At 67.8% G+C, this 230,686-nt stretch carries 193 protein-coding genes and 1 pseudogene (1 of these 194 cut by a window edge); 53 read left to right on the plus strand and 141 right to left on the minus strand.

The window, feature by feature from the left end; genetic code table 11:
- On the plus strand, positions 1 to 12 hold the final stretch of the coding sequence (locus RCP37_RS11280; RefSeq protein WP_308483222.1) for a methyltransferase domain-containing protein. 762 nt of this gene lie to the left of the window's left edge; only the last 12 of its 774 coding nucleotides appear in the window; the start codon falls outside the window, past its left edge; its stop codon occupies positions 10 to 12.
- Between the two features lie 21 nt (positions 13 to 33).
- Here RCP37_RS11280 and RCP37_RS11285 read toward each other — a convergent pair whose 3' ends face one another.
- Together RCP37_RS11285 and lspA are read right to left on the minus strand one after the other, a co-directional pair.
- The gene (locus RCP37_RS11285) at positions 34 to 954 is read right to left on the minus strand and encodes an RluA family pseudouridine synthase (protein WP_308483223.1); all 921 of its coding nucleotides are present in this window, start codon (positions 952 to 954) and stop codon (positions 34 to 36) included.
- A gap of 7 nt (positions 955 to 961) precedes the next feature.
- Complete coding sequence (gene lspA, locus RCP37_RS11290) at positions 962 to 1,573, minus strand: signal peptidase II (protein ID WP_373693003.1); 612 nt, start codon at positions 1,571 to 1,573, stop codon at positions 962 to 964.
- Positions 1,574 to 1,614: 41 nt separating this feature from the next.
- Here lspA and RCP37_RS11295 point away from each other — a divergent pair, with 41 nt between their 5' ends.
- From RCP37_RS11295 to RCP37_RS11305, 3 genes are read left to right on the plus strand one after another with little or no spacing between them, the layout of a single operon-like run.
- Positions 1,615 to 2,553 carry an asparaginase gene (locus tag RCP37_RS11295; RefSeq protein WP_308483224.1) on the plus strand — a complete coding sequence of 313 codons (939 nt, stop codon included), beginning with the start codon at positions 1,615 to 1,617 and terminating at the stop codon, positions 2,551 to 2,553.
- Between the two features lie 3 nt (positions 2,554 to 2,556).
- Positions 2,557 to 3,018: a hypothetical protein gene (locus tag RCP37_RS11300; protein WP_308483225.1), complete on the plus strand. Its 462-nt coding sequence runs from the start codon at positions 2,557 to 2,559 to the stop codon at positions 3,016 to 3,018.
- Between the two features lie 33 nt (positions 3,019 to 3,051).
- Positions 3,052 to 3,522 carry an OsmC family protein gene (locus RCP37_RS11305; protein ID WP_308483226.1) on the plus strand — a complete coding sequence of 157 codons (471 nt, stop codon included), beginning with the start codon at positions 3,052 to 3,054 and terminating at the stop codon, positions 3,520 to 3,522.
- A gap of 4 nt (positions 3,523 to 3,526) precedes the next feature.
- Here RCP37_RS11305 and RCP37_RS11310 read toward each other — a convergent pair whose 3' ends face one another.
- The 5 genes from RCP37_RS11310 to ileS form a co-directional block, all read right to left on the minus strand.
- Positions 3,527 to 4,882 (minus strand): DNA polymerase IV, encoded by a 1,356-nt coding sequence (locus RCP37_RS11310; protein ID WP_308483227.1) that lies wholly within the window; start codon positions 4,880 to 4,882, stop codon positions 3,527 to 3,529.
- Positions 4,883 to 4,989: 107 nt separating this feature from the next.
- Positions 4,990 to 5,334 (minus strand): DUF732 domain-containing protein, encoded by a 345-nt coding sequence (locus RCP37_RS11315; protein ID WP_308483228.1) that lies wholly within the window; start codon positions 5,332 to 5,334, stop codon positions 4,990 to 4,992.
- Between the two features lie 46 nt (positions 5,335 to 5,380).
- Positions 5,381 to 6,706, minus strand: a complete 1,326-nt coding sequence (locus tag RCP37_RS11320; protein WP_308483229.1) for a PPE family protein — start codon at positions 6,704 to 6,706, stop codon at positions 5,381 to 5,383.
- 18 nt (positions 6,707 to 6,724) lie between these two features.
- Positions 6,725 to 7,957: a PPE family protein gene (locus tag RCP37_RS11325; protein WP_308483230.1), complete on the minus strand. Its 1,233-nt coding sequence runs from the start codon at positions 7,955 to 7,957 to the stop codon at positions 6,725 to 6,727.
- A gap of 388 nt (positions 7,958 to 8,345) precedes the next feature.
- Positions 8,346 to 11,501 (minus strand): isoleucine--tRNA ligase, encoded by a 3,156-nt coding sequence (ileS, locus tag RCP37_RS11330; RefSeq protein ID WP_308483231.1) that lies wholly within the window; start codon positions 11,499 to 11,501, stop codon positions 8,346 to 8,348.
- A gap of 294 nt (positions 11,502 to 11,795) precedes the next feature.
- Here ileS and RCP37_RS11335 point away from each other — a divergent pair, with 294 nt between their 5' ends.
- Positions 11,796 to 12,554, plus strand: a complete 759-nt coding sequence (locus tag RCP37_RS11335) for a lipase family protein (protein ID WP_308483232.1) — start codon at positions 11,796 to 11,798, stop codon at positions 12,552 to 12,554.
- A 19-nt stretch (positions 12,555 to 12,573) separates the two neighbouring features.
- Here RCP37_RS11335 and RCP37_RS11340 read toward each other — a convergent pair whose 3' ends face one another.
- The 3 genes and pseudogenes from RCP37_RS11340 to RCP37_RS11350 all read right to left on the minus strand — a co-directional run bounded on the left by RCP37_RS11340 (position 12,574) and on the right by RCP37_RS11350 (position 17,757).
- Positions 12,574 to 13,047 (minus strand): hemerythrin domain-containing protein, encoded by a 474-nt coding sequence (locus tag RCP37_RS11340; protein WP_308483233.1) that lies wholly within the window; start codon positions 13,045 to 13,047, stop codon positions 12,574 to 12,576.
- A gap of 311 nt (positions 13,048 to 13,358) precedes the next feature.
- Positions 13,359 to 16,193 (minus strand): annotated as a pseudogene (locus RCP37_RS11345) (MMPL/RND family transporter); the annotation flags it as partial.
- A 76-nt stretch (positions 16,194 to 16,269) separates the two neighbouring features.
- Complete coding sequence (locus RCP37_RS11350; RefSeq protein WP_308483235.1) at positions 16,270 to 17,757, minus strand: flavin-containing monooxygenase; 1,488 nt, start codon at positions 17,755 to 17,757, stop codon at positions 16,270 to 16,272.
- Between the two features lie 216 nt (positions 17,758 to 17,973).
- On the opposite strand from RCP37_RS11350, the gene RCP37_RS11355 reads away from it, so the two are divergent.
- The 4 genes from RCP37_RS11355 (at position 17,974) to RCP37_RS11370 (ending at position 22,249) form a co-directional block, all read left to right on the plus strand.
- Positions 17,974 to 19,077 (plus strand): AurF N-oxygenase family protein, encoded by a 1,104-nt coding sequence (locus RCP37_RS11355; RefSeq protein ID WP_308483236.1) that lies wholly within the window; start codon positions 17,974 to 17,976, stop codon positions 19,075 to 19,077.
- 19 nt (positions 19,078 to 19,096) lie between these two features.
- A complete protein-coding gene (locus RCP37_RS11360; protein ID WP_308483237.1) occupies positions 19,097 to 19,930 on the plus strand; it encodes a phthiotriol/phenolphthiotriol dimycocerosates methyltransferase in 834 nt (277 codons plus the stop codon).
- A gap of 133 nt (positions 19,931 to 20,063) precedes the next feature.
- Positions 20,064 to 21,422, plus strand: a complete 1,359-nt coding sequence (locus RCP37_RS11365) for a cytochrome P450 (RefSeq protein WP_308483238.1) — start codon at positions 20,064 to 20,066, stop codon at positions 21,420 to 21,422.
- Positions 21,419 to 22,249: an SDR family NAD(P)-dependent oxidoreductase gene (locus RCP37_RS11370; protein WP_308483239.1), complete on the plus strand. Its 831-nt coding sequence runs from the start codon at positions 21,419 to 21,421 to the stop codon at positions 22,247 to 22,249. The genes RCP37_RS11365 and RCP37_RS11370 overlap by 4 nt, the downstream gene beginning before the upstream one ends.
- Before the next feature lie 10 nt (positions 22,250 to 22,259).
- Here RCP37_RS11370 and RCP37_RS11375 read toward each other — a convergent pair whose 3' ends face one another.
- The 6 genes from RCP37_RS11375 to RCP37_RS11400 all read right to left on the minus strand — a co-directional run bounded on the left by RCP37_RS11375 (position 22,260) and on the right by RCP37_RS11400 (position 28,661).
- Positions 22,260 to 23,045: an alpha/beta hydrolase gene (locus tag RCP37_RS11375; protein ID WP_308483240.1), complete on the minus strand. Its 786-nt coding sequence runs from the start codon at positions 23,043 to 23,045 to the stop codon at positions 22,260 to 22,262.
- A 213-nt stretch (positions 23,046 to 23,258) separates the two neighbouring features.
- The gene (locus RCP37_RS11380; protein WP_308483241.1) at positions 23,259 to 24,620 is read right to left on the minus strand and encodes a hypothetical protein; all 1,362 of its coding nucleotides are present in this window, start codon (positions 24,618 to 24,620) and stop codon (positions 23,259 to 23,261) included.
- Positions 24,621 to 24,828: 208 nt separating this feature from the next.
- A complete protein-coding gene (locus RCP37_RS11385; RefSeq protein ID WP_308483242.1) occupies positions 24,829 to 26,394 on the minus strand; it encodes a hypothetical protein in 1,566 nt (521 codons plus the stop codon).
- A gap of 339 nt (positions 26,395 to 26,733) precedes the next feature.
- Complete coding sequence (locus tag RCP37_RS11390) at positions 26,734 to 27,453, minus strand: nitroreductase family protein (RefSeq protein WP_308483243.1); 720 nt, start codon at positions 27,451 to 27,453, stop codon at positions 26,734 to 26,736.
- On the minus strand, positions 27,446 to 27,949 hold the full coding sequence (locus RCP37_RS11395) for a DUF2505 domain-containing protein (protein WP_308483244.1): 504 nt from the start codon (positions 27,947 to 27,949) through the stop codon (positions 27,446 to 27,448). Before RCP37_RS11395 ends, RCP37_RS11390 begins: the two co-directional genes overlap by 8 nt.
- 13 nt (positions 27,950 to 27,962) lie before the next feature.
- On the minus strand, positions 27,963 to 28,661 hold the full coding sequence (locus tag RCP37_RS11400; protein WP_308483245.1) for a flavodoxin family protein: 699 nt from the start codon (positions 28,659 to 28,661) through the stop codon (positions 27,963 to 27,965).
- 217 nt (positions 28,662 to 28,878) lie between these two features.
- Between RCP37_RS11400 and RCP37_RS11405 the strand changes: the two genes are divergently transcribed.
- A complete protein-coding gene (locus tag RCP37_RS11405) occupies positions 28,879 to 29,709 on the plus strand; it encodes a class I SAM-dependent methyltransferase (protein WP_308483246.1) in 831 nt (276 codons plus the stop codon).
- On the opposite strand, the gene RCP37_RS11410 is transcribed toward RCP37_RS11405, so the two are convergent.
- The 12 genes from RCP37_RS11410 to mutA all read right to left on the minus strand — a co-directional run bounded on the left by RCP37_RS11410 (position 29,702) and on the right by mutA (position 66,268).
- A complete protein-coding gene (locus RCP37_RS11410; RefSeq protein WP_308483247.1) occupies positions 29,702 to 30,958 on the minus strand; it encodes a phthiocerol/phthiodiolone dimycocerosyl transferase family protein in 1,257 nt (418 codons plus the stop codon). The two genes, RCP37_RS11405 and RCP37_RS11410, sit on opposite strands and share 8 nt — an antisense overlap.
- Before the next feature lie 19 nt (positions 30,959 to 30,977).
- Positions 30,978 to 35,375 carry a type I polyketide synthase gene (locus RCP37_RS11415; RefSeq protein WP_308483248.1) on the minus strand — a complete coding sequence of 1,466 codons (4,398 nt, stop codon included), beginning with the start codon at positions 35,373 to 35,375 and terminating at the stop codon, positions 30,978 to 30,980.
- A complete protein-coding gene (locus tag RCP37_RS11420; protein ID WP_308483249.1) occupies positions 35,372 to 40,810 on the minus strand; it encodes a type I polyketide synthase in 5,439 nt (1,812 codons plus the stop codon). Before RCP37_RS11420 ends, RCP37_RS11415 begins: the two co-directional genes overlap by 4 nt.
- Entirely contained in the window at positions 40,810 to 46,284 is a 5,475-nt protein-coding gene (locus RCP37_RS11425; protein ID WP_308483250.1) for a type I polyketide synthase, read from the minus strand. Before RCP37_RS11425 ends, RCP37_RS11420 begins: the two co-directional genes overlap by 1 nt.
- Entirely contained in the window at positions 46,281 to 51,071 is a 4,791-nt protein-coding gene (locus RCP37_RS11430) for a type I polyketide synthase (RefSeq protein ID WP_308483251.1), read from the minus strand. Before RCP37_RS11430 ends, RCP37_RS11425 begins: the two co-directional genes overlap by 4 nt.
- A gap of 19 nt (positions 51,072 to 51,090) precedes the next feature.
- Positions 51,091 to 56,421 carry a type I polyketide synthase gene (locus RCP37_RS11435; protein WP_308483252.1) on the minus strand — a complete coding sequence of 1,777 codons (5,331 nt, stop codon included), beginning with the start codon at positions 56,419 to 56,421 and terminating at the stop codon, positions 51,091 to 51,093.
- Between the two features lie 40 nt (positions 56,422 to 56,461).
- A complete protein-coding gene (locus tag RCP37_RS11440; protein ID WP_308483253.1) occupies positions 56,462 to 58,219 on the minus strand; it encodes an AMP-binding protein in 1,758 nt (585 codons plus the stop codon).
- Between the two features lie 564 nt (positions 58,220 to 58,783).
- Positions 58,784 to 59,500 (minus strand): thioesterase II family protein, encoded by a 717-nt coding sequence (locus tag RCP37_RS11445; RefSeq protein ID WP_308483254.1) that lies wholly within the window; start codon positions 59,498 to 59,500, stop codon positions 58,784 to 58,786.
- A 250-nt stretch (positions 59,501 to 59,750) separates the two neighbouring features.
- Positions 59,751 to 61,016: an esterase/beta-lactamase LipL gene (gene lipL / locus RCP37_RS11450; protein WP_308483255.1), complete on the minus strand. Its 1,266-nt coding sequence runs from the start codon at positions 61,014 to 61,016 to the stop codon at positions 59,751 to 59,753.
- Between the two features lie 60 nt (positions 61,017 to 61,076).
- Entirely contained in the window at positions 61,077 to 62,066 is a 990-nt protein-coding gene (gene meaB, locus RCP37_RS11455) for a methylmalonyl Co-A mutase-associated GTPase MeaB (RefSeq protein WP_308483256.1), read from the minus strand.
- The gene (gene scpA / locus RCP37_RS11460) at positions 62,067 to 64,355 is read right to left on the minus strand and encodes a methylmalonyl-CoA mutase (protein WP_308483257.1); all 2,289 of its coding nucleotides are present in this window, start codon (positions 64,353 to 64,355) and stop codon (positions 62,067 to 62,069) included.
- A gap of 5 nt (positions 64,356 to 64,360) precedes the next feature.
- The gene (mutA, locus tag RCP37_RS11465; protein ID WP_308483258.1) at positions 64,361 to 66,268 is read right to left on the minus strand and encodes a methylmalonyl-CoA mutase small subunit; all 1,908 of its coding nucleotides are present in this window, start codon (positions 66,266 to 66,268) and stop codon (positions 64,361 to 64,363) included.
- A gap of 168 nt (positions 66,269 to 66,436) precedes the next feature.
- Here mutA and RCP37_RS11470 point away from each other — a divergent pair, with 168 nt between their 5' ends.
- The 6 genes from RCP37_RS11470 (at position 66,437) to RCP37_RS11495 (ending at position 71,420) form a co-directional block, all read left to right on the plus strand.
- The gene (locus tag RCP37_RS11470) at positions 66,437 to 67,198 is read left to right on the plus strand and encodes a TVP38/TMEM64 family protein (RefSeq protein ID WP_308487045.1); all 762 of its coding nucleotides are present in this window, start codon (positions 66,437 to 66,439) and stop codon (positions 67,196 to 67,198) included.
- Between the two features lie 82 nt (positions 67,199 to 67,280).
- Positions 67,281 to 67,580, plus strand: a complete 300-nt coding sequence (locus tag RCP37_RS11475) for a FeoA family protein (protein WP_308483259.1) — start codon at positions 67,281 to 67,283, stop codon at positions 67,578 to 67,580.
- A 35-nt stretch (positions 67,581 to 67,615) separates the two neighbouring features.
- The gene (feoB, locus tag RCP37_RS11480) at positions 67,616 to 69,490 is read left to right on the plus strand and encodes a ferrous iron transporter B (protein WP_308483260.1); all 1,875 of its coding nucleotides are present in this window, start codon (positions 67,616 to 67,618) and stop codon (positions 69,488 to 69,490) included.
- The gene (locus RCP37_RS11485; protein ID WP_308483261.1) at positions 69,487 to 70,089 is read left to right on the plus strand and encodes a NifU family protein; all 603 of its coding nucleotides are present in this window, start codon (positions 69,487 to 69,489) and stop codon (positions 70,087 to 70,089) included. Before feoB ends, RCP37_RS11485 begins: the two co-directional genes overlap by 4 nt.
- A gap of 10 nt (positions 70,090 to 70,099) precedes the next feature.
- The gene (locus tag RCP37_RS11490; protein WP_224971026.1) at positions 70,100 to 70,570 is read left to right on the plus strand and encodes a nitroreductase family deazaflavin-dependent oxidoreductase; all 471 of its coding nucleotides are present in this window, start codon (positions 70,100 to 70,102) and stop codon (positions 70,568 to 70,570) included.
- Positions 70,571 to 70,736: 166 nt separating this feature from the next.
- Entirely contained in the window at positions 70,737 to 71,420 is a 684-nt protein-coding gene (locus RCP37_RS11495) for an MIP/aquaporin family protein (RefSeq protein ID WP_224971028.1), read from the plus strand.
- 12 nt (positions 71,421 to 71,432) lie between these two features.
- Here RCP37_RS11495 and RCP37_RS11500 read toward each other — a convergent pair whose 3' ends face one another.
- Genes RCP37_RS11500 through RCP37_RS11510 form a run of 3 tightly spaced genes read right to left on the minus strand, consistent with a single transcriptional unit; the run spans position 71,433 to position 73,407 of the window.
- Positions 71,433 to 71,816: a DoxX family protein gene (locus RCP37_RS11500; protein ID WP_308483262.1), complete on the minus strand. Its 384-nt coding sequence runs from the start codon at positions 71,814 to 71,816 to the stop codon at positions 71,433 to 71,435.
- On the minus strand, positions 71,813 to 72,958 hold the full coding sequence (locus tag RCP37_RS11505) for an SPFH domain-containing protein (RefSeq protein WP_308483263.1): 1,146 nt from the start codon (positions 72,956 to 72,958) through the stop codon (positions 71,813 to 71,815). Before RCP37_RS11505 ends, RCP37_RS11500 begins: the two co-directional genes overlap by 4 nt.
- 14 nt (positions 72,959 to 72,972) lie before the next feature.
- Positions 72,973 to 73,407 carry an NfeD family protein gene (locus tag RCP37_RS11510; RefSeq protein ID WP_308483264.1) on the minus strand — a complete coding sequence of 145 codons (435 nt, stop codon included), beginning with the start codon at positions 73,405 to 73,407 and terminating at the stop codon, positions 72,973 to 72,975.
- Positions 73,408 to 73,486: 79 nt separating this feature from the next.
- On the opposite strand from RCP37_RS11510, the gene RCP37_RS11515 reads away from it, so the two are divergent.
- The gene (locus tag RCP37_RS11515) at positions 73,487 to 74,326 is read left to right on the plus strand and encodes an Rv1486c family protein (RefSeq protein ID WP_308483265.1); all 840 of its coding nucleotides are present in this window, start codon (positions 73,487 to 73,489) and stop codon (positions 74,324 to 74,326) included.
- Here the strand turns inward: RCP37_RS11515 and RCP37_RS11520 are convergent.
- From RCP37_RS11520 to RCP37_RS11560, 9 genes are all read right to left on the minus strand, one after another.
- A complete protein-coding gene (locus RCP37_RS11520; protein WP_308483266.1) occupies positions 74,323 to 75,360 on the minus strand; it encodes a ferrochelatase in 1,038 nt (345 codons plus the stop codon). The genes RCP37_RS11515 and RCP37_RS11520 overlap by 4 nt on opposite strands.
- Positions 75,360 to 76,169 carry an NADH-dependent enoyl-ACP reductase InhA gene (gene inhA / locus RCP37_RS11525; protein ID WP_024443408.1) on the minus strand — a complete coding sequence of 270 codons (810 nt, stop codon included), beginning with the start codon at positions 76,167 to 76,169 and terminating at the stop codon, positions 75,360 to 75,362. Before inhA ends, RCP37_RS11520 begins: the two co-directional genes overlap by 1 nt.
- 32 nt (positions 76,170 to 76,201) lie before the next feature.
- Positions 76,202 to 76,945: a 3-oxoacyl-ACP reductase FabG1 gene (gene fabG1 / locus RCP37_RS11530; RefSeq protein WP_373693004.1), complete on the minus strand. Its 744-nt coding sequence runs from the start codon at positions 76,943 to 76,945 to the stop codon at positions 76,202 to 76,204.
- Between the two features lie 97 nt (positions 76,946 to 77,042).
- Positions 77,043 to 78,050 (minus strand): VWA domain-containing protein, encoded by a 1,008-nt coding sequence (locus RCP37_RS11535; RefSeq protein WP_308483267.1) that lies wholly within the window; start codon positions 78,048 to 78,050, stop codon positions 77,043 to 77,045.
- Positions 78,051 to 78,078: 28 nt separating this feature from the next.
- The gene (locus RCP37_RS11540) at positions 78,079 to 78,990 is read right to left on the minus strand and encodes a DUF58 domain-containing protein (protein ID WP_308487046.1); all 912 of its coding nucleotides are present in this window, start codon (positions 78,988 to 78,990) and stop codon (positions 78,079 to 78,081) included.
- A 62-nt stretch (positions 78,991 to 79,052) separates the two neighbouring features.
- Positions 79,053 to 80,171, minus strand: a complete 1,119-nt coding sequence (gene moxR1, locus RCP37_RS11545) for a chaperone MoxR1 (protein WP_308483268.1) — start codon at positions 80,169 to 80,171, stop codon at positions 79,053 to 79,055.
- Between the two features lie 132 nt (positions 80,172 to 80,303).
- Positions 80,304 to 81,005 carry an NlpC/P60 family peptidoglycan endopeptidase RipB gene (ripB, locus tag RCP37_RS11550; protein WP_308483269.1) on the minus strand — a complete coding sequence of 234 codons (702 nt, stop codon included), beginning with the start codon at positions 81,003 to 81,005 and terminating at the stop codon, positions 80,304 to 80,306.
- Positions 81,006 to 81,015: 10 nt separating this feature from the next.
- Entirely contained in the window at positions 81,016 to 82,452 is a 1,437-nt protein-coding gene (gene ripA, locus RCP37_RS11555) for an NlpC/P60 family peptidoglycan endopeptidase RipA (protein WP_308483270.1), read from the minus strand.
- Positions 82,453 to 82,706: 254 nt separating this feature from the next.
- The gene (locus RCP37_RS11560) at positions 82,707 to 83,222 is read right to left on the minus strand and encodes an Rv1476 family membrane protein (RefSeq protein WP_373693178.1); all 516 of its coding nucleotides are present in this window, start codon (positions 83,220 to 83,222) and stop codon (positions 82,707 to 82,709) included.
- Between the two features lie 177 nt (positions 83,223 to 83,399).
- On the opposite strand from RCP37_RS11560, the gene acnA reads away from it, so the two are divergent.
- On the plus strand, positions 83,400 to 86,234 hold the full coding sequence (gene acnA, locus RCP37_RS11565) for an aconitate hydratase AcnA (RefSeq protein WP_308483272.1): 2,835 nt from the start codon (positions 83,400 to 83,402) through the stop codon (positions 86,232 to 86,234).
- A gap of 14 nt (positions 86,235 to 86,248) precedes the next feature.
- Positions 86,249 to 86,812 (plus strand): TetR/AcrR family transcriptional regulator, encoded by a 564-nt coding sequence (locus RCP37_RS11570; RefSeq protein WP_065041140.1) that lies wholly within the window; start codon positions 86,249 to 86,251, stop codon positions 86,810 to 86,812.
- Between the two features lie 101 nt (positions 86,813 to 86,913).
- On the opposite strand, the gene RCP37_RS11575 is transcribed toward RCP37_RS11570, so the two are convergent.
- The 4 genes from RCP37_RS11575 to trxA form a co-directional block, all read right to left on the minus strand.
- On the minus strand, positions 86,914 to 87,114 hold the full coding sequence (locus RCP37_RS11575) for a helix-turn-helix domain-containing protein (protein ID WP_308483273.1): 201 nt from the start codon (positions 87,112 to 87,114) through the stop codon (positions 86,914 to 86,916).
- A 111-nt stretch (positions 87,115 to 87,225) separates the two neighbouring features.
- Positions 87,226 to 88,863, minus strand: a complete 1,638-nt coding sequence (locus RCP37_RS11580; RefSeq protein ID WP_308483274.1) for an ABC-F family ATP-binding cassette domain-containing protein — start codon at positions 88,861 to 88,863, stop codon at positions 87,226 to 87,228.
- 88 nt (positions 88,864 to 88,951) lie between these two features.
- Positions 88,952 to 89,785, minus strand: coding sequence for an enoyl-CoA hydratase (locus tag RCP37_RS11585; protein WP_308483275.1), 834 nt, complete (start codon positions 89,783 to 89,785; stop codon positions 88,952 to 88,954).
- Between the two features lie 26 nt (positions 89,786 to 89,811).
- A complete protein-coding gene (trxA, locus tag RCP37_RS11590; RefSeq protein ID WP_308483276.1) occupies positions 89,812 to 90,186 on the minus strand; it encodes a thioredoxin in 375 nt (124 codons plus the stop codon).
- Positions 90,187 to 90,363: 177 nt separating this feature from the next.
- On the opposite strand from trxA, the gene RCP37_RS11595 reads away from it, so the two are divergent.
- A complete protein-coding gene (locus RCP37_RS11595) occupies positions 90,364 to 91,017 on the plus strand; it encodes a DUF5666 domain-containing protein (RefSeq protein ID WP_308483277.1) in 654 nt (217 codons plus the stop codon).
- A 24-nt stretch (positions 91,018 to 91,041) separates the two neighbouring features.
- On the opposite strand, the gene RCP37_RS11600 is transcribed toward RCP37_RS11595, so the two are convergent.
- The 9 genes from RCP37_RS11600 to RCP37_RS11640 all read right to left on the minus strand — a co-directional run bounded on the left by RCP37_RS11600 (position 91,042) and on the right by RCP37_RS11640 (position 100,145).
- Complete coding sequence (locus tag RCP37_RS11600; protein ID WP_308483278.1) at positions 91,042 to 92,775, minus strand: amidohydrolase; 1,734 nt, start codon at positions 92,773 to 92,775, stop codon at positions 91,042 to 91,044.
- A gap of 100 nt (positions 92,776 to 92,875) precedes the next feature.
- Entirely contained in the window at positions 92,876 to 93,700 is an 825-nt protein-coding gene (locus RCP37_RS11605) for an MBL fold metallo-hydrolase (RefSeq protein ID WP_308483279.1), read from the minus strand.
- A gap of 2 nt (positions 93,701 to 93,702) precedes the next feature.
- Positions 93,703 to 94,044, minus strand: coding sequence for a metal-sulfur cluster assembly factor (locus tag RCP37_RS11610; RefSeq protein WP_024443391.1), 342 nt, complete (start codon positions 94,042 to 94,044; stop codon positions 93,703 to 93,705).
- On the minus strand, positions 94,041 to 94,556 hold the full coding sequence (gene sufU / locus RCP37_RS11615; protein WP_308487047.1) for a Fe-S cluster assembly sulfur transfer protein SufU: 516 nt from the start codon (positions 94,554 to 94,556) through the stop codon (positions 94,041 to 94,043). Before sufU ends, RCP37_RS11610 begins: the two co-directional genes overlap by 4 nt.
- The gene (locus RCP37_RS11620) at positions 94,543 to 95,805 is read right to left on the minus strand and encodes a cysteine desulfurase (protein WP_308483280.1); all 1,263 of its coding nucleotides are present in this window, start codon (positions 95,803 to 95,805) and stop codon (positions 94,543 to 94,545) included. Before RCP37_RS11620 ends, sufU begins: the two co-directional genes overlap by 14 nt.
- A gap of 3 nt (positions 95,806 to 95,808) precedes the next feature.
- Positions 95,809 to 96,597 (minus strand): Fe-S cluster assembly ATPase SufC, encoded by a 789-nt coding sequence (sufC, locus tag RCP37_RS11625; RefSeq protein WP_308483281.1) that lies wholly within the window; start codon positions 96,595 to 96,597, stop codon positions 95,809 to 95,811.
- Positions 96,598 to 96,631: 34 nt separating this feature from the next.
- Positions 96,632 to 97,825 carry a Fe-S cluster assembly protein SufD gene (gene sufD / locus RCP37_RS11630; RefSeq protein WP_373693005.1) on the minus strand — a complete coding sequence of 398 codons (1,194 nt, stop codon included), beginning with the start codon at positions 97,823 to 97,825 and terminating at the stop codon, positions 96,632 to 96,634.
- On the minus strand, positions 97,826 to 99,271 hold the full coding sequence (sufB, locus tag RCP37_RS11635) for a Fe-S cluster assembly protein SufB (RefSeq protein ID WP_308483282.1): 1,446 nt from the start codon (positions 99,269 to 99,271) through the stop codon (positions 97,826 to 97,828). It abuts the gene before it with no gap.
- 67 nt (positions 99,272 to 99,338) lie between these two features.
- On the minus strand, positions 99,339 to 100,145 hold the full coding sequence (locus RCP37_RS11640) for a helix-turn-helix transcriptional regulator (RefSeq protein ID WP_373693179.1): 807 nt from the start codon (positions 100,143 to 100,145) through the stop codon (positions 99,339 to 99,341).
- Positions 100,146 to 100,305: 160 nt separating this feature from the next.
- Between RCP37_RS11640 and mptB the strand changes: the two genes are divergently transcribed.
- Genes mptB through RCP37_RS11660 form a run of 4 tightly spaced genes read left to right on the plus strand, consistent with a single transcriptional unit; the run spans position 100,306 to position 104,713 of the window.
- Complete coding sequence (mptB, locus tag RCP37_RS11645; RefSeq protein WP_308483283.1) at positions 100,306 to 102,000, plus strand: polyprenol phosphomannose-dependent alpha 1,6 mannosyltransferase MptB; 1,695 nt, start codon at positions 100,306 to 100,308, stop codon at positions 101,998 to 102,000.
- Positions 101,997 to 102,935, plus strand: coding sequence for an ABC transporter ATP-binding protein (locus RCP37_RS11650; protein WP_308483284.1), 939 nt, complete (start codon positions 101,997 to 101,999; stop codon positions 102,933 to 102,935). The genes mptB and RCP37_RS11650 overlap by 4 nt, the downstream gene beginning before the upstream one ends.
- Positions 102,932 to 103,720, plus strand: coding sequence for an ABC transporter permease (locus tag RCP37_RS11655; protein WP_308483285.1), 789 nt, complete (start codon positions 102,932 to 102,934; stop codon positions 103,718 to 103,720). The genes RCP37_RS11650 and RCP37_RS11655 overlap by 4 nt, the downstream gene beginning before the upstream one ends.
- Positions 103,721 to 103,777: 57 nt before the next feature.
- Entirely contained in the window at positions 103,778 to 104,713 is a 936-nt protein-coding gene (locus RCP37_RS11660) for a COX15/CtaA family protein (RefSeq protein ID WP_308487050.1), read from the plus strand.
- Here the strand turns inward: RCP37_RS11660 and RCP37_RS11665 are convergent.
- Entirely contained in the window at positions 104,669 to 105,370 is a 702-nt protein-coding gene (locus tag RCP37_RS11665) for a DcsG N-terminal domain-containing protein (protein WP_308487051.1), read from the minus strand. The genes RCP37_RS11660 and RCP37_RS11665 overlap by 45 nt on opposite strands.
- A 31-nt stretch (positions 105,371 to 105,401) precedes the next feature.
- Here RCP37_RS11665 and RCP37_RS11670 point away from each other — a divergent pair, with 31 nt between their 5' ends.
- Positions 105,402 to 106,385 (plus strand): quinone oxidoreductase family protein, encoded by a 984-nt coding sequence (locus RCP37_RS11670; protein ID WP_308483286.1) that lies wholly within the window; start codon positions 105,402 to 105,404, stop codon positions 106,383 to 106,385.
- Between the two features lie 16 nt (positions 106,386 to 106,401).
- Here the strand turns inward: RCP37_RS11670 and RCP37_RS11675 are convergent, their stop codons facing one another.
- Together RCP37_RS11675 and RCP37_RS11680 are read right to left on the minus strand one after the other, a co-directional pair.
- Positions 106,402 to 107,991, minus strand: a complete 1,590-nt coding sequence (locus RCP37_RS11675; RefSeq protein ID WP_308483287.1) for a PPE family protein — start codon at positions 107,989 to 107,991, stop codon at positions 106,402 to 106,404.
- Positions 107,992 to 108,053: 62 nt separating this feature from the next.
- Complete coding sequence (locus tag RCP37_RS11680) at positions 108,054 to 109,601, minus strand: PPE family protein (RefSeq protein WP_308487052.1); 1,548 nt, start codon at positions 109,599 to 109,601, stop codon at positions 108,054 to 108,056.
- A gap of 169 nt (positions 109,602 to 109,770) precedes the next feature.
- On the opposite strand from RCP37_RS11680, the gene RCP37_RS11685 reads away from it, so the two are divergent.
- Positions 109,771 to 110,250, plus strand: coding sequence for an NUDIX hydrolase (locus RCP37_RS11685; RefSeq protein ID WP_308483288.1), 480 nt, complete (start codon positions 109,771 to 109,773; stop codon positions 110,248 to 110,250).
- Here RCP37_RS11685 and RCP37_RS11690 read toward each other — a convergent pair.
- Positions 110,247 to 111,170: a heme o synthase gene (locus RCP37_RS11690; RefSeq protein WP_308483289.1), complete on the minus strand. Its 924-nt coding sequence runs from the start codon at positions 111,168 to 111,170 to the stop codon at positions 110,247 to 110,249. The genes RCP37_RS11685 and RCP37_RS11690 overlap by 4 nt on opposite strands.
- Before the next feature lie 229 nt (positions 111,171 to 111,399).
- On the opposite strand from RCP37_RS11690, the gene tkt reads away from it, so the two are divergent.
- From tkt to RCP37_RS11720, 6 genes are read left to right on the plus strand one after another with little or no spacing between them, the layout of a single operon-like run.
- Positions 111,400 to 113,499, plus strand: coding sequence for a transketolase (gene tkt, locus RCP37_RS11695; protein WP_308483290.1), 2,100 nt, complete (start codon positions 111,400 to 111,402; stop codon positions 113,497 to 113,499).
- 33 nt (positions 113,500 to 113,532) lie between these two features.
- Complete coding sequence (gene tal / locus RCP37_RS11700) at positions 113,533 to 114,645, plus strand: transaldolase (RefSeq protein WP_308483291.1); 1,113 nt, start codon at positions 113,533 to 113,535, stop codon at positions 114,643 to 114,645.
- A 4-nt stretch (positions 114,646 to 114,649) separates the two neighbouring features.
- Complete coding sequence (gene zwf / locus RCP37_RS11705; protein ID WP_308483292.1) at positions 114,650 to 116,206, plus strand: glucose-6-phosphate dehydrogenase; 1,557 nt, start codon at positions 114,650 to 114,652, stop codon at positions 116,204 to 116,206.
- Complete coding sequence (gene opcA, locus RCP37_RS11710) at positions 116,203 to 117,114, plus strand: glucose-6-phosphate dehydrogenase assembly protein OpcA (RefSeq protein ID WP_308483293.1); 912 nt, start codon at positions 116,203 to 116,205, stop codon at positions 117,112 to 117,114. The genes zwf and opcA overlap by 4 nt, the downstream gene beginning before the upstream one ends.
- Positions 117,111 to 117,848, plus strand: coding sequence for a 6-phosphogluconolactonase (pgl, locus tag RCP37_RS11715; RefSeq protein WP_308483294.1), 738 nt, complete (start codon positions 117,111 to 117,113; stop codon positions 117,846 to 117,848). The genes opcA and pgl overlap by 4 nt, the downstream gene beginning before the upstream one ends.
- A 13-nt stretch (positions 117,849 to 117,861) precedes the next feature.
- Positions 117,862 to 118,260 carry an ATPase gene (locus RCP37_RS11720; protein ID WP_308483295.1) on the plus strand — a complete coding sequence of 133 codons (399 nt, stop codon included), beginning with the start codon at positions 117,862 to 117,864 and terminating at the stop codon, positions 118,258 to 118,260.
- 109 nt (positions 118,261 to 118,369) lie between these two features.
- Here the strand turns inward: RCP37_RS11720 and secG are convergent, their stop codons facing one another.
- The 14 genes from secG to RCP37_RS11790 form a co-directional block, all read right to left on the minus strand.
- Positions 118,370 to 118,603 carry a preprotein translocase subunit SecG gene (gene secG / locus RCP37_RS11725; RefSeq protein WP_308483296.1) on the minus strand — a complete coding sequence of 78 codons (234 nt, stop codon included), beginning with the start codon at positions 118,601 to 118,603 and terminating at the stop codon, positions 118,370 to 118,372.
- Between the two features lie 43 nt (positions 118,604 to 118,646).
- Complete coding sequence (gene tpiA, locus RCP37_RS11730) at positions 118,647 to 119,432, minus strand: triose-phosphate isomerase (RefSeq protein WP_308483297.1); 786 nt, start codon at positions 119,430 to 119,432, stop codon at positions 118,647 to 118,649.
- Complete coding sequence (locus tag RCP37_RS11735; RefSeq protein WP_308483298.1) at positions 119,429 to 120,664, minus strand: phosphoglycerate kinase; 1,236 nt, start codon at positions 120,662 to 120,664, stop codon at positions 119,429 to 119,431. Before RCP37_RS11735 ends, tpiA begins: the two co-directional genes overlap by 4 nt.
- Before the next feature lie 7 nt (positions 120,665 to 120,671).
- Positions 120,672 to 121,694 (minus strand): type I glyceraldehyde-3-phosphate dehydrogenase, encoded by a 1,023-nt coding sequence (gap, locus tag RCP37_RS11740; protein WP_308483299.1) that lies wholly within the window; start codon positions 121,692 to 121,694, stop codon positions 120,672 to 120,674.
- Positions 121,695 to 121,798: 104 nt separating this feature from the next.
- Entirely contained in the window at positions 121,799 to 123,550 is a 1,752-nt protein-coding gene (locus tag RCP37_RS11745; RefSeq protein ID WP_308483300.1) for a DUF3556 domain-containing protein, read from the minus strand.
- 62 nt (positions 123,551 to 123,612) lie between these two features.
- Positions 123,613 to 124,986, minus strand: coding sequence for an HNH endonuclease signature motif containing protein (locus RCP37_RS11750; protein WP_308483301.1), 1,374 nt, complete (start codon positions 124,984 to 124,986; stop codon positions 123,613 to 123,615).
- Positions 124,987 to 125,083: 97 nt separating this feature from the next.
- Positions 125,084 to 126,061, minus strand: a complete 978-nt coding sequence (whiA, locus tag RCP37_RS11755) for a DNA-binding protein WhiA (protein WP_308487053.1) — start codon at positions 126,059 to 126,061, stop codon at positions 125,084 to 125,086.
- On the minus strand, positions 126,058 to 127,137 hold the full coding sequence (locus RCP37_RS11760; RefSeq protein ID WP_308483302.1) for a gluconeogenesis factor YvcK family protein: 1,080 nt from the start codon (positions 127,135 to 127,137) through the stop codon (positions 126,058 to 126,060). Before RCP37_RS11760 ends, whiA begins: the two co-directional genes overlap by 4 nt.
- The gene (gene rapZ, locus RCP37_RS11765; protein WP_308483303.1) at positions 127,134 to 128,069 is read right to left on the minus strand and encodes an RNase adapter RapZ; all 936 of its coding nucleotides are present in this window, start codon (positions 128,067 to 128,069) and stop codon (positions 127,134 to 127,136) included. The genes RCP37_RS11760 and rapZ overlap by 4 nt, the downstream gene beginning before the upstream one ends.
- Complete coding sequence (uvrC, locus tag RCP37_RS11770; RefSeq protein ID WP_308483304.1) at positions 128,066 to 130,024, minus strand: excinuclease ABC subunit UvrC; 1,959 nt, start codon at positions 130,022 to 130,024, stop codon at positions 128,066 to 128,068. The genes rapZ and uvrC overlap by 4 nt, the downstream gene beginning before the upstream one ends.
- Positions 130,025 to 130,034: 10 nt before the next feature.
- Positions 130,035 to 130,454, minus strand: a complete 420-nt coding sequence (locus RCP37_RS11775; protein ID WP_308483305.1) for a PH domain-containing protein — start codon at positions 130,452 to 130,454, stop codon at positions 130,035 to 130,037.
- A gap of 50 nt (positions 130,455 to 130,504) precedes the next feature.
- Positions 130,505 to 130,987, minus strand: a complete 483-nt coding sequence (gene ribH / locus RCP37_RS11780) for a 6,7-dimethyl-8-ribityllumazine synthase (RefSeq protein ID WP_308483306.1) — start codon at positions 130,985 to 130,987, stop codon at positions 130,505 to 130,507.
- On the minus strand, positions 130,988 to 132,265 hold the full coding sequence (locus tag RCP37_RS11785) for a bifunctional 3,4-dihydroxy-2-butanone-4-phosphate synthase/GTP cyclohydrolase II (protein ID WP_308483307.1): 1,278 nt from the start codon (positions 132,263 to 132,265) through the stop codon (positions 130,988 to 130,990).
- A 96-nt stretch (positions 132,266 to 132,361) separates the two neighbouring features.
- Positions 132,362 to 132,970, minus strand: a complete 609-nt coding sequence (locus tag RCP37_RS11790; RefSeq protein ID WP_308483308.1) for a riboflavin synthase — start codon at positions 132,968 to 132,970, stop codon at positions 132,362 to 132,364.
- Between the two features lie 107 nt (positions 132,971 to 133,077).
- On the opposite strand from RCP37_RS11790, the gene RCP37_RS11795 reads away from it, so the two are divergent.
- Both RCP37_RS11795 and RCP37_RS11800 read left to right on the plus strand, forming a co-directional pair.
- Entirely contained in the window at positions 133,078 to 133,776 is a 699-nt protein-coding gene (locus tag RCP37_RS11795) for an LppX_LprAFG lipoprotein (protein WP_308483309.1), read from the plus strand.
- The gene (locus RCP37_RS11800) at positions 133,776 to 135,314 is read left to right on the plus strand and encodes an MFS transporter (RefSeq protein WP_308483310.1); all 1,539 of its coding nucleotides are present in this window, start codon (positions 133,776 to 133,778) and stop codon (positions 135,312 to 135,314) included. Before RCP37_RS11795 ends, RCP37_RS11800 begins: the two co-directional genes overlap by 1 nt.
- A gap of 13 nt (positions 135,315 to 135,327) precedes the next feature.
- On the opposite strand, the gene ribD is transcribed toward RCP37_RS11800, so the two are convergent.
- The 4 genes from ribD to fmt are packed head-to-tail and all read right to left on the minus strand — an operon-like array spanning position 135,328 to position 139,426.
- Positions 135,328 to 136,359 carry a bifunctional diaminohydroxyphosphoribosylaminopyrimidine deaminase/5-amino-6-(5-phosphoribosylamino)uracil reductase RibD gene (gene ribD, locus RCP37_RS11805; RefSeq protein ID WP_308483311.1) on the minus strand — a complete coding sequence of 344 codons (1,032 nt, stop codon included), beginning with the start codon at positions 136,357 to 136,359 and terminating at the stop codon, positions 135,328 to 135,330.
- Between the two features lie 49 nt (positions 136,360 to 136,408).
- Positions 136,409 to 137,086, minus strand: coding sequence for a ribulose-phosphate 3-epimerase (gene rpe / locus RCP37_RS11810; RefSeq protein WP_308483312.1), 678 nt, complete (start codon positions 137,084 to 137,086; stop codon positions 136,409 to 136,411).
- Between the two features lie 4 nt (positions 137,087 to 137,090).
- Positions 137,091 to 138,497, minus strand: coding sequence for an RsmB/NOP family class I SAM-dependent RNA methyltransferase (locus tag RCP37_RS11815; RefSeq protein ID WP_308483313.1), 1,407 nt, complete (start codon positions 138,495 to 138,497; stop codon positions 137,091 to 137,093).
- Positions 138,494 to 139,426 carry a methionyl-tRNA formyltransferase gene (gene fmt, locus RCP37_RS11820; RefSeq protein WP_308483314.1) on the minus strand — a complete coding sequence of 311 codons (933 nt, stop codon included), beginning with the start codon at positions 139,424 to 139,426 and terminating at the stop codon, positions 138,494 to 138,496. The genes RCP37_RS11815 and fmt overlap by 4 nt, the downstream gene beginning before the upstream one ends.
- 264 nt (positions 139,427 to 139,690) lie before the next feature.
- Here fmt and RCP37_RS11825 point away from each other — a divergent pair, with 264 nt between their 5' ends.
- Positions 139,691 to 140,521, plus strand: coding sequence for a class I SAM-dependent methyltransferase (locus RCP37_RS11825; RefSeq protein ID WP_308483315.1), 831 nt, complete (start codon positions 139,691 to 139,693; stop codon positions 140,519 to 140,521).
- A gap of 6 nt (positions 140,522 to 140,527) precedes the next feature.
- The gene (locus tag RCP37_RS11830; protein ID WP_308483316.1) at positions 140,528 to 141,988 is read left to right on the plus strand and encodes a nitrate/nitrite transporter; all 1,461 of its coding nucleotides are present in this window, start codon (positions 140,528 to 140,530) and stop codon (positions 141,986 to 141,988) included.
- 30 nt (positions 141,989 to 142,018) lie between these two features.
- On the opposite strand, the gene RCP37_RS11835 is transcribed toward RCP37_RS11830, so the two are convergent.
- Positions 142,019 to 143,203: an FAD-binding domain gene (locus RCP37_RS11835; RefSeq protein WP_308483317.1), complete on the minus strand. Its 1,185-nt coding sequence runs from the start codon at positions 143,201 to 143,203 to the stop codon at positions 142,019 to 142,021.
- Between the two features lie 154 nt (positions 143,204 to 143,357).
- On the opposite strand from RCP37_RS11835, the gene RCP37_RS11840 reads away from it, so the two are divergent.
- Positions 143,358 to 143,843 (plus strand): MarR family transcriptional regulator, encoded by a 486-nt coding sequence (locus RCP37_RS11840; protein ID WP_308483318.1) that lies wholly within the window; start codon positions 143,358 to 143,360, stop codon positions 143,841 to 143,843.
- Here the strand turns inward: RCP37_RS11840 and RCP37_RS11845 are convergent.
- Together RCP37_RS11845 and RCP37_RS11850 are read right to left on the minus strand one after the other, a co-directional pair.
- Positions 143,840 to 145,348, minus strand: coding sequence for a bifunctional aminoglycoside phosphotransferase/ATP-binding protein (locus RCP37_RS11845; protein WP_308483319.1), 1,509 nt, complete (start codon positions 145,346 to 145,348; stop codon positions 143,840 to 143,842). The two genes, RCP37_RS11840 and RCP37_RS11845, sit on opposite strands and share 4 nt — an antisense overlap.
- 69 nt (positions 145,349 to 145,417) lie before the next feature.
- A complete protein-coding gene (locus RCP37_RS11850) occupies positions 145,418 to 146,302 on the minus strand; it encodes a universal stress protein (protein WP_308483320.1) in 885 nt (294 codons plus the stop codon).
- A gap of 529 nt (positions 146,303 to 146,831) precedes the next feature.
- On the opposite strand from RCP37_RS11850, the gene RCP37_RS11855 reads away from it, so the two are divergent.
- Positions 146,832 to 147,731: a DUF732 domain-containing protein gene (locus RCP37_RS11855; protein WP_308483321.1), complete on the plus strand. Its 900-nt coding sequence runs from the start codon at positions 146,832 to 146,834 to the stop codon at positions 147,729 to 147,731.
- 19 nt (positions 147,732 to 147,750) lie between these two features.
- Here RCP37_RS11855 and RCP37_RS11860 read toward each other — a convergent pair whose 3' ends face one another.
- On the minus strand, positions 147,751 to 149,694 hold the full coding sequence (locus RCP37_RS11860) for a primosomal protein N' (RefSeq protein WP_308487054.1): 1,944 nt from the start codon (positions 149,692 to 149,694) through the stop codon (positions 147,751 to 147,753).
- 239 nt (positions 149,695 to 149,933) lie between these two features.
- On the opposite strand from RCP37_RS11860, the gene RCP37_RS11865 reads away from it, so the two are divergent.
- Positions 149,934 to 151,292: an alpha/beta hydrolase gene (locus RCP37_RS11865; protein ID WP_308483322.1), complete on the plus strand. Its 1,359-nt coding sequence runs from the start codon at positions 149,934 to 149,936 to the stop codon at positions 151,290 to 151,292.
- A gap of 14 nt (positions 151,293 to 151,306) precedes the next feature.
- Here the strand turns inward: RCP37_RS11865 and RCP37_RS11870 are convergent, their stop codons facing one another.
- The gene (locus RCP37_RS11870) at positions 151,307 to 152,029 is read right to left on the minus strand and encodes a lysoplasmalogenase (protein ID WP_308487055.1); all 723 of its coding nucleotides are present in this window, start codon (positions 152,027 to 152,029) and stop codon (positions 151,307 to 151,309) included.
- Here RCP37_RS11870 and RCP37_RS11875 point away from each other — a divergent pair.
- The 3 genes from RCP37_RS11875 (at position 152,028) to RCP37_RS11885 (ending at position 154,929) form a co-directional block, all read left to right on the plus strand.
- The gene (locus RCP37_RS11875) at positions 152,028 to 152,954 is read left to right on the plus strand and encodes an alpha/beta hydrolase (RefSeq protein WP_308483323.1); all 927 of its coding nucleotides are present in this window, start codon (positions 152,028 to 152,030) and stop codon (positions 152,952 to 152,954) included. The genes RCP37_RS11870 and RCP37_RS11875 overlap by 2 nt on opposite strands.
- 4 nt (positions 152,955 to 152,958) lie before the next feature.
- Complete coding sequence (locus tag RCP37_RS11880; protein ID WP_308483324.1) at positions 152,959 to 153,354, plus strand: VOC family protein; 396 nt, start codon at positions 152,959 to 152,961, stop codon at positions 153,352 to 153,354.
- Positions 153,355 to 153,423: 69 nt separating this feature from the next.
- Complete coding sequence (locus RCP37_RS11885) at positions 153,424 to 154,929, plus strand: flavin-containing monooxygenase (RefSeq protein WP_308483325.1); 1,506 nt, start codon at positions 153,424 to 153,426, stop codon at positions 154,927 to 154,929.
- A 69-nt stretch (positions 154,930 to 154,998) separates the two neighbouring features.
- On the opposite strand, the gene metK is transcribed toward RCP37_RS11885, so the two are convergent.
- The 7 genes from metK to mihF all read right to left on the minus strand — a co-directional run bounded on the left by metK (position 154,999) and on the right by mihF (position 161,066).
- On the minus strand, positions 154,999 to 156,210 hold the full coding sequence (metK, locus tag RCP37_RS11890) for a methionine adenosyltransferase (RefSeq protein WP_308483326.1): 1,212 nt from the start codon (positions 156,208 to 156,210) through the stop codon (positions 154,999 to 155,001).
- 201 nt (positions 156,211 to 156,411) lie between these two features.
- Positions 156,412 to 156,996, minus strand: a complete 585-nt coding sequence (locus RCP37_RS11895; RefSeq protein WP_308487056.1) for a TetR/AcrR family transcriptional regulator — start codon at positions 156,994 to 156,996, stop codon at positions 156,412 to 156,414.
- 26 nt (positions 156,997 to 157,022) lie between these two features.
- Complete coding sequence (hpnE, locus tag RCP37_RS11900; protein ID WP_308483327.1) at positions 157,023 to 158,381, minus strand: hydroxysqualene dehydroxylase HpnE; 1,359 nt, start codon at positions 158,379 to 158,381, stop codon at positions 157,023 to 157,025.
- 92 nt (positions 158,382 to 158,473) lie between these two features.
- Positions 158,474 to 159,721, minus strand: coding sequence for a bifunctional phosphopantothenoylcysteine decarboxylase/phosphopantothenate--cysteine ligase CoaBC (gene coaBC / locus RCP37_RS11905; RefSeq protein WP_308483328.1), 1,248 nt, complete (start codon positions 159,719 to 159,721; stop codon positions 158,474 to 158,476).
- A gap of 29 nt (positions 159,722 to 159,750) precedes the next feature.
- Positions 159,751 to 160,071, minus strand: coding sequence for a DNA-directed RNA polymerase subunit omega (gene rpoZ, locus RCP37_RS11910; RefSeq protein WP_308483329.1), 321 nt, complete (start codon positions 160,069 to 160,071; stop codon positions 159,751 to 159,753).
- A 67-nt stretch (positions 160,072 to 160,138) separates the two neighbouring features.
- A complete protein-coding gene (gene gmk, locus RCP37_RS11915) occupies positions 160,139 to 160,741 on the minus strand; it encodes a guanylate kinase (protein ID WP_308483330.1) in 603 nt (200 codons plus the stop codon).
- Between the two features lie 7 nt (positions 160,742 to 160,748).
- Positions 160,749 to 161,066 carry an integration host factor, actinobacterial type gene (gene mihF / locus RCP37_RS11920; protein ID WP_003932123.1) on the minus strand — a complete coding sequence of 106 codons (318 nt, stop codon included), beginning with the start codon at positions 161,064 to 161,066 and terminating at the stop codon, positions 160,749 to 160,751.
- 762 nt (positions 161,067 to 161,828) lie between these two features.
- Here mihF and RCP37_RS11925 point away from each other — a divergent pair.
- Positions 161,829 to 162,263 carry a hypothetical protein gene (locus RCP37_RS11925; RefSeq protein ID WP_308483331.1) on the plus strand — a complete coding sequence of 145 codons (435 nt, stop codon included), beginning with the start codon at positions 161,829 to 161,831 and terminating at the stop codon, positions 162,261 to 162,263.
- A gap of 170 nt (positions 162,264 to 162,433) precedes the next feature.
- Here RCP37_RS11925 and pyrF read toward each other — a convergent pair whose 3' ends face one another.
- Genes pyrF through pyrR form a run of 7 tightly spaced genes read right to left on the minus strand, consistent with a single transcriptional unit; the run spans position 162,434 to position 171,091 of the window.
- Positions 162,434 to 163,267 (minus strand): orotidine-5'-phosphate decarboxylase, encoded by an 834-nt coding sequence (gene pyrF / locus RCP37_RS11930; RefSeq protein ID WP_308487057.1) that lies wholly within the window; start codon positions 163,265 to 163,267, stop codon positions 162,434 to 162,436.
- A 2-nt stretch (positions 163,268 to 163,269) separates the two neighbouring features.
- Positions 163,270 to 166,611 carry a carbamoyl-phosphate synthase large subunit gene (gene carB / locus RCP37_RS11935; RefSeq protein ID WP_308483332.1) on the minus strand — a complete coding sequence of 1,114 codons (3,342 nt, stop codon included), beginning with the start codon at positions 166,609 to 166,611 and terminating at the stop codon, positions 163,270 to 163,272.
- Positions 166,611 to 167,732: a glutamine-hydrolyzing carbamoyl-phosphate synthase small subunit gene (gene carA, locus RCP37_RS11940; RefSeq protein WP_125079353.1), complete on the minus strand. Its 1,122-nt coding sequence runs from the start codon at positions 167,730 to 167,732 to the stop codon at positions 166,611 to 166,613. The genes carB and carA overlap by 1 nt, the downstream gene beginning before the upstream one ends.
- A complete protein-coding gene (locus RCP37_RS11945; protein ID WP_308483333.1) occupies positions 167,729 to 168,256 on the minus strand; it encodes a PH-like domain-containing protein in 528 nt (175 codons plus the stop codon). The genes carA and RCP37_RS11945 overlap by 4 nt, the downstream gene beginning before the upstream one ends.
- Positions 168,253 to 169,545 (minus strand): dihydroorotase, encoded by a 1,293-nt coding sequence (locus RCP37_RS11950; RefSeq protein WP_308483334.1) that lies wholly within the window; start codon positions 169,543 to 169,545, stop codon positions 168,253 to 168,255. Before RCP37_RS11950 ends, RCP37_RS11945 begins: the two co-directional genes overlap by 4 nt.
- Positions 169,542 to 170,522, minus strand: a complete 981-nt coding sequence (locus RCP37_RS11955; protein ID WP_308483335.1) for an aspartate carbamoyltransferase catalytic subunit — start codon at positions 170,520 to 170,522, stop codon at positions 169,542 to 169,544. Before RCP37_RS11955 ends, RCP37_RS11950 begins: the two co-directional genes overlap by 4 nt.
- Positions 170,519 to 171,091: a bifunctional pyr operon transcriptional regulator/uracil phosphoribosyltransferase PyrR gene (gene pyrR, locus RCP37_RS11960; RefSeq protein ID WP_308483336.1), complete on the minus strand. Its 573-nt coding sequence runs from the start codon at positions 171,089 to 171,091 to the stop codon at positions 170,519 to 170,521. Before pyrR ends, RCP37_RS11955 begins: the two co-directional genes overlap by 4 nt.
- 111 nt (positions 171,092 to 171,202) lie before the next feature.
- Between pyrR and RCP37_RS11965 the strand changes: the two genes are divergently transcribed.
- Together RCP37_RS11965 and RCP37_RS11970 are read left to right on the plus strand one after the other, a co-directional pair.
- Positions 171,203 to 172,405 (plus strand): serine hydrolase domain-containing protein, encoded by a 1,203-nt coding sequence (locus RCP37_RS11965; RefSeq protein ID WP_308483337.1) that lies wholly within the window; start codon positions 171,203 to 171,205, stop codon positions 172,403 to 172,405.
- A 753-nt stretch (positions 172,406 to 173,158) separates the two neighbouring features.
- Positions 173,159 to 173,947 carry an SPW repeat protein gene (locus RCP37_RS11970; protein ID WP_308483338.1) on the plus strand — a complete coding sequence of 263 codons (789 nt, stop codon included), beginning with the start codon at positions 173,159 to 173,161 and terminating at the stop codon, positions 173,945 to 173,947.
- Between the two features lie 82 nt (positions 173,948 to 174,029).
- Here RCP37_RS11970 and RCP37_RS11975 read toward each other — a convergent pair whose 3' ends face one another.
- From RCP37_RS11975 to RCP37_RS12035, 13 genes are all read right to left on the minus strand, one after another.
- Positions 174,030 to 174,653, minus strand: coding sequence for an FMN-dependent NADH-azoreductase (locus tag RCP37_RS11975; protein ID WP_308483339.1), 624 nt, complete (start codon positions 174,651 to 174,653; stop codon positions 174,030 to 174,032).
- 17 nt (positions 174,654 to 174,670) lie between these two features.
- Entirely contained in the window at positions 174,671 to 175,822 is a 1,152-nt protein-coding gene (locus tag RCP37_RS11980) for an acyl-CoA dehydrogenase family protein (protein WP_308487058.1), read from the minus strand.
- 42 nt (positions 175,823 to 175,864) lie between these two features.
- The gene (locus tag RCP37_RS11985; RefSeq protein ID WP_308483340.1) at positions 175,865 to 176,443 is read right to left on the minus strand and encodes a TetR/AcrR family transcriptional regulator; all 579 of its coding nucleotides are present in this window, start codon (positions 176,441 to 176,443) and stop codon (positions 175,865 to 175,867) included.
- A gap of 6 nt (positions 176,444 to 176,449) precedes the next feature.
- On the minus strand, positions 176,450 to 179,161 hold the full coding sequence (locus tag RCP37_RS11990) for a fumarate reductase/succinate dehydrogenase flavoprotein subunit (protein ID WP_308483341.1): 2,712 nt from the start codon (positions 179,159 to 179,161) through the stop codon (positions 176,450 to 176,452).
- Complete coding sequence (locus tag RCP37_RS11995; RefSeq protein WP_308483342.1) at positions 179,158 to 179,889, minus strand: ABC transporter ATP-binding protein; 732 nt, start codon at positions 179,887 to 179,889, stop codon at positions 179,158 to 179,160. The genes RCP37_RS11990 and RCP37_RS11995 overlap by 4 nt, the downstream gene beginning before the upstream one ends.
- Complete coding sequence (locus tag RCP37_RS12000; protein WP_308483343.1) at positions 179,886 to 180,734, minus strand: ABC transporter permease; 849 nt, start codon at positions 180,732 to 180,734, stop codon at positions 179,886 to 179,888. The genes RCP37_RS11995 and RCP37_RS12000 overlap by 4 nt, the downstream gene beginning before the upstream one ends.
- Positions 180,731 to 182,092, minus strand: coding sequence for an ABC transporter substrate-binding protein (locus RCP37_RS12005; RefSeq protein WP_308483344.1), 1,362 nt, complete (start codon positions 182,090 to 182,092; stop codon positions 180,731 to 180,733). The genes RCP37_RS12000 and RCP37_RS12005 overlap by 4 nt, the downstream gene beginning before the upstream one ends.
- Before the next feature lie 24 nt (positions 182,093 to 182,116).
- The gene (locus RCP37_RS12010) at positions 182,117 to 182,344 is read right to left on the minus strand and encodes a 4Fe-4S dicluster domain-containing protein (RefSeq protein WP_046188009.1); all 228 of its coding nucleotides are present in this window, start codon (positions 182,342 to 182,344) and stop codon (positions 182,117 to 182,119) included.
- On the minus strand, positions 182,341 to 183,081 hold the full coding sequence (locus RCP37_RS12015) for a GntR family transcriptional regulator (RefSeq protein WP_308483345.1): 741 nt from the start codon (positions 183,079 to 183,081) through the stop codon (positions 182,341 to 182,343). The genes RCP37_RS12010 and RCP37_RS12015 overlap by 4 nt, the downstream gene beginning before the upstream one ends.
- A gap of 172 nt (positions 183,082 to 183,253) precedes the next feature.
- Entirely contained in the window at positions 183,254 to 185,992 is a 2,739-nt protein-coding gene (locus RCP37_RS12020) for an aminotransferase class I/II-fold pyridoxal phosphate-dependent enzyme (RefSeq protein ID WP_308483346.1), read from the minus strand.
- A gap of 39 nt (positions 185,993 to 186,031) precedes the next feature.
- Positions 186,032 to 186,571: a transcription antitermination factor NusB gene (gene nusB, locus RCP37_RS12025; protein WP_308483347.1), complete on the minus strand. Its 540-nt coding sequence runs from the start codon at positions 186,569 to 186,571 to the stop codon at positions 186,032 to 186,034.
- A gap of 2 nt (positions 186,572 to 186,573) precedes the next feature.
- Positions 186,574 to 187,137, minus strand: a complete 564-nt coding sequence (gene efp, locus RCP37_RS12030; protein WP_067972896.1) for an elongation factor P — start codon at positions 187,135 to 187,137, stop codon at positions 186,574 to 186,576.
- Between the two features lie 15 nt (positions 187,138 to 187,152).
- Positions 187,153 to 188,274, minus strand: a complete 1,122-nt coding sequence (locus RCP37_RS12035; RefSeq protein ID WP_308483348.1) for an aminopeptidase P family protein — start codon at positions 188,272 to 188,274, stop codon at positions 187,153 to 187,155.
- Between the two features lie 33 nt (positions 188,275 to 188,307).
- Here RCP37_RS12035 and RCP37_RS12040 point away from each other — a divergent pair, with 33 nt between their 5' ends.
- Positions 188,308 to 189,048 carry a B-4DMT family transporter gene (locus RCP37_RS12040; RefSeq protein WP_308483349.1) on the plus strand — a complete coding sequence of 247 codons (741 nt, stop codon included), beginning with the start codon at positions 188,308 to 188,310 and terminating at the stop codon, positions 189,046 to 189,048.
- On the opposite strand, the gene aroQ is transcribed toward RCP37_RS12040, so the two are convergent.
- From aroQ to RCP37_RS12110, 14 genes are all read right to left on the minus strand, one after another.
- The gene (gene aroQ / locus RCP37_RS12045; RefSeq protein WP_308483350.1) at positions 188,979 to 189,458 is read right to left on the minus strand and encodes a type II 3-dehydroquinate dehydratase; all 480 of its coding nucleotides are present in this window, start codon (positions 189,456 to 189,458) and stop codon (positions 188,979 to 188,981) included. The genes RCP37_RS12040 and aroQ overlap by 70 nt on opposite strands.
- A complete protein-coding gene (aroB, locus tag RCP37_RS12050; protein WP_308487059.1) occupies positions 189,455 to 190,552 on the minus strand; it encodes a 3-dehydroquinate synthase in 1,098 nt (365 codons plus the stop codon). The genes aroQ and aroB overlap by 4 nt, the downstream gene beginning before the upstream one ends.
- 5 nt (positions 190,553 to 190,557) lie before the next feature.
- Positions 190,558 to 191,178, minus strand: coding sequence for a shikimate kinase (locus tag RCP37_RS12055; protein ID WP_308483351.1), 621 nt, complete (start codon positions 191,176 to 191,178; stop codon positions 190,558 to 190,560).
- 3 nt (positions 191,179 to 191,181) lie between these two features.
- The gene (aroC, locus tag RCP37_RS12060; RefSeq protein WP_308483352.1) at positions 191,182 to 192,408 is read right to left on the minus strand and encodes a chorismate synthase; all 1,227 of its coding nucleotides are present in this window, start codon (positions 192,406 to 192,408) and stop codon (positions 191,182 to 191,184) included.
- Positions 192,409 to 192,523: 115 nt separating this feature from the next.
- Complete coding sequence (locus RCP37_RS12065) at positions 192,524 to 192,907, minus strand: hypothetical protein (RefSeq protein WP_308483353.1); 384 nt, start codon at positions 192,905 to 192,907, stop codon at positions 192,524 to 192,526.
- 185 nt (positions 192,908 to 193,092) lie between these two features.
- Positions 193,093 to 193,527, minus strand: coding sequence for a prepilin peptidase (locus tag RCP37_RS12070; RefSeq protein ID WP_308483354.1), 435 nt, complete (start codon positions 193,525 to 193,527; stop codon positions 193,093 to 193,095).
- A 10-nt stretch (positions 193,528 to 193,537) separates the two neighbouring features.
- Positions 193,538 to 194,365, minus strand: coding sequence for a shikimate dehydrogenase (locus RCP37_RS12075; RefSeq protein WP_308483355.1), 828 nt, complete (start codon positions 194,363 to 194,365; stop codon positions 193,538 to 193,540).
- Entirely contained in the window at positions 194,343 to 195,617 is a 1,275-nt protein-coding gene (locus RCP37_RS12080) for an endolytic transglycosylase MltG (protein ID WP_373693006.1), read from the minus strand. Before RCP37_RS12080 ends, RCP37_RS12075 begins: the two co-directional genes overlap by 23 nt.
- Complete coding sequence (gene ruvX, locus RCP37_RS12085) at positions 195,610 to 196,134, minus strand: Holliday junction resolvase RuvX (protein ID WP_308483357.1); 525 nt, start codon at positions 196,132 to 196,134, stop codon at positions 195,610 to 195,612. Before ruvX ends, RCP37_RS12080 begins: the two co-directional genes overlap by 8 nt.
- Positions 196,131 to 198,824, minus strand: a complete 2,694-nt coding sequence (gene alaS / locus RCP37_RS12090) for an alanine--tRNA ligase (RefSeq protein ID WP_308483358.1) — start codon at positions 198,822 to 198,824, stop codon at positions 196,131 to 196,133. The genes ruvX and alaS overlap by 4 nt, the downstream gene beginning before the upstream one ends.
- A gap of 84 nt (positions 198,825 to 198,908) precedes the next feature.
- Positions 198,909 to 199,319, minus strand: coding sequence for a secondary thiamine-phosphate synthase enzyme YjbQ (locus RCP37_RS12095; protein ID WP_308483359.1), 411 nt, complete (start codon positions 199,317 to 199,319; stop codon positions 198,909 to 198,911).
- 25 nt (positions 199,320 to 199,344) lie between these two features.
- A complete protein-coding gene (locus RCP37_RS12100; RefSeq protein WP_308483360.1) occupies positions 199,345 to 200,250 on the minus strand; it encodes an HpcH/HpaI aldolase/citrate lyase family protein in 906 nt (301 codons plus the stop codon).
- 16 nt (positions 200,251 to 200,266) lie between these two features.
- Complete coding sequence (locus tag RCP37_RS12105; protein ID WP_308487060.1) at positions 200,267 to 201,451, minus strand: CaiB/BaiF CoA transferase family protein; 1,185 nt, start codon at positions 201,449 to 201,451, stop codon at positions 200,267 to 200,269.
- Between the two features lie 8 nt (positions 201,452 to 201,459).
- The gene (locus RCP37_RS12110; RefSeq protein WP_308483361.1) at positions 201,460 to 202,815 is read right to left on the minus strand and encodes an LLM class flavin-dependent oxidoreductase; all 1,356 of its coding nucleotides are present in this window, start codon (positions 202,813 to 202,815) and stop codon (positions 201,460 to 201,462) included.
- A 69-nt stretch (positions 202,816 to 202,884) separates the two neighbouring features.
- On the opposite strand from RCP37_RS12110, the gene RCP37_RS12115 reads away from it, so the two are divergent.
- Positions 202,885 to 203,544: a GntR family transcriptional regulator gene (locus RCP37_RS12115; protein WP_065041379.1), complete on the plus strand. Its 660-nt coding sequence runs from the start codon at positions 202,885 to 202,887 to the stop codon at positions 203,542 to 203,544.
- A 20-nt stretch (positions 203,545 to 203,564) separates the two neighbouring features.
- Here the strand turns inward: RCP37_RS12115 and RCP37_RS12120 are convergent, their stop codons facing one another.
- The 3 genes from RCP37_RS12120 to RCP37_RS12130 form a co-directional block, all read right to left on the minus strand.
- Positions 203,565 to 204,905, minus strand: coding sequence for a replication-associated recombination protein A (locus tag RCP37_RS12120; RefSeq protein ID WP_308483362.1), 1,341 nt, complete (start codon positions 204,903 to 204,905; stop codon positions 203,565 to 203,567).
- 26 nt (positions 204,906 to 204,931) lie between these two features.
- Entirely contained in the window at positions 204,932 to 206,041 is a 1,110-nt protein-coding gene (locus RCP37_RS12125) for an NDMA-dependent alcohol dehydrogenase (RefSeq protein WP_308483363.1), read from the minus strand.
- 95 nt (positions 206,042 to 206,136) lie between these two features.
- Positions 206,137 to 206,988, minus strand: a complete 852-nt coding sequence (locus RCP37_RS12130) for a DUF3097 domain-containing protein (protein ID WP_308483364.1) — start codon at positions 206,986 to 206,988, stop codon at positions 206,137 to 206,139.
- Positions 206,989 to 207,405: 417 nt separating this feature from the next.
- Here RCP37_RS12130 and RCP37_RS22190 point away from each other — a divergent pair, with 417 nt between their 5' ends.
- Positions 207,406 to 207,834: a transglycosylase family protein gene (locus RCP37_RS22190; protein ID WP_373693007.1), complete on the plus strand. Its 429-nt coding sequence runs from the start codon at positions 207,406 to 207,408 to the stop codon at positions 207,832 to 207,834.
- 6 nt (positions 207,835 to 207,840) lie between these two features.
- Here RCP37_RS22190 and RCP37_RS12140 read toward each other — a convergent pair whose 3' ends face one another.
- Complete coding sequence (locus RCP37_RS12140; protein ID WP_308483365.1) at positions 207,841 to 208,254, minus strand: PaaI family thioesterase; 414 nt, start codon at positions 208,252 to 208,254, stop codon at positions 207,841 to 207,843.
- Positions 208,255 to 208,298: 44 nt separating this feature from the next.
- The gene (gene aspS / locus RCP37_RS12145; protein WP_308483366.1) at positions 208,299 to 210,068 is read right to left on the minus strand and encodes an aspartate--tRNA ligase; all 1,770 of its coding nucleotides are present in this window, start codon (positions 210,066 to 210,068) and stop codon (positions 208,299 to 208,301) included.
- Between the two features lie 109 nt (positions 210,069 to 210,177).
- Here aspS and RCP37_RS12150 point away from each other — a divergent pair, with 109 nt between their 5' ends.
- Positions 210,178 to 211,275: an ESX-1 system-associated protein gene (locus RCP37_RS12150; RefSeq protein WP_308483367.1), complete on the plus strand. Its 1,098-nt coding sequence runs from the start codon at positions 210,178 to 210,180 to the stop codon at positions 211,273 to 211,275.
- A 151-nt stretch (positions 211,276 to 211,426) separates the two neighbouring features.
- Here the strand turns inward: RCP37_RS12150 and RCP37_RS12155 are convergent, their stop codons facing one another.
- The 4 genes from RCP37_RS12155 to RCP37_RS12170 all read right to left on the minus strand — a co-directional run bounded on the left by RCP37_RS12155 (position 211,427) and on the right by RCP37_RS12170 (position 213,633).
- Positions 211,427 to 211,711 carry a WXG100 family type VII secretion target gene (locus RCP37_RS12155; RefSeq protein WP_047317298.1) on the minus strand — a complete coding sequence of 95 codons (285 nt, stop codon included), beginning with the start codon at positions 211,709 to 211,711 and terminating at the stop codon, positions 211,427 to 211,429.
- Between the two features lie 20 nt (positions 211,712 to 211,731).
- A complete protein-coding gene (locus RCP37_RS12160) occupies positions 211,732 to 212,031 on the minus strand; it encodes a WXG100 family type VII secretion target (RefSeq protein ID WP_083022909.1) in 300 nt (99 codons plus the stop codon).
- Positions 212,032 to 212,116: 85 nt separating this feature from the next.
- Positions 212,117 to 213,319, minus strand: coding sequence for a PPE family protein (locus tag RCP37_RS12165; protein WP_308483368.1), 1,203 nt, complete (start codon positions 213,317 to 213,319; stop codon positions 212,117 to 212,119).
- 14 nt (positions 213,320 to 213,333) lie between these two features.
- On the minus strand, positions 213,334 to 213,633 hold the full coding sequence (locus tag RCP37_RS12170) for a PE family protein (RefSeq protein ID WP_308483369.1): 300 nt from the start codon (positions 213,631 to 213,633) through the stop codon (positions 213,334 to 213,336).
- 495 nt (positions 213,634 to 214,128) lie between these two features.
- Here RCP37_RS12170 and ypfJ point away from each other — a divergent pair, with 495 nt between their 5' ends.
- The gene (ypfJ, locus tag RCP37_RS12175) at positions 214,129 to 215,004 is read left to right on the plus strand and encodes a KPN_02809 family neutral zinc metallopeptidase (RefSeq protein ID WP_308483370.1); all 876 of its coding nucleotides are present in this window, start codon (positions 214,129 to 214,131) and stop codon (positions 215,002 to 215,004) included.
- Between the two features lie 7 nt (positions 215,005 to 215,011).
- Here ypfJ and RCP37_RS12180 read toward each other — a convergent pair whose 3' ends face one another.
- Together RCP37_RS12180 and RCP37_RS12185 are read right to left on the minus strand one after the other, a co-directional pair.
- Positions 215,012 to 215,884 (minus strand): dihydrodipicolinate synthase family protein, encoded by an 873-nt coding sequence (locus RCP37_RS12180; protein WP_308483371.1) that lies wholly within the window; start codon positions 215,882 to 215,884, stop codon positions 215,012 to 215,014.
- Between the two features lie 30 nt (positions 215,885 to 215,914).
- The gene (locus RCP37_RS12185; RefSeq protein WP_308483372.1) at positions 215,915 to 216,700 is read right to left on the minus strand and encodes an aldolase; all 786 of its coding nucleotides are present in this window, start codon (positions 216,698 to 216,700) and stop codon (positions 215,915 to 215,917) included.
- 83 nt (positions 216,701 to 216,783) lie between these two features.
- Here RCP37_RS12185 and RCP37_RS12190 point away from each other — a divergent pair, with 83 nt between their 5' ends.
- Together RCP37_RS12190 and RCP37_RS12195 are read left to right on the plus strand one after the other, a co-directional pair.
- Positions 216,784 to 217,317, plus strand: a complete 534-nt coding sequence (locus tag RCP37_RS12190) for a helix-turn-helix domain-containing protein (protein WP_308483373.1) — start codon at positions 216,784 to 216,786, stop codon at positions 217,315 to 217,317.
- Entirely contained in the window at positions 217,314 to 217,655 is a 342-nt protein-coding gene (locus tag RCP37_RS12195; RefSeq protein ID WP_308483374.1) for a gamma-glutamylcyclotransferase family protein, read from the plus strand. The genes RCP37_RS12190 and RCP37_RS12195 overlap by 4 nt, the downstream gene beginning before the upstream one ends.
- Positions 217,656 to 217,665: 10 nt before the next feature.
- On the opposite strand, the gene RCP37_RS12200 is transcribed toward RCP37_RS12195, so the two are convergent.
- The 3 genes from RCP37_RS12200 to RCP37_RS12210 form a co-directional block, all read right to left on the minus strand.
- Positions 217,666 to 218,220, minus strand: a complete 555-nt coding sequence (locus RCP37_RS12200) for an Rv2576c family protein (RefSeq protein WP_308483375.1) — start codon at positions 218,218 to 218,220, stop codon at positions 217,666 to 217,668.
- Between the two features lie 74 nt (positions 218,221 to 218,294).
- On the minus strand, positions 218,295 to 219,560 hold the full coding sequence (gene hisS, locus RCP37_RS12205; protein WP_308483376.1) for a histidine--tRNA ligase: 1,266 nt from the start codon (positions 219,558 to 219,560) through the stop codon (positions 218,295 to 218,297).
- Complete coding sequence (locus RCP37_RS12210; protein WP_308483377.1) at positions 219,557 to 220,243, minus strand: MBL fold metallo-hydrolase; 687 nt, start codon at positions 220,241 to 220,243, stop codon at positions 219,557 to 219,559. The genes hisS and RCP37_RS12210 overlap by 4 nt, the downstream gene beginning before the upstream one ends.
- A 109-nt stretch (positions 220,244 to 220,352) precedes the next feature.
- Between RCP37_RS12210 and RCP37_RS12215 the strand changes: the two genes are divergently transcribed.
- On the plus strand, positions 220,353 to 221,249 hold the full coding sequence (locus RCP37_RS12215; protein WP_308483378.1) for a peptidylprolyl isomerase: 897 nt from the start codon (positions 220,353 to 220,355) through the stop codon (positions 221,247 to 221,249).
- 46 nt (positions 221,250 to 221,295) lie between these two features.
- Here RCP37_RS12215 and RCP37_RS12220 read toward each other — a convergent pair whose 3' ends face one another.
- The 6 genes from RCP37_RS12220 to secD form a co-directional block, all read right to left on the minus strand.
- Positions 221,296 to 222,555 carry an IS30 family transposase gene (locus RCP37_RS12220; protein ID WP_308483379.1) on the minus strand — a complete coding sequence of 420 codons (1,260 nt, stop codon included), beginning with the start codon at positions 222,553 to 222,555 and terminating at the stop codon, positions 221,296 to 221,298.
- Between the two features lie 94 nt (positions 222,556 to 222,649).
- Positions 222,650 to 224,974 carry a RelA/SpoT family protein gene (locus RCP37_RS12225; protein WP_373693180.1) on the minus strand — a complete coding sequence of 775 codons (2,325 nt, stop codon included), beginning with the start codon at positions 224,972 to 224,974 and terminating at the stop codon, positions 222,650 to 222,652.
- Positions 224,975 to 225,085: 111 nt separating this feature from the next.
- Complete coding sequence (locus RCP37_RS12230; RefSeq protein ID WP_308483380.1) at positions 225,086 to 225,628, minus strand: adenine phosphoribosyltransferase; 543 nt, start codon at positions 225,626 to 225,628, stop codon at positions 225,086 to 225,088.
- Positions 225,625 to 227,283 (minus strand): ABC transporter substrate-binding protein, encoded by a 1,659-nt coding sequence (locus RCP37_RS12235; protein ID WP_308483381.1) that lies wholly within the window; start codon positions 227,281 to 227,283, stop codon positions 225,625 to 225,627. The genes RCP37_RS12230 and RCP37_RS12235 overlap by 4 nt, the downstream gene beginning before the upstream one ends.
- A gap of 6 nt (positions 227,284 to 227,289) precedes the next feature.
- Positions 227,290 to 228,600 (minus strand): protein translocase subunit SecF, encoded by a 1,311-nt coding sequence (gene secF, locus RCP37_RS12240; protein ID WP_373693008.1) that lies wholly within the window; start codon positions 228,598 to 228,600, stop codon positions 227,290 to 227,292.
- 4 nt (positions 228,601 to 228,604) lie between these two features.
- Entirely contained in the window at positions 228,605 to 230,674 is a 2,070-nt protein-coding gene (secD, locus tag RCP37_RS12245; protein ID WP_308483382.1) for a protein translocase subunit SecD, read from the minus strand.
- Positions 230,675 to 230,686: the final 12 nt, after the last annotated feature.

Raw genomic sequence — 230,686 nt, forward strand, 5'->3', positions numbered from 1 at the left:
CGCAAGCCCTGACACTGCGCTTCGGGCGTGCGCTCAGCGGTGCAGGACGTCCAAAGCGTGTTGCAGGTCGGCGGGGTATTCGCTGGTGATCTCGATGCGTCGCCCGTCGCCGGGGTGGGCGAAGGCCAGTGAGCGGGCGTGCAGCCACTGGCGTTCCAGCCCGAGCTTGCGTGCCAGCGTCGGATCGGCGCCGTAGGTGAGGTCGCCGCAGCAGGGATGCCGCAGGGCCGAGAAATGCACCCGGATCTGGTGGGTGCGGCCGGTCTCCAAGTGCACGTCGAGCAGGCTCGCGGCGACGAACGCCTCCACCGTGTCGTAGTGGGTGATGCTGTGCCGTCCATCGGCGGTCACGGCGAATTTCCAGTCCGGTCCGTGATGGCGCCCGATCGGTGCGTCGATGGTGCCACTCGACGGATCCGGGTGGCCCTGCACCAGGGCGTGGTAGCGCTTCTCCACGGTGCGCGCCTTGAACGCGCGTTTGAGTGCGGTGTAGGCGCGTTCGGAGATCGCCACCACCATCACCCCGGAGGTCCCCACATCCAGCCGGTGCACAATGCCTTGGCGCTCCGGAACCCCGGAGGTGGTGATGCGGTAGCCGGCCGCGGCCAGGCCACCGAGCACGGTGGGCCCGGTCCAGCCCACCGACGCGTGCGCGGCGACCCCGGGGGGTTTGTCGACGGCGACGATGTCGGCGTCGGAGTACAGAATCGTCATGCCCTCGACCTCGGCCGGGGTGTTCTCCAGCGGCGGCGGCGCCTCGGGCAGCCGTACCTGCAGCCACGCACCGGCCACGAGCCGGTCGGACTTGCCGGCGGCTACGCCGTCCAGTTCCACATCGCCGTTTTCGGCCAGGGTCGCCACAACATTGCGCGACAGGCCCAACAGGCGGGCCAGCCCGGCGTCCACACGCAGGCCGGCCAGCCCCTCGGGGACCGGCATGGATCGTTCGGTCACAGCCGCATCAGGCCTGCTCGTCGCTGCCGTCGCTGTCACCGTCGGCATTGCTGTCGACGACGCGGCGGCGACCCACCGCATCGAAGTCGAAGCCGAACACCGAGAGTGCCACCAGCAGGATCGCACCGCCCACCACGGCCGGGTCGGCGACGTTGAACACCGGCCACCAGCCGATCGACAGGAAGTCGACCACGTGGCCCTGCAGGTGCCCGGGCGCCCGGAAGAACCGGTCCACCAGGTTGCCCAGCGCGCCGCCGAGGATCATCCCCAACCCGATCGCCCACCAGGGCGACACCAGGCGGCGCGACATCCAGATGATGCCGAGCACCACCGAGCTGGCGATCAGCGTCAACACCCAGGTGTAGCTCGTGGCCATCGAGAACGCGGCGCCGGAGTTGCGGACCAGGGTCCAGGTCACGGTGTCGCCGATGATCGGTACCGGCTGGCCAGGGGTCAGCATCTTCACCGCGAGCACCTTGGTGACGACGTCGGCCAGCAGCACCACCGTGGCCACTGACAGCAGTAGCCCCAGCCGGCGGGGCGGGGCGGCGGGCTCCGTCTCAGGTGCCACGACCGGGTCCACCTCCGTCTCGGTCGAGTCGGTTGTCTCGTCAGTCACGCTCCCATCATCCCTTAACCCAGGTGCGGCATGATCGCGGCATGCTGTCCAAGCGCCTCACCGTCATCACCACCGGCGGCACCATCTCCTGCAGCACCCAGGGCGACGGGGCGCTGCGGCCCGCCCGCAGCGGCTCGGACCTATTCGCAGACACCGGCGCCGCGGACGTGACCGTGGTGGACCTGATGGCGCGGGACAGCTCGGAGCTGGGCCCGGCCGACTGGGCCGCGCTGCTCGCCGCGGTCAATGCCGCGGTGGACGGCGGCGCCGACGGCGTGGTGGTCACCCACGGGACCGACACCTGCGAAGAGGGTGCGCTCTGGCTAGAACTCGGCTACCGCGGGGACGCGCCCGTCGTGCTGACCGGGGCACAGCGCGGTGCGGACGCCCCCGACGCCGACGGGCCGGGCAACCTGCGCGACGCCCTGGCCGTGGCCGCGGATCCAGCGGCCCGGGGGCTGGGGGTGCTGATGTGCTTCGCCGGCCGAATACTGGCCCCGCTGGGGCTGCAGAAGGCCACCATCACCGGGCTGACCGGCTTCACCGGTCCACTGCTGGGCCGCGTCACCGACGGACAAGTCACGCTGTCCGGCGACAAGACTCGGCCCTACCTCGGTGCACCGGCCACTGTGCCGCGCGTGGATGTCGTGGCGCTGTACGCCGGTGCCGACGCAATCGCCCTGGATGCCTGCGTCGCCGCCGGTGCGCGCGGGGTGGTGTTGGCCGCGTTGGGGTCGGGCAATGCCACGACGGCGGTGATCGACGGGGTGCGCCGGCACTGTGCGGCCGGCGTCGTAGTCGCGGTGTCCAGCCGGGTTCCGGAGGGGCGCATCGGTGCGGATTACGGCCCCGGCCGGGCTCTGGTGGAGGCCGGCGCGGTGGTGGTGCCGCGACTGCGGCCGCCGCAGGCCCGGATCCTGCTGATGGCGGCGCTTGCGGCCGGGCAGCCCGTCGGCGACGTCATCGACCGGTGGGGCTGACCGATGGCCAGGATTCTCGCCCTCCTCGGTGCCGCCGTTCTCACCCTCGGGTCCGCCGCAGCGGCACACGCCGAGCCACCGCCCGGGACGGACGCCGTCGACGACTACCCCGTCGCCACCGGGCGGTACTCGTCGCCGACCGACTTCTACTGGGTGTTCTTCAGAACGCCGGACGGCCGCTCTTGCGGCATCGGCCCCAACGGCGGGCCGATCGGCTGCGATGCGGTGCCGATGGACGCTCCCGACGGCGCCAACCAGACCGTGCTCGAAGCCGGTGGGGTGCCGGCGGCCTACCGCCACTCGGACATCGCGGCATTCACCCGCGACGTGGATGTGCTGCCGGAGGGCCATCGACTGGAGAACTGGGGCTCCAGCTGTGCAGTCGGGCACCAGGGCACGGTGACCTGCAAAGGCTATGGCCAGCACGGATTTACCGTCTCCAGCGTCTACGGTGTGCTGTGGTGACGAGCCCGCACCACCCTAACCCGTGGAGGCCGCGTGTCCGCCCAACACACCTACACCGTGGATGTCAGCTGGACCGGCAATCACGGCAGCGGGACCAGCGGCTATAGCAGCTACGGGCGGGAGCACGAGGTGGCCGCCGAGGGTTGTCCCCCCATTCTCGGCACCGCCGACCCGGCGTTCCGCGGGGATCCGACCCGGTGGAATCCCGAACAGTTGCTGTTGGCCGCGCTGTCCCAATGCCACATGCTGTCCTACCTGTATCTGTGTTCGACCAACGACGTAGTGGTCGTCTCCTACCAGGACAGGCCGGTAGGCACGATGGTCGAGAACACAGAGGGCGGACACTTCACCACTGTCGTCCTGCAGCCGCGAATCGAAGTCGCCGACGCCGCGATGGTGGAGCGTGCCCTGGCATTGCATTCCGACGCCCACCGGATCTGCTTTATCGCCAGCTCCGTCAACTTCCCGGTGCTGCACGATCCGGTGGTGCAGGCACTACCCTGACGAGCTAGCCGAGTTCCTCCGGGCTGACGACGTAGTCCGGCCAGTCCAGGCTGGCGACCGGGTCGGCGCGGCTGATCGCTGGCTCATCGTCGGGAAACGTGCGGACCGGGCCGGGGCCTGAGCCGCGCGTCTCGAAACGGATCGTCATCACCCCGTGGCCGGCCCCCTGGACCCAACCATGACCGAGGTCAGGGTGGTTGACGTCATCCCCGACTCGCCACGAGATCGCCGTCATCGATGAAAGTGGTTCTTGCACAGTTACTTCCGGTGTGATGGCCGCTACGGCGGGAAATTCGAGATCCGGGAACAGCGACTCCTGGCGGACATCGGTCAGCCCGGAGAACCCCACACCGAGCAGCCGGATCGGGCCGACCTCCTGCGGATCGAGCAGCAGCCGGCCGGCGGCCGCCGTGAGCGCGGCGACGTCGGTGGTCGCGTAGGGCAGCGTGGCCGAGCGGGTCAGCACACTCATATCGGCCTTCTTGAGTTTCACCGTCACTGTGCGAGCGCCACGCCCGTCGCGCAGCAGCCTGCGGTAGGCGTGCTCACCGATCGGACCGATCTCAGCCCGCAGCTGCTCCAAGGTGGTCAGGTCGACGGCGAAGGTCGATTCGGCGCTGATCTGTTTGGCCTCAGCACGTTCGGCGACCCGCCGGTCATCGATCCCCCGAGCCAACCGGTGCAGTGCGGGACCGATGGTGGCGCCCAGAATGTCGGCGACTTCGCTGTCGGTCAGTGCGGCGAGCTGTCCGATGGTGTCGATGCCCAGTCGGTGCAGCTTCTCCCCGGCGACCGGACCGATCCCCCACAATCGGCGTACCGGAAGCCCGTCCAGCAGCAGCCGTTCCTCGGTGCGGCTGACGACCCGCACCCCGTTCGGCTTTGCCAGATCGGAGGCGATCTTGGCGATCTGCTTGCCCGAGCCCGCCCCGACCGACGCCACCAAGCCGGTCTCGTCGAGCACCCGCCGGCGAAGGTGTTCGCAGAACCGCAGCACCTCCGCGTCACTTGCGCCCGCCAGCTCGGCCGGTTCCCCGAACGCCTCGTCGAAGGAGAGCTGCTCGACGACCGGAATCACCGCACGCACGGTCTCGAAAACCCGTCGGCTGGCCATGCCGTACACGGCGCCACGCGGCGGCAGCACCACCGCCGGGGCCCCCACCAACCGGCGTGCCTGATGCATCGGCATCGCTGAGCGGGCACCGAAAACCCGCGCCTCGTAACTGGCCCCGGCCACCACGCCGCGGCCCCCGAGCCCGCCGACCAGTACCGGCCGGCCCCGCAACGTCGGGCGGGTCAATTGCTCGACGGACGCGAAAAACGCGTCCATATCCAGGTGCAGGACCCATCGGGCGTCCACGGGCTTAAGCCTATTGGGCGCTCCATCTTGCGGCCGAATCCGACTAGGGTCGAGTGGGTGCCGCGGGCGGTCAACAGCGCTGGCTGGCCGTCAAACCTGAGCCAGCGCTACTTCGACCCGCCGCCGCCCTTATTGAGCTGGTGCGGGCAATAGGTTTTCGCCGAGATCGCCGCGAACCGCGCTGCGTCGGCGACGGTCAGGTCGGGGTTGGCCTCAGTGACATCGTTGAGCAGCTCCAGACTTGTTTCACCGTTGGCCGCCAATCCGCAGAGCGCTTCGGCGGCGGCGACGGCCTGGGCCGGGTTGTCGAAGACGATCCCGACCTGCCGCAGCGACGTGATGAACTCCGTACTGTCGACCGAACTCACCTCTACCGCATCAGGATCGGCGTGTCCGGGTGCGGCGAGAGCGAGCGCGGCGGCGGCGACAATCGGGACGAACAACAGCTTCATGGGGGTCCTCCTGGGGCGGCCGAGATCGTGAGGCATCGGAGTCGCGTCAGCCGAGCGCGGACTGCGATCCGGCAAGCGCAATGTCCTCGTCGTCGAGGACGTGCACCGCGTGGATGCCTGGTTTCAGGGACAGCTTCGCGACAAGTTCGTCGAGGCCGGCCTGATCGACGTTCCAATGCTGCACCACGTCCGGCGTCTGCTGCAATTGCGCAATGACCTGATCGAGTGGAACAGGCGCCTCGCGGTCCTTGATGTTGGTCGACACCACGCGGGCGACCGGGGCCACCGTTCGGGTGGCCGGCGCGCCCAAGGCGCCACCGGCCGCACTGCCCAGGGCCGCCGGGGCGAGCATGCCCGGGACCGCTCCCGCCGCGGGAGCCGCACCCAGGGCGGTCGTCGGTAGCGAGGTGGAGGCAAGCTGGATCGCCGAGGTGGCGCTGGCCCAGTTCGGCGGTACCGAGAGCGCTCCCACGCGCATCGCGCTGCCCGCAGCGGCCCCCGCGGTGCGCAGCCCTGCGCTCGGGATCAGTCCGGAGCTGTGCAGTCCGCCGAGCGCCGACTTCGGAATCGCCGGGAGTACCGCCTTGTACCCGGACCGGAACTGGGTGATGCCCAGATTGGTACTGGCGTGAACGGCGTTGACCCATCCGGTCTGGCCACTGACGCCGTTGGCCAGGGAGAGGTGGCTCTCCCACAAGTTGTGGGTGTAGGTGGTGCCGGTGAGACCGTCGATCATGTTCTGCCAGCCGGTGTTATAGCCCGACGTCCACGAGTTGATCTCCTTGGTGATCAGCTGGATCAGGTCGGGTTCGGCGGTGGCGTCTGCGCTGCCCGCATCACCGTTGGTGGTCTGCGGTGCGGCGGTGAACGAGGTCAGATTCGTCGCCTCCGCCGAGGCACCGGCGTAGCCGAGCATGGCGGCCACATCCTGCGCCCACATCCGTCCGTATTCGGCTTCGACGGCGGCGATCGCGGTGCTGTTCTGCCCGAGGATATTGCTGGCCACCAGCGAAGCCAGCTGACTGCGGTTGGCCGCGATCGCCGGTGGCGGCACGATTCCCGCGAAGGCTGATTCATAGGCGGCGGCTGCCGCCGTCGCCTGGGCGGCGGTCTGCTCAGCCTGCGCTGCCGTGGTCGACAACCACGTCACATACGGCGCGGCTGCAGCGGCCATGGCGGCAGCCGCCGGCCCCTGCCAGCCGCCGCTGAGGCTTGCCAGCGCCGCCTGGTAGGAGGATGCGGCGGCGGCCAGCTCGGCGCCCAGCCCCGACCAGGCCGCCGCGGCGGCGAACAACGGGTCAGCACCCGGTCCCGAATACAACTGGGCGGAGATGACCTCTGGGGGCTGTGCTGCGAAGCTCTGAAAAACCATGAACGCGACCTGCTTTCGTTACTTCGCGATCGGCGGGATGACGATGACGGTGGCGGTGGTGGCGATGTCCGGTGCCGTCGGGTTGTTGGTGACGTGGGTGATGGCGCTGATCGCGCGGGTAGCGGTGGCGCCCGCGGCCTGACGTATCGGGGTGCCGATCGCGCGTCCGGCCAGGCTCGACAGCGCCATCTGGCCGGCCAGCATGCCCTCGCCGTTGACCGCGAGCGCCGGGGCGGCCTCGAGCACGCTGGCCTGCAGCGCCACGGTGGCGGTCTTGACCGCCGGAACGGCGGTGGCCCACGTGGAAGGCACCGACAGCGAGCCGATCAGCCCGGCCCGGCCCACCGCTCCCGACACCGCCGCCGGGACCGCGTGCGAGCCGCTCAGCAGCGGGCTGGCCAGCAGCGGCGACAGCGCGCCGACGATCGGTTTGGGGCTAAGCGTGCTGGTCAGGTTCCCGAGCCCGTTAGCCACCGACGGGATACTGATCGCCATCTGGTAGATGCTGCGCGCCGAGCTGGCGAGGTTGATGCCGTAGGGCCCGTTCGCCGTGCTGATCACGCCGGTGACGGTTTTGATGATCGCCTGGTAGTCGTCCACGATCTGGGTGGGCGTCAGCGGATTAGTGATCAGGCTCTGCAGGGCGTTCGGAATCTTGTTAAGCAGCTCGGACAAACTCGACTCCGCGCTGGAGGCGGCCGCCGACTGGCTGACCTGACCACTGCCGTTCGTCGTCTCCGGCGGGGTGTTGAACGGCTCCAGCTGGCTGGCGGTTGCCGACGACCCGGCGTAGGCGTACATCGCGGCCGCATCCTGCGCCCACATTTCGCCGTACTGCGCTTCGGTCGCCGCAATCGCCGGGGCGTTCTGTCCCAGGAAGTTGGTGGCCACCAGCGTTCCCAGCAGGGTTCGGTTGGCGGCGATCACCGGCGGCGGCACGGTGGCGGCGTAGGCGGCCTCATAGGCGCCGGCCGCCGCCGTGGCCTTCAGCGCGGTCTCCTCGGCTCCCACGGCGGTGGCCTTCAGCCAGGCCGCGTACGGGGCCGCCGCAGCCGACATCGTTGCCGCCGAGGGACCCTGCCACGCCGAGTCCGCCAGGTCGGCGATCACCGAGGCATACGACGTGGCTGTGTACTGCAGCTCGGTCGCCATCGCCGACCAGTTCGCCGCGGCGGCCAGCAACGGTGCCGAGCCGGGGCCGGCATACATTCGCGCGGAGTTGACCTCTGGCGGGAGTGCCCCGAAATCCATGAATGCCCTGCCCCTCTAGCCAAGTAATGAACGGACCCACCCGAGTTGCGTTACGCAACGGCTTGCCAGGTTCCTGGCAATTCGGGTGGGTCAGAGCCAACCGCAGACAACTGTTCGTATGGCCTGAAGGTTAATCGGGGACGAACAGGCCCTGAAGTCGCCGACGTGGCAGTTCAGCGCTGTTTCGCCGACGTTTCACCGGCCTCACCGGTACCGTCTGCGCACGCCGGCGGGAGGGTTTTTTACCACCGCAAACTGCATAAATGCTCGGATCGAGCTGTCAACAGCTAACGGCGCAGGCCCCGTCCACGGGCCGCCGTCGACCATAAGAATCTGGGCGCGAGAAACTCGGTCCTGGCCGAGATCGGAAATTTCTGCGGCTGGCCCCTCAGGCCTTGGCGATGGACACCCGCACGCCGTCCCCGATTTGCGCGGGGTCGGCGGGCTCGCCGAATTCGAAACTGGTCGCCAAGATCTCTCCTGCGATCAACTCGGCGTGATTCTGCGCCCATTCCAGCCGCTGCTCGGGCACCGCGATCACCACGCTGATCCGATCGGAGACCTCAAGTCCGCTGGATTTGCGCAGCTCTTGCAGTTCCCGGATCCGATCTTTGGCCCAGCCCTCGGCTTCCAGCTCGGGCGTCACGGCGCTGTCGAGTACCACCAGGCCGGCGCCGTCGGGCAGCGCCACGGTGTATTCCGGGTCGGCGGCCACGAGCTTGGAGGTGTACTCGCTCTCCAGCAGCACCACCGGACCCGCGCTCAGGGTCCCGTCGGGGTTGACGACGCCCTCGCCGGCCTTCACCGCTTTGATAGCGGCCTGGACATCCTTACCCACGCGGGGACCGGCCACCTTCGCGTTGACCGCGAGATCGAAGCGCCCATAGCGTGCGATGTCATCGGTCAGCTCGACGGCCTTGACGTTGAGCTCGTCGGCGATCAGGTCAGAGAACGGTGCCAGCCGCTGCGGGTCGTCGACGGCGACGGTGAGTTTGGGCAGTGGCAACCGGACCCGCAGCTGGTGCGCCTTGCGTACCGACGACGCCGCCGAACAGACCTCGCGGACCTGGTCCATCGCCGCCACCAGCGCGGCATCGGCGGGCAGATCGGCAGCCTCGGGCCAGTCGGTCAGGTGTACCGAGCGTTCCCCGGTGACACCGCGCCAGATCACCTCGGTGGTCAGCGGCAGCAGCGGCGCCGCCAGCCGCGCGGTGATCTCCAGCACGGTGTGCAGCGTGTCGATCGCGTCGGCGTCCTCGTCCCAGAACCGCTGCCGGGACCGCCGCACATACCAGTTGGTCAGCGCCTCGGTGAACTGTCGCAGTTGCTCGCAGGCGCCGGAGATATCGCAGACATCCAGGGCCTGTGTCAGGTCGTCGCGCAGCGACGCCAGCTTGGCCAGGATGTAGCGGTCCAGGACGTGCTGCGAATCGGTGCGCCAGACACCGGGTTTCGGCGCGTACAGCGTCAGGAAGGTGTAGGCGTTGGTCAGCGGCAGCATCACCTGGCGTACACCTTCGCGGATGCCCGCCTCGGTGACGATCAGGTTGCCGCCGCGCAGGATGGGCGAGGCCATCAGGAACCAGCGCATCGCGTCGGAGCCGTCGCGGTCGAACACCTCGCTGACGTCCGGGTAGTTGCGCAACGACTTGCTCATCTTCTGCCCGTCGCTACCCAGCACGATGCCGTGCGCCACACAGGTTTTGAAGGCCGGACGGTCGAACAGCGCGGTCGCCAGCACATGCATCATGTAGAACCAGCCGCGGGTCTGCCCGATGTATTCGACGATGAAGTCGCCCGGATAATGGGCAGCCTGCCCCCCGCCGCCGTCGAACCATTCGGCGTTCTCGAAGGGGTAATGCACCTGGGCATAGGGCATCGAACCCGAGTCGAACCAGACGTCGAGTACGTCGGAGATACGCCGCATCGTCGAACGGCCGGTCGGGTCGTCGGGGTTGGGCCGGGTCAGCTCGTCGATGTAGGGGCGATGCAGATTGTCCGGCCGCACCCCGAAGTCGCGTTCCAGCTCATCGAGGCTGCCGTAGACGTCGATCCGCGGATAGGCCGGATCGTCGGACTTCCACACTGGAATCGGGGTGCCCCAGTAGCGGTTTCGGGAGATCGACCAGTCGCGTGCACCGCGCAGCCAGTTGCCGAAGATCCCGTCCTTGATGTGCTCGGGATACCAGGTGATCTGCTCGTTGAGCTCAACCATCCGATCCCGGAACTCGGTGACCCGGACGAACCACGACGACACCGCCTTGTAGATCAGCGGGTTGCGGCAGCGCCAGCAGTGCGGGTAGGGGTGCTCGTAGGTCTCGTGGCGCACCAGCACCGCGCCGTTGGCCGCGGCCGGCCCGGTGCCGTTCTTCAAATCGGCGATGATCGCCTTGTTCGCGTCGAAGACGTGCTGGCCGACATAGTCCGGCACGGTGACGTCGAAGCGGCCCTTGGCGTCTACCGGAGTGACCGGGATGATTCCGGCCGGGTCGGTGGTGTTCTTGTCGTCCTCGCCGTAGGCGGGCGCCAGGTGCACGATGCCGGTGCCGTCCTCGGTGGACACGAAATCGGCGGCCAGCACTCGGAAGGCATTCGCCGAATCCATGAAATACGGGAACGGCGGCGCGTAGCGCATATCGAGCAGCTCCGAGCCTTGGTAGCTGCCCAGCACCTGCGCCTGTTCGCCCTCGCCCAGGCCCAGCTCACGCGCGTAGGCACCCAGCCGCGCCTCGGCCATCAGGTAGCGCCGCTCCCCCGCCGCGACCTGCACGTAGGTCACATCCGGGTTGACCGCCACCGCCTGGTTGGACGGCAGTGTCCACGGGGTGGTGGTCCACACCAACAGGTGAGCGCCCTCGAGCTCGTCGGCCCGTCCCCCGCCGACGATCCGGAACCCGACGGTCAGCGCCGGGTCTTGGCGGCTCTTGTAGACGTCGTCGTCCATCCGCAGCTCGTGGTTGGACAGCGGGGTCTCGTCGCGCCAGCAGTACGGCAGCACCCGGTAGCCCTCGTAGGCCAGGCCCTTGTCCCAGAGTTGCTTGAACGCCCACAGCACCGACTCCATGAACGGCAGGTCCAGGGTCTTGTAGTCGTTGTCGAAGTCCACCCAGCGGGCCTGGCGGGTGACGTAGGCCTGCCACTCGGACGTGTAGCGCAGCACCGAATCCCGGCAGGCCTGGTTGAACGCGGCGATGCCCATGGCGTCGATCTGTGACTTGTCGGTGATGCCGAGCTGGCGCTCCACCTCGAGCTCGGCGGGCAGCCCGTGGGTGTCCCAGCCGAATCGGCGCTCCACCTTGTAGCCGCGCATGGTGCGGTAACGCGGCACGATGTCCTTGACGTAGCCGGTCAGCAGGTGACCGTAGTGCGGCAGGCCGTTGGCGAACGGTGGCCCGTCGTAGAAGACGTATTCTTGCGCGCCGTCACGGCGGGCGATGCTGGCCCGGAACGTGTCATCAGCGGCCCAGTAGTCCAGGACGGCGGCTTCAGCCGCCGGGAAGTCGGGGGCGCCGGCGGCCGGCTTCGGATAGCTGCGTTCGCTCACGGTGTGTCGTCTCCCAAGGGCCCGGCCCGGGGACGACGCCGCGCGGTTGCGCGAGCGCCGCGGTACCACCCCGCTTGCCGCACTCCCGCCTGCGGGGCACGACCGCTCGATGTAAGGCTGTGACGGGCCGTCCCGTTCGGTTCTACTGAGCCGGCCCGGGGGCGGTGCGGCTGTTCTTCCGAAGGCTCCCCGGTGATGGCCGGTTCAATGCCGTTGACTCAAAGTTTAAACGTTGCCAACTTGTGGACAACTTTGAGGCTCGTTGACAACTTTGCGGCTTCTAGACTGTTGGACGTGGCATTCAGCCCGTCGTACGCCCGCGACGTGGTGCTGCCGCTGGCGTCGGCGGCCTACACCGTGATGTCCGGCGCTGCGCCCACGCTGCCGCCCGGGTTCAGCCAAACCGCCCTGATCAAAGCCGATCAGGCACACTTGGCCGCGCTGCCCGAGCAGCATCCTGCGACGGCGATGGCCAAGGACACCAACGTCTTTGGGTTGATGGGCCGCGACACCACCAGCGGCACCGCGTTCATCGCATTTCGTGGCAGCTCCGATGTGGCGGACTGGATCGCCGATTTCGACTTCATCCCCGCGCCGTATGCGCCGGTGGCGGGATTCGGCCAGGTACATGCCGGGTTCCAGGACATCTACGGCTGCGTCCGGGCCTCGATCGCCGCCAACCTGCCCGCGGCGACCACCGGGTGCAGCCAGATCCTCATCACCGGGCACAGCCTCGGTGCCGCCTTGGCTGTGCTGGCCGCACCGGATGTCGCGCAAGGAATGCCGCCGAACGCCCTCGAGCCGAGGCTGACCACTTTTGGTGGCCCACGCGTCGGCGTGCCCGACTTCAAGGCCGCGTTCGATGCAGCCATCGAATGCTGTTATCGCGTAGTGAATTTCCTCGACATCGTCCCCCTGGTGCCGCCCGCGCCGTATGTGCACGTGGGCGCCGAGATCGCCGTGGACAGCGGCGGTGCGATCGACATCGGCTGGCGGCACAGCCTGGCTGCGTATCACGCGGGCCTCTCGGCACTCATCGCCGCCGGAGCCTGACGGCTGGGGATCATGAGGGTCAGGCCGCTCCCCGCGCGCAGGTCCACCCTTCTGGCATCCGGCCGGCAGCAAGGAATTCGGCCACTTCTGCGGCCACCTCCGGTGCCAACCCAGTGTCGGCGGCCGGGTAGATCACCGGCTCCTCCACCTTGTTGTGGTCGGCCAGCTGGTCCAGCAGTCGGCAACAGCCGACCCGCAGGGTCGCGTGGTCGGCGCCGGCACGGGCCAGATCGTCGAGAGCGTTCATGGTGCGCCAGATCTCGCCGTGGCCTCGGATCATCCCGAAGACCGCCATCATGTGAGCGCCCCGGCTGATGGGCGGGAACAGCAGCTGCTCCTCCAGGTAGATGTGGCGTCGCAGCACAGCCAGCGTGGCGCTGAGGCCGTCGGCGTCGACGCTGCCGTCGTTCAGGCCCTCCAGGAAGGCTCTGATTCCGGCGTCGATCTGCAGATGCTCACGCTCCAAAGCGGCAGAAAGGGCTGCATCGGACATGTTTGGCGCTCCCCTCCGAGCGGTTCGACGACCCCGGCGGGCACCGTTGAACGCCGCGTCAGACCCCGCCAATGTTTTCTACAATCATGGCTCGTTTAAATCTAGCCCACCCGGCGGCACGCTGACCAGAGCTGGTTCGGCCCAGCTCAGTGGTCGTTCTCTTCCTCCGGCGGCTGGATCGCGGCCAGCACCTCGGTGGGCCGATCGTCGCCCGCCGACCGGCTGGACAGCTCCGGGAACGCCGTGGCGACCATGTCCTCGAAGGTTCGGTCGTGCGCGTCGGACGCGCCTGCTGTGGCAGCCGAGGCAGCCGGCACAGCCACCGGAAGCGCCCGCGCCGGGTGCTCCCGCACGTTCAGTGGCCACCAGAACCACCGCCCCAGCAGTGCCGCCATCGACGGCATCATGAACGAGCGCACCACCAGGGTGTCGAACAGCAAGCCGAGCCCGATCGTGGTGCCCACCTGGCCCACCACCCGCAGATCGCTGACGAGCATGGACGCCATGGTGAAGGCGAACACCAGACCGGCGGCCGTGACGACCTTGCCGGTGCCACCCATGGTGCGGATGATGCCGGTCTTCAGGCCGGCGCCCATCTCTTCTTTGAACCGGGCGACCAGCAGCAGGTTGTAGTCACACCCCACCGCCAACAGAATGATCACCGACATCACCATCACCAACCAGTGCAGGTTGATGCCGAAGATGTACTGCCACAGCAGTACCGACAGTCCGAACGACGCCCCCAGCGACGCCAGCACCGTCCCGACGATCACCACTGAGGCGATGAAGCTGCGAGTGATCAGCAGCATGATGATGAAGATGATTGCCAGCGAGGTGATTCCGGCGATCAGAAGGTCGAAGTCAGCGCTGCCCTGCAAGTCGTTGAACAACGCAGCGGTGCCCGCCACGTAGACCTTGGCGGTCGACAGCGGGGTGCCCTTGAGCGACTCGGCGGCGGCTTTCTTGATCAGGCTGACCCGCGCCATGCCCTCCGGAGTCGCCGGATAGCCGTCGTGGGTGATGAAGAACCGCGCCGCGTGCCCGTCCGGCGACAGGAACAGCTGGATCACACGTTTGAAGTCCGGGTTGTCGAAGGCTTCCCGGGGCAGGTAGAACGAGTCGTCGCTCTTCGCCGCGTCGAAGTCCTGGCCCATCGCTGCCGACCCGCCGCCGACCTCTTCGACCTGCGCCATGATGCCCGACATGGTGCTGTGCAACGTCAGCATCATGGTCTGCAGGCTGCGGAGCGCGGCGATCTGCGCGGGCATCATTGCCAGCAGCTGGGGCGTCACCACGTCGATGTTGCTCATGTCGGGCGCCAGCTCGTTGATCTTGTCGGTGAGCAAGGTGGTGCCGTCCATCGACGCGTACGCCGCTCGCAGCGACATACAGGTAGTACTCGTGGAGCAATCCGCTCGCGACTCAACCGATTCGCGGAGTCCCTTGGAGTTCTCGTTCAAGTCGGCGAGGTTGCCGCGCACCTGCTGAGCCAGGTCCATCGCCTCTTGCGAGACACCGGTCGCATGATGGGTATTGGCGCCCAACTCCTGCATCAGCGCGTACATCCGCTGCAGCGAGGCGATGGTTCCCCCCAGATCGTCAGCTTCCCGGCGCATGTCGTCCACTCGGCTCTTGACGAAGTCGAGATTCTGCATCTGCCCGGCGTTTTGCATGCTGATCAGGTACGGGATCGAGGTGTGCCCCAGCGGTGTGCCCTCGGGCCGGGTCACGCCCTGAACCATGGCGACACCCTCGACGGCGAAGATGCTCTTGGCCAACTTGTTGAGCACTAAAAAGTCCGCCGAGTTGCGCATGTCGTGATCGGATTCGATCAGCAGCACCTCCGGCAGCAGGCGCGACTCCGGGAAGTGCCGCGCCGCAGCGGCCCAGCCGAGGTTGGCCGGAGTGTCTTGCGGGATGAACGACGGGTCCTTGTAGCTCACCTTGTAACCCGGCAGCGCGAGCAGGCCGACGAGCGCGATCGCGCAGGCCGCGATGAAGATCGGTCCGGGCCATCGCACGATCGCGGTGCCCACCCTGCGCCAACCGCGATCCGACATCTTGCGACGAGGTTCGAGCAGGCCGTAGCGGGTGGCAATCGCCATGACCGCCGGGACCAGGGTCAGCGCGATCGCCACCGCGACGAGCATGCCGACCGCACACGGGATGCCCATGGTCTGAAAGACCGGCAGGCGGGTGAAACTCAGGCAGAGCGTGGCGCCGGCGATGGTCAGCCCCGAGGCCAGCACCACATGAGCGACGCCGCGGTATGAGCTGAAGTACGCCGTCTCCGGATCCTGGCCGGCGTGCCGCGCCTCGTGATAGCGGCCGATGAAAAAGATGCCGTAGTCCGTACCGGCGGCGATCGCCAATGTCACCAGGATGTTGATCGCAAACGTGGACAGCCCGATGAGATTGTTGTGCGCCAGGAATGCGACGATGCCGCGCGCGGCGGCCAACTCGACCCCGACCACCGCCAGCAGCAACGCGACCGTGCTGACCGAGCGATACAACAGCAACAGCATGAGCGAGATCACCGAGACGGTGGCCACCAGGATCTTGAGCACCGCGCGGTCGCCGCTGGCATTCATGTCGGCGACCATCGGGGCATTGCCGGTCACATAGGCATGGACCCCGGGCGGCGGCGGGGTTTGGCCCACGATGTCGCGGATTGCTTCGACGGACTCATTGGACAGCGCCTCGCCCATGTTTCCGGCCAGGTTCACCTGGACCAGCGCTGCCTTGCCGTCGGGGCTCTGGGCGCCGCCGGCGGTGAGCGGGTCGCCCCAGAAGTCCTGGATGTGCTCAACGTGTTTGGTGTCGGCGTTGAGCCGTGCGATCAGGTCGTTGTAGTAGCGGTGGGCGGCGTCGCCGAGGGGCTCATCGCCTTCGATGACGATCACTGCCGCGCTGTCGGTATTGGACTCCGCGAAGTCGTGCCCCAGCCGTGCCATCGCCTGAATCGAGGGTGAATCTTTGGCGCTCAGCGACACCGGGTGTTCCCGGGCGACCTGTTCCAACGGCGGCACGGCGACGCTCACGAGCACGGTAACGGCGACCCAGCCCAGCAGGATCGGCACCGCGAATCGGCGAACGAATGCCGCCGCCGACGACCACCCACGGCCCGGGAGGTGTGTATTTGTCACGTTCGGAGGCCCCCCACCAGACAATTTCACCTAAACGACCACTGTAACCCCCTGTTCAGGGGCGCGGCCGCGGAAACTATCCGATCTGATAGTCCGACAGCGGGAAGTGATCCTGCTCTTTCACAGCACTGCGCACCGAGGTCGGCCGAAACAGCGGGGCCTCCCCCGTGTTCTGGTTGAACCAGTACGAATTCGACGTCGCGCAGTTGCCCAGGTGGAACACCGAACTGTCCAGCAGATCCATCATCCGCTGGTAGAACCGGGCGTTGGCGTCTTCGGTGACTTCAAAGGTCTGCGCCCCGCGCCGCTGCACCTCGCCGAACAACCGCTTCATGTGTCGGGTCTGGTATTCCACGGTGTTGAACCAGGACAACCCGACCCAGGAGAACGGGCTGGCCATGTTGATGAAGTTCGGGAACGCCGGGGCGGTCATGCCCTGGTAGGCCTGGAAACGGGTCTCGCGCCACCATTTGCCCAGGTTGCGACCGCCGCGACCGATCACCTCGATCGCTGGCAGGTTGCCCTCCCACACGTCGTAACCGGTCGCCAGCACCAGGGTGTCGACCTGCCGCTTGCTGCCGTCCCGGGCGACGATCCCGTCGGGTTCGATCCGCTCGATCCCTGCGGTCTCCAGGTGCACATTCGCCTTGGCGAAGGTCGGGTAGTAATCGTTGGAGATCGACGGACGCTTGCAGCCGAAGTCGAAATCGGGCCGCATCTTCTCGGCGAGTGCACGATCGCGCACCGCGCGGCGCCGATGCAGCGCGGACTGGGCCGCCATCGCCTTGTTGAGGAACTTGAAGCGCCGGTAGCGCCACATCGTCAGCACCATCATGAAGTCCGTGGTGTTGTCGGTGAGCCACCGCACGATCCGCTGGGTGAAGGGCACGCGGGCGAACATCCGCTGCACCACGGGCGGGAACACCACATCCGACTTGGGCGTCACCAGGATCGGGGTGCGCTGATACACCGTCAGATCGGCGACCTCTTTGGCCAGCTCGGGGATCACCTGGATCCCGGTGGACCCGGTTCCGATGACGGCCGCGCGACGGCCGGCCATCGAGTAGTCGTGGTCCCACTCCGCGGTGTGCACGATATGGCCGGCGAACGACTCGATGCCGGGGATCTCCGGGATCTTCGGCTGGCACAGGAAGCCGGTGGCAACGATGAGGAACTGCGACGTCAGCGTCTCACCGCCGGCCAGCGAGGTCCGCCACAGCTTGGCGTCCTCATCCCACTGGGCGCCTTCGACCGTCGTGTTGAAGCGCATGAAGCGCGTGACGTCGTATTTGTCGGCCACATGCTCGGCGTAGGCCTGGACCTCGTTGCCAGGGGCAAACAGCCGCGACCAATACGGGTTGGGCTCGAACCAATAGGAATAGGTGGTCGAGGGCTGGTCGACGGACAGGCCCGGGTAGTGGTTGACCCGCCAGGTCCCGCCAAGGCCGTCCAAGCGGTCGACGATCACGATGTTCTCGTAGCCCAGCCGGCTGAGTTGAATCGCCGCGCCGATCCCGCCGAAGCCCGCGCCCACGATGACAGCGTCGTACTGGTGGGTCCCCATAAGCAGAACACGCTACCGCAACTCTGAAATATATGGCCGTACCGCCTGGTCAGCCATGGTAAGGGGAGGGTCTCCGCGGCAGGCGGCAGCAGTCTGTCGGAAGGCGTGGCGCCAAGAGTCGTTCGTTCGCATCCAGCGATCCGCGCCGGAGGAAAACGTTCGGTATCTTATATGGATAGTTCCATCGGTTTAGAACGTAATTCGGGGGCGTGGGGGATGTTCGGTATCACGGTCGGGTTGCTGGAAAGTGCACTGCTGGGCGCGGCGCTGGCAGCGTGCCTCACACTGCTGATCCTTGTTCATGCCAACGCCCGGACACGGCGGAGCACCCATGTCACCGGCGACTCCGCCTATACCTCGAGGCTGGCCACCCTGTCCGAGAGTTCTGTGCGGCATCGCTTCGACCCGCTGGTCGACATCGACTGGGACGCCCCCGACAACGCCATCGCGCCCAACGATTCCCGGTGGGTGCTCACAGGAGGACCGCTCGCCCGAAACCCCTGGTACGGCCGCCAGAGCCTCGACACCCAGATCGCTATGGGCATGTGGCAGCAGGCCAACATCGCCAAGGTCACCCTGCAGTTCGAAAGCATATTGATCCGCGGTCTGGTCCAGTACGCCGCGCGGGTCCCCATCGGCTCCCCCGAACACCGCTACTGCCTGCACGAGACCATCGAAGAGTGCAATCACGTCCTGATGTTCCAGGAGCTGGTGAACCGCATCGGCTTCGATGTTCCCGGCATGAGTGGCTGGATGCGCCGGCTCTCGCCGCTGATGCCGCTGTACGCCGGCCCATTCCCCAACGTGTTCTTCTTCGGGGTGTTGGCCGGCGAGATCCCGGTCGACGTCATCCAGACCACCGCATTGCGCGAGGTCGGAGGGCATCCGTTGGTGCGGCAGATCATGGCGGTCCACGTCGCCGAGGAAGCGCGCCACATCGCATTCGCCGACGCCTACCTTCGCAAACGCGTCCCGAATGTGTCGGGAATCAACCGTCTGTGGATGTCGCTGTACGTCCCGGTCGTGATGCGCTTGTTGGCGCAGCCCGTGGCCGTGCTGCCGCGTCAATTCTTCCAGCAGTTCGACGTTCCCCGTCGGGTGCGTAAGCAGCTCAAGACACCTTCACCGGAGTCCAGGCAAGCACTGCGCGACATGTTCTCTGACATCCGAATGCTCTGTGACGACCTCGGGTTGATGAACCCGGCCGGACGGCTGATGTGGCGCCTCTGCAACATCACCGGGGAGCCGTCACGCTACCGCGGAGAGCCTCGGCGCACGCAGTTGCCGGTGCGGTCACCGCAAGCTGAAGCGACCGGCTGAGCTATGCCATACTTTCGGTATGGTACGCACCCCATCTGAGACCTTGGAAAAGGTCGGCTCCGAACTGGTCTATCGCATCTCGGCGCTCCCGCTGTACAAGAAGGTCTTCAAATACTGGTACCCCTACATGACCCGGAGAATGGGAGATGACGACGTCGTCTTCCTGAACTGGGGCTACGAACAGGACCCGCCGCTGGGATTGAAGCTGGACGAGTCAGACGAGCAGAACCGCTACTCGATCCAGCTCTACCACCAGACCGCCACCCAGATCGACTTGGCCGGTAAGAAGGTGCTCGAGGTCAGCTGCGGCCACGGTGGCGGCGCGTCGTTCCTGGCCCGGACCCTCAAGCCGGCCTCCTACACCGGCCTCGACTTCAACCCCGACGGGGTGGCGTTCTGCCAGCGGCGCCACAAGGTGCCGGGCCTGGAGTTCGTCCAGGGCGATGCGATGAACCTGCCGTTCCCCGAAGACTCCTTCGATGCGGTGATCAACGTCGAAGCGTCACACATCTACCCCGACTTCGCCCAGTTCGTGCGCGAGGTCGGTCGGGTGCTGCGCCCGGGCGGCCACTTCCTGCACACCGACTTCCGCAACAAGGAAGACATCACGTCCTGGCAGCAGACTCTGCCCACCCCGCCGCTGCGGCTGGTCAATGAGCGCGACATCAGCAAAGAGGTGGTTCGCGGCCTCTACTTGAACTCGCCGCGGTCCAACGAATTGATCAACGAGCGGCTGCCCTTCTTCCTGCGCCGTTTTGGACGGGAATTCGCTGTGGTCGAGGGCTCGTTGTTCTACCGTGACCTGGAGCGCGGTGAGATGACCTACCGGATTTTCGACCTCGTCAAGGACTGAGCGTCAGAAGAAGCGCCGGATCGGGGGACTTAGGTCCTCTGATCCGGCGCTTCTTTTAAGTTAGGGGTCACTCAAGGGTTAAAGTGACGGCTGCGTAAGCCCCCACCAGACTCGACAACGAGAGACCCCCCAGATGGACCATAACGACGTGCTGCGTCGGCTTCGCTTTCGCGCCAGCCTGCTCAAGATCGGCGCCGAAGGGATGCTTGGTGTGGCCCGGGACCGAGCCACCGCCTACCGCTACACCCTGACCGGCCGTGAGACCGCGCCGCTGACCGAATTCGACCCGTTCGCAACGGAAACCATGCACGATCCCTATCCGGGTTATCGCACGCTGTTCACCGGACCCAAGGTCTGGTACAGCCGCAAGCGCGGCATCTGGATAGTTCCGGGTTACGACGAGGTGTGGCAGGCCTTGCGCGACGACGATGCGTTGTCGTCGGCGGAAAGCCAGGCCCGTTTCCGGGTACATTTACAGACGATGAATGCAACTGACCCTCCGGTGCACACTCGGCTGCGCCGATCGGTGTCCCGGGCCTTCACCCCGCGCGCAATGCAATCGTGGGAAACCAACATCAACCGCGCCGCCGACGAACTCGTCGACGCGATGGTGGAGCGTGGGCGGGCCGAAATCGTGAACGACTTGGCCAAGCCGCTGCCGAACCAGCTGATCGCGATGATGCTGGCCATCCCGCAGGAAGAGCGTCACCGATTTCTCGAGTGGGCGGACACCATCAATGAGGCAGCGTTCGCGCCGCTGAACCTGCACGGGATGAAGCTGAACATGCGCTCGAGTAAGGCGGTGATCGCGACCTACCACAGTCTCGACCCGATGATCAAAGCGCGCCGCGCCACGCCCGGCGATGACCTGATCTCGATGTTGGCGGCCCCCAGTGGTGAAGACACCCTCTCCGACGACGAGGTGTTCTGGACCGCATCGATGCTTGTCGGTGCCGGCAGCGAAACCACGACGAACCTGATCTCAGGCCTGTTCTTGACCCTGGCGCAGCGCCCGGATGTCTACGAGAGGCTGCGCAAGCATCCCGAACTGATCCCCGCCGCCATTGAGGAGCAGCTGCGGTTGGTCTCTCCGGTGCAGGGCTTTTACCGGACCGCGACCCGCGACTATCGGGTCGGTGAGCACACCATTCCGGCCGGTGCGCGGGTGTTGCTACTGTTTGCTGCCGCCAACCGCGATCCGCGACACTACTCCGACCCCGACACCTTCGATCTCGACCGCAATCCGACCGATCACGTCGCGTTCGGCGGCGGCGCGCACTACTGCCTCGGTACGCACCTGACCCGTCGGGAAGTCAACTGCGTACTCACCCGGCTGATCCCGCGGGTTAAAGAGATCCGGCTTGATGGAGACTACCGATACATGATCAACGCGACAATGCGCGGATTGAGCTACCTGCCAGTCACTTTGGTACCCGACACGATGACCTGCGACCAGCCGGTAGCGCACGCCGTCGCAGCGGAAACGGGATGACGGCCCGCCGGACGGCACTGGTTACCGGAGCGACGAGCGGCATCGGCGAAGCAATTGCCGATCGTCTGCACGCAAGTGGATACCACGTGTTTGCGGTTGGCCGTAATCCAGAAGCGCTGCAGCGACTGGCGTCGCGTGGGTTGACCGCCCGCGCGCTCGACGTCACCGACGAGGCTGCCGTGGACCAGCTCATCGCAGAGATCAACACCGATCACGGTGGCGTAGACCTGCTGGTGAACTGTGCAGGCTTTCCGTTGACTGTTCCGCTCGAACAGCTACCACTAGCTGACCTGCGCAATCTCTTTGAGACGAATCTGGTTGCGGCCCTTCATTTGTCCCAGGCCGTATTGCCGGGGATGCGCAGCCGTCGGGCCGGCACCATCGTGAATATCGGCAGCACCGGAGGACGTTTCGTCAGCCCGGGCGCCGGCGGCTACCACGTCATCAAATATGGAATGGAGGCGCTTTCGCTGGCGCTTCGGACGGAAGTGGCCCCGTTCGGCGTGCGGGTCGTTTTGATGGACCCGACCGGGGTATGGACACCGTTCGTCATGTCGCACTTGGAGGAGACTCCGACGTATTCGGCCGATGATCCCTACGCCGACTTCAAGCGCAACTACGCCGAAAACACCAAGCGGCTGAGCTCGACACCTGGCGTGATGGTCAAACCCGAGACCGTTGCGCGCGCTGTCGTGCGGGCAGCCGAGTCCAAGAATCCGAAGCCCCGCTACATCGTGGGTGCTTCAGGCAAGGTCACCCTGCTGGCGCGAGCGCTGATGACCGACCGGATGTGGGAGCGCATCCTGAGACGCGGTTTACGCCACTGACGCGTCGCCGCTATAGGCCGTGGCCGCCGAGCCAGGTGTCGATGCGCTCGGCCACCGCTTGCCAGCCCGGTTCGAGCATCATGTTGTGCCCCATGCCGGAAAAGAACTCAGCCTCGGTCCCGTAGGCACGCGCCGTCGCCCGCACTTCCCTACTGGTGTGCGCGCCGTCCTGCTCGGCTCCCAACACCAACAGCGGCGTCGTCACCCGCTTGGGCCGGGGCAGATTGAGCAGCAGGCAATCGATGCTCACCCGAGCGCTGTCCTCCTGCAGTCGGGCGGCATACCGCAGCACGCTGTCCTCGGGAGTCGACTCGGAAAAGAACTTCTCTCGTGCTAACACGGGGGTGTTGATGTAGGGCAGGGATTTTCCGGTCAGCGCCATGGCGAGCGCATGCCGCGGGCGGTGGCGCAGCCAGCGCAGATTTGAGCCGAAGTTCCCGTGCGGGGGAATCGACGACATCAGGACTCCGGCCGGCGACGGCCGGCTCTCGAGATACTTCTGCACGATCAACCCGCCCATCGAGTGCCCGATCACCACCGGTGGGACAGGCAGTGTGTCGGCGACCGACTGGACGTCCTTCACATAATCGGCAACGCTGCACTTACGCAGCGGCTTGTCGGTCGGGCTGCCGCCGTGACCCCGGAAGCTGAGCGCTATAGCGCGATAGCCCCGGTCCGCGAAGTATCCGAGAAAATGCTCGTCCCAGCACCAGGCCGCATGCCAGGCGCCGTGGACGAAAAGCAGCGGAACGCCATGGGCCGCGCTGATATCGCCTTTGTCGATTACCTCCAGCACGGCACTACCCTGCCCATTCGGCGCCCGGCGCCTGGAGGTCCGCAACGCTAAGCGGGACTTCAACCGGGCCTCCCCTTCCGGGCGTTACGGGCGCGCACATCGCGCGTGCCCAGCCACGGTATCAGGAGGCCATGCGAGCGCGCGGCGCCGTCCGAGCAGCGTCCAGCTCATTCCAGCAGGCGGTGACCCGAACTCCCCGACGAGTAGGTTTGCCTACGCCGCCGGAGTCACGTCGAAGATGGCGTCCCACAGTCCCTGGATGTCGAAGGGACCGATGAGCCCGATGTTGTCGGCGATGTTGAACAGGTAGTCCCCGAGGAAGTCGTGGACCTGATCAACGGTGGGCAGCCAGTCGCTGGTATCGATGAACGGGTTCGGCGGCAGCGGGTTGCCGATGTCGAGCACAACTCCGCCGAGCCGCCACGCCTCGATTGCGTAGTTGATGATCTCCGGGGTAGACACATTGGCGGTGCCGTTATCGTAGTCGGACAGCCACGTGCCGATCGCCTCGTTTCCGGGCCACAATTCGTCGATCAGCTTCACAGCCCACCAGAAGCTGGGCGTGTTCCAGTCCTCGGGCTCGAAGATGTTGCCCCCCGGGTTCAGGAGAAGGCAGGGCCCGGGGCAGAGCGGACTACCTGGCACGAAGGGGTTGAAGTCGATCAATGATCCTGCGACGACGGTCTGTATCGCCCTAGCGAATTCCACCGGGTCGGGCAGCTCGAACTTGGAGGCGTCGAAGGGCTCCATCAAGCTGTTGAAGAAGTTGGTGAACGGCGTTTCGAAGTCCATTTTGTAGTAGCTGCCCGTCCACGGCTGCAGCGGGGCGTTCGGGTCGATGTTGGGGTAGTCCTCTGGATTCAGGCCAAGCTGCTCCAGGGTGCGCGACCCCTCCCACAGGTATCCGTCATGAGCCACCCCACTGTTCAGCGCGCCCGGCGAGTTGGGGTCGAAGTAGTAGCCATTGCCTTCCGTCATCTCCGAGTCCGAGACCTGGAACCAGTTCTGGATGAGCGGGAAGTACTGCAGGCCGGTCGCGATCAACAGCGGCCAGATGAGCTGGTCAATGGCGGTGAAGCCCGTGATCGGACTGGTCGGCACGGCCGGCAGGCAGTCCAGGCTCGCGCAGCTCTGATTCGCCGGGATCTGCACCGCGGCCCACATGGCAAGCTGCTGCCCCAGACCCGGGTAGGAGTAGTCCCCCTCGTGGCCGGCTCCGGAGAGCACCGGGAACGGGAAGAGCAGCTGCGCCACCGACTCGAAGTGGCCCGGGTCGCCGGGGTCCTCACCCCAGATGTTCGTCGGGCTGCTCACGAACCACTGCCCGGTGAAGAGCAAGGACTGCCCCAGCACGTCCAAGGCGTGGATCTCGTTCGCCGGGATGTTGATCAGTGCCTGCAACAGGTTCAGGGGAACGTTCAACAACGACTCCCCGGCGCTCAAGCGCGCATCCAGCGAAACGGTGGCGATTTCGGGGGCTGCGCGAAGGGCAGGTGCCGGGGGAACCACGGCGACGAGCCCAGCAGTGGTGATCGCCAGCCCGGCGGAGCAATACGAACGCAAGGCCGCAACCATCCCGGTGTCCTCCCAAAAACCTAACGCAAGATGCGTAAACGATGTCGCACTAATGGTTCACGCAATCTACCAAAGTGTTGCCTGAGCGCAAATCGAGAGTCACATTAGTTGAGCTGCATAGATCCACATCTTATGCCAGAATCCGGGGTCGGCGCGGCCGCCCCACCGAGGTCATCAGCAACCCGGCCGCGCCCTCCCGGAGCCGGCTTTAGAACGCGAACCAGCCAGCCATCTCGCTCCAGAGCGTGTCGAGGTCGGTGACGAGACCTCCACTCGGGTCGAGGAAGCGGAGGAAGTCGTCCCAAAGCAGGTACGAGTTCACGCCGCCATAATCGCCAATCTGCTGCTCGTCGAGCGGCAGGTTCGGGTCGTACGTCGGCGGTGTGTACTTGCCGGTGTCGGGATCGATCGGCCATGGGCCCAGTAGACCGGGATCGGTCAACCACCCCGAGTTCACCGCCAGGTTCGGCAGGTAGGGGTTGATCCCGGCCAGGGCGTCGATGATCTGGTTCTGGGTATCGGCGTCGAACGTGAACATACCCGTCTGCAGAGCCGAGATACCAGCCATGATCTGTTCGTCCGTCGCGGCGTTCGCGGTCCCGGCCTCCATCTGATCAATCCACTGTTGGATCAGCGGACTGGGCTCCCCGATGCTCTGGATCGATTTGACCAGGTCCAGGCTCGTCTGTCCCCAAGGCGGGGAGAACGGCGGAACATTGCACATCGCCGGGCAGATCGGGCTGCCCGCGATGTACGGGTTGAAGTCGACGACCATGCCGGCCGCCAAGGCTTTCATTGCCTGGACGATGTCCGAGCCGTCGGCGAAATGAAAGCCGGTGGTCGGATCATCACCGTTGACGCTCCAGTCAACCGGTTGCATCAGACTGTTGAACCACTGCTGCACCGGCCCCAGCGGGTCGAGCTTGAACGTCAAGCCGGCCCACGGCATCAAGTTGATTTGGTTGCCGTACTCGTCGTAGACGATGTTGCCGTCGGCGTCGGTCAGGGGATGCGTTCCCGGGAATCCGAAGCCATCTGGCACCGCGCCGCCCTCGCCGACTCCAGACTGGGGGTCGGCGATGCCACCGGAGGTGGGATTGTCGGGGTCGCTCCACGGGCTGTCCGGGAACGTATAGCCGTTGAACAGATCCTGCAGCGGCACTTGCAGCCAGTACTTGAACAAGTCCAGCTGGTTGTCGTCGTTCGGGAAGTTGGAGAACTTCTCGAAGAAGTTGATCATCCGGTCCAGGCCGGTGATGCCGGTGATCGGCGCGACCGGAGACAGTGGATAGCACTGGATCGAGTCGCACGACTCGCTGACTGGCAGCATGGCGGCAGCAAACATCGCGAACTGCTGCCCGAGCCCAGCGGTGCCGTTTGCCAGCGCTTCCGGGTCGATCTCGGGCTGGTATAGGCCGGAGAGCTGTGGGGCGAACGGCAGCATGAAGTCCACGATCGCCATGAAGTGCCCCGGGTCACCCGGGTCCTCACCCCAGATATTGGTGGCGCTCGGAGTGAACCAATTGCCGGTGAAGAATAGTGAGCTCGCCATCACGTTGGCGGCCTGTACCTCGTTGTAAGGGCTGTTGACCAAGCCCTGGAAGAGGTTGAACGGAACGTTGAGCAACGACCCCTCGGCCGCCAGTTGCACCGCCCGCTCGGCAGCGGTCAGATTTGGCAGCCACGGGGCGACCGGCGAGACCGGGGTGACCGCCGCTACGGCTGTCGCGGCCGCAACGGCGGCGCCGGCTGTGGTGTAACGACGCTGCGGCACCGTAAAGCGCTTACCAGCAGGAACCGGTCGACGCGGTGGCGCCGCGCGGTGCGCGCCGGCGGCCGCAGATCGACGCTGGGGGAAAGCCTCAGGCCCCCCGGCAATCGCGAATCGACGCTGTGGCACTGCTCGGTGTGCACCAGCCGTGGTGTTCCGACGCTGGCGCGCCCCCCCATTAATATGAATCACACATCCCCCTTGTGTCCCCCACGAACCGTGCCAGCATATAGCTGTGAGGCCCGGGTGTCTAAGGATGGGGCGAATAACTTACACCGGCCGCAGAATATTTTCCGCTAAGTTCCACGTAATCTTCGACAAAGGTTGAGCTAAAGCGTCGATTCAGCTCTCCAGCCACGCGAGATCGCCGTAGCCGTCGAGATGAGCCACTTCCCCGACCGGCTTGCGGGTGGTCGGGCCGTAGCGCCCACGAGGCCAACCGAGCGGCACGATGCAACACGGCGTGACCGCATGCGGCAGGCGCAGGACGCGCCGCACGGCGCGCTGATTCCACAGCGGGAGGGTGATCAGCGACGCACCCAAACCCATGGCACGGGCTGCGAGCAGCAGATTCTGAACACTGGGGTAGATCGACCCCCAGTAGGCGGACTCGGCGATGTGCGGCATGCGCACCACCGGCAAGCGGCCTTCCCGGGCACCCAGTCGCAGGCAGGCCACCACGAGCACTGGGAGCTCGGCGAAATGGTCGATCTGCCACTCCATCGCCCGGGCAATACCGGCGATGGATTCGTCGGTTTTGATTTTTCTCCGTAAGACCACACCGCGCTGGATTTTCCACGCCTGCCGATAACGCTTCGCCAATTCCTCTTTGACGCGGCGGTCCTTCACAACGATGAATTCCCAATTCTGCCCGTCATTTCCGGTCGGGGCCCGCAGCGCCAATTCGATGCACTTGAGTACCACCGCGTCATCGACCGGATCGGAGTACACGCGCCGTATCGCGCGCTGCGTCATCATGGCCTCAGCCAGCGGCATCTCCAGCCGGGCCAACGCCTCGGCCGTTGTCGGCACATGACTGTATGTGAACTCGGATTCAGGCATTTTCACCCAGCCAGGTCGTTGTGAACCGTTGTATTTCCGGAATGCCTTGCGAGAATTCACGGGCAAGAAAGCTCTCGATGGGGCCGCCCACTAACGGCACCTTGAACCGGATCGTGCCATTTAGCGCCAGCTTCGAGCCGGTGCCGGCACGTTCGAGGACCGCGGTGCCGCTCCCCGATCCCGGGGCGCCGGTCACCGCGACCGTGATCTCACCGTTGACCCGTCCGTCTCCCGCCGGCGTCCACACCTCGGTGGTGACGATGTTGAGGTCGCCGCGATATACCTTGGCCAACATGCCGGGCAATGCGCCGTGCCGCAGGTCCTCGGTCACCACCACCCGAATGCGGCCATCCGCATCGACATCCAGGGAGTCGAGGCTCTTGCTCCCGCCAAAGGCCTCCAGCCGGGCCTGCCAATAGGACCGGTCCCCGAAGGCACGGTGAACCTCTTCGACGGAGGCAGGTGAGGAGAACGTCACCTCAAAGGAACGCGGCATTACTGCTGACCTCTCATTTGCCGAACAACCGGCTCACCAGGCCGGCGGCGAACTTGCGGACCCGGTCGAGCTGCTCGGGCTGAACGTTGGTCGGCGGCAGGCGTAGACCCAGGTAGCGCTCTCGGTAGCGGCCGCTGCCCAGGTAGCTGGTCAACGCCAGCATCGAACGCAGCGGGTCGCCGGGGTAGCTGAGGTGAATCTCGTCCTGGTAGCGACCACCGCACCCCTCGGCGAGCCGACAAACCTCGGCATAGTTCTCCTGCCAGAACTCGCGGCACACGGTGAACACCACAAACGGCTTGCCGTCCAGAAGCTTTCGGGCCTCGTCGGTTTGCAGAAACGACCTGATCGGCATGGCGGGCGCCTTCCACCAGGTCGGCGAGCCGATGCAGATCAAGTCGTACTCACCGTCGCGCACCGCGTCAGGAGTGCGGATCTCCCCCGTCTCGCCCCGCTGCTGCGCCTTGAGCACGCTGAGCATGTCCGGCCAGACCCGGCGCAGCGGGAACTGCGCGAAACGCTGGGAGTAGCGCGGGTCGGTGAATTCGATACCGGCTTTGACGACCTCGCAGCCCTGCTGCGCGAACACCTCCCCGGCAGCCTCGAGCACCTTGAGTGACTGCCCGGAGAAGCTGTAGTACAACAACAGGATCCGCGGCGCTCGTCCGTTGCGCTCACTGGCCTCAACCACCATCTGTGCCTCCTGGTTCATGCGGCGGTCCCAGCTTCGGCTCTCCTGCGTCGAGCCTCGCTGAACCGCCGGGTTCATGCGACGGTCCCAGCTTCGGCTCTCCTGCGTCGAGCCTCGCTGAACCGCCGGGTTCATGCGACGGTCCCAGCTTCGGCTCTCCTGCGTCGAGCCTCGCTGAACCGCCGGGTTCGACCGTGCGGTGCATCGACTGCCCGTCAAGGGTATTAGGCTCGCCGACGTGGCAGACAAGATCCCCGTCGACCTGCACGGCGCCGCGGCAACCATGCTGACGACGCTCTACCTCAAGGCACTCGACGCTGATTTCGACCAGCCAGTGCTGGGCGATCAGTACGCCAGGGAAGCGGTCGCGCGTATCGACTTCGACTGGGACGCACTCAAGGCTCCCGGCCGTTGGGCGCCCTTGGTGACGGTGCGCACCGCCCAGTACGACATCTGGGCGCGCCAGTTTCTGGCCGCCCACCCGGAAGCCACCGTCATTCACCTCGGCTGCGGTATGGACGCCCGGGTCTTCCGGATCGATCCCGGACCCGAGGTGGCCTGGTACGACGTCGACCAGCCGCCGGTGATCGCGTTGCGCAAGCAGGTCTACCCCGACCGCCCGGGTTACCACCTGGTGGCGACGTTGGCGACCGACCCGTCGTGGCTGGACGAGATTCCGACCGATCGCCCGGTTCTGCTGCTGGCCGAGGGCATCAGCATGTACCTGACCGAGGCCGACGGTGTGGCATTGCTGCAGAGCTTCGTCGACCGGTTCCCGTCCGGGGAACTGCAGATCGACTTCTACAACTGGCTCGGCGTCAAGACGCAAAAGGCCCAGCGGCTGCAGCGTCAGTCCGGCTCCACGCTGCACTGGGCGGTCAACAGCCCCCGCGACATCCTGGACAAGGTCACCGGCATTCGGCTGTTGGCGGCCGCCAATCTCTTCGACGCGGAGACCTTCAGCCGGGTCCCGCCTGGGTTCCGCCGATCCAGCACCCTGGCCCGCGCACTGCCGCCACTGCGCGGAATGCTGCAGTACCACCGCTACGCCTTCGGCCCGGTCAGCTGACGCCGGCGGCGTGCCGCTCGGCGATATCGCACAGCAGCGCGCGAATCGCCTCCACCGAGCGCTCGGGCGCCGGCCCGTGGGAGTGGTATTCGATGTTGAGCTGCCCGGAGAAGATCTGGGTGAAGTAGATGTCGATGCCTGCGCTCACGGCGAAGTACAGCTCGCCGTGTGTGGTGGTCACCTCGACGCCCGGTGGCGTCCGCACCGGTGGAACCAGTCCGTTGTTGCTCAGCACGACCACGTCGGGCAGCCCCGGCGGGTTTCCGACGTACTGCGGGCTGAAGTGCAACCGGGACTGTTGGATGACGCCTTCGTCGAGGTCTTTCTGGAAGTTCGCGGCGATGTCGCGAGCCATCTCAACCAGGTCGGTCTTGGCGTCGACCTCGGCGAGGTAGGTGGCCAGCCCGATCGGGTTGGTGCATCCGGTGGCCGAAACCGGCGGTGACAGAAAGTATCTCAAGTCGACGGTGTAGACGTAGGGCACCGGGATACTCAGCTTGCCGCGCAGCTGCCATTCGGCGATCAGCACCGCAGCCGAGAGCACCGCATGCAGGCTCAACTCGTGGGCCCGGCCGAACGCGACCACGTTGTCGGTCTGGCTTTCGGTCAACCGGCACGACGCCATCGGCACAAGCACCGGTGATGACGGCGTCTCCTGCCCAACGGCCCGACGGGTCGGCGGCAGGTCGTAGGCGAACAGTGCCGGCATGAATCGCTCGATCCCGGAACGCTGCTGCTTCTCGATCCCCCGGTCGGCCAGCACCGCCTCGATCGACAGCGGAGCGGGCTCGACGTTGAGCGCCCCGATCCGGCCGGTGGTGACCAGATCGGTGTAGAAGGACAGCATCTCCTCGATCAGCGCATACATGTGGTGCCCGTCGGCCACGGCATGGTGCACGTACAAGGTCGGCTGGGCCTGCCCGTCGCGAATGATCACCCGCATCGCCACCAGCGACTCCGTCTGGTCGAAGTGCGGGGTGGGTGGCGTCGCGTCGGGACCGTCGAGTTCGATGACCTCGATGCCGTCAGGCATCAGGTCGTCGGTGACGAACTGGTGGCGCCCATCGGGCAGTCGCTCCAGCCGCCCGGTGAGGATCGGATGGGCCTCCAGCAGCGCCTCGTAGGCCTCCGAGAGCAGATCGAGGTCGACCGGACCGGTGACGTGCGCGGCGAGGCCCACGAAATTGTGGGTCTCGGCCAGCATCTCCTCACTGATCGCCAGCTTCCGAATGACCGACGTCGCAAACACTTTCGGTTCTCTCCTAAACCTACGACAGCTCGACCAGGGTCATTTCGTCTTCGCCTTCAGCGGCGACGTCCTCTTCGGCGAGGGCCGCGCGAACCAGGTCCATGACCGCCGCGGAGAACCCGTCGGCGATCGCGCGCACCACAGACTGCTCGATCCGGCGACTGTCATGCCACCAATCCAGGTACAGCACACCGCCGGTGCGATAGGCCCGTAACTCCAGCGCGTGCCCCAGCCCCGGGATCGCCTCGCGCACCGGCATCGCGGTGTCGGGGTCGAACTGCACGGGAGAATCGCCGAGCGACGGCGGCTCGGGAATCGCGCCGATGTAGGAGAAGTGCACATCGGCAGGGGCAACCGAGCCGAACAGTCGCGCGGTCGGTGCGTACAGGTAGCGGAGCAGGCCGTAGCCGATCCCGTAATGCGGTACACCGTCCAATGTTTCGTGGACCGAGTCCAGCAACTGCCGAGCGCTTTCCTGACTGTCTGCGGAACAGCGCAGCGCAACCGGGTACAGCGTGGTGAACCAGCCCACGGTACGGCGCAGATCGACCTCGGGTTTGAGCACCGAACGGCCCGCACCCCCCATATCGACCGCAAGAGTGCCCTCGCCGACCGCCGATGCCACCGCCCGGCTCAGCCCGGCCAGCAGGATGTCGTTGATCGGCAGCCGCAGCCGCCGACGCGCATCGTCGATCTCGCTGGTGTCGGCGGCGGGCAGCATCGTGGTGAGCTTGGACAGATCCGCCGCGGCGGGGGGTTCGGCGACAACTGCGGCCAGTCGCAGGGTCGCCGACTTCGTTGTCTTCAGCCAGAATTCGCGGCTTTCCAGCACCGCCGGGTGGGTTGCAAGCCCGGCGCAGCGCTGCGACCACTCGGTCCATCCGACCCCGACCGGCTGCAGTTCGATGTCGTTGCCGCCCAGCTTCTGACCGAACCCGGTGAAGATGTCGGTGACCAGGATGTCGCGGGAGGCCTCGTCGCCGACGCTGGCGTGCAGGCTCAGGGCCAGGTAGCACAGGTCCCCCGCCGCGCCGCGGATGTAGAGCGCCGTCAGCGGTGGGCTGGCCAGATCCTGGTCGCGGATGTGCTCGGCCAGCAGCGTACGCACCGCGTCATGCTCGGCGGTCAGGCCCTCGGGCAGCGAGTGGGTACTGATCTCCCCGAACTCGCCCGGCTCGACGATCCGCTGCTCCCAAGTACCGGCCCGCTCGGTGATGCGCAACCGCAGTGCGTCGTGGTGGTTGACCACCGCGGTCAACACGGCTGCGACGTCGTCGACCGAGACGTCGGGCCGCAACCGCAGGATCAACGGAATGCGCCAGCGACCGTGTTCGCGGACACCGTTTTCCAGGAAGTAGGTGATGTTCGGCGGTACCGGCGGGTGCTCGACCTCGCCGAGCGACTGGCGGCCCAGTCCGCCGGCCGAGTAGCGGGCAGTCAGTGCTTTGGCCAGCGCCGCGACCGTCGGGTTGTCGTAGAGGTCCTGCGGGGTGAGATCCAGTCCCTCGTGCGAGGCGGCCATGGCCACGCTGATCGCCACCAATGAGTCGCCGCCGACATCGAAGAAGTTGGCGGTGCGGTCCACTGAGCCGACACCCAGGCATACCGCCCAGATGCGTTGCAGCGTCGCCTCGATAGAGGTGCCGCTGGAGCCGCTGGTGCCGTTACCGCCACTCTGCCCGTCCGCGGCACCGCCTGCGGCGCCGGAGCCGGACACCCAGGTGGCGCCGGCATTGTGTTCGAGCCAATGCCGTTGACGCTCAAACGGATAGCCGGGGACAGTGACGCGCTTGGGCTGGTAGTCCCCGCGCAACGGCGACCAGTCCACCTCGACACCGGCAGCCCACAGTTGGCCCAGTGCCAGCAGGAAGGTGTCGCGGTCGTCGCGGTTCTGGGCGTGGTGGCGCATCAACCGGACGGCGCGATGTCCACTTGCGAACTTGGGGTTGCGGGCCGCCGACGCGGTCAGCGTGGCGCCCGGGCCGACCTCGACCAGGACGCGGTGCGGGTCGTTCAGCACGGTGTCGATCTCGTCGGCGAACCGTACGGTGGCTCGCACGCTGCGCGCCCACGTCGCCGGGTTGGTCGCCTCGCTGGGCGCCAGCCAGGTGCCGGTCAGATTCGACAGCAGTGGGATCTGCGGTTCGTTCAGCGTCTGCCGAGAAAGGAACGCGGTGAACTCCGAGATCATCGAGTCCATCAGGCGGGAGTGGAACGCGTGCGAGGTCCGGACCCGGCGCGCATTGATCCCGGCCTGCTTGAGCGCCTCGGAGAACTCACGGATGTCGGCTTCGGTTCCGGCGACGACGCAGCCGTCCGGGTCGTTGACCGCGGCCAGGTCCACATCACCGGTCAGGTAAGCACCGACCGCGTCGGCGCTGATCGGGACGGCCACCATGACGCCGCGCGGTGCAGCGTGCATCAGCCGGGCTCGCATCGCCACCACCTTTATTGCGGTGTCGAGGTCGAAGACACCGGCGACGGTGGCCGCGGCGTATTCGCCGATGCTGTGACCGACCAGTGCGGCCGGACGTACGCCGTAGCTCTCGACCAGCTTCGCTAGCGCGTACTCCACAGTGAACAGCGCCGGCTGAGTACGGTCGGTGCGCTCGAGGTCACGCGAGGTTCCCTCGAAGATCATCGCGCGCAGGTCGTAGCCCAGCTCCGCTTCGAAGCCGGCGACGCAGCGATCGAAGTACTCGGCGAATACCGGCTCGTTGTCATAGAGTCCGCGGGCCATCCCGATGTGCTGGGCTCCCTGACCCGGGAACAGGAACACCACCCGGTCGCTGTCTTCGGCTCCAGGCTCCACGCCCTCGCCGATGAAGATGTTCTCGCTCTCCTCGGCACCCAGTACCGACGCTGCATCGGCGCGATCGGCGACGACCGCGGCCAGCCGCAGGTTGTGCGGGTGCCGGTTGGCCAGCGTGTACGCCACGTCCGGCAGGCTGGGCGCCTCGGCGTCGTCACCGCCGGACAGCTCAGCAAGCAGATCGCTGCGACCCTGCGCCAGCGCCTCGGCGGTGCGCGCCGACAGCAGCAGCACCTCGGGGCCGGGCTTAGGCGCGGCGCCGGCGGTCTCCTCTTGCGGCCACTCCTCGACGATGACGTGGGCGTTGGTGCCGCCGACGCCGAACGAGCTGACCCCGGCGCGCCGGATGCCGTCGGATTCCCAGGGCCCGTACTCGCCGCGGATCCGGAACGGCCCGTCCTCGAGGTGCAGTTCGGGGTTAGGGCTGGTGTAGTGCAGCGTGCCGGGAATCGCCCGGTGCTTGAGGCACAGAATGGTCTTGATCAGGCTGGCGATACCGGCTGCCGACTCCAAGTGCCCGATGTTGGACTTGACCGAGCCCACATAGCAGGGGCCGGACCGCTGTTCCTCCGAAACCGCGAAAGCCTGTCGCAGGCCCTCGATTTCGATCGGGTCACCCAGCGGCGTGGCGGTGCCGTGCGACTCGATATAGCTGATCGTGGACGCGTCGACCTCGGCGACCGCGTGCGCCTCGGCGATCACGTCGGCCTGGCCGGCAGCGGTGGGCGCGGCGTAGGTCATCTTGGTGCCGCCGTCGTTGTTCAGCGCCGAACCCCGGATCACCGCGTGGATCTGGTCGCCGTCTTCGACGGCCGCATCCAGCGACTTGAGCACCACCACACCGACACCGCTGGCGAAGATCGTGCCGTCGGCCCGCACGTCGAACGGCCGGCAGTGCCCGCTCGCCGAGACCATCGAACCCGGCTCGTGCCAGTACCCGACGTGGTGCGGGACCCGCAGCGACGCCCCACCGGCCAGCGCCATGTCGCATTCCCCGTTGAGGATGCTCTGGCAGGCCAGGTGCAGTGCGACCAACGCCGATGAGCAGGCTGTCTGCACTGACAGCGCCGGGCCGTGCAGGTTGAGCTGGTGGGCCACCCGGGTGGCCAGATAGTCCTTGTCGTTCTGCAACGACAGGTTGACCATCTCGAAGCTGACGCCCTGCCCGATGATCAGGTTCGGGTCATAGTGCGACATCAGGTTGTGCAGCAGATAACCACTGGTGGTGCTGGTCCCGTAGACGCCGACCGATCCTTCGATCTCGCCGGGCCGGTAGCCGGCGTCTTCCAAAGCGTGCCAGGCGGTCTGCAGGAACAGCCGGTGCTGCGGGTCCATGGTGCGAGCGGCCAGCGGGGTGAAGCCGAAGAAACTTGCATCGAACTCGTCGATGCCCTCCAGCAACGCAGCCCGCCGCACATAGTTGTGGTTCGCCAGCGCCTTGTCGCTCACGCCGCTGGCACGCAGCTCGTCCTCGGACAGCGTGACGATGGATTCGGTGCCGTTGCGCAGGTTGTTCCAGAATCCGGTCAGCGTGCGGGCGCCCGGAAAGCGCCCCGCCATGCCCACGACCGCAATCGCGTTGGGCGGCACTTCGTTGTTGGTCACGAACGATCTCCTACTTTTCGCCGTGCCGCGGCCCGCTGGCGTGCCGCGGCACGCTGCTGGGCCCGGCCTCGAACACCGCCGGCGTCGCTTGCGCCATCCGCCCCCTCCGCCTCGGCGAGGCCGAGTTGGCGGGCCAGGTCGGCGGCCAGGTCGGTCAGGGAAGCACCCTGCAACAGCAGGGCCACCGGGGGCTCCGCGCCGAAGTCGCCACGAACGGTGTTACGGATGCGCACCGCCATCAGCGAATCCATGCCCAGCTCGGTCAACGGCCGAGCCGGGTCGATGACGCTGCCCTTCGGGTAACCCATGATGGCCATGATCCGCGAACCCAACCGTGCGACAACGGCTTTGGTGGCCTCATCGGCGCTGAGCTGCTTCAGTCCTTCTGGACCGGGCCAGTCGTCGTCCTCGTCGTCGAGGTCGAGCTCTTCGGCCAATGTCGCGAAGTACCCCAGTTGCTGCAGTTCCGGGAAGGCCGCGGCCACCCGGTCCAGGCGCAGTCGCGCCACGCCGATCCGGGAAAGGTCGCCGCCGAGAATCGCCTCGAGGGCCTCCATGCCTTCGTCGGGGTTGATCGGGTCCAGCGCACTGAACTTGAGCTCCTGTGCGACACCGACGCCGGACCATTGGCCCCAGTTGATGGTGATCGCCGGCAGCCCGGCCGCCCGCCGCCACGCGACCAGGCCGTCCAGCCAGGCACTGGCCGCGGCGTAGGACGCCTGACCCGGTGCCCCCAGCAGCGACGAGGTCGAGGAGAACCCGACCCACCAGTCCAGCTCTTTGCCCACGGTCGCGACATGCAGTCGCAGCGCCGCCGCGGCCTTGGGCGCCCACACCCGACCCAGCGTCTCTTTGTCGATGCCGACCACGATCTGGTCATCGATGACCGCGGCACCGTGGATGACACCGCGCAGTGTCAGCCCGGTCTGTTCCGCGGCGGCGACCAGGCTCTCGGCCACACCGGGTGCGGCGAGGTCGCCCGAGACGACCGCGATCTGGGCCCGTGCCTCGAACTCGGCCAGCACCGCACGCTGCTCCTCCGACGGCTGCGACCGGCTGTTGAGCACGATCCGCGCGGCACCGTGGTCGATCAGCCACCGGGCGACGACCAGCCCGATACCGCCCAGGCCGCCGGTCAGCACGTAGGCGCCGTCGGATCGCACGGTCGGGGTGCCGGTGGGTGTCAAGGTCGCGCGCTTGAGCCGTTCGGCGTAGCGGTTCTCCCCGCGCCAAGCCACCACGTCGTCGGTGCTCGCCAGCCCCAGCTCGGTGATCAGGGCTGACGCCGGGTCCGCCGAAGCGTCCAGGTCCACCACGCCGGTGCGCAGGTCCGGGTGCTCGTAGGCCAGCACCCGCACCAGTCCCTTGAGGGCGCTGATCGACGGGTCGCCCGCCTCCCCAGCACCCACGGTCAGGCCGTTGCGGCCCACCAGCCACAGCCGCGGCGCGGCGCCGTGCCAGCCACCGACAATGGTGCGCACCGTGGAGGCAACCGACCAGGCCAGGTCGCGACCGCGTGCCGGCGCGTCACCGGTCTCGGTCCCGTCAAAGGCACTGCTGGCGGCCAACACGATCACCCCGACCGGCGGCCGCTCCGGGTCGTCGGCGGTCTGCGCGAACGCCTCCCGCACCGCGGGCTCATTGGTCAGGTCCGCGGTGATCACCCGGCGACTGTCCGAGCCGAAGCGAGCGGCGAAATCGACTGCCAGCGCTTCGGTTTCGGAGCCGTCGGTCAGCACCAGCCAGCTGCCGTCGGCGGCCGCCGGCGGTTGGGCGGGAGCGGCCGCGTCGACCCACTCGGTGTCGAAGATCTTCTGGGTCAACGGCAGCGGCACGGTACGGCGCTGCACCCGCTGCAGATAGATCCCGGACAGCTCGGCGGTGACCGTCCCGGTGTCGTCGGTCAGGGTGACCCGGCCCAGGATTCCGCCGTCGTCGTGGCTGACCACCTCGGCGTGCCCGCGGGCCCGGCGGCCGACGTCGCCGAAGATCCGGATGTTCTCCACCGCCACCGGAAGATAGGTCGCCTCTTCCATCCCGGCCGAGCCCATCAACGACTCGTCGGGCAGCGCCGCGGCCAGGCACTGCAGGGCGGCGTCGAGCATCACCGGATGGATGCGGTAACCGCGGTGCGCGGTCGCCTCATCGGGCAGCACGATCTCGGCTTCCGAGACGCCGCCGGGCTTGCGCACGATCCTGGTCAGTGCGGCGAACGCCGGCCCGTGCTGCAGACCGGTGCGGCGCAGTGCGGTGTACAGGTCCGCCGGTGACAGCGCGGTGCCGCCGCCGGTGGGAGCCGGGCGCTGCGCGGCCGCCGCGGGCTGTGCCGCCGCGGCGCGGGCCACCGCATGCCGAGACCAACTGCCGCCGGCCGGGCGGGAGTGGATCTCAATGCGCAGTTCGTCGGATCCGTCGGCGTCGTGCAGCAGCCGAGTGGTGACCTCGGTCCGCTCGTCGACGCGCAGCATCTGCTCGACCTCGACCCGGTCTACCGCCACAGCCGAGGGCGGCAGCCCCAGAGCCTCGCCGGCCGCGGCCAACGCCATCTCGGCGAAACCGGTGGCGGGCATCACGACCTGGCCGTGCACCTTGTGGTGGGCCATCCACGCGACGAGGTCGGTGCCCACGTCGGCCTGCCAGACGTGGCCGTGACCCGACGGCAGCTCGACGTGGATGCCCAGCAGCGGGTGCGCGTCGGCGCTGTGCCGGTTCGCGGCGACCGGGGCAGCCCAATACCGGACGTGCTGCCACGGCCGCGGCGGCAGGTCAGCGCGGCCGATCCCGCCGTCGGGTTGCGGCGAATCGGACGACGGCGGCGCGACGGTCGCCAGATTGGTGTGGAAGCTCAGCGCTTCGGCCTGATCGCGCAGCAGTGTGCCGGTCACGACGCTGTCGCCGGCGGGCCGCGCCGTTTCGAGGTTGCCGTTGATGGCGTGGCTGAGCAGCGGATGCGGGCTGACCTCGATGAAGGTCGCGTGTCCGGCGGCGGCCGCGGTCACGGATTGGGCGAACCGCACCGGGTTGCGCAGGTTGTGCACCCAGTAGTCCGCATCGAAAGCGGGTGTGTCGCTTCCAGTTTGACCGACCGTACTGATCAGCGGGATCTTCGGCGCCGCCGGCTTCAGGTCAGCCAGCGCGGTCCGCAGATCACCCAGGATCGGGTCGACGGTGGGGTGGTGCGAGGCCACGTCCACCTCGACGCGCCGGGCCAGCTTGCCCTGTGCGTCGACGATCGCGACCACGGCGTCGACCTGGTCGGGCGGGCCGGCGATCACGGTCTGCTGCGGCGCGGCGTACACCGCCACGGTGATGTCCGGGTGCTCGGCGACCAGCTTCTCGGCGGCGCTGGCATCCAGTTCCAGCAGTGCCATCGCGCCCTGGCCGCTCAGTCGGGCCATCAGCTTGGACCGGGTGGCGATCACCTTCAGGCCATCGGCGGGGCTCAGCGCGCCGGCCACCACGGCAGCGGCCACCTCCCCCATCGAATGCCCGATCACCGCGTCCGGCTCGACTCCGTGGGATCGCCACAGCGCTGTCAAGGCCAGCTGCATACCCACCAGCACCGGCTGGATGCGGTCGATGCCGACGACCGGCTCGCCGGATTCGAGGACCTGACGCAGCGAGAACCCGACCTGCGCAACGAAATCGGGCTCCAGCTCGTCGACGGCGGCGGCGAACGCCGGCTCGTCGACCAGCAGTTGGCGACCCATGCCGGCCCACTGGGACCCCTGGCCCGAGTACAGGAACACGGTTCCTTTGCCGCGCAACGCGGCGTGTGTGCCGACCACACCGGGGGCCGGGTAACCGCCGGCGACCGCCCGCAGCCCGGCCAGTGCCTGCTCGGTGTCGCGTGCGCAGACGGTGGCGAACTTGGCGTAGCGGCTGCGGTGGTGATTGAGCGTGTGGGCGATGTCGCTCAGCGGTACGGCGGCGCCCGGCCCGGCGATCCAGTCGGCCAGGGTGGCAGCCCAATCCGCCACTCGCTTCTCGGTCTTGCCCGAGATCACCAGAGTGGCGACCGGTTCGGCCGAAGTCGGCGCGGGGACCGGGTCGGGTCCCTGTTCGAGCACCACGTGCGCGTTGGTTCCGCCCAGCCCGAACGATGACACCGCGGCACGCCGCGGCCCCTCGGCCGCCGGCCACGGCGTCATCTCGGTGGGGACGAACAGCCGCGTCGGGGACGGGTCGATCGCCGGGTTCCATTTGGAGAAATGCAGATTCGGTGGGATCTGTCCGCGTTGCACAGACAACGCAGCCTTGATGAAGCCGGCAATCCCGGCGGCAGCCTCGAGGTGGCCGATATTGGTCTTGACCGCACCCAGCGCACACTTGTCAGCGCCGCGCCCGTAGACGTCGGCGAGCGCCTCGAATTCGATCGGGTCACCCAAAGCCGTTCCCGTGCCGTGAGTTTCGATCAGGTTCACCGAGTTCGCAGCGACGTCAGCACTGCGCAGTGCCCGGCTGATCGCGTCGACCTGGGCAATGGTGTTCGGCGCGGTTAGCCCGTTGGACTTGCCGTCCTGATTGATCGCCGAACCGCGCACCACCGCCAGCACCCGGTCGCCGTCGCGAATCGCGTCGGTGAGGCGCTTGAGTACGACGATCCCGGCGCCCTCGCCGCGCACGAATCCGTCCGCCCCGGCGTCGAAGGTGTGGCACCGGCCGCGCGGTGACAGCATGCCCCACTTGGCCATGGCGATCTGGGTTTCCGGCCGCAGGATGAGGCTGACGCCGCCGGCCAGGGCCAGGTCGCTTTCGCGCATGCGCAGGCTCTGGCAGGCCATGTGAATGGTGACCAGCGATGACGAGCAGGCCGAGTCCATCGCAACAGCGGGACCACGCAGACCCAACAGGTAGGCGATCCGGCCGACGGCGACGGCGTGGGCGTTACCGGTGGCCGAGTAGCCGTCGATCGCGTCGGGGTTCGCTGCCGAAATCCCTTGGTATTCGGTGTAATACACACCCATCATCACCGCAGAGCGGATGCCCGTCAGGGTTTCCGGCGACAGTCCGGCGTGTTCGAGGGCCTCCCAGGCGACCTCGAGCATCAGCCGCTGTTGCGGGTCCATGGCTTCGGCTTCGCGCGGCGAGATCCCGAAGAAGTCGGCGTCGAATCCGGCGACATCGGAGATGAAGCCGCCCCACTTCGACGACATCCGGCCTGGGGCGAGCGGGTCCGGGTCGTAGTACTCGTCGGCATCCCAACGATCCGAGGGGATCTCGGTGATGGCGTCGCGCCCGGTCTCCAACAGCTCCCAGTAGGCGTCCGGGCCCGAGGCGCCACCCGGGAAGCGGCAGCCGATTCCGACGACCGCGATCGGTTCGGCGGCGGCGATCCGCGACGCCTTGTCGAACTGCTCGGTCAGCGCCCCCCGTTTGTCGGCGCCCATGGCCGACATCCTGTTGAAGATCGACGTCGTGGAGGTTCCCGTCATCAATAAATACCGCTCTCGCTACCGGTCGAAGCCGACTCGACCTGATCGAACAACTCATCCAGCACGCCGCCGGATGAGCCGAACCCCAAATCATCGTCGTCTTGCCCCGCGGTGCTGTCCGGCTCGGCATAACGCGAGGCCAGCAGTCCCACCAGGTGCGTCGTCAACGCTGAGATGCTGGGGTGATTCCACAGCATTGATGCCGACAAATCCACCCCCACCAACTGTTGTGTCTCTTTCAGAACCGTCATCGCGATCATGGAATCGAGCCCCATCTCTGGGAAGGGCTGATCCACATCGACCGCTGACGTAGATGTCCGAAGTTCGCGGGCCAGGATAGCTTGCAGTCGGACCACCAACTCCTCACGTCGCTGATCGGCGGGGATGGTCGCCCAGTCCGGCACGCCCGCCGACGACGCGCCGGTGCTTACCGACCCACCTGTCGCACCAGCCCCGGATGTCACTCCGGCTTCAGAGGCCTCACCGACGAGGTCTTCGAAGAAGGTCAGATCCCGAAATTCCGGCGAGGTGGCGACCGCACGGTCGATGCGCAGTCGTCCCACCCCGATCCGCGCGCCGATCAGGCCGGAGTCCGCACCAAGCACGGCGTCCAACGCCTCGATGCCCTCGTCGGGGCTGATCGGGTCAAGCACGCTCAGCGTCATCGACCGGCCCAGACCCACATCGGACCACTGACCCCAGTTGACGGCCGTAGCGGGCAGACCCGAGGCATGTCGCCACGCCATCAGTGCGTCCAGCCAGGCGTTGGAGGTGGCGTATCCGAGCTGGCCGGGCAGGCCCAGCAGCGCAGCCATCGAGGAGAAGCCCACCCACCAGTCGAGCTGGGAGGCTGCGGTGGCGGCATGCAGGCGTGCGGCGCCGACGGCCTTGGCCGACCAGACGCTTTCCAGGCTCTCCCGCGTCACCGCGGTCACCAGGCCGTCGCCCAGCACACCGGCGGCGTGCACCACTCCGCGCAGCGGCTTGCCGGTCTCCTGGGCCGCGGCCACCAGACGGTCGGCCACCCCCGGCGAGCTGATATTGCCGGCGACAAAGACCACTTCGGTTGCGGCGGCCAGTTCATCGAGGACGGCGCGCTGCTGGTCGGCGGGTTCGCTGCGGCCGTTGAGCACGATTCGCCCGGCGCCGCGGGCCGCCAGCCAGCGGGCCACCACGATGCCCAGTCCGCCGAGGCCCCCGGTGAGCAGGTAAGAGCCGTCGGCGCGGACCTCGGCCTGCGGAGCCGCAGCGGTCGGGGCTGCGTCAGCGGCACCGTCGAGGGTGGCCCGGGTGAGGCGTTCGGTGTAACGCTGTCCGCCGCGCCAGGCGACCACGTCGTCGCGCAGCGGGGCGCCCAGTTCGGCCAGCAGGGCGTCGGCCAGGGCCGCGGTGTCCGCCGAGGCCTCCAGGTCCACCAGGGTGGCGCCCAGGTCGGGCTCGTCGGCCAGCACCCGGGCGAGTTCGCCGGGGAACCGCCAGGTACGGACCACACCCTTGAGCGCACCGATAGCGGGGTCGCCCGGTTCATGCGGTTCTTCGCTGCCGAAGGCCAGCCCGCCCCGGCTGACCAGCCAGAGCCGCGGTTTGGTTGCCCCGGACACGCCGGACCAACCATCGACTGCCGCGCGGGCCGCAGTCGAAGCCGACCAGATGAGCTCGCGGGCGCGGGCCAGCGCGCCGTCAGGGTCGGACCCGTCGAACCCGACCCGGTCAAGGAAGACGACGAGGCCGGCCGGCGGATGTGCCGGGTCAGCGCCGGCCTGCCCCACCGCGTCGATCAGCGCCGGGCCATCGGCGAACGGGCCGGTGAACACCTTGCGGTTCGGCGCGGCCAACCGCGCGGCGAACTGCTCGGCCAGTCCCTCGGTGTCGGTGCCGGACTCTGCGAGCAGCAGCCAGCTGCCCGCGGCCGCACCGGTGCCATCTGACGTGATGACCGAGTTCGCCGGCGTCCACTCGGTGGCGAAGAGCTTTTGGTCCAGCGGCACCCGCAGGGCGCGGGGATCCAGCGGGCGCAACTCGACGCCGGTGAGTTCGGCAACGGCGGCCCCCGTGTCGTCGGTCAGGACGACCCGGCCAACGGCCACCTTGTCTTCATGACTGCTCACCTCGGTGTGGCAACGCACCTGGCGTCCGGCCGGTGCGAAGACCCGCACCGCGGCCACCGCCCCGGGCACGTAACCGCTGTGTTCCGCGTCATCGGCTTCGATGCCCGCCGCCAGCTGCCGCAGCCCGGCATCGAGCAATGCCGGGTGTAGGCGGTAGGCGGGATGGGTGGCCACGATGTCGGGCAGGGTGAGCACGCTGTGCTCGGTTCCCGCGTCAGACTCCGAAGCCGTGCGCTCCGCCGGCGCCGCTGCGATGTCGGCCACCGCATACCGGGTCCAGGCTTCGCCGGCCCGCCGGGCGTGGATCTCAACCCGGCTCTGGCCATCGGCGCCGCTGAACTGGGTGGTGACCTGCATCCCGCGCTCGGGCACCAGCGGCTGTTCGATCTGCAGGCCGGTCACCGCGATCGACTCGGCGGGCTGGCCGAGGGCCTGGCTGCCTGCCGCCAAAGCCATCTCGATCAGTGCCGCCACCGACGCAACGGCCTGTCCGTGCACCGGTTGCTCGGCCAGCCACGGCATGGCCTCCGCAAGAAGGCCGTTCTGCCACAGGTGGCCGCCGGTGAGCTGCTCGACGTGGACACCGAGCAGCGGATGCACGTCCGGCGTCTGGCCGGCCCCTGCGGGCAGCTGCAGCCAGTGCCGGCTGTGCTGCCAGGGGGTGGTGGGCAGTTCCGCGAACCCACCGGCGTCAGCAACGCCGGTGCCGCTGCGCTGCCCGCCGAGTTCGGTGAGCTGAACATGGAAGCTCAGTGTTTCGTCGTCGCCCCGGCGCAGGGTGGAGGCCACTGTCACCGGCTCCGCGGTGGCGGCTTCAGCCGTCTCGATGATCGAGTGGGTCAACAGCGGGTGGGGGCTGACCTCGATGAATGTGTCGTGGTCCGCCGTTGCCACGGTCACGGCCTGGCTGACCAACGCGGGCTTGCGCACATTGGCCACCCAGTAGTCCGCGTCCAATCGCGGTGTGGGCCCCGCGGGATCCACCGCCGTCGAAATGAACGGGATCTGTGGCATTTGGGGGGTGATGTCGGCCAGTTCGGCACGCAGTTCATCCAGGATCGGATCCATGAACGCGGTATGGGAAGCCACTTCCATATTCACCCGCCGCGCAAACCGCTCCGCAGCAGCCACCGCAGCAATCACCGCATCCACATCCGCCGGCGCACCGGCCACCACCGTCTGCCGCGGCGACAAATACCCCGCCACCTCAACACCGGGATAACCCGCCAACAACTCGTGAGCCGAGGCGGCATCGAGCTCCAACAACGCCACCGCACCCTGACCGGCCTGCCGCGACATCAAAGCCGACCGCACCCCGATCACCTTCAAACCCTGCTCCGGCGTCAGCGCCCCGGCCACCACCGCCGCAGACACCTCCCCCATCGAATGCCCAATCACCGCATCCGGCACAACCCCATAGGAACGCCACAACGCAGCCAACGCCAACTGCAACCCCATGATCACCGGCTGCACCTGCGCATCACCAGAAATCTCAACGCCGTCGGCAATCACCTCACGCAGCGAAAAACCCACCTGCCGGACAAAAACCGGCTCCAACTCAGCAACAGCGGCAGCAAACACCGGCTCATCGGCCAACAACCGACGACCCATCCCCACCCAATGCGAACCCTGACCCGAAAACACAAACACCGGCCGTGATGTCGCCGGCCGGGGCCGGGGCTCGGTGACGCCGGGTGCAGACTCGCCGGCGGCGAGTGCGGTCAATCCGGCCACCGCGGCGGCGCGGTCGCGCGCGGATACGCCCGCCGTGTAGTTGTAGCGACTTCGGTTCTGCCGCAGGGTCTCTGCGATGTCCGGCAGCGCGATCTCGGCGCCGTCGGTGGCCATCCACTGTGCGAGTACTCCAGCGGTGGCCGCGATACGCGCCGGCGACTTCCCCGACACCACCAACGTGCTCACCGGCACCGCCGGAGCCGCCGCGACAACCTCGCTGACCGGGGCCTGCTCGACGATCACATGCGCATTCGTGCCCGACACCCCAAACGAGGACACCCCCGCCCGACGCGCACGCGACACCACCGGCCAATCCATACCCTGACCAGCAATCGCAAACTTCGACGCGCCCGCGCCGGCGTTCGGCGTCAACTCCGAGAAATTCAGATGCCGCGGAATGAAACCCTGCTGCACCGACAACACCGTCTTGATAAAGCCCGCGACACCCGAGGCGGATTCAAGGTGACCAAGGTTGGTTTTGACCGATCCCAGCACCAACGGCGCCGAAGAACCCCGCTCACCAAACACCGCCGACAAGGCATCCAACTCAATCGGATCACCCAACGCCGTACCGGTGCCATGCGCCTCGACATAATCGATATCGCCCGGCTCCAACCGCGCCGACGCCAACGCCGCCCGCACCACCTTCTGCTGCGCCGGACCCGACGGCACCGTCTGACCCGACGACGGCCCATCCTGATTCACCGCCGAACCCCGCACCACCGCCAAGATCCGGTCACCATCACGCTGGGCATCCGAGAGCCGCTTGAGCACCACCACCCCAGCACCCTCGCCACGCACGTAGCCGTCGGCGGCCGCATCAAAGGTCTTGCACTGACCATCCGGGGCCAACATCCCCCACCGCGACGTCGCAATGCTGTTCTGCGGGGCCAACATCAAGTTCACCCCGGCCGCCAACGCCTGATCCGACTCCCGACGCCGCAAACTCGCACACGCCAAATGAATCGTCACCAACGACGACGAACACGCCGTATCCACCATCATCGCCGGACCATGCACACCCAAGAAATACGACAACCGACCCGCCGCGAAATTCGGTCCGTTGCCGAAGGAGAGGTACGGATCGGCGTCGCGCGGGCCAAGCTTCTCCGCTGCGAGGATGGCGTAGTCGTTGGTGGTCAGGCCGACGAAGATGCCGGTCTGGGTGCCCCGGATCGCCTCCTTGGTGATCCCGGCATGCTCCAACGCCTCCCAGGCCACCTCCATCAACAACCGCTGCTGAGGATCCATCGCATCGGCCTCACGCGGCGAAATCCCAAAAAACTCCGCGTCAAACTCCGCCGGCTGCCACGACGTCAAAAACCCGCCCTCACGAGAACAAATCGTTCCCGGCACCGAATGATCCGAGGAAAACAACGCATCAGCATCCCAGCGATCCGCCGGAACCCGAACAATCCCCGAACCCTCATCACACAACAACCGCCACAACGCGGCCGGACCATCCACCCCACCAGGCAGACGACAGCCCAAACCCACCACCGCGATCGGCTCAGTATCGCCGGCCTCAGCAACCGCCAACCGCGCCGTCAAATCATCAATCTTGCGCAGCGCCTCAGCAACAATCGCCCGACGATCCGGCCCCCCGACCGGCGCAGCACTCTTCTCGCTCAACTCAACCTCTCCGAAAGCTGCGCGAGCAGCTCGTCATCGCTCATGTCGTCATAGGCGTCGGCGCTGTCCTGCTCGGCGGCTTCTGCCACCTCGGGCAGGATCGTCGCCAGGTACCCCGTCAGCGCGTCGATGGTCGGATAGTCGAACACCACTGCGGCCGGCAGAGTTTCGCCCAGGCTGTCCGAGAGTGACCGCTGCAGGGTGACGCTCATCAGCGAATCCATGCCGGACTGGAAGAATCCGGCGGTCGGGTCCAGCGCGTGGCGCGACCCCAGTCCCATGGCGGCGACGACCTGGTCGGTGACGTGGTCGCGCAACAGCTCCCCACGCTGTTCGGGTTCGGCTTCAGCCAGAACGCGGCGGAACTCGGTGGCCTGCGCGGCCTGCCCGTCGGCCGGTGCGTCGACGATCAGCAGGTCGTCGACGATGCGCAGCGCCGCCCGGGTGCGGTAGGCGGCGGCAAGCCGCGGCCAGTCCGCCGCGACGACGGTGTGCCGCACCGCACCCCGTGCACCGATCACCAGTGGCAGGGCTCCGATGGCGACATCGTCGGCCATCGGCTCCAGACCGGAGTCGACAGTCACCTGGCGTTCGATATCGGATTGGGTGTCGGTCAACGACTTCCACAAACCCCAGTTGATCGCGGTCGCCGGCAGGCCGGCCGCGCGGCGCGCATAGGCGAACGTGTCCAGGAAGGTGGTGGTGGCCGTGTAGTGCGCCAGCCAGCGCGACCCGGTGATGCCAGAGATCGACGAGAACAACACGAAGTAGCGCAGCGACTGTCGCAGCGACAGCTTGTGCAACACCGCGACCACGTCGAGCTTCGGGCGGAACATGGTGGTGACGTCGTCGTCGGTCATGTCGCGCAGGGTCACCGGGCCGCCGGCGAAGGCGGCCACATGGATGCCTTCCAGCGGCGGCAGGTCGGCGCCGAACCGATCGAACAGCGCACCCATCGCGGTCTCATCGGCGGCGTCGGCAGCCACCGTTACCAGTGTCGTTCCGGCCGAGGCCAACTCGGTCGCCAACTCGTCGAGCACTGAGCCCGGACGTCGAGACACCGCGACAATGGTCTTGGCTCCACTGGCCGCCAGTTGCCGTACCAGCTGCGGACCGATGTTGCCGGTCGCGCCGATCACCAGATGGCAACTGCCGGCGTCGAATTCGACCGGCGCAGCACCGGTGGGACGGCTGCCGAGCAGGCGCGGCACCCGACGAATACCGGCCCGGTAGACGACCTGGTCCTCGCTGTCGGCGGCGTCGGCCTCGGCCAGCAGGTATCCGGCGATCAATGCTGCGGGGACCGACTCGTCGACGTCGACGACCCTGCCCCAGATCTCGGGGTGCTCCAGGGCCAGGCTGCGTCCCAGCCCCCAGAGCACGGCGTGCGCGGGGTTGGCCCGGTCGCCCTCGCCGACAGGTTGCGCATTGCGGGTCAGCAGGACCAGCTTCGCCGGGTTGGACGTCTGTTCCGTCATCGCGGTGACCAGGCGCCGGGCCGCGTTGAACGCATCGTAGGCGGGCGCGGCGCTCAGATCCGTCGCGTCCCTCGACGGTGCGTACAGCACATGGGTGGCAGCGCCCAGGGCAGTCGTCAGTGCCGTCCGGTCGGCTTCGCCTACCGAGGCGGCCAACACCGAAGCGTCCAGTGCAGTGACGCCGCCGCCCTGCTTCGCGCCGATCTCGGCACTGAGCTCCTGGTCGCCGATCACCAACCAGGACTGCTGGGTGACGGTGTCGCCGGCCGCTGCTTCAGCAGCCGGCCATGTCAGTTCGCACCACCAGTCCTCGGGCACCGCTCCCGGGCTGCCGACAGCCCGCAGCGGCTCTGCGCCTGCCGGAGCGGCGGGGCGACGGACGGCCGCGGGCTCGATCCAGTAGCTGCTGTGCTGCCACGGGGTGGCGGGCAGCACCGGGTGCGGCTCGGGCGGGTGCGGGGTCAGCGGGGGCTGGGTGGTGTGAGTGCGGTTGAGGTTGCTGTGGAAGCTGACCGCGTCGTCGGCCTCGCGCACCAGGGTCCCGGCCGTGTGGTGATGACCGCCGAGGGCTTCCACGGTGTCAGCAATAGCGTGAGTGAGGATCGGGTGCGCGCTGACTTCCACGAAGGTGGTGTATTCGCCGGCCGCGGCGGCGACCGCCTGGGTCAGCAACGCCGGCTGCCGAACGTTGTTCACCCAGTAGTCGGCATCCAAGATCGGCATGCCGCCGGCCGGCATGGCGGCTTCGGTCACCGTCGAGAAGAACGGGATGGTGGCGACTTCAGGGGTCAGGTCCGCCAGTGCTGCCCGAAGCTCGGGCAGGATCGGGTCCATCAGCGCAGTGTGCGAGGCCACTTCCATGTTGACCCGCCGGGCGAACTTGTTCTGGCCGCTGACGGCCGCGATGACCGCGTCGACGGGAGCCACCGGGCCGGCCACCACGGTCTGCTTCGGCGAGAGGTAGCCCGCGACACTGACGTCCGGGTAGTCGACCAGCAGCGCCTCGACGGCTTCGGTGTCCAGGTTCAGCAGCGCCACCGCGCCCTGCCCGGCCTGCCGCGACATCAACTGCGAACGAGCCGCGATGACCCGGAATCCGTCGGCCGGGCTCAGCGCGCCGGCCACCACCGCGGCGGTGACCTCGCCCATCGAGTGGCCGATGACGGCGTCGGGGTGGACCCCGTAGGAGCGCCACAGCTCGGTCAGCGCCAGCTGAAGCCCCATCAGGACAGGCTGTACCTGCGCATCGCCGCTGACCGGTTCACCGGCGGAGATCACCTGCCACAGCGAGAACCCGACGTGTTCGACGAACGCCGGTTCCAGCACCGCCAACGCCCGAGCGAACGCTGGCTCATCGGTGAGCAGCGCACGGCCCATGCCGATCCAGTGCGAGCCCTGCCCGGAGTACACGAAGACGGTGCCGGGGCCGCATGGGCCGTCGTGCGGACCGATGACTCCGCAGTTCTGTCCATCCGCCGAGGTGCCAGCCGCCAGTGCCCGCAAGCCGCTGACCGCCGCGTCCCGGTCGCGGGCGCAGACCGTGCCGAACAACGGTTGGCGAGCACGGTGGTGATTGAGGGTGTGCGCGACGTCGGGCAGTTCCACGCCGGCGCCGTCGCCTTCCAGCCAATCGGCCAGGTCGCTGGCGGTAGCAGCGATCCGTTCCGGGGTCCGCGCGGAGATCACCAGGGTGGTCACTGCCGGATCTACGTCGCGCGCCGTGACCTTGGCGGGGGGCGCCTGCTCGATGACCACGTGAGCGTTGGTGCCACCGAAGCCGAAGGAGGAGATCCCCGCTCGCCGCGGGTGATCCGACGAGGGCCAGTCCTGGTGTTCGGCAACGACCTTCAAACGCAGCTGCTCGAACGTGATGTGCGGGTTCGGGGTGTTGAAATGCAGGTTCTTCGGAATCCGCCCACGTTGCACGGCCAGCACCGTCTTGATGAAGCCGACCATCCCGGCGGCCGCCTCGAGATGACCGAGGTTCGACTTGGCAGCGCCGAGCAACAGCGGCGCCTGAGCGGAACGGCCCCGGCCCAGCACCGTGCCCAGTGCTTTGGCCTCGATCGGGTCACCCAACAGGGTTCCGGTTCCGTGGGTTTCGACGTAGTCGACTTCCTGCGGGGCGATGCCGGCGTCGGCGTAGGCCGACCGCAGGACCGCCATTTGGGCGGCCGGGTTCGGCGCCAGCAGGCCGTTGGAGTGGCCGTCCTGGTTGATCGCCGACCCGCGCACCACCGCCAGCACCCGGTCGCCATCTTGGCGGGCGTCGGACAGCCGCTTGAGCACCACGACACCGCAGCCCTCACCACGAACGAATCCGTCGGCGTCGGCGTCGAACGCATGACACGCGCCGGTCGTCGACAATGCCCCGCTCTGGTCGAAGCCGCGGAACACCGCCGGTGACATCAGCAGATTCACGCCGCCGGCGATCGCGGTGTCGCACTCCCCGGTCCGCAGACTCCGGCAAGCCAGGTGTAGGGCTACCAGCGAAGACGAGCACGCGGTGTCCACCGTCACCGACGGGCCGCGCAGGTCCAAGAAATACGACAGCCGGTTGGCGATGATGCTCAGTGCGCCACCGGCGTTGCTCCAGGCGTCCACGCCTGCCAGGTCGGCCGACGCGTGGCAGCCGTACTCGGTGATGCTGGCCCCGACATAAACGCCGGTCTGCGATCGGCGCAACGAGGTCGCCGGGATTCCGGCGTGCTCCAAGGCTTCCCATGCCACTTCGAGCAGGAGCCGTTGCTGCGGGTCCATCTTGACCGCTTCGCGGCTGGAGATGTCGAAGAAGTCGGCGTCGAATGCGGCGATATCGCGCAGGAATGAACCCCAGCGGGTGGTGCGGGCGATCGCGTTGCCGGTCTCGGCTGAACCGTCGTCGAACGGCGCCCAGCGGTCGGCGGGCACCTCGGTGACCGCGTTCCCGCCGTCGAGCAGGAACTGCCACAGCGCGTCCGGTGAGTCGATGTCACCGGGGAACCGGCAACCCAGACCGATCACCGCGATGGGTTCATCGGTGCCAAAGCGGCCGGGCTCGGGTGTCGACTCTTCGTCCGCGGAGTCGGGCTCGATGAGGAACCGAGCCAACTCTGCGACCGACGGGTGCTGCCAGAGTTCTACCGGTGAGACCTTGCGGCCGAGCAGTTCGGACAGCTCGCCGCAGAGCACCACGGCATCGCGGGAACCGACGCCCAGATCGTTGAGCGACGCGTTGAAATCGATGTCCTCGAGACTGCAACCGATGTTGGTGACCAGATAGTCGGCCAGCCAGTGGCGCAGCGCTTCTTCGTCAAATGCTGCAGTCATGCGGGGAACTCAATTCCCACTAGATCCCGTCCCATCCGGCCGGAGCCGATTCCACGCTGTCGAACAGCTCGTTCAAAACACTGTCGGCCGACTCCGGCAGCTCACCGCCTGCGGCTGCCGCGTCACCGCCGGCCTCTTCCTGCGGCAACAGCTTGCCGGTCAGGTGCGCCGCCAGTGCCGCAGTCGTCGGGTGATTCCACAGCATGGTGGCCGACAGTTCCATACCGACCAGCTGTTCGATGTCACGGCGCACCGCCATCGCCATCACGGAGTTCAAACCGAGTTCGGCGAACGGCCGGTCCAGCTGTAGCTCAGCCTCCGACATGCGAAGCTCGCGCGCCAGAATGCTGCGCAACCCGATTTCCAGCTCGCTCAGTATCTCATCGGCGGGCAGCTGCGCCCAGTCGCGGACCGGCTCGGCGGGACCGGAAGCGGACTCCCCGGGCTTTCCTTCCCTGGGCAGCGGCACCATCACGGCCTGCGCGACGTCGTAGTGCTCCACGTGGTCCCAGGCGGCGAAGGCTTCCGCCGGGGTGATGGGCCGCGAGCCCATCCGCTCCAGCTCGTGCAGCACGACATGTGCCTCGGCCCCGAACCCCAGGCCCTTCCACGCCACCCAGTCGAGGCTGACGCTGTGGCAGCCCAGCTTGTGGCGGGCACGGGCCAGACCGTCCAGGTAGGCGTTGGCGCTCGCGTAGGCACCCTGACCAGGAACACCGAACACTGCGCCGGCGGCTGCGGTCATGAAGAAGAAGTCCAGGCTGGCAGGCGGGAAGAGCTCGTTGAGCACCTGGGCGCCCGCGACCTTGGGCCACATGGTGTCACGCAGCCGCTCGGGTTCTACCTCGGTGAGCAGTTGCCCCTCGGTGATACCGGCGGCGTGGATGATGCCGCGGATCGGCGGGGCACCGGCGGCGTCGCGGCGGGCCAACAAGTCGGTCACCGCAACCCGGGATCCGACGTCGAGACCGACCACGTCAACAGTGACACCGCGCCGCTCCAACGCCCGGACCGCGGAGATCTTGTTCCGCACGCCCTCCTCGATCTCCTCGGAGTCCCAATCGCGCCGGGGCGGCAGGGCGCTGCGGCCGGCCAACACCAGGCGCCGGGCACCGCGGTCGGCCAGCCATCCGGCCATCAGCAGGCCGAGCGCTCCCATACCGCCGGTGATGAGGTAGGCGCCATCGGGCTGGCAGACCATCGGCTCGCGCTGCTGCGGACCGGAGATCGGCGTGAACGCCGGCGTCAGGAACTGGTCCTCACGCCACACCAGAATGGACTTGGCCGGCGTGCGCAGGATGCTCGACAGCGCTGCAGCGGCCGCATCGCCGGTGTCAGCGGACCCTTCACTGGGCAGGTCCACCAGCCCACCGCACAGCTGCGGCTGCTCTGCCCGGATCACGCCCGCCATTCCCCACAGGCAGCTTTGGCGCACCGCAGCGGCGGAGGCGGCCTCGTGGACGCCGTGGGTGACGATCCACAGGGCCGGCGGGTGGGTGTCGCGGTCGGCCAGGGTGGCCACCAGATCGGCTACCTCACCGGCCAGGCGGGCCGCGCAGTCCAGGTCGGATTCGTCGGCGGGGCCCGGGTCGGCGACGTAGACAACGTTCTGAGCCTCGGTGATCCCGACGCTGGGGTGACCAACTGCGCTCAGGGTGTCGCGCAGCCGGTCGGCGGCGACACCGCCACCGACCACCGCCAGGGTTCCCGGCTGACTCGGGGTCTGCAGTTCGGCGTCCCAGGGTTGCCAGTCGATCGCGTGGGCGATCGAGCTCGGGTCGTCCGAGGTGGCCACGTTCAGCACCGTGTAGCGCAGCCCGCGGATGTCGACACACCGGCCGCCGTCGGCGGTGGTCACGGCGATGTCGACGATGAGTTCGCCCTCACCGCCGTCGCGCCGGTGCACTGTGACTCCGGCCCGACCGTCGGCCGGTGCGTCGCCGAAGCGGACCTCATCGACCGACGCCGGCACCATCAGCTCGGGGTTGGTGTTGTCGACCAGGCGGGCGACATGCAGAGCGGCGTCGAGCAGCGCTGCCGTGCCGGACTGTGCGGACGCGACGTCGGCACGCAATTGGGTCGCGGTGACCCGACCGGAGGTCAGCGACCACTCGAAGGGACGCCCCTCGCTGCCCCAGGTGAGCCACAGCGCGGTCACCGCGTCGTCATCGAAGGGGGTTCCGCTGTGGCCGTTGGTGAGGCTGGAATCAACAGCGAGCCCGACAGATTCGTTGCGCGGCGTGATGCGGGCGCTGAGGTGTTTGACCCACCGGGCGGCCGGGTCGTCGGAAACCGCCTTCGACGAAACTGTCACTGATTCGCCGTCGGCGACCACCTGGATGGTCCGCGGCCGGTCGACGAGAATCGGGTGCTCGAACCGGATCTCGCTGACCGCTGAGTCTCCGCTGACTTCGAACGCTGCGTCCGACAGGGTTTGCAGCAGCACCGATGCCGGGACCAGCTCCACCCCGTTGTTGCGGTGACTGCCGGGATACGGCTTGGTCTCCGGCGACAGCCGGGCTTGCCACAGGTGGACGGTCGGCGTACTGCCGATCTTGATGTGGGTGCCCAGCAGCAGGCCCGGCCGTGGTGCGGATTCGGCTGCGGTGATGGAGCTTTCGACCACAAGCCAGTGATGGGTGTGCCGCCACGGTGTGGTCGGCAGCACCGGGTAAGACCCCGATGGGTGCGGCAGTTCGCGCGGGCTCACCGGGTGGGCGCTGTTGAGATGCTGATGGAAGGCGACGGTGTCATCGCCGTCGCGCACCAGCGTGGCAACGCTGCAGTGCGGCACCGCGTCCAGGATCTCGTCGATGGTGTGGGTAAGGATCGGGTGCGGGCTGATCTCGATGAACGTGCCGTATTTGTCCCCGGCGGCAGCGACCGCCTGATTCACCCGGGCCGGTTGGCGCACATTGTCTGCCCAGTAGCGGGCGTCGAGCACCGGAGTGGGCCCGAGCGGATCGACCACAGTGGACAGGAACGGGATCTGTGGCATTTGGGGGGTGATGTCGGCCAGTTCGGCACGCAGTTCATCCAGGATCGGATCCATGAACGCGGTATGGGAAGCCACTTCCATATTCACCCGCCGCGCAAACCGCTCCGCAGCAGCCACCGCAGCAATCACCGCATCCACATCCGCCGGCGCACCGGCCACCACCGTCTGCCGCGGCGACAAATACCCCGCCACCTCAACACCGGGATAACCCGCCAACAACTCGTGAGCCGAGGCGGCATCGAGCTCCAACAACGCCACCGCACCCTGACCGGCCTGCCGCGACATCAAAGCCGACCGCACCCCGATCACCTTCAAACCCTGCTCCGGCGTCAGCGCCCCGGCCACCACCGCCGCAGACACCTCCCCCATCGAATGCCCAATCACCGCATCCGGCACAACCCCATAGGAACGCCACAACGCAGCCAACGCCAACTGCAACCCCATGATCACCGGCTGCACCTGCGCATCACCAGAAATCTCAACGCCGTCGGCAATCACCTCACGAAGCGAAAAACCCACCTGCCGGACAAAAACCGGCTCCAACTCAGCAACAGCGGCAGCAAACACCGGCTCATCGGCCAACAACCGACGACCCATCCCCACCCAATGCGAACCCTGACCCGAAAACACAAACACAGTGCCGGGTCCGGGCAGCACTGCAGCCGGTTCCACCACACCCGGTGCGGATTCACCGGCGGCCAGTGCAGCAAGCGCGGTAACGGCCTGCTCGTGATCGCGGGCAGCGATGGTGGCGAATTTCTGGTGGCGAGTGCGGTGATGGTTGAGCGCATGTGCGATGTCCGGCAGCGCGATCTCGGCGCCGTCGGTGGCCATCCATTGTGCGAGTACTCCAGCGGTGGCCGCGATACGCGCCGGCGACTTCCCCGACACCACCAACGTGCTCACCGGCACCGCCGGAGCCGCCGCGACAACCTCAACATCCGGCGCCTGCTCGACGATCACATGCGCATTCGTGCCCGACACCCCAAACGAGGACACCCCCGCCCGACGCGCACGCGACACCACCGGCCAATCCATACCCTGACCAGCAATCGCAAACTTCGACGCGCCCGCGCCGGCGTTCGGCGTCAACTCCGAGAAATTCAAATGCCGCGGAATGAAACCCTGCTGCACCGACAACACCGTCTTGATAAAGCCCGCGACGCCTGAGGCGGATTCAAGGTGACCAAGGTTGGTTTTGACCGATCCCAGCACCAACGGCGCCGAAGAACCCCGCTCACCAAACACCGCCGACAAGGCATCCAACTCAATCGGATCACCCAACGCCGTACCGGTGCCATGCGCCTCGACATAATCGATATCGCCCGGCTCCAACCGCGCCGACGCCAACGCCGCCCGCACCACCTTCTGCTGCGCCGGACCCGACGGCACCGTCTGACCCGACGACGGCCCATCCTGATTCACCGCCGAACCCCGCACCACCGCCAAGATCCGGTCACCATCACGCTGGGCATCCGAGAGCCGCTTGAGCACCACCACCCCAGCGCCTTCCGAGCGGACGTAGCCGTCGGCGGCCGCATCAAAGGTCTTGCACTGACCATCCGGGGCCAACATCCCCCACCGCGACGTCGCAATGCTGTTCTGCGGGGTCAAGATCAAGTTCACCCCGGCCGCCAACGCCTGATCCGACTCCCGACGCCGCAAACTCGCACACGCCAAATGAATCGTCACCAACGACGACGAACACGCCGTATCCACCATCATCGCCGGACCATGCACACCCAAGAAATACGACAACCGACCCGCCGCGAAATTGGCCGCGTTGCCGAAGGGAACGTACGGGTCGACTTCTTGTGGTCGGATCTGGCTCATGATGTCCAGCGCGTAATCATTGGTGGTCATACCGACGAAGATGCCGGTCTGGGTGCCCCGGATCGTCTCTTTGGTGATCCCGGCGTGCTCCAACGCCTCCCAGGCCACCTCCATCAGCAACCGCTGCTGAGGATCCATCGCATCGGCCTCACGCGGCGATATGCCAAAAAACTCCGCGTCAAACTCCGCCGGCTGCCACGATGTCAAAAACCCGCCATCATGAGAACAAATCGTTCCCGGCACCGAATGATCCGAGGAATAGAACGCATCAGCATCCCAGCGATCCGCCGGAACCCGAACAATCCCCGAACCCTCATCACACAACAACCGCCACAACGCGGCCGGACCATCCACCCCACCAGGCAAACGACAGCCCAAACCCACCACCGCGATCGGCTCAGTATCGCCGGCCTCAGCAACCGCCAACCGCGCCGTCAAATCATCAATCTTGCGCAGCGCCTCAGCAACAATCGCCCGACGATCCGGCCCCCCGACCGGCGCAGCACTCTTCTCGCTCAACTCAACCTCCCCGAGAGCCGCGCGAGCAGCTCGTCATCTGTCATACAGACCGAGCAGTAGCATCCAGTCGGTCGAATCCATCACGCTGGTAGATCTCTACGCAGCTGGAACGGCGGATCTTGCCGCTGGTCGTGATCGGGATGGCACCCGGCGACACCAGGACCAGGTCTCCACTCACCAGGCCGTGCGCCTTGGACAGCGCGGCCGTCACCTTGCGACGTACCTCGGTCAGCCTGTCCAGGATCTCCTCATCGGAACCCCCCTTGTTCTTGAACTCCGCGATCGTAACAAGCTGCTCGGAGTGGCTGTTGGGGATCGAGACCGCGGCGACACGCCCACCGGTGATTTCCTGAACGGTGGCCTCGATGTCGTCCGGGTAGTGGTTACGCCCGTCGACGATCAGCAGGTCCTTGATCCGGCCGACGATGTAGAGCTCTCCTCCGGAGATGACGCCGAGGTCGCCGGTCATGAGCCAGGGCCCCTGCGGTGTCCCCGGAGTCGGGTCGACGAGCTTGCCACCGAAGGTAGCTTCGGTGGCCTGCTGGTTGTGCCAGTAGCCCGCTGCGACGTTGGGGCCGTGTGTCCAGATCTCGCCGACTGTGCCTTCCGGGTTTTCGGTCTGGGTTTCCGGATCCACGATACGTAGGGTGCAGGCCCGAGGAACACCGCAGCTGACCAGCTCGACGCCACCTTCGGCACCACTGGGCACGGCCGTACCGGCGGCCAGCTTGGTGTAGTCGAACCGCGCGGTCGGCGGCGGGTTGCCGGGGGTGTTGGACGTCAGGTAGACGCTCGCCTCGGCCAGCCCGTAGCCGGGGCGCAGGGCGGCAGGGTTCACGTTGAACTTGGTGAATCGGTCGACGAAGCGTCGCAGCGTCGCGGCGTGAATGCGCTCCGCACCGAAACAGAAGGTGTGCACGTTGCTCAGGTCGAGACCCGCCATGTCCTCGTCGGAGGTCCGCCGCACGGCCAGCTCGTAGGCGAAGTTCGGCCCACCGGTGAATCCGACGGGAGCCTTGGCGAGCTCCTGCATCCAGCGCGCCGGCTTCGCCAGGAACGCCATCGGGCTCATGTGCACGGTGTGCACGCGCAGGACCATCGGGTAGATGACAGTTCCGAGCAGACCCAGGTCGTGGTAGAACGGCATCCACGACACCAGGTTGAGTCCTTCCGGCGCCTTTCCGCCGGTCAGCGCGAAGGTGTCGTCAGCCATCTGCACCATGTTCGACACGGCGTTGGCGTGCGTGACCATGACGCCGGCCGGCGTCCGGGTCGAACCCGACGTGTACTGCAGGAAGGCAACCTTGGTCTGTGCCGTCGCGCCGGGGGCTGCCAGCGGCTCGGAGTCGAGGTCCAACGCGTCGATCTCGATGACCACCGGCGGCTTTCCGCCCAGGCCCTTGATCGAGCTGGCGATGTCACCGACCGCCGACGTGGTCGTCAGGATCGCCGCCGGAGCACTGTCACGCAGCGCCGCCGACACGCGCTCGTCGTGCACGCCGAACATCGGCACCGGCAGCGGGACGGCGATCATGCCCGCCTCCAGCGCACCGTAGAACCCGACGATGTACTCCAGGCTCTGCGGGGCCAGAATCGCCACCCGGTCGCCGGGAGAGGCGCAGGTCGCCAGTTCGGCCGCCACCACCCGGACGCGGTTGCGCAGCTGCGACCATGTCACGGTCTCGCGGTAGCCGGCGGGGTCGACGTCGTAGTCGATGAACGTGTACGCAGGCTCGTCTGGCTTGTCCCGCTCGAGGTTCGCCAACAGGGTCGGGATGTGCGTTTCAGTTACCGACATTGCGTTGTCTTCTCCTTATGCTGTCAGGTCCTTGGACCTCACCTGCTGAGTACTTCGGCCCCGTCGAGAGTCGTTGCGCTTACTGTCCGAACTGACGGTTTCGCTGCGCTAGGTCCCTGCACAGCGGAGGTATGCAATTGGATTAGCGAGATTTGGGATGGATCCCCCACGCGATCAGGTCTGGCGGGCATCCCTGGAGGGGTTGCTCAGCTGAATACTTCAGCCTCAGCGCAGGTTGGCTGCTCGCCGTGCCGGGTGGAGACGGGGGCGGGGACCTCCGAGCGCTGCGATCGCCCGGCCGTCACGGCCGGTGCGGATGATTCGACCAACGCCACGGGTACCCCTTCTGGATGTTTGGAACCTGCGCTAAAACTCCTTGGACCCCGACATCCCAGGCGTTTCCCTCCGCGGAGGCTACCACGGAAGCGCAGCTGACAGGCAATTTATGGCCCACATACAGCGCAAACGCAGCAGATCCGCCATAGTAGCGGAGAAGTCACGTGCGCGCCTCACGAGTAACTTTCCGCACCACGCGCCCATTCACATTTCAGCCGCGCCGGGCGCTCATTCCTGGCAGTACTGCGCGATCTTCTGCTCGATATCGCCGACCAGTTCCGGCAGGTGTTCGGTGAGGTAGAAGTGGTGGCCGGGTGCGGTGAACACCCGCGCGCTGAATTCGGCGGTGGTGCGCTCCGCCCACGGACCCACTTTCTCCGCGGTGGCGACGTCATCTTCGTCACCATGGAACGCAAACAGCGGACAGGTCACTCGCGCCTCGGGCGGACAGTCATAGTTCGCGATGGCTTTCAGGCCGCGCAGGGTCGGGAGGATCTTGGCCGCGAACTCCTCGTTTTCCAAGAATTCGGGGTTGACTCCCGTCATGGTGCTGACGGCGTCCAGCAGGCCGCGGTCGGACTCGGGAATGTTGTCGTAGCCGGCTCGTCCCGGTGCGCCCGCAGCCGACACGAACAGCGCGGCAATCCGATGTCCGTCGGCCTCGAATCGGCGCGCCACCTCGAACGCCAGCAGCGCGCCCATGCTGTGACCGAAGAAGGCGACCGGCCCGTCAGTCGGAGCCGGCGGTGCGACCGTCTTGCAGACCTGGTCGGCGAGGTCTTCGATGCTGGTGAAGGCGCCCAGGTCATGGGTTCCGCCCTTGCCCGGGTACTGAACGCCGATGCGCTTGACGTCGGTGGTGAAGGTCTTGGAGAACGGCACGTAGTACTGCGGCGATCCGCCGGCATGCGGGAAGATGTAGAGCTTCGGCGTACGGTCAGTCACCCGGCAACCTTAGCGGCGATCGCGAACCCGGCGGAGCCGGGTGAAGCGGGTCGCCGCCATTCAGCACAGCGGCGATCGCGAACCCGGCGGAGCCGGGTGAAGCGGGTCGCCGCCATTCAGCACAGCGGCGATCGCGAACCCGGCGGAGCCGGGTGAAGCGGGTCGCCGCCATTCGGCACAGCGGCGATCGCGAACCCGGCGGAGCCGGGTGAAGCGGGTCGCCGCCATTCGGCACAGCGGCGCACCACCACTAGCCGGTCGCGGCATCCGGCGCGGCGAACGGCTCCCCCAGCTGCGGGATCGGCGTGTAGCCGTGCCGGCGCCCCTGGGCGACGCCGCGGCGAATCAGCGCGGCCGTTCCGACGAAACCGGCATGGTCGATTGCCACGAATCGGGTCAGCAGCCGGTTGTGCACGAAGCCGATCGCCAGCCCGGAGGCAGGATCCGCCCACCCCATGGATCCGCCCAGCCCGACGTGACCGAATCCGGGCAGCACCGGTCCGAACGGGATCGCGTGATAGCCCAGGTGGAACGCCAACGGAACCCCGATGGTGCGGTCTAGCTCGAGCGTGTGCGGACCGGTCAGGCCCGCCACGAGTTGGGGTGACAGCAATTGAGTGCCGTCGATCTGCCCGCCGTTGGCCAGGGCGCCGTAGAGGCGGGCCAGCCCGCGGGCGGTGGCCACCCCGTTGAGGGCGGCGGCCTCGGTGTCCAGGAACGGAATGCCGCCGCGGACGGTGTCCATCACCCCTGGGAAGTAGAAGGCGCCCAGGCCCCCGTACCGCAGCGCCGAGGCGGCCCGCGGCGCCACCAGGTCCACTACCGCGTTTCGCCGACTGCGCTGGGGCATGATGATCTCCGCTGCGACGGTAGGAGCGTCGGCGGGCGGGCGGCCCAGGTGCATTCCGTCGATACCCAGCGGTCCGGCCAGCTCCGTGCGGAACAGCTCACGCATTCCCACGCCGGTGACGGCCCGGGCCAGCCCGGACACCAGCCAGCCGTACGTCAGCGCGTGATAGGCGGGTTTGCCGCGCTCGGGTCCCGGCGCCGCAGCGGCCATCCGGGCTTCCATCGTCACGTGGTCCAGTAGGTCCGCCCTGCTGGCGCCGTTGAGGTGGGTCAGGCCTGCTCGGTGTCCCAACAGCTCGCGGACGGTGATCGCGGCCTTGCCGTTCGCCCCGAACTCCGGCCAGTACTGCGCCACCGGCACGTCGTAGTCGATGAGTCCTCGGTCGACCAGCCGGTGGATGACCGTCGACGCCGCACCCTTGGTCGCCGAGAACACCATGGCGCCGGTGTCGGCCGACCACGGCACCTGTCCCGCCCGGTCCGACCATCCGGTCCACACGTCCACCACGGGCTGTCCATCGAGGTAGATCGCCAGCGCCCCGCCGCCGAAACGGCGACCCGGGAACATTGCGGCGAAGGCGCGCACAGCACAGGCGAAGTTCGGGTCGGCAACGCCGTGCACGTTCGCCGGAAGCTGCGCCCGACGAACCTCGAGATGCTGTGTCATGGTTGGGAATCTACCGCGTCCACCGGCCGATATAAGTCGGATTACCGCACGCGCGTGCCACTAATTCCAGATGGCCTCGAGGATTCGCTGGGCGGCCAGCGCGGGGGTCAGTTCTCCGCGCAGTACCTGCTGTTCCACCTCGGTGCGCACGGCGCGCACCGCCTGGTCCGACAGTGCGCGTTCCAGCACGGCGTCGCGGACCAACTGGCGGGTCCAGTCCACCTGTTGTGCCCGGCGCCGGGCGTCGAATTCGCCCGCTTCGATCAGCGTCTGCCGATGCCGCTCGACGGTCTCCCAGAATTCCGGCAGCCCGGTGCCCTCGATCGCGCTCATCGTCAAAACCGGTGGCCGCCAAAGCGTTTCGCGGGGATAGATGAGCCGGATCGCGGTCGACAACTCTCGTGCAGCCAGGCGCGCTTCGGCCAAGTGGTTGCCGTCGGCTTTGTTGACCACCACGATGTCGGCCAGTTCCAGCACACCCTTCTTGATGCCCTGCAACTGGTCGCCGGTGCGGGCCAGGGTCAAAAAGACGAAGGTGTCGACCATGTTGGCGACTGTGACCTCGGACTGGCCGACGCCGACGGTCTCGATCAGGATCACGTCGAAACCGGCGGCCTCCAGCAGCACCACCGTCTCGCGAGTCGCCTTGGCGACCCCGCCCAGGGTGCCCGACGTCGGCGACGGACGGATGTAGGCGCGTTCGTGCGTCCCCAGCCGCTGCATCCGGGTCTTGTCCCCCAGGATCGAACCACCGGTGCGCGTCGAGGACGGGTCAACGGCGAGCACCGCCACCCGGTGGCCCTGCTCGATCAGGTGCATCCCGAGGGCTTCGATGGTGGTCGACTTGCCCACGCCGGGAACACCGGTGATGCCCACCCGCCGCGCCCCGCCGGCGTCAGGCAACAGCTCCAGCAGCAGCTCCTGTGCCTGCTGGCGGTGATCGGCGCGGGTGGACTCGACCAGGGTGATGGCCCGCGGCAGCACGGAGCGGTCGCCGGAGCGCACCGCCGCCGCCAACTCGGCGACGGTGTCAGACACGTTGTCGGCCATTTATTTCTGGTCTGCCGCCGGTTCTGCTTGGTCGGCGAGCTCGTACCCTCGCCGGGACGCGAGGGTCTTCAGCAGGTCCACCGCAGCGTCGGCGATCACCGTGCCGGGCGGGAAGATCGCGGTCGCCCCGGCGGCATAGAGCTCGTCGAAGTCGCCGGGCGGGATCACTCCCCCGACCACGATCATGATGTCGGGCCGGCCGACCTGCGCCAGCGCGTCACGCAGCGCCGGCACCAACGTCAGGTGCCCGGCGGCCAGCGAGGACACCCCGACCACGTGCACGTCGTTGTCGGCAGCCTGGCGGGCCACCTCGTCGGGGGTGGAGAACAGGGCACCGACGTCCACGTCGAAGCCGATGTCGGCGAACGCGGTGGCGATCACCTTCTGGCCACGGTCGTGGCCGTCCTGGCCCATCTTGGCGACCAGGATGCGGGGCCGGCGGCCGTCGGCCTCGGCGAACTTCTCCACCAGAGCGGTTGCGCTAGCGATGTTGCTGCCCTTCCCGACTTCGTCACGGTAGACGCCAGAGATCGTGCGAATCTCGGCCTGATGGCGACCGTAGACCTTCTCCAGCGCGTCGGAGATCTCCCCGAGGGTGGCCTTGGCCCGGGCGGCGTCGATGGCCAGCGCCATCAGGTTGTTGCCCAGCCCGTCCTCACCGGCCGGACCATTGGCGCCGGCCGCCCGAGTCAGCTCGGCCAGCGCGGCCTGGCAGGCAGCCTCGTCGCGCTCGGCGCGCAGCTGCTCGAGCTTGGCCAACTGCTCGGCGCGCACCCGGCTGTTCTCGACCTTGAGGACCTCGATCTCCTGGTCTTCGGCGACCTGGTACTTGTTGACGCCGATCAGCGGCTGACGCCCGGAGTCGATGCGGGCCTGAGTGCGGGCGGCGGCCTCCTCGATGCGCAGCTTCGGGATGCCCTCGCTGATGGCCTGGGCCATGCCGCCGTGCGCCTCGACCTCCTCGATGTGCGCCCGGGCCCGCTGCGCCAACTGGTGGGTCAGCCACTCCACGTAGTAGGAACCGCCCCACGGGTCGATCGGCCGGGTGGTGCCCGACTCCTGCTGCAACAGCAGCTGGGTGTTGCGGGCGATGCGGGCGGAGAAGTCAGTCGGCAGTGCCAGCGCCTCATCCAAGGCGTTGGTATGCAGCGACTGGGTGTGACCCTGGGTGGCGGCCATCGCCTCGACGCAGGTTCGTGCGACGTTGTTGAAGACGTCCTGGGCGGTCAGCGACCATCCCGAGGTCTGCGAATGCGTGCGCAGTGACAGCGATTTCGAGCTCTTGGGGTCGAAGCGGGCGACCAACTCACTCCACAGCAGGCGGCCCGCACGCAGCTTGGCGACCTCCATGAAGAAGTTCATCCCGATGCCCCAGAAGAACGACAGCCGGGGCGCGAACTTGTCGATGTCCAGACCGGCATCCAGGCCGGCCTTGATGTAGTCCACCCCGTCGGCCAACGTGTAGGCCAACTCGAGATCGGCTGTGGCACCGGCCTCTTGGATGTGGTAGCCCGAGATCGAGATGGAGTTGAACTTCGGCATCTTCGCGCTGGTGTAGCCGAAGATGTCGGAGATGATCCGCATCGAGGGCTTCGGCGGATAGATGTAGGTGTTGCGCACCATGAACTCTTTGAGGATGTCGTTCTGGATGGTGCCGGCCAGTTTCTCCGGTGGCACCCCCTGCTCCTCGGCGGCCACCACGTACAGCGCCAGGATCGGCAGCACGGCGCCGTTCATGGTCATCGAGACGCTGACCGCGCTCAGGTCGATCCCGTCGAACAGTTGTCGCATGTCCAGGATGGAATCGATTGCGACCCCGGCCATTCCGACGTCACCCTGCACCCGGGGGTGATCCGAGTCGTAGCCGCGGTGGGTGGCCAGGTCGAACGCGACCGACAGGCCCTTCTGACCGGCCGCGAGGTTGCGCCGGTAGAAGGCGTTGGAGTCCGCCGCGGTCGAGAACCCGGCGTACTGGCGAATCGTCCACGGCTGGTTGACGTACATCGTCGGGTACGGCCCGCGTACGAACGGCGCCTCGCCGGGGAAGCTGTCCAGCGGGTAACCCTCGGCGACCGCGGCGGAGCGATCGGCCGCGGTGTACACCGGCTTGACCGCAATTCCCTCCGGGGTCTGCCATTCCAGCTGCTCAGGTGTGTAGCCGTGCGCGGCCGCGGCGGCCGCGACGTGCTCGGCGACGGCGCTCTCGGTCACCGGTTCGGCGACGCGGTCACCGTGCAGCGCAACCTCGGCGAAACTGCCGAGCGTGCCATGTGAGGTGCTCGTGGTCATGGCTCTCAGGCCCCCAATCGGGTCAGTAAGTCCGACAGCGCCTGCACCGCATCGATTTTCATGGTCAGGTAGTCGTCTGGCTTCGGATCGGTGTCGGAGTTGCCGGCTAATGCCTTGGCCGGCCCCGCCAGGTAGACCCGGTCGACTCCGGCGGTACGAGCCGCCCCGATGACCGCGGCCGCTTCGGCGCCGTAACGGGCATCGCTGCCGCACAGCACCACCGCAGCGGGTGAGCCGGCCTCCGCCACGGCGTCGGCCACCTGCTCGGCGTTCACCGTGCCGGGGTTGATCGCCTCGATGCCGCCGGAGGCCAGCAGGTTCGCGGCAAAGGTAGTCCGAACGTTGTGTTCGGCGATCGACCCCAGCGGCAGCAGCAACGCCTGCGGCCGGGCACCGGTACGCGCTAGGTAGGCGTCGGAGCGGTCTCGCAGCGCCTCGAACTGCGCAGCGTAGCGCCGCAAGCCGGCCGGCGGGTTCTGTGTCGCAGACGGCGGCAACGGCGCCTCGTCGAGGTTCGGGTACTCGTTGACGCCGGTGATCGCACTGCGCCGATGTGCGATGTCCTCGGCCCGCGCGGCGGCAACCTCGGCGATCCGCTCGCCGATGTGCCCGCGGGCGGCCTCGAATCCGCCCAGCTCCTCGATCTCCTGGAACTGACGCCAGGCCTGCTGCGCCAACTGTTCGGTGAGGTCTTCGACGAACCAGGACCCGCCGGCCGGGTCCAGGACCTGGCCCAGGTGCGACTCTTCGAGCAGCAGCAGTTGGGTGTTGCGGGCGATCCGCCGCGAGAACGTTGTCGAGGTGCCGGGCTGCCCACCCGGGATCACCGTGTCAAACGGCCACACCAGCACGGTGTCAGCTCCGCCGACACCGGCGCCGAAGGCGGCCAGGGTGGTGCGCAGCATGTTCACCCACGGGTCACGCTGCGTCATCATCGCCAGGGATGTCTCGGCGTGGACGACGGCGGCACCGGCTTCAGGCGCCCCGGCGACCTCGGTGACCCGCGCCCACAGTTGGCGCGCCGCCCGGATCTTGGCGATCGTGATGAACTGGTCATCGTCGGCGGCGATCCGGAAGCTGATCTGGCGGGCGGCGTCGGCCACCGACAGGCCGGCATCGGTGAGCACCCGCAGGTAGGCCACGGCCGCGGCCAGGCCGGCAGCCAACTCCCCCGACGCGCCGGCGCCCAGGTTGTGCAGGGCCGGGCCGTGGACGGCGATGGCCCGCACCCCCGGATGCGCGACGGCCTGCGACGCCACCGCGATCACCTCGTCGATCGACGGTGCCGAACGGTCAGTCAGCGGCGCGGTCAGCGGGTCGGCGCCCAAATCCACCGACAAATTGGCGCGATTGTCCGGGTCGAGTGCCTCGACCAGGGCCAGCATGGTCTCGGCGGCGGTGGTGTAGTCGCCGGCACCGGCACCGTCGAGCAGTACCGGAACCAGGTCCAGGTAGACGTCGTCGAATACGCCCCGCAGCTCGGCAGCCGGCACGCCCGCTTCGCCGACCCGCAGTGTCAGCGCGCTGACGCCGTCGGTCAGGGCACTCAGAACGGCGCCGTTGGCGTCGGCGGCCGAAGCCGATCCGCCGATGGGAAAGACCTCGGCGACCTTCCAGCCGGTGTTGACATCGCGCCGCGCGTCGGCGCCGCGCACGAAGGGCCACTGACCCGGCAACGGCGGCTCGGGTAGCGCGTCCAACGCGGTGTAGAGCGCCCGAACGGCGAAGCCGCCCTGCCCTGCCAACCCCTCCACCGGGGTGTCCAGCAGCCGCTCGGGCTCACCGCCGGTCTCGGCGTCGATATCGGCCGGCTCGCGGCGCGCGCTCTTGGCCAGCACCCCGGCCACGGCGGCACGCCAGCGTGCTCGGGCCTGCTGGATGCCGGCGGGTTCGGCGGACACGTCGATTGACACCGGCGACTCCTGTGGTTACTCGCGAGTAGCTGTTGAATCGCTACCCAACATGTGTCAACCAGGCTAAATGATGCCGATCGGCCGACACGGGTGAGGTGTGCCGAGCGGCGAAACTCCCGCTGAGTGACACGAAGTGTTCACCCCCGGCCCGTACTCTTGAGTGCCGTGATGCCCGCCGCGACCCGAATCCCGCAGGTGCTGCGTGGCGCCTGGTCGGCATTCATCGCCACAGCGCGCCAAGTGGCGCTACGACGCTTGGCGTTGACCACGGCGGTCGTCTTGAGCCTGGTCGCGGTGGCACTGCTGGTCCCCGTGCCCTCGGCGGTGCAACTGCGGGACTGGGCGCAGACGTTGGGGCCGTGGTTTCCGGTGGCGTTTCTGGTTGCGCACACCGTCGTCACGGTGTTCCCCTTCCCGCGGACCGCGTTCACCCTGGCCGCCGGCCTGCTGTTCGGCCCCTGGCTGGGTGTTCTGCTGGCGGTGGTGGCCAGCGCGCTGAGCGCCGTGGGTGTGCTGATCCTGATGCGGGTGTTCGGTTGGCAGTTGAGCCGGGTGGTGCGTCATCCGCGGCTCGACTCACTCGACGCCCGCCTTCGTCAGCGCGGATGGCCCGCCGTGGTGTCGCTGCGGTTGATTCCGGCGATCCCGTTCTCGGTGATCAACTACGCCGCCGGTGCCTCGGCGGTGCGACTGGTGCCGTACTCGGTGGCCACCCTGATAGGTCTGCTGCCGGGCACGGCCGCGGTGGTGGTGCTCGGCGACGCCCTGACCGGTGAGGTGAGCCCGCTGCTGTTCGCGGTTTCGGCGTGCACCGCCGCGGTCGGGGTGGCACTGCTTGTCTACGAGGTGCGCTCGCACCGCGCACACCGGCCCGAGGCCGGCCCCCAAGCCCGCGAACTCGACCCGGCCGAACCGGTGACCATCGGCTGATCACTGCGACTCAGACCCAGACGTGATCGGCGAATCAGGCGTACCTTTCAGGCAATAAGCTGATCTAACGTTGGGGCTTCTGATGCGCAGGTGGCGGCGACGATCGTCGCAGGGAACCGAATCGGCGAACGTGCTCGCCGACTTGGCGCCGGGCCAGCGGGCCACCATCGTCGGTGCCGCATTGCACGCCCCGCCGGCGGTGGCAAATCGACTGCGTCAGCTCGGATTCCGCCCCGCCGCCCGCGTCGACGTGGTGCGCCGGGCCCCGCTGGGCGATCCCACCATCTACCGCGTGCAAGACACCGAACTGTGTCTGCGGCGCCGGGAAGCCCGGCTGATCGAGATCGACCCGGAAATCGATGCGTGCGGTGGTCAGCGATGACCGACTGCCACGAGGACAGGGCCACAGCCGTAAATGTGACGCCGGCACAGCGGATCGCGCTGGTCGGAAGCCCGAACGCCGGCAAGACCAGCCTGTTCAATCACCTGACCGGGCTGCGCGCCAAGACCGGTAACTATCCGGGCGTCACGGTGGGGCGCAGCGTCGGGGTGGTGACCGTCGGCGGTGTCGACGTGGCGATCGAAGACCTGCCCGGCACCTACAGCCTGGACCCGATCAGCCCGGACGAACAGGTTGTTGTCGACGTGTTGGCGGGCGGAATCAACGGAATCGGCCGGCCCGACGCGATCGTGTTGGTCGCCGACGCCACCACACTGCGCCGCTCCATCACCTTGGTGGGCCAGGTATTGCGCCTGGACCTTCCCACCCTGTTAGTGCTCACCATGACCGACGAATTGCGTTCGCGCCGCGGTGGAGTCGACGTGGAAGCCCTTGCGGCCGCGATCGGAGTACCGGTCCTCGCCGTCATCGCCAACCGCGGCGCCGGCATCGAGGGCCTACGCGCCCTGTTGGGCTCCAGTGATACCTGGTCACGGCCTGCGGTACTGCCGCCGTCGGAGACCGAGGCGCTCGATGCGTGGGGCGCCTCGGTGCTCTCGGCCGCGGACTACGTTGCCCCGCAACGGGATCAGCGGACCGCCCGGATCGATGGCTTGGTCCTGCACCCACTGTGGGGCATCGTGGTCTTCTTCACGGTCATGTTCGCGTTCTTCCAGATCATCTTCACCGTCGCCGCCCCGCTGCAGGACCGGATCGCCGCCGGGCTCGACTGGTTGGGATCGCAGGTCAACAGCCACTTCGGCGGCACGGTGGTTGGCGGTCTGATCGGCGACGGGGTGATCGGCGGCGTCGGCACCGTGTTGCAGTTTCTTCCGCAGATTGTGTTGCTGTTCCTACTGATTGCACTGCTGGAGAATGTCGGCTACATGTCACGTGCCGCATTCCTGATGGATCGTGTCATGGCCCGAACCGGACTGGAAGGTCGCGCGTTCGTGGCGATGCTGTCCTCGTTCGCCTGCGCAGTCCCCGGGATCATGGCAACACGCACACTGCCGTCATCGCGTGATCGGATCGCCACCATCATCAGCGCGCCCTTTATGACGTGCTCCGCTCGGCTGCCGGTCTACACCCTGCTCGTCGGGCTCCTGGTGGCACCACAGACGCGCTGGTGGGGCTTCAGCGCGCAGGGTGTCACCATGTTCCTGCTGTATCTGGGCGGTGGCACCTCGGCGCTGCTGGCCGCAGCAGTGTTCAAGTCGACGATCCTGCGCAGCGACCTGCTGCCGTTCACCATGGAACTGCCGCCGTATCGCTTCCCCTCGCCCACTGCGGTTCTCATCGCGATGTGGAACGCGGCGAAGATCTTCTTGCGTAAGGCCGGAACCGTCATCCTGGCCACCTCGCTGGTGCTGTGGGTGTTGATGAATCTGCCCACCCGTGGCGCCGAGACGGCAGCGCTGCCAGCACCCGACGCCACCGCCTACGTCCTGGACCACAGCTACGCCGCGGGCATCGGGAGGGCGATCGAGCCGGTTTTTGCGCCCCTGGGCTTCGACTGGCGCACCAACATTGCGCTCGTGGGGTCACTGTCGGCCCGGGAGGTGTTCGTGTCCACGCTCGGGCAGGTGTCGGCGGCGACCAACCCCACCGACCCGCACCAGGCGCTGCTGTCGATGTCCGACGACAACGGCCGGCGAGTGTTCACCGCACCGACGGTCATCGCGCTGATGGTGTATTTCATGTTCGCGCTGCAGTGCATGTCCACTGTCGCGGTCATGCGCCGAGAGACCAATTCCTGGCGATGGCCGGCCTTCTCCTTCGGCTACATGTTCGTCTTGGCCTGGGTGATGGCGTTCGCCGCCCGGTCGATCGCGTCAGGCCTGGGCGCATGATCCCCATGCATGCGGTGGCCACCGCTGACCCGCAACGGGTGCGGTGGGTGGTCGACCACGACCGTATGCCCGCAGCCGGGCGGGTCCAGCAGGCTCCCGGCCGGCTGGGTGAGCTGCGGGACGACGGCGTCATCGACGAGCTGACGGTGGCCGGATCGGAGATCACGATCACGCTGAGCCGCCAGCAGAATTGGCGGGCTCGCGGCGAGGAGATCCGCGCCGCACTCGACGAAGCGTTGCGAACACCGGCCGGCTGGCGGGTCGCCCCCGCCGAGCGCACCGGCGACCTGACGCGGGCAGCCCAGGAACTGCTGGACGGGCCGATCGGCGATATCGCCGCGTCGCACGGCGGCGCGATCGAGCTGGTCGAGGTGACCGGCGACCAGGTGCGGGTGCGGATGTCCGGCGCCTGCCACGGCTGCCCCGCCTCGGAATCGACGCTGTATGACCGACTGCAACGCGAACTTCGCCGGCGGTTCGGCGACCAGGTCACGGTTCTGGTGGACAACCCGTCGGCTGCGGTGTCTGTCGGCAAGACGCTGTTGGCTTTGTTCGTCCGCCCGACGCAGGACCCGCCGCGCCGGCGGAGCCGCGGGTAGCGTGCTGAAGATGCCGTCCTTGGCCGACACGGTCAGCCGACTGCTGAGTTCACGACGGCTGATGCGCGCCCCGATCTGGCTGTATCGCGCGCGACTCGGCGCCCTCTTCGGCCAGCGCCTGTTGATGCTCGAACACGTCGGACGCAAGACGGGCGTGCGCCGCCGCGTCGTCCTCGAAGTCATCGACCACGCCGCCGGCGACAGCTATGTGGTGGCATCGGGCTTTGGGCGGCGCGCTCAATGGTTTCGCAACATCCGCGCCAACCCCCGGGTACGGGTTTACGCCGGGAGCAGCGCCGCGGTACCGGCCACCGCCCGGGTACTGGAGCAGGCCGAAGCAGACCGGGTGCTGGGCCACTACATCGAGCGCCACCCCCGCACGTGGGAGAAGTTCAGCGCGGTGCTCGAGAAGACGCTGGGCGAAGCGGTAACCCCTCCCAACACGCCGCTGCCGCTGGTCGAATTGCGCCCGGACCGATAGCGCATCGGCAAACAACACGAAGCCCTCATTAATCCAGCAACAATTCGGTGAAACCCGCGTGCGATTAGCGGGCGCAAGACTCTGCGCCGTTACAGTCATCTTTAGTGCCATGTGCTGGCACAGCACAAATTGGACAAGTGCTCGACGGAGTGAAGGGACCGGATCAATGGCTGATCGGAACGCCTCGGTGCGCAAATATTTGACCGAAATGATCGGCACGTTCGTTTTCATGTTCGCTGTGCTCGGCATCGTCTTGTCCGGCACCGAATGCGTCGCTGCCACCGCGCTGGGCATCGGCTCGGTGCTGATGGTGATGGTCTATGCCAGTGGGCACATCTCGGGCGGCCACCTGAACCCAGCCGTCTCCGTGGCCGCGTATTTGCGGGGCGCGCTGCCATTGGGCGACCTGGGGCCTTACATCGTTGCCCAGTTGGTCGGTGCACTCGCCGCGTTCGGTGTGGGATTCGGGTTGTGGCACGACAAGTACGCGACCGGAACACTTGATTTGACCGGCACCGTCTGGCCCGCATTCCTGGCCGAATTAGTATTCACATTCGCGCTGTGTTACGTGGTTTTGCACACCGCAACCAGCAAAGACAGTGCCGGCAACAGCTTCTACGGTCTGGCGATCGGATTCGTGGTGACCGTCGGCGTGGTGGCGGTCGGCGCGATCTCGGGCGGCGCGTTCAACCCGGCCATCACCTTCGGCCTGATGCTGTCGGGGATCTTCGCCTGGAAATTCCTCTGGGTCTACCTGATCGCCCAGCTGCTCGGCGCGGTGGTGGCCGCCTACGCCTACAAGGCGACCACCCTCGACGAGCACACCGCCGCCTCCTCCCGCAGAGGCTAGAAAGCGCCGGCGCTACGACTCCAGGGCCCGTACCCCGCCCCCGGCGGTGTGCGGGCCCTGGGCCGTCATCGCGGCGAACACCATCAGCAGCAGAACTGCGGGCACGATGTTGGCGATCCGGTTACGCACACGCAGGTGGATGCCCAGCGCCCCGGCGAAATACAACGTCAACAATCCGGTGGCGAGCCGGGCGACGGCCGGGAAGCGGAATACCGATGCCAGCCCCAACGCGGTGGCGGCTTTGGCCACCGGGACCGCCCAGCGGACCTCCTCGGGAATCCGCATGGCATCCATGTTCTTGGCGACATAGGGCACCGGGATCGCCGAGGCCACGGCGTCTCCGGCGAGGAATGCGGCCAGCGCCGCGTAGGTCGGCCGTGCCGTCAGCGCACTCACGCCGGACCGGGATCGAGCTGCGCCGGCAACACGCCCTCGACCGGCTTGCGCGCATCGGCCTCCGCCTTGGCCACTGCCTGGGCGATCGCCGGGTCGGTCTGGGTGGTGAACCAGTCGGCGACTTCGTCGCTGTCGTCCTCCGATCGGTGCCGCGGCTCGTCGTCGGGTGACGGCTGGTAGCGGAAAACCCCGTCCTCGCCGGGAGCACCGAGCAGCTTGGTGAAGCCCTGCAGGGCCGTGCCGAAATCACTAGGCACCACCCACACCTTGTTGGCCTCGCCGCGGGCCATCTCCGGCAGCACCTGCAGATACTGGTAGGCCAGCAATTCGGGGGTGGGCCGGGCGGCCTTGATCGCCGCGAAGGTCTTCTCGATCGCTTTGGCCTGGCCCTGGGCCTGCAGGTAGGCGGCGGCGCGTTCACCTTGGGCCCGCAGCATCGTGGATTGCCGGTCGGCCTCGGCGGCCAGGATCGCCGCCTGCTTGGCGCCCTCGGCAGTCAGGATCTCGGACTGCTTCTGGCCCTCGGCCTGTTTGATCGCGGCCTCGCGCTGGCCCTCGGCGGTCAAGATCATGGCCCGCTTCTCGCGGTCGGCCTTCATCTGCTTCTCCATCGACGCCTGGATCGACGGCGGCGGGTCGATGCTGCGCAGCTCCACCCGGGCCACCCGCAGACCCCACCGCCCGGTCGCCTCGTCGAGCACGCCGCGCAGCTGGCTGTTGATCACCTCGCGGGAGGTCAACGTCTGCTCCAACGTCATCCCGCCGACCACGTTGCGCAGCGTCGTGGTGGTCAGCTGTTCCACACCGACGATGTAGTTGCTGATCTCATAGACCGCGGCCTTGGGGTTGGTGACCTGGAAGTAGACGACGGTGTCGATGTTGAGCGTCAGGTTGTCCTCGGTGATCACCGGCTGAGGCGGGAACGACACCACCCGTTCACGCAGGTCGATGCGGGCCCGCACCCGGTCGATGAACGGAACCAGCAGGGTCAGCTGACCACTGACGGTGCGGCTGTAGCGGCCGAGTCGCTCGATCACCGCCGCCTCGGCCTGCGGGATCAGCGCGACCGACTTGGCGACCACGATCACCGCGAACACCACCAACACGGCCAGCAGCAACAGCCCGGTTGTGACGCCTTCCATGACGATTCCTTTCCTTACAAGATCTTGCCGACCACGGCGGTAGCGCCGTCGATGTGCATCACGGTGACCTGCTCACCCGGTTCGAAGACGTCGCCGTCGGTGAGCGCGCGGGCGGTCCACACCTCGCCGTTCAGCTTCACCCGCCCGCCGTGCTGTTCGACACGGTCGAGCACCAGGGCGGTCTTGCCCTGCAGCGCCAGTACGCCCGTTTCGCCGCCGGTTCCCGCCCACAGCCGGCGGCGCAGGGCGGGGCGCACCAAGACCAGCAACAGCACCGATACCACCAGGAACACCGCACCGTCGGTCCACAGCGGCCAGTTGGTCAGGGCGCTGGCCCCCGCCGCCGACAACGCACCACCGGAGAGCATGAGCAGGAACATGTCACCCGTGAGGGCCTCGGCTCCTGCGAGCCCGAGTGCGAAGACCAACCAGATCAGGGCAGTCGGCATGCGGTCAGGATAGCCCGAGAATCGCCAGAACCTGTGCGGTCCGGCGACGACGCCGCGGGCAACTACACTGCCTTGCATCATGTGGTGCCCGAGTACTTCCCTGTCGGTGTGGGCCAACGCCTGGCTTGCCGGCGTGGCCGCACCCGATGATGTGTTGGACGCACTATCGGCTTGGGCGCCAGTGCAATCGGTCGCTGCCCACGATGCGGTCGTCGCGAGCCGCGTCGGCCTGTCATGGCCGGACGCGTGCGACAGCGGCGCGGCCGCCCTGCTGAAATTGGTGCGCGGCGCGGGGTCCTCGGCCGCCGCAGACGGCATTCGACCGGTGTTTCCGGTTCCCGGCGATGTCCGCGGGCTACCGGCTGGAACGATCTTTTCCCAGGAGGCGATCCTCGCCGGTGAGGCCGTTCTGATCGGCTCGTCCGATGCCTCACATCCGATCGGGCTGGTGCCGGCGTACACAGATGACACCGACGCCGACGCTGATTACGCCGCCGAGCTGTGCTGGACCGTGTTCCCACTGACCAGCATTCCGGCGAGCGAACAGGTCGATCTCGGTGACGCCGAGTATTCGTTGCGGTCGGCGGTGCGAACGGCGGCCGAAGCGTTGGGCTCCACCGGTTCGCGCTGGGCCGACTACGGCGTGGAGGATCCGCGCCTGCGAGTGGAGCAGATGATGGAAGCTGCGCTGTTGCATCGGATTCCAGATCACGCGCCAAACCGTGCAGTGCGTGTTCTGCAGAGCGCCGCCCACGTCGAGGCGATCATCACCGTCAGCGCCGATCTGCTGACCGCCAGCGCTCAGACATCAGCGGCGGTGCAGCGCGCCGTGGATGCCGTGGCGCCGTTGACGAGTGTGGTGCGCTCGGCACGCAGCGCGGCGGTGACCGAGATTCTGCACTCGGCCTGGCGGAACTAGCGACCCGCTTCGGCGGGCACCACAACCGCCGAGCAGTGCGATGAACCGCACGGCGCCCCGTCGACCCCGAACCCGCAGCCCAGGCCGGACGTACCGGCGACGCGTTGGGGTGCGGTGCCGTCGCGCAGCTCCTCGACCAGTCCGCGAGCCAGCCGGGCCAGCCGTGGATCGGCGTTGGGCGTGGACGCCCGCGCATAGGCGATTCCGGCGGCCTGCGCCGCCGAGCGAACTTCGTTGTCGAGGTCCCAGACCACCTCGATGTTGTCACTGAGAAAGCCGATCGGACACACGATCACCGCGGGCACGCCCGCCTCGGCCAGGGCCGCCAGGTGCGCTTCGACGTCGGGCTCCAGCCAGGGCACCTGCGGCGGCCCCGAGCGCGACTGCCACACCTGGTCGTAGTCGGTGTAGCCCGCGGCGGCCGCGACCAGACTCGTCGCGTAGGCCACCTGGCGGCTGTACAGCTGGGGGCCATAGCGTGCGTCGGCGCGGACCGGGATGGAGTGCGCCGTGAACACCAGCCGGGCCGAATCGCGCAGGCCGGGCGGCAGGCTGTCGGCTGCCGTGGCGATCGCCTCGGCGAACATTGCCACGAACAACGGGTGGTCGAAGTACTGGCGCAGTTTCACCAATTCCGGGGCCTGCTCCCCCACCGCCGCTCGCGCCCGGGCGATGTCCTCGGCGTACTGGTCGCAGCCCGAATATCCGCCCCACGCCGAGGTCGGGAACACCGCGGCACGTCGGACGCCGTCGGCCGCCATCGCGGCGACGACGTCCTCGACGTAGGGCTCCCAGTTGCGGTTGCCGAAATACACCGGCAGGCTGGGCATTTCGGCACGCATGGCGTCGGCCAACGCGCGATTGATCCCGTTGATCGGCGACACACCACCGAAATGCAGGTAGTGCTCGGCGACCGCGTCGAGCCGGGCCGACGGCACGCCACGTCCCCGGGTGACGTTCTCCAGGAACGGCCGAACCTGCTCCGGGCCTTCAGGACCGCCGAAGGACAACAGCAGGACGGCGTCTAGCTCCATTAGAGCAACTGGGTGTGCGCGCCACCGTCTGCGTAGACGACCGTTCCGGTGGTGGACGGCAGCCAGTCGGACAGCAGCGCGCAGACGGTCTTGGCCACCGGCGTCGGGTCCTTCATGTCCCAGCCGATCGGGGCCCGCTGGTCCCAGCCCTCTTCCAGCAGCCGGATCTGCTCGCCGGCACCTTCACCGAGGGCACCGCCCACGATGGCGCTCATCGCCAGGGTCCGGATCGGCCCGGCCGCAACCAGATTCGACCGCACTCCGACCTTGCCAGCCTCGCGCGCCACGAACCGGTTCACCGACTCCAGGGCACTCTTGGCCACCGTCATCCAGTTGTAGGCCGGCATCGCCCGGGTCGGGTCGAAGTCCATGCCGACGATGCCGCCGCCGGGATTCATGATCGGCAGCACCGCTTTGGCCAGCGAGGCATAGGAGTAGGCCGAGATGTGGATGCCCTTGGCGACGTCCTCGTAGGGGGCGTCGAAGAACGGGTTGATGCCCATGCCGGTCTGCGGCATGAAGCCGATGGAGTGCACCACGCCGTCGAGCTTGTTGCCCTCGCCGATCACCTCGGTGACACGCTCGGCCAGAGAGCCCAGGTGCTCCTCGTTCTGCACGTCGAGTTCGAGCAGCGGCGCCGGCTCCGGCAGCCGGTCGATGATGCGCTGGATCAGCCGCAGTCGGTCGAATCCGGTACACACCAGTTGCGCGCCGGCCTCCTGCGCCACCTTGGCGATGTGGAACGCGATCGAGGAGTCGGTGATGATCCCGGTGACCAGGATCCGCTTGCCTTCGAGAATGCCTGCCATGAAAAGTCCCCTATCTTGAACTGAACGAGTCGCTAGTGGCCCATGCCCATGCCGCCGTCGACGGGGATGACCGCGCCGGCGATGTAGCTTGCGTCCTCGGACGCCAGGAAGCTGACCGCACCGGCAACCTCTTCGGCGGTACCGACGCGCTTGGCCGGGATGAAGTCCAGGGCGCCCTCTTGGATCCGCTCGTCGAGGGCCCGGGTCATCTCGGTGTCGATGTAGCCCGGCGCAACGACGTTCGCGGTGACGCCGGCCTTGGACAGCTCGCGTGAGATCGAGCGGGCCATGCCGATCAAGCCGGCCTTGGCGGCCGCATAGTTGGCCTGGTTGCCGATGCCCCACATGCCCGAGACCGATCCGATGTAGATGATCCGGCCGAAACGCTTGCGCTGCATGCTGCGCGACGCCCGCTGGGTGACCCGGAAGGCCCCGGTGAGGTTGGCGTTGATGACCTCTTCGAAACGCTCCTCGGTCATCCTCATCAGGAACGCGTCTTTGGAAATGCCGGCGTTGGCCACCAGCACCTCGACTGGGCCCTGGTGCTCCTCGACCTCTTTGAACGCGCGGTCGACGGCGTCGTTGTCGGTGACATCGCACACCACCCCGAACAGTCCCTCGGGGGCACCGGAGCCGCGGTGCGTCACCGCCACCTTGTGGCCGTCGGCGGCCAGTCGCTGCGCGATCGCCAGTCCGATGCCCCGGTTTCCACCGGTGACCAGGACCGAACGGGACACAAATGCGGGCTTTCCTGCGGGAGCTTCGCTGTCTGTCACCGGCATAACCTATCGAATCGACACGTTGACTCTGCGCACAGGGCGCGGGCTTCTCGCACTTTTGCGCCCTGAGCGCAGAGTCAGCGCCTGAGTGGGCCTAGGCGGGCAGGCGCCGGTTGAGCAGCAGTGCTGCCAGACCGGCCAACGCCAGGATGAATGCGCCGAGGCGCAGCCAGCCGGTGCTCGCGTCACCGCGAATGGTCTCGAAGCCGATCTGGTCCTGCAGCGTGGAGTACACCTCTTTGAGCTGCTGCAGGCTGGACGCGGTGTAGGCGCTGCCGCCGGACAGATCGGCGATCTTCTTCAGCGAATCGTCGTCGACGGGCACCGGCTGACGCTGCTCGTTGATCTCGACGTAGCCGTAGGCCGTGCCGAACGAGATCGTCGAGACCGGCACGCCCTGGTCCTTGGCGGTGCGAGCCGCGGTGAACGCCCCCTTGGGATTGTCGGGGTTGGACGGCACCGTCTCTTTACCGTCGGAGAGCAGCACAATGCGGGCCGGCGGCGGGGTGTCACCGCCGCCGATGACGGCGCCCACCGTGGCGATGGCCTGCAACGCGGTGAAGATGCCCTCACCGGTGGCGGTGCGGTCGGCCAGTTGCAGCTTGTCGATCGCGGCCTTGGTCGCATCGCGGTTGGTGGTCGGCGAGGTCAGCACGGTCGCGGTGCCGGCGTAGGCGATCAGGCCCAGGTTGATGCCGGCGGTCAGTTCGTCGGCGAACTGCTTGCCGGCTTCCTGCGCGGCCGCCAGCCGGCTGGGTGCGACATCGGTGGCCCGCATCGATTGGGAGACGTCGATCACCAGCATCACCACCGCGCGGTTGCGCGGGATCCGGACATCGTGGGTGGGGCCGGCCATCGCGACGGTGAACAGCAGCAACGAGGTGATCAGCAGGATCGCCGACAGGTGCCGCCAGCGCGTCGGCGATTTGGGCGCCACGCTCTCCAGCAGCTCCATGTTGGCGAACCGCAGGATCCTCCGATGCCGCGCCACCTGCATGAGGATGTAGAGCGCGACCAGGCCCAGGATCACGAACAGGAACAGAAAGAACCACGGGTGCGCGAAGCCCGTCAGCGTCATCGGCCCAAGCAGCGGCAATGTCATAGCAGACCTGTCTGTTTACGGGTCGAGTTCACGGCATCCCCGCCAGCGCGCCGCGCCGGCGTGACTCGACGAATCGGACGATGTCGGCGATCCAGTCCCGGTCGGTCCGCAACCCCAGCATCGGCGCGCCGCAGCTGCGCAACGCGCGCGCGACGTCGGCGCGGTGGGCCACCGCGGCCCGGGCGAAATCGTCCCGCAGCTTGGCGTCGATGGTGAATTCGCGGGTGATCCCGGATTCGGTGTCCTGCAACACCACGTCGCCGACGTCGGGCAACTCGACGTCCCGCGGGTCGAGGATCTCGATGCCCAGCACCTCATGGCGGGCGGCGATCGCTCGCAGCGGGCGCATCCAGTTGATCGGTCCGAGGAAGTCGCTGATGATGACCGCCATCCCCCGCCGGCGTTCGGGCCTGCGCAGTGCGTCGATGGCCGCCGCCAGGTCACCACGCACCCCGACCGGGGCCCGCGGAATGGTGGCGATGGTGCGCAGCAGGGTCTGCTCGTGGTTGCGCCCCGAGCGGGCCGGCACCCGCACGACGCGCTCACCGTTGGCCACCAAGGCGCCCAGCCGGTTGCCGCCGCCGCTGTTGAGGTAGACGATGGCCGCGGCCGCCGCCACCGCCAGGTCGCGCTTCTCGCAGGTGGCGGTGCCGAAGTCCATGCTGGCCGACATGTCGACCACCAGCCAGGTCTCCAGCTCGCGGTCGGCGATCATCTGCCGCACGTGTGGATGGGTGGTGCGGGCCGTGACCGACCAGTCCATCCGGCGCACGTCATCGCCCGGCTGATACAGCCGGGATTCGCCGGGTTCGGAGCCGGGGCCGGGGATCAAGCCGAGGTGATCCCCGTGCAGCACCCCGTCGAGCTTGCGCTTGACCGTCAGCTCCAGGGTCCGCAGTGCCGCGGCCAGCTTGGGGTCGCGGATTCCTCCGCGCAGCATCGACGGCGGTGCGTTACTGGTTCCGGGCGCCTGAGACGATTCAGCCCCGGTGTCGGGGTCGCTCACCGACCGCCGGCCACTGCCGCCGCGGTCGGGGCACCCGGTGCCGACGAATGCTGTTGCTGCGGAACGGCGTTCACCTGGGGCAGCGGCACCGTCTGCAGCACCCGGTTGATGACGATCTCCGAAGTGATCTCGTCGGCGAGCGCGTCGTAGGACAGCACCAGGCGGTGGCGCAGCACGTCCGGGATCACCTCGATGACGTCCTGCGGGATCACGTAGTCGCGACCCCGCACCAGGGCCAGCGCCCGGGACGCGGAGATGATGCCCAGCGAGGCACGCGGCGACGCACCGAACGACAGCCAGTTCTTCACATCCGGCATGCCGAACTGTTCGGGGTGGCGCGTGGCCGTGATTACCCGGACGACGTAGTCCACCAGGGCGTGGTGCACGAAGTTGTTGGCCGCCAGCGTCTGCAGTCGCACCAGATCGCCGGTGCCGAGGATCTGCTTGGGCTCCGGCGGGGTGACGCCCATCCGGTAGATGATCTCGCGCTCTTCTTCCGGCGAGGGGTAGCTGACGTTGATCTTGAACAGGAAGCGGTCGCGCTGCGCTTCGGGAAGCGGGTAGACGCCCTCGTGTTCGATCGGGTTCTGGGTGGCCATCACCAGGAACGGGTTGGGCAGCGCGAAGCTCTTGCCACCGATGGAGACCTTGCGTTCCTGCATGACCTCCAGCAGCGCCGACTGCACCTTGGCCGGTGCACGGTTGATCTCGTCGGCCAGCAGGAAGTTCGTCATCACCGGGCCGAGCTCGGTGTCGAACTCTTCGCGGCCCTGCCGGTAGATGCGGGTACCGATGATGTCGGTGGGCACCAGGTCCGGGGTGAACTGGATCCTGGCGAAGCTGCCGCCGACCACCTTGGCGAAGGTCTCCACGGCCAGGGTCTTGGCGACACCGGGCACACCTTCGAGCAGCACGTGCCCCTTGGCGAGCAGGCCGACCAGGATGCGCTCGACGAGCTGGTCCTGGCCGACGATGACGCGCTTGACCTCAAAGATGGCCCGCTCCAGCGCGTGTACGTCGGCGGCGAGCCCGCTACCGCCGACTGTGCCTGTCTCGGCACCGGCCGAGCCGGGGAAACCGCTGGCGCCCGCGGGCGTCCCATCCGATGACGTCATCGACAAATCCTCCACAAAGGTCGGTCAGACACAACTGCTTGCACGGCGCACGGCCGAGGGGCAGCGTTGTGCCCTCGTTTCACTATTCCAGGGTTAGCAGCATCCGTCGACGTAAGGCCCGTCCCGAATGCGTCAGTACTCAATGATCCGGGTCAGATACGGCGTCATCCCCGACGTCCGCACCGGGCTGACGACGACCTTGCCGGCGCTGCCCGAGGCCTCCAGCATCTTCCCGCCACCCAGGTACATGGTGACGTGCTGGCCGCCACCGGGGCCGTAGAACATCAGGTCGCCGCGGCGGGCCTGATTGGGCGGAATGTGCCGACCGGCGTTGTATTGGTCACCGGAGAACCGCGGGATCAGCACGCCGACGCCGGCGAACGCGTAACGCATCAGGCCCGAGCAGTCGAATCCGACGGTGCCCGCGCCTGAGTCGATGCCCTTGCTGGGACCGGTCAGCGAACCGCCGCCCCAGGAGTAGGGCACGCCCATCTGGGCGCCGCCGCGACGGATCACGTACTCGATGGCCTGCTTGCCGTGCACGCGCTGGCCGGGTGACACATTGCCGGCGGCTTCGTCGCCCACGTTGAACCCGAGGCCGGACAAGAACTTGCGGCCCAGGTCCATCGTGGTCTGGGTGGCATTGGCGGTGGCCTGCAGCGAGGCGTTGGCGATGGCCAACGGATCACCGGGCGCCCCGGCGCTGATGGTCGCCGGCAGGGTGGGGTCCCACCCCGGGTCCGCCTCGGCCGGTCCGGCCAGGCCCACCGTCAACGGGATCGCCACCAACAGCGACCCGACGAGGCGCGATAGTCGTAATGAACTCAGTTGCATTGCACCGCCGTCAGTACTCGATGTATCGGACTACATAAGGCGTCATGCCGCTCTTGCGCACCGGTGACACCTTCACCGTTTGGCCCACGTCGGGGGCCTCCAGCATCAGGCCGTTACCGAGGTAGAGCGTCACGTGCTGACTACCACCGGGTCCGTAGAAGATGACGTCGCCGCGACGCGCCATTGCCGACGGGATCTGGCGCCCCATCTTGTACTGCGAACCCGAGTAGTGCGGCAGCTTGATACCCACTCCGGCGAAGGCGTAGAGGATCAGCCCGGAACAGTCGAATCCGACCGTGCCCGATCCGGAGCCGATACCGCGGCCGGGCCCCGCAGCGGTGCCACCGCCCCAGGAGTAGGGCACGCCGCGCTGCGAAAGGGCGCGGCGGATCACGTATTCAGAGGCCTGTCGCCCATAGACCCGCGGGATCTTGCCGTTGTTGATACCGGTGTCGTCGGGCTTGGCCAGCCCCAGCGACTGCAGGAATTTCTGCCCCAGGTTCGCCGTCACCTGCGCCGAGGTCTGCGAGATCCCCAGTACCTGGTTGATCACCGCGATCGGGTCGCCGGGAACGTCGGCGCTGGGAACCATCGGCAGGGTCGGGTCCCAGGGACCGTCCCACTGCGCGGGCTTGCCCGCCGTGGGGCCGGCCACGGGACCGGCGGGATTCCCCCACCGATCACCGCCTGCTACACCGGACGGCGCCGGCCCGGCCTGGGGCTGCTCGTAGCCCCGGGCCGCAGCGATTTTGGCCTGTGCCTCGTTGCGTCGCGCGGCCAGCCGGTCGATCTCGCCCTGCTGGTCGCCGAACTTGCGCTGGGTGTCGGTGAGCGCGGCCACCGCCGCGTCCTGACTGGACTGCGCGTCGGCGACGGCCTGGTCGGCCTTCTGCTTGGCCAGCCGGGCGGCCGACTCCTTGTTCAACTGCTCGGTGCGGGCCTGCTTGAGGTGGTCCAGCGCCTGCTGGGAGGAGAGTGCCAGGGTCTGACCGGCCGCCGCCGTGGCGATCATCTCCGTGGGGTTGGCCGCGGTCAGGTAGCTGTCGGAGGGCCCGTTGACGTATGTCGACGCGGCGAAGGTGTTGAACCGTCGCTGCGCGGCGGCGATCGCGGCATCGGCATCGACGATCGCCTGCCGGCCGGACTCCACTTCGTGCTGGGCGGCGGCGGCGTCGTCGCGCGCGGTCTGCAGATCCACCAGGGCCTTGTTGACGCCTTCCTTCTCCTGGGCGATCTGCGCGCCCAGGTTCTGCAGTTGCTGGTTGGCGTCGGCGACATCGGCGATCAGCGCGGCGATACCGTCGGGGTCCTGCCCGGGTTGAGCGGCGGCCAGCCCCGGGGTGCCCAACACCATCGCGGCACTGAGTACCGACACCGTCGCAGGTTGGGCGAACCGGATCGCCAGTCGGAAAACAGAGCCATCGGAGCCACAGCGGATGCGTCTCATTCGGCTTGGATCTCCTCGGACTCTTCAGCAGGCGGCGCCATGCTTCGGCCGGTGGCAAAAGCACAGAAACAACAGATGCAACAGCTGCGCCTTTTGAGACCATACGTCACATCAGTCACTGGAGAAACGTTCGTAACAAACTACGTTTGTGTAATTAAGCCGCTTGTGACCATTCGGTGACCTATTTATTTGCAGCAGCCCACCACCGGGCGACAATTAATCGCCCAGTTTCCGGGTTTTCGGAGGTAAGGCCGCTAGTTCGCGACGTCGACGCGCGTCGCACCTTCTGAGGACTGTTTGCTGCGTCGCTGCAGGAAGCGGGTGCCGACGGCCGCCGCAGCCACCCCCGCCAGCAGCACCACTGTCAAGCCCGTCCAGGGCAGATCGGGGGTGGTCAATTCGTGCAGGAAATTCTGCGCCGAAGTCACCGGATCGCCGGTTTTGGCGTGATCCTCGGCGGCCTCCAGCTTCGACCGGTGAAACTGGCCGCTGTAGCTGCCGACATAGTTCGTACTGACGACCAGGACGGTCGAATCCGGATAGTCGTAGCCGACCACCGTGGCGACATCGCGCAGAGCAGTGTCCATTCCCGGGTTTCGGGCGACCTCGACGATCTTGAGGTCGATGCCGTCGCGGCCGGCCTGCGACACCACCTCACGCAGCGCCGGCACGTCGGCCGCCGGTGCGCTCACCCCGTCGGCAGCGACAGCAACCTTGACCAACGCCATGCAGTCGTCGGGCGGGGTGGCCGGGTCGAGGCCGACAGTGATGCAGAGCTCGCCGGGGATGTAGGCCGGCGGGTGCTGGATCGTCACGGTTGATGACGGTATCAACCCCGCCCAGGTGAGGTGAACCTTACTTTATACAGGACAATCGTACTGTTAGGGTTAGGTCGCCCGTCGGCGCGGACCCGTCGATGGATGAGAACTCGATCTCGGGGAGTTGAAGTGACCAGCACAGATTCGGTGAATTCGTTCGGAGCCCGTGCCACCCTGACCGTGGGTGATCAGGCCTATGAGATCTACCGCCTCGATGCCGTCCCCGGCACCGAGAAACTCCCCTACAGCCTCAAGGTGCTGGCCGAGAACCTGCTGCGCACCGAGGACGGCGCCAACATCACCAAAGATCACATCAACGCGATCGCCAACTGGGACCCGGCCGCCGAGCCGAGCATCGAGATCCAGTTCACCCCGGCCCGGGTGATCATGCAGGACTTCACCGGCGTGCCCTGCGTCGTCGACCTGGCCACCATGCGTGAGGCCGTCACCGCCCTGGGCGGCGACCCCAACAAGGTCAACCCGCTCTCGCCCGCCGAGATGGTCATCGACCACTCCGTGATCCTCGACGTCTTCGGCACCTCCGACGCCTTCGAGCGCAACGTCGAGCTGGAGTACCAGCGCAACGCCGAGCGCTACCAGTTCCTGCGTTGGGGCCAAGGCGCTTTCGACGACTTCAAGGTCGTCCCGCCGGGCACCGGCATCGTGCACCAGGTCAACATCGAGTACCTGGCGCGGACCGTCATGGTGCGTGACGGGAAGGCCTACCCCGACACCTGCGTGGGTACCGACAGCCACACCACCATGCAGAACGGCCTGGGCGTGCTGGGCTGGGGCGTCGGCGGTATCGAGGCCGAGGCCGCCATGCTGGGCCAGCCGGTGTCGATGCTGATCCCCCGCGTGGTCGGCTTCAAGCTGACCGGCGAGATCCAGCCGGGCGTCACCGCCACCGACGTGGTGCTCACCGTCACCGACATGCTGCGCAAGCACGGCGTGGTCGGCAAGTTCGTTGAGTTCTACGGCAAGGGCGTCGCCGAGGTGCCGCTGGCCAACCGCGCCACGCTGGGCAACATGAGCCCCGAGTTCGGCTCGACCTGCGCGATCTTCCCGATCGACGAAGAGACCATCAACTACTTGCGCCTGACCGGCCGCACCGACGAGCAGCTCGCGTTGGTCGAGGCCTACGCCAAGACCCAGGGCATGTGGCACAACCCGGACCACGAGCCGGCCTTCTCCGAATACCTGGAGCTGGACCTGTCCACCGTGGTCCCGTCGATCGCCGGACCGAAGCGTCCGCAGGACCGGATCCTGTTGTCGGAGAGCAAGATCGCCTTCCGCAAGGACATCCACAACTACGTCGAAGAGCAGCACCCGGCGCCGGAGACCAAGCTCGACGAGGCCATCGAGGAGTCCTTCCCGGCTTCCGACCCGGTCTCGCTGTCCTTCGCCGACGACGGCGCGGTGGACGTGCAGTCCGCCGCCAACGGCTCCGACGGCCGGCCGAGCAAGCCGATCCGCGTCAAGGGCGAGCGCGGCGAGTTCATCCTCGACCACGGCGCCGTCGCGGTCGCGGGTATCACCTCGTGCACCAACACCTCCAACCCGTCGGTGATGATCGGCGCGGCCCTGCTGGCGCGCAACGCCGTCGAGAAGGGCCTGTCGTCCAAGCCGTGGGTGAAGACCAACATGGCCCCGGGCAGCCAGGTCGTCACCGACTACTACGAGAAGGCCGGCCTGTGGCCCTACCTGGAGAAGCTCGGCTTCTACCTGGGCGGTTACGGCTGCACCACCTGTATCGGTAACACCGGCCCGCTGCCCGAGGAGATCTCCAAGGCGGTCAACGAGGAGGACCTGACCGTCACCGCGGTGCTGTCGGGCAACCGCAACTTCGAGGGCCGCATCTCCCCCGACGTCAAGATGAACTACCTGGCGTCCCCGCCGCTGGTCATCGCCTACGCCCTGGCCGGCACCATGGACTTCGACTTCGAAACCGATTCGCTGGGCAAGGACACCGACGGCAACGACGTCTTCCTGCGCGACATCTGGCCGTCGGCCCAAGAGATCGACGACACCATCAAGTCCGCGATCAACCAGGACATGTTCCGCAAGTCCTACGCCGACGTGTTCAAGGGCGACGAGAACTGGCGCAACCTGCCGACCCCGGACGGTGACACCTTCGCCTGGGACGACGCGTCGACCTATGTGCGCAAGGCCCCGTACTTCGACGGCATGGGCATGGAGCCCGAGCCGGTCTCCGACATCAAGGGCGCTCGGGTGATGGCGCTGCTGGGCGACTCGGTCACCACCGACCACATCAGCCCGGCCGGCCCGATCAAGCCCGGCACCCCGGCGGCGGACTACCTGGACGCCCACGGCGTGGAGCGCAAGGACTACAACTCGCTGGGCAGCCGTCGCGGTAACCACGAGGTCATGGTCCGCGGCACCTTCGCCAACATCCGCCTGCAGAACCGGGTGCTGGACACCATCGGCCTGGAGGGCACCCAGGGTGGCTACACCCGGGACTTCACCCAGGAGGGTGGCCCGAAGGAGTTCATCTACAACGCCTGCATGAACTACCAGAAGGCCGGCATCCCGCTGGTCGTGCTGGGCGGCAAGGAATACGGCTCCGGCTCGTCGCGTGACTGGGCGGCCAAGGGCACCACGCTGCTGGGCGTCAAGGCCGTCATCACCGAGTCCTTCGAGCGCATCCACCGCTCGAACCTGATCGGCATGGGCGTGATCCCGCTGCAGTTCCCGGCCGGCGAGACCGCCAAGACGCTGGGCCTGGACGGCACCGAGACCTTCGACATCGTCGGTATCGAGGAGCTCAACGCGGGCAAGACGCCGAAGACGGTCAAGGTCACCGCCACCAAAGAGGATGGTGAGAACATCGAATTCGACGCGCTGGTGCGCATCGACACCCCCGGTGAGGCCGACTACTACCGCAACGGCGGCATCTTGCAGTACGTGCTGCGCAACATGCTGAAGTCGTCTCAGAGCGCGTAGACGGCGATCACCTGATGCCCAGGGTCAGCGAGGATCACCTGGCGGCCCGGCGCCGCCAGATCCTCGATGGCGCGCGACGCTGCTTCGCCGCTTACGGTTACGACCAGGCGACGGTGCGGCGACTGGAGCAGATGATCGGGCTATCGCGCGGGGCGATCTTCCATCACTTCCGCGACAAGGACACGCTGTTCTTCGAGTTGGCGCGCGAAGACGCGCAGCGGATGGCTGATGTCGCCTCGCGCGAGGGCCTGATCGGCGTGATGCGCGACATGCTGGCCGCGCCGGAGCAGTTCGACTGGTTGGCCACTCGGCTGGAGATCGCCCGCAAGCTGCGTCACGATCCGGAATTCAGCCGCGGCTGGGCGGAGCGGTCGGCCGAATTGGCTGCTGCCACAACGGATCGACTGCATCGCCAGAAGCAGGCCGGCCGACTGCGCGACGACGTCCCCGGTGACGTGCTGCACTGCTATCTGGATCTGGTGCTCGACGGCCTGGTCGCGCGCCTGGCGTCGGGCGAAGATCCGCAGCGGCTATCTGCGGTCCTCGACCTTGTCGAGGATTCGGTGCGGCAGAGCTGATTTCGCGGCTGGCCGCTTTCCGCACCGAGCGTGTACTCAGAACGAATTTCTCGCCGAAATCTCGCCCTGAGTACACGTTCGGCGAGTTGCGCGCAGTAGCGCTAGCGCGATCGGGTGCGGTGGTTGGGCCCACCGCGGCTGCGCATCGCCGCACCCGACTCACGCAGCATGCTGTGCACCGAGCCGTACGATCGGCCGGTCGACGCCGCCAAAGTCCGGATACTCGCCCCGCCCTCATAGGCGCTGCGCAACGCGTCCAGCTGACGATCGCGTTGCTTGTTCGGTTTCGTCGTCGTTGCCACGTCCCCTCACCATCCCCTCGCCGCCTTGACGGCTTCAGCGTAGGAAGCCGACGAGGCGATCGGGCGGGTTTGGCTGAAATACAGGGGAATCGGGACAGCTGGCCGCGCTTGCTAGGCGAGCTCGATCAGGTCGCGGTAGTCCGCAGACCAATGATCCTCGGTGCCGTCGGGCAGCAACACCACCCGCTGCGGGTCGAGCGCCTCCGCGGCGCCCGGGTCGTGGGTGACCAGCACCACCGCACCGGCATAGCTGCGCAGCGCATCGAGTACCTGCTCGCGTGATGCCGGGTCGAGGTTGTTGGTCGGCTCGTCGAGCAGCAGCACGTTCGCGGTGGAGGCCACCAGTCCGGCCAGCGCCAGTCGGGTCTTCTCACCGCCGGACAGTGTGCCGGCCGCTTGCTCCAGCTGCGGCCCGGTGAACATGAACGCGCCCAAAAGTCCCCGCAGATCCTGCTCAGAGGTGTCGGGGGCGGCATGGCGGATGTTCTCCCACACGCTGGCCGCGTTGTCGATGGTGTCGTGCTCCTGGGCGAAGTAGCCGATCTTGCAGCCGTATCCGGGCTCGAGCTGGCCGGCGTCGGGGGTTTCGACGCCGGCGAGCAGTCGCAGCAAGGTGGTCTTGCCGGCTCCGTTGAGTCCCAGCACCACCACCCGCGATCCCCGGTCGATGGCCAGGTCGACACCGGTGAAGATCTCCAGCGAGCCATACACTTTGGTCAGCCCAGAGGCCATCAGCGGAGTTTTCCCGCAGGCCGATGGGGTCGGGAACTTGATCTTGGCGACCTTGTCGGCCACCCGCTCGTCGTCGAGTTCGGCCATCATTCGCTCAGCGCGGCGCAACATGTTCTGCGCCGCAACGGCTTTAGTCGCCTTGGCACCCATCTTGGCGGCCTGCGCGCGCAGCGCTCCAGCTTTGCGTTCAGCATTGGCCCGTTCCCGGCGGCGACGCTGCTCATCGGTCGCCCGGGCGTCGAGGTACTTCTGCCAGCCCATGTTGTATACGTCGGCCTCACCGCGCACCGCGTCGAGGAACCACACCCGGTTGACCACGTCGGCCAACAGATCCACGTCGTGGCTGATCAGGACCAGCCCGCCGCTGTGGTTCTTCAAAAAGTCACGCAGCCAGCCGATCGAGTCCGCGTCGAGGTGGTTAGTCGGTTCGTCGAGCAGCAAGGTGGTGTCCGAGCCCGCGCCGCCCGCGCCACCCTCGCCCGCCGCGAACAGGATCCGGGCCAGTTCCACGCGGCGGCGCTGGCCACCGGACAAGGTCCGCAGCGGCTGGGTCAGCACCCGGTCGGGCAGTCCCAAGCTGGTGCAGATCCGGCCCGCCTCGCTTTCGGCGGCGTAGCCGCCCAGTGCGGCGAATCGCTCTTCGAGCTGGCCGTAGCGGCGGATGGCGCGGTCGCGCTCGGTTTCGTCGACCACCTCGGCCATCAGCACCTGCTGCTTCTCCAGGTCGGCCAGGATGGCATCCAGGCCACGAGCTGACAGCACGCGATCGCGCGCCAGGACGTCGAGGTTGCCCTCCCTGGGGTCCTGCGGCAGGTAGCCGACCTCGCCGGTGCGGACGATGGTGCCGGCATAGGGCTCGCCCTCACCGGCCAGAATGCGCAGCGTGGTGGTCTTGCCGGCGCCGTTACGGCCGACCAGACCGATCCGGTCTCCGGGCTGTACCCGCAGCACCGAGTCAACCGAGTCGAGCAGGGTGCGCGCTCCGGCGCGGACCTCCAGGCCCGTTGCGGTGATCACGCCCGCCACTCCTCCTCATCGCTCCGCAAGCTCCGCTCTGCATCGTCGCTGGCGGTGATCACGCGCGCGTACTCCTGTCGTGTTCTTGCTACTTATCGTCAGTGAAAGCCGGTGGGCGTTTCTCGGCGCGCGCAGCGACGGCTTCCTCGAAGTTGCTGGTCAGCAGGCGCACGTAGAGCTGTCCGAGCCCCTCGGCCTGCATGTGCCCCTCCAGACTACCGGCGTCGAGTCCGCTCCAGAGCGTCCGCTTGGTCAATTCGGCCCCCGGCCGGGAGAAACCGGCGATCCGCTCGGCCATGTCGTAGCAGGTGTCCAGCAGGTCCGGCTGCTCCACCACGCGCGAGACCAGGCCAATTCGTTCGGCCTCGGCGGCGTCGACGTCGCGGCCGGTGAGCATGATCTCGAACGCCCGCGACGCCCCGATCGCCCGGGGCAGCAGGTAACTCAGCCCCAGCTCACTGGCCGTGAGCCCGTTGTTGATGCCGGCGGCCCGGAAGTAGGCACCCGACGCGGCGACCCGGATGTCGGCCGCCAGCGCCAGGCACAGGCCACCACCGATGGCCGCCCCGTTGACGGCGGCGATCACCGGCTGGTGCAGGCGCCGCAGCCCCAGGATGATGTCGTCGAGCAGTTCCATCGACCGCAACCCGAACGTGGGCCGGGTTAATCCTGCGACGTGCGGCACCGAACCCGCGGACTTGTGGTCGGCACCCGAGGAGAACCCGCGGCCCGCCCCGGTCAGCACCACCACCCGCACCGAGTTGTCATAACTGACTTCAGCCAGCACGTCGCGCAGCGGAACCATGACGTCGAACGCCATGGAGTTCATCCGCTCCGGGCGGTTCAGCGTGATGAGGGCGACGTGCGGACGGGGACGTTCGACTTTGACGAACTCGGAGCCGAACTTGGATTCGGAAGACACGGATGCACGCTATCGCGTGCGCGGCCTCAGACCTGGTCGGGCTTGCCCGCAGCGGCCTGCTCGGCCAGGGCGGCTTCGACGTCGAGATCCTTGACCTGCTGGACCAGGTTCTCCAACGCCGCGGCGGGCAGTGCGCCGGCCTGGTTGAACACCAGCGTGCCCTTCTTGAACGCCATCAGGGTGGGAATGGACCGGATCTGGGCGGCGGCGGCCAGCTGCTGCTCGGCTTCGGTGTCGACCTTGGCGAACACCACGTCGGGGTGCTTCTCGGAGACAGCGGCGAACGTCGGCGCGAACGATCGGCACGGCCCGCACCAGGACGCCCAGAAATCGACGAGCACGATGTCGTTGTCGGCGATGGTTTCTTCGAATTTCGCTGCGGTGAGGTCTTGAGTTGCCATGATTGAGCCAACGCCCGGATACGCCGCGGTGTTCCCGGACCCCGTCGCGCATGGCCCGAGTCGTCTACACAGCGGGCTCACAGCTGGAAGCTAGCTGCCCGCTAACTCGACCATCGACGGTGGTAGCACCGGCCGGCGGCACCCGCCGCCGCCGATATCAACGAACGGAGACTGCCGATGTCCCCCCGCCCGAGCACACCCACCCAAACGATCCGCGCTCTGACCGGAGCGACGGCGCTGTTCGCGGCCGGACTGTTCGTCCCGGCATTGGCTCACGCCCAGGGCGACCACGTGATGGGTTCGGTCTCCTCGGTGTCCGGCAACACCTTCGAGGTGGCCCGCTCATCCGGCACCACTACCGTTTCGCTGACCAACGAAACGCGGATTTTCGAGTCGGTGCCCGCCCAGCGCGGCGAGATCACCGCCGGCACCTGCATCAAGGCCGGCGCCGGACCCGACAGTGCTCCGGCCGACAGTGGCGCCATCACTGCGAAGTTCGTGGCGATCAGCACCACCGTCGACGGCAAATGCCCGCAACGGCCCGCAGCGGCTGCCGACGCCCCCGCGCCCCCGAAGCCGCACCGCGGCGTCCGCGGTGTGGTCGAATCCGTCTCCGGTGACACCCTGACGATCAGCGGCCCGTCCGGGCCGACCACGGTCACGGTCAACGACAGCACCCACTTCCGCCGGATGGTCGCCGTCAGCGCGCCGTCGATCAGTGCCGGCAAGTGTGTCGCCGCCGGCGGGACCAAGGACGGCGACGGCGTGCTGCAGGCGAGGCGCGTCACCGTGTGGGCCGGCGACGGCAACTGCCCCGAGCCGCCCGCGTAGCGGGCCTCGGCGGCACCGCAGCCGCTACCCCAGCACCTTCCCGTAGGTCTGCCGACCCATCAGGTAGGTGGCCTCCACTGCCACGTCGCGCAGGTCTTCCGGCGGAACCCGGCGAGGGTTGTGCGACAGCACCACCAGGTCGGCGTACTTGCCGGGTTCCAGGCTGCCGATCTCGGTGTCCAGCCGCAGTTGCCAGGCGGCGTTGAGGGTCTGCGCCTTGATCGCCGCATCGACGCCGATGCGCTGCTCGGGGGCCAACACCCGGCCGCTGCCCTTGGCGATCCGGTTCACCGCGGTGGCGATGTTGCCCAGCGGGTTGGGCGGGGTGACGGTGCCGTCATTGTGGAACGAGAGCCGCAGTCCGGCGTCGACAGCCGAACGCGCCGACATCCAGTGCGAGCCGTGATCGAGACCGAATAGCTTGTCCACCAACACATCTCCCCAGAAATAGATGTGTTCGATGAACAGGCTCGGGGTGATTCCCAGCTGTGCGGCCCGCGCGAACTGATCGGGCCGCATGGCTCCGACGTGTTCGATCCGGGGCCGTAGCGCCGGCGGCGTGCGCGCCTGTTCGAACGCGTCCAGCACCACGTCGATCGCGGCGTCGCCGTGCACGTGGCAGGAGACCTGCCAATGCTGATCGACGAACGCCTTGGTCAGTTCCTGGATCTGCTCGGGCGGGTAGTTCATCCTGCCGCGGTGGTCGGGACCCAGGCCCATGTTCGCGGTGGTGGCGTTGGTCAGATACGGGAAAGTGGTGAAGATGTTGCCCTGCCAGGGCGAACCGTCCGCCCAGATCTTCATCCCGATCTTGTCGAACAGCACGTCGGCGCGGGCCCGCTTGCCGCGAACGTTCTTCGAATCCGCGGCCAGTTCCGCGGTGCCGATCTCATAGGCACGCACCCGGACCGCGCAGTCGGCCTGCTGGGCGAGCTTGCCGAACACCTCCGATTGCGCACGCGCGTCATAGGAATGTTCGGTGGCCGTGGCGATTCCCGCGCGCGCGAGTTGGGCGTAGGCCCAGCGCAGATTGTCCCCGGCGTTGGCCATGATCGCGCCGGAGAACGGCGCGACCAGCGCCATCACCGCCGCCGCCTCGCGCACCTCGCCGGTCAGCTGACCGTCAGGTCCGTGGATGTACTGCGCTCCGGCCGGGTTGGGGGTGGTCTTGGTGATGCCGGCCGCGGTGAATGCGGCGGTGTTGCCGTAGGCGGCGTGGCCGCTGTTGGAGATGATCACCACGGGGTTGTTCGGGGCGAGCCGGGTCAGTTCGGTCCGGGTGAAGGGCTGCAGTCCGGTCTGCAGCAGCGGATCGACCCCGTTGAGCAGAATCGGCTGGCCCTTCGGGGTGTCCGCCACGGCCTCGGCCAGCTTGGCGAACACCCCGTTCGCGGTGGGGACGGTGAAGGGACGCACGTCGATGGCCGGCGGAGCCAGGGTGGAGCCCATCTCGAAGGGATGCCCATGCGGCTCCACGAACGCCGGTAGCAGCGCCCGGCCGCGCAAGTCGATGACGATGGTGCCCGACCCGCGCAGTCGCAGTACCTCGTCGGTAGTGCCGACCTGGCTGATCCGCCCGCCGGTGACGGCGAGTGCTTCGGCTTCCGGAGCGCCGGGTGCCACAGTCACCACCGGGCCACCAATGAAAATGGTGTCGGCCCCCGGCCCCCGTGATCCGCACGCGGCGAGCCCACCGACCGCTGTGCCCGCCGCCGCGGCAGCCATCCCGGCCATGAACCGTCGTCTGCTTGTCGTCACCGTGTCCGCTCGTTTTCAGTCACAGCCACGCGACGAGTATGGCAGCGCCCGCCCCCCGGGCCGCCGGCCGGGACACTTGACAACGCTGACCGTTCCCGCGTCAGGTGAGGTCGTCGTGGTCGCCGCGCGCCCACGCGGCGTGACGGTCTGCCGAGAACCGGATCGCGGCCACCGCATCGGTGTCGATGGTGTTGGTGTGCAACCCGTAAATGCGGTCGAACCGCAGCTGTTCAAAGGTGCCGGCCATCCGCTGGGCGACGGCGGCCGACAGCGGAATCCGGTTGGGATAGCTGCGCAGAAATGCCACGGTGCGCCGGTCGGGGTTCGGGAAGACGGTGTCGCCGACCAGCAGCACCCCGCGACCGTCGGCACCGGCGTCCCAGCACGCGACGGAGCTGCCCGGAAAGTGGCCGCCGACCTGAATCAGGGTCAGCCCATCAGCGAGCTCCAGGTGGCCGGACCAGTATCGGATCGCCGGATCCGGACGCATCACCCACTGTTTGTCGGCTGCGTTGACATACACCGGCACCCCGCCGAGTCGCCGGCTCCATTCCACCTGGGCGCCGAACATGTGGGGGTGGCTGGCGACGACACCGAGCACCGGGCCCCGCTCGAGCGCCGCGGCGACCCCGGCGTCATCGACGAATCCCGAGGGATCCCACAGCATGTTGCCGCTGGGCGTACAGACCAGCTTGCCCAGTTGACCGATTGCGAGTGGCGGATTGCTCCCGATGCCGATCAGCCCGGGTTCCAACTCAAAGGTGTAGGACTGCATCCCCTCGGCGGCCAGGTCGTCCAAGGTGGTCCAGTGTTGGCCGTCCTGCGGCACCCATTGCCGGTCGTCCTCGCAGATCGCACACACCTGCGGTGTGGCATCGTGTTCGACACCGCAGGTCCGGCACAGCCAGAACTCGGATGCCGGCACGGTCAGACCGTGAAACCGACTGCGCGCATCATCTCGCGGCCCTCATCGGTGATCTTGTCCGGTCCCCAGGCCGGCTCCCAGACCCAGGACAGGTCGACCTTCTTGACCAGGCCGGCGCCCACGGTGGCGTTCTCGACCTGCTCGGCGATCATGTCCTGCAGCGGGCAGGCCGGCGAGGTGAGGGTCATGGTGACGACCGCGGCCGCCCCGTCCTCGTCCTGCCGAATCGACAGGTCATAGACCAAGCCCAGGTCCATCACGTTGATACCGATCTCGGGGTCGATGACGTCGTGCATCGATTCCTCGACTTCGGCGAGCAGCTCGTCCGGTCCCAATTCGCTCATCGATTCATCTCCTGGGTTGTCCCACTGACGGATGCCAGCGTTTGTTCCTCTGTCTTCGCGAGCGCCTGCGCCAGCGCATCTTTGAACGCCATCCAGCCGAGCAGTGCGCACTTGACCCGCGCCGGGTACTTGGCCACCCCGGCGAACGCGATGCCGTCGCCGAGCACGTCCTCGTCGCCTTCCACGGTGCCGCGTGACGACACCATCTCGTGGAACGCGTCGAAAGTCGTCAAGGCCTGTTCCACCGTCAAACCGATCACCTGGCTGGCCAGCACGGAGGTAGCAGCCTGCGAGATCGAGCAACCCTGCCCGTCGTAGGAGACATCGGCGATCTGCGTACCGTCGGGCGACACCGCCACGCGCAACGTCAGTTCGTCACCACAGGTGGGGTTGACGTGGTGCACCTGCGCGCCGTAGGGCTCCCGCAGGCCGCGATGCTGCGGATGCTTGTAGTGATCGAGGATCACCTCTTGATAGAACTGCTCAAGACGCAACGTCTCACACTCCCCCAAAGAATTCCACGGCCCGGCGGACACCCGCCAGCAGGCGCTCCACCTCCTCGTGGGTGTTGTAGACCGCGAACGAGGCGCGGGCGGTGGCAGCCACATTGAACTTGCGGTGCAACGGCATTGCGCAGTGGTGGCCCACCCGCACAGCGACGCCGTCGTCGTCGAGCACCTGCCCGACGTCGTGCGCGTGCACCCCGTCGATCACGAACGACACCGGTGAGCCGCGATCGATCGTGGTGGTCGGCCCGACGATGTGTACCCCGGGAATGCCGGCGAGGCCCTCGAGTGCGGCGGCCACCAGCTCACGTTCGTGGGCGGCCACCACGTCCATCCCGATCGCATCGAGGTAGCGAGCGGCCGCGGCCAACCCGACGACCTGCGAAGTCATCGGCGTGCCTGCCTCAAAACGTTGCGGTGCCGGTGCGTAGGTGCTCGACGCCATCGTGACCGTCTCGATCATCGATCCACCGGTGAGGAACGGCGGCAGCGCCGCCAACAGCTCCCGCCGGCCGTAGAGCACCCCGATCCCGTTGGGCCCCAGCATCTTGTGCCCGGAGAAGGCAGCGAAGTCCACCCCCAGCGCGTGGAAGTCGACCGGCTGGTGCGGAACGGACTGGCAGGCGTCGAGCACGGTGAGCGCACCGACCGCGCGGGCCCTGGACACCAGCTCGGCGACCGGGGCCAGCGCACCGGTCACGTTCGAGTGATGCGTGAACGCAACGACTTTGACCCGCTCGTCGAGTTCCAGCGAGTCCAGGTCGATGCGCCCGTCGGGCGTCACCTCGTACCACTTCAGGGTCGCCCCGGTGCGCCGCGCCAGCTCCTGCCAGGGAATCAGGTTGGCGTGGTGTTCCAGTTCGGTGGTGACTATGACATCACCCGGGCCGACGGCCGCCTCGAAGCGGTCATCGCCGAGCACATAGGACACCAGATTCAGCGACTCGGTGGCGTTCTTGGTGAACACCAGCTCGTCCGGCTCGGCGCCCACGAAGCGCGCGATCGCCGACCGGCCGTCCTCGTAGGCGTCGGTGGCCTCCTCCATCAGCTGGTGTGCCCCGCGGTGCACCGCGCCGTTGGAGTTCAGCAGGAACTGCCGCTCGGCGTCGAGTACCGGAACCGGACGCTGCGAGGTGGCCCCGGAATCTAGGTAGGCCAGCCGGCTCCCGCCACGCATGACACGGTTCAGGATCGGGAAATCCGCCCGAATCGCGTCGAGGTCCGGCCCCGCCGGACGACTGACCGAGAGTGTCATGTTCTAGGCCTCCGCCACTGCCGCCTCGGCGGTGAAGCGCTCGTAGCCGTTCTCTTCCAGCTCGTCGGCCAGCTCCGGTCCACCCGATTCGACGATCCGCCCGCCGGCGAAGACGTGTACGAACTGCGGCTGGATGTAGCGCAGGATGCGGGTGTAGTGCGTGATCACCAGCACGCCACCGTTCTCGGCCTCCTGGTAGCGATTCACTCCTTCGCTGACCACCCGCAGCGCGTCGACGTCCAGGCCGGAGTCGGTCTCGTCGAGGACCGCGATCTTCGGCTTGAGCAAGCTCAGCTGCAGGATCTCGTGGCGCTTCTTCTCACCGCCGGAGAAGCCCTCGTTCACGTTGCGCTCGGCGAACGCGGAGTCGATGCCCAACTCGGCGAACGCCGCGCGCTGTTCCTTGATCCAGGCCCGCAGCTTCGGCGCCTCACCACGCACGGCGGTGACCGCGGTGCGCAGGAAGTTCGACATCGACACCCCGGGCACCTCGACCGGGTATTGCATGGCCAGGAACAGGCCCGCGCGCGCACGCTCATCGACGCTCATCGCCAGCACGTCCTCGCCGTCGAGGGTGATCGACCCCGACGTCACGGTGTACTTGGGGTGCCCGGCGATCGCGTAGGACAGGGTGGACTTGCCCGACCCGTTCGGCCCCATCAGGGCGTGTGTCTCACCGGAGTTCACCGTCAGGTCGACCCCGTGCAGAATCGGGATGTCCGCCGTGCCGTCGTCGCCGGCGCCGCCGGGCGACACACTCACATGCAGGCCCTTGATTTCCAGTGTGCTCATTGCTGATTCGTGTCCTTAGGTGATGCGTTCGGGTTTATGGGTTCTCGGTGACCGCGAGTTCACGCTCGACGGCCTCGGTGAGGCGCTCTTGCACAGCCGGAACGGGGATCTTGGCGATGATCTCGCCGAAGAAGCCGCGCACGATCAGGCGCCGGGCCTGCTCTTCCGAGATGCCGCGCGCCTGCAGATAGAACAACTGGAGATCATCGAAACGTCCAGTCGCACTGGCGTGCCCAGCCTGCACGATCTCGCCGGTCTCGATCTCCAGGTTGGGAATCGAGTCGGCCCGGGCGCCGTCGGCCAGTACCAGGTTGCGGTTCACCTCGAAGGTGTCGGTGCCGACGCCGCTCGCGCGGATCAGCACATCGCCGACCCAGACGGTGTGGGCGTCCGGCAGCGCCGAAGCCGGGTCGCCCTGCAGCGCGCCCTTGTAGAGCACGTTCGACCGGCAGTTGGGCTGGGCGTGGTCGACCAGCAGGCGCGATTCGAGGTGCTGGCCGTCGTCGGCGAAGTACAGGCCCAGCATCTCGGCGTCGCCACCGGGACCGTCGAAGCGGACCCGGCCGGTCAGGCGTACCAGTTCGCCACCGAGCTGCACGGCGCTGTGGCGCAGCACCGCGTCCTTGCCCAGTGCCGCATGGTGCATGGTGACGTGCACCAGGTCCGACGCGGCGTCGGCGATCCAGACCACGGTCAGCTGTGCGCCGTCGCCGACCACGAATTCGACGTTGTCGGCGTAGGTTCCGCTGCCCCGCACGTCGATCACGACGGTTGCCCGTGACAGTTCCTCGGCACGCAGCTGCAGGTGGCCGTAGGCCGTCGCTCCGGCACCCGGGCCGGTGACCGTTATCTCAATGGGCTCCTCAACGCTGGTTTCCTTGGGCACGGTGACCACCGTCGCCTCACGAAACGCCGAGAAGGCCTGGGCCGCAATGCGGTCCGCGGGCACACCCGCAGCACCCAGCCGGTCGTCGCCGCGCGTGACCGTGTCGATCCGCACGGCATCCGAGCCGAGGACCTCGATGGTGGCGGCCGCATCGGCGACTGCGGAGCCGTCGTGCAGGCCGCGCAGCCGACGCAGCGGGGTGAACCGCCACACCTCATCGCGGCCGTGCGGCACCTCGAACGCCTCGACGTCGAACGAGGTGAACGCGGTGCCCTTGGTGCCACCTTCGACCGCTGCGGTCAGGTTGGCCGCCGGGGCGGACGTCAAACCAGGGGAAGTCACCTAGCCCACCGAGCCTTCCATTTGCAGCTGGATCAGCTTGTTGAGTTCCAGCGCATATTCCATCGGCAGTTCCTTGGCGATCGGCTCGACGAAGCCGCGCACCACCATCGCCATCGCCTCGTCCTCGGTCAGGCCGCGGCTCATCAGGTAGAACAGCTGGTTCTCGCTGACCTTCGACACGGTGGCCTCGTGGCCGACGGTGACGTCGTCCTCACGGATGTCGACGTAGGGGTAGGTGTCGCTGCGGCTGACGTTGTCGACCAGCAGCGCATCGCATTTCACGCTCGACTTGGCACCGTGCGCGCCCTTGTGGATCTCCACCAGGCCCCGGTAGGAGGACCGACCGCCGCCGCGCGCCACCGACTTGGAGACGATGTTGGACGACGTGTTGGGCGCCAGGTGCAGCATCTTGGCGCCGGTGTCCTGGTGCTGGTCTTCGCCGGCGAACGCCACCGAGAGCACCTCGCCCTTGGCGTGCTCGCCGGTCATCCAGACCGCCGGGTACTTCATGGTGACCTTGGAGCCGATGTTGCCGTCGACCCACTCCATGGTGGCGCCGGCCTCGGCCCGGGCCCGCTTGGTCACCAGGTTGTAGACGTTGACCGACCAGTTCTGGATGGTGGTGTAGCGGCAGCGGCCGCCCGGCTTGACGACGATCTCCACCACCGCGGAGTGCAGCGAGTCCGACGTGTACACCGGCGCGGTGCAGCCCTCGATGTAATGCACATAGGCGTCTTCGTCGATGATCATCAGCGTGCGCTCGAACTGGCCCATGTTCTCGGTGTTGATCCGGAAGTAGGCCTGAAGCGGGATGTCGACGTGTACACCCTTGGGCACGTAGATGAACGATCCCCCACTCCACACCGCGGTGTTGAGCGCGGAGAACTTGTTGTCTCCGGCCGGGATCACCGTGCCGAAGTACTCACGGAACAGCTCCTCGTGCTCCTTGAGCGCGGTGTCGGTGTCAAGGAAGATGACCCCTTGCGCCTCAAGGTCTTCGCGGATCTTGTGGTAGACCACTTCGGATTCGTACTGGGCGGCCACGCCACCGATGTAGCGCTGCTTCTCGGCCTCGGGGATGCCCAGGCGGTCGTAGGTGTTGCGGATGTCATCGGGCAGGTCGTCCCAGGTCTGGGCCTGCTTTTCGGTGGACCGCACGAAGTACTTGATGTTGTCGAAGTCGATGCCGGACAGATCCGAACCCCAGTTGGGCATCGGCTTCTTCATGAAGGTCCGGTAGGCCCGCAGGCGTGCCTCGAGCATCCACTCCGGCTCGTTCTTCTTCGCCGAGATGTCGCGCACCACGGCCTCGGAGATACCCCGCTGGGCGGCCGCACCGGCGGCGTCGCTGTCGGCCCATCCGAATTCGTACCGCCCCAGCGACGCGATCGTCTCTTCCTGGGTCGGCTCCGCGGTTGCTTCGGTGGCCTCCGGCGTGAGTGTCATGGTGACGCTCCTTCGGTTTTCGTGATGGCTTCGGCGCAGGGTGTGCGCCGAAGGTCGGTCGGTACTGCTAATGCTGTTTTTTGGCGGTCGCGGCGGCGCCGGACTTGCCGGCCTTCGCGACCTTGGCGCTCCGGTTGGTCAGTGGCACATGGGTGGTGCAGACGTAGCCGCCGTCGGCGATGGTCGCCAACCGCTGCACGTGGGTGCCCAGCACCTCGGCCATCGCCTGTCGCTCGGCCCGGCACAACTCCGGGAACTCCTTGGCGACGTTGGCCACCGGGCAGTGGTGCTGCAGGATCTGCACCCCCGGTACGCCACCGTCCACCCGCGCGGTGGTGGCGGCATAACCGGCCTCCGTCAGTGCGCCGGCGATGCGTTGGGCGGTGGCTTCCAGGTCGCCGTCGTCGGTACCGCTGCCGGCTGCGACGGCCGCGACCTTGGCCAGGATGGTGTCGATGCGCTGTCGGGCGAAGTCGACCACCGCGTCCTCGCCGCCGATCTCGCGCAGCTGGCGCATGGCGGCCACCGCGAGGTCGTCGTAGCGGTGGCCCAGCTTGCCGCGGCCGGCTTCGGTCAGCTGGAACCGCTTCGCCGGACGCCCGCGGCCCACTTGCTGCCAGGATGCCGCCGCGTGTGCCTCGGCGTCACCCATCTCGATCAGGGCATCCAGGTGGCGACGCACCCCGGCGGCCGACAAGCCCAGCTGGGCGCCGATCTCCCCCGCGGTGATCGATCCGGATTCCATCAGCAGGCGTACCACCGCGTGACGCGTGTCGTGGCCGCTGGCGACTTCGGCCGCCAGCGGGGTGCCTGCCATAACCGCACCGCCGGGGCGTTGCCCGGCGGTTTCGGTGGTGGCCTTCACCTCCCCCATTTCGGAGGCCTCGAATTTCACAACACCAGTGTGACGCAATTCCAGGGCCCGGTCTAGAAAGGGTTACCTCAGTTCAGGGCAGATCGGCCGTTGCGCTGATCACATCCCGCGCGGCGCCGGGCATCCCCGGGCATCGGAGAGCGGCCGTTACGCTGCTGGGATGGCCTTCCGCCGGCATTCGCTGAGCACGTCGATCGCGCACCTGCACGGCGACGAGCGCACCGTCGGCTCCCCGCTTAATGCCGCTGAGCTGGTCGCCTTGCGACGAACCCGGCTGTTCGGTGCCACCGGCACCGTGCTGATGGCCATCGGCGCGCTCGGGGCCGGTGCGCGGCCGGTGGTGCAAGACCCGACCTTCGGGGTTCGGCTGCTGAATCTGCCGTCGCGGCTGGCCACGGTGGCCCTGACCATGACCACCACCGGCGCGGTGATGATGGCGCTGGCCTGGCTGATGCTGGGGCGGTTCGCGCTGGGAAAGCGGCGGATGTCGCGCAGCCAGCTCGACCGCACCTTGCTGCTGTGGATGCTGCCGCTGCTGGTCGCCCCGCCGATGTACAGCAAGGACGTCTACTCCTATCTGGCACAGAGTCAGATCTCTCGGCTGGGTCTGGACCCCTACCGGGTGGGCCCGGCACCGGCACTGGGCCTTGACCACGTCTTCACCCTGTCCGTGCCCAGCCTCTGGCGGGAGACGCCGGCACCCTACGGGCCGCTGTTCTTGTGGATCGGTCGGGGAATTTCGGCGCTGACCGGGGAAAACATCGTCACCGCGGTGCTGTGCCACCGGGTGGTGGTGCTGCTCGGTGTCGGATTGATCGTGTGGGCGGTGCCGCGCCTGGCGGCGCGCTGCGGGGTCGCCGAGGTCAGCGCCCTGTGGCTCGGTGCGGCCAATCCGCTGTTGCTGATGCACCTGGTGGCCGGCATCCACAACGAGGCATTGATGCTCGGACTCATGCTGACCGGCACGGAGTTCGCCTTGCGCGGGATCACCTCGGCACAGCCCCTGCTGCCCTCGCTGCGCGCGCATCCCAACCGGCAGGTTCATGCGGACTGGGCTCCGCTGGCCGGGCTGCTCATCGGCGCGGTGCTGATCACACTGTCATCGCAGGTCAAGCTGCCGTCGCTGCTGGCACTCGGTTTTGTCGCGATGGCGCTGGGCTGGCGGTGGGGCGGCGACCTGCGGGCGTTTCTGCTGGCCGGTACGAGCATGGCCGCGCTGGCGGCGGCGGTGACGGGCTTGATCGGCTGGGCCAGCGGGCTGGGCTTCGGGTGGGTGTTCACCTTGGGCACGGCCAACGTGGTGCGCAGTTGGATGTCGCCGCCAACGCTGATCGCCCTCGGCACCGGCCAGGTCGGGATCTTGCTGGGACTGGGTGATCACACCACCGCGGTGCTGTCGCTGACCCGTGCCATCGGTGTCCTGATCATCGCGGTGCTGGTGGTGTGGCTGTTGTTGGTGGTGTTCAATGGCCGGCTGCATCCGGTCGGTGGCCTCGGCGTTGCGCTGGGCATCACCGTCCTGCTGTTCCCGGTGGTCCAGCCGTGGTATCTGCTGTGGGCGATCATCCCGCTGGCAGCCTGGGCGACCCGCCCGAACTTCCGGATCGCGGTGATCGCCGTAACCCTGGTGGTGGGCATCTTCGGCCCGACCGCCAACGGTGACCGTTTCGCCCTGTTCCAGATCGTGGACGCCACCCTGGCCAGTGCCGTCGTGGTGCTGGGGTTGTTCCTGCTGACCTATCGGCGGCTGCCGTGGCGTGAGTTGCCTGCCGAAGCTGACACCCGCAGTGCACCGGTCGAGGAACAGACCCCACGGCCGGCCGCCGCCACCGACGCTTACGCTGATTCTCCGTGAACTCAGCTGTCGCGGTGCGCTTGCGCGGAGTGCGCAAGCGTTACGGGACCGGTCCGTCTGCGGTCGATGCGGTCGCCGGCCTTGATTTCGACGTACAGACCGCCGAAGTGTTCGCCCTCCTCGGCCCGAACGGCGCCGGGAAGACGACCACGGTCGAGATGTGCGAAGGCTTCGTCCGCCCGGACTCCGGAACCATCGAAGTGCTCGGCTTGGACCCGGTCGCCGACAATGACCGGCTTCGGGAGCGCATCGGGGTGATGCTGCAGGGCGGCGGCGGCTACCCGGCCGCCCGCGCCGGGGAGATGCTCAAGCTGGTCGCGTCGTATTCCGCCAACCCGCTGGACCCGCAATGGCTGCTGGACACCCTGGGGCTGACCGATGCGGCACGCACCACCTACCGCCGGCTCTCCGGCGGGCAGCAGCAGCGCCTCGCCCTGGCCTGCGCACTGGTCGGCCGGCCGGAGCTGGTGTTCCTCGACGAGCCGACCGCCGGCATGGATGCGCACGCCCGCCTGCTGGTGTGGGAGCTGATCGACGCCTTGCGCCGCGACGGCGTGACGGTGGTGCTCACCACGCACCACCTGCGTGAGGCCGAGGAGCTGGCCGACCGGCTGCTGATCATCGACCACGGCGCGGTGGTCGCCGCCGGCACGCCGGCGGAGTTGACCCGCAGCGGCGCCCAGGGGCAGCTGCGGTTCACCGCGCCGCCGCGACTGGATCTGTCGTTGCTGATCACGGCGTTGCCGGAGGGCTATCGGGCCAGCGAGGTACTGCCCGGTGAATACCTCGTCGAAGGAACCGTCGATCCCCAGGTGCTGGCGACCGTGACCGCCTGGTGCGCCCGCATGGACGTGCTGGCCACCGCGCTGCGGGTCGAGCAGCGCAGCCTTGAGGACGTGTTCTTGGAGCTGACCGGACGGGAGCTACGCGCATGAGTACCGAGCAGGTCTTCGCGCCCGGCACCTTCACCCCCGACCCTCGTCCGGCCAGCGTGCCGGCGATGCTGGCCGCGCAGTACCGGCTGGAGTTGACCCTGCTGCTGCGCAACGGCGAGCAGCTGCTGCTGACGATGTTCATTCCGATCACCCTGTTGATCGGGCTGACGGTGCTGCCGCTGGGTCCGTTCGGCGAGGGACACGCCGAACGCGCCACCACCGTGCTGCCGGTGATCATGTCGCTGGCAGTGATCGCCACCGCATTCACCGGCCAGGCGATCGCCGTGGCCTTCGACCGGCGCTACGGAGCCCTGAAACGACTGGGCGCCACGGCGCTACCGGTCTGGGGCGTCATCGCCGGCAAATCTCTGTCGGTGGCCACGGTCGTTCTGCTGCAGTCGGTGCTGCTCGGGGCGATCGGCGCTGCGCTGGGTTGGCGTCCGACGCTGGCCGGCCTCGGCCTGGGCGCGGTGATCATCGCGCTCGGTACCGCCTGTTTCGCGGCGTTGGGTCTGCTGCTCGGCGGCAGCCTGCGCGCCGAGATCGTGCTGGCCGGCGCGAACCTGATGTGGTTCGTGTTCGGCGGGTTCTCCGCGCTGACGGTCGAGACCGACCTGGTGCCCGGCACGGTCCGCTGGCTCGCCCGGCTGACCCCGTCGGGGGCGCTCACCGAGGCGCTGGCACAAGCGCTGAGCGTCTCGATCGATTGGTTCGGTATCGCGGTGGTGGCGGTGTGGGGTGTGTTGGCGGCCGTCGGTGCCGTGCGATGGTTCCGGTTCAGCTGACCTACTACGGGATGTAGTTACCGATCCTCTACGATCAGGCCCGTGGGACGGTTCCTGATGCGCCTGGTAGACCTGCTACCCGAACCGGGCCTGCGCACCCAGCGATGGCTGGCTGCCGCGGTCGTCTTCACGCAGGGATTCATCTCGGTCACCGGCGCGATCGTTCGCGTCACCGCGTCCGGATTGGGCTGCCCGACCTGGCCGCAGTGCTTCCCGGGCAGTTACGTGCCGGTGGCCGTCTCGGAAGTTCCGCGGATTCATCAGGCCATCGAGTTCGGGAACCGAATGGTCACCTTCGCGGTCGTGATCACCGCGGCGCTGGCCGTACTGGCCGTGATCCGGGCCCGTCGGCGTACCGAGGTACTGGTCTACGCCTGGCTGATGCCCGGCTCCACGGTGTTGCAGGCGGTGATCGGCGGGATCACCGTACGCACCGGGCTGGCGTGGTGGACGGTGGCGGTGCACCTGCTGGTCTCCATGCTGATGGTTTGGCTGGCGGTGCAGTTCTACGCGAAGGTCGGCCAGACCGATGACGCGTCGGCGGTGGTGACTTACCGGGTCCCAGCGCCGTTGCGCGGGCTGACCGCGCTGTGTGCCGTCACGCTGGCCGCGGTGCTGGTGACCGGCACCTTGGTGACCGGCGCCGGCCCGCACGCCGGCGACAGGAGCGCGGCCCGCACGGTGGCTCGCCTCAAGGTGGAGGTCGCTACGCTCGCCCACCTGCATGAGTCGCTGCTGATCGGATTCCTCGGTCTGTTGGTGGGCCTGGCCTTCGGGCTGGCTGCGGTGCAGGCGGCCAAGCCGGTGATGCGCCGGCTGGCGGTGGTCACAGCCCTCACGTTGGCGCAGGGGCTGATCGGCGTGGTCCAGTACTTCACCGGTGTACCTGCGGTGCTGGTCACTCTGCACGTGGCGGGTGCGGTGCTGGTGACCGGCGCGACCGCGGCACTATGGGCGTCGCTGCGCCAGCGGACCCAACCCGAGTCGCTCTAGCGCCGCGGCGACCTCGACGGCGAAGCGGCGCTGCGCCCGGTCTCGTTCGTCGGCGTCGAGCTCGCTGAAACCCAATTGCGGCGCAATCAGATCCAAGCCGACCAGTCGCGCATCGGCGCCGGTTCCGGCTACCTCGACCCGCGCGTAGAGCAGCTCTTCGATCCGGATGCTCAGGCGCTCGGCGGCCGAACGCAGCGCGGCACGCCCGACATCCCACAGTTCGAAGTGCGGGTCGGAGCCCGCGGCGCCGAACGCGTGCGATCGGCCGGCACCGAAAAACACCAGCGTGCTCAGCTCGGTCGGTGGCGGTCCCGCCAACGTCGGCACCCCGTCACACTGCAGGTCGGCCAGGTACCGACGGTCGGCGTTCCAGGCCACCGCCTCCGGCGGGTTGAGCAGGTGGGCCACCCGCGTCGTCCACTTCGTGAATTCGGCATGCCGGGCTGGGCCGCCACCGGCCGTGCGCAGGATCACCAGGTCGGCTTCCAGCGTCTCCGGGTCATCCCAGGGCAATCGGCGGGCATGCAGACCGCGGTGGCGCAGCGCCGCGACCAGGCCGGCGTCATCGTCGGCTTCGACTCCATCGTGGTGGCCGCGCGGCGAATCGACCGCCAGCACGATGCGCGGATGGAAGATGTCGGGCCGGGCCAGCTTCATGCAGACCTCACATTCGGAGATGATAGTCACCATGCACGCCGTGGAAGTGGCCGCGACCGGCGGTCCAGAAGTTTTGAACCTGGTCGACAGGCCTCAGCCCTCCCCTGCCTCCGGTGAGGTGTTGATCCGGGTCGATGCCGTCGGGGTCAACTACATCGACACGTACTTCCGCTCCGGGGTCTACCCCGCCGCGCTGCCGTTCGTGGTGGGCAATGAGGCCGCGGGTACGGTCGCCGAGGTCGGCGCGGGAGTGACCGCCTTGGCGGTGGGTGATCGCGTGGTGACGGCGGCAGCGACCGGCGCCTACGCCCAGTACTGCACGGCCCCAGCGTCTTTGACCGCCCCCATCCCCGACGGCGTTGCGGCCGACGTGGCCGCGGCCGCGCTGCTCAAAGGCCTGACGGCGCATTACCTGATCAAGTCGGTGTATCCCATACAGTCCGGCGACACCGTGTTGTTGCACGCCGGCGCCGGCGGCGTGGGACTGATCCTGACCCAATGGGCCACCGCGCTCGGGGCTCGGGTGATCACCACGGTGTCGAGTCCGTCCAAGGCCGAATTGTCCGTGCAAGCCGGTGCCGTGGAGGTGCTCGACTACCCCGGCTCAGCCCCTGAAGACGCCGCGGCGTTCGGCGCCCGGGTCCGGGAGCTGGTCGACGGCGGGGTGGTCGCGGTGTACGACGGGGTGGGCGCGGCGACGTTCGACGCCAGCCTGGCGAGCCTCGCTGTCCGGGGCACCTTGGCGCTGTTCGGCGCTGCCAGCGGTCCGGTTCCGCCGGTCGACCCGCAGCGGCTCAATGCCGCGGGCTCGGTCTACCTGACGCGTCCCAACCTGGCTCACTTCACCCGTACCGCACCGGAATTCACCTGGCGCACGGGCGAACTGTTCGAGGCGATCGGCAACGGCACGATCGCGGTGACGGTCAGCAGGCGCTACCCGCTGGCCGAGGCGGCCCAAGCCCACCGCGATCTGCAGGGCCGCCAGACGGTCGGCTCGATCGTGCTGGACGCCTAGCGGGTATTGGGGTTCTCTAGCCCGCGTCCCAGGTCTCGGGCAGCAGCGGCTGCCGCGGGCCGTCGGCGAATTCGGCTGTTGCCACCCGGGTCAGGCCCGTCGGCCGGGATTGCTCGGCGCGTGCGGCGCCTGCGCGGCCCAGCTCGCCGGCGCCGTGATCCGAGGCCGGTGTCGGTCCCCAATCCGGGCTGACGCCGACCGTCAGATCCATCACGGCGTCATCGTGGCCCGGCCTGGTCTTGCGGCGGCGCAGCCGCGTGGACCGGCGAGCAGCCTCTGCCGCCTGCGCCGAGGCCGCATCGGGGGTCGGCGACTTCCTTCTGGCCGCAGCCGGGGCGCCGACGTGCGCACCGAGCCCCGAGCCGTAGTCGATGCCCGGCCCACCACCGATCAGGTAGGGCATCAGCGGCGCGCTCGCGGGCACGGCCGCCGGCGGCGCGGGTGGCGGGGCCGGCGGGCCCGCACTGGCCGGGACGGACGCCGGTGGTCCGGCGGGCGGGCTGGTGGGTGGTGCCATCACCGGCGAACCAACCGCGACGCTCGGAACGTCCGCGACGACCACCGGTGGCGCCGGCGCTGCGACCACCCCCGGCGCCGGCCCCAGTCCGGCAAGGCCGGCGAGCCCGCTCAGGGCGCCGGCGGGAGCGACCACGGCACCCGCCGCGGCGACGAACAGCGCCGGAGACTGGCTGATCGTCGTCGCCAGCTGGGCGATGTGGGTTGGCCAGTCGAAGAGCGCCAGCGCCACGAAGTACTGCAGCGCCGGGATGATCTGGCTCGGGTCCTGGCTGATGTAGAGGAAGTCCTCGAACAGCTCCAGGGACCTGGCCATGTACCACATCGGGTCTGCGGCGTTGACGTAGAAGTCGTAGACCTGGCCATTGAGGGTGCCGGCGGCGGGATTCCAGTTGATCCCGAAGTTCTGCAGGAAGTGCGAGACGGCGGTGGTCAGGGCGTTGGAGACCATCGGATCATGGGCGGTCACACCGTCTTGGATGCCTAGGGCCTTCAGGATCGGCTCGAGGAAGTCCAGCAGTCCTTGCAACGGGTTTTGCCACGATGAGGGAGGTGATGAGTCGGCGGCCGATTTCTGGATCGGAACGGTCGCGCTGACGCCGGGAGTCGCTGCCGCCGAGGTTTCGGAGACTGCTTCATAGGTCGCCATCGTAGTGGCGGCCTGCACCCACATCCGGAAGTAGTCGGCCTCGTTGAGGGCAATGGGAATGGTGTTGATCCCAAAGAAATTCGTCGCCACCAAGACGCCGTGGGTGGCGTGATTGGCGGCCAACTCCGGCAATGTCGGCATCGCCGCAAGCGCGGCCGTGTAGGCCGCCGCCGTCTGTTCGTGGACTGCCGCCATCCGGGCGCTGTCGACACCGGCGCGGTACAGCCACGACAGATGCGGCAGGTGCGCCGCTTGATACTGCTCAGCGGCGACACCGCGCCACAGCCCGGCCGCCACCGATGCCAGCAGTGCGGTCAGATCCTGCGCCGCCGTGGTGTATGCCACGCTCAGCGACGACCATGCACCCGCGGCCGCGAGCAGCGGTCCGGGACCGGGACCGGTAGTGAGCAGCGTCGCGTGCACCTCAGGCGGAGACGCCATCCACACGGACCCGAACACAAGGATTTACTGTAGCGAATCCAAGGTTTCGGCTTCCCGAACTCCTACCCTTTTTTGTCCGGCCAGCTGCCTGGCAGCAGGGGCATACGCGGTTCGTCGTCGAATGCGCCGCCGGACGACACGGTCAAACCCCCGGCCGGAGCGCCTCCCCGGACCAGCGTCCCGGTGAATCCGGTCACGCCGCGAGATGACGCAGTCACGCTCGGATCGGCCGGGTCAGCCCAGTCCGGTGTCACCTCGACGTTGAGGTCCATGAAGGCGTCATCGGGCCGGCGCAGCTTGGTGCGTCGACGGCGTCGGGTCCGCTGTTGGTCGCGTTCGGCCGCGGTCGCAGCAGCGGCAGCCGCCGAACCGCGCGGCTCGGAGGCCTTGCGCGACGCCCCGGCGCCCACGGGCATTCCAGACCCGGTACCGATGCCGGGCGGGCCGAGCAGGTATGGAGGAAAGAACGGCGCACCACCTGGCGGCGGGGGCGGCGGCGCCGGCGCCTGGCCGCCGATGCCTGCCGCCGCGGGCGCCGGAGCTGGAGCCGGAGCCGGAGCCGGCGCAGACGGGATCGCCGGCGCCGGACCCCCTGCCGAGCCCGATCCGACCCCTAAGGCATCGGGAACGGTGTCCAGTGGCAGCGGCGCGAGAGGCTGCGGAAGACCCGCCAATCCGGCCAGCCCGGCGAGACCTCCTATCGCGCCCACCGGGGCGACCAGCACGCCGATCGCGGCGGCGAACAACTGGGGCGACTGGGCCAGCCAGGAGCCGATCTCGGCGAGGTGTGTCGGCCAGTCGAACTCGGCGAGCTGGACCAGGTATTGGAACGCCAATGCGGGGTTCTGCTGGAAGTTCACGCCGAGCTGCTGAAAGTCCTCCCACAGTTCCAGTGCCCGCACCAGCCAGAACATCGGCTGGTTGGGATCGACGTACTCGTCGTAGGGAATCCCGTTCATCATGGCGTGCGCGGGATCCCAATTGATCTGCCCGTTGCTGGCGGTCTGCAGAATCTTGGCGATCAGCTGATCCAGCGGATCGTTGACGGTGGGGTCGGTGCCCTCGTCGCCATCGGCGGGTTGAGCGTCGGCTTTGAGGATCGGAGGCGCCGGCGGGGTGTGCGGCACCGAGGCCACCGCCGCGCCACTGACCGCTTGGTACGTTGCCATCGTCGTTGCGGCCTGCACCCACATCCGCACGTAGTCGGCCTCGTTGAGGGCAATCGGAATGGTGTTGATGCCAAAGAAATTCGTCGCCACCAATACCCCATGGGTGGCGTGATTGGCGGCGAGCTCCGGCAACGTCGGCATGGCGGCCAGCGCGCTGACATAGGCACCGGCGGCCGCCTCGTACTGGGCCGCGGTTGCCGCACTGTCCGCGCTGGCCTGAGTCAGCCACGCCAGGTAGGGCGAGTGCGCGCTCGCATACGCCTGCGCACTCGGGCCTTGCCACGCGCCGGCCTCAACCGAGCCCAGCAACGCCTGCAGTTCATCAGCGGCGTCGGCGTACTCAACTTCCAGCGCCGACCATGCCGAAGCGGACGCCAGCAGCGGTCCGGGCCCCGCTCCGGCGCTCAGCAACGCGGAGTGCACCTCGGGCGGAGATGCCATCCACGCCGGCGCCGGTGCGGTCACCGGCGGCCGTCCGCCAAGCTGTTGAACATGGTTTTCATTATCGGCAATTGAATACCCGCGGCGGGCGCCTGCGCAAGAGACTCCACCTCCGCGTTGCCCCCGACGACGGAGAGAAGTTAATGACAACTCTGGCACGATCAGTCACATGCCGACTCCGCAGTTCATCGTCGACCTCCGCAGCCATATCGGTCATGCCCCGCTGTGGCTGATCGGCGTGACGGCGGTGGTCATCCGTGGCGACGAGGTGTTACTCGTCGAACGCGCCGACAACGGCATCTGGGCGCCGGTGACCGGGATCGTCGACCCCGGCGAAGAGCCGGCTGACGCCGCCGCGCGCGAGGTCGCCGAGGAGAGCGGCGTCACCGCGATGCCCGAGCGGCTGGCCTGGGTGCACGTCACGCCGCCCGTCACCCACGTCAACGGTGATCAGGCGCAGTACCTCGACCACGTCTTCGTGATGCGCTGGGTGGCGGGAGAGCCCTACCCCGCCGACGACGAGAGCACCGACGCGCGCTGGTACCCGCGCACCGCGCTGCCCGACATCCCCGAGCGGATGCGGAGCAGGATCAACGCCGCGTTCGACGCGGGCACCGAAACCCGGTTCGAATGGAGCGCGGGGTCCTAGAACAGGGTGGGCAGGCCGATAGCCGAGTCCACCGCCAGCGCGCAGAAGACCAGCGCCAGGTAGTTGTTGGACTGCAGGAACAGCCGCAGCGGCTTGACCGGCTCGCCGCGACGGACGCCCGCGTACAGCTGATGGGCCATGGCCAGGAACCACGCGCCGGCCAGTACCGCGACCGCCGCATACAGCCAGCCTGCGGCGGGCACCAACGCCAACGTCGCCAGCACCGTCGCCCAGGTGTAGACCACGATCCGGTGGGTGACCACCTGCTCGCTGGCGACCACGGGCAGCATGGGCACCCCCGCCGCCGCGTAGTCCTCCTTGTAGCGCATCGCCAGCGCCCAGGTGTGCGGCGGCGTCCAGAAGAAGATCACCAAGAACATCACCAGCGCGGGCCAGCCGATGGTGCCGGTGACCGCCGACCAGCCGATCACCACCGGCATGCAGCCGGCCGCCCCGCCCCACACCACGTTCTGGGAGGTACGCCGCTTGAGCATCATCGAGTAGACCAGCACGTAGAACGCGATGGTGGCCGTGGCCAGTAGGCCCGACATCAAGTTCGTGGTACGCCACAGCCACATGAACGAACCGGCACCGAGCGCCAGGCTGAACACCAGGGCGTTGCGGGTCGGCACTGCCTCGCGAGCCAGCGGACGGCGCGCCGTGCGCTTCATCACCTTGTCGATGTCGGCGTCGACCACGCAGTTCAGCGCGTTGGCGCTGGCAGCGGCCAGCATCCCGCCGATCAGCGTGTTGAAGATCAGCAACGGATTCACCGTGCCGCGGTCGGCCAGCAGCATCGCCGGAATGGTCGTGACCAGCAGCAACTCGATGATTCGGGGCTTGGTCAGCGACAGGTACGCCAACAACGTGCTGCGCACAGCGCGTATTCGGCGCGGCTCAGCGCGCTCGCGAATACTCACGTGATGACTCCTAGGATGGCAGCTGCGACGCCAGCTTCGACTTCGGACGGACGCCAGCTTCTACTACGGACGATGGTAGACCGCTTGGCCAGGTCGTCCGAATCGCAGGGTCAATTCACGGCGAATCCACACGGCGACCGGACCTGCAACACTGCACATGCCCGCATTAGGGTGAGAACCAGCCAGGCTTGTTTTGAAGACCTATCTCGAAGATGAGGACCCGACGTTCGTGACCACTGCCGCAGAGATCTCCGCTCTCACCCAACCGCACCACCCCGCAGACTGGGCCGAGATCGACACCACCGCAGTCGACACCGCCCGGGTGTTGGCCGCTGACGCGGTGCAGAAGGTCGGCAACGGCCACCCGGGCACCGCGATGAGTCTCGCTCCGCTGGCCTACACGCTGTTCCAGCGGGTGATGCGCCACGATCCGTCCGACACCACATGGTTGGGCCGCGACCGGTTCGTGTTGTCCTGCGGGCACTCCAGCCTGACCCTGTACATCCAGCTCTACCTGGGCGGTTTCGGGCTGGAACTGGCCGACATCGAGGCACTGCGCACCTGGGGCTCCAAGACCCCGGGCCATCCGGAGTTCCGCCACACCAAGGGCGTGGAGATCACCACCGGCCCGCTCGGACAGGGCCTGGCCTCGGCGGTCGGCATGGCGATGGCCGCCCGCTACGAGCGCGGCCTGTTCGACCCGGACACCGCGCCCGGCGAGAGCCCGTTCGACCACTTCGTCTACGTCATCGCCTCCGACGGCGACATCCAGGAGGGCGTCACCAGTGAGGCCTCCTCGCTGGCCGGCGTTCAGCAGCTGGGCAACCTGATCGTGTTCTACGACCACAACAAGATCTCCATCGAGGACGACACCGCGATCGCCCTCTGCGAGGACACCGCGGCCCGCTACCGGTCCTACGGTTGGCACGTCCAGGAGGTCGAGGGCGGCGAGAACGTGACCGGCATCGAGGAGGCCATCGCAAACGCGAAGGCCGTCACCGACAAGCCGTCGTTCATCTCGCTGCGCACGATCATCGGCTACCCGTCGCCGGGCAAGATGAACACCGGCGCCATCCACGGTTCGGCGCTCGGCGGCGACGAAGTGGCCGCCACCAAGTCCGCACTCGGCTTCGACCCGGACAAGGCGTTCGAGGTCCGTGAAGACGTGATCACCCACACCCGCGGACTGGTGGCACGCGGCAAGCAGGCCCACGCCGACTGGCAAGAGCAGTTCGAGTCCTGGGCGGCCCGCGAGCCGGAGCGCAAGGCGCTGCTGGACCGGCTGATCGCCGGTGAACTGCCCGAGGGCTGGGACGCCGAGCTGCCGTACTGGGAGCCCGGCTCGAAGGCCGTTGCCACCCGCGCCGCATCCGGCAAGGTGCTCAACGCAGTGGGCGCCAAGCTTCCTGAATTGTGGGGCGGCTCAGCCGATCTGGCGGGCAGCAACAACACCACCATGGACGGTGTCAAGTCGTTCGGGCCGGCGTCGATCTCCACCGGTGAGTACACCGCCGACCCCTACGGCCGCACCCTGCACTTCGGGATCCGCGAGCACGCGATGGGCTCGATCCTGTCCGGCATCGTGCTGCATGGGCCCACCCGCGCCTACGGCGGTACGTTCCTGCAGTTCTCCGACTACATGCGGCCCGCGGTGCGATTGGCGGCGCTGATGGACATCGACCCGATCTACGTGTGGACGCACGACTCGATCGGGCTCGGCGAAGACGGTCCGACGCACCAGCCGATCGAGCACCTGGCGGCGTTGCGGGCCATCCCCCGCCTGTCGGTGGTGCGACCGGCGGACGCCAATGAGACGGCCTACGCCTGGCGGACGGTACTGGCCCGCGGCGCGAGCAGCGGTCCGGTCGGACTGATCCTGACCCGGCAGAATGTACCGATCATCGAGGGCACCGACGCCGAAGGTGTTGCCCGCGGAGGCTACGTGCTGGGCGGTCTCGAAGCCGCTGGCACCGAGGACCCCGACGTGGTGCTGATCGCCACCGGTTCTGAGGTGCAGCTCGCGGTCGAAGCGCAGAAACTCTTGGCGGACAAGGACATCAACGCCCGCGTGGTGTCGATGACGTGTCTGGAGTGGTTCGAGTCGCAGCCGGCCGACTACCGCGATGCAGTGCTGCCGCCGTCGGTGTCTGCTCGGGTGGCCGTTGAAGCCGGTATCGCACAGTGCTGGCACAAGATCGTCGGCGACACCGGCGAGATCGTGTCGATCGAGCACTACGGCGAATCCGCCGACTACCAAACGCTGTTCCGTGAGTTCGGTCTGACCGCGGAAGCGGTCGTCGCCGCCGCCGAAAGAACACTGGAAAACTGACGTCAATCGAAACCGATTGAGAAGGAGCGCAACATGACTCAGAATCCCAAGCTTGCCGCTCTCAGCGCCGCAGGCGTGTCGGTGTGGCTCGATGATCTGTCCCGCGACCGACTCACGTCGGGCAACCTGGCCGACCTTGTCGCCACCCGCAGTGTGGTCGGGGTGACCACTAACCCGACCATCTTCCAGAAGGCGCTGGAGAAGGGTCACGCCTACGACAAGCAGCTGGCCGAGCTGGCCGCTCGCGGCGCCGATGTGGACGCGGTGATCCGCACCGTCACCACCGACGACGTGCGCAACGCCTGCGACGTGCTGTCCGCGGCGTGGGAGGCGACCGACGGTGTGGACGGTCGGGTGTCGATCGAGGTCGACCCGCGGCTGGCCCACGACACCGACAAGACCGTGGCCCAGGCCGTCGAGCTGTGGAAGATCGTCGACCGGCCCAACCTGTTCATCAAGATTCCGGCCACCAAGGCGGGCCTGCCGGCCATCACCGCTGTACTGGCCGAAGGGATTTCGGTCAATGTCACGCTGATCTTCTCCGTCGAGCGGCACCGCGAGGTGATGGACGCCTACCTGGCCGGTCTGGAGGCCGCCAAGGCCGCCGGACACGACCTGGCCAAGATCCACTCGGTGGCATCGTTCTTCGTTTCCCGGGTGGACACCGAGATCGACGCCCGGCTGGAGAAGATCGGCTCGGCCGAGGCCGTGGCGCTGCGCGGCAAGGCCGGTCTCGCCAACGCCCGGCTGGCCTACGCGGCCTACGAAGAGGTCTTCGGCGGTGAGCGCTTCGCCGCGCTGACGGCCGACGGTGCGCGGGTGCAGCGCCCGTTGTGGGCCTCGACCGGGGTCAAGAACCCCGACTATCCGGACACCCTGTACGTCACCGAGCTGGTCGCGGCCCACACCGTCAACACCATGCCGGAACCGACGTTGGACGCGGTCGCCGACCACGGGGACATCACCGGTGACACCATCGCCGGCACCGCGGCGGCATCCCAGCAGGTCTTCGACCAACTCGCGGCGGTGGGCATCGACCTGACCGATGTGTTCTTGGTGCTGGAGAACGAGGGCGTCGAGAAGTTCGAAGCGTCCTGGGGCGAACTGTTGGACGCCACGGCAACCCAGCTCGAAGAGGCCAAGTGATCTGATGGCCGGCGCCGGGGCAGCGCGAAACACCCCCTCGGGGTGGCAGAACCCGCTGCGAGACAAGCGAGACAAACGCCTGCCCCGCATCGCCGGCCCCTGTGGCGTGGTGATTTTCGGGGTCACCGGCGACCTGGCCCGGCGCAAGCTCATGCCGGCCATCTACGACCTGGCCAACCGCGGGTTGCTGCCGGCGACCTTTGCGCTGGTCGGGTTCGCCCGCCGGGATTGGGCCGACGAGGACTTCGCCGATGTGGTCTACCAGGCCGTCAAAGAGCACGCCCGGACCCCGTTCCGTCAGGTGGTGTGGGACCGGCTGGCGTCCGGGTTCCGTTTCGTCACCGGCACATTCGATGACGATGAGGCTTTCGCCCGGTTGGCAAAGACCCTCGAGGAGCTCGACGCCGAGCGCGGCACCGGCGGCAATCACGCCTTCTACCTGTCGATCCCGCCCGGTGCGTTCCCGGTGGTCTGCGAGAAGCTGCACTCCACCGGACTGGCCCGGCCGCGCGATGGCCGGTGGAGCCGGGTGGTGATCGAGAAGCCGTTCGGTCACGACCTGACCAGCGCGGTCGAACTCAACGGCGTGGTCAACAGCGTGTTCCCCGAGGAGTCGGTGTTCCGGATCGACCACTACCTGGGCAAGGAGACCGTCCAGAACATCCTGGCGCTGCGCTTCGCCAACCAGTTGTTCGACCCGATCTGGAACGCCCACTACGTCGACCACGTGCAGATCACCATGGCCGAGGACATCGGCTTGGGCGGGCGCGCCGGCTACTACGACGGCATCGGCGCGGCCCGGGACGTGATCCAGAACCACCTGCTGCAGTTGCTGGCGCTCACCGCGATGGAGGAGCCGGTGAACTTCTCCCCCGCCGAACTGCAGGCCGAGAAGATCAAGGTGCTCTCGGCCACTCGGCTGGCGCAGCCACTGGATGAGACCACCTCCCGCGGCCAGTACGCGGCCGGATGGCAGGGCGGCGAGCACGTCGTGGGACTGCTCGACGAGGAGGGATTCGCCCACGATTCGCGGACCGAGACCTTTGCGGCAATCACCCTGGAGGTCGACACGAGGCGCTGGGCGGGCGTGCCGTTCTACCTGCGTACCGGCAAGCGCCTGGGACGGCGGGTGACCGAGATCGCGCTGGTATTCAAGCGCGCACCGCACCTGCCCTTCGACGACACCATGACCGACGAACTGGGCAAGAACGCCCTGGTGATCCGGGTGCAGCCCGACGAGGGGATCACGCTGCGGTTCGGCTCCAAGGTGCCCGGGCACCTGATGGAGGTCCGCGACGTCAACATGGACTTCTCCTACGGATCGGCGTTCTCCGAGGATTCGCCGGAGGCCTACGAGCGGCTGATCCTCGATGTGCTGTTGGGTGAGCCCTCCCTGTTCCCGGTCAACGCCGAAGTCGAATTGTCTTGGGAGATCCTCGATCCGGTGCTCGAGAACTGGGCCGAGCACGGCAAGCCCGAGCCGTATGTGGCCGGAAGTTGGGGGCCGCAGTCGGCGTTTGAGATGCTCACGCGTTCCGGCCGGGAATGGCGGCGCCCATGATTATCGAATTGCCGAACACCACCACCACCGCGATCAACAAGAAGCTCAACGCGATCCGCGAGCAGGTCGGTGCGGCGACGACGGGCCGGGTGCTGACGCTGATCATCGCGCTGGAAACCGACGCCCTGCTCGATGAGTCCATCGCGGCGGCCAACATCGCCAGCCAAGAACACCCGAGCCGGGTGATTGCGGTGGTCAGCGGAGACCCCGATGCCGGTGAGTCCCGTTTGGATGCCGAAGTGCGGATGTTCGGCGATGCCGGCGCCAGCGAGGTGGTGGTGCTGCGGCTGTACGGCCCGCTGGCCGGCCATGCTGACGCGGTCGTCGTGCCCTTCCTGCTGCCCGATATCCCGGTGGTCGCCTGGTGGCCCGATGTCGCGCCCGCAGCGCCGGCCACCGACCCGATCGGGGCGCTGGCGTTGCGGCGGATCACCGACGCCACCAACGCCCCCGATCCGCGGGCAGCGATCAACAGCCGCAGAGACGGCTACACCGCCGGCGACACCGACCTGTCATGGAGTCGCATCACCTACTGGCGGGCGCTGCTCGCCTCCGCGCTGGATCAGCCGCCGTACGAGCCGATTCGCTCGGCGGTGGTCTCCGGGCTGGCAACCGAGCCGGCCCTGGACATCCTGGCCGGCTGGCTGGCGAGTCGCATCGACGGCCCGGTGCGGCGTGCGGTCGGCGAATTGAAGATCGAATTGACCCGCGACAGCGAGACCGTGGCGCTGAGCCGGCCCCAGGACGGGGTCACCGCCACGTTGAGCCGCACCGGAAGGCCCGCGGGCCTGGTGCCGCTGCCCCGCCGGGTGACCGCGGAGTGTCTGGCTGAAGATCTGCGCCGGCTCGATGCCGACGTCATTTACGGCGCCGCGCTGACGGGCCTGGAAGAAGTGGAGTATCTGTGATCGTTGCGACCTACCCCGATGCCGACGCACTGGTCGCCGCTGCCGGTGACCGGCTGGCCGGTGCCGTCGAATCGGCCATCGCCGCCCGGGGCCGGGCGTTAGTCGTGCTAACCGGCGGCGGTACCGGCATCGCGTTGCTGCATCGCCTCGGCGAGCACGCCGCGCGGATCGACTGGACAAAGGTGCATCTGTTCTTCGGTGACGACCGCTTCGTCCCGGCGGACGACGCCGACCGCAACGACAAGCAGGCGCGCGAAGCGCTGTTGGGCCGCATCGACATCCCGGCTGCCAACGTGCACTCCATGCCGGCCAGCGACGGGGAATACGGCGACGACCTCGACGCCGCCGCGCAGGCCTACCAAGAGGTGCTGGCGGCCAACGCCGAGCCGGGCCAGCCCGCGCCGGACTTCGACGTGCACCTGCTGGGCATGGGCGGCGAGGGCCACGTCAACTCACTGTTTCCCGACACCGCGGCCGTCCGCGAAACCACCCGGCTGGTGGTCGGGGTACCCGACTCGCCCAAGCCTCCCCCGCGCCGAATCACGCTGACACTGCCCGCAATCCGGCGTTCCCGCGAGGTGTGGCTGGTGGTGGCCGGTGAGGCCAAGGCCGAGGCGGTCGCCGCCGCCGTCGGTGGCGCCGACCCGATTACGGTGCCCGCCGCCGGAGCCACCGGGCGCGAGCAGACGGTGTGGCTGCTCGACGAGGCCGCGGCATCTCAACTGCCCGGCTAATGCGCACGTCATAATGAGCGCTATGGCAGACAGAAGCTCAGGCACCGGCACGGAACGTAAGCGGCTCAAGACCTTGGCTCAGGCGGCGCTGAACGCCGACGTGACGGTCGGGCAGCTCGAGGATGTCCTGGGCGGTCTGGGCGGCACCATGAATGAGCTCAACAGTTCCTTGGCCAACCTCAACACCACGATCGAGCGCCTGGGCGGCGGCCTGGACCATCTTGAGGAGACCATGGCCAGCCTGGACGATCTGGCCCGCCGCCTGGTCACGCTGATCGAGCCGGTGGAGGCCATCGTCAACCGGATCGACTACCTGGTCGAAGTCGGCGAGACGGCGATGTCACCATTGGCGGCGACCGAGAATGCGGTGCGCGGCATGTTCAACGCCATGCGCAACCGGGTGGTGCGCTGAGCCGAGGTGGGCTCATCGAGCCGCGAGATTGCACTGACGCAGGAAAATCCGAGGAAAAGCCTGCATCAATGCAATCTCGAGGACAGCCGCGTGAGGCGGCCCGCCCGGCTTACTGGTACTTGATCAGCAGGCCGACGGCGATGATGGAGATCAACCAGATGGCGATGACGAAATAGGTCAGCCGGTCCAGGTTCTTCTCGACCACAGTCGAGCCGGACAGGCTGGACTGCACACCGCCACCGAACAGGGTCGACAGGCCGCCACCCTTGGCGCGGTGCAGCAGCACCAGCAGAATCACCAGCAGGCTGGTGATCACCAAGAGAATCTGCAGCGTCAAGATCATGCCGCTACCCTACCGTTCGCCCTGGGCCGGACCCGGCGCCGGGTCAAGGGAGGGGCCCGCCGGCTGCCAGCGCCGCCAGCATCGCGAACTGCTCACCGTCGAGCGACGCTCCGCCGACCAGGCCGCCATCCACGTCGGGCTGACCGATCAGTTCGCCGACGTTCTTGGCGTTGACCGAGCCGCCGTAGAGCACCCGGACCGTGTCGGCGATCTTGGGCGAGGCGAGCTTGCCCAGCTCGGCCCGCACGGCCGCACACACTTCCTGCGCGTCCGCCGCACCGGCCACCCGGCCGGTACCGATGGCCCACACCGGTTCATAGGCGATGACGCTCGCACCGATCTGCTCGGCGCTCAAGCCGGCCAGGGAGCCGCGCAACTGCTCCAGGCAGTGCTCGACGTGGCTGCCGGCCTCCCGGATCTCCAGGTGCTCACCGATGCAGATGATCGGGGTCAGGCCGTGCTTGAGTGCGGCGCCGGCCTTTGCGGCGACCAGCGCGTCGTCCTCACCGTGGTAGCTGCGCCGTTCGGAGTGTCCGACGACGACGAAGGTGCAGCCCAGCTTGGCCAGGAACGCCCCGCTGATCTCGCCGGTGTAGGCGCCCGCGTCGTGCTGCGAGACGTCCTGGGCGCCGAAGGTCAGCCGAAGCTTGTCCCCATCGACCAGGGTCTGCACGCTGCGCAGGTCGGTGAACGGTGGCAGCACCGTGACATCGACCTTGTCGAAGTACTTGTCCGGCAGCGCGAATGCCACCTTCTGCACCAGGGCGATGGCCTCAAAGTGGTTGAGGTTCATCTTCCAGTTGCCGGCGATCAGCGGCTTACGACTCATGACGCTCCTCCGGTTTCCAAGACCTGCAGGCCCGGCAGTGCTTTGCCCTCAAGGTATTCCAAGGACGCCCCGCCGCCGGTGGAGATGTGCGAGAAACCGTCCTCCGGCAATCCCAGAGCCCGTACCGCCGCGGCAGAGTCGCCCCCGCCGACGACGCTGAACGCGCCCTTGGAGGTGGCCGCCGCGATCGCCTCGGCCACTCCCCTGGTGCCGGCCTCGAAGGCCGGGAACTCGAACACGCCCATCGGCCCGTTCCAGAAGATGGTCTTGGCATTGCCCAGTAGCGCGGCGAACCGCTCCACCGAACCCGGGCCGATATCCAGGCCCATCTTGCCGTCCGGGATGGCGTCCGCCGCGACCACCTCACCGGTGGCGGCGGCGTCGAACTTGTCGGCGACGACGATGTCCACCGGCAGCCGCAGCACGTCGGCGTAGTCATCGAGCAGCTGCCGGCAGGTGTCCACCATGTCGGCTTCCAGCAGCGAGGTTCCGACCTCGAGGCCTTGGGCGGCCAGGAAGGTGAAGCACATGCCGCCGCCGATCACGATGGAATCGGCCTTGGTTGCCAGCGACTTGATCACGCCCAGCTTGTCGGAGACCTTCGACCCGCCCAGCACCACGGCGTAGGGCCGCTCGGTGGACTCGGTCAGCTGCTGCAGTACCTGGATCTCCGCGGCGACCAGCGTTCCGGCATACGACGGGAGCAGCGTGGCGACGTCGTAGACGGAGGCCTGCTTGCGGTGCACCACACCGAATCCGTCGGAGACGAACGCCCCCGGCGAACCGTCCGGCGCGGCGACCAGCTCGGCCAGCGCCCGGGCCAGAGCCAGGCGCTCGTTGTCGTCCTTGCTGGTCTCCCGCGCGTCGAAGCGGATGTTCTCCAGCAGCAGCACGTCGCCGTCGGTCAGGCCTTCGGCGCGGGCCAGGGCGTCGGTGCCGACCACGTCACCGGCCAGCTGGACATGCCGGCCCAACTGCTCGCCGAGCGCGGCCGCAACCGGTGCTAGCGACAGTTTGGGGTCCGGACCGTCCTTGGGCCGGCCCAGGTGGGCTGTCACTACGACCTTGGCGCCGGCGTCGACCAACGCGCGCAGCGTGGGCACCGATGCGGTGATCCGGCCCAGGTCGGTGATCTTTCCATCGTCGAGCGGGACGTTCAGGTCGGAGCGCACCAGCACGCCCCGACCCGAAACACCCTCGGCGATCAGGTCTTCAACTGACTTGACGGCCACGATCGCGTTACAGCGACTTGCCGACGAGAGCGATCAGGTCGACCAGACGGTTGGAGTAGCCCCACTCGTTGTCGTACCAGGAGACCACCTTGGCCTGGTTGTCGATGACCTTGGTCAGCCCGGAGTCATACAGCGACGAGTGCGGGTCGGTGACGATGTCGCTCGACACGATCGGGGCGTCGTAGTACTTCAGGATGCCCTTCATCGGCCCCTCGGCGGCGGCCTTCATGGCGGCGTTGATGTCTGCAACCGACGCCGACTTGCTCAGCTCGGCGGTCAGGTCGGTGACCGAGCCGGTGGGGATCGGCACCCGCAGCGCGTAACCGTCCAGCTTGCCCTTCAGCTCGGGAAGCACCAGGCCGATCGCCTTGGCGGCGCCGGTGCCGGTGGGCACGATGTTGACCGCGGCGGCGCGGGCGCGACGCAGGTCGCTGTGCGGGCCGTCCTGCAGGTTCTGGTCCTGGGTGTAGGCGTGGATGGTGGTCATCAGGCCCTTGACGATGCCGAACTCGTCGTTGAGCACCTTGGCCAGCGGGCCGAGGCAGTTCGTGGTGCACGACGCGTTGGAGATGATGTTCTGGCTGCCGTCGTACTTGTCGTCGTTGACGCCCAGCACGATGGTGATGTCCTCGTCGGTGGCCGGCGCCGAGATGATGACCTTCTTGGCTCCGGCGTCCAGGTGGCCCTTGGCCTTGGCAGCGTTGGTGAAGATGCCGGTGGACTCGACGACGACGTCGACACCCAGGTCACCCCAGGGCAGGGCCGCCGGGCCTTCCTTGACCTCGAGGGCCTTGATCTTGGTGTTGCCGACGACGATGGTGTCGTCGCCTTCGAGGCTGACGTCGTGGGGCAGCCGGCCCAGGATCGAGTCGAACTTCAGCAGGTGCGCCAGGCTGGCGTTGTCGGTCAGGTCGTTGACCGCGACGATCTCGATGTCGGTGTTGTTGCCCAGAGCTTTCTGTGCGTCCAATGCCCTGAAGAAGTTCCGCCCGATGCGGCCGAAGCCGTTCACGCCTACCCGGACCGTCACTGGTCTCTCCTCGTGTTACGAAGTTGCTGGTGTACTCGGCCGTCAGCCTAGCGGGCGTTGCGAGCGCGGCGAAGCCGGGCGAAGGCAGACGCCCGCCATTTCGTCTAGCGCGTGACCGAGCCCACAGGCCCCTCGGTACGGCGGACGGGCAGGTCGTCACCGGGTTCGGGCCAGGGCTGGCGGCTGAGCATGTCGGCCACGGCCACGTAACCGGCTTCGATCAGCCCGGATTTGGCGTCGACAATCCGGTAGGCCTGCTCTTTCCGGTGGATGGGTTGACCTTCGAGCACGATCACCCGCAGGTCGCCCTCGGCGAAGTGGCAGCGGCGCTGCACGGCCGCGAGCAGCTGCTCGTTGTGGAGGTGACCTTCGCCGAAGTTCCACCCGATCAGCGGACCGGCGATGATTTCGCCGTCACGGATGTTGTAGTCGGCGACATTGTCGAGCGCTCGGGGCAGCAGGCCGTTCAGTGCCCGGCCCTGCAGGTGCATGGCTCGGAATGCCCCGGGGACTTTGTCGGCGACCAGGTCGGCGGTGGACTGGTCATAGAACTTCGCCAACTGGTTGATGACCAGTGCCGAGCTCTTGACCACGTTGGCCTCCACGATGTCCTCGGCGCCGTTGCGGAAGCACCAGAAGCTGGCCGCCCAGTTCCCGGCGTAATAGCGCATGGCCGGCAGGAACGAAATCTGCTGCGGAAACATGTTTCCGGCCACCGGGATCACGATGAGCCCGGTGAACAGGATGGCCATCAACAGCGGCGACCGCAGGTCATAGACGCTGACTTCGGGGTGTTGTCCGAATAGGAAGAACAGTGAGAAGAGGAAGAACACATTCCATTCCAACGGGACTCCCATCGGGAGGTTGGACAAGATGTTGAGGTGAAAGATCACCATGAACGCGATCAAGAACCATCGCCACGGATGATCGCCGGCGACGAGCACCAGTAGCGCCGGCACGACGAACTCGGCGGTGGTGCCGCCGACGTGTGCCATCAACTGCGGGATCCGGGTGGGCCGCAGGTCGTTGACGTGATCGCGGTACATCAGGTGTTTGAGGCCGGTGAAGATCTTGGAGCGCAGCAGGGCGTTGTTGCTCGTCATCACCGCGACGACATAGGGAAAGTGGTGGTTGAGCTTGGAGGTGGCCGCACCCCACCACAGCCCGAGGATGATGAGTTTGAACGCGGCCATCTGGTCGACGTAGGGGAAGAAGAAGACGAGCAACGTCAACCCGTAGTGCTCGGCGCGGGCGGCCAGGAAGATCGTCTTGTCCCGCAGGCCCAGCAGAACCAGTGCGACGGCCATCGGCGCCACCACCATCGGGTCCAACAGACCTACCGGGGCGGGATCGCCCTGACCCGGTGACAGCAATGCCCAGACACCGGAGCCCAGCACCGCGGCATACAGCGCGATATCGATCACGGTGCGGGAATCGCCGCGGGTGAACGGGACCTTGCCGGGCCAGGGCGGCAATCGGATTGTGTTGGGCCGCAACCAGTACAAGACACCACCGATGGGCGGCCAGAACCGGGCGGTCAACGGACCGGATCCACAGCCCAAGCCCAGGATTTCGAACAGCAGGCTGAAGACGACGAGCTTCTGATAAACGATCGGCTGGGTCCACCAGTCGGCGATGCGCCCGAGCTCGCCCAGGCCCGGGGTCAATGCGATGACTGCCGCCGCGCCTGCGGCGTAGGCCGCGATCTTGATCAGGTAGATCAGGTAGACCCCGGACGGGGTGCCGAAACCCTCTTCGGCCCAGTGCCTGCTGCAGACCTGGATCCGCCTCGGCCACGGGGTGGCGCGCCACGTTTCGGGGTCGACGTCGGGAACCGACGGTTTGATGAACCCCATATTGCCCTCACTCCCTGCCGTGTGCCCGTTCTGTTATAGCGGTCTGTGCAGGCGTGCGACGGTCATTCGGGTGGGTCGGGGTCTCCTTGCAGGAGTTCTTCGGGGTGGTGGGCGTGGTTGATTTGGGGTGGTGCGGTGCCGTCGGTCCAGCTGAGGCGGCCGGTGGTGGTGATGGTGGTGTGTTGGTGGCCGTCGGTGGTGTCGGTGTGGTCGCAGCCGCAGGCGAAGAACAGTTCGTCGGCGTTGGTGTGGCCGCCGTGTGCCCAGGGTTTGGCGTGGTGCACTTCGCAGTGATAGCCCGGTTCGAGGCAGTTGGGTCGGGTGCAGCCGCGGTCGCGGGCGTGGCAGATGAGGCGTTGGTCGGCGGTGGCGATGCGTTTTTGTCGGCCGAGGTACAGGGGTCGTGTGGTGTGGTCGTCGAAGACGGCGAGGTAGTGAATCGATTGGGCGGCCATGGCGATCAGGTCGCGCATGGGCAGTCGGGAGCCGCCGCCGGTCAGTGCTGGTGGTGGCATGGCGATGGTGGGGTCGGTGGCGGCGTGGGCGGCTTGGTTGAGTTCGGCCAAGGTGGTGGTGACCACGACGGTGACGGGGTGGCCGCGGTGGGTGCCGAGTTTTCCCGAGGCGATGGCGGTCGATAGGGCTAGGCGCAGGGCGTCGTGGCAGCGCTGCGCTGTGGTGCGGTCATCGCCGGCGGCCGGGGCGGTGGGATCGGGGTTGTGTCGTCCGGGGCGTACGGCGGCCGCAACTGCTTCGAAGTAGGCGCGGGTTTGGGGGTCTAGGAGGCCGGTGAGTTTGGACATGCCGTCGGGGCCTTGGCGGCCCAGTGTCAGGGCGCGGCGTCGTGCGCGGTCGCGGTCGCTGAACAGCCCATCGGGGTTGAGGTGATCGGCGATGCGTTGCCCGATCTTGGTGAGCACCCCGGCGTCGACTCTGCTGGCGTGGGAGACCAGGGCGGCCTCTGCCTGCGCGATCTGGGGCGGGGTGACCGATCCCGGCAGGATGTCGATGGCTTGGCAGATCGCGCGGATGTGGTCCTCCCCAATCGAACCGGATTCGATGGAGGTGGCTAGGGCTGGGAGTTCGGGTGGGATCGGGGCACCGGTCAGGCAGCGGCGGGGCCGGATGCGGGCGGCCAAACGGCAGCGGCGGGTGATCTCGCGTGGGGTGATCCGCAAGCGTTTCCACAGGGATGCCCGTGCTTCGGCAATCGAACCGCAGCCGTCGGGCGGGTCGGCGAGTTCGCCGAAGATCCGGTACATCAGGCCGCGGTTGACGCGGTCTTGGGTTTCTAGCCGGTCGGCGACCTCGATGCGAAAGGTGTTGCCCACCAGATCCGTCGCGGTCGACCGCAACACCGCATGGGCGGTGTCAATGGCATCAAGAGCAGCGCAGACCTGCTCCCGCGCCGCTGCCGCACCCAGTGCTGTTGCCATACCCCGACGCTAAAAACCACCCCCGACAACAACACCGGAAGACGGCCCAGGAAAAGCCACCCTGTGGATCAACCCCCAACTGGGGATAAGCCCACCGCTAGGCGTCTTCGAGCAGCTCCGGGGTGACCGCCGACTCGGTGTCGGGAATGCCGTCCTGCTTGGCCTTGCGGTCGGCCATCGACAACAGCCGCCGAATGCGTCCTGCCACCGCGTCTTTGGTCATCGGTGGGTCAGCCAGCCGGCCCAGCTCCTCCAGGGAAGCCTGCCGATGCTCGACTCGCAGCTTGCCGGCCGAGGCCAGATGATCGGGCACGGTGTCGCCGAGGATGGCCAGTGCACGTTCCACCCGCGCCGCCGCCGCCACGGCCGCCCGCGCGGAGCGGCGCAGGTTGGCGTCGTCGAAGTTGGCCAGCCGGTTGGCGGTCGCCCGCACCTCGCGGCGGATCCGGCGCTCCTCCCAGACCAGCCTGGTGTCTTGGGCACCCATTCGGGTCAGCAGCGCCCCGATCGCCTCGCCGTCGCGCACCACCACCCGGTCCGCGCCCCGCACCTCGCGGGCCTTGGCACTGACCCCGAGCCGGCGCGCCGCGCCGACCAGCGCCAGGGCGGCCTCCGGACCAGGGCAGCCGATCTCCAGAGCCGACGAGCGCCCCGGTTCGGTGAGGGAACCGTGCGCCAAAAACGCTCCCCGCCAAGCAGCTTCGGCGTCACCGACACTGCCGCCGACGACCTGGGCGGGCAGGCCCCGCACCGGGCGCCCGCGCAGGTCCAACAGCCCGGTCTGACGAGCCAGGGCTTCGCCGTCCTTCGTCACGCGCAACACGTAACGGGTGCTCTTGCGCATCCCGCTGGCCGTCAGCACATGCACGATCGCGTTGTAGCCGTACAGGTCGAAGATGTCCTTGCGCAGCCGCCGCGCGATGACCCCCAGGTCCACCTCGGCTTCGACCACGACCCGACCGGCCACGATGTGCAGTCCGCCGGCGAAGCGCAGCAGTGCCGCGACCTCGGCGCGGCGCGCACTCACCGAACTGACCACGAGACGGCTCAGCTCGTCCTTGACTTCGGCCGTCATCGCCACGACTTGTCACCTCCCGGCCCGAGTCCACTCGGCCCACTCACGCCGGATTGCCGGCCCCCGCCCTCGGCATGCGTCGCGACCGGTGTCGGAACGGTCAACGTCGATGCGTCGATGCTCCGAACCCCGTCCAGCGCCGCCGCCAACTTTCCTGGGTCATGTAAAGGTGTACCAGGTCGGGCCACGTCCACGAACCGAACCTCGGCAGCGAACAACGTGGCGGCACGCCGCAGCTGCTCGCGCTCGCGTTCGCTGGGCACCCGGCCTGCATCGATGATGATGTGGTCCACCGTGAAATCGGGCGCGTGTTGAGCCAATACGTGCAGGTGACGCTCCACGGAGAATCCCGCGGTCTCCCCCGGCTCGGCCACCAGGTTGAGCACCAGAGCGCGGCGGGCCGTGGTGTTCTGCAACGCCGAGGCCAGACCCGGCACCAACAGGTGCGGGATCACACTGGTGAACCACGAGCCCGGGCCGAGCACCACCAGATCCGCGGACATGATGGCGTCCACCGCTTGGCGAGTGGCCGGCGGATTGCCCGGCAACAGCCGCACCCGACGCACCTTTCCCGGGGTGGTCGCGATGGCCACCTGGCCCCGGATCACCCGGAATAGTCGCGGATCGGCTTCCAGACCGGACACGTCGGCTTCGATCTGCAGCGCGATCGGGCATATCGGCAGCACCCGCCCCTTGACCCCGAGCATCCGGCCAAGCTCGTCGAGTGCGGCCACCGGGTCGGCCAGCACTTCGTTGAGGCCGGCCAGCAGCAGGTTGCCGATCGGATGCCCCGCAAGCGCGCCGCTGCCACCGAAGCGGTGCTGCAAGATGGTCGCCCACAGCTGGCCCTTCGGGGTGTCCGAGGCCAGCGCCGCCAGTGCCATCCGTAGGTCCCCGGGCGGCACCACGTCGAGCTCACCGCGCAACCGGCCTGAGGAGCCACCGTCGTCGGCAACGGTCACCACCGCGGTGACGTGCGGGGTCAGCCGGCGGGCAGCCGACAGCGTCGCGTACAGGCCGTGCCCACCACCGAGCGCGACGATGCTCGGATTGCCATGCGCGGGCTCAACGCTCATTCGCGGCCCAGATCCCGGTGCAGCACTCGCACCGACAGCTCGTCGTTGTCGTCTTGGGCATCCAACAGTTGCGCCAACGCCTCGGCGATGGCCACGCTGCGGTGCTTGCCGCCGGTGCACCCGATGGCCAGCGTCATGTACCGCTTTCCCTCTCGCCGATAGCCGCTGACCACCAGGGCCAACAGCCGGTGGTAGCCGGCCAGGAACTCGTCGGCGCCGGGCTGGCTCAGCACGTAGTCGCGCACCGCCGGATGCTGCCCGGTGTGCGGGCGCAGTTCGTCGACCCAATGCGGGTTGGGCAGGAAGCGCACGTCCATGACCATGTCGGCGTCCATCGGCAAGCCGTACTTGAAACCGAAGGACTCGACCGTGATGGACGTGGGAGCGATGACGGCGTCGCCGCCGAACATTTCCTCGATACTCTCCCGCAGCTCGCGCACGCTGAGCACCGAGGTATCGATGACGAGGTCGGCGACCGCGCGCACCGGCGCCAGCATGATCCGCTCGGCGGCGATGCCCTCGGTGAGGGTCTGCTGCCCCTGCAGGGGGTGGCTGCGACGGTTGTGCTCGTAACGCCGAATCAGTACGTCGTCGCTGGCCTCCATGAACAACACACGCGGGTTGATGCCACGCGTGGCCAATTCGGTGCGCACCGAGTCCAGATCGCCGGTGAAACCCGCCGAGCGCACATCCATCACGACCGCCAGCTGGGTGATCCGGGAACCGGCCGCCAGCCCCAGATCCACCATGCGGGTGATCAGGTCGGGTGGCAGGTTGTCGGCGACGTACCAGCCCAAGTCCTCCAGGACTTTCGCCGCGGTGCCGCGGCCCGCACCGGACAGCCCGGTAACCAGGACAACGTCGATACCGGCGCCGTCTCCGGGGCCGGCGACATCGCGCTCCCGTACGCCTTTCGGTGAGTCCGTGGTCATCCCGACATCCGTTGCTGTTCAGCGGCGCCCGCCGCGCCGTCGGCTCCCAGCGCCTCGAGGACGGCCGCGGCGGTCGCCGCGCCGATCCCCGGGATCGAGGTGAGCTCCTCGACGGTAGCCCCTTTCAGTCGTGCCACCGAACCGAAATGGGAGATCAACACCTTGCGTCGATGCTCGCCCAGCCCGGGCACCGCATCCAGCACCGACTCGGTCATCCGCTTGGACCGCTTACTTCGGTGGTAGGTGATCGCGAACCGGTGCGCCTCGTCCCTGATCCGCTGCAACAGGTAGAGCCCTTCGCTCTGCCGGGGCAGGATGATCGGGTCCGGCTCGGACGGCACCCACACCTCCTCCAGTCTTTTGGCCAGGCCGATGGTCGCGACGTCGGTGATGCCGAGCTCGGCCAGCACCGCCGCTGCGGCATTGACCTGCGGTGCACCGCCGTCCACCACGTAGAGGTTGGGTGGATAGGCGAACTTACGCGATTTTCCTTCGGGCGCCAGGACTTCGGCATCCAGGTGCCGACGGAACCGACGACGGGTCACTTCGGCGATCGAGGCCACATCGTCGGAGCGCCCCTCGCCGGCGGCCTCCCGAATCGCGAAATGACGGTAGTCCGACTTGCGGGGCAAGCCGTCCTCGAACACCACCAGCGACCCGACCACGTCGGTGCCCTGCACATGACTGATGTCGACGCACTCAATGCGCAACGGAGCGTCGGACAGGCCCAGGGACTCCTGAATGTTCTGCAGCGCAGCGGATCTCGCCGTGAAATCCCCGGCTCGCTTCATCTTGTGTTGCTGCAGGGCATCTTTGGCATTGCGCTCAACCGTCTCGGCCAGCACCCGCTTATCGCCGCGCAGCGGCACCCGCAGGGAGACCCGTGAGCCCCGCAGCTCAGACAGCCAGCTGGTCAGCTCGTCGGCGTTGGCCGGCAGGCAGGGCACCAGCACCTCGCGCGGTACCGGGTTGGTCGGCTCGTCGGCCGCACCTTCCAATTCGGCCTGGTCCCCGTAGAACTGGGTGACGAACTGCTCAACCAGTTGCCCCAGGGAGCTGTCGGCATCGCCGGGGTCGCCGGGCTTCTCGACGATCCAACCGCGCTGCCCGCGCACCCGGCCACCGCGCACGTGAAACACCTGAACCGCCGCTTCCAGCTCGTCCTCGGCGAACGCCACCACATCGGCGTCGGTGCCGTCGCCGAGCACCACGGCCTGCTTCTCCAGGGCGCGTTTGAGGGCAGCGACGTCGTCGCGCAGACGTGCGGCGCGTTCGAAGTCGAGTTCGTCGGAGGCGGCCAGCATCTGCTGCTCGAGACTGCGGACCAGCCGGTCGGTCTTGCCTGCCAGGAAGTCGCAGAAGTCGTCCACGATCCGCCGGTGCTCCTGCGCGCTGACCCGGCCCACGCACGGCGCAGAGCACTTGCCGATGTAGCCGAGCAGGCAAGGCCGGCCGATCTGCTGGTGGCGCTTGAACACGCCCGCCGAACAGGTGCGGGCCGGAAAGACCCGCAGCAGCAGGTCCAAGGTTTCGCGAATCGCCCAGGCATGGGAGTAGGGCCCGAAGTAGCGCACGCCCTTGCGGCGCGGCCCGCGGTAGACCATCAGCCGCGGGTACTCCTCGTTCAGCGTGACCGCCAACACGGGGTAGGTCTTGTCGTCGCGGTAGCGGACGTTGAACCGTGGGTCGAACTCCTTGATCCAGTTGTATTCGAGCTGGAGAGCCTCGACCTCGGTGCCCACCACCGTCCACTCCACCTTGGCGGCAGTGGTCACCATTTGGCGGGTCCGCGGGTGCAGGCCGGCGATGTCGGCGAAGTACGACGTCAGCCGTGATCGCAGGCTTTTCGCCTTGCCCACGTAGATGACCCGGCCGTGCGGGTCGACGAACCGGTAGACGCCGGGCGCGACGGGAATGGACCCGGGCGCCGGACGATAGGTCGCGGGGTCTGGCACGACTACAAGGCTAACCGGCGGGCGGTGGGGCAGGCCGGTAGCGCGCGACCAGGGCCCGCAGCTGCCGCATGGCCTGTACCGCGTGCTCTTTATCGGCGGATTGGATGGCCACCAACGGAATGTATTCGTCGTCGGGCAACTCCAGCCGGGCCCAGCGCTTGCCCGGCGGGAAGGACACGCCGACAACGTCGGACCAGGGAATCAACCGGTCTGAAAGCGCATTGCGGACCGATACCCCGGACTCGCCCGCCCGCACGCGGGCCCGCGTCAACAGCAGCAGCGCGCCGGCCACGATCAGGCCCAGCACCACGACCGCCACCCGGTCATAGGTACGGAAGATCACGCCGCTGGCGCGGATGGTCAGCAACACACTCACCACGACGTGGATGGTCACAATCAGGATGGCAACGATCCATACGCCAAGGCGCATCAACCGCGGACGTACCTGAAGATCCCAGCGCGGGGATCCGGCTGGGGACGTCACAGTGCGGCGCGAAGCTCGCGCAGGGTCAGCGCCGTACTGAGTGCCGCGGCAGCTGCCTGAGCACCCTTGTCTTCGGTCGAATCGGCCAGTCCAGCACGGTCCAGCGCCTGCGCCTCATCGTTGACGGTGAGCACGCCGTTGGCCACCGGCGTCGCCGCGTCCAGCGAGACCCGGGTCAGACCCTGAGTCACTGCGTCACACACATAGTCGAAATGCGGTGTCGCACCGCGGATCACGACCCCCAGCGCAACGACAGCGTCATGGTTGCGGGCGACTTCCTGCGCAACCACCGGGATCTCGATCGCCCCGAGCACCCGCACCACCGTCGGCTCGGCGATGCCTGCGTCGGCGGCAACCTTGCGGGCTCCGGCCAGCAGGGCATCACAGATGCGGGTGTGCCAGGTGCTGGCCACGATCGCCAGACGCACATCAGAGGCGTCGAGCGCCGGCATGTCCGGCACTCCTGCAGCTGGACTCATCTACAGCGCCCCGCCGAATTCGTCCGGCAGCTGCGCAGAGTCGTCGTAGTCCTCCAAGCCGGTCAGTTCATGGCCCATCCGGTCACGCTTGGTCAACAGGTAGCGGATGTTCTCCGAGTTGGCCCGCACCGGCAGCGGCACCCGCTCGATGATGTGCAGCCCGTAGCCGTCCAGCCCGACACGCTTGGCCGGGTTGTTGGTGAGCAGCCGCATCGAACGGACACCGAGGTCCGTGAGGATCTGCGCCCCGATTCCGTAGTCGCGGGCGTCGGCCGGCAAGCCCAGTTTGAGGTTGGCGTCAACGGTGTCGTCGCCGGCGTCCTGCAGCTGGTAGGCCTGCAGTTTGTGCAGCAGCCCGATGCCGCGGCCCTCGTGGCCACGCATGTAGAGCACGACCCCGCGGCCCTCCTGCGCGACCATCGCCAGTGCCGCGTCCAGCTGCGGGCCACAGTCACAGCGCCGCGAGCCGAAAACATCGCCGGTCAGGCACTCCGAGTGCACGCGAACGAGCACGTCGTCGCCGTCGTTGTTCGGCCCGGCGATCTCGCCGCGGACCAGCGCGACATGCTCGACGTCCTCGTAGATGCTGGTGTAGCCGACCGCCCGGAACTCGCCGTGACGGGTCGGGATGCGGGCTTCAGCGACCCGTTCGATGTGCTTTTCGTGCTTGCGCCGCCACTCGATCATGTCGGCGATGGAGATCAGGGCCAGGCCATGCTCGTCGGCGAAGACTCGCAGCTCTTCGGTCTGGGCCATCGCGCCCTCGTCCTTTTGGCTGACGATCTCGCAGATCGCGCCGGCGGGCTGCAGGCCGGCCATCCGGGCCAGGTCGACCGCGGCTTCGGTGTGGCCCGGCCGGCGCAGCACCCCGCCGTCCTTGGCACGCAACGGCACCACGTGGCCGGGGCGGGTGAAGTCGTCGGCGACACTGCCCGGGTCAGCCAGCAGACGCATCGTGGTGGCCCGATCGGAAGCCGAAATCCCGGTTCCGACATTGTTTTTCGCGTCGACGGTGACGGTGTAGGCGGTGCCATGCTTGTCCTGATTCACCGCATACATCGGCAGCAGACCCAGCCGGTCGCAGATGGCGCCGTCCAGGGGGACGCACAGATAGCCAGAGGTATAGCGGACCATGAACGCCACCAACTCGGGGGTGGCCTTCTCGGCGGCGAAGATCAGATCGCCTTCATTCTCGCGGTCTTCGTCGTCGATGACGACGACGGCCTTGCCGGCCGCGATGTCGGCAACCGCCCGCTCGACGGTGTCCAACTTCGTCATCTGTGCCACCTTGGTTTCGCCGTCGGAAAGCGCCCCGTCGGCGCAACCCGCCCATCCAGTATGAACCACCCCGGACCCAGGGTTTGCCCCGTGGACTCATTCCGTGGGCTTTGTCACCAGTCTCTCGACGTACTTGGCGATCACGTCCACCTCGAGATTCACCACCGTGCCGACCGGCGCCCGGCCCAGCGTGGTCAGTTCCAAGGTGGTCGGAATCAGCGAGACTTCAAAGAAGTCATCAGGGTCGGCACCCAGTCCGGAGACCGTCAGCGAGGTTCCGTCGACGGTGATCGAGCCCTTTTCCACCACGTAGCGCGCCAGCGACGCCGGCAGCCCGATCCGCACCACTTCCCAGTGCTGCCCGGGGGTGCGGGACAGGACCTGCCCGGTGCCGTCGACGTGGCCCTGCACGATGTGGCCGCCCAGCCGGCTGTTCAGAGCGGCCGCACGTTCCAGGTTCACCGGGCTTCCGACCTGCAACGATCCCAGGCTGGATCGCTCCAGCGTCTCGCGCATCACGTCGGCGCTGAACCGGCCGCCGGCCTGCACATCGACGACGGTGAGGCACACGCCATTGACGGCGATCGAGTCGCCGTGGCGGGCGTCGGAGGTGACGGTGGGGCCACAGATGACCAGGCGCGCAGCGTCGGCGAGGTCCTCGCGGCCGACCAGCTCGCCCAGCTCCTCGACGATTCCGGTGAACATCACAACAGGCTAGCGACGATCACCAGCGCGACGAAGTCGGGCGCAGTGGGTCGTCGCCATGAGGCAAAGTCCCTGCTGCCCTACCTCGACCGGGCGGCCTCTATACGATGTCCCCCATGCGCAGACTTCTCATCGCCCTGGCCACCGCGACCACTGCCGCCGCGCTGTTCGCGGGCTGTTCGTCCAAGGATGCCGGCGGACCGTTGCCGGACGCGACGACGCTGGTCAAGGAATCGGCCACCACCACCGCCAACCTCAAGAGCGCGCACCTGGCGCTCTCGGTGACCGGTCAGATCAAGAGCCTGCCGGTCAAGACCCTTGAGGGTGACCTGACCACCCAGCCGACCACCGCGGCCAAGGGCAGCGCGAAGATCCTGATGCTGGGCTCGGAGGTCGACGCCAAGTTCGTCGTGATCGATGGCGACCTCTACGCGGCGATCACCGGTGATGACTACGACAACTTCGGCTCCGCGGACAAGATCTACGACGTGGCCGCGATCCTGAGCCCGGAGAAGGGCCTGGCCAACATGCTGGCCAACCTGGCCGACGCGAAGTCCGCCGGTCGCGACACCATCAACGGCCAGAAGGCCGTCCGGGTCACCGGCAATGCGCCCGCCGACGCGGTGAACGCCCTGGCGCCGCAGCTGAAGGCCACCGCGCCGACGCCGGCCACGGTCTGGATCTCCGAGGATGATGACCACCAGCTGGTGCAGGCCCAGCTCAACCCCAGCGCGGGTAACTCCATCCAGATGACCCTGTCGAAGTGGAACGCACCGGTCACGATTGAGAAGCCGGCGGGAGCGTAATGCGGGTCAACCGCACGCTCGCGATCAGCGCAGGTAGCCTCGCCGTCCTGCTGGGTGCCCTCGACACCTATGTCGTGGTCACGATCATGCGCGACATCATGGCGCCGCAACCGGCGGGTGTCGGCATCCCGATCAACAAGGTTCAGCAACTGACCCCGATCATCACCTGCTACCTGCTCGGCTACATCGCTGCGATGCCGCTGTTGGGCCGTGCGTCCGACCGGTTCGGCCGCAAACTGCTGCTGCAGGTCAGCCTGGCCACATTCGCCATCGGATCGGTGGTGACGGCACTGTCGACCGACCTGTCGATGCTGGTGATCGGCCGCACCATCCAGGGCGTGGCGGCCGGGGCGCTGTTGCCGGTGACGTTCGCCCTCGGCGCTGACCTGTGGGCACAACGCCGCCGGTCGGCGGTGTTGGGCTGGATCGCCGGCGCCCAGGAACTGGGCAGTGTGCTGGGTCCGCTGTACGGCATCTTCATCGTCTGGGCGCTGACCAGCTGGCGAGACGTGTTCTGGATCAACGTGCCGCTGACCGTGCTGGCCATGGTGTTGATCCACTTCAGTCTCCCCCCGCAATCCACCGACGGCCCCCGGGAGCGAGTCGATGTGGTCGGCGGGCTGCTGCTGGCGGTGATCCTGGGCCTGCTGACGATCGGCCTATACAACCCCGACCCCAGTGCCAAGCAGGCGCTTCCCGACCACGGCGCGGCGTACCTGTTGTTTGCGGCGATCGCGCTCGTGGCTTTCGTGGTCTGGGAGATCAAGTCGCCGACGAAGCTGCTCGACCCGGCCGGCGCCCGGATGGGCCCGTTTCTGGCCGCCTTGGGCTCCTCACTCTGCGCCGGCGCCGCACTGATGGTCACCCTGGTCGACGTCGAACTGTTCGGCCAGGGCGTGCTCGGCAAGACCCAGAACGAGGCGGCGATGCTGCTGCTGTGGTTCCTGGCCGCGCTGCCCATCGGCGCCGTGGTGGGCGGCGCGATAGCCACCGCGGTCGGTGACCGGCTGGTGACATTCGTCGGGCTGCTCATCGCCGCCGGGGGCTACTGGCTGATCTCGAAGTGGCCGGTGGACCTGGCGGCCTACCACCACGATGTCCTCGGCCTGAGCCTTCCTGCGGCACACACCGATCAGGTGCTGGCCGGTTTCGGTTTGGGCCTGGTGATCGGCCCGCTGACCTCAGCGGTGATGCGCGTGGTGCCGCCGCGGGAGCACGGTATCGCCGCGGCGGGTGTGGTGGTGGCCCGGATGACGGGGATGCTGATCGGCATGGCCGCGCTGTCGGCGTGGGGCCTGTACCGGTTCAACCAGATTCTGGCCGGCCTGCCCAAGATGCCCGGCGGCAGCCTGGCCGAGAAAATGGCCGCAACCGCGGCCAACTCCAAGCTGGCCTTCGCCATGATGTACGGCGAGATCTTCGCGATCACCGCCATCATCTGTGTGGTCGGCGCGGTGCTCGGACTGTTCATCGGCAGCAACGACGTGCACGCCGAGGATCCGGAAGTGCCCGAGCCGGAGGCTGCCATCTCGCGGTGAGCGGGGCCCACCGCTAGTGCGGCACCAAACTCAGCAGCAGATCGGGTCCGATCTGCTCCATGGTGTCGAATCGCCAGCGCAGCGCCCGGGCAATGTTGGGCACGCCGACATCGTCGACGGCGGTGACCGGTCCGCCCAGCAGGATCGGTGCCACGTAGGCCAGGATGCGGTCGATCGCTCCCGCTCGCAGGAATGCCCCGGCCAGCGTGGGGCCGCCCTCGAGCAGCACGTCGGTGCGGTCTGAGAGGGCCCGCAGTACCTCCGCCGGGTCGTGGGTGCGGATCACCATGGTGCGCGAGTCGTCGTTGAGCACGTGCGCGTCTGCGGAGATCTCACGCCGGCCCACCACCACCCGCAGCGGTTGACGTTCGGCCAGGGTGCCGTCGGGCAGCCGGGCGGTAAGTGTGGGGTCGTCGACGAGCACGGTGCCGGTGCCGACCACGATGGCGTCGGCTGCCGCTCGGCGACGGTGCAGGTCGGCCCGTGCCGCCTCGCTGGTGATCCACTGGCTGGAACCGTCCGCGGCCGCGCTGCGACCGTCGATGCTGGTGGCGTACTTCCAGGTGACGTGCGGCCGGCCGGTGCGTTGCTTGTGCAGCCACTCCCGAAGCGGCCCGGTGTTCACGGCCGTGGCCTGCACCCCGGAGGTCACCTGCACGCCCGCGTCGGCCAATCGTGCCGCCCCGCCCCCCGCGTCCGGGTTGGGGTCGTCGACGGCGTAGACCACCTGTGCGACCCCGGCGGCCAGCAGCGCATCAACGCACGGAGGGGTTCTGCCGTGGTGATTGCACGGCTCGAGCGTGACGACTGCGGTACCGCCGACGCTCAGCTCACCGGCCCGGCGCAACGCCACCACTTCGGCGTGCGCCTCGCCGGCCGGACGGGTTCCCCCGACGCCGACCACCCTGCCGTCGCGATCCAGAATGACCGCGCCCACCGGTGGGTTGGGGTAGGTGTTGCCCTTGACTCGCTGCGCCTGTTCGATCGCCAGCAGCATCGCGGCGTCATGGTCGACGGCGTGCCCGCCGTCGCCTTCGGCGCTCATGCCTCGACTCCTTGCTCGTTCGTTCCTCTCTCGCCGTCGCCTTCGGTGCTCATGCGCGCAGGTGCGGTGATGCCGCCAGGGCCTGACGGCGTAGTGATTCAACGGCGGCGCCCGGGTCAGCGGCGCTGTAGACGGCCGAGCCGGCAACGAAGCAGTCGACGCCGGCTTCGGCGGCCTGTTCGACGGTGTCGGCGTTGATGCCGCCGTCGATCTCCACCAGGATGCTGAGCTCCCCGGAATCGACCAGCTTGCGCACGGCGCGCACCTTGCTCAGCACCTCAGGAATGAAGGACTGCCCGCCGAATCCGGGCTCCACCGACATCACCAGCAGGGTGTCGAAGTCCCGCAGGATCTCCAGGTAGGGCTCCAGCGGCGTGCCGGGCTTGATGCTGAGTCCGGCCTTGGCGCCCGCGGCGCGGATGTCGCGGGCCACGGCGACCGGGTTGTCGGTGGCCTCGGCGTGGAACGTGACGTTGTATGCGCCGGCCTCGGCGTAGGGCGGCGCCCATCGTCCCGGGTCCTCGATCATCAGATGGCAGTCCATCGGGATGTCGGTGGCCGCCAGCAGACTCTGCACCACCGGCAGACCCAGGGTCAGGTTCGGAACGAAATGGGCGTCCATCACATCGACGTGCAGCCAGTCCGCACCCTTCACGGCGGCGACCTCATCGGCGAGGCGGGCGAAATCGGCCGACAGGATCGACGGCGCGATCATGGCTCGTGACATGCGCTCAGATTACTTGTAGCGCCGCAGCGAACATGGCGTCGGTCCCGTGCCGGTGCGGCCACAGCTGCACGTGCGGTCCGTCGCCGAGCGCCTCGACCGGCGCGAACAGTTCCCTAGTGTCCAACGCCCGCACCGGATGCCGGCGTAGCGCATCGGCCACCACACCGACCGTTTCGGCCAGGTGCGGCGAGCAGGTCGCGTACAGCACCACTCCCCCGGGCCGGGTCAGTCCGATCGCCGCGCCCAGCAACTCGCGCTGCAGTTTCGCCAGCACCGGGATGTCGGCGGGCTGACGGCGCCAGCGGGCTTCGGGCCGACGCCGCAGGGCGCCCAGACCGGTGCAGGGCGCGTCGACCAGCACCCGGTCGAAGCCGGGTTGCAGGCCCGAATCGCGGCCGTCGGCCGTCAGCACCTCCACGTCCAGGCCGCGTGTGTTCTCGGCGACCAGTGCGGCCCGGTGCGGGGCCTGCTCAACGGCGGTCACCCGCGCCCCGACCTGCGCGCCGAGGGCGGCCAGCAGTGCGGTCTTGCCGCCCGGCCCGGCGCACAGGTCCAGCCACCGGCCGGTGTCACCGTCGACCGGAGCCATTGTCAGGGCACGGGCCACCAACTGGCTGCCCTCGTCTTGGACCAGGGCCTGGCCGGCGCGCACGGCGTCGAGCTTTCCGGGGTCACCGCCCGGCAGATAGACGGCGTAGGGCGAATACCGGCCGACTTCGCCGTCCACCGCGGCGGCCAATTCGGCCGCGGTCAGGGCGCCCGGTCGGGCCGCGAGATGCACGCGGGGCCGCTCGTCGTCACCGGCCAGCACGGCATCGAGTTCGCCGGCGGCGGCGCCCAGCGCGTCGGCGAACGCCTGAGCGATCCAGCGCGGGTGGGCGCGAACGAAGGCGGCGTGACCGATCGGGTCACTGTCGGCGTTCGGTGCCAGTTCCGCGGTCCAGGATTGCTCGTCACGGGCGCTGATTGTGCGCAACACGCCGTTGACGAAACCCCCTCGTGCGGAGTCGAATTCGAGGGCCGCCTGATCGACTGTGGTCGAAACCGCGGCGTGCGGCTCGACTCGGGTGCGCAGCAGTTGATAGCTGCCCAGCCGCAGCAGATCCAGCAGCACCGGGTCGATCGTCTCGGGCTTGCGCTGCGCCGCCGCACCGATGATGGCGTCGAGCAGTCCGCGCACCCGGCACGTGCCGTAGGTCAATTCCGTGGCGAAAGCGGCGTCGCGGCCGGTGATTCCACGTTCGGCCAGCAGCGCCGGCAGTGCCAGGTTGGCGTAGGCATCGCGTTGGGAGACCGCCTGCAGCACATCGAATGCGGCGCGACGGGCCGGGTCCAGCGGTTTGCGGCGGAGTTTGCGTGGGCCGTCCTGGGGGCGCTGCGGCCGACGCTGGCCGCGTTGCGGTCCGGTCATGATGCCCGCACCTCGGAGTCGAGCCGAGCGCCCCGCGCCCAGTCGGCGGCATCCATGAGTTTCTTTCCGGGGGGCTGGATCTGGCCCAGCCGCACCGGAACCGAGCCGGTCCCGACCCAGACGTGTCGCCGGTCCACATGAATATCTCCGGGTGCCAGTCCTGCCGGCCCATCGTCGGCAAGGCCGACAGGACCGACCCTGACGCGCAGGTCGCCGATCATGGTCCAAGAACCCGGATTCGGGGTGACGGCGCGGATTCGGCGCTCGATCACCGCGGCCGGCAGCTCCCAGCGCACCCGCGCGTCCTCGACGGTGATCTTGGATGCGTAGCTGATGCCGTCGCGTGGCTGCGGCACCGCGTGCAACGCTCCGTCAGCGATGCCATCGAGGGTGGCCGCCAGTAGTTCGGCACCCGAGACCGCCAGCCGGGCCAGCAGTTCACCGGCGGTGTCGTCGGCCCGGATGGTCTCGGTCGCGACCCCGTAGACCGGCCCGGAATCCAGTTCCGGCTCAATCTGAAACGTCGTCGCGCCCGTCACCTCGTCGCCGGCGGCGATCGCCGCCTGCACCGGGGCCGCACCGCGCCAGGCCGGGAGCAAGGAGAAGTGCAGGTTCACCCAACCGTGCGTCGGCACCGCCAACAGAGCGTCGCGCAGCAGCGCCCCGTAGGCCACCACCGGGCAGCACTCCGGTGCCAGTTCGGCCAGCTCGGCGACGGACTCGGGCGCGTTGGGCTGGGCCGGCCGCAGCACCGGAATGCCATGGTCGAGGGCCAGGCGGGCCACCGGAGACGGCTGCGGGGTCCCCCGCCGGCCGGAGGCCGCGTCGGGTCGGGTCAATACCGCCACCACGTCGTGGCGCGGCGAATCGATCAGCCGTTGCAACGACGGCAACGCGGTGTCCGGGGTGCCGGCGAAGACAATGCGCACCGGGACAGTTTAGGGAAGTCGCGGCAGGCCTTTCGCCAGCGTGTCGATTGCAGACGCAGGACCGGGTTGCTGGCCCACCGCATCACCCCACTGCGCCGCGGACAGACGCTACACAGCAGTCTGGCAGCGCCCTACTGTTACGCATAGCAACTGTTTCGTGTATCAATGGAAAGTGACGGGGTGCACGGGATGGCGCGGCACCACCCGCCCACGACGACGACGACGTCGAAAGCCCTCATTTGTCCCATTGGTTAGGAGCCCCCGATGACCGTTGACAGCACTACCGCCGCCACTGCCGCAAGTACCCTGGCGGCCATTCACCGCGCGATGTGGGCGATGGGCGACTACGCCCTTATGGCGGAGGAGGTGATGGCCCCGATCGGGCCGACGCTGGTCGCTGCCAGCGGCATCGGTGCCGGCGATCACGTGCTCGATGTGGCCGCCGGGTCCGGGAATATCTCCATTCCGGCCGCCAGAACTGGCGCCACGGTGGTGTCCAGCGACCTCACCCCGGAATTGCTGCAGCGGTCCCGGCTGCGCGCTCTCGAGCAGGGCGTAACGATGGATTGGCGGGAGGCCGATGCGCAGGCACTGCCGTTCGCCGACGGAGAGTTCGACGCGGTGCTCTCCGGGATCGGAGTGATGTTCGCGCCCGACCATCGGCGGGCCGCGTCCGAGCTGCTGCGGGTATGCCGACCGGGTGGGACCATTGCGCTGGCGAGCTGGACCCCCGAAGGCTTCTTCGGCCGGATGCTCAGCGCCATCAGGCCATACCGGCCCACCCAAGTGCCCGGGATACCGCCGGCGGCGTTGTGGGGACGGGAGGACTACCTTTCTCATCTGTTCGGCGATGAGGCCACCGTCACCCATACTCAGCGCTGCGTGTTGCGGGTGGAACGCTTCCTCAAAGCCCAGACGGTGCATGAGTATTTCAAGGCGCATTACGGTCCGACGATCGACGCCTACCGCACGATCGGTGACAGGCCCGCACTGGTGGCCGCCTTGGACACGGAACTTATCGAGCTCGCCCAGCGGTACCTCTACGACGGCGTCATGGGATGGGAGTACCTGCTCGTCACCGCCGAGAGGCGATGACCGATTGTGACCCGAGGTGACGAGTCGGCACCCCAACGCAGCCTCACCGGCTGGGATGCCGAGGATGTCCCAGCTTGGGAGGCCGGCAACAGTACGATCGCCCGACGCAACCTGCTCTGGCTCATCGCGTGCGACCACATCGCGTTCGGCGTGTGGACGCTATGGCCGGTGTTGGCGTTGTTCATGCCAGCATCGGTGTACGGATTCTCCCCGAGCGACAAATTCCTGCTGGGCGCCACGTCAACCCTGGTGGCGGCATCACTGCGGATCCCCTACTCCTTGGGTATCGCCAAGTTCGGTGGCCGCAACTGGACGGTGTCGTCGATCGCGGTACTGGTGATTCCGACCGCGGGGGCGATGGTGTTGTTGGCCCACCCCGGCCTTCCGCTCTGGCCATATCTGGTGTGCGCCGGACTGACTGGGTGCGGCGGCGCCAACTACTCCGCGTCCATGACTAACACCAACCGGCTATATCCGCAGCGGCTCAAGGGTTTGGCGCTGGGCCTGAACGCCGGCGTCGGCAACCTCGGGGTGCCGATGATTCAGTTGGTGGGCCTGCTGGTGCTGGCCACCACCGGCCACGACGCCCCCTACATCGTCTGCGCCCTCTACCTGGCGTTACTGGTCATCGTCGGGGCGGGTGCCACACGCTACCTGGACAACCTCGACCATGCCACCAAGGCAAGCCACCTGCGCGAGGTGCTGTCCAAGGCCGACACCTGGGTCCTGGCGCTGCTGTACCTGGGCAGCTTCGGCTCTTGGATCGGATTCTCCTTCGCGTTCGGCGTCGTCCTGCAGACCAATTTCACCGCGGGCGGCCAGACCCCCGTCCAGGCATCGCTGCACGCCGCACAGTTCGCCTTCATCGGCCCGGCGCTCGGATCGCTCGCTCGCATCTACGGCGGCAGACTCGCCGATCGACTCGGAGGCAGCCGAGTCACGCTGGCAGTGTTCGCCGCCATGGCCGTCGTCGCCGGCGCACTCATCACGATCAGCATTGCCTCCGAACGCCAAAGTGGCCACGGCTCTGCACTGATGGATGCCTATATCGCAACATTTGTCGGGCTGTTCATTTTGGCGGGGCTCGGCAACGGGTCGGTGTACAAAATGATTCCCTCGATCTTCGAGGCGCGCAGTCACGCGCTGAATCTCGAAGAATCCCAACGCCGATTCTGGTCTCAGGCCACGTCGGGAGCGGTCATCGGCTTCGTGGCAACTTTCGGCGCCCTCGGCGGCGTGGGTATCAACCTGGCGTTGCGCCAGTCGTATCTGAGCACCGGAGCCGAGACGTCGGCATTCTGGGTCTTCATCGGCTTCTACTTCGTAGCCGCCCTGATGACCTGGTCCCGATATGTACGACGGCCGACCCGCACCCCAGGAAGGCTCCACGACGTGACGACGGCTTCCCAATCCGAAATGGACGTCGTACCGGCTACCGAACCACGACGCGGAGCCAGCAGGCCATGAACACCAGGCGCGGCCCTTCGGGCCCGACGATTACATCGCGTAGTTCGGCAACTCGATGTCGTCGCGGAATTCCCGCCGAATGATCCAATCAGCCAACCACGGTATGCGCAGCAGTCCGCTCGTCTGGTTGCGTAGCCAAACGCCGAGCTTGGACCTGGGGGCAAAGGCCGCTGCGAAGCGTTGCGCCGATCGCTGCTTGGCCTCGATGAGCGGGCAAAGTAGCTGCTCGTAGCGGTCGAACGCTTTCCGGTAATCCCCACCTGCCGCGCAGAGCTCGCCGGCAAGCACATACGCCTGCAGCATCGCCAACCCAGTGCCTTCGCCGGCCAGCAGCGAAACGCAGCTCGCGGCGTCGCCGATCAGGGCCACCCGTCCATTCGACCAGCGATCCATGACAATCTGGCTGACCCGATCGAGATACACGTCGTCGGCGTGCTCGAGCTGCGCCAGGATCTGCGCGCTTTCCCATCCGGCATGGCCGAACACTTGTCGCAGAACGTCTTCGGCGCCCAGCAAGCCGCTGCGTTCGGCATCGCGGAAGGCGTCGTCGGTGTAGACGAACACGAACATCGTCCGGTCATCCCGCAGCGCGAATCGTCCCACCATCCGCCCGGGCTCGGTGTAGGCCACATACGCCAGTTCGTCGCGCGGCCGGTAGCCCGTGGCCTGGAACGCGGCGACCGAATAGCCGAGGGAGGTCTCAAACTCGCTGTCCGGTCCGAATGCCAGTGCACGTACCGGCGAATGGACCCCGGCTGCGCCGACCAACAAGTCGAATCGTCGACATTCCCCCTGCGCCAACGTGATCCGGACACCGTCATCTCCTTGGTCGATTGCCGCGACGCTGTCGCCGAACAGCGTCTCGACGTTGCCGGCGATCGCGCCATAGAGCAATTCAGCCAGGTCGCCGCGTGGCAGACTGGTGAACCGGCCGTCCATGGCCCGGCGGAAACCGACAACCGGAAACCCACCCACTGTGCGATCGCGGCGGTCGACCAACCGCACCCGCTCAACCTCATATCCCGCGGCCTGCACAGCGGGCGCCAAGCCCATCCGCTCGGCGATCGCATAACCCGCGCCCCAAAAGTCGATGACGTAACCGCCTGTTCGCGGGCGGGACGCCTTCTCGATCACGGTGATCTCGTGGCCTGCGCGGTTCAGCCAATAGGCCAAGGTCAGCCCCGCAATACCAGCACCGCTGATAGCGATCTTCACCGGCGCTCTCCGTCCTACGCCATGTCGCAGAACTCGCGCCGCGGCGTGACCTACGGCCCCCGAAGTAATGCTGATAGCAACAATACCGCCATGTAACAATAGCTTCTACTGATAGACCTCGTCTTGCTGACGAGCCTGAACCCAGGAAGCACAAATGGCCAGTAGAGATGTGGCAGCGAACGACAACTCGGTCGACGCCATCACTGACGCACTACTGACCGCCTCGCGGCTCCTGGTAGCCATCTCGGCGCACTCGATCGCCCAGGTGGACGAGACCATCACGATCCCGCAATTCCGGACGCTGGTGATCCTCTCCAACCGTGGTGCGATAAACCTGGCGACGCTTGCAAGCCTGCTCGGTGTCCAGCCCTCGACGACCGGGCGCATGGTCGACCGACTCGTCGGCGCCGGGTTGATCGATCGCCTTCCGCACCCCACCTCGCGGCGCGAACTGCTAGCGGACCTGACACCCCGTGGGCGCGATGTCGTGCACCAGGTCACGGCCCAACGGCGGGCTGCGATCGCCGATATCGTGGAGACGTTGCCGACCAAGGAACGTCGCGGACTTGTCAGTGCTCTCACCGCATTCACCGCTGCCGGCGGCGAGCCCGCCGCGCACGTGGACGACGTCGATATCTAAGTGCGTCGCCCCTCCCGCCGGATCGCGGCGCGCCACAGCTCCTGAGCCTCCCGCACGCAATCATCGAGCGGTTGAGCCGTGTCGACGCGATGCGCGGTGTCCCACTCGAAGTCTTGAGCTGCCAACGCTTCGGCGATCTGTGGTGTCGCATCGGAGTTGCCCGGAGCCCTGCTTCTGATTCGCTCGGCGGCGATGTCGACCGGCACCACGCACTGGATCTCGGTGGCCGCCGCGTGGTTGTCGATCGCCAGGCGACGGGCCTGCGTGCGGGCCTGCGCATCACGCCAGGTTCCGTCGAGGATCACAGATTGACCGCCGGCCAGATGCCGGCCCGCCCGCTGCAGGATCGCCTGGTAGACGGCAGCGACATTGGCCGGCGCGTACAACCCCGCGCCAAGGGAGCCGGGCTCCCCGCTCAGCTGCCCGGACTCCTGCAGTTCTTTGCGCACGTCATCGGTGGACACCACCACGGCCCCCACCCGGTCGGCGAGCTTGCGGGCCAACGTCGACTTACCGGTTCCGGGCCCGCCGCCGACCAGCACCAGCCGAATGGCGCCGCGCTCGAGGTGGCTCACGGCGATATCCAGGTGGCGCGCCGCGGCGGCGTCGGCCCCGGACTTGCCCTGGGTCAGCTGCACGCAGTCGACTTTGGCGCGCACCACGGCGCGGTAGGCGATATAGAAATCCCGCAACGACGACGGTGCGGTGTCGCCCGAATAGGCGGTGTAGCGGTCCAGGAAGTGGTCGCCGAGATCCTTGCGGCCGAGGAATTCCAGATCCATGGCGAGGAAAGCGGCGTCGTCGATGCGGTCGAGGAAGCGCAAGTCGTCGCTGAACTCCAGGCAGTCCAGCAGCACCGGCTGGTTGTCCGTCCAGAAGATGTCGTCGGCGAGCAGGTCGGCATGGCCGTCGACGATGCAGCCTTCGTCGATCCGCTGAGCGAACAGGTCCGCCCGGCCGGCAAGGTATGCGCCGGCGAGATCCTCAACATGCCGCACCGCCTCGGCGGGCACCACGGTGTCGGCGTGGCGGCGCAGTGTGGGGAAGTTGTCGAACCACCGTTGGCGGATCGCCTCGGGCTTACCCTGCAGGCTTATTCGCGGGCCGCGCTCAGCTCGGTCGTGGAAGTCGGCCAGTAACCGGGCGATGCTGTCGAGCACGTCTTCGACGGGTGCACCACTGGTGACGATCGAAGCCAACCGCTGGTCGTCGTGATAGCGGCGCATCACGACGACCGGTTCGGGCGCCCCGGTGGACGCACCGCTGAGATGGGCCACCCCGAAATAGCTGTCCGGGGCGATGCGGCTGTTGAGGTGGACTTCCCGCGCGCACGCCTCTTCGCGCTGCTCGACCGTGCGGAAGTCCAGGAAGTCGGTCTGCACCGGCTTCTTCGCCTTGTAGGCCCGATCGCCGGCCAGGATCACCACACCGGAGTGGGTTTCGTGGGCCGCGACGTAGGGCGCCTCTTTCGACGCACCCGCGTCGCCGTGTGTCGCGAACTCCATGGCATCCAGTGTCAACTATCGCGACCGGGCGCGGGGGCGGTCAACGGACCGCCCGAGCGGGGCCGACCGTCATTTCGAGCCAGGGCGGACCACGATCACCGGAATGCCTGCGGCCTGAACCACCGCGGAGCTGACCGACCCCAAGAGCTGACTGGCGAATCCGCCACGGCCGCGACTGCCGACCACCACCAGCTGTGCCTGCTCGGCGGCCTTGACCAACCAGCGGGCCGGATGGTCGCAGACCACCCGACGCTCGACGGCGACGTCCGGATATTGCTCCTGGTAGCCGGCAAGGCGTTCGGCGAGGATCTCGTGGCCCTGGACTTCGTAGTCATGCCGGTCCACGTTGAGGATCGGCATGACTCCGACATCACTCCACGCGTGCAATGCCACCAGCGGCACGCCGCGGCAGGAGGCTTCGTCAAAGGCCAGAGCCGTGGCTCGCTCCGATGCGGGCGAACCATCGATGCCCACCACCACGGGGGCATCTGTCGCGCAAGCCCGATCGGCGCGAATGACCGCGACCGGGCCCTGCGCGTGGTGTACAAGGCTGGTGCTCACCGAACCCAGTAGTAGGCGGCCGATCGCACCCAACCCCGTTGAGCCGACGACAGTCAGCCAGCAACTCTTGGTGACACCGATCAAGGTCGAAACCACCTGGGCATGGGCCATCTCGGAGTGCACCTCCGGCGATGCGGCGTCGCCGCGGCTGGCGTCGACCACATTGCGGGCCCGCGCCAGGATTTTGTTTGCCTCATCGGCCTGCCAACTGGGTATCCCCTCGTCAACCGGCCCGGGTGGCCAACCGGTCTCCAGGGGCGCCAACACATGCAACAGCGTGACCGGCAACTGGCGCATGATCGCCTCATGCGTCGCCCAGGCCACTGCCACGTCGGATTCAGGCGATCCGTCTACACCCACCACGATTCCGGGTGTCGCTCTCACTTGTGACATTGCAGCCCTCCAACCATGTTGATCGGCCGGCCAGCCGGCTAGCCGACTTACCTTCAAAATTACTGCGAACTCGGGCGATTCGGCAGGGCCGTTGGACCTCAATCGCCGCTCCATCGGCTTATCTCGTGAGATGACGGCCTGCAAACTCTTGCGGCCAAACCGATTCCGATCATGAATTATCGGTATACGATCTATTAAGGCAGCTGCCGAGCCGACAGCCACCGAACATCAGACGGAGGCGCAACATATGTTCCATCGCAGCAAGCACACGTAGCGACGCGCAGGTTCTCGCGAGTACTGCAGCCGTGTGGCTATCGCCGCTGCGTATTCCTGCGAGTTGCCATGCTGCTCTCTGGTGCGGACCGGGAACCACGCGCAGAAGCGACAAACAACTCCGGCGGAGACAACATCCACCGCCCCGCCCGTTTTCATCTCGTTGGGTCAATTGTCAATACAGGCAACGGTGGCGGCCTCCCCCACCAACGGCCGACGACGGGCACGGTCCGGACACAGAATGGAGGACCGTGCCATGTTCACCCTGGCGTACCGCGGCGTCACAATGGCCGCGGCTGCCGCGATCGCCGCCGCGATGCTGCCGTACGGTGCGGCAGCGGCAGACCCGAATCAAGACGATCAATTTCTGGCGGTGCTCCAAGAGAAACAGATTCCCGCCATGGAAAACATCTCGACCGTTGTCGCCGCCGGCCATACCGTGTGCCGCAAACTCGACGATGGTGTGCCGGCGCGCACCGTACTCGACGGATTGAACAACGATGCCTTTGGAATGAACCCCGACTTACGCGCGCAGTCGGATCGACTGTCGGCCACCATGAGCCGGTTCATCGCCGCTGCCGTCGAGGTGTATTGCCCAAGCGATCAAAACAAGATTGCTTCGCTGGCGGCGGGCCGCACGTGGCAATCCACCGGAACCGCCCACGTTTTCCTAGCCGCCAATTACCGTCCCCGCACCGACACGCATGGTGCGATGCTCGGCGCACCGGTCGACACGATAGCTACCGGCGACGCATCGCAGCCGAAACCGCCGAAGATTCCGCCGCCGCCGGCACCCAGGGCCAAGATCCCCCGCTCGCCCGGCGCCGTCACAAAACCACCGCCACGACAACAGCCACCGCCGCCCCCACAACAACCTCCACCGCCACCGCCGCAAGCGCCACCGGAGCAGCTACCGCCGCCACAACAGCTGCCGCCCCCACCACCGGAGCAGCCACCACCGCCAGCGCAAGACCTGCCGGCCCCCGGCGGTCCGCAGTCCGGCAGTGCCACCGACGGCAGCGGCCCAGGCAACGGCGGCGGTGCCAACGGCGGCGGAAGCGGCGCAGGCGGCGGAGGCGCCGACAACGGCAGGCCCGCCGAGCCCCCGCCGGCACCGCCCAGGCCGCCCGGGATGATCCAACTCGTGCCGTGGTGAGGCCGGACCGACCGATTGGCTACCCGATGTGCAGTGGATCGATCTGCACCCGCACCGGGTGGGTCGACCCGCGTGCACTGAGCACCCCGATGCCGTGGCGCAGCGCCGAGGCCAACGGCAGGCCGTGATCGCGGCCCACCCGGACCAGCATCCGGATGACATTCAGCTCGTCGGGGACACCGGCTGGACGCCGCACTCCCGGCGGCAGCGGCACCGGCCCCAGCAGGTCGGCTCCGTCGGGCAGCCGCGCCTGCTCCAGCAGCGTCGTCACCGAATCGGGATCACCGTCGAGGGCAGCCATGTGCACCGCGGGCGGCAGCCCCACCTCGACTCGGGTGGCCAACTCGGCGTCGGCGTGGCCGACCGGATCCCACCGGATCAGGGCCTGCACCGTCGGGATCGACGATTCGGCGACCACCGTCACCAGCCCGCCGGAGGCGTGGTCGCGCACCAGGGCCGCCGCCCCCATCCAGCGCCGCAGCGTGTCCTCGGCGGCACGAAGATCCTGGCGGCCCAACAGCGCCCAACTGTCGAGCAGCAATGCTGCCCCGTAGCCCTGCGGGGCGCGGGGTTCGGCGCCGGGCGTGGCGATCACCAGGGCTGCGCCGTCCTCGATGCGGTCGACGATGGTGTCACCGGCGGAGGTGACGACCGGGGTGCCCGGAAAGGCGCGGCCAAGTTCTTCGGCGGTGCGCCGGGCGCCGATGATCACCGCCCGCACGGCATCCGATCCGCAGCGCGCACAGCGCAGCGCCGGGTCGACCCGGCCGCACCACCGGCACAATGCGGCACTGCCGCGCTCCGACAGCGACAGCGGGCCGGTGCAGTGCCGACAGCGGGCAATCGCGCGGCAGCGCCCGCAGGCCAGCGACGGCACATAACCCCGCCGGGGCACCTGCACCAGTACCGGCGCCCCGGCTGCCAGCGCGTGGCGCGCGCTCTGCAGGGCGACAGTGGGCAAGCGAGCGCTGCGCGCCGCGGCGTCGCGCTCCTCGGCGTAGCCGGTGTCGTCGAGGGCGACCACCCGCGGCGCGGCCGTCCGCAGCACCGCCCGCGGCGCCACCACGTCGTGCGCCCAACCGGTGCCCACCAGGGCGTGCGCTTCGGCGGTGCGGGCGTGCCCGCCGATCAGCGCGGCGCAGCCCGCCAGGTGTGCCCGCAGCATCGCCACGTCGCGGGCATGCGGATACGGCGCCCGTGGCTCGGAGAGCGAGTCGTCGCCGTCATCCCAGACCATCACCAGGCCCAGATCGGCCAGTGGGGCGAACACCGCGCTACGCGTGCCGATCACCAAGCGTGCCCCGCCACGCAGCACCGACAGCCAACGCCGGTAACGGGTGGCCGGGCCCAATCCGGCGGACAGCGCCACGACCACCGACTCGTCGATTCGCGCCGTCGCGGCACCACACAGCGCGTCGACGTCTCGCTGATCGGGCACGATCGCCAGTGCGGTGCGGCCGGCGCGAATCGTCTGGGCGGCGGCGTCGACGAACCGGTCGGTCCACGAGTCCCCGGGTAGCACCTGCCAGACCGCGCGAGCGGCCCGGCCTTCGCCCAGCGCGGTCAGGAACGATCCGCCCGCCACATACCGCTGCCAGCCGGCGGGATCTACCGGGGCGATGACGGGCGGTTCGATTGGCGTCACCGCTTCGCGTTCCACCCTGGCGTGCCGCGGCGGCACCGCCAGTCGCAGCACGTCGGCCCGGCTGCCGGCATAGCGAGCGGCCACCGCCTCCACCAGCCGGCGGACCTCGTCGGTGAGCACCGGTTCGGCCGAGACCACCCGCTCCAGCCGACCCAGCCGGCCGACATGATCGGTGTCGACGCGGCGCTCCCAGACGAAGGCGTCGACGAGCCGGCCATGAAAGCGCACCCGCACCCGCGACCCGGGCCGGGCATCCTCGGCCTGCTCCGGCGTGACGAGATAGTCGAACTCACGATCCAGGTGCGGGACCGAGAGCATCGGCAGCACCCGAGCGATGGGCTCGCTGCGCTGGAGCGGCGCCCCCAGCTTCGCCTCTCCTCCGTCGAGGCTCGCTGAACCGCCGGCGCCGAGGGGTGGTTCCACCTCTGCCTCACCGTCGACACTCACCACGCAGGTCTAGCAGACGCCGCCGACCGCGGCTGACGGCGGATCACAAGCGCAGCGGGCTGTGGATCGGCGGCGATGACGCCGGCTGCGCTGAATTACGTTGCTGCGGTATGCCCGAACAGCGCGGGACCCACGCCGTCTCAGCGCGAGGCCGCGAGGCGGACCTCGCCGCGCACCTGCAGATTGCGATGCTGACCGATCGCGTACTGACCGCCACGGTGCACGACGCCGCCGATCACGCCCGCGCAAGTAGCCACCACCTCGATGGCATCCGGGACGAGATCCGTGACGCGCTAGACGATCCGTGGGCACCGGTGTGGGCCACCCCGGCCGGCGTCCGCCAGCTCCAGCTGTTCCTGGCCGCCAAGACTCGAGAGATATGGCGGGTGCTCGGCGACGCGGTCGCCGACAATCGACGCCAGGCGGCGCGGTTGCGGTCGGTGGGTGCCGGCTACGGTGTGCCGGCCCGGCTGCGCGACCGGATCAACCGGCAGGCGCTGGCCGACGACATTCGCCGGGTGGTCAACGCGACGTCAGCGGTCAGCGCCGCCGACATCGTGCGCTACGAGAACGCGCTACGCGTCCGCGACGGGCTCGCAGCCAACTGCGGTGACGACGAAGCCCCGGTGCTGCTGCTCACCTATGAACCGGCAGCGTTCGGCGGGCGCGGGCGGGCCGCGATCGCGATCGGCGATCCGGACAACGCGGACAACACCACCGTGCTGGTCCCCGGCGCACACAGCAGCGTCCGCGATGGCTACCTGTCGCACCCCGACGGGCGCAATGTCTATCGCGAGGCGGTCCGCTCCGATCCGGATCGCAGCAATTCGGTCGTCGTGTGGATGGGTTATCGCGCGCCGGACAGCCTGTTCGATCCGGCGGTGACGCAGCCGACCGCCGCCCGGGCGGGGGGCCGACTGCTGGCCGCCGACGTCCGCACCCTGGCGGCGTCGCACGTGGGCGCCTCGCACGTCACCGTGGTCGGACACTCCTATGGTTCGACAACAGTGGCCGACGCTGCGGCCTCGGCCGGACTGGGCGCCGACGACGTAGTGCTTGTGGGCTCACCGGGAACCGACCTGGCCCACAGCGCCAACGACTTTCACCTGCCCGCGGGAGGACATGTGTATGTGGGGGCGGCATCATCGGATCCGATCACCGGTTTCGGCGGCCAGCCCCAACTGCCCCTGCCGGCAACGTCGGCAACGGTCGGGCTCGGCGCCGATCCCGCCGTAGACGGCTACGGCTCCACCCGGTTCAAAGCCGAGAACCACGGCGTGCCGTTGCCGATGAGCAGCCACAGTTCCTACTTCGCTCCCGGCGGCGAGTCCCTGTTCAGCATCGGCGACATCGCCTCGGGCCATGGCGATGCGTTGGCGACCCACCACATGACCGCACTGCACCGCCGTCGACTGCCCGCGTTCGATCCGGAACGACTGCGCCCCGGCACCGGAGGCCACCGGCACTAAACCGGCGGCGAATCTCAGTCCGCAGTCGCCTCTTCGGTGCCGGTGGACCGGCCGAAGAAGAACCCGGCCGTGATCAGCAGCTGTGCTGCCGCGTAGGCCCACCAGATGGGCACCGCCAGCAGTTCATTGCCCAAGACGAACTGGCTGGCTCCGATCATCGCGTCCGACACCGCGAAGCACACCGCACCGACCGCGGTCCAGGGGGTGGGCAGCTTCGCCAACAGCGCGGCGCACACCATCGCGCCGAGCACCCCGACGTACACCGTCACCGGCAGCGTCATACCTTCCCGGGCCATGCCGGGCCAGAACCACGCCAACAGCACCAGGCAACTCACCGCGACCAGGCCGGCCCCGACCAGCCGGCCGCGCGACACCACCGCCAACGGCACCAGCGCGCCCAAAAAGCACAGGTGCGCCACCAGGAACGCGGCCAGACCCGCGACGAAGGACGGTTCCCACCACGGGATCGCCAGCAACCAGTCGCCGGTCGCCGAGAAGATCAGGGCCGGGATCAACCAGCGCGCCTCCCGCAGGATCGGGTGCGCGGCCGCGGCGAAGGCCAACAGCACCGCCATCGCCGCCTTGAAAGCCGGCTGCCCGATCCACTGTCCGGTCAGCGCCTCTCCCGGCATCGAGCGCAACGCCACCACCGTCAGGAAGATGCCGTAAGCCACTCCGAGCCATCCCGCCGCAGCCCAGGCGGTGAAAACTCGTCGGGTTGCGTACGGTGTTTTTATGCCAGCAATCGACCCCATAGTGCTGAAGGTACTGGACGCCATCCCGTTCCGACTGACACTGGACGACGGCGCCGAAGCGGCGCGTCGCGCGATGCGTGACCTGCCACATCGCCCCATACACCCGGAGCTGCCCAGTGAGGACCGGGTGATCGACGGACCGGGTGGTGACCTGCCGATACGCATCTACCGGCCGGCCGGCACCGAGTCTGGTGCCGCCCCGGTGGTGGTGTTCTTTCACGGCGGCGGCTTCGTCGCCGGCGACCTCGACACCCACGACGGCACCGCGCGAATGCATGCCGTCGACGCGGGCGCGGTGGTGGTGTCGGTGGACTACCGGCTGGCCCCCGAGCATCCGTTCCCGGCCGCCGTCGAGGACGCGATGGCGGCCACCGAGTGGGTGGTGGCACACGCCGCCGAGCTGGGTGTGGACCCATCCAGGCTGGCGGTGGCCGGGGATTCGGCCGGCGGCAACCTGGCTGCGGTGGTGTGCCAGCTGGCCCGTGATGCCGGTGGGCCGGCGATCGCCTTCCAGCTGCTGTGGTACCCGGCGACCACGTACGACGGCAGCCTGCCGTCGTTCACCGAGAACGCCAATGCGCCGATCATCGACAGCGCCGCGATCGCCGCGTTGACGCGCGCCTACGCCGGGGACCTGGACCTGAGCAGCCCGCCGCCGATGCTGGCCCCGGCACGGGCCGAGAATCTGGCCGGCTTGCCACCGGCCTACATCGCGGTCGCCGGCCACGATCCGCTGCGCGATGACGGCATCCGTTACGGCGAGTTGCTGGCGGCTGCCGGGGTTCCGGTGCAGCTGCACAATGCCGAGACGCTGGTTCACGGTTATCTGGGCTACGCCGGCGTGATCCCGGTGGCCACCGACGCCGCCGACCGTGGACTGGCCGCTTTGCGCGCTGCCCTGGCGTGATGCGATGCGGCTGAACCAGGTCACCGTCGGCAGCACCGACCTGGACCGCGCCGAGCGGTTCTACCGCCTGCTGGGACTGCGGCTGATCGTCAAGACGGACGACTACCTGCGATTCGAGTGCCCGGACGGGGACAGCACCTTTTCGGTGGAGCGCGTCAGCCAGGTCGCGGCCGGTGAGCAGGTGACGATCTATTTCGAAGCCGACGATCTCGACGAGCAATACCAGCGGTTGCGCGGTTCGATTGAATTCACCCAACCACCGACCGACATGCCGTGGCTGTGGCGTGAGGCCCGACTGGACGATCCCGACGGCCACCGGTTGTGCCTGTTTCACGCCGGACAGGCCCGACGAAATCCGCCGTGGCGCCAACCGCCGCAGGAAGCCCAGGATTTGCCGTAACACCACCCCGGTCCCCCGGCGTGCGCGCTACCGTCGACCTCGATCGAAATCGGCGATGAGGAGCGGACCGTGAGCGAGGAACCCGACCACGAGCTTCTGATCGTCGGGGCCGGCTTCTCCGGCATCGGAGCGGCGATCAACCTCGACCGCGCCGGGATGTCGGACTTTTCGATCATCGAGGCCGGCGACGGGGTCGGCGGCACCTGGCACTGGAACACCTATCCGGGTATCGCCGTGGACATTCCGTCGTTCTCCTACCAGTTCTCGTTCGAGCAGAGCCCGCACTGGTCGCGCACGTATGCGCCGGGCGGGGAGCTGAAAGCCTATGCCGAGCACTGCGTCGACAAGTACGGTCTGCGCTCGCGAATCCAGTTCGCCACCAAGGTGGTTGCCGCGGAGTTCGACGAGGACCGCGGTTGGTGGCGGGTTCAGACCGAACCGGCCGGCGGACCGCCGCATCAAGCCGGAGTGGTCACGGCCCGGTTCCTGATCAACGCCAGCGGGGTGCTGACCACCCCGAACCTGCCTGACATCGCCGGTGTCGACACCTTCGCCGGGGTGACGATCCACACCGCCCGCTGGGACCACGCGCAGGACCTGACCGGCAAGCGCGTAGCGGTGATCGGCACCGGAGCCTCTGCGGTGCAGGTCATCCCGGAGATCGCGCCGAAGGTTTCCTCGCTCACCGTATTTCAGCGGACACCGATCTGGTGTTTTCCGAAACTCGATGTGCCGCTGGCCGCTCCGCTGCGCTGGGCGATGAGGGTTCCCGGCGGCAAGTCCCTGCAGCGGCTGGCCAGTCAGGCCTACGTCGAGGCGACCTTCCCCATCGCGGCGCAGTATTTCACGGTGTTTCCGCTGGCCAAACAGATGGAGTCGGCCGGGCGGGCGTATCTGCGGCGCCAGGTGCACAATCCCGAACTGCGTAAGCAGCTCACCCCGCGCTACGCCGTCGGCTGCAAGCGCCCCGGCTTCCACAACACCTACCTGTCGACGTTCAACCGCGACAACGTTCATTTGGTGGTCGACCCCATCGACCGGATCACTCCCACCGGCGTCGTCACCGCCGACGGGACGTCCCACGAGGTCGACGTGCTGATCTTGGCCACCGGGTTCAAGGTGATGGACAGCGACAACATTCCTACGTTCGCCGTCACCGGCACCGGGGGCCAGACGCTGGCCCAGTTCTGGGACGAGCACCGGCTGCAGGCCTACGAGGGGGTCAGCATCCCCGGATTTCCCAACTTATTCAGCGTCTTCGGCCCCTACGGCTACGTCGGGTCGTCGTATTTCGCGCTGGTCGAAGCACAAACGCACCACATCGTGCGGTGCCTGACGAGCGCCCGTGGCCGTGGGGCGACCCGGATCGAGATATCCGAGGCGGCTAACGCTCGCTACTTCGACGAGATGATGAGCAAACGGCACCGGCAGGTGTTCTGGCAGGACAGCTGCAAGTCGGCCAACAGCTACTACTTCGACAAACACGGTGATGTCCCGTTGCGGCCCACCACCACGGTGGAGGCCTACTGGCGCAGCCGGCACTTCGACATCGACGACTACCGGTTCAGCGCTTAGCCGCCGGCAAGCACGCACAGCAAAAGCCCCGCATTCCGGCAGGAAATGCGGGGCCTTTGGCGTTCGAAATCAGATGGCGCGCTTGAGGTCGTCGACCTTGTCCAGCTTCTCCCACGGCAGTTCGATGTCGGTACGGCCGAAGTGACCGTAGGCCGCGGTCGGTGCGTAGATAGGACGCAGCAGGTCCAGGTCACGCACGATCGCGCCCGGACGCAGGTCGAAGACCTCCGGCACGATCTTCTCGATCTTGACCGGGTCAACGGTGGCGGTGCCGAAGGTCTCGATGAACAGACCGACCGGCGCGGCCTTGCCGATGGCGTAGGCCACCTGGACCTCGACGCGCTGCGCCAAGCCCGCGGCGACGATGTTCTTGGCCACCCAGCGCATCGCGTACGCGGCCGAGCGGTCCACCTTCGACGGGTCCTTGCCGGAGAAGGCGCCGCCGCCATGGCGAGCCCAGCCGCCGTAGGTGTCGACGATGATCTTGCGGCCGGTCAGACCGGCGTCACCCATCGGGCCACCGACGACGAAGTTGCCGGTCGGGTTGATCAGCACACGAGTCGAGGAGGAGTCCAGGGTCTCGTGGGCGAGTTCGGCCAGCACGGTGGAGATAACGTGCTCGCGCAGGTCGGGGTCCAGCGTGTTGACCAGGTCGATGCCCTCGGCGTGCTGGGTGGAGATCACCACGGTGTCCAGCCGGGTCGGGACGTCGTCCTCGTACTCGATGGTGACCTGGGTCTTGCCGTCCGGGCGCAGGTAGTCCAGCGTGCCGTTCTTGCGGACCTCGGTCAGCCGCCGCGAGAGGCGGTGGGCCAGCGCGATGGGCAGCGGCATCAGCTCCGGGGTGTCGGCGATCGCGTAGCCGAACATCAGGCCCTGGTCGCCGGCGCCCTGGGAGTCCAGCGGGTCGGCTGCGCCCTCGACGCGGGCTTCATGGGCGGTGTCGACGCCCTGGGCGATGTCGGGCGACTGTGCACCGATCCCGATGTTGACGCCGCAGCTCGCGCCGTCAAAGCCCTTCTCCGACGAGTCGTAGCCGATCTCCAGGATGCGCTCGCGCACGGTGTTGGTGATGTTGGCGAACGCTTCGCGAGCGTTGGTCGTCACCTCACCAACCACGTGCACCTGGCCGGTGGTGACCAGGGTTTCCACCGCAACACGTGAACGGGGGTCATCGGCGAGCAGGGCGTCAAGCACCGAGTCGCTGATGGCGTCACAGATCTTGTCGGGGTGGCCCTCGGTCACCGACTCACTGGTGAACAGCCGTCCCTTTTCGCTCACAATGTCGCCTTCCGGGTAATCGATCAAGAAGTTAGCTCGGGCTAATATAGCCGTGCGGTCCTCGGGAGAGCCTGGCAGCCCGGTGCGCATCCCCCATACCACGGGCCGGGTTATGGCTGCGCTGCCCCGCGTTCAGAAAATCCTCGACAACATCCCCCACAAACGAGAAACCTGAACGACTCGGCCCTGCGAGCGCCCACTCTACCGTCCCGCGGCCGGTGTCGCCGTTTCGACCCGGACCGCCCAGCCGACCAATGACCGCAGATAACTCAGCACCAATTCGTCCGGGTGTGCCCGCGGATCGGTGAGATGGAGCAGGGCCAGTTCCTCCAATGCCGACAACAACAGTCGTGTCGTCACTCCGTCGGCGTCGATCGGGTGGCCGGCTAACCGGGACAGCCGCCTCGCGGCGATGGTTCGGGCATAGCGACGGCCCGCTTCGGTGCGGGCGCCCAACTGCGGCGGGGCGCCGGCCGGCGGACTCAGGATGATGCGCCAACTGGTTGGCGCCGCATGCAGATATGCCAGGATGCCGCGACCGAGCGCGTCCGGGTCGTCTTCGAGGGGGCCCTCTACGCTGCGCATTCCAGCGAAGGCGATCGCCGATTCGCGGTCCAGTAGCGCCGTCATCAGTCCGGCCAGATCGCCGAAGTTCTGATACACCACCGTCCGGGTCACCTGCGCGGCGCGGGCCACCTGTTCGATGGTTAGCGCGGCATAGCCCCCGGCGGCGACGATGTCGCGGGCGTGGTCGAGCAGCTGCATCCGTCGCGCGTGTGCCGACATCCGCCGCTTCGGCTCGGGCTGCGCGCTCACGTCGATGCCGGCAGCTCGAGCAGTAACTCCACGGCGCGGGCAGCGCTCTGCGCGGCGCTCTCCATGGTCGCCGACCAGTCGGTACGGGTCCAGTCGCCGGCGAGCACCAGGCTCGGCACCGACGTGCGCTGATCCGGGCGCAACCCATCGGTGCCCACCACCTGCGAGAAGGTGGCCTTGGGCATCTTGACCACCTGCGCGGCCACCACGTTCGCCTCGGCCGCGGCCGGATAGTAGCGGCGCAACACGTCCATCTGCTCGGCCACGATCTCCTCGTTGGACCGGTGAATCTGCTCGTAGGCGCCGCTGGTGGTCAGACAGTACAGCCAGGCACCGTTTGGATCGCGGCGCTGCATCCGCTGCCGGTCGAAGACCTCATCGATGACGCCCGTACCGCCGATCACCGATTCCATCGCCGCCTCGGTGCCCAACGGCCGGTCCAGGTAGAGGTTGGTGCTCACGATCGGTGTGTAGTGCAGCTTTTCTGCCGCGGCGTAAATTTCGGCGTGTTCGGGCAAATCGTCGAGCAAGCCGGCGATATTCGAGTTGGGCACCGCGCACACCACCGCGTCCGCCGCCACCTCGGTGCCATCCGCCAACTGCACGGCACGAACGGCGTTGTTCTCCACCACAATTCGCCTAGCCACCGCGCGGTAGCGCACGTCCACGCCCAGCCGGTCGAACACGGCGAGCGCACCGGTGATGTAGAGCGTGTCGAGGTCGGTGGTGGGATAACCGATCGTCACCGCGCTGCGGTGGCGCAGCCCGAGTCGGATTCCGGTGGCCAGGACATCGGCAAAGACTTTCGCCGAACCCCGGTCCACCGGCTCAGCGGCGATACCGAGCGCCAGCCAGTCCCACACCGCCTCCCGGGCCTTGGCGGGCATCCCGACGCGGCGGAGCCACTGGTCGGTGGAGAGGTCGGGCAGATCGGCGGGTTGGAACAGCGCCTCGCCGGTCAGGCGTACCGTTGCCGCGGCGGTCCGCAGCCGGTCCAGCAGGCTCGCGTCGGGATGCGGCCCGAACAGCGTTCGCACCGCGCCCAGTCCACGGGTCACCAGGGTGGTGGCGGCCCCGCCGGGCCAGCGCAGCGTTCCTGCGGTCGGAAATTCGACCATCGATCGGGTCCCGACGCTGGTCAGGTAGCGAAACAGGTGGTCGTAGCCGCTGGCGATCACATGCTGGCCGTTGTCCGCGAGGTCCGCGATGCCCTGCACCTGCATCGCCTGGGTGCGTCCGCCGAGTCGCCCGCGCCGCTCCAGCAGCGTCACCTTCTTGCCGGCCTCGGCCAGCCAGACCGCAGCGGCCAGCCCAGCCAGGCCGCCCCCGATCACCACGTAACGTCGATCGTCCACGCCCGACCCCTCTCGGCTAACTTACGATCTGAAAGTTAGTCCAGGGAGGACGACCGGTCAACGATCCCGTGATGCTGCGATAGGGGGCCGCGTCAGCCGCGGTTGCTGTCGAGGAACGCCGCGATGGCGTCCACGATGCGGCTGGCCATCAACGTCTTGGAGCCCGACTCCAGGGCGGACTCGGTTCCGTCCGCGGCCAGCAGCCACCCGTCGTTGTGGTCGACCTCGAATGCCCGGCCGTCCCCGACGGCGTTGACCACCAACAGGTCGCATCCCTTGCGGCGCAGCTTCGCCCGGGCGTGGAACAGCACGTCGCCGTTCTCGTCGCCGGTCTCCGCGGCGAAGCCGACGATGGCCCGCATATTGGGCAGCTGACCGTCGGTACGGGCACGCACCGCCCCGGCCAGCACGTCCTCGTTGCGGACCAGTTCTATGGTCGGCTCCCCCGCGTTGTCGGGGCCCTTCTTGATCTTGGCCTGCGCGACCCGCACCGGGCGGAAGTCGGCAACGGCGGCGGCCATCACCAGCACGTGCGCCTCTGGGGCGTGCTTGGACACCGCGTCATGCAGCTGTTGGGCCGAGCTGACGTGCACCACGTGGACGCCGGCCGGATCGATCAGGCCCGCAGTGTGCGCGGCGATCAGGGTGACCTCGGCACCGCGCTGGGCCGCCACCCGGGCTACGGCGTAGCCCTGCTTGCCCGAACTGCGGTTACCGATGAAGCGGACCGGGTCGATCGGCTCGCGGGTGCCGCCCGCGGTCACCAGGACCTTCTGCCCGGCCAGGTCGTGAGGCAACGCGTCGGCGCGCTCCAGCAGCAGCGACGCGAAGGTGTTGATCTCTTCGGCCTCGGGCAGCCGGCCGGGGCCGGTGTCGGCGCCAGTCAACCGGCCCGATGCGGGCTCAAGGACCACCGCGCCGCGTTCCCGCAGCGTCGCCACGTTGGCGACAGTGGCCGGATGCTGCCACATCTCGGTGTGCATGGCCGGGGCGAACAGCACCGGACAGCGGGCGGTGAGCAGGGTGGCGGTCAGCAGATCGTCGGCGCGACCGGCGACGGCGCGCGCCAACAGGTCGGCGGTGGCCGGTGCCACCACCACCAAGTCGGCCTGCTGGCCGATCGCCACATGGGGCACGCGAGGTACATCGTCGAAGACCCCGGTGTCGACCGGCTGACCCGAGAGCGCCTCGAAGGTGGCGGCCCCGACAAAGCGCAGGGCGGACTCGGTCGGGACGACGCGAACCGAATGCCCGGCCTCGGCGAGCTGTCGGACGACGGTGCACGCCTTATATGCGGCGATGCCCCCGGAGACACCGACGACGACCCGTTTCTGGCCCACCGGTCTGACCCGTCCTGCCCGGCTCGGCGCTACTCGCCTTCGGTGTATTCGAGCAGGTCGCCGTGGATCTCGCGCAGCGCGATCGACAGCGGCTTCTCCTGCAGGCCGGGCTCGACCAGCGGCCCGACGTACTCGAGGATGCCCTCACCGAGCTGGTTGTAGTAATCGTTGATCTGGCGCGCCCGCTTGGCCGCGTAGATCACCAGCGCGTACTTGCTCGACGCGCGCTGCAGCAGCTCGTCGATGGGCGGGTTGGTGATGCCGAGAGGCGTGTCGTAACCGCCGATCGACGCCGGGTCGAACTCCTCGGCGTCGGTCGCCACGGCCGAGTCGGTCTGCGAGGTACTCACTTAAGACAATCTCCTGAAGCTGTTTGACTGGGGGCGGGTCGCGCCTGCTGGTTGTTGTCCGGGTAAATCAGACCGCGCCCGGTGCGGTATCCACCAGCAAGGATACCAATTCTGAGCAGGCTGTTTCCAATCGACTGTTGACCACGATGGCGTCGAAGTCTCCCTGTGCCGCCAACTCGGTGCGCGCGGTGGCCAATCGGCGTTCCATGACCTCGGCGGATTCGGTGCCGCGGCCGGCCAGTCTGGCCTGCAGCGTCTCCCAGTCCGGCGGGGCCAGAAACACCGTCACAGCCTCCGGAAGGGCCTTCTTGATGGCCCGGGCCCCGGCCAGGTCGACCTCGATCAGAACGGGCCGCCCGGAGCGGGTGGCCTCGACCACGGGAGCCGCCGGGGTACCTGAGCGCTGCAGGCCGCCGTGAATATCGGCCCACTCCAGCAGCTCATTTTTCTCAACTAGCCGGTCGAACTCGGCCGGCGAAACAAATCGGTAGTCGATACCGTCCACCTCCCCGGGCCTGGGTGCCCGGGTGGTGGCCGACACACTGAAATACAGGTCCGGTACCTGCTCCCGCAGGCACCGGACCACGCTCGACTTACCGACCGCGGATGGACCGGACAGCACTACAACGCGTCCCGCGTGCCCGCTGTCCGGTCCTCCACCGGTATTCACTGCCGGGTCAGGAGAAGTCGAACTTCTCCAGCAGCGCCTTGCGCTGCCGGTCGCCCAGGCCGCGCAGCCGGCGGGTGGGGGCGATCTCCAGCTCGGTCATGATCTCCTGCGCCTTGACCTTGCCGACCTTCGGCAACGCCTCCAGCAGCGCAGACACCTTCATCTTGCCAAGGACCTCGTCGGTCTCGGCGTCCTTGAGCACCTGCTTGAGATTGGTGCCGCCACGCTTCAGCCGGTCCTTGAGCTCCGCTCGGGCCCGACGTGCGGCCGCCGCCTTCTCCAACGCGGCGGCGCGCTGCTCGTCGGTCAACTGGGGAAGGGCCACGATTCCTCCGTCTCGTCATCATCGACAACGTCGATGTTTTCCTTGTCCCGGCCAGGTACTTCGGCCAGAGACGACGACCGTACCCACGCCGTCTGACGAAATCTAACCCCACCCCCCCGTTTCCGGCTACAAATGCCCAGCGTATGGGGTCTGGGCGCGGCGTCGTCCAACCCGCGTCGGCCGCCATCACTCGGCCCGCCCCAGGTGAACCGCAATCTTCGGCGGACCAGCCCGGAAAACCGCCCTGAGCTCGACGTTTGCTGTTTTCTGCCGACGGGATGGGACGCCGCGCCATGGGCGCAGCGGTGGCCTTCTGGATGTGACTGGACATTCATGCCCATTGACTTCGCACCTCGCGGCGTGTCGGGCGTGTCGAGGGCAGATTCGGCCACCCGACTCCATCGCCGCTCGGCTCCACCGCGACGAGGATCACCATCTTGACGCGGTGGCTGACCACCAGGTTCTGCCCCGAATTCGTCATGCCAGTGCGCGGGCGCCGCTGATTCGCCGGCAGACAGCCCCGGAGCCACCAACCCCACTTATTTCCATCCGAAGGCGCTTGCCTCGTGACAAGAAACGGAACCCAGCAACCCGGTGGACTGACAGCAACTATTCAGGCAGTTTCTACATTTGCACGGTCGAAGCTGCGGGTTAGCCGCCTAATGTTCCGGCCAGGTGGGTGGTCCACCCGGGGGTGTTTATGGGGGGTATGACTATGAACATTTCCGCTGAATACCGTTTCGGTAGAGAAAGTGGGAATTGATGGCGATGACGACAGTCGGCCGTGCTGGCCGGTGGGCTCTTGCGGCGTCCGCGGCGTTGGCCCTCGGCGTTTTCGGGATAGGCGCGGCCAGCGCCGATCCCCACGACGGAGTCACCGGTGGCGCCGGCAACAACGGCGGGGTGAATGTCAACATGGGGCCTTTCGGCGGCGGGATGAATACCGGCAACAACGGCGGCTTCAACATCGGCCCTAATGGAATCGGCACCGGCGGCGGTCAAAACAACAGCGCCAACGTCAACATGGGGCCGTTCGGCGGCGGGATGAATGTCGGCCGAAACGGCGGCTTCAACTTCGGCCCTAATGGAATCGGCGCCGGCGGCGGCCAGAACAATAGCGCCAACGTCAACATGGGCCCCTTCGGCGGCGGTTACAACGCCAACACCGGTGGGGGCGTCAACTTCGGCGGCCGGTAACCGGCAATCCAGGGCCTGCGTGGGCGCCCCAAACGGGCAGCCCACGCAGGCCCTGTTGCGTCGAGTGGGACTGTGACGACGTGACACGCCGCTTTGGCCTAGCCAAAGTCACGCTCGGAGAAAAAGTGTGTGGCTCGGCAGGCCGAGTGTGATCTCGCTAGGTCCGGGAGCTATCCCGCAGCGGCCAAGTAGGCCACGGTGTCCCGCAGCCGCTCCGCCGCGGCACGCAGCGCACCCGTGTCCGGGCCGGCCCGCAGCACCTCACGCGAGACCGCCGGCAGCAACGTGCCCGCAGCGGCCCCTCCGAGCCCGGCAAGGGCCTCTGGGCGCCCTCCCTGGGCGCCAACACCCGGCACCAGCACCGGGCCGCCCAGGGCACTCAGATCGGGCACCTCACGCAGCGTGGCGCCCACCACCACTCCGATCGAACCCAGGCCAGCCGCATTCTCGGCCCGATTGACTTCGGCGGCGGCGTCGACGATCGCCTGCGCCACGGTGCGGCCGTCGGCGTCCTGGGCACGCTGCACGCTCGCGCCCTCCGGGTTGGAGGTGGCCGCCAACACGAACACACCCCGCTGATGCTGTGCGGCAGTCTCCAGCAGCGGCTGCAGTGACCCGAAGCCCAGGTAGGGCGAGGCCGTCACCGCATCGGCGGCCAACGGCGACGGTCCGGCCCAGGCGGCGGCGTAGGCGGCCATGGTCGAGCCGATGTCGCCGCGCTTGGCGTCGGCCAGCACCAGCACACCGGCCTCGCGCAGCGCCGCGATGGTGCGCTCCAGCACGGCGAAGCCGGCCGACCCGTACGCCTCGAAGAACGCCACCTGCGGCTTGACCACGGCGAACCCGGCGAACGCCGCCACGCACGTTTCGCTGAACGCCGCCAGCCCGTCCGGCGTCGCGGGCAAGCCCCACGAGGCCAGCAGTTCGGGGTGCGGATCGATGCCCAGACACAGCGGCCCGCGGGCCGCCGTCGCTTCGGCCAGGCGTGCGCCGAACCCCGGGATCACTACTGCCCGCCGAGGGTGCTGTGCAGTTCCTGCAGGGAACGCACCCCGATATCGCCCCGGATGCCGGCCTCGATGCCCTGCACCGCCGCGGCCGCACCCTGGACGGTGGTGATGCACGGGATGTTCACGCTGACCGCTGCCGAACGGATCTCGTAGCCGTCCACCCGCGGGCCGGAGTTGCCGTACGGGGTGTTGATCACCAGGTCCACCTCCCCGGCGCGGATCGCGTCCACCGCGGTCAGCTCCGGGCGCTGTGGACTGGGCTCCTCGAAATTCTTGCGCACCACATCGCATGGAATCCCGTTGCGGCGCAGCATTTCCGCGGTTCCCTCGGTGGCCAGGACCCGGAACCCCAAGTCGGCGAGCCGTTTGACCGGAAACACCAGCGAACGCTTGTCGTGGTTGGCCACCGACACAAAGACCGTGCCGTGGGCCGGTAGCGAGCCGTAGGCGGCGGTCTGGCTCTTGGCGAACGCGGTGCCGAAATCGCGGTCGATACCCATCACCTCACCGGTGGACTTCATCTCCGGGCCGAGCAGTGAGTCGATCCCCGAACCGTCCGCCCGACGGAAGCGGTGGAACGGCAGCACGGCCTCCTTGACCGCGATGGGGGCGTTCGGGCCGACAGTGGCCCCGTCTCCCGAGGCAACCAACAGGCCCTCAGACCGCAGCTCGGCGATCGTGGCGCCCAGCATGACGCGCGCACAGGCCTTGGCCAGCGGCACCGCGGTGGCCTTGGACACAAACGGGACCGTACGACTGGCCCGCGGATTGGCCTCCAGGACGTAGAGCACGTCGTCCTTGAGGGCGAACTGCACATTGAGCAGCCCCACCACCCCGACGCCGTGCGCGATGGCCTCGGTGGCCCGCCGCACCTTTTCGATGTCGCTGCGCCCCAGCGTCACCGGCGGCAGTGCACACGCCGAGTCACCGGAGTGGATGCCGGCCTCTTCGATGTGCTCCATGATGCCGCCGATGTAGACCTCGGTGCCGTCGCACAGCGCATCGACGTCGATCTCGATGGCGTCTTCGAGGAACCGGTCGACCAGCACCGGATGCTCCGGCGACAGCTGGGTGGCCCGAGTGATGTAGCCCTGCAGGGTCTCTTCGTCGTAGACGATCTCCATGCCCCGCCCGCCCAACACGTACGAGGGCCGCACCAGGACCGGATAGCCGATGTCGGCGGCGATCCGCTTGGCCTGCTCGAAGGTCGTCGCCGTGCCGTACCGCGGCGCCGGCAAACCGGCCGTGGTCAGCACATCACCGAACGCACCGCGATCCTCGGCCAGATCGATGGCTTCCGGGCTGGTTCCGACGATCGGCACGCCGGCATCGGCCAGCCGTTGGGCCAGCCGCAGCGGAGTCTGCCCGCCCAGCTGCACGATCACGCCGACCACCCCGGGTCCGCCCTGCCCGGACTGCTGTTCGGCGTAGTACACCTCAAGCACGTCCTCGAACGTCAACGGTTCGAAGTAGAGCCGATCGGCGGTGTCGTAGTCGGTGGACACCGTTTCGGGGTTGCAGTTGATCATCACCGTCTCGAAGCCGGCCTGGCTCAAGGTGATCGCGGCATGCACGCAGCTGTAGTCGAACTCGATGCCCTGGCCGATCCGGTTGGGCCCAGAACCCAGGATGAGCACCTTGGGTTTGACGTCCTGGGCCGCCACCTCGGTCTCGGCGGCGGGGTCGAGCTCGAAAGTGCTGTAGTGATACGGCGTCTTGGACTCGAATTCCGCCGCGCAGGTGTCGACGGTCTTGAACACCGGGTGGATGCCCAGCCGGTCGCGCAGCAGCCGCACCCCGTCCTCGCCGGCCAGCTCCGGGCGCAGCACGGCGATCTGGTGGTCCGACAGGCCGCTGTATTTGCAGCGGCGCAGCAGGTCCGCGTCGAGCACCGGGGTGTCGACGACCTCGGTGCGCAGCGCCACCAGGCCGTTGATCTGCTCGACGAACCACGGGTCCACCCCGGAGGCCTCGGCGACCGCCTCCACGGTGGCGCCGAGGCGCAGCGCCAGCTCGATGTCATAGAGCCGGCCCTCAGTGGGCACCCGCAACCGCGCCAGCGCGTCGTCGACGCTGCCTTCGGGATCCGGTTTGGTCCAGAACCCGGCCCGGTCGGTCTCCAGCGACCGCATCACCTTGCCGAGCGACTCGATGAAGTTGCGGCCCAACGACATCGCTTCGCCCACCGATTTCATGGTGGTGGTCAGCCGCGGGTCGGCGCCGGGGAACTTCTCGAATGCGAAGCGCGGCGCCTTGACCACGACGTAGTCCAGCGCCGGTTCGAAGCAGGCCGGGGTCTCTTTGGTGATGTCGTTGATGATCTCGTCGAGGGTGTAGCCGATCGCAAGTTTGGCGGCGATCTTGGCGATCGGGAAGCCGGTCGCCTTCGAGGCCAGCGCGCTCGACCGCGAGACCCGCGGGTTCATCTCAATCACGATGAGCCGGCCGTCTTTGGGATCGACCGCGAACTGGATGTTGCAACCGCCGGTGTCCACCCCGACCTCGCGCAGGATCGCGATCCCCAGATCACGCATCCGCTGGTATTCCCGGTCGGTCAGCGTCATCGCCGGGGCGACGGTCACCGAGTCACCGGTGTGCACGCCCATCGGGTCGACGTTCTCGATCGAGCAGACCACGACGACGTTGTCGTTGCCGTCGCGCATCAACTCGAGCTCGAATTCCTTCCACCCGTAGATGGATTCCTCGATCAAGACGTTGGCTGTCGGCGAGGCGGCCAGGCCGTCACCGGCCATCCGGGCCACCTCGTCGAGGCTGGCCGCCAGTCCCGATCCCAGGCCGCCCATGGTGAAGGAGGGGCGAACGACGACCGGCAACCCGAGTTCGGCGACGGTCTCTTCGACCTCGGCCATGGTGTAGCAGACCCGGGAGCGCGCCGACTCGCCGCCGACCTTGGCGACGATGTCCTTGAACTGCTGGCGGTCCTCGCCGCGCTGGATCGCCTCGAAGTCGGCGCCGATCAGCTCGACGCCGTACCGCTCCAGCACGCCGTGCTCGTGCAGCGCCACCGCGGTGTTCAGCGCGGTCTGCCCACCCAGGGTGGCCAGCAGGGCGTCCACCTTGTTGCCGCGCTCGGCCTGTTGAGCGAGCACCTTTTCGACGAACTCCCAGGTGATGGGCTCGACGTAGGTGTTGTCGGCGTACTCGGGGTCGGTCATGATGGTGGCCGGATTGGAGTTGACCAGGCTCACCTGCAGGCCTTCAGCCTTGAGCACCCGGCAGGCCTGGGTGCCCGAGTAGTCGAATTCACAGGCCTGTCCGATCACGATCGGCCCGGAGCCGATCACCAGAACATGGCGCAGGTCATTACGGCGCGGCATTACTTCTCCCCTGCCATCAGGTCGACGAACTGGTCGAACAGGTATTCCGCGTCGTGCGGTCCGGCCGCGGCCTCCGGGTGGTACTGCACCGAGAACGCCCGGCCGTCGGCGAGCTTGACGCCCTCGACGACTCCGTCGTTGGCGCAGGTGTGGCTGACCACGGCCGGGCCGAAGTCGGTGTCAAAGCGCTGGCCTGCTTCGCCTTCCAGGGCGAAGCCGTGGTTCTGCGCGGTCACCGCCACCCGGCCGGTGGCGTGGTCGATCACCGGGATGTTGATGCCGCGGTGACCGAACGTCATCTTGTAGGTGTTCAGGCCCAGCGCCCGGCCCAGGATCTGGTTTCCGAAACAGATTCCGAACAGCGGGATTCCGGCACCGAGCACCTCACGGGTCAACGCCACCATCGCCTCTGCGGTGGCCGGGTCCCCGGGCCCGTTGGACAGGAACACCCCGTCTGGCTTCAGGTCGGCGATCTGCGCGAAGTCCACCGACGACGGCAGCACGTGGCTGCGGATTCCGCGCCGCGAGAAGTTGCGTGGCGTGTTGGTCTTGATGCCCAGGTCCAGCGCGGCGATGGTGAAGCGGTGTGCACCCTCGGGTTCCACCACATATCCCGCGTCAGTGCTGACCTGGCCGGCGAGGTCGGCGCCGAGCATCGACGGCTGCTCGCGGACCCGGGTCACCAACTCATCCGGTGATGCCAGCGCGTCACCGGAGAACACCCCGGCCTTCATCGAGCCGTGATTGCGCAGGTGGCGCACGATGGTCCGGGTGTCAACCCCGGCGATACCGACGATGCCCTGGCGTACCAGCTCGTCGTCGAGAGTTCCGGTGGCCCGCCAGTTCGACGCCCGCGGCGAAGGGTCGCGCACCACATAGCCCGCCACCCAGATCTTTTCGTCGCGGCTCTCCCCGTCCTCGCGGTTCCAGCCGGTGTTGCCGATCTGCGGGGCGGTGGCCACCACGATCTGCCGGTGATAACTGGGGTCGGTCAGGGTCTCCTGGTAGCCGGACATCCCGGTGGAGAACACCGCCTCACCCAGGGTCTGTCCCACAGCCCCGAACGGTGTTCCGGTGAACGTCCGGCCGTCCTCGAGAACCAGCACCGCTCGCGAGTTCATCTGTCGTCTTCCTCTTCTTCTAACCAACGGCTGTGCTCAGCGCGGTCGTCCGCGCGGAAGCCGGTGTCTATCTCGGTGCCCGACGGCAGTTGCCAGCGGATCGCCAGCACTCCGTCGTAGGGTCGGGTGGGGAATGAAGGAATAGTGCGCCCGGCGATGCCGCGTTCGGTGCGGATCGCGATCACCGTCTCCTGAGGGATCCAGATCGGCCGGGCGCCGCTGCGCTGCACCATGATTCCCTCGGGGTAGCGGGTCAGCACCGCCTTGGTGCGATAGCCCAGGTCGCCGACCACTACCCGGTCGTTCCACTTCGGTGCCAGCGTGCAGCCCAGGTACTGCCCGCGGGTGGCCGCCACGGTTGGCGACCCCACCGTGTCGGGCACCATCGGCAGTGTCCCGATCAGGGCGTCCTGCAGCTGGCCGCGGCGTCGCCAGCCGCGCATCATCAGCCGGATCACCACGCCGATCAGCACCACCAGCAGAAAAGCGAAGACCAGCGAGCCGATCAACGTGGGGGTGTTCATGCCGGGCTCTTCCCGTCCCGAGCGGTGATCCGGCCACGCAGCAGGGTCGCGGTGACGGTCGCGGGCAGCGTCATCTCTTCATAGGGGGTGTTGTCCGAGCGGCTGGCCAGCTGCGCGCCGGTGACCACCCAGGTGGTGTCGGGATCGATGACCGTCAGGTTGGCCGGCTCGCCCACCTCCAGCGGACGGCCCTGGTCGGGCAGGCCGACGATCTGGGCCGGCCGCTCGCTCATCACTCGGGCCACGTCGCGCCAGGTCAACAGGCCGGTCTGCACCATGGTGGCCACGACCACCGACAGCGCGGTCTGCAGGCCCAGCATCCCGGGCCGAGCGACCGAAAACTCGCAGCACTTCTCGTGTTCGGCGTGCGGGGCGTGATCGGTAGCCACGCAATCGATCACGCCGTCGGCCAGGGCGCGGCGCAGGGCGACTGTGTCACTGGCCTCGCGCAGCGGCGGGTTGACCCGGTTCATTCCGTCGTAGTCGGCGAGCCGGCTGTCGTCGAGCATCAGATGATGCGGGGTGACTTCGGCAGTGACTGAGATACCTTGCGCCTTAGCCCATTTGAGGAGCTCGACCGTCCCAGCGGTGGAAGCATGGCAGATGTGCAGTCGGGCGCCGGCGTCGCGGGCCAGCAGGACATCCCGGGCCACGATCGACTCTTCGGCGACGCGCGGCCAGCCGGCCAGGCCCAGCCGGGCGGCGTTGGGCCCCTCGTGAGCGACCGAGCCGACAGTCAGGCGCGGCTCCTCGGCGTGCTGGGCGATCAACACCCCCAGCCCGGTCGCGTACTCCAGCGCGCGTCGCATCACCAGCGGGTGGTCCACACAGACACCGTCGTCGGAGAACATCCGAACACCGGCGGTACCGGCGGCCATCATGCCCATCTCGGTCAGCTGCGTGCCGCCCAGTCCGACCGTGACAGCGCCGACCGGATGCACGTCGACCAGGCCGATCTGCTGTCCGCGTTGCCAAACATGGTCGGTGACCACCGGAGAGTCGGCTACCGGATCGGTGTTGGCCATCGCGAACACCGCGGTGTAGCCGCCCAGGGCCGCCGCCGCCGAGCCGGTTTCGATGTCCTCGGCGTATTCACGTCCCGGTTCACGCAGATGGGTGTGCAGGTCGACGAAACCCGGCAGCAACACCTGCCCGGGCGCGTCAATCACCTCGCACTCATCCGGTGCCGACAGACCGGTACCGATCTGGGCGATCTGGCCGTCTTCCACCAGGACATCGACCTGGTCGCCTTCGCCGTAGCACCGCACTCCGCGAATCAGCACGCTCACAGCGCTGCTTCCTCTCCCGCCGACCCCGAATCTCCCGTCGATTCGCTACCCACCAACAGATGGAACAGCACCGCCATGCGCACATGTACACCGTTGGAAACCTGTTGCAGCACCGCGGATTGCGACGAGTCAGCTACCGACGAGGAGATCTCCATGCCGCGCAGCATCGGACCGGGGTGCAGCACCACCGCGTGCTCGGGCAGCATCGCCCGGCGCTTCTCGCTCAATCCGTAACGCACCGAGTACTCCCGCGTCGACGGGAAGAATCCGCCGGTCATCCGTTCGGCTTGCACCCGCAGCATCAGCACCGCGTCGGCAGCCGGCAACTCGGCGTCGAGGTCATGCGAGACCGTCACCGGCCAGTCGGCCACCCCGACCGGCAGCAAGGTCGGTGGGGCCACCAGCACCACCTCGGCGCCCAGGGTCGACAGCAGGCTCACGTTGGAGCGGGCCACCCGGCTGTGCACGATGTCGCCGACGATGACGACGCGGCGGCCCTCGATGCCGCCGAGGCGCTGGCGCAACGTCAGCGCGTCCAGCAACGCCTGGGTGGGGTGCTCGTGGGTGCCGTCACCGGCGTTGATCACCGCGGGACCGCCGTCTTCAGCGGCTCCAGTCCATTCGGAGAGCAGGTGTGCCGCACCCGAAGCCGGGTGCCGGATGATCAGCGCGTCGGCGCCGGCGGCCCGCAGGGTGAACGCGGTGTCGCGCAGCGACTCCCCCTTGTTGACCGAGGATCCCGACGCGGACACGTTGATCACGTCGGCGCTCATCCACTTGCCGGCTACCTCGAAGGAGACCCGGGTCCGGGTGGAATTCTCGTAGAACATGGTGATCACGGTGCGCCCGCGCAGGGTGGGCAGCTTCTTGACCTCACGCCCCACCAGCGCCTGAGCGAAGCGGTCGGCGTCGTCGAGGATCGCGGTGGCCTCATCACGGCTCAAGTCGCCGGCTGCCAACAGATGCCTGGTGCTCATCGGGTAATCACCACCTGGTCGCGACCGTCATGTTCAGCCAGTAGGACGTGCACGCTTTCGCCGCGGGCGGTCGGCACGTTCTTGCCGACGTAGTCGGCGCGCACCGGCAGTTCGCGGTGACCGCGGTCCACCAGCACGGCCAGCTGCACGATCCGGGGCCGGCCCACGTCGCGCAGCGCGTCCAGTGCGGCCCGTACCGATCGTCCGGCGAAGAGCACGTCATCGACCAGGATCACGCACGCGTCGTCGATGCCGCCGGCCGGAATAGAGGTGGGCTCCAGGGGCCGCGGGGGCTGACGCATCAGGTCGTCGCGGTACAAGGTGATGTCCAGCGCTCCGTGGGCGACCTCTACACCGCAGAATTCGCTGATCTTGCCGGCCAGTCGCTGGGCAAGGGTGACACCGCGGGTGGGTATACCCAACAGCACGACGCGCGGGGCGTTGGCCCTATCGGGGTCGTCTAAAGCCGTCTTCTCGATGATCTGATGTGCGATCCGAGAAACCGTGCGACCTACGTCCGCCGAGGACATCAATTCCCGGTCGGTGCTGGAATTACCGGCAGCGCCCATGCGAAACCGCAGGACCTCCTTCTCCGCCTCTCAGGACGGATCGTTAAAGGATGTCGAACTGCCGCGTAGCCTAACATCTGCCGCGCTTGCGATCGCCGCTAACCTGACCGGGTGAATCTCGACCCCAATCAGGCGCCGCTGCGCGAGGCCTGCGATACCGGCCTGCTCGCCGGCGTGGTGACACTCGTCTGGCAGCGCGGCTCGGTGCTGCAGGTCAACGAGATCGGCCATCGCGATGTCGGTGCCGGCCTGCCGATGACCCGCGACACGGTCTTCCGGATCGCCTCCATGACCAAGCCGGTCACCGTCGCCGCCGCGATGACTTTGGTCGACGAAGGCCGACTGCGGCTTTCCGACCCGATCGCGCACTGGTTGCCCGAGTTCGCCGCGCCGCGCGTGCTGGTCGACCCCGCCGGTTCGCTGGAGGCCACCACCGCGGCACGGCGCGCAATCACGGTCGACGATCTGATGACCCACCGCTGTGGCATCGGCTACGGATTCTCTGTACCCGGCCCGATCGCGCGGGAGTACCAGCGGCTGCCCTTCGGACGCGGGCCCGAGGCCTGGCTGACCGCGCTGGCGGCGCTTCCCCTGGTGGATCAGCCCGGTGAGCGTGTCACCTACGGCCACGGCACTGACGTGTTGGGTGTGCTGCTGTCGCGGATCGAGGGCAAGCCACTGCCGCAGGTGATCGAGGAACGGATCCTGGGCCCGCTGGGGATGGTCGACACCGGTTTCTGCGTCACTCCGCAGGCACGCGGGCGCAGCGCCACCATGTACCGCGTCGATGGGGACACGCTGCGCGACGACGCGATGGGGCCGGTACCGATTGCGATGCCGGCGTTTCCCAACGCCGGAGGCGGCCTGATGTCGACCGCCGACGACTACCTGGCCTTCACCCGCATGTTGTTGGCCGACGGCATGTTCGACGGCACCCGGGTGCTCTCGGCCCAATCGGCGCGGGCGATGCGCACCGATCAGCTCACCGACGACCAGAAGCGGCACCCGTTCCTGGGAGCCCCGTTTTGGGTGGGCCGCGGCTTCGGGCTCAATCTGTCGGTGGTGACAGACCCGGCGAAGTCCCAGCCGCTGTTCGGGCCGGGCGGTGCGGGTGCGTTCGGCTGGCCGGGCGCCTACGGCACCTGGTGGCAGGCCGATCCGGCCGCGGACCTGATCCTGATCTACCTGGTCCAGAACTCTCCGACGCTGTCCACCGACATGGCCGTCGCGGTTGCCGGCAATACCTCGATCGCCAAGCTGCGGGTGGCGCAGCCGAAGTTCGTCCGGCGGACCTACGCGGCGTTGGGCTTGTGAGCCGGGCATCGAGAGCGCTGAAATAGGGCCGTTTCGGCGGGGGCTGTCGCGTCCCACCCACGCGGGGTGACCGTCGCTGCGACGATTCAGTAGCCCGGATTTCACGTCGACGACCGGAATCAGCGCGTAGCCTCGGGCCAGGAGTCGCCTTCGCTGGATTGTGCACGTACGCCTGCAGGGAGCTGACATGGCCGTTTCCATCGACCGCAGCCCGTATCCCCTGGTCCAACCGGGACGACCTCGACACCCTGAAATCTATGGGCGAGGTGACCGGCCACTTCAGAGGAACACGTTGTCCACGAGCGCACCGGTAGCACACCGATATCAACCGGTCAGGAGTGAATATGGGTGAGACTGCGTTCGGCACGGGCATTCAGTCGTTCATCGAGCGCCGGGCAGCGGTGTTCCGGGGACGCTGACCCGACAGCCACTGGGAGGCATGTCGTGTTCATGAAGATGGCTACCGGCGCGCTGCATCTCTACCAGCAATCGCCGCACGACCGGGGGTGTAACGCGATCAGCCACTTGGGAAGTCAGGTTGCCGCACTCGACGACCTGTATGCGCGAATGGCAGCGTCAGGCCTGCGCGTGGGCAAGCCGATCCGCGACGCTACTTCATGCCCGAGGCTCCTGACGGTGTCCTGCTTGAACTGTTGTACGAGCCGGGAACCGGCCCTGCCGCCGTCGTCCACGATTACTTCGGGATGCCAACGACTGTAAGCAACAGTGCATCTGCGTAGGAAGGAAGTTGTGATGAGACGTTCTGGCAGCTGGTTCGGCTGGGTTGCGCTGACAATCGGGGTCGCCACCGTGGCGGCATCATTTCTGGTGACCTCGACGACTCCTGGCGCAAGCCTGACATTGGGCTTCGGTGCGTTGACCGCATACTTTGGGGCGTTGGCCGTGCTGGTGCGAAACCCGACACCCGACCACTGGAGCTTGGTAGTGGTAGGGCTGGCAATGTTTATTTTGCCTTGGCTCGGTGAGGGTTTCGCCCCCGACCGTGGCGCAGCTTGGACGTCGTGGGTGGCAGGATTTTTGATCCTCGTGCTGGGGCTGGTCGCGTGGCAGCGCGACAATCCGCCCACCAAGACCGGCATCAACGAATACGGAGCTGCGCCGCAAAAGATTCCCGGCGCTTGGGTGGGCCGGTCAACACTTGTCGTTGGGCTTGTCACGGTGGTCTGCGCGGCTGCCGCGCACTCCATGCCTACCGGAGTCATTGTCACCGTGGGATTGGGGGCCCTGACGATGATGATGGCGGTGTGGTCGCTGCTGGCCGCCGACCCGACCCACGATCACCTGAAAATCGCCACGACAGGCATTCTGTTGTTCATCGCACCGTGGATGGTGGGCTTCGCCGGCGAGGATGTCGCCTGGACGGCGTGGGTGGCCGGATTCATCGTCACCGCACTCGGCACCGCGGGCTACCTACGCGGGGATGCCCTGGATCACGGTCGTCACGTTCATGAGGACGCAGCATCGTCGTATCGACAGCGGTATCCGCATAGCGAACCCGGCCATCCGGGCGACCAGGGGTAACCACGACAGCTGGTTTGCGTGACAGGTTGATCGGTGCCCGACTGCCGCGTCAGGGAAAAGCCCCGATTATTCAGCGGGCACCCTAGAGCTCCTTGCCCTCAAGACGGGCCTTCTCCAGCGCGGCGTCACGCATCTGCGCCCGCTCTTCGGCGGTCCAGCGCGTGGTCGGCTCGACGACCAGGGTCTGGACGGAGTAGCCCAGCATGGTGAACACGTACTCCAGATACGGCCGCTGGAAGTCCTGCAGGTCGGCACGATCGCCGTCGTAGGCGCTGGAGCGGGTCAAGATGAGCTGCAGGGGCTTGCCCTCCCCCAACGTGCCCACGTGCTCGCCGCGCTCGTTGACGGTGAAGCTGGCCATCGGCTGCACGATGACGTCGATCCAGGCCTTCAGGGCATGCGGCACATGCCAATTCCACATCGGCGAGGACACCACCAGGCGATCGAATGACCGCACCCGCTCGATTTCGGCCAGCACCTGAGACCAGATCTGCTTCTGCTCGGGGGTTCGGCGTTCGCCGTAGAGCGGAGCGAACTTGGCGAACGCGGCATCACGCCCGAACACCAGCATCTCGTCGGTCCACACCGAGAACCGTTCGACATCGCCGACCGCTGCCGCGGGCGCGGCGTCCAGGAAGGCCTGAGTCAGTGCCGAGGACAGCGAGTGCTCTTGTTTCGGGCTCGCCTCCACCCACAGAGTTTTCATGGTGTCCTTCGCGTCGGTCAGATCATCGAGATCGGTGAGATCTTCACGCCGGCCTCGAGTGCGCCCGACAACTCGCGTGCCACGTCGTAGTCGAAGACGACGTGTCCGCAGATGACGTCGACATCGCGTTTGGCGCGCTGGAGCGGGTTGTCCACGAACTGCGCACTGGCACCGGAGGCTTCGAGCAGATCGGCGATCACGGCACGGGATTCGTGCACGATATACGCGGCCGCCGCCCGAGCATCGGCCCGAACGGGGCGACTGATCCGCTCCCGCACATCCACCGCGTCTTGAATCCGGCCGGCGGTGTCATCGAGAAGTCCGCGCAGCGCACGCAGCCGCACCCGCGCATCCCCCAGGCGGATCTGGGCCGCCGGCTGATTCTTCTGTGCCGCACCGGAATACGCCAGAACCCGTTCACTCAGGCGTTCGGCGAACAGGTCGGCGACCCATTCGGCCGACCCGAGGGCAGGCATCGCGGCGACCAGGGCCAGCGCCGGGACCATCGGCCACCGGTACGCCGAGCCATCATGCAGCTCGGCGCCGGGGGCGGTTCCGGAGTAGATGTCGAGGACCTTGACCAACCGGTGCGACGGGACGTGCACATTCTCGATGACCACATCGTTGGAGCCGGTGGCCCGCATGCCCGCGGTGTGCCAAACGTCCTCGATGCGCATGTCGGCCGCTGGGAGCAGCACCAGCGCCGGGTAGGGCCCGTCGTCGGGTCCGCAGATCGCTCCGACCATGATCCAGTCGGCGTCGGCCACCCCGGTCGCCCACGACCAACGCCCGGACAGCCGGATGCCGTCACCGTCGGGCACGCCGCGCCCGGTCGGCGCCAACGGCGCCGGGCACAGCACCGGCCCGTCGGCGAACACCTCGTCCTGGGCCTGCTCACCGAAGAGCGCCAGCATCCAGTTGTGCAGCATGTAGAACCCGAGCGTCCAGGCACTCGACGCGCAGCCGTGCGCCATGCGCCGGATCGGGTCGAGGATCTCGGGAAACTCCGCCTGGCGCCCGCCGTAGCGAGCCGGCAAGAGCAGGTCGGCCAGGCCGGACTTGCGGAAGTCCTCGACAGTTTCCGCCGGCAGTCGGCGCAGCTCCTCGGCTGCTGCGGCGCGTTGCGCCAGTCGGGAGATGAATTCCTCGGACACCACCGGTGCCGTCATGGTCGCCATGCCCGGACCGTACCATACCTTTTGGTATGGAGGTCAGTGTCGCAGCATGACGTCCAGGAACTGTTCCCGCCCGCTCGCCACTCGTGAGCTCGGCGCCGAAACGGACAGATGCAGAAACCCGATGCCGGCGGCGAACGTTGCGTTGGCACGCATGTCGGCCTCATCGGTGTCGAAGCCGTCGTCGAGAAACGCCTGCCGAACCGCCTTGAGCACCCGCAGATCAGAGCTGCGTACCGCCGCGGCGACGCTGTCCTCCGACCGCGCCCATTCGCGCATTGCACGTTCGAGCATCCAATGGGCGGGCCCGACCAGGGCGGCCATCATGTGCGATAACCGCTCGCGCGGCGGCAGTTCCGACAGCGCATCGAAGTCGCCGCGGTCCGAGTCGCGCACTGCGGCAAAGGTGTCGACCAACGCCTGCCGGTAGGTCTTCATATCGGCGAAATGCCAGTAGAAACTGCCTTTGGTGACCCCGAGCCGCTTGCAGAGGCGGTCGATGGTCAGCGCCTTGACGCCGTCTTCGGCCAGAATCCGGAAGCCGGCCTGCACCCAGTCCTGTACGGACAGCCGGGGATTGCCGCCCGACCCGCCAACTGCGTCCGACGTGGCCATGGCGAGTCAGCGTACTGACCCGGCCGCTTCCTGCAAGGCCCGACGCGCATACGCGCGAACGTCGGCGTCGTTGTCCTTGACCGCGAGCCCGAGCGCATCGCGAGCGGCGACGTCGGATTCGGCCCAGCGGGTCAACCCCAGCACGGCAGCTTTGCGCACGTCGAGATGCGGGTCCTCCAGGGCCACGGTCAGCAGCGGCACCGCCGCCTCGGCGTGTGCACCGACCAGCGCGCGGGCCGCGCCGACCCGCACCTGCCAAGCCGACTCACGTAGTGCCGATGTGATGACGGTGAGGTCCTGCGGCCCGCAGCCGATCTCACCGAGCGCGGCCAATGCGGCCGCACGCACCAGCGGGTCCGGGTCGCCGATCAGGACTCGCGCAGCATCCGCCCCGGCACGCAACGTCGCCAAGGCGTTGGCTGCGGCGACGCGCACTTCGCGGTTGCCGTCGCCGGCCGCGATCGCCACCGTCGCTGCATCGTCGACCGAGACCAGTGCACGCACCGCTTCGATGCGCACGCGGTGGTCGGGATCGGCCAGTGCGGCCCGGTAGTCCGCCGGGTCTCCGATCCGTCGGCTGGACAACAGGTACACCACGGCGGCCCGCACCACCGGATCCGGCGAGTTCAGCTGCGCACCGGCCAACTCCGGATCGGTAACCACTTCGACGAGCTCGCGCGCTCCGTCGGCAGCGGTCCGGCGCACCACCGCGTCAGCATCGGCGAGCGCGGCGAACAGCGCAGCGGCGTAGCCGTCGGGAGTGTGCTCGCTCAGCGCGGCGACCGCGGTACGGCGCACCGCCGGATCGGGATCACTGAGGTAGTCGTCCAGATCGGCCAGTGTGGGCTCCTCCAGTGCGACGACCGCCGCGATACGCGGCGACGGCGGGTTCACCGCGGCCGGCGCCGCAACCCGCGACACCGCGGTCGCCGGAGCCTGGCCGCCCAGCAGCGGGGGCTGCGTCACCGCATGCACCGACTGGTCGGTCGGCGGCAACCCGTCCAGTTCCGGGACAGCCACGAAGTAGGGGGCGACCGGACGCTTGAGGAATTCCATTGCACCGTCAGCACGTTTGCGCACGTTGAGGTGGTAGCCCCACTGCGCGTCGTCACGACCGGGCAGGTCGGCGCGGTCGTGGTACAGACCCCAGCGGGACTCGGTACGAGTCAACGATGACCGGGCGGCCAACTCCGCGCAATCACGAATGAACGACACCTCGACGGCGCGCATCAGCTCGTGCGGGCTGCGGGCACCCATCTCGGCGATCTCACCGCGCATCCGCTCGAAGGTCTGCACCGCCAGCGACAGCTTGGCAGCCGACTTCGGCGGCGCCACATAGTCGTTGACGAACCGGCGCAGCTTGTATTCCACCTGCGGCTGCGGCGGACCGTCGGGATGGCGCAACGGGCGATAGATCAGCTCGTGAGCCTCGGCGAGCTGGTCGGCCGGCAGGTCCCCCGGCGCCGCGACCTCGCCCAGGGTGGCTGCCGCATCCGCTCCGGCGAGGTCGCCGAACACGAAGGCACCGATCATGTAGTTGTGCGGCACGCAGGCCAGGTCGCCGGCGGCGTACAGGCCCGGAACCGTAGTGCGGGCATTCTCGTCGACCCACACCCCCGATGCGGAATGCCCCGAGCACAAACCGATCTCGGAGATGTGCATCTCGATGTCGTGGGTGCGGTAGTCGTGACCGCGGTTGGCGTGAAAGGTTCCCCGGGTGGGCCGCTCGGTGGTGTGCAGGATGTTCTCCAGCGCCGAGAGCGTCTCGTCGGGCAGGTGCGACACCTTGAGGTAGATCGGCCCGCGCGCGGAGTCGATCTCGGATTTGACCTCGGCCATCATCTGACCGGACCAGTAGTCGGAGTCGACGAATCGCTCCCCCAGCGAGTTCACCTGATAGCCGCCGAACGGGTTGGCCACATACGCGCAAGCCGGTCCGTTGTAGTCCTTGATCAGCGGATTGACCTGGAAGCATTCGATGCCGGACAGCTCGGCGCCGGCGTGGTAGGCCATCGAGTAGCCGTCGCCGGCATTGGTCGGGTTCTCGTAGGTGCCATACAGATAGCCCGACGCGGGCAGCCCGAGGCGCCCGCACGGCCCGGTGGCCAGGATCACCGCCTTGGCGCCGACGGCCACGAATTCACCGGTGCGGGTGTGCAGTGCGGCGGCCCCGACCGCCCGGCCGTCGCGGGTGAGCACCCGCACCGGCATCAACCGATTCTCGATGCGGATCTTCTCCCGCATCGAGCGTTGCCGCAGCACCCGGTAGAGCGCCTTTTTGACGTCCTTGCCCTCGGGCATCGGCAGCACGTAGGAGCCGGAGCGGTGGACCCGGCGCACCGCGTACTCACCGTGCTCGTCTTTTTCGAACTTCACTCCGTAACGTTCCAGCCGCTGCACCATCGCGAAGCCGCGGGTGGCGGTCTGGTAGATGGTGCGCTGGTTGACGATTCCGTCGTTGGCGCGGGTGATCTCGGCGACGTAGTCCTCGGGCTCGGCCTTGCCGGGGATTACGGCGTTGTTGACGCCGTCCATGCCCATCGCCAGCGCCCCGGAGTGGCGCACGTGAGCCTTCTCCAGCAACAACACCTGCGCGCCGTGCTCGGCGGCGGTCAGCGCGGCCATGGTGCCGGCGGTGCCGCCGCCGATCACCAGCACGTCGCAGTCCAGCCGCTGCGGTGTAGCGACATCCGGGATCTGCAGGGGCGTCTGCGTCATGAGTGCTCCAATGCGGTGAGGATCGCGGCGCGCAGTCCGGGTTCTGCCCGGCCGCTGCGCGGTTCGGGGACGTCGATCAGCGCCCGCAGTGGCTCTCCGGCACGCCCGAGCACCGCGATCCGGTCACCGAGTGCCAGTGCCTCGTCGACGTCGTGGGTGACGAACACGATCGTGGTCGGGTGGGATCGCCAGGTGTCGATCAGCAGCGCCTGCATGGCAGCGCGGGTGGCGCTGTCCAGCGCCCCGAACGGTTCGTCCATCATCACCGCTCGAGGCGCGCCGGCCAGGCCGCGGGCCAACTGAACCCGTTGCCGCATTCCACCGGAGAGGCTTTTCGGCAGATAGTCGCCGAAGCCGGTCAGGCCCAGCTCAGCGATCCATCGGTCGGCTTGGGCCCGCCGCCCGGTGCGCGGTACACCGCGCAGCCGCAGCGCGAGCTCGATGTTGGAGCGCACCGAACGCCACGGCAGCAGCGCGTTGTCCTGGAACACCACGCCGCGGTCCCGCGAGGTTGTCCTCACCTCGGCGCCGTCGGCCAAAACGTGCCCCTGATCGGGAAGCAGCAACCCGGCCAGGGCGCGCAGCACCGTCGACTTGCCGCAGCCGGACGGACCGGTCAGCACCAGGATCTCGCCGGGGCGTACCGCCAGGCTCAGCTCCTCGATAACCGGAGAATCGGTGTAGGACAGCCGGACCCGGTCCAAAGTCAAACTCATGCCGACCGTCATCGCCCGTTCTCCTCACTGCGCGGCAGCCAGCGGGTCAGCCGCCGCCCGACCGTCTCCACCGCAGCCGAGGTGGCGAACCCCAGCACGCCGATGGTGATGATGCCGACGAACACGTCCGGGTAGGCCAGCACGGTGTAGGCCTGCCAGGTGCGATAGCCGATGCCGAGGCGCCCGGAGATCATCTCCGCGGAGATCACGCAGATCCACGACACACCCATGCCGACCGACAGACCGCCGAAGACCCCCGGCAGGATGCCCGGAATCACCACCTGGCTCAACACATCCCAGCGTCCGCCGCCCAGGGTGCGCACCGAGTCCTCCCACAGCGTCGGCAGGGCGCGCACCGCGTGACGGGTGCTGACCAAGATCGGGAAGAAGGCGGCCAGGAACGTGATGAACACGATGCCCTGTTCACTGGCAGGAAAGAGCAGGATCGCGACCGGAACCAACGCGATGGCCGGGATGGGCCGGATCAGTTCGGTGATCGGGCCGACCACGTCGGCGGCCACCCGCGATCTGCCCAGCAGGATGCCGGTGGCGACACCGACAGTCGCGGCCAGACCGAATCCGGTGAGAATCCGGATCAGCGACTGGGCCAGATCCAGCCAGTACGCCTCGGTGCCCAACCGGCGCACCAACGTGGTGAAGACCGCAGCGACCGTCGGCAGTGTGTCGAACCGTAGCCACCACCGCACGTTGGCGACGGTCAGCAGCTGCCACAGCCCCAGGGCGGCCGCCACCGAGACCAGCCGCAGCAGCCATGACCGCCGTTGGGTCCGGGCCCGGCGCGGTACCGCACCGACCGGAGCGGACGCGGCCGGGGCACCGGCCAGCACCGCGGTCACGCCGCACCCGCCAGGGCCTGCCGATAATCCAGCACAGTGCTGCCCGGATGCGCGGCGACATAGCGCCTCGCCCCGGCTGTGGTGTCGAACGGCAGGTAGTGCGTACCGTCGCGAACCCACGCCGATTTGTCGGCGAACCACCGAGTCCCCAGCTCGGCGTCGTGCACATAGGCGGCCCGCAGATGATCGCCGCGGGCCGTCGCGGCGCGCACGGCGTCCAGCAGCGCGTCAGAATCCGGCACCGTCACGGTGGTTTCGGATCCGTCCAGCCAGAGCTCGCCGCCGACCGTCGTGGGTTTGTCGATCTCGGCGACCGTCTTGTCGTAGTCCAGCTTTCGCGCATCGAACGCCGCGCGCAGCGGCTTGTCGTCGACAAACCCATCCACGTCGAAGTCGTCCAGCTCGGCAAAGTCGCCGATCGACTTGAGGTAGGGCACGTCGTTCTTCAACGCGGCGACCAGCTGCGGTTTGAGGGTGGCGTCGAATGAGGTGCCGCCCGGCCCGTTGTAGAGGTAGACGACCTCCTGCGGTAGCCCGCTGCCTTCGGCGACGATGCGGGCCGCCTCCAACGGTTTGCGTTTCAGGAAGTCGGTCGCATCCAGCTGGGCTTGCAGGAATGCGTCGAGCACTTCCGGGTGGGCCTGCGCATAGCTTCGGCGCACCACTACCCCGTGCAGGGTCGGGTAGTTGAGTTCGGCGCCGTCGTAGAGCAGCCGGGCGCGATCCTGATACACCAGCAATCCGGGCCAGGCCACGAACTGCGACAGGCCTTGAACCTGACCGGATTCCAGCGCTGAGGCCCCCACCTGAGGCTGCTGGTTGAGCACCTCGACGCCGGTTCCCGTGCCGGCCAGCGCGCGCAGCAGGGTGCCATGGCCGGCCGAGCCCACGCTGGCCGACACCTTGGCGCCGGCCAGGTCGGCCAACGTGTCCGCATGGGAGTCGGGCGACACCACCACCATGTTCAGCGCACCGGCGGGGTGGTAACCGGTCACCGAGACGATCGCGGTGCGGGCCTGCTCGTTGGCCCGGGTTCGGACGCCATTGACCAGCATGGGGTAATCCCCCATCGATCCGATGTCGATCTTCTCGGCGAGCATCTGCGCGGTGATCGGCGCCCCGGTGTCGTAGTCCTGCCAGTCGACCCGGTAGCGAGTTCCTGTCCGGTTGGTGATGTCGGCGAGCCGGCGCTCGAGATAGCCACGAGCGCGCAGCAGGGTGCCGGCGGTCGCGGTGTTGATGGTCTTGGACTGATAGCCCACCACCACGTCGACGGAATCACCCGCGGTCGTGGAATCCAGCGAGCATCCGGCCAGGGCGAGGACGACGCTGGTCAGCAGAATGAGGGATCTCTTCATGAAACACCTTGATGGTCAATGCATTCAGCGAATGAGATAGGGCATGTTGACGGTGACGGCGCCGGTCGGACAGCGCGCCGCACACGGTCCGCAGTACCAGCACTCGTCGACGTGCATGAAGGCCTTGCCGTTCTCCGGGTTGATCGCCAGGGAATCCAGCGGGCAGATGTCGACGCACAGCGTGCAGCCGGAGATGCACAGCGATTCATCGATCGTCACGGGGACATCGGTACGGCCGTTGACCAGCGTCATGGATAACTCCTCGTCAGGGTGCCGCGCATGGTGACGCGGTCACCGCGCATCCGGATGTATTCGAGATCGACGGGCCGGCCGTCCTCCAGGCTGGTGAGCCGCTCCAGCATCAGCAGGGCTGCGCCGCCGGGAAGTTGCAGGAGAGCCGCGGTGTGCGGGTCGGCCGGAATCGCCTCCAGCGCCAAGGTCGCATCGCCGAGGCGCTGGCCGCTGATCTGTTCGATCAGCGGAAACACGTCGGTGGACTCCAAGGGATGGGCCAGCACGGCGACGCCGATATCGGGCGCCAGATAGGTCTGGTCCAGGCTCAGCGGCACATCACCGAGGTAGCGCAGTCGTTCGATGAAGACCACCTGGGCACCGGCGCCGAGACCGAGCCGGCGGGCGACCGAGGGCGGGGCGCTTACCGTCGTCGCCACCCGCACCTCGTTGCGCACCTCTTGCGCATCGAAGGTCTCCTGCAGGCCGCGCAGTGAGTCCAGTCCGTGATCGTATTTGTGCTGAGCCACGTGGGTGCCGGTTCGCGGCCCGCGATGGATCAGTCCTTCGGCCTTCAGCGCGGCCAATGCCTCACGAACGATATTGCGGGAGACGACGAACTCAGTGGCCAGTTCCGGTTCGCCGGGCAACCCGTCGTCGTAGGCGCCGGCATGGATCTGATGGCGCAGCACATCGGCGACCTGCCGGGCCCGATCCGCACGGCGAATCGGCTGCGATGCGACGTGGGCTTCGGCCATGCAGACACGCTAAGGGCCGCCCCCTCGGCGACCCCAGAGCTGCGAATTCCGCTGATCGGGGGGACAAACTCATTGCGCCACCCGCCCGCTGCGGGCTGCCAGCGGAAACCTGCTGGTGTGGGCGCATTGCGCCGCCGCGGCGGCCGCAGCCTGGGTAACAATCGCGGTGAGGCTAATCGGCGACGCCGGGTGCCCGCGCATAGCGGGCCAGGGCCTCGGGCGTGAACACCGCCAGCCCCAGCTCGGGGTTGTAGCCGTGAATCTCTTTCACGTCGAGTTCGGCCAGGAAGTACAGGATCTCCTTGGAGATCACCTGGCCGGGCACCAGCACCGGGAAGCCGGGCGGGTATGGCACGACGAAGGTGGTCGAGACCAGCGTCTTGCCGTCGGCGACCCGGCGGCCGGCGTCGCCGAGCAGCACGTGCTCACGGTCGGCCTCTTCGTAGCCGCCGTAGAACGCCGCGCGCATGTCGCCGATCGGGCTGGTGCCGCCGGGACGAAACGCCGGTGCGAACGCACTGAAGTCGGGCAGCGGTGGCAGATCCTCGGTGATCTCGGTGACCCGGCGGCGCTGCAGCGCGCGGTCATCGGTGCTGGCCGCATTCCAGGCGCGGTCCAGTTCGCCGGCGACCCGACGCAGCGCGTCGAGCAGGTAGTGCACGCTGGACCAGGTGACGCCGATGGTGAAGATCAACAGCACCGAGTTGATCGAGGTCTTGTTGATCTGAATTCCGAACCGCTGCATAAGGATCTTCTCGCGGAAGTCGTAGCCGGTCATCCCGGTCTTGCCGACGTTCAGGGTGACCCGGGTGGGGTCGAGCACGAACTCGTCGGACCGCCAGGCCTCGTTCCACTCCGCCAGCGCCCCCTGGCGTACCTCCCGGTAGGAGCTGACCGTCGATTCCCGGAATCGGTCGGGCACCAGATCGCTCTCGTCCAGGATGTGGAACCACTTGCTGATCAGCCGGTCCTTGCGCACCCGGTGGCGAAACACCAACGCCATGTCATAGACCCGCCGGACCATGTCGAAGCCTTCGATGTCCACCTGGCGGCGGGCCAGGTCCAGTGAGGCCAGCAGCTGCTGGTTCGGCGAGGTGGAGGTGTGGGTCAAAAACGCCTCGGCGAACGACTCGCGAGCCAGCGCGTTGAAGTCCTGATCCCGGACGTGGATCATCGACGCCTGCCGCAGCGCCGACAGCGACTTGTGGGTCGAGTGGGTGGCATAGACCCGCACCCGCGCCGACGGATGCGGCAGCAGCCGGTGCTCGCTCCACTGGTCGCGATCGATGCCTTCCATGCTGTCGTGCCACGCCTGGTACTCCTTGGCGTAGTGCGCCGAGCCCAGCCTGGCCTCCAGCCCTTCGGCGGCGACCATCGCGGTGCGTTGCCGCGCCCACGGCACCGCGGTCGCGAACGCGTACCAGGCCTCATCCCACAGGAAGCAGATGTCGGGCTTGATCGCCAGGATCTCCTCCATGACCCGGCGGGGGTTGTAGACGACGCCGTCGAATGTGCAGTTGGTCAGCAACAGCATTCGGACCCGGTGCAGCTGGCCGGCGGCCTCCAGGTCGAGCAGGGCACGTTTGATGGTGCGCAGCGCCACCGCGCCGTAGATCGCGAACGGCGCCAGCGGGTAGGCATCCAGGTACAGCGGATACGCGCCGGCCAGCACCAGCCCGTAGTGGTGCGACTTGTGGCAGTTGCGGTCGATCAGCACGATGTCGCCGGGCCGGGTCAGGGCCTGCACGACGATCTTGTTGGCGGTCGAGGTCCCGTTGGTGACGAAATAGGTGTGGTCGGCGTTCCAGGTCTTGGCGGCCTTGTTCATCGCCACCCGGATGGTGCCGTGCGGGTCGAGCAACGAGTCGAGTCCGCCGGAGGTGGACGAGGTCTCGGCCATAAAGATGTTGCGGCCGTAGAACTCTCCCATATCCTGCAGCGAACGCGAGTTGAAGATGCTGGCGCCGCGCGCCACCGGCAGCGCGTGGAACTGCCCGACCGGCTCGGAAGCATAGGCGCGCAGCGCATCGAAAAACGGTGTGGCGTAGCGCTTCCGGATGCCGGCAAGCACGGTGCTGTGCAGGTCGGTGACATCGTTGAGCCGATAGAAGCTTCGGTCGTAGACGTCCGGCTCGTCTTCGGCGTCGGCGGCGATCGACTCGTCGGTGAGCAGGTACAGATCGATGTGCGGGCGCAACAGGCGCATCCACTCACCGCATTCGATGGCGTCGCGGCCGCAGCCGATGCTGGTGGGGTCGTCGTCGGCGCCCAGCAGGGTGGTCATCAGCGGCACCCGGTCGCGTGAGCGCAACGGCAGGTCGTGCCGCACGATCGCCGCCTGGATCTCGCCGTTGAGGGCGACGGCGGTGACAGCATCTTCGACACTGGACACCACCAGCAGTTCGATCTGTACATCGTCGTCGGGGCTGCGCAGTCGGTGCAGGCTTTCCACCAGGCTCTCGGGCACATCCGGCGGTGAGTCGTCGGCCAGCAGCACCGTGTAGAACCGCTGCTGGCGGGCCTGGGCTACCAGTTCCTGATCCGACAGCGGCAAACCGAGGTCGAACAGCGCCGCGCGGTCGCCGTAGTCCGACAGCAGCCGCACCACCAGCGACACCCGCTCGGTCAGCGACACCGTCGCCATCGACTCCAGGTAGCCGCGGAAGGCCGCCAGGTTCGCGGCGCCGGGGAACAGCCAGTACCGCTCGTAGGCGCCCAGCCGGTCAAGCAGGCGTTTTACCCGCGCGGCCTCGTGGGTGGTGTCCAGGCCGGCCCGGTTGGCCTCGGCCAGTTGCCGGCAAGCGTCGTCAAGCAGATTCCAGGTGTCGACCCGCGAGTACGACGGGTTGGCCACCGCGGCCAACGCCGAAACCCGCAGTCTCCGATTCGGTGCGTCCCAGCCCTCGCCCATAGGGCAAGTGTGCCCGTGCTGTGGCGGCGCGGGGCCGGTTCAGTCCGCTGAGTCGGAGTCCGGCTCGTCCTCGGTGTCGGTGTCGGCGGCGGCGACCGTGTCGAGAGGCGCGGTGGCCCCCCGAACCGCCAGCGAGGCGGCCCGCAACTGCGGGGTCACCAGCATTACCTGGCCCAGCACGCCGTTGACGAACCCGGGCGACTCGTCGGTGGACAACTCCTTGGCCAGCTTGACCGCTTCGTCCACGGCGACCGGCTCCGGGACGTCGTCGGCATGCAGCAACTCCCAGATCGCCACCCGCAGAATCGCCCGGTCCACGGCCGGCAGCCGCTCCAGTTTCCAGCCCTGCAGGTGCGAGGTGATCAGGTCGTCGATGTGCGCGGCGTGCTCGGTAACCCCATTGGCCACCGTCACGGTGTACGGGGGCAGTGGCGACACGTCGGGCTGCGCACTCGCCAGCGCCGTTCGCAGCTCCGCGCCCTGGGCCGGGGTCAGTCCCCGGGCCTCGGCCTCAAAGAGCACATCGACGGCACGCTTACGGGCCTGGTGCCGGCCTTTTACCGGCTTGCCATCGGGCATGGTCAGGAGTTGACCCGTCCCAGGTAGCTGCCGTCGCGGGTGTCGACCTTCAGCTTGTCTCCGGTGTTGATGAACAGCGGCACGTTGATCTGGGCGCCGGTCTCCATGGTGGCCGGCTTGGTGCCCGCGCTGGACCGATCGCCCTGCAGACCGGGCTCGGTGTGGGTGACCTCCAGCTCGACGCTGACCGGCAGCTCCAGGTACAGCGCCACCCCGTTGTGGAAGGCGATCTGCACGAGCATGCTCTCCAGCAGGTAGTTCGCCGAGTCACCGACCAGCGATTCGGGCAGCGGGTGCTGCTCGTAGTCCTCGCTGTCCATGAACACGAAGTCGTTGCCGTCGCGGTACAGGTAGGTCGCGTCGCGGCGGTCGACGGTGGCGGTCTCCACCTTCACGCCGGCGTTGTAGGTCTTGTCCACGACCTTGCCCGACACCACGTTCTTGAGCTTGGTGCGCACGAAGGCCGGACCCTTGCCCGGCTTGACGTGCTGGAACTCGGTGATCTGCCACAGCTGGCCGTCGATCACCAGTACCAGCCCGTTTTTGAAGTCAGCAGTTGAAGCCACGGTCGTTCACGTCTCCTAGAGAATGGTCAGTTCCTTGGGGAACCGAGTCAGCAGGTCCGGGGCCTGCCCGGCAGTATCAGCGACCACGAGCGTGTCCTCGATACGGACCCCGCCACGATCAGCCAGATAGACGCCGGGCTCTACGGTCACCACAGCACCGGCAAGCAGTGTACCGTCGGCCGCCGCATTGATGCCGGGCGCTTCGTGTATCCGCAACCCGACCCCGTGGCCGAGGCCGTGACCGAAGGTCTCGCCGTAGCCGGCGTCGGCGATCACGGTGCGCGCGGCGGCGTCCACCGCACGCAGTTCCGCGCCCGGCCCCAACGCCTCTCGGCCGGCCCGCTGCGCGGCCTGCACCACCTGATAGATCTCCCGCTGCCAATCCGCCGGCGGCCCCAGCACGAAGGTGCGGGTCATGTCGGAGTGATAGCCGGCCACCAGGGCGCCGAAGTCGATCTTGACGAAGTCGCCGGCGGCCAGCACCGCGTCGGTGGGTCGGTGATGCGGAATCGCCGAGTTGGGACCCGCGGCCACGATCGTCTCAAACGACGCGGCGTCGGCGCCGTGGTCGAGCATCAGGGCTTCCAGCTCCCGGCGGACCTCACGTTCGGTGCGCCCCGGCCGCAGGCCGCCGCGCTGCACCAGATCACTCAGGGCCGCGTCGGCCACCTCGCAGGCCCGTCGCAGCAGGGCCACTTCGCCGGCGTCTTTGACCTCGCGCAGCGTCTCCACTGTGTTCGAGGCGCGGACCAGCTCGACGGGACAGTCCGCGCCGGCCACTGCTCCCTCCGCCTGCGTGGCCGCCGAAAGGGCGTCGAATCCGTCCACGGTCACCACATGGGCTTCGAAGCCGACCCGGCGCGCCCCGGCCGCTGCGGCCTGGGTGATCAGATGACGGGCCCCGGTGCGTTCGATCGCGATCTGCAGGTCGGGGGCCTGCCGGGCAGCCTGTGTGCGGTAGCGGCCGTCGGTTGCCAACACCGCCGGCCGCTCGTCTGCATAGACCAGCAGCGCTCCGGCCGAACCGGTGAATCCGGACAGATATCGCACGTTGATCAGGTCGGTGACCAGCATCGCGTCCAGTTCGGCGGCACCGATCGCGACACTCAGACGCGCCCGACGGGAGGAATGTGTCACGCGGTGTGACGGTACTCGCTACGCTGTGCCCCCATGAGCAAGTGGTTTCTGCGCGGGCTGGTGTTCGCTGCACTGATGGTCGTGATCCGCCTCATCCAGGGGGTGCTGATCAACGCCTTCGAGGCGCAGGCCGGTTTGATCAGCCTGGCATTGATGATCTTGTTCGCTATCGCAGTGTTCGTCTGGGGCCGTTCCGACGGCCGCGAGGACGCCAAAGCCACCGCCGACCCGGACCGGCGCGCTGACCTCGCGATGACCTGGTTGGGTGCCGGGCTGGTCGCCGGGCTGCTCAGCGGGTTCGTCTCGTGGCTCATCGGCCAGGTCGACAAGGCGCTCTACATCAGCACGTTCTTCAACGAGCTGACCAGCTTCGCGGCCTTCACCGCGCTGCTGGTGTTCGTAGTGGCGGTGGCCGCGGTGGCACTCGGGCGCCGCGCCATCGACAAGGAATACGAGAAGCATCCGGAACGCCGCCCGGTCCCCGCCGCGGCCGAGAGCCAGCCGGCGACCGACGTGTTCGCCACCGTCGGCGCTCCCGCGCTGGCCGCCGAAGAGACCGGCGCCGTGCAGACCGAAGCCGCCGCGCCGGCTCCCGACGCGACACTGGCCGGCCCCTCGGCCGGCTTCACCACCGAAGAGTTCCCGGCCGACACCGACGCCACCACCGAGTTCCCCGTGATCGAGGACAACGGCGGCGCCGAGGCTCAGTCCGACAGCGCGGTCTCCGAAACCGAGTCGTCCGAAGACTCGGCCTCCGACGACTCGACCAAGTAGCGCAGCGCCAACAGGTAACCGCGTACCCCGAAGCCGACGATCACACCGTTGGCGATCGGGCTCAGGTAGGAGTGTCGCCGAAACTCTTCGCGCGCATGCACATTGGAGATGTGTAGCTCGATGAGCGGGGCGGGCAGCTCGGCGCAGGCGTCCCGCAGGGCCACCGAGGTGTGGGTCAGGCCGCCGGCGTTGAGGATCACCGGTTCGGCGGCGTCGGCTGCGGAATGAATCCACTCCAACAGCTCGGCTTCGCTGTCGCTTTGGCGCACCACGACCTCGACCCCGAGTACGGCCGCTTCCTGCTCGATCAGCGCCTGTAGATCCGCATAGCTGGTGCTGCCGTAGACATCCGGCTCACGCCGGCCCAACCGCTGCAGGTTGGGGCCGTTGATGACGTTGATCCGGTTCATCGCCGCTCCAATCGGAATCGCCGACCCACCTCGTCGTAGGCGGCCGCCAACAGCATCGGGTCGGGCCCTTCCAGCCGGCCCGGCTTCGCCAGACCGTCGAGCACCACGAACCGCAGCACGCCGGCCCGATTCTTCTTGTCCCCCATCATGTATTCCAGCAGTGCGGGCAGCGCATCCTCGTAGTAGCTGACCGGCAGCCCGAGCGACAGCAGGATCGAGCGGTGCCGGTCCGCGGTCGCATCGTCGAGACGTCCGGTGATGCGGGCCAGTTCGGCGGCGAACACCAGGCCCACCGACACCGCGTCTCCGTGGCGCCACTGGTAGTGCTCCAGCGCTTCGATGGCGTGCGCCAAAGTGTGTCCGTAGTTGAGGATTTCACGCAGATCCGACTCTTTTTCGTCGGCAGCGACCACCTCGGCCTTGACCGTGATGGCCCGCCTGATCAGCTCGCCGAGCACCTCCCCGTTCGGATCCATCGCCGCCACCGGATCGGCCTCGATCAGATCCAGGATCACCGGATCTGCGATGAAGCCGGCCTTGACGATTTCGGGCATGCCCGCGACGATCTCGCGCTGCGGCAACGTCTCCAGGGTGGCCAGGTCGACGACGACGGCGGCGGGTTGGTGGAACGCACCGACCAGGTTCTTGCCGGCATCGGTGTTGATGCCCGTCTTGCCGCCGACCGCGGCGTCCACCATGGCCAGCAACGTGGTCGGTACATGCACGATCGAAATGCCGCGCAACCAGGTCGCGGCGGCGAATCCCGCGACGTCGGTCGCGGCTCCGCCGCCGAGACTGACCAGGGCGTCGCGGCGGTCCAGGCCGATGCGGCCCAGCACGTCCCAGATGAAGCCGAGCACCTGCAGCGACTTACCGTCCTCGGCGTCCGGGATCTCGATGCGGTGCGCCTCGATCCCCTTGTCGGACAGGTAGGTTCGGATACCCTCCGCGGTCGCTTCCATGGTCGGCTGGTGCAGGATCGCGACCTTGTTGCGCCCGGCGAGCAACCCGGCGAGATCACCGAGCAGGCCTTTACCGATCACCACCGGGTACGGCGGGTCGGTGGCCACCGTCACGGTGATCGGCTCGGGAATCTCGGTCACTTGCGTCCTCCGGTCTGTCGTGCGGCCAGCGTTGCGGGTGTGGGCGGGGCAACCGGCGGGGCGGCAGGGCCTGATGCCGCCGGTTGCGGGTGCGTGCGGCCGGCGGGTGCGCCGGACTCCAGCCGAGACACGATATAGCGCACCACCGCACCCGGGTTACGCCGGTTGGTGTTGACCCGGATCGTCGCGAGCCGTCGGTACAGCGGCACCCGCTGCGACATCAGCTCACGAAACTTCTCGGCCCGACCGGGGCCGGCGAGCAGGGGCCGTACCGTGCTGCCGCTGGTGCGACGCACGCCTTCGGCAGCGCTGATCTCCAGGAACACCACCGTGTGTCCGGCCAGCGCTTCGCGTACCCCGGGGGTGGTGACGGCTCCCCCGCCGAGCGACAGCACACCGTCGTGTTCGGCCAGCGCCTCCCGAATCACGTCTTCTTCGATGCGACGGAATTCCGGTTCGCCATCGGTGGCGAAGATATCGGCGATGGTGCGACCGGTGCGGGCCTCGATGGCGGCATCGGTGTCGAGCATCTCAACGTCGAGGGCCTTGGCCAGGCGCCGTCCTATCGTGGACTTGCCCGCTCCGGGCAAGCCCACCAGAACCGCTCTGGGCGCCATGAACTACCCCGAGGCCCGTTCCTGGTCGCCCGCCGGCACGCGGTCGGCCACCGAACGCCGGTAGGCCTCGATGTTGCGCCGGGTTTCGGTCAGCGAGTCGCCGCCGAACTTGTCCAGCGCGGCGCGGGCCAGCACCAACGCCACCATGGCTTCGGCCACCACGCCGGCGGCCGGCACCGCGCACACATCGGAGCGTTGATGGATCGCGACGGCTTCCTCGCCGGTGGCCATGTCGACGGTGGCCAGGGCGCGCGGCACCGTGGAGATCGGCTTCATCGCCGCACGCACCCGCAACGGCAGACCGTTGGTCATACCCCCCTCGAGCCCGCCGGCCCGGTTGGTGGAGCGCACCACACCGTCGGGTCCGGGGTACATCTCGTCGTGGGCCGCGCTGCCGCGCCGGCGGGCGGTGGTGAAACCGTCGCCGATCTCGACGCCCTTGATCGCCTGGATGCCCATGATCGCGGCAGCCAATTGGCTGTCGAGCCGGTCATCACCGCTGATGAAGGAGCCCAGACCGATCGGCAGGCCCGACACGACCACCTCGACCACACCGCCCAGAGTGTCGCCGTCGGCCTTGGCCGCCTCGATCTCGGCGATCATGGATTCCTGGGCGCCTGCGTCGAAGGCACGCACCGGGCTGGCATCGATGGCGGCCAGGTCGGCCGGTTGCGGCACCGGACCGTCGTACGGGTCGGAGTCGCCGATCGAGATCACGTGGGAGATCACCTGAACGCCCAGCGCCTGGTCCAGGAAGGCCCGGGCAATAGTGCCCGCGGTGACACGGGCCGCCGTCTCGCGCGCGCTGGCACGTTCGAGTACCGGCCGGGCGTCGTCGAAACCGTATTTGAGCATGCCGGCGAAGTCGGCGTGACCGGGTCGTGGCCGGGTCAGCGGCGCATTGCGGGCGCCACCCTCGCTGTCCAACAGGGCCGGGTCGACCGGATCGGTCGACATCACCGTCTCCCATTTGGGCCATTCGGTGTTGCCGATCTCGACGGCGATCGGGCCGCCCAGGGTGATCCCGTGCCGCACCCCCGACAGCACGGTGACCGCGTCGGCCTCGAACTTCATCCGGGCCCCGCGGCCATAGCCCAGGCGCCGGCGAGCGAGCTGATCGGCGATGTCAGCCGAGGTGACGGCGACTCCGGCGACCATGCCCTCGACCATGGCCACCAACGCGCGACCGTGCGATTCCCCGGCAGTTATCCAACGCAACACGTGTCCCATCTTCCCATGCCGGTCAGGCCCGCCCGGGCTTGGAGGAGTTTACGGTTGCACACACAGGCTGCTCAGTGCAGCGACAACCGAGATTCGATCTCGGCTCGAGACCCGCCAGCCGGGTTCAGGAACCGTTTTTGAGGATCAGGTAGGTGACGGCGTCGCGGCCGTTGCTCGGCGAGGTCACCGCATTGAGCTGACTACCGGCATTGCCGACCACCCCGTCGAGGATCTGGTCGAAGTCCTCCGCGGAGGTCTCCGGGTCGATCAGCACTAACGGCGATTCACCCGGTGGGACAGCGGAACTCGGGTCCAGCAGGTAGCCGCCGAAGGAGTCCGCGTTGGCGGCCGAGGTCTGCGCGAACAGGTCCAGCCACTGCACGGTGGCGTCGTTTCCTTCTGCGCTGGACAGCTGAATCGCCGGAACCTGCACGTCAGGCAAGGACGGTGATGCCATGTTGCTGGCAAGGACAATGCCGCCACTGGCGGCAACCGCAGCAGCTGCCACGCCCCCAACTACAGCTCGCTTCACGGTCACCCCCTCTGGCTACGCACCGGTCAGCAGCAGTTCAATACGATCGATGTTACCTAATAATGGGCTGAGCGGCAAACGTTTCCTGACAAGGTCACACTCGACGTTAATTTACGTTCCCTGAGCATTGCAGCGCTGAACGGCCGCCGGCGTGCACCTGTTCACCCCAGGCCCAAGCCCGCTGCCAGGGCGCTGGCCAGGCACATCGACGGCCCGTGCGGCACCGTGCGCCCGCGGCCCGCCGTCGCCACGAACAGCCCGCACAGCCCGGTCAGCAGCGGTGCGGTCAGCGCGGCCAGCAGCCACACGCCGGCGCCGAAGGAACCGGTCAGCGCCCCCAGCGCGACAGCCAGCTTGACGTCGCCGGCGCCCAATCCGGCCGGGGCGATCAGATGAACGACCAGATAGACCCCGGTAAGAGCCGCCGCGCCGCCCAGCGCCGCCGGGCCTCGGCCCACCGCGGCAGCCACTGCCGGAACCAGCACCGCCGCAGGCAGCGTCAACCAATTCGGCAGTCGGCGCTGCCGGATGTCGTAGCCACTCAGCAGCGTCAGCCACACCAGCACCGTCCCCGCCGCCACCACTTCCGCCGCCATGGCGTCATGCTCAGCCGAGGTCGGCGACCGCGCAAGTCATCTCCGCGCGGGGCGCGGGCCGACCGGTGAACAGCTCAACTTGGGTGAACGCCTGATGCAGCAGCATCTGCAGGCCGCTGATCACGGTGCCGCCGGCCGCGCTCACCGCGGTTGCCAGCGGTGTGGGCCACGGGTTGTAGATGGCGTCCAGCAGCACGGGCACACCGGCCAGGATCGGCGCATACCGGGCGGCGACATCGGCCGGCAGTGTGCTGACCACTACCGACGCGCCGGCGGCCGCCGCGGCCAGGTCGGGGTCATCGAGTGCGCAGAAGCGAGCCGGCACACCGACCTCGGTGGCCAACGCCACCACCCGCGCGGCGTTGTCGGCGTTGCGTGCGGCCACCGTGATGTGGCTGGCACCCAATTCGGTCAGCGCCACCACCGCGGCCGGGGCGGTGCCGCCGGAGCCCAGCACGATCGCTGACCCCGATACCGAACCGAGCGCCCCGCTCACCCCGTCGACGTCGGTATTGTCGGCCAACCATCCGGTTGCGGTGCGTACCAGCGTGTTCGCCGAGCCGATGCGTTCGGCGCGCCGGGTGCGTTCGTCGGCGAACGCCAAGGCCGCGAACTTGCCCGGCATGGTGACCGAGACGCCGACCCACTCCGGCCCGAAACCGGCGACCAGCGCCGGCAAGTCCTCGGCGTCGCACTCGATGCGCTCGTAGGTCCAGTCCAGCAGACCGAGCGCCCGGTAGGCCGCCAGGTGCAGTTGCGGTGAGCGCGAGTGGGCGATCGGCGAACCGAGCACCGCGGCCCGGCGCGGTCCGGGCTCAGCGGGAGCTGTCGAGGACACCGTTGTCCAGCGCCATCTCGATGTTGTTCAGGTGCTGCTGGTAGTTGTGCGTGAACAAAGTGGTGCCGTCCTTGTCGATCGTCACGAAGTACAGCCAGTCGCCGGGCTCCGGATGCTCGGCGGCATGCAGGGCGTCCGTTCCCGGTGAGCAGATCGGGGTGGCCGGCAGGCCGTCGGAGGCGTAGGTGTTCCACGGCGTCACCTTGGCCCGGTCGGCGTCGGTGGTGGCCACCTCCTGGCGGTCCAGCGGATAGTTGACCGTCGAGTCGAACTCCAGCCGCTGCGGCTCCCCCAGCCGGTTGTCGATGACCCTGGCCACCTTGGCGAAGTCCTGCGGCAACGCTTCGCGCTGCACCAGCGAAGCCACCACCAGCATCTCGTAGGGCGTCATGCCCAGCTGCACGGCGGTGCCGGGCAGGCCGGACTTGTCCAGCTCCGCGCTGCTCTGGCTGATCAATTTCGACAGCACGGTAGGCGCCGACGCGGTCGGGTCGACGTTCCAGGTGCCCGCCGTGATCAGCCCCTCAAGGCGTCGGTGGTCGCGCCCCAACTTGCTGACCGGCCCCAAGGCCCACTCGGGCACCGACAGTGCCTGTGGCGTCTCGATCTCCGCGGCGCGCCGCAGATCCTGGGCTTTCAGGCAGGTGCGGTCACCGTTGAGGTCCAGGCAGCTCGCCTCGGCGATGAGGGTGAACACTCCCGGCGTCACCCGATCGGTCTTCATGTCCGTGGTGTCATCGAGTTGACGACCCTCCGGAATCACCAGCTTGCCCACCCGATTCTGCGGGTCGGCGAGCTGCTGCACCGCGGTGGCCGCCGGGATCTCGGCCCGCAACCGGTAGAAGCCGGGCTGGATCGCCGCGATGGCGGAGTTGCCCTGCGCGGCGCCCAGGAACGTTCCGACGTTGGCGATCACCCCCGCCTCCAACATGGTTTCGGCGATCGCGGTGGTGAAGTCACCCTCATGCACCTCGATCAACACCTGCTCGCCGCCGCCACCGGTGAAGTCGACGACGGGACCGCTGGAGTGCCAGTACTTGGAGCCCAAGAAGACCCCGGCGATCGCGACCAGGACGATCAGCGCCACACCGAGGCCGCGGGCGATCCGGCGGTGCCGGTTGAGCTGGCGTCGCCGCCGGTTCTCCCGAGCCCGCTGGGTCCGGCTCATCCGGCGTCTCGGCGGCCCTACCGCTTCCGGTGTGGCCCTCTTCCCGGACTTGTCGTGAGCCGTCCCGGATCGTTGATCAGACATCGTTGTCCTCCGTCGGGGCCGGCGCGCTCAGGGCCCGGCGCTGGTCGAGCCAGCTCTGCAGGATCGTCACCGCGGCGGCCTGGTCGATCACCGAACGCTGACGCTTGGAGCGCATCCCGGCCGCATGCAGCGACCGCGCCGCGCTGACGGTGCTCAGGCGCTCGTCAGCCAGCCGCACCGGGGCGAGCCGACGTCGCCCGGCCAGCACCCGGGCCAGGTCGTCGGCCATCGCGATGGCGTCCTCGGCAGCCGAGCCGGCCCGGTCGGCCAGGGTGCGGGGCAATCCCACCACCACTTCGACAACGTCGTATTCGTCGGCAAGGTCAGCGAGTCGCCGTAGGTGTGAGCCGGAGGCGTGACGTCGCACCGTCTCCACCGGGGTCGCCAAGAGTCCGTCGGGGTCGCTACACGACACCCCGATCCGCACACTGCCCACATCCACCCCGAGCCGTCGTCCGCGGCCGGGATCGTCCGGCCCGCCGGGCCGGTCCGGGGTGCGATGGTGGGGTGAGGTCACGCCGGCGCGCTCCGGGCGACCGCCGCGCGGATCGCCGCGAGCGCGGCTTCGATCCCGGCGGAGTCCTTACCGGAGCCCTGCGCCAGATCGGCCTTGCCACCGCCGCGGCCGGACACCGCCGCCGCCAGGTCCTTGACCAGATCATCGGCGCGCAACCCGAGCTCTTGCGCGGCGGCGTTGGCGGCCACGACATACGGAACGCTGCCTTGCGAATCCGAACCATCGGCGATCAGCGCCACCACGGCCGGGCCCTCGCCCAGCTTGCCGCGGATGTCGCCGACCAGCGAACGCAGGTCGCCTCCGCCGATACCGCCCGACATCCGCTGCGCCACCAGGCGCACGTTACCGATCTGTTCGGCGCCGGCGGCCGCGTTCGCGGCAGCCGCTCGGGCACTGGCCAGCCGGGCGCGGTCCAGCTCCTTCTCGGCGGCCTTGAGGCGCTCGACCAGGTTGGCGACCCGAGCCGGCACTTCCTCCGAGGGCACCTTCAACGAAGAGGCCAGCCCGGCCATCAACGCCCGTTCCTTGGCCAGATGCCGGAACGAGTCCAGCCCGACGTAGGCCTCGACGCGGCGCACACCGGAGCCGACCGACGATTCGCCCAGGATGGTGACCGGACCGATCTGCGCCGAGTTGTGCACGTGGGTGCCGCCGCACAGTTCCAGTGAGAACGGGCCGCCGATCTCGACGACGCGCACCTTCTCGGGGTACTTCTCGCCGAACATCGCCATGGCGCCCATGGCCTTGGCCTTCTCGAGTTCTTCGGTGAACGTGTGCACCTCGAAGTCGGCCTGTACCGCCTCGTTGGTGACCTCCTCGACTTGGCGGCGTTGATCGTCGCTGAGCGCGCCCTGCCAGTTGAAGTCGAATCGCAGATAACCGGGCCGGTTCAGCGAGCCGGCCTGAACCGCATTGGGCCCCAACACCTGCCGCAGAGCGGCGTGCACCATGTGGGTGCCCGAGTGGCCCTGGGTGGCGCCCTTGCGCCAGCCCTGGTCCACCGCTGCGGTGACCGTGTCACCCTCGACGAATTCGCCGGACTCGACGTTGACCCGGTGCACGAACAGTGTCTGGGCGATCTTCTGCACATCGGTGACGGTGGCTTGGGCCGTCCCGGCACTGATGGTGCCGGCGTCGGCGATCTGTCCGCCGGCCTCGGCATAGAGCGGGGTGCGGTCCAACACCAGCTCGACGCGGTCTGCGGCGACATCCTCGTGCGAGATCACCGGCACCCGCTTGCCGTCGACGAAGATGCCCAGGATGCGGCCTTCGGTGGTGAGCTCGGTGAACCCGGTGAATTCGGTGGGCCCGGCGTCGATCAGCTCCCGGTAGGCGCTCAGGTCGGCGTGGGCGTGCTTGCGCGCGGCGGCGTCGGCCTTGGCGCGCTGCCGCTGCTCGGCCATCAGCGTGCGGAACCCGGCCTCGTCGACCTGCAGCCCGGCCTCCGAGGCCATCTCCAGGGTGAGTTCGATCGGGAAACCGTAGGTGTCGTGCAGGGCGAAGGCGTCGCTGCCGGAGAGCACGGTGACCCCCGCGGACCGGGTGGCTGCCGCCGCGTCCTCGAACAGCTTCGAGCCCGAGGTCAGGGTGCGGTTGAACGCGGTCTCCTCGGCGACCGCGATCCGGTTGATCCGGTCGAAATCGGTGACCAGTTCTGGGTACGACGGGCCCATGGCGTCGCGCACGGTTGCCATCAGCTCGCCGACGATCGGGCCCTCGATGCCCAGCAGCTTGGCCGAGCGGATCACTCGGCGCAGCAGCCGGCGCAGCACGTAGCCGCGTCCGTCGTTGCCGGGGCTCACGCCATCACCGATCAGGATGGCCGCGGTGCGGGAGTGGTCGGCGATGATCCGGTATCGCACGTCGTCGGCGTCATTGCCGGTGCTGTAGCCACGCGGCGCGCGGGTGGCGACCAGGTCGATGACCGGGCGAACCAGGTCGGTCTCGTAGACGTTGTGCACGCCCTGAAGCAGGAAGGCGACCCGCTCGATGCCCATGCCGGTGTCGATGTTCTGGCGCGGCAGCGGCCCGAGGATCTCGAAGTCCTCCTTGGAGGTGCCCTCGCCGCGCTCGTTCTGCATGAAAACGAGGTTCCAGATCTCGATGTAGCGGTCCTCGTTGGCGACCGGGCCGCCGTCGACACCGAACTCCGGGCCGCGGTCGTAGTAGATCTCCGACGACGGGCCACACGGGCCGGGGATGCCCATCGACCAGTAGTTGTCGGCCATGCCGCGGCGCTGAATCCGCTCGAGCGGCAATCCCGCGATCTCCTGCCACAACGCGATGGCCTCGTCGTCGTCGAGATAGACGGTGGCCCACAGCCGTTCGGGGTCCAGTCCGTAACCGCCGTCGGAGACGCTTCCCGTCAGCAGTGTCCAGGCCAGCTCGATGGCCCCGCGCTTGAAGTAGTCGCCGAACGAGAAGTTGCCGGCCATCTGGAAGAAGGTGTTGTGCCGGGTGGTGATGCCCACCTCGTCGATATCCGGGGTACGGATGCACTTCTGGATGCTGGTGGCGGTGGCGTACGGCGGCGTGCGCTGGCCCAGGAAGAAGGGCACGAACTGCACCATGCCGGCGTTGATGAACAACAGGTTGGGGTCATCCAGGATCACCGAAGCGCTGGGCACCTCGGTGTGGCCCGCTTTCACGAAGTGATCGAGGAAGCGTTTCCTGATCTCGTGTGTCTGCACTATCTATCGCTTCCCGCCGTCTCGTCCATTTAGACGGCACTACAGTACCGGGCTGCCGATCGCGTTCTCAGCAGGCAAGGATCCTCAGGTGGCGCCGGCGTCGATGAAGCTCAATCGCACACTTCGGCGAGGGTTGTCGCGGTTCAGGTCGACCAGGACGACCGACTGCCAAATTCCCAACAGCGGCTCACCCTCGGCCACCGGGACGGTGATCGACGGCGCCACGATCGCCGGCAGCACGTGGTCGGCTCCGTGGCCCGGTGACCCGTGGGCGTGCCGGTAGCGGTCGTCACGAGGCAGCAGCCGCTCCAGCGTGTCGACCAGGTCGGAGTCGGATCCGGCTCCGGTCTCGATGATCGCGACCCCAGCTGTCGCATGCGGCACGAAGACGTTGCACAACCCGTCACCGTGGCCCGCGCAGAACGACCGCACCTGCTCAGTGAGGTCGACAGTGCGCCGGCGCGAGGTGTCGATGTCGAGAACTTCGGTGTTCATGGCTCCAGGGTAGGAGCCGCCCCGGTCAGCGTTGCCCGTTGATCAGGGCTACCCGGGCAAGGGTGTTCTGCGCCATCTTGACGTGCGCGGCATCAACCAGCACGCCGTCGACCCCGACCGCGCCCAGCCCCTTCGCCTCGCCCTCGCGGTAGGCGGCCATATTGCGTTCGGCCAGCGCGATCTCCTGGGCGGTCGGCGAGAACACCGCGTTGGCGACCGGGATCTGGGTGGGGTGAATCGCCCACTTGCCGGTGAAGCCGTACAGCGAGGACCGGCGAGCCTCGCGCTCGTAGCCCTCGAGGTTTGCGTAGTCGGGGTAGGGCGAGTCGATGGCCTCGATGCCGGCGATGCGCGCCGCGACCATCACCTTGTTGCGGGCGTAGTGCCAGAAGTCGCCCGGGTAGTCCCAGATCGGCACGAAGTTGGTGTCCACCCGCGCGCCCTGGGACAGCGAGAAGTCCCCGACCCCGAAGATCAACGCATCGATCCGCGGGCTGGCCGTGGCGATCTCCTCGGCGTTGGCCAGCCCCTCGACCTCCTCGATGAGCACCTCGAGGCGGATCGGGCGTTCCAGACCGAGTTTGGCCTCCAGCTGGGTGAGCAGCAGGTCGACCCACCAAACGTCGCGGGCGGTGCAGGCCTTGGGGACGACGATGGTGTCGAGATTGGCCCCGGCGGCGGTGACCACTTCGATGATGTCGTCGTGGCACCACTGCGTGTCCAGACCGTTGATCCGGATGGCGCGCGCGGTGGCTCCCCAGTCCAGTTCGTTCAGCGCGGTGATCACCTTGGCGCGAGCGGCGACTTTCTCGGCGGGCGCGGTCGCATCCTCCAGGTCGAGGAAGACCAGGTCGGCCTGCGATGCGGCCGCCTTGGCGAACATGTTGTCGTTGGCGGCCGGTACGGCCAGCTCGGAACGGCGTAAGAGCATGGGCTGATCTCCTAACTCACAACACGCCACGGGCGCGCAGGTCGTCGATGTCGGATGAGGTGAGGCCGAGCAGTTCGCGGTAGACCTCGGTGTTGTGCTCCCCCAGGCGCGGGCCCAGGTGCTCGACGCGCCCGGCCGCGTCGGAGAAGCGTGGCACCGGGGCCTGGACGGTCATCGCGCCCAGTTCGTCGTCCTCGACCTGGACAAAGACTTCGCGGTGCGCCAGCTGATCGTCGGCGACCAGGTCGGTGATGTCGTACACCGCTGCGGCCGCGACCTGTTCGGCGTCGAGCACCGCCATGGCTTCGTCCAGGGTTTTGGTCGCCACCCACTCGGCGACCACCTGGTCGACTTCGCGGGCGCGGGCCAGCCGGCGCTGCGGGTCGGAAAAATCGGCGTCGTCCACCAGATCGGCGCGCCCGATCGCCCGAAACACCCGCAGTGCCAACGCCGGTGAACTGCCCGACATGGCCAGCCAGCGACCGTCGGCGGTGCGGTAGGTGTTGCGCGGCGCCGAGATGTCCCAGCGGTTGCCGGCCCGGGTCGGCACCAACCCGAGCTGGTCGTAGCCGAGCAGGGTCTGCTCCAGCAGGCGCGCCAGCGGGTCGATGAGGTTGACGTCGATCAGCTGACCCGGCCCGCCGTGCACGTCGCGGTGATACAGCGCCATCATCACCGCGTAGGCAGCGTTGAGCGACGCGACGCCGTCGGCCAGCATGAACGGCGGCAGAGTGGGCGGACCGTCGGCTTCACCGGTGATGTTGGCGAAGCCGCTCATCGCCTCACCGAGGGTGCCGAAGCCCGGCCTCTCACTCTTGGGACCGGAGAGCCCGAAGCCGGTTATGTGCAGCATCACGATGCGGTCATTGACCGCGCGCAGCGCCTCGTAGTCCAACCCCCAGCCGCGCAGGGTCTGCGGACGGGTGTTGGCGATTACCACATCGGCGGTGGCCGCCAGTCTGCGCACCAGCTCCTGGCCTTCGGGCACCCGCAGGTTGCAGGTGATCGAGCGCTTGTTGCGCGACACCGACTTCCACATCAGACCGACCCCGTCGCGCTGGTTGCCCCAGCCACGGATCGGGTCCCCGGACCCGGGTTGCTCGACCTTGATGACATCGGCGCCGAACTCGCCGAGATAGGTCGCCACCAGTGGCGCGGCCGCCAAGGTCGCCAGGTCGAGCACTCGGACGCCGGCAAGCATCGCCCCCGTCATGCTGGCACGGCGGCCGCGGCGGGCCGGGGTAGGCCCAGGTGCTCACGCAGGGTGTTGCCTTCATAGTGGGTGCGGAACAGTCCGCGACGCTGCAGCTCCGGGACGACCATGCGGACGACGTCCTCGTAGGAACCCGGCGAATGCGTTGCGGCCAAGACGAATCCGTCGCAGGCGCCGCCATGGAACCACTCCTGCATCTGGTCGGCGACCTGAGCGCCGGTACCGACGAAGCGTGGTCCCTGCAGCAGGGTGGCCCGATGCCCGGCAAGGTCGCGCAACGTGATATCACCGCCGATGTGGGCGCGCAGGTTCTGCACCAGACCGCGGATTCCTGACACCGACGCGATCAGCTCGTCGGTGATCGGATCGTCGAGGTTGTGCTGGGCGAAGTCGTAGTTCATCAGCTCCGAGAGCAGCGTGAGCGACGCCATCGGGTGCACCAGGTCGTTGAGCAGGATCTGTTCGCGGTCTTTGGCCTGGGCCTCGGTTTCGCCGACCACCGCGTAGGCCATCGGGCAGAGTTTCACTGTCGCCGGATCACGCCCGGAGTCGCCGATACGTTCCTTCTGATCGGCGTAGTGGCTGCGCGCCACCTCGATACCCGGGTCTCCGGTGAAGATCAGATCCGCCCAGCGGGACGCGAAATCGCGGCCGCGGCCCGACGACCCGGCCTGCAGGATCACCGGACGGCCCTGCGGGGTGCGCGGCACCGTCAACGGTCCACGCGAGGAGAAGTACTCGCCGATGTGGTTGAGTTCGTGCACCTTGGCCGGGTCGGCGAAGATGCCGGCGCCGCGATCGGCCACGATCGCGCCGTCTTCCCAGGTGTCCCAGAGCCCGGCGACGACGTCGAGGAACTCGTCGGCGCGGTCGTAGCGTTCGTCGTGGCTGAGATGGCTTTCCAGGCCGTAGTTGTGCGCCTCACTGTCATTGACCGAGGTCACCACGTTCCACGCTGCCCGGCCGCCCGACAGGTGGTCGAGGCTGGCGAAGGTGCGGGCCACGTGGAACGGCGGGTAGTACGTGGTGGAGTACGTGGCGCCCAAGCCGATCTTCGCGGTCGCCTGGGCGAGAACGCCGAGCACCACGGACAGATCCAGCTTTACCGGCCGCGCTCCGTAGCGAACCGCTTCGGCGACCGAACCGCCGTAGATGCCCGGCATCGCGAGTCTGTCGTCAAAGAACATCAGATCAAAGCAGCCTTCTTCGAGCTGCCGGCCGATCTTGGCGTAGTAAGAGGCGTCGAGGTAGCCGTGCTCGCTGGCGGGGTGGCGCCACGATCCGGCGTACACCGAGGCGTTGCCGGCCTGCATGAAGGCGACCAGCGCCATCTGATCGGTCCGTTTCGTCATACCCCACTGTCTATCATCTGATATATCAGATATCAACTATTGAGTTTCAAAGGCGTGTACGCTTCGCCTGTGGCGGCCAACAATGTCGACATCGGGGGCACCGTGCGCGAGCGCGCGGCCCGCGAGTTGCGCAACCGCATCCTCACCGGTGAATTGGCGCCCGGCACCCGCCTCGACCTGGACGCCATCACCACGGAGTTCGCCACCAGCCGCACGCCGGTGCGCGAGGCCCTGCTGGAGTTGTCCTACGAAGGCCTCGTGGAGGTCGCACCGCGCAGCGGCGTCACGGTGATCGGCATCCGCCCCGAGGACGTACTGGACAGCTTCACCATCCTGGGCGTGCTGACCGGCCAAGCCGCCGCCTGGGCCGCCGAGCGGATTTCCTCTGCCGACGTCGAGCGCCTGCGGACGCTGACCGCCGAAGTTGAGGCGCTGCGCGGCTCGGACGCCATCGGCGACGCCAACTGGCAGTTCCACCAAGAGATTCATCGGGCCGCACATTCGCCGCAACTGCTCAACCAGATCCGGCACGCGGCGCGGGTGGTACCGACGAACTTCCTGACGGTGTTCCCCGAGCACGAGCACCATTCACTGGAAGACCACCGCAAGCTGGTGCAGGCCCTGGCCGACCGCGACGCTGAAGCCGCGCGCGCCATTGCCGAGCAGCACGTTCTGGACGCCGGACGCTCCCTCGCCGACTGGCTGGGCCAGACCGGCTCGGCCGGCTGACGAAAAGCACGCCTGGTGAGCTAGCGGCGCCGGATGATGGCCCTGAGTCGCGCCAGTCGCCCGCCGATCTCGCGTTCCACTCCCCGACCGGTGGGCTGGTAATAGTCCACTCCCACCAGATCGTCGGGTGGATATTGTTGCGGCACAACACCGTCGGGATGATCGTGGGCGTAGCGGTAGCCGACCGCATTGCCCAGTGACTGCGCTCCCGCGTAGTGCCCGTCGCGCAGGTGCGCCGGCACCGCCCCGGCTTTGCCGGCCCGGATGTCGGCCATTGCCGCGCCCAGCGCGGTGGTCACCGCGTTGGACTTCGGCGCGGTGGCCAGGTGCACCGTGGCGTGCGCCAGGGTCAGTTGCGCCTCGGGCATGCCGATCAACGCGACGGTCTGCGCGGCGGCCACCGCGGTCTGCAGCGCGGTCGGATCGCCCATCCCGATGTCTTCGCTGGCCAGAATCATCAGCCGGCGGGCGATGAACCGCGGGTCCTCCCCCGCGACCAGCATCCGGGCGAGGTAGTGCAACGCGGCGTCGACATCGGAGCCGCGCACCGACTTGATGAACGCGCTGATCACGTCGTAGTGCTGGTCGCCGTCGCGGTCGTAACGCACCGCGGCCTGATCCAGGGATCCCTCGACGATCTCGACGGTGATCTGTTCGCCCGCCGCCACCCCTTCCGACGCCACTTCCAAGGCGGTCAACGCCCGGCGGGCGTCGCCGGCGGCCAGCCGAACCAGCAGGTCGACCGCGTCGGGTGCCACCTCGATGCGTCCGCCCAGGCCGCGTTCGTCGTCGATGGCGCGCCGCACCACCGTGGCGATGTCCTCGGGCCCCAGTGGCCGCAGCTGCAGGATCAGCGACCGGCTCAGCAGCGGGGCGACCACCGAGAACGACGGGTTCTCGGTGGTGGCGGCCACCAGCAGCACCACTCGGTTCTCCACCGCCGCCAGCAATGCGTCCTGCTGGGTTTTGGAGAAGCGGTGCACCTCATCGATGAACAACACGGTCTGCTCGCCGTAGGCGGCGGCACGTCGCGCGGTGTCGATCACGGCGCGCACCTCTTTGACCCCGGCACTCAGCGCTGAGAGCGCCTCGAATCGGCGTCCGGTGGCGCCGGAGATCAGCGAGGCCAGCGTGGTCTTGCCGGTGCCGGGCGGCCCGTAGAGGATGACCGAGGCCGCCCCGGAGCCGTCGACCAGCCGGCGCAGCGGCGAGCCCTGCCCCAGAAGGTGATCCTGGCCGACCACCTCATCGAGGGACGCCGGACGCATCCGCACCGCCAACGGCGTGGACGGGGCGGCGCCGGGTTCGGGCGCCGGGGCACCGGTGAGGTCGAACAGGCCGTCGGACACGCCTTCAGGCATACCATTCCCGCCTGAACACCGTGACGTCAGCGGTGCATGATCACCCCGCGAATGTTTTTGCCGTCACGCAGATCCTGGTAGCCCTCGTTGACCTGCTCCAGGGTGTAGCGGCGGGTCACCAACTCGTCGAGCTTGAGCTGGCCCGCGTCGTAGAGGCGCAGCAGTCGCACGATGTCGTACTGCGGGTTCGCCCCACCGAACAGCGTGCCTTTGATCGTCTTTCCGAACAGGGCCAACATCGTGCCCGACACCTGCACGTCGAGGTCCTCCAGCCGGGCCATCGCGGCGATGACGACGGTGCCGCCCTTGCCGACGGTGTTGATCGCGGCGGTCGTCACGGCCTCACCGAGGTCGCCGACGGTGATCAGCGCCTGGTCGGCCATCTGCCCCCAGGTCAGCTCGGCGATCTTGGCCATCGCCTCGTCGGCGGTGGCGAACGCGTGCGTGGCACCCAGCTTCAAGGCGGTCTCGCGTTTGAACTCCACCGGGTCGACGGCCACCACGTACTTGGCGCCGGCGTGCGCCGCGCCTTGTACGGCGTTGATGCCGACCCCGCCGATGCCGTAGATCACCACGGTGTCCCCGGCGCGCACCCCGCCGTCATAGTTGGCCGTCGCCCACCCGGTGGGCACGCCGCAGCCGGCCAGGACCGCGGTCTCCAGCGGCAGCCAGTCATCGACCTTGACCACCGAGTGCTGCGAGACGGTGGCCCGCTCGGCGAAGGTGCCCAGCATGCAGAACCCGCCGTAATCGGTTCCACCGGAGTGGAACCGGAACGTGCCATCGGGCATGCAGCCCTCCAGGATGGTGGCCCCCATGTCGCACAGGTTCTGCCGTCCGGTCGAGCAGTACCGGCAGGCTCCGCAACTGGGGATGAAGCAGCACACCACGTGATCGCCGGGCTTGACCTTGGTGACCCCGGAACCGACGTCCTCGATGATCCCGGAGCCTTCGTGTCCACCGACGATCGGGAACCGGGACGGCCAATCCCCGTCGGCCAGGTGCAGGTCCGAGTGACACAGCCCGGCCGCAGTGAACTTGATTAGCACCTCGCCCGGACCGGGCCCGTCGAGGTCCAATTCCATGATCTCGAAAGGCTGGTTGGGCGCATGCGCCACGGCGGCAATTGTTTTCATGCCTGCCATCCAACCGGCTCAGACGACCTCGGTGGCCCGATTCAGCCGAATCGCTAACCGCCGGTCCAGCTTCGCCTCTCCTCCGTCGAGGCTCGCTAACCGCCGGATTGAACCGGTTGCGTCACGAAGTCGATCAACTCCTCGACCCGGCCGATCAGATCCGGCTCCAGGTCGGTCCAGTCCCGCACCCGGCCCCGGATGCGCTGCCAGGCCGCGGCGATATCGGCCTGACCGGCGTGCGGCCAGCCCAGCGCGGCGCAGATCCCGTGCTTCCACTCCACGTTGCGGGGAATCTTGGGCCACGCCTGCATTCCGAGCCGCTCCGGCTTCACCGCCTGCCAGATGTCGATGTAGGGATGCCCGACGATCAGGGTGTGTGCACCGCCGGGTCCACGGCGCACCGCCTCGGCGATGCGAGTCTCCTTGGAGCCGTCGACCAGATGGTCGACCAGCACCCCGAGCCGGCGGCCGGGCCCGGGCTGGAATTCGGCGACGATGCCCGCCAGGTCATCGATGCCGCCGAGGTATTCAACCACCACTCCCTCGATGCGCAGGTCCTCACCCCAGACCTGCTCGACGAGTTCGGCGTCGTGGCGGCCCTCCACGTAGATGCGGCTGGCCAGCGCGACCTTGGCGCGTGCGCCACGTACCGCCACCGAGCCCGACGCCGTCCGGACCGGCGCCGTGGGTGCGACCGGGCGAGGCTCGGTGAGAATCACCGGCTTGCCGTCGATCAGATAGCCCGGGCCGACGGGGAAGCCGCGGGTGCGGCCGTGCCGGTCCTCCAGATCCATCCGCCCGTAGGCGATGCGCACGACGGCCCCGACGAAGCCGCTTTCGGCGTCTTCGACCACCATGCCGCGCTCTAGAGGCACCTCCACCGAGCGGACTCTGCGGGCGGCGTGCGGGTTGCTGGCGAGGATGTCGGTTCCATAGCGGTCGGCCACCCGAGGCAGCCTAGCGCCGATCGCGAGCCCGGCGGAGCCGGGCGCGGCGGGTCGGGGCCATCCGCCTAGGGGCGTCCGGCCATGCCGCCGGGGAACCGGGTGCGCGATTCCGGCGATTTTTTCTCGGCCAGCCCACGCCGGGAGGCCCCTTCTCCGCGACTAGCCAACTACCACTCTGGCCCCAATAGTCACTTCAGCAACATTAGCAACTCAAAATTCTCTTAATTTCTAAGAGATCTCTCGCAACATACGTAACAATCACAACTTCGTTAACTCAAACAACTGCTGTTTACTTTTGCCTCAATTTATAACAACAAACCCATTTGCATCTTTAGGTGACCAAAATGTGCAATTTCATCATTTATCGCGTTATGCTCTGAAACCTCACTGATAGACACCTATCACGGAGGTTGTGATATGTACCGGAACACGGCACGGCGTGTCGTGCAGTTTGGACGGCGGCAGCTGACTTGGGCCACGTCCGGGCTGATCACCGGGGGGATTGTGGGCACACTGCTGTCTTCAGCCGGCGTGGCTCATGCAGACAACATGGCGATGGGCTGGGATGCGGTCGCCCAATGCGAATCGGGCGGCAACTGGGCCGCCGATACCGGTAATGGCTTCTACGGCGGTTTGCAGTTCAAGCCATCGACGTGGCGCGCATTCGGCGGTGTGGGATCTCCGGCGAAAGCGTCGCGAGAAGAACAGATCGCGGTCGCCACTCGGGTTCTCGATGAGCAGGGTCCGTATGCCTGGCCGAAATGCGGGCCGGGACGCGTATTCCCGTCGTCGGTGAAGGGCTGGGTGCCGCCGGCAATGCGTCAGCTGCTCAAACCGTTCTGGTGAGCCCGGCTACGGCGCCTTCGCCGACAGCACCGCCTGGGTCTGGGTGACCCGGGCGACCAGCTTGCCGTTGTCGTCGGTCAGGTCGGTCTGCACGACGATCGTCGTACGGCCGACGTGCAGCGGAATGCTGGTCGCCGTCACCACGCCCGCACGCACCGCGCGGAAGAAGTTGGTCTTCGACTCGATCGTCGAGGTGCTCGCGCCCTGCGGCAGGTTGACCACCGCGCACACCGCTCCGGCGGTGTCGGCAAACGCCATCAGCGCTCCCCCGTGCAGCATGCCACCGGTGGTGCAGCGCTCCGGAGCCCACGGCATGGTCGCGCGCACCTCTTGGGGTGACAGTTCAGCGATCTCGATCTGCAACGCCGCCGCGAACGGCATGTTGGCGACGACCAGGCGGGCGAACTCAGCCGAATCCATGCCGTCAGCCTTGCCGACCGCCCCGCCGCTGTCTAGCGCCTACCTCAGCGCTGTTGGGGCACCGCGTCGATGCCGGCTTCCTTGCGCTGCGCAGCGGTGATCGGCGCCGGTGCGTCGGTCAGCGGATCGATGCCGCCACCGGACTTCGGGAACGCAATGACCTCGCGGATCGAGTCGACACCGGCCAGCAATGCCACCACCCGGTCCCAGCCGAACGCCAGACCGCCGTGCGGCGGTGCACCGAAACTGAAGGCGTCCAAAAGGAATCCGAATTTCTCGTTCGCCGACGCCTCGTCGATCCCCATGACCTTGAAGACCTGCTGCTGAATGTCGCGGCGGTGAATACGGATCGAGCCGCCGCCGATCTCGTTGCCGTTGCACACCACGTCATAGGCGTCCGCGAGCACCGAGCCGGGGTCGGTCTCCACACTGCCGGCGTGCTCCGGCTTGGGCGAGGTAAAGGCGTGGTGCACCGCAGTCCACGCGCCGGAGCCGACGGCCACGTCGCCGGCGGCGGTGGCGTCGTCGGCGGGCTCGAACAGCGGAGGGTCGACCACCCAGGTGAACGCCCAGGCGTCCGGGTCGATCAGGTCCAGGCGCCGAGCGATCTCACCACGAGCCGCCCCCAACAGCGCGCGAGACTGCTTGGCAGGTCCGGCCGCAAAGAAGATGCAGTCCCCCGGCGCCGCACCCACGTGCCCGGCCAGCCCGGCACGCTCAGCATCGGTCAGGTTCTTGGCCACCGGCCCGGACAGCTCTCCGTCCTCGCCGACCAGCACGTACGCCAGGCCCTTGGCGCCGCGCTGCTTGGCCCACTCCTGCCAGCCGTCCAGCGTCCGGCGCGGCTGCGACGCCCCGCCGGGCATGACGACCGCACCCACGTACGGGGCCTGGAAGACCCGGAAGGTGGTGTCGGAGAAGAACTCTGTGCACTCCACCAGTTCCAGGCCGAAACGCAGGTCGGGCTTGTCGGAGCCGAACCGGCGCATCGCGTCGGCGTAGGTCATCCGAGGCAGCGGCAACGGCAGGTCGTAGCCGATCAGCGCCCACAGCGCCTTGAGCACCGCTTCGGCGATGCCGATCACGTCCTCGGAGTCGACGAAGCTCATCTCCAGGTCCAGCTGGGTGAACTCCGGCTGCCGGTCGGCGCGGAAGTCCTCGTCGCGGTAGCAACGGGCGATCTGGTAGTAGCGCTCCATGCCGGCCACCATCAGCAGCTGCTTGAACAGCTGTGGACTCTGCGGCAGCGCGTAGAACGAACCGGGCTGCAGCCGCGCCGGAACCAGGAAGTCGCGGGCACCTTCGGGAGTGGAGCGGGTCAGCGTGGGCGTTTCGATCTCGACGAAGTTTTGCTCCGCCAGCACCGAACGGGCGGCCGCGTTGGCCCGCGAACGAAGTCGCAGTGCGGCGCCGGGCCCGTCTTCGCGACGCAGATCCAGGTAGCGATGCTTGAGCCGGGCTTCCTCGCCGGCGGACTCGTCGAGCTGAAACGGCAAAGCGGCAGACTCATTGAGAACCGTCAACCCCGTCGCGTTGATCTCGATGGCCCCGGTGGGCAGATCGGGATTCTCATTGCCTTCGGGGCGAACCTCGACGACACCGGTGACCGCCACGCAGAACTCGGCCCGCAGACGGTGCGCCTGCTCCAGGACAGCGGCGTCGCGGAACACCACCTGCGCCACCCCGGAGGCGTCGCGCAGGTCGATGAAGATGACACCGCCGTGGTCACGTCGACGCGCCACCCAACCGGCAAGCGTGACGCTGAGCCCGGCGTCGTTAGCCCGCAGTGAGCCGGCGTCGTGGCTGCGCAGCACGAAATACCCCCTTGGTGACGGTTAGTTCGATAACGGTTTGACGGTCGCCAAGTCTAGAGCCCTCTCGTGACACTGCCCCGCGCCGGTCGGTGCTTTAAGCTGGCTCACTGTGACTAACGGCACCGATGACCTCGACTTTGACTACGACGACGAGGACGAAGACGAGGACTACGACGAGGCCGACGCCCCTAAACAGAACAAGAGCCTCAAATGGGGGTTGGCCGCGGTAGTCGTGCTGGCCGTGGTTGCTCTGGTGTTGGTCGCGGTGGTGTTGCTGGGCGGTGACCCCGGCAAGAGTTCGCTGGACGGCTCGGCCTCCAGCCGCAGCGCGGCGACGGCGGGTATCGCCAGCGCGGACGACACGGCTCCGGTCTCGATCATCATGGATGACCCCAGTTGTACCGCGTGGACATCGATCAGCAGCAACCTGTCGAGCACCCTGTCGATGCTGGGACAGGGGAAGTGGAATGAGCGCGACCAGTCGATTCCGGCTTCGGCGTGGAGTGACGAGCAGAAGAAGCAGTACCTGGCCGCCGGCCAGGTGGTGCGCAACGCTGCCGCCCAGACCGTCGGTCTGGTGAAGTTGACCCCGCACCGGGTGATGCGCGAACTCTACGAGCAGTTCATCGCTTACGCGCGGACCTTCGTCGAGCACATTCCCACCTACACCGAGCGGGACGCCGCCCTGGCCGGCACTGCGCACAGTGCGGCATCGGCGCTGGCGGCGATCTGCGCCGCCGCCAACAACGGCTCGGCGGCGACCCGCGCCCCGCTGGTCGAAGCGCAGAGCGCGCCCACGAAGACCGCCTCGCCGGGCAACCCGGCCAACCCGCAGCGATACCTGACCGGATCTAATCCGGTGTGCGCGGACTGGAAGGCCACGCTGGACAAGTTCGGGGTCGACGCCGCCGAATGGCACGGGATCGACCCCAGCATCCCGGGGACCTACTGGAACCCGCAGCAGAAGGCGGTCAACCTGGCGGTGGGTCCCATCATGATCAGCCTGGCCAACAAGATGCAGCAGCTGGGCCGCCGCAGCAATAACCCCACCCTGCAGGACTTCGCGGAGCTGTCCGCCCAGTACCGGCGGGCGTTCGTGTTGGCGCTGCCGACCTACGACCCGACCGACAACTACCTGGCCAATGCCGCGACGTTCCTGTCCACCACGGTGCTGGGTGCATGCTCGTCGGCAGCGATCACGGGCTGACCACAGCACACTAGACGCGCTGACACAGTGGCCGGGGCTGATTAGCCCCGGCCACTGTCGGCTTAGCGCCGGCCGTCCCGCTCTCCCCAGAATGCAAGAAACCGGCGCAGCCCGCAGGCTGCGCCGGTTTCTTGATCGCGATTGGCTTGGGTCAGGCCCAGCTGGAGCCGACCGAAGCGTCGGTGTTGGCCATGTTGTTGCCGGCCGACTGCACCTTCTGACCGTGGCTGTTGGCCTGCTCGTAGATCACCGCGAAGTTGCGGCCCAACTGCGCCACAAACTCCTGGCACGCCACCGAACCGGCGCCACCCCAGAAGTCACCGGCGGCCAGCACATCGTGCACGATCGCCTGGTGCTCAGCCTCCAACGAAGCAGCCTGGGCACGAATCAACGCACCGTGGGCATCCACATCACCGAACTGGTAATTGATCGACATGTTCGTGGTTCTCCTTCTGCCTAGCTGCCCGACAGGATCTGCTGCGACGCAGCTTCCTGCTGCTCGTAGTGGTTAGCGTCGCGAATAAGACCGTCGCGCACACCGTGCAACATGTTCACGATGTTGCGGAACGCGGTCTGCATCTGACCCATGGTGTCCATCGAAGTCCGCTCCGCCAGACCACCCCAGCCAGCACCGGAGATGTTCGTCGAGGACGCCCACATCCGACGAGCCTCGTCCTCCACCGTCTGCGCGTGCACATCAAAACGGCCCGCCATCGAACGCATCGCGTCCGGATCAGTCATAAAACGTGTTGCCATGCTTTTTCTCCCTCTTGCTCTTCAATTCGTTGTGATAGCCGGGCGCCGACCCGGCGGACACGTGTGTGTGTTCAGGCCCCTTCCGCTACCCGCCAGCCGGCGAACGGGGCATAACCTTGGGGGCCTTGGCGGCTATCGCGCCCATGCCACGGCCGGCCATCGCGCCCATCATGGCGTGGCCGAACGGGCCGCCCGGCAGTCCCGCCGACATGGTCTGGACCGGGGCGCTGACCGTGGTGGCAGGCAGTACCGGCGCGGCGCGGACCATGCCGTCGGCGGCCGACGCCCAGGCTCCCGGCACCTTCAGCGCGCCCATCGAGGCGGCTTGGCCGAGCTTGGCGGAGATGGCGCTCGTGGCCGAGCTGAAGTGGCCGGCCAGCACGCCGACCGCACCTTGCAGCTTGTCGTTGACGAAGTCGCCGATCTGGGTCATCAGGGTGCCGGCGCCCCCGGCCGCCGACTGTCCGGCCAGCGTGCCCGCCGTTCCGGCCGCTCCGCCCATCCGGGCGAACTGCATCAGCATCGGCAGGAACCGCACCAACATCATCGCGGGCGTGCTCAACGTGTTAACCGGCATCATCAGCTGCGAGATCGTGGTGGCCGAGAGCCTCGGGTCCAATCCGAGTGCGGTGGCCATGTCCTTCATGCCGATCGCGTCGAGCAGCCCACCCACGGTGGCCAAGTCATAACCGGACGGCCCGGTGTTAGGCGGAGTGACGACCGGACCGCCATCGGCCGATCCCGGTGTCCCCTGCGTCGTCGCCTGAGCGGACTGCGGCGGTGTCGACACCTGCTGCAGCGCATTGTTGTTCGCCTCCGCAGAACCGCTGTAGGTGTCCATCGCGGCGCCGTCGGTCGCCCACATCACTTCGTACTGGTGCTCAGTGGCCTGGATCAGCGGGGTGTTCTGGCCAAAGAAGTTGGTCGAGATCAGCGCCAGCAGCATCGCCCGGTTGGCCGCGATCACCGCGGGCGGCACGGATGCGGCCCGCGCCGCTTCGAACAGCCCGGCTGCCTGGGTGGCCAGCGCAGCGTTGTTGGCGGCGGTCGCCGAGGCCTGCTCCAGCCAGGCCACATACGGCGCGGTGGAGGTGGTCGCCGCCGCCGAGCCGGCCCCAGTCCAGGTCGAGTCCAGATTGGCAATCACCGAATGCGTCGCGGTGGCCGACGTCATCAACTCGCTCGACAGCTGAGCCCACGCCGCCGCGGCTTCCAGCAGTGGACCCGAACCGGGCCCGGTATATATAAGCCCGGAGTTGATCTCGGGCGGAAAGACACTGAAACTCATTGAGGCGCCCCGCTTCAGCCAGCAGCCGTGGCGTTGACAGCCTCGGTGAGGGCGTAAGCGTTCGCGTTGCTACCCAAAGTGGCCGCGATCTGCTGGTGCACTGCTGCCGCCTGAGCACTGACCTCCTGGAACAGCGAGCCGTGAACCGAGAAGTGGGCAGCAGTCATCGCCGACACCAGGTCGGCGGCAGGCGCGGTCACACCAGTGGTAGGAGCAGCAGCGGCGGTGACCCCCGCGGTCATCGAGTCGCCGATTCCGGAAAGGCTTCCGGCGGCCGCCGTCAGAATCTCTGGCTGAGCGGTTACGAACGACATTGTTCCTCCTGGGGGGTCGTGCAAGCGTCTCGGGAAGTGTTGGGTACTCGAAGTCGGCGTCAATACTTGACGTACGTCACTCTAGCGGACAGTTGTAATAACGGTCTGATAAAGCTGGGGCGCCCGAGGCGAACGACAACTCGTGGCCGGAGCACCACGGGGCCCTGCGACTACGAGTTGAAGCGTTCACCGAGCAGACGACCTCTCTTGAATCCTGGGGCAGGTAGCTGCGGCAGCCGTCGCTGGAAGCGTCCTATTGCGGCCGGATGCAGAACGTAACACCGGCGCGACCTCGGGGTACAGCACGACGACAAACATTCAGTAAAGCTTTGGGATCTGGTCAGACAAAGCTCTATTCACTTAGCCAAGGCGCGGGATTGGACGCGTTCAACCACGCTGAACCGGGCCTGGCGGCGGGCGCCGGTATGCGAAGCTAAGGTGCCCCAATCGGTCGGCGGGCACCATCTAACTACGGACAACTCCACGGAGCGTGCGATGACCTTCAACGAGGGTATGCAGATCGATACCAGCACCACCTCCTCAGGCGGCGGCGGTCGTGGGATTGCGATCGGCGGTGGCGTTGCCGGGCTGGTGATTCTGGTGGTGGCGCTGCTGTTGGGAGCCGATCCCGGCGAGGTGCTCAGCCAGCAGCCCGTGGATCGCGGTCAGTACACGTCGCCGGGCTTCGACCTCGACAAATGCCGCACCGGCAAGGACGCCAATAAATACGTGCAATGCCGGGTGGTCGCCACGGCCAACTCGGTGGACGCGGTGTGGTCGGACCTGCTGCGTGGTTACACGCGTCCGCGCGTAGAGCTGTTCAGCGGACAGACGTCCACCGCCTGCGGGGCGGCCAGCAGTGCGGTCGGACCGTTCTACTGCCCGGCGGACCAGACCGCCTACTTCGATACCGACTTCTTCAAGGTGCTCGTCGACCGGTTCGGCTCCAGCAGCGGGCCCCTGGCGCAGGAGTATGTGGTCGCTCACGAGTTCGGCCACCACGTGCAGAACCTGCTCGGCGTGCTCGGCCGGGCCCAGACCGGCGCGCAGGGCGCGACCGGCGCCGGGGTTCGTACCGAGCTGCAGGCCGACTGCTACGCCGGGGTCTGGGCGCACTACGCATCGGTGACCAAGCAGGAGGGCACCGGGGTGCCGTTCCTGCAGCCGCTGACCGACCAAGACATCAGCGATGCGTTGTCGGCGGCGTCGTCGGTGGGCGACGACCGCATTCAGCAGGCCGCCACCGGTCGAGTCAACCCGGAGTCCTGGACCCACGGTGCGTCAGCACAGCGTCAGCACTGGTTCACCGTCGGCTATCAGAGCGGCGACCCCAACCAGTGCGACACCTTCGCCGCCGCTGACCTGGGTTAGCCCTGGGTCAGCGCGAGAGCAGCTCGCGCAGCTCGGCCTGGCCCGCCTCGTCGAGCGGCAGCAGTGGGCGGCGCGGTTCTCCGGCCGGCACCCCGAGCATGTCCAGGCCGGCCTTGACCGTGGTGGGCAGCCCGCCGGCCACGATGAACTCCAGCAGCGGCTTGAGGTCGTCGTAGCAAGCCTGGGCCTTGTCCAGTTCACCGGCGGTGACCGCGGTGTAGAGGTCCAGGCAAGGCTGCGGACGTAGGTTGGGTGCCGCGGTGCACCAGCCGGCCGCCCCGGCACGCAGCGCATCGAGCACCAGCGGATTACTGCCGTTGAAGAATGGCAGGCGCCCGTCGGACAGCGTGGCGATCCGCAGCATCCGGCTCAGATCGCCGGTGGATTCCTTGACCATGGTGACGTGCTCGATGTCCTCGGACATGGCCACCAGCAGCTCCGGACTCATGTCGATCCCCGAGGTCGCCGGATTGTTGTAGGCCACGATATCGATGTCGATGGCGTCGGAGACGGCCGCGTAGTGCGCGATGATCTCGCGTTCGCACAGCTTCCAATACGACACCGGCGAGACCATCACCGCGTCGGCGCCGGCCTGCGCGGCATAGCGGGCGCGGCGCACGGTACGCGCAGTGGTCAGGTCTGAGACACCGACCAGCACCGGCACGCGCCCGGCGACCGCGGCGACCGACGCGTCGACGCAGGTGTCGAACTCGTCCTCATCGAGGTAGGCGAGCTCACCGGTGCTGCCCAGCGGGGCGATGGCGTGCACCCCGGCCTTGACGAGACGGTCGATGACGGTGGTCAGGACCGCGGTATCGATTCCGCCGTCGCGGAACGGCGTCACCGGGTAGCCGATGACTCCATATAACTGTGCTGCCACGTGGGACTCCTTGCTTATCGGGTGATCCCTCTACTGATTGATCACAGTGGGGTGGCCGGCCAGAGCCCGGCGGGCGTAGTAGGCGAAGTTGGCCTGGCTGCGGTTGGGCAGCAACGTCCAGTCGTGGGCTTCGCGGGCCAGCTTCTCCGGGAGTTCTTTGATGGTCCCGGCGGCCATGGCCGCCAGCTGCAGTGCGGCGGCCCGCTCGATCAGCACCGCCAGCGAACAGGCCTCCTCCACGCTGGCGCCGGCCACGATCTGGCCGTGGTGCGCCAGCAGGATCGCCTTCTTGTCCCCGATGGCCTCGGAGATGATCTCGCCCTCCTCGTTTCCGACCGGGACCCCCGGCCACAGCGGCAGGAAGGCGCAGTCGTCGTAGAGCGGCGTGGTGTCCATGTGCGAGACGATCAACGGGGTCTCCAGCATGGACAGTGCAGCGACATGAAACGGGTGGGTGTGCACGATGCACTGGACATCGGGACGGGCGCGATAGATCCAGCTGTGGAATCGGTTGGCGGGGTTGGCCATCCCCTCGCCCTCGATCACGTTGAGGTCTTCGTCGACGAGCAGAAGATTGGCGTCGGTGATCTCGTCGAATCCCAGGCCGAGCCGTTGGGTGTAATAGGTCCCGGGCGCCTCGGCACGGGCGGTGATCTGTCCGGCCAGGCCGGAGTCATGACCGCGGTCGGACAGCGCGCGGCAGGTCAGCGCCAGTTTCTGGCGCGTGGACCACTGACCTCCGGTGAAGTTCTCCGCGAAGCGTTGCTCCGCGCGATGCATCAGGTCGGATTTTGAATCGTCGAACGTGGTGCCCATGGCAGCTCCTCGGTGACGGAAGTGGATGACACGACCATATCCGATAGGACACTTTGTGTCATCTCCTGTGTCATGATGGACGCATGACGCAACTGCTGCGCGCCGTCCGCAAGCAGCGCGGCCTCACCCTCGAAGGCCTCGCCGAGCGGACCGGGCTGACCAAGAGCTACCTGTCCAAGATCGAACGCAGTCGCAGCACGCCGTCCATCGCGGTGGCCATCAAGGTGGCGCAGGCCCTGGACGTCGATGTGGCGCAACTGTTCTCCGAGCGCGGTGACGAGGACAAGATCGCCGTGGACCGGGCCGCGGACCGCAGCGAGGATCGGCAGCGTTACCGGGCAATGGCCGCCAATATGCTGGGAAAGTCAATGTCCCCGTTCGTCGTTCGCCCCACCGGCGACGCCAGTCGCGACGGTCATCCGGTTCATCAAGGCCAGGAGTTCGTGTTCGTGCACACCGGGACCGTTGAATTGGAGTACGGCGATACGACGTTGACGCTGGGCGCCGGTGACAGCGCCTACTTCGACGCCTCGATCAGCCACCGCCTGCGCTCGGTGGGCTCGGGGCCGGCCGAAGTCGTCGTAGTCGCCGCCGACGAAGCCGGCGGTGCGCAGTGAACACCGAGCTGCTGTTCTCCTACGGCACCCTGCAGCTACCGGAGGTGCAACGCAGCACGTTCGGGCGCGAACCCGATGGCCGGCCCGACGCGATCATCGGCTACGACCTGGACTACGTGACGATCACCGATCCCCACGTGGTGGCAGTCAGTGGCAGCGACCGTCATCCGATCCTGCGCCCGTCGGACGCACATGACGCCGCTGTCCCTGGCACGGTGTTTGCGATCAGCACCGCCGAACTGGCGGCCGCTGACGAGTACGAAGTCGACGCCTACCGGCGGATCTCGGTGCCACTGCGCTCAGGGGCGCAAGCCTGGGTGTACGTGTTCGCCGGCTGAGCCGGATCCGTCACCAGGGCCGGGTAGCGCAGGACACCCCACTGCCGCCCTGCTGCGACACCACCACTTCGCCGTCGACGGCGATCTCGCAGTGGAACTCCGGGTTGATCCGCAAGCCACCGCTTGCGGTGACCAGCGCCCACTGACTCGGATCGGCCAGCGTGGTGGTGTAGACCACCGGCGCTCCCCCGCCGATCGGCACCCGAACCGTCTCGAGGTACTCCGAGGAGTTGGCGTTGTAGGCGGCCATGCTGGGCGGGTCGGTCTTGATGTAGGAGATGTTGCCGGTCAGGTCGCTGGTGGCGGTGATGGTGTAGGTGACCTCGTGGCCGCCGGTCGCGCTCTTCTTCGGGGCGTCGGCCGACGGTTCGGTCGCGTTCTCCGTTGCGGTGGGCGTCGGCGAGGGTGCCGCATTCTCGGTGGGCGATGCCGCCGGGCTCTCAGTCGGCGATGCTGGGCTGGTCTCGGGGTCTGCAAGTGACGTCGCATGGCTGGCTGCCACGCCGGCGGCGGCCATCAGCAGCACCGTCCCGAACTTGACTGTCACGTTCCGCATGATCGTCATACCGCGCCACGCTACCGGAGGGCCGGCTCCGACGAGGGCCAGCAGCTGCCCCTCATGCCACACCGGCCCGACTATCAGGCGTCGCTCAACCGCGTGCGTACCTCGGCGACAACATCGTCGATCGGCACATCGACCTGCTCCCCGGTGGCCAAGTTCTTGACGCCGACGGTGCCTGACTCCAGGTCGCGGTCCCCGGCGACCAGGGCGATGACGGCCCCGGAACGGTCGGCGGCACGCATCGCGCCCTTGAGGCCGCGGTCCCCGTAAGCCAGGTCCACGCGCACCCCGGCGGCCCGCAACTGTGCGGCGATAACGGCCAGCCGCAGCTTGGCCGTCTCGGAAAGGCCCACCCCGAACACGTCGCATCGGCTGGTCTGCCCCACCGTCTTGCCCTCGGCGGCCAGCGCGAGCAGGGTGCGGTCCACGCCGAGACCGAAGCCGATCCCGGACAGGTCCTGGCCACCGAGCTGACGCATAAGCCCGTCGTAGCGGCCTCCGCCACCGATCCCGGACTGCGCGCCCAACCCGTCGTGCACGAATTCGAAGGTGGTTTTGGTGTAGTAGTCCAGGCCGCGCACCATCCGCGGGTTCACCACGTACGGGACCCCGAGCGCATCCAGGTGTGCCAACACGGTGTCGAAGTGCGTCCGGGCGGCTTCGGAGAGGTGGTCGAGCATCACCGGGGCGTCGGCGGTCATCTCACGCACGTGCGGACGCTTGTCGTCGAGCACCCGCAGTGGATTGAGCTGCGCGCGCTGGCGGGTCTCCTCGTCAAGGTCGAGCCCGAAGAGGAACTGCTGCAGCAACTCTCGATAGGCGGGGCGGCAGGTGTCGTCGCCCAAGGAGGTGATCTCCAGCCGGAAGCCGTCCAGGCCCAGGGAACGGAAGCCCGCATCGGCGACCGCGATCACCTCGGCGTCCAGGGCGGGATCGTCCACCCCGATCGCCTCGACCCCGACTTGTTGCAGCTGCCGATAACGGCCGGCCTGCGGGCGCTCGTAACGGAAGAACGGCCCCGAATAGCAAAGCTTGGCCGGCAACTGACCGCGGTCCAGCCCATGCTCGATCACCGCGCGCATCACGCCTGCGGTGCCCTCGGGCCGCAGGGTGACCGAACGGTCGCCGCGATCGGCAAACGTGTACATCTCCTTGGAGACCACGTCGGTGGACTCTCCCACCCCGCGTGCGAACAGTGCGGTGTCCTCGAAGATCGGCAGCTCGATGTCGCCGTAACCGGCGCGGCGAGCGACCGTCAGCAGTCCATCGCGGACCGCAACGAAGCCGGCCGAGGCCGGAGGGACATAATCGGGCACCCCTTTGGGTGCGACAAACGTGCTCACGCACTGAGCCCTTCTAGGAACGGGTTGTAACGGCGCTCCGCGCCGATGGTGGTCTTGGGTCCGTGGCCGGGTAGCACCACGGTCGCGTCGTCGAGGCAGAGCAGTTTGTCGACGATCGAGGTCAGCAGGTCCCGGCCACTACCCCCGGGCAGGTCGGTGCGGCCAACCGAGTTCTGAAACAGGGTGTCCCCGCTGAAGACGAGGCCGGCCACTGCATTCTCGAAACCCTCGACCCGGAAGACCACCGAACCGCGGGTGTGGCCGGGTGTGTGGTCGACGGTGACCGTGGTGTCGCCCAAGCCGATCTTGTCTCCGTCGCGATCCAGTTCGATCAGCTGCTTGGGCTCAGAGAACATCGCCTTGCTCAATACCCCGAACAACGCCTGCCCCGGGACGGTGCCCAGTGAGCGCAGCGGGTCGGTGAGCATGAATCGGTCCTCGGGGTGAATGTAGGTGGGACAGCCGTAGGTGTCGGAGACCTTCTGCGCCGACCAGATGTGGTCGATGTGGCCGTGCGTGAGCAGCACCGCCGACGGCGTCAGCCGATTCTCGTCAAGCACCCGCCGCAGCCGGGCCATCGCGCGCTGGCCGGGGTCGACAACGATCGCGTCCGAGCCCTGCCGTTGCGCCAACACGTAACAGTTGCACGCCAGCATTCCAGCGGGGAATCCGGTGACCAACACGCCGACCAGTTTCCCATTGCACGCCGGGTCGGCGGTGACGCGGGCGGCGCAGGCCCGCTCTGGCAGACTTGAGGCCCGACTCAGTCAGCGAGCCAGGAGGTTACCGCCGGTGCCCACGAACTCAGAGCGGCGTGCCGCCGCCAAGCGCAATCTGGACCAACAGGTGCAGCAGCGTGCCGAGGCAGCCCGCAAGCAGCGCCGGTCACTGATGATCGTCGGCGCCGTGGCGGCAGTGTTGCTGATCGCCGGGGTGGTGTTCGTGGTGCTGCGCGACAACGATCCGGGCAATGTCAACGCGAGCGGTTCGTCGGCTTCGAACACATCGGAGTCCGCGGACTCCTCCGACGCTTCCGGGGCGCCGGCCGCCAGCGCCGGGCAGCTGCCGAAGTTCACCGCATCGCCTCAGTTGGGCGCCGACTGCCAGTACCCGAAGGCGCGGCCGGCCACCAAGGCCGTCGAGCCGCCGCGGTCCGGCAAAGTCCCGACCGACCCGGCCGAGGTCAGCGTCTCGATGATGACCGACCAGGGCCCCATCGGGTTGATGCTCAACAACGGCCAATCCCCTTGCACCGTCAACAGCTTCATCAGCCTGGCCGCCAAGGACTTTTTCTCCGGCACCCAGTGCCACCGGCTGACCACCTCGCCAATGCTCAGCGTGCTGCAATGCGGGGATCCCGCCGGCGACGGCACCGGCGGCCCGGGCTACGAGTTCGACAACGAGTACCCCACCGACCAGTACTCCCCCGGTGACCCCGCCGCCCAGCGGCCGGTCACCTACCCGCGCGGCACGGTGGCGATGGCCAATGCCGGACCCGGCACCAACGGCAGCCAGTTCTTCCTGGTCTACAAGGATTCGATGCTGCCGCCGCAGTACACGGTATTCGGCAAGATCCAAGACGACGGCCTGGCCACCCTGGACAAGATCGCCGCGGCCGGTGTGCAGGGCGGCGGCGAGGACGGCTCGCCGGTCACCAAGGTGACCGTCAAATCGGTGCGCGCCGACTAGCACTGCCATTGAGATTGCGTCCAGGGCTGTTCCTGTCGAGGCGGATTCATGGTTTGGTTGCAACAGTGGTTTCTGTCGGGGGTGACAGTAGTCGCTTGAGGACTTGGGCGGGGCTGTCCCAGTCGAAGCGTTTGCGGGGTCGTCCGTTGAGTTCGGCGGCGACTTCGGCGAGGTAGTCGGCGGAGTGCACTGACAGGTCGGTGCCCTTCGGGAAATATTGGCGCAGTAGCCCGTTGGTGTTTTCGTTGCTGCCGCGCTGCCATGGTGAGTGCGGGTCGCAGAAGTAGATGTCGATGTCGGCTTCGAAGCTGATACGGGCATGGTGATGCATTTCGCTGCCTTGGTCCCAGGTCAGGGACCGACGTAGGGCTTCAGGCAGGGTTTTGATCGCAGCGATCATCGCCTCGGCCACCGTTTCGGGGTCGCGACGTGCCGGCAGATGCAGCAACTGGACGAATCCGGTGGAGCGCTCCACGAGGGTGCCGATCTGGGAGGCCTGGTTCTTGCCGATGATCAAGTCGCCTTCCCAATGGCCGGGGACGGCACGGTCGGCGGCCTCGGCGGGACGTTGGCTGATATTGACCATGCCCGCAATCCGGCCCTGCGAGGTGGGGCGGCCGGTACGTGCACGGGGTTTGCGCAGCGCTCGCCCGGTGCGCAGGCACTGAGTCAGCTCACGGCGCAGCTCGCCGCGTCCTTGCACGTAGAGCGCCTTGTAGATGGTCTCGTGGGACACCTGCATCTCCGGGCGGTCAGGGTAGGTCTTGGCCAACAGCCCAGCGATCTGCTGCGGGCTGTATTTCATGACCAACAACGCTTGCACCTCCTCGCGCAGCGCCCGGTGGCGGGCCAGCTTTCCCGCTTTGGGGCGCCGCGCCCGTTCTTCGCTGCGGCGTTGCGCGATCCGTGCCGAATAGCCGGACTTGGCATCCCAGCCCGCTCGGCGAGCACCGAACCGGTACTTCGCTCGGTAACGACCTGGCGCGGTACGGCACCGGCCATTGGCGTGGATCTCGCGCATGATCGTCGACGGAGCCCGGTTGAGCCGGCCGGCGATTGAACGGATCGACTCCCCGCCAGCGGTGCCGATCATGATCTGTTCACGGTCGTCCGGTGACAGTCGCGGTCGTTTGCGTCCCTGCGGATCCTGCATTCGTGGGTTCACACCACCGAATCTGCGGAACCATTTACCGCCACAGGTCACCGACACGCCGACCAACAGAGCAGCGTCTGACGACGAGCATCCCGCAGCGATCAAATCCCAGAACCGACGCTGCACCGACAACACCTGCGGTTGACCAGTCATCAACACCCCCAACTACGAAGTGTTGCAACCACCCCCTGAGCCCAGGCGAGAAATCGCAACCCTGGATGCAATCTCAACGCAACGGGCACCCGCGTCAGGCCGCCGACGTCACTCGGTAGACGTCGTAGACGCCCTCGACGTTGCGGACCACGTTGAGCAGGTGGCCAAGGTGCTTCGGGTCGCCCATCTCGAAGGTGAACCGGCTGATCGCCACCCGGTCTCGTGAGGTGGTGACCGAGGCCGACAAGATGTTGACCTTCTCGTCGGCGAGCACCTTGGTGATGTCCGACAGCAGCCGGTGGCGATCCAGTGCCTCGACCTGAATGGCGACAAGGAACACCGACGACGGCGACGGCGCCCACTTGACCTCGATGATCCGCTCGTCCTGCTGGCGCAGCGCGTCGGCATTGGTGCAGTCGGTGCGGTGTACCGAGACCCCGCCGCCGCGGGTGACGAAACCCATGATCTCGTCGCCGGGCACCGGGGTGCAGCACTTGGCCAGTTTGGTCAACACCCCGGTGGCGCCGGGAACGGCGACGCCGACGTCGTCGGTGTGGCGTTCGCGGCGCGGGATGGTCAGCGGCGTGGAGCGCTCGGCCAGGTCGTCCTCGGCCTGGTCCACCCCGCCGAGCTGGGCCACCAACCGTTGCACGACGTGATGGGCCGAGATGTGATTCTCGCCGACGGCGGTGTAGAGCGCGGACACATCGCTGTAGTGCAGTTCGCGGGCCACCGCCGCCATCGACTCGCCGTTGACCAGTCGTTGCAGCGGCAATCCGGCCCGGCGCACCTCGCGGGCCATCGCGTCCTTGCCGGACTCCAGGGCCTCCTCGCGGCGCTCCTTGGCGAACCACTGCCGGATCTTGGCCTTGGCTCGCGGCGACACCACGAACTGTTGCCAGTCCCGCGACGGCCCGGCGTTCTGCGCTTTCGAGGTGAAAACCTCGACCACTTCCCCGTTTTCGAGCTTGCGCTCCAGCGCCACCAGCCGGCCGTTGACCCGGGCACCGATACATCGGTGCCCGACCTCGGTGTGCACGGCGTAGGCGAAGTCCACGGGCGTGGAACCGGTGGGCAAAGTGATCACGTCGCCCTTGGGCGTGAACACGAAGATCTCTTTGACGGCCAGGTCGTAACGCAGCGACTCGAGGAATTCGCCCGGATCGGCGGCCTCTCGCTGCCAGTCCAACAGCTGGCGCATCCAGGCCATGTCGTCGATCTCTGCGGCGGTGCCCAGGTGCGGAACACCGTTGCGGCCCTTGGCCTCTTTGTAGCGCCAGTGCGCGGCGATGCCGTACTCGGCGGTGCGGTGCATCTCCCGGGTGCGGATCTGGATCTCCAGCGGTTTGCCCTCTGGACCGATCACCGTGGTGTGCAGCGATTGGTAGACCCCGTAGCGAGGCTGAGCGATGTAGTCCTTGAACCTGCCGGCCATCGGCTGCCACAGCGAGTGCACGACACCGACCGCCGCGTAGCAGTCCCGGATCTCATCGCACAGGATCCGCAGTCCCACCAGGTCGTAGATGTCGTCGAAGTCGCGCCCGCGCACGATCATCTTCTGATAGATCGACCAGTAGTGCTTGGGTCGGCCTTCGACGGTGGCGGTGATCTTCGACTTCGCCAGGGTGTTGACGATCTCGGCGCGCACCTTGGCCAGGTAGGTATCGCGTGACGGGGCGCGGTCGGCCACCAGCCGCACGATCTCCTCGTAGCGTTTGGGGTGCAGGATCGCGAACGACAGGTCCTCGAGCTCCCACTTCACCGTGGCCATACCCAGCCGATGTGCTAGCGGCGCAATGACTTCCAGCGTCTCGCGTGCCTTGCGGGCCTGCTTCTCGGGTGCCAGGAAGCGGATGGTGCGCATGTTGTGCAGCCGGTCGGCGACCTTGATCACCAGCACCCGCGGGTCGCGCGCCATCGCGATGACCATCTTGCGGATGGTCTCGGCCTCGGCCGCGGTGCCCAGCACCACCTTGTCCAGCTTGGTCACCCCGTCGACCAGATGAGCGACCTCGTCACCGAATTCGGCGGCCAGCGCGGCCAGCGTGTACCCGGTGTCCTCGACGGTGTCGTGCAACAGCGCGGCCACCAACGTGATGGTGTCCATGCCCAACTCGGCCAGGATGGTGGCAACAGCCACCGGGTGGGTGATGTAGGGATCTCCCGAATGGCGCAGCTGGGTGGCGTGGCGCTGCTCGGCAACCTCATAGGCTCGTTGCAGCAGCGCCAGATTGGCTTTCGGGTAGTACTGCCGGTGCACCGCCACCAGCGGCTCGAGCACCGGGCTCAATGCCCCACGTTGGGCGGTGATGCGCCGGGCAATCCGGGCCCGGACCCGCCGCGACGCGCTGGTCGGGACCTTCAGCAGGTCGGTGCGCTCGGAGGGCGAGTCCTGGGCGACCGCCTCAGACACCGTCACCGGCTGGCCGGCGTCAGCGCTGTACCGCTCGGGGCCTGAGCCCTGCTCGGAGCCCTGCGCTATGCCTTGTTCAGGGCCCACTGTGCTCACCTCCGACCACAAGAATATCGACTAAATCAGGTGCAGGCTGTGCAGCTGCAATGGCGCCACAGCGGCGCGTCCGCCCAGTCCCGCCAGCTCCAGCACCACCGCCGCCGCAACCACCTCGGCTCCTGCCCTATCCAACAATCGCCGTGTTGCGGCCAGGGTACCGCCGGTGGCCAGCACGTCGTCGAGGATTACCACCCGGCGCCCGGCCACGTCGATTCCGTCGGCCGGAATCTCCAGTACGGCAGTTCCATATTCGAGCTGATAGCGCTCCGAGAGCACCGGCGGCGGCAGCTTGCCGCCCTTGCGGACTGCCAGCGCGCCCACCCCGAGCCGGTCAGCGACCGCCCCGGCCAGCAGAAATCCACGTGCGTCGATGCCGGCCACCAGATCAGCGCCGGCAGCAACGCGAGCCAGCGCCTCGGTGACCGCGGCCAGTCCGGCGGCGTCGGCGAAGACCGGTGTCAGGTCTTTGAACGCGATTCCCGGGGTGGGAAAGTCCGCCACCTCGCGCATCAACGCCGCGATGACCTGACCGGCGCCTGCTGCAGGCCCGGCTTGGTTCACTGTTGTAACTCCCAGCGGTCCATATTCCAGCCCGCGCCCCACCGGGTGGGGTTGGCAGCGACACCATAGGTCTTCTTCGACGACAGCAGGGTGCGCTGCTGTCGATACAGCGGCAGCGTCGGCATGTCGGCCCACAGCACCGGAGCGCTCTCGGCGAGCAGCCGGACCATCTCGGCGGGGTCGGCGGTGACGGCCAGCGCGGACACAACGCCGTCGATCTGATCGTTGTGATAGCCGGACAGGTTGTTTCCGTTGCCGCTGAACAACTCGTAGGCGTCCACTACTGACGATCCGCTCGACCCGCTGCCGGTGGAGCCGCCGGTGCTGGCGAGCAACACGTCGATCTGCCCCTCCCGCAGTGCCAGCGGGCCGATGGCGTCGGTGGCCACTTCGGTGACGGTGATGCCGGCGGGTGCACACGAGCTCGTGATCGCCCCGATGACCGCGGCCAGCCGGGTGTTGGGACCGCGGTAGCCGATGCGCACCGTCAGCGGTTTGCCGCCTAGCGCGTCGCGGGCCGCGTCGGGGTTTGCCCGGGCGAACTGTTCGGCCTCGGGCACGTTCTCGGCCTGGTCGAACGCGTCGTCCATGGCGGTGTTGAGCCGGGAGTTGACCACCGGTACACCCGCGTCGCGGGCGATGATGTCACGCGGGGTGCACAAGGCCACCGCCCGGCGTGCGGGAGTCTCCGACAGCGGGCCGGACGGAGCGAAGATGAGCTGCTCGATGCCGCCCGAGGGGCTGTCGCTGCTCTGGTAGTCATCGGGGGTGATCAGCGACCCGGCGGATCCGGTCGCCACGTCGACGACTTCGATGACGCGTTTGTTGACCCGGTCGGCGACGTCGGCGGTCTGCGGCCACACCGTGATCCGTTTGGTGACCGGCTTGGCGCCCCACCACAGGTCGTTGGCCACCAGCACGACGGCGCCGCCTTCGAGCACCGAGTCGATCTTGTAGGGCCCCGACGACGGAAAGTACCGCAGGTCAGCGCCGCGGTCGAGCTGCCAGGTGGTGTTCCAGGCCTGCGCGACTTTGCCGATGACCTCGTCGGCGGGCCCGAGTCTGCCCAGCACGGAGTCGGTGATGTTCACACCGAGCTTCTCGCTGATGACGTGCGACGGCATCATCGAGGTCGCGGTGAACAGTTCCTCGTAGTCGACGATGTTGCGGTCGGCGAAGAACGACACCCGGGCCTTCTTGGCACCGGACTGGCACTCAATGTTCTCGATGTCGAGGTAGCCGGCTCGGCTTGCGGCGTCGAAGCCCGGGAAGCGGCCGGACTGGGCCGCCCACGCGAGCACCAGGTCGTCACAGGTGATGGGTTTGCCGTCGGAGTACACCGCGGCGTCGGCGATCTGATAGTCCAGCACCAGCGGGGCGCGGCCCACCACGGAGATGCTGCCGAAGTCGTGATCGGTGACGATCTGGCCGTCCGGCCCGTGGTAGCCGAAGCCGATCAGGGTCCGCGAGAACGCCTGGGGCCCGGCCGACGCCGCACCGGCCACGGTCGTGCTGTTGTAGGTGGTCAGACCGCCGTCGACGGCGTAGTCGATCTGATCGACGGTTGCGCTCGTGCACGCCGGCACCGACCAGACGCCGAGGCTGGTGGCGAGCGCCACCACCCACGTCGCAGCGTGCCGACAGCGGGCCGCCATCGCCGGTTACCGGCCGGCGCCTGGCTTGCCGGTCGGACCCTGGCTGCGCCGGCTGGTGGGGCGGACCGGCTTTGCACCGGGCGCCGGGGTGCCCGCCGTGGCCACCGTGGCCTCGTCTGTGTCGGCACCGATGTCTTCGGCGTCGTCCAAGGCCTCGGTACCGGCTGCTGCCGGCTTGGAACCGGTCGTGGCGTTGCGCCGCCGCATCACCCGGCGGGTGTGGTTCTGCACCAGTTGGGTGCGTTCCCGCAGCGTGACCAGCAGCGGGGTGGCCAGGTAGATCGACGAATAGGTGCCGACGACAACACCGACCAGCTGCACCAGCGCAAGGTCCTGCAGCGTTCCCACACCCAACAGCCACACGGCGACCACCATCAGCGAGATGATTGGCAATGCCGAGATCAGACTGGTGTTGATCGAGCGCATGAAGGTCTGGTTGATGGCCAGGTTGGCTTGTTCGGCGTAGGTGTAGCGGGTTTTGTGCTCGAAGCCGCTGGTGTTCTCCTCGACCTTGTCGAACACGATGACGGTGTCGTAGATGGAGAACCCGAGAATGGTCAACAGGCCGATGACGGTGGCCGGTGTGACCTCGAATCCGACCAATGAATACACCCCGGCGGTCACGAGAATGTCGAAGACCATCGAGATCATCGCCGAGATGGTCATGAACCACTCGTAGCGCACCGTGATGTACAGCGACGCCAACAGCAGGAACACCACTAGGGCGATAACGGCCTTCTTGGTGATCTGCCCGCCCCAGGTCTCCGACACCGCGGAGTCACTGATCGCCTGCTTGCTCGCCTCACCGTTGGGCCCGACCGGCTGGAAGGCGTCGAACAGGTCGTCGCGCAGCTTCTCGGTCTGCTCGTTGCTGAGCGTCTCGGCACGAATCTGCACCGTCGCCGAGTTGCCGTTGCCGACCACGACCACCGACTCGGGGTTGTTGCCGACGCTCTTGCGGAACACCTCTTCGACCTGGGTGACGCTGGTGTCGCCGCGCGGGAACGACACCTTGGTGCCGCCGGCGAAGTCGATACCGAAGGTGAAGCCTCGCACCAGGATGCTGACGATCGCGATCGCGACCATGGCGCCGCTGATCGCGTACCACATCCGCCGCTTACCGATGACCTCGAATGCGCCGGTGCCGGTGTAGAGCCGCGACAGGAAACCGTGCTGCGGCGCCTTGGTGGATCCAGCGGTCTTGCGGGGCTTTGCCTCCACGGCCGTCCGGCTCTTGGTGGCCTCGGCGGCTGCCGTGTCGTTCTTCGCGGACTTGGTCGCGCGCTTGGTGCCGCTACTGGTGCTCGGTTTGGCCATCTGGCTATCCCTGTTCCGTCGACTGGGCGGTTACCCGCGTGCGCGCTTTGGCTCCGGACTTGCCGCCGGTTGCGCCTCCTGATTTGGCGACCGCCCGCCGCTCCCGTGCGACCTGCTGAACCGCGCCGAGGCCGTTGTAGGACGGCTTGGCCAGCGTCGGCGACTTGGACGCCAGGTAGACCAGTGGCCAGGTCACCAGGAACACCACCACCAGGTCCAGGATCGTGGTCAGCCCCAGGGTGAACGCGAAGCCCTTCACCTGGCCGACCGCCAGGAAGTAGAGCACCGCCGCCGCCAGGAAGGTGACCGCGTTGCCGGACACGATTGTCTTGCGTGCGCGCGTCCACCCGCGTGGCACCGCCGAGCGGAACGATCGGCCCTCGCGGATCTCGTCCTTGATGCGCTCGAAGAACACCACGAAAGAGTCTGCGGTGGTGCCGATACCGATGATCAGACCGGCGATACCGGCCAGGTCGAGCGTGTAGTTGATGTAGCGGCCCAGCAATATCAGGATCGCGTACACCATGGCCCCCGCCACCACCAGCGAGAGCGCAGTCAGCACGCCGAGTACGCGGTAGTAGAGCAGCGAGTAGATCAGCACTAGGGCCAGACCGATCGCACCGGCGATCAGGCCCGCCTTCAACGAGGTCATTCCCAGTGTGGCCGAGACGGTTTCGGCTTCGGAGGCCTCAAACGACAGCGGCAGCGACCCGTACTTCAAGACGTTGGCCAGCTGACGCGCGCCATCCTGGGTGAATCCCGGCGAGCCCCCCGTGATCTGGGTGCGGCCACCGGGGATGGCCTCCTGGATCTGCGGCGCGCTGACCACCTGCGAGTCCAATGTGAAGGCCGTCTGGGTGCCGATGTGGGCCGCGGTGAAGTCGGCCCAGGTGTCGGCTGCCGCACTCTTGAACTGCACCTGGACGATGTTGGCGCCGCTGCGCTGATCCATACCGGAGCTGGCATCGGCGATCTGGTCACCGCTGATGATCGACGGCGCCAGCAGGTATGCGGTCTGGTGGTCCTGCGAGCAGGTCACCAACGGCAGGTCCGGGTCATCGTTGCCGGCAAGGATGTCTTCCTTGTCGCACCGGCCGGCCTGGATCTGCAGGGCCAAGGCCTGCACAACCTTGTTGTCGCTCTGCCGCAACCGCTTCTCGGCGGCGATACGGGCCGCCAGTCCCTGGGCCTGATCACCCTGGCCGGGCAGACCCGGCATACCGGGAAGCCCAGGCAAGGCGGGCATTTGCGCACCGGGAACCGCCGGCGACTCGGGTGCCGTGGGCGCCGGAACGGTCGAGGTGCTGGGCGTGGCAGTCTCGCTGGTGCTTTCGGAGCCGGGACTCGAAGACGTGGTCCCCGGCGTCGGGGTCGGCTCCTGCGGGAAAGGCCGCGGCTGGGCCGGCGGCGTCAGCGGCTGCTGCGGAAGCGACGCGCCGTTCCCGCCGCCGAACAGGCCTTGCCCGCCCGCGCCGAAGCCCGGGGGCAGCCCAGGCGCTCCACCGCCGGCGCCCGGAGGCAGACCGGGAACACCGCCGCCACCGAGACCCGGAGGCAGACCGGGAACACCACCACCGCCGAGACCGGGAGGCAGACCGGGAACACCACCACCGGCGCCGGGCGGCAAGCCCGGGACGCCGGGCATACCGCCACCGCCGAGGCCGGGCATCCGGCCGGCTGCCTGAGCTTCCTGCACCGAGACACCGTTGATCACCGGCCGGATGTAGAGCCGGGCCGTCTGGCCGAGGGTGCGGGCCTCATTGCCGTCGCTGCCCGGCACCGTGATGACCAGGTTGTTGCCGTCGATGATGACCTCAGAGCCCGACACACCGAGTCCGTTGACCCGGGCGCTGATGATCTGTTGCGCCTGGTTGAGCGCGTCACGGGTCGGCGTGGAGCCGTCCGGGGTGCGCGCGGTGAGCGTCACGCGGGTGCCGCCCTGCAGGTCGATACCGAGTTTAGGTTCGGCCAGCTTGTTTCCGGTCAGGAATACCAGCAGGTAGACACCGATGAGCAATGCCAGGAACACCGCCAGGTTGCGGGCAGGGTGCACCGGCGCCGAAGGCGATGCCACGTTGTTGAGTCT

This window comes from Mycolicibacter sp. MU0102 (assembly GCF_963378105.1).
Taxonomy (GTDB): domain Bacteria; phylum Actinomycetota; class Actinomycetes; order Mycobacteriales; family Mycobacteriaceae; genus Mycobacterium; species Mycobacterium holstebronense.

What these genes read in the sequence shown, in the direction of transcription:
- rapZ (WP_308483303.1), bottom strand. Translation starts at nt 128,069, where the DNA reads ATGACCACGGACTCACCGAAAGGCGTACGGGAGCGCGATGTCGCCGGC.
- RCP37_RS11440 (WP_308483253.1), bottom strand. Translation starts at nt 58,219, where the DNA reads ATGTCGGTAACTGAAACGCACATCCCGACCCTGTTGGCGAACCTCGAG.
- RCP37_RS11655 (WP_308483285.1), top strand. Translation starts at nt 102,932, where the DNA reads ATGAGTACCGAGCAGGTCTTCGCGCCCGGCACCTTCACCCCCGACCCT.
- RCP37_RS11570 (WP_065041140.1), top strand. Translation starts at nt 86,249, where the DNA reads ATGCCCAGGGTCAGCGAGGATCACCTGGCGGCCCGGCGCCGCCAGATC.
- RCP37_RS11470 (WP_308487045.1), top strand. Translation starts at nt 66,437, where the DNA reads ATGCCCGCCGCGACCCGAATCCCGCAGGTGCTGCGTGGCGCCTGGTCG.
- RCP37_RS11495 (WP_224971028.1), top strand. Translation starts at nt 70,737, where the DNA reads ATGGCTGATCGGAACGCCTCGGTGCGCAAATATTTGACCGAAATGATC.
- RCP37_RS12190 (WP_308483373.1), top strand. Translation starts at nt 216,784, where the DNA reads ATGACGCAACTGCTGCGCGCCGTCCGCAAGCAGCGCGGCCTCACCCTC.
- RCP37_RS12120 (WP_308483362.1), bottom strand. Translation starts at nt 204,905, where the DNA reads ATGCCTGAAGGCGTGTCCGACGGCCTGTTCGACCTCACCGGTGCCCCG.
- RCP37_RS12080 (WP_373693006.1), bottom strand. Translation starts at nt 195,617, where the DNA reads ATGTCTGATCAACGATCCGGGACGGCTCACGACAAGTCCGGGAAGAGG.
- RCP37_RS12010 (WP_046188009.1), bottom strand. Translation starts at nt 182,344, where the DNA reads ATGACGCTGGTCAACGGCCGTACCGATGTCCCCGTGACGATCGATGAA.
- RCP37_RS12020 (WP_308483346.1), bottom strand. Translation starts at nt 185,992, where the DNA reads ATGGGCGAGGGCTGGGACGCACCGAATCGGAGACTGCGGGTTTCGGCG.
- RCP37_RS11660 (WP_308487050.1), top strand. Translation starts at nt 103,778, where the DNA reads ATGCGCCTGGTAGACCTGCTACCCGAACCGGGCCTGCGCACCCAGCGA.
- RCP37_RS11685 (WP_308483288.1), top strand. Translation starts at nt 109,771, where the DNA reads ATGCCGACTCCGCAGTTCATCGTCGACCTCCGCAGCCATATCGGTCAT.
- tal (WP_308483291.1), top strand. Translation starts at nt 113,533, where the DNA reads ATGACTCAGAATCCCAAGCTTGCCGCTCTCAGCGCCGCAGGCGTGTCG.
- mptB (WP_308483283.1), top strand. Translation starts at nt 100,306, where the DNA reads ATGGCCTTCCGCCGGCATTCGCTGAGCACGTCGATCGCGCACCTGCAC.
- RCP37_RS11975 (WP_308483339.1), bottom strand. Translation starts at nt 174,653, where the DNA reads ATGAAAACTCTGTGGGTGGAGGCGAGCCCGAAACAAGAGCACTCGCTG.
- zwf (WP_308483292.1), top strand. Translation starts at nt 114,650, where the DNA reads ATGGCCGGCGCCGGGGCAGCGCGAAACACCCCCTCGGGGTGGCAGAAC.
- RCP37_RS11400 (WP_308483245.1), bottom strand. Translation starts at nt 28,661, where the DNA reads ATGAACCAGGAGGCACAGATGGTGGTTGAGGCCAGTGAGCGCAACGGA.
- RCP37_RS11850 (WP_308483320.1), bottom strand. Translation starts at nt 146,302, where the DNA reads ATGTCACAAGTGAGAGCGACACCCGGAATCGTGGTGGGTGTAGACGGA.
- carB (WP_308483332.1), bottom strand. Translation starts at nt 166,611, where the DNA reads ATGCCGCGCCGTAATGACCTGCGCCATGTTCTGGTGATCGGCTCCGGG.
- RCP37_RS12100 (WP_308483360.1), bottom strand. Translation starts at nt 200,250, where the DNA reads ATGCTCTTACGCCGTTCCGAGCTGGCCGTACCGGCCGCCAACGACAAC.
- ribH (WP_308483306.1), bottom strand. Translation starts at nt 130,987, where the DNA reads ATGAGTCCAGCTGCAGGAGTGCCGGACATGCCGGCGCTCGACGCCTCT.
- RCP37_RS11865 (WP_308483322.1), top strand. Translation starts at nt 149,934, where the DNA reads ATGCCCGAACAGCGCGGGACCCACGCCGTCTCAGCGCGAGGCCGCGAG.
- aroQ (WP_308483350.1), bottom strand. Translation starts at nt 189,458, where the DNA reads ATGAACCGGATCAACGTCATCAACGGCCCCAACCTGCAGCGGTTGGGC.
- ripA (WP_308483270.1), bottom strand. Translation starts at nt 82,452, where the DNA reads ATGAGACGCATCCGCTGTGGCTCCGATGGCTCTGTTTTCCGACTGGCG.
- RCP37_RS12105 (WP_308487060.1), bottom strand. Translation starts at nt 201,451, where the DNA reads ATGCTTGCCGGCGTCCGAGTGCTCGACCTGGCGACCTTGGCGGCCGCG.
- ribD (WP_308483311.1), bottom strand. Translation starts at nt 136,359, where the DNA reads ATGAGCGCCGAAGGCGACGGCGGGCACGCCGTCGACCATGACGCCGCG.
- RCP37_RS11800 (WP_308483310.1), top strand. Translation starts at nt 133,776, where the DNA reads ATGCGGGTCAACCGCACGCTCGCGATCAGCGCAGGTAGCCTCGCCGTC.
- pyrR (WP_308483336.1), bottom strand. Translation starts at nt 171,091, where the DNA reads ATGGGCGCTGCCGGTAATTCCAGCACCGACCGGGAATTGATGTCCTCG.
- RCP37_RS11845 (WP_308483319.1), bottom strand. Translation starts at nt 145,348, where the DNA reads ATGGAGTTCGCGACACACGGCGACGCGGGTGCGTCGAAAGAGGCGCCC.
- RCP37_RS11515 (WP_308483265.1), top strand. Translation starts at nt 73,487, where the DNA reads ATGTGGTGCCCGAGTACTTCCCTGTCGGTGTGGGCCAACGCCTGGCTT.
- RCP37_RS11420 (WP_308483249.1), bottom strand. Translation starts at nt 40,810, where the DNA reads ATGACGGGAACCTCCACGACGTCGATCTTCAACAGGATGTCGGCCATG.
- RCP37_RS12165 (WP_308483368.1), bottom strand. Translation starts at nt 213,319, where the DNA reads ATGAGTTTCAGTGTCTTTCCGCCCGAGATCAACTCCGGGCTTATATAT.
- RCP37_RS12160 (WP_083022909.1), bottom strand. Translation starts at nt 212,031, where the DNA reads ATGGCAACACGTTTTATGACTGATCCGGACGCGATGCGTTCGATGGCG.
- carA (WP_125079353.1), bottom strand. Translation starts at nt 167,732, where the DNA reads ATGAACTCGCGAGCGGTGCTGGTTCTCGAGGACGGCCGGACGTTCACC.
- RCP37_RS12055 (WP_308483351.1), bottom strand. Translation starts at nt 191,178, where the DNA reads ATGGCGCCCAGAGCGGTTCTGGTGGGCTTGCCCGGAGCGGGCAAGTCC.
- RCP37_RS11365 (WP_308483238.1), top strand. Translation starts at nt 20,064, where the DNA reads ATGGACCATAACGACGTGCTGCGTCGGCTTCGCTTTCGCGCCAGCCTG.
- RCP37_RS11855 (WP_308483321.1), top strand. Translation starts at nt 146,832, where the DNA reads ATGTTCACCCTGGCGTACCGCGGCGTCACAATGGCCGCGGCTGCCGCG.
- lipL (WP_308483255.1), bottom strand. Translation starts at nt 61,016, where the DNA reads ATGACACAGCATCTCGAGGTTCGTCGGGCGCAGCTTCCGGCGAACGTG.
- RCP37_RS11760 (WP_308483302.1), bottom strand. Translation starts at nt 127,137, where the DNA reads ATGAGCGTTGAGCCCGCGCATGGCAATCCGAGCATCGTCGCGCTCGGT.
- RCP37_RS11825 (WP_308483315.1), top strand. Translation starts at nt 139,691, where the DNA reads ATGACCGTTGACAGCACTACCGCCGCCACTGCCGCAAGTACCCTGGCG.
- trxA (WP_308483276.1), bottom strand. Translation starts at nt 90,186, where the DNA reads ATGGCAACTCAAGACCTCACCGCAGCGAAATTCGAAGAAACCATCGCC.
- RCP37_RS11535 (WP_308483267.1), bottom strand. Translation starts at nt 78,050, where the DNA reads ATGACATTGCCGCTGCTTGGGCCGATGACGCTGACGGGCTTCGCGCAC.
- RCP37_RS12235 (WP_308483381.1), bottom strand. Translation starts at nt 227,283, where the DNA reads ATGGCGGCCCGCTGTCGGCACGCTGCGACGTGGGTGGTGGCGCTCGCC.
- RCP37_RS11595 (WP_308483277.1), top strand. Translation starts at nt 90,364, where the DNA reads ATGTCCCCCCGCCCGAGCACACCCACCCAAACGATCCGCGCTCTGACC.
- RCP37_RS11970 (WP_308483338.1), top strand. Translation starts at nt 173,159, where the DNA reads ATGAGACGTTCTGGCAGCTGGTTCGGCTGGGTTGCGCTGACAATCGGG.
- nusB (WP_308483347.1), bottom strand. Translation starts at nt 186,571, where the DNA reads ATGCCCGATGGCAAGCCGGTAAAAGGCCGGCACCAGGCCCGTAAGCGT.
- RCP37_RS11955 (WP_308483335.1), bottom strand. Translation starts at nt 170,522, where the DNA reads ATGAGCACCAGGCATCTGTTGGCAGCCGGCGACTTGAGCCGTGATGAG.
- RCP37_RS11665 (WP_308487051.1), bottom strand. Translation starts at nt 105,370, where the DNA reads ATGAAGCTGGCCCGGCCCGACATCTTCCATCCGCGCATCGTGCTGGCG.
- RCP37_RS11490 (WP_224971026.1), top strand. Translation starts at nt 70,100, where the DNA reads ATGCCGTCCTTGGCCGACACGGTCAGCCGACTGCTGAGTTCACGACGG.
- aroC (WP_308483352.1), bottom strand. Translation starts at nt 192,408, where the DNA reads ATGGGACACGTGTTGCGTTGGATAACTGCCGGGGAATCGCACGGTCGC.
- RCP37_RS12005 (WP_308483344.1), bottom strand. Translation starts at nt 182,092, where the DNA reads ATGAAGAGATCCCTCATTCTGCTGACCAGCGTCGTCCTCGCCCTGGCC.
- RCP37_RS11350 (WP_308483235.1), bottom strand. Translation starts at nt 17,757, where the DNA reads ATGGGGACCCACCAGTACGACGCTGTCATCGTGGGCGCGGGCTTCGGC.
- RCP37_RS12155 (WP_047317298.1), bottom strand. Translation starts at nt 211,711, where the DNA reads ATGTCGATCAATTACCAGTTCGGTGATGTGGATGCCCACGGTGCGTTG.
- RCP37_RS11860 (WP_308487054.1), bottom strand. Translation starts at nt 149,694, where the DNA reads ATGCTCTCGGTCCCGCACCTGGATCGTGAGTTCGACTATCTCGTCACG.
- opcA (WP_308483293.1), top strand. Translation starts at nt 116,203, where the DNA reads ATGATTATCGAATTGCCGAACACCACCACCACCGCGATCAACAAGAAG.
- RCP37_RS11320 (WP_308483229.1), bottom strand. Translation starts at nt 6,706, where the DNA reads ATGGTTTTTCAGAGCTTCGCAGCACAGCCCCCAGAGGTCATCTCCGCC.
- RCP37_RS11520 (WP_308483266.1), bottom strand. Translation starts at nt 75,360, where the DNA reads ATGGAGCTAGACGCCGTCCTGCTGTTGTCCTTCGGCGGTCCTGAAGGC.
- RCP37_RS12110 (WP_308483361.1), bottom strand. Translation starts at nt 202,815, where the DNA reads ATGACGAAACGGACCGATCAGATGGCGCTGGTCGCCTTCATGCAGGCC.
- RCP37_RS11925 (WP_308483331.1), top strand. Translation starts at nt 161,829, where the DNA reads ATGGCGATGACGACAGTCGGCCGTGCTGGCCGGTGGGCTCTTGCGGCG.
- RCP37_RS12070 (WP_308483354.1), bottom strand. Translation starts at nt 193,527, where the DNA reads ATGGCGGCGGAAGTGGTGGCGGCGGGGACGGTGCTGGTGTGGCTGACG.
- RCP37_RS11990 (WP_308483341.1), bottom strand. Translation starts at nt 179,161, where the DNA reads ATGACGCAGACGCCCCTGCAGATCCCGGATGTCGCTACACCGCAGCGG.
- RCP37_RS11775 (WP_308483305.1), bottom strand. Translation starts at nt 130,454, where the DNA reads ATGCGCCTTGGCGTATGGATCGTTGCCATCCTGATTGTGACCATCCAC.
- RCP37_RS11945 (WP_308483333.1), bottom strand. Translation starts at nt 168,256, where the DNA reads ATGAACACCCCCACGTTGATCGGCTCGCTGGTCTTCGCTTTTCTGCTG.
- RCP37_RS12170 (WP_308483369.1), bottom strand. Translation starts at nt 213,633, where the DNA reads ATGTCGTTCGTAACCGCTCAGCCAGAGATTCTGACGGCGGCCGCCGGA.
- rpe (WP_308483312.1), bottom strand. Translation starts at nt 137,086, where the DNA reads ATGTCACGAGCCATGATCGCGCCGTCGATCCTGTCGGCCGATTTCGCC.
- RCP37_RS11995 (WP_308483342.1), bottom strand. Translation starts at nt 179,889, where the DNA reads ATGACGGTCGGCATGAGTTTGACTTTGGACCGGGTCCGGCTGTCCTAC.
- RCP37_RS11540 (WP_308487046.1), bottom strand. Translation starts at nt 78,990, where the DNA reads ATGCTGCGCGGAGGAATCCGCGACCCCAAGCTGGCCGCGGCACTGCGG.
- RCP37_RS11340 (WP_308483233.1), bottom strand. Translation starts at nt 13,047, where the DNA reads ATGTCCGATGCAGCCCTTTCTGCCGCTTTGGAGCGTGAGCATCTGCAG.
- RCP37_RS11675 (WP_308483287.1), bottom strand. Translation starts at nt 107,991, where the DNA reads ATGGCGTCTCCGCCTGAGGTGCACGCGACGCTGCTCACTACCGGTCCC.
- RCP37_RS11430 (WP_308483251.1), bottom strand. Translation starts at nt 51,071, where the DNA reads ATGACTGCAGCATTTGACGAAGAAGCGCTGCGCCACTGGCTGGCCGAC.
- scpA (WP_308483257.1), bottom strand. Translation starts at nt 64,355, where the DNA reads ATGACCACGAGCACCTCACATGGCACGCTCGGCAGTTTCGCCGAGGTT.
- RCP37_RS11985 (WP_308483340.1), bottom strand. Translation starts at nt 176,443, where the DNA reads ATGGCCACGTCGGACGCAGTTGGCGGGTCGGGCGGCAATCCCCGGCTG.
- RCP37_RS11620 (WP_308483280.1), bottom strand. Translation starts at nt 95,805, where the DNA reads ATGACACTCTCGGTCAGTCGTCCGGCGGGGCCGGACCTCGACGCGATT.
- RCP37_RS12200 (WP_308483375.1), bottom strand. Translation starts at nt 218,220, where the DNA reads ATGACGATCATGCGGAACGTGACAGTCAAGTTCGGGACGGTGCTGCTG.
- moxR1 (WP_308483268.1), bottom strand. Translation starts at nt 80,171, where the DNA reads ATGACGTCATCGGATGGGACGCCCGCGGGCGCCAGCGGTTTCCCCGGC.
- meaB (WP_308483256.1), bottom strand. Translation starts at nt 62,066, where the DNA reads ATGGCCGACAACGTGTCTGACACCGTCGCCGAGTTGGCGGCGGCGGTG.
- RCP37_RS11355 (WP_308483236.1), top strand. Translation starts at nt 17,974, where the DNA reads ATGTTCGGTATCACGGTCGGGTTGCTGGAAAGTGCACTGCTGGGCGCG.
- RCP37_RS11745 (WP_308483300.1), bottom strand. Translation starts at nt 123,550, where the DNA reads ATGGGGTTCATCAAACCGTCGGTTCCCGACGTCGACCCCGAAACGTGG.
- RCP37_RS12185 (WP_308483372.1), bottom strand. Translation starts at nt 216,700, where the DNA reads ATGGGCACCACGTTCGACGATTCAAAATCCGACCTGATGCATCGCGCG.
- RCP37_RS12140 (WP_308483365.1), bottom strand. Translation starts at nt 208,254, where the DNA reads ATGGATTCGGCTGAGTTCGCCCGCCTGGTCGTCGCCAACATGCCGTTC.
- RCP37_RS11485 (WP_308483261.1), top strand. Translation starts at nt 69,487, where the DNA reads ATGATCCCCATGCATGCGGTGGCCACCGCTGACCCGCAACGGGTGCGG.
- RCP37_RS11640 (WP_373693179.1), bottom strand. Translation starts at nt 100,145, where the DNA reads ATGGGGGAGGTGAAGGCCACCACCGAAACCGCCGGGCAACGCCCCGGC.
- whiA (WP_308487053.1), bottom strand. Translation starts at nt 126,061, where the DNA reads ATGACGGCCGAAGTCAAGGACGAGCTGAGCCGTCTCGTGGTCAGTTCG.
- RCP37_RS11795 (WP_308483309.1), top strand. Translation starts at nt 133,078, where the DNA reads ATGTCCCCCATGCGCAGACTTCTCATCGCCCTGGCCACCGCGACCACT.
- RCP37_RS11880 (WP_308483324.1), top strand. Translation starts at nt 152,959, where the DNA reads ATGCGGCTGAACCAGGTCACCGTCGGCAGCACCGACCTGGACCGCGCC.
- RCP37_RS11360 (WP_308483237.1), top strand. Translation starts at nt 19,097, where the DNA reads ATGGTACGCACCCCATCTGAGACCTTGGAAAAGGTCGGCTCCGAACTG.
- RCP37_RS11815 (WP_308483313.1), bottom strand. Translation starts at nt 138,497, where the DNA reads ATGACCGGACCGCAACGCGGCCAGCGTCGGCCGCAGCGCCCCCAGGAC.
- ypfJ (WP_308483370.1), top strand. Translation starts at nt 214,129, where the DNA reads ATGACCTTCAACGAGGGTATGCAGATCGATACCAGCACCACCTCCTCA.
- RCP37_RS12125 (WP_308483363.1), bottom strand. Translation starts at nt 206,041, where the DNA reads ATGAAAACAATTGCCGCCGTGGCGCATGCGCCCAACCAGCCTTTCGAG.
- RCP37_RS11380 (WP_308483241.1), bottom strand. Translation starts at nt 24,620, where the DNA reads ATGGTTGCGGCCTTGCGTTCGTATTGCTCCGCCGGGCTGGCGATCACC.
- tpiA (WP_308483297.1), bottom strand. Translation starts at nt 119,432, where the DNA reads ATGAGTCGTAAGCCGCTGATCGCCGGCAACTGGAAGATGAACCTCAAC.
- RCP37_RS11295 (WP_308483224.1), top strand. Translation starts at nt 1,615, where the DNA reads ATGCTGTCCAAGCGCCTCACCGTCATCACCACCGGCGGCACCATCTCC.
- RCP37_RS11840 (WP_308483318.1), top strand. Translation starts at nt 143,358, where the DNA reads ATGGCCAGTAGAGATGTGGCAGCGAACGACAACTCGGTCGACGCCATC.
- RCP37_RS11670 (WP_308483286.1), top strand. Translation starts at nt 105,402, where the DNA reads ATGCACGCCGTGGAAGTGGCCGCGACCGGCGGTCCAGAAGTTTTGAAC.
- secF (WP_373693008.1), bottom strand. Translation starts at nt 228,600, where the DNA reads ATGGCCAAACCGAGCACCAGTAGCGGCACCAAGCGCGCGACCAAGTCC.
- RCP37_RS11790 (WP_308483308.1), bottom strand. Translation starts at nt 132,970, where the DNA reads ATGTTCACCGGAATCGTCGAGGAGCTGGGCGAGCTGGTCGGCCGCGAG.
- RCP37_RS22190 (WP_373693007.1), top strand. Translation starts at nt 207,406, where the DNA reads ATGTACCGGAACACGGCACGGCGTGTCGTGCAGTTTGGACGGCGGCAG.
- RCP37_RS11475 (WP_308483259.1), top strand. Translation starts at nt 67,281, where the DNA reads ATGCGCAGGTGGCGGCGACGATCGTCGCAGGGAACCGAATCGGCGAAC.
- RCP37_RS11390 (WP_308483243.1), bottom strand. Translation starts at nt 27,453, where the DNA reads ATGCCTGAATCCGAGTTCACATACAGTCATGTGCCGACAACGGCCGAG.
- RCP37_RS11505 (WP_308483263.1), bottom strand. Translation starts at nt 72,958, where the DNA reads ATGGAAGGCGTCACAACCGGGCTGTTGCTGCTGGCCGTGTTGGTGGTG.
- RCP37_RS11370 (WP_308483239.1), top strand. Translation starts at nt 21,419, where the DNA reads ATGACGGCCCGCCGGACGGCACTGGTTACCGGAGCGACGAGCGGCATC.
- RCP37_RS11875 (WP_308483323.1), top strand. Translation starts at nt 152,028, where the DNA reads ATGCCAGCAATCGACCCCATAGTGCTGAAGGTACTGGACGCCATCCCG.
- RCP37_RS11680 (WP_308487052.1), bottom strand. Translation starts at nt 109,601, where the DNA reads ATGGCATCTCCGCCCGAGGTGCACTCCGCGTTGCTGAGCGCCGGAGCG.
- RCP37_RS12040 (WP_308483349.1), top strand. Translation starts at nt 188,308, where the DNA reads ATGAGCAAGTGGTTTCTGCGCGGGCTGGTGTTCGCTGCACTGATGGTC.
- RCP37_RS11510 (WP_308483264.1), bottom strand. Translation starts at nt 73,407, where the DNA reads ATGCCGACTGCCCTGATCTGGTTGGTCTTCGCACTCGGGCTCGCAGGA.
- RCP37_RS12015 (WP_308483345.1), bottom strand. Translation starts at nt 183,081, where the DNA reads ATGGCCGAAGCCCACGTCGCATCGCAGCCGATTCGCCGTGCGGATCGG.
- secG (WP_308483296.1), bottom strand. Translation starts at nt 118,603, where the DNA reads ATGATCTTGACGCTGCAGATTCTCTTGGTGATCACCAGCCTGCTGGTG.
- sufC (WP_308483281.1), bottom strand. Translation starts at nt 96,597, where the DNA reads ATGAGCACACTGGAAATCAAGGGCCTGCATGTGAGTGTGTCGCCCGGC.
- RCP37_RS11895 (WP_308487056.1), bottom strand. Translation starts at nt 156,996, where the DNA reads ATGTCGGCACACGCGCGACGGATGCAGCTGCTCGACCACGCCCGCGAC.
- RCP37_RS11300 (WP_308483225.1), top strand. Translation starts at nt 2,557, where the DNA reads ATGGCCAGGATTCTCGCCCTCCTCGGTGCCGCCGTTCTCACCCTCGGG.
- RCP37_RS11325 (WP_308483230.1), bottom strand. Translation starts at nt 7,957, where the DNA reads ATGGATTTCGGGGCACTCCCGCCAGAGGTCAACTCCGCGCGAATGTAT.
- inhA (WP_024443408.1), bottom strand. Translation starts at nt 76,169, where the DNA reads ATGGCAGGCATTCTCGAAGGCAAGCGGATCCTGGTCACCGGGATCATC.
- RCP37_RS11610 (WP_024443391.1), bottom strand. Translation starts at nt 94,044, where the DNA reads ATGAGCGAATTGGGACCGGACGAGCTGCTCGCCGAAGTCGAGGAATCG.
- RCP37_RS11395 (WP_308483244.1), bottom strand. Translation starts at nt 27,949, where the DNA reads ATGCCGCGTTCCTTTGAGGTGACGTTCTCCTCACCTGCCTCCGTCGAA.
- RCP37_RS11720 (WP_308483295.1), top strand. Translation starts at nt 117,862, where the DNA reads ATGAGCGCTATGGCAGACAGAAGCTCAGGCACCGGCACGGAACGTAAG.
- RCP37_RS11315 (WP_308483228.1), bottom strand. Translation starts at nt 5,334, where the DNA reads ATGAAGCTGTTGTTCGTCCCGATTGTCGCCGCCGCCGCGCTCGCTCTC.
- RCP37_RS12220 (WP_308483379.1), bottom strand. Translation starts at nt 222,555, where the DNA reads ATGACTGGTCAACCGCAGGTGTTGTCGGTGCAGCGTCGGTTCTGGGAT.
- RCP37_RS12095 (WP_308483359.1), bottom strand. Translation starts at nt 199,319, where the DNA reads ATGAACACCGAAGTTCTCGACATCGACACCTCGCGCCGGCGCACTGTC.
- RCP37_RS11980 (WP_308487058.1), bottom strand. Translation starts at nt 175,822, where the DNA reads ATGACGGCACCGGTGGTGTCCGAGGAATTCATCTCCCGACTGGCGCAA.
- RCP37_RS11750 (WP_308483301.1), bottom strand. Translation starts at nt 124,986, where the DNA reads ATGGCAACAGCACTGGGTGCGGCAGCGGCGCGGGAGCAGGTCTGCGCT.
- ripB (WP_308483269.1), bottom strand. Translation starts at nt 81,005, where the DNA reads ATGCAACTGAGTTCATTACGACTATCGCGCCTCGTCGGGTCGCTGTTG.
- RCP37_RS11785 (WP_308483307.1), bottom strand. Translation starts at nt 132,265, where the DNA reads ATGACGAAGTTGGACACCGTCGAGCGGGCGGTTGCCGACATCGCGGCC.
- sufB (WP_308483282.1), bottom strand. Translation starts at nt 99,271, where the DNA reads ATGACACTCACGCCGGAGGCCACCGAAGCAACCGCGGAGCCGACCCAG.